This window comes from Adhaeribacter pallidiroseus (assembly GCF_003340495.1).
Taxonomy (GTDB): Bacteria; Bacteroidota; Bacteroidia; order Cytophagales; family Hymenobacteraceae; genus Adhaeribacter; species Adhaeribacter pallidiroseus.
The window spans coordinates 115,343-346,028 of record NZ_QASA01000001.1; the positions used below are offsets into that span (position 1 = coordinate 115,343).

The window sequence follows — 230,686 nt, forward strand, 5'->3', positions numbered from 1 at the left end:
TACAGTGCCAATAAATACATTAATCGCGCCGGCTCCATTTGCTTGTACTGCGGCAATTACTTCGTCTGTATTTATTGGTTGGTCCGTTAAGGCAATCATAATGGTATCAGGTATTAGGTATCAAGTATCAGGACTCTGAATGAAAGATTATATTTTCAAGTTATAAGTAGGTTAAATAGATGAAAGTAAAGTAGAAAAGTTAAATCTTACTACCTGATACTTACTACTTGATACTATTATCCGCCACTTACCGGTGGAATCAAGGCAATTTCATCGTTGGCGTTTAACTCAAATTCTGGCTTAGCATATTCATCGTTTACGGCCACTAAAACCGAGTGCAGTTTTGTAAGCCCCGGATAGGTAGTTTTTAAATTATAAAGTAAATCCTGGACCTTAGAAGTTTTGGGAACATCCAACGATATCCAGGTTTGGCCAATAATATCTTTGGTAATACCGTATAAGCGAATTTTTAACTGCATAAGTTTAGATAATAAATCCTCATTAAAGTTAACTAATTTATAATAGAATTGGTTTTCTATTTACATTCTCAAAATTTTAACTTACTTTCGATAGTAAGCATCTGATTATGACAAAACAACGCACCCCGATTATCGATAACCACGGCCGGCCGCTGACTTACGTCCGCCTGGCGGTTACCGACCGGTGTAATCTGCGCTGTTTTTATTGCATGCCCGCTGAGGGCATTGATTACCTGCCTAAAAAGCAACTGCTTACTTACGAAGAAATGGAGCGCATGCTGCAGGTTCTGGCCAGTTTAGGAATTAGCAAAGTAAGAATTACCGGGGGCGAACCTTTTCTGCGGAAAGATCTAATTTATTTTCTGCAACAGGTAAAAGCCATTCCGGGCATCGAAGAAATCCATATTACCACCAATGGCGTTTTAACGGAGCCGTATATCGAAGATCTGGTTAAATTAGGTATTAAATCCGTGAACCTGAGTCTGGATACCTTAGACCGGGAGCGTTTTTTTAAAATTACCCGCCGCGACGAATTTGAAAAAGTAATGCAAACGTATTATGCTTTGCTGGATAGTCAGATTCCCGTCAAAATTAACGCGGTGGTAATGGAAAATCAGAACATTGCGGATATTGTACCATTGGCGGCGCTCACCAAAGACTATCCGGTTTCGGTAAGGTTTATCGAAGAAATGCCTTTTAACGGGGAGGGCCAACATTACCCGGTATTAACCTGGAATTACCGCAAGATCATTCAAGAGTTACAAACTGCTTTTCCGGATTTATATAAAGTTTCGGACGATCTGCATTCTACAGCTAACCATTACGCTATTCCGGGTTACAAAGGCAATATTGGGGTAATTGCGGCATTCTCCCGTACGTTTTGTGGCACTTGTAACCGCATTCGGGTAACTGCCCAAGGTGGGTTAAAAACCTGTTTATACGGCAATGATGTGCTGAATGTAAAAGATATTCTGCGAAGCGGTACCTCTAATGCTACTTTGATCGAAGAATTATTAAGAACCTTTAATAGCCGGGCTAAAAATGGTTATGAAGCAGAGGCGCAACGACCTTCTTTATTATCCATTTTTGAATCTATGTCGTCTATAGGTGGCTAATTTTTAAATTTTTGTTACGACACAACAGTTTTAAGTTAAAATACAATATTCAACAAAAAAGCAGCTTTAGAAATAAAGCTGCTTTTTTGTTGTGAGATAAATAACTTACCTAGTTATAAAACATCGCTAAATATTCCCGGGAAAATACCTAAAACCATAGTAAGTATGGCAATAAAAATAAGCGTGAAGGTAGTAAAAGTATCTACTTTCACCCGCTCACCGGATGGCTCGCGCATATACATGGCAATTACTACCCGGAAGTAGTAGTAAATACCAACCATCGACATAATAATGGCCACTATAATTAACCACAATATATTTTGCTCTAAAGCGGCGCTAAAGATAAATAACTTTCCAAAAAAGCCGCCGGTTAAAGGAATCCCCGCCAACGAACACATCGAAATAGTCATAACGGCTGCTAACAATGGATTGGTTCTGCCTAAACCATTAAAGGCGTTATAAGAAACATCTTCGCGTTGGTCCGATACAATTTTTAAAATACCGAATGCCGCAATAGTAGTTATGGAATAGGCCAATGAATAGAAGAAAATGGCATTCTCGGAACGGTCGTTAAAAGATAGCAAAGCAATCATTAAATAACCAGCGTGCGAAATACTCGAATAAGCCATCATACGCTTAAAGCTATTCTGGGTAGCGGCCCCAATGTTCCCGATAACTAAAGTAATTACCGTCATGGCTACTAAAGTCGGAAACCAGATATTATAAGCTCCAGCAAAAGAAACTGACATTAATTTGTAAAAACCGGCAAACCCGGCTGTTTTTACTACAGTGCTCATAAAAGCCGTGAACAGGGTAGGCGTTCCTTCGTATACATCCGGCGTCCAGAAATGAAAAGGAGCGGCAGATACTTTAAAAGAAATTCCAATGAGCGTGAACAATAAACCCATGGCCAATAAAGGCGAAGTTAAAGCATCTGTTGAGCCTGTGGTAGCTACCGAACTTATTTCGGTTATGGTAAATGTGCCCGTCGCGCCATAAATTAAAACAATCCCGAACAGTAAAATACCGGTAGCAAAAGAACCCATTAAAAAGTATTTCAATCCGGCTTCGTTCGATTTTAAATTTTTCTTATCGCTGCCGGCCAAAACGTACATACTGATAGATAGTATCTCGATACCAACAAAAAGCATGATCAAGTTTTCGTAGGACACCATCATAATAGCCCCTACTAACGCAAACAACAGAATAGAAAAGAATTCGGCTAAGCTTTCATTTTGCTCGTCGGCGTACCTCTTGCCAAAAGGAACTACCAAAATAGTTGTTAAAACCACCACGGCGGTAAAGGCTACCGCAAAGTTGTCGATGGTTAACATTTGCTCAAAATACGTTTGCGTATTGTTCCAGTCGTAGAAATTAGCCAGCAACACAATAAGCAAAAACAAGAACACCAATGGTAAAATCAGCTTGTTTGATTTTCGGAACCCAACAAACAGGTTCAAAATTCCAAAGGTTGTTAGCAGTATAATGGAATTCATTTCTTATAAGATTTTAGATATTCGATGTTCGATAGTTCGGGTTAAAATATAATCGAATAATCGAACATCAAGATTCGCATTATCTATTTATGATGCCTAGTAAATGACCCACGGTCGGTTCCGTTAAACTCATGAACGTATTGGGGTGCAAGCCAATCCAGAATACCATTACTACTAATGGAATCAGAACTGCTTTCTCCAAACCGGTTAAGTCGCGGAAAGTGGCGGTAATACTGTTTTGTTCCCCGAACATTACCTTCTGGAACATCCGCAGCATATAAACAGCACCCAGAATAATGGTTAAGCCAGCAATAGCGCCCATCCAGCTGTTAAATTGATATACCCCTGAAAGCAATAAGAATTCGCCTACAAACCCATTAGTTAAGGGTAGCGCTACGGTACCTAAAACTAAAATTAAAAAGAAGATAGATAAAGCGGGAGTAGTTTGGGTAATGCCCCCCAAATTGGCTATGTCGCGGGTTTGGGTACGACGGAAAATAATATCAATAATAAAGAAAAGACCAACTACATTCACACCGTGGCTTAACATCTGAATGATACCACCCTGCATGCCGTGTTCTGTTAGCGTAAAAATACCCGCGGCAATTAAACCCACGTGCGAAATAGAGGAAAAAGCAATGAGTCGTTTTAAGTCGCTTTGGCGAATAGCAATAATAGCCCCGTATACAATCCCAATGATAGCTAAAACGATTACCAAAGTATCCCACTGGCTAACGCCCTTGGGTACCACTGGTAAAAGCCAGCGAATAACCCCGTAAATACCCATTTTTAACATAATACCCGATAAGAGCATGGTAGCTTGGGTAGGCGATTCGGTGTAGGTATCGGGTTGCCAGGTATGAAAAGGAAAAACCGGCATTTTAATAGCAAAAGCAATAAACAAAAACCAGAAAATCCAGCTTTGGTCCGTTGCGCTTAAGTTTAATTGGTAAAAAGCGTTGATATCGGAAGTATGGGTACCGGGGGTTTGAAAGTATAAGTACACGAAACCCACGAGCATAAACAAAGAGCCAATGATGGTGTACAGGAAAAATTTAAAAGTAACCGCAATCCGACGGTCTCCCCCCCAAATACCCGCGATAAAATAAATCGGAATTAAAGCTACTTCCCAGAAAAAATAAAACAGAAAAGCATCAAACGAGGTGAATACGCCAATTAACCCGGTTTGCATAAACAGGATTAAAGCATAAAATACATTTGGGTTTTTATAAGAATGCGGAAAAGAAGAAAGAATAATTAACGGTACCAGAAAGGTGGTTAAAAAAACTAGTAATAAACTAATCCCATCCATACCGATGGAAAAATTAATACCAAAATTCTGAATCCAGGTATGGTCGAAAGTAAATTGGCGGTAAGCATTAGGCTCATACTGCACCATGGCCAGTATTGCCAAAAAGAATTCAACAAGGGCGGCTCCAAAAGCTGCTCGTTTCGCACTCTGATCTTTTAACATTAAAATCAGGATGCCAGCTAAGCTAGGCCAAAGGAGTAAATACAAGGTAAGGTTAGACATATTTCAGGAGTAACTTATCTGATAACAAAGTTCAGGAGTAGAATCAAGGCAATGCTAATAACCATAGCGAATATGTAGAAGCCAATAGCACCGGTTTGTAAAAAACGCAAATTGCGGCCCCCAGCTAAAGTAACTTTACCAAAGCCATTCACAATAGGGTCGATGAAGCCTTTTTCCACGAAACGGTATAAACCCGTAGACAGCCACATCACCGGGCGAACAATTATGGCATTGTAAATTTCGTCAATGTAATACTTGTTGTAAATTAAATTATGTAAACCAAAAGTACCTTCTTTTTCGTCGGCCGGAACGGTTCTCTTGCTTACGTAGGTAATATAAGCTGCAATTATAGCAACTACTGCTACTGCCACCGATATAGCCATCAGCATGTATTCGGTAGCATGATCTAAATGCGCTTTTTCAAAAGCGCTTGGTACCGCCGCACGGGAGAATCCTAAAACCGGTTCTAAGAACTTAGATAAGATGTGATTTTCGCTGAAAACAGCCGGTAAACCCATAAATCCGCCAATAGTAGATAAAATGGCCAGAATAATTAATGGGAAGGTCATGCTGGCTGGCGATTCGTGTAAGTGATGTCGTTGCTCATCGGTGCCGCGGAAGGTGCCAAAAAAGGTCAGGAACAATAACCGGAACATGTAAAAAGCCGTCATGAAGGAAGTGAGTAAACCAAAAGCCCACATGATTTTGCTATGCTCGTAAACCTGCGCTAATAATTCGTCTTTCGAGAAAAAACCAGCAAACGGCGGAATACCCGAAATAGCTAAGGTGCCAATCAGAAAGGTGATGAAAGTAATAGGCAACTTCTTGCGTAAACCACCCATGCTCCGGATGTCTTGTTCCCCACTCATAGCATGAATTACGCTACCAGCTCCCAGGAACAATAAAGCTTTAAAGAAAGCATGAGTTAACACGTGAAACATAGAAGAAGTGTAAGCCATTACGCCCAGAGCCAGGAACATATAACCCAACTGACTCACCGTAGAGTACGCCAAAACTTTTTTAATATCATTCTGAGCTAAACCAATGGTAGCGGCAAAAACAGCCGTGGCTAAACCAATAATGGCGATGAATTCTAAAGTACCCGGAGCCAAAGTGTATAATACGTTGGAGCGGATAACCATGTAAATACCGGCCGTTACCATGGTAGCGGCATGGATCAGAGCCGAAACTGGAGTAGGGCCAGCCATCGCATCGGGTAACCAGGTGTAAAGGGGTAACTGCGCGCTTTTACCCATGGCACCAACAAATAATAATAAAGTAATAGTAACAATTACCGGCTGATTTACTTCATGGATTTGGGATGCCTGTTGAAAAACATCGCCGTACGAAACACTACCAAAAGTGATAAAAATTAAAAAAATACCTAATAAAAAGCCTAAGTCGCCGATACGGTTGATGATAAAAGCTTTTTTAGCGGCATTGTTGTACGGAGTAACTTTGTTCCAGAAGCCAATGAGCAAGTAAGAACACAAACCAACCCCTTCCCAGCCCACAAACATCATCACGTAGTTAGAGCCTAATACCAGCAGGAGCATCGAGAAGATAAAAAGATTCAGAAAGGCAAAGAACTTTCCAAAATTTTCGTCGTGGCTCATGTAGCCCGCAGAATACACATGTATAACGAAACCTACGCCAGTTACTAATAACAACATAACCAGGGATAACTGGTCAATGAGAAAAGAAAAGGGAATCCGCAGGTTGCCGACGTTTATCCAGTCAAATAAATCAACGGCGTACGATTGACCATTAAAATCGAAAAACAAGTAAAGGGAAATTAAAAAAGAAGCCAGCACACTGCCGCACCCAATTAAAGTTTGTAAACTTTTGGGCAAAGAACGGTTGCCAAGTCCGTTAATAATAAATCCGATAAAAGGAAGAAGGGGAATAAGTAAGCAGAACAAGGCCATGCTGGAATTGGTGGCAGGTAGTAAGTTTGTTTGCATCCTCTGGTTTTTTGTTCGTTGTTCGTTAGTGTCGAACAGAAATATTTAAAAAATGAAGTTTTTGGTAATAATGTTTATACAACTACCACTTCAGGTTACTCAGAATATTAATATCCGTTGACCGTAAGTTGCGGTAGATCATTACAATGATAGCTAAGCCAACACAAACTTCAGCAGCGGCCACCGCCATAATAAAAAACACGAAAACCTGACCGTTGGCATCGGAGCGATAAGCCGAAAAAGCTGTTAACAATAGATTAACTGCATTTAGCATCAGTTCAATGCACATGAAAATAACAATAGCATTACGCCGGGTGAGAACCCCGATAATACCAATAACAAATAAAGTGCTGCTGAAGAACAGGTAATAATGTAAGGGAATGGTTCTGATTACTTCAGGGATTTCGTTCATTGTTTTGTAAGCTTCGTTAGCTTTTAATGTAAAATATTGCTTTCGCAATTAGCGGCGCAAGTTACCGCCATTTTACTATTTACCCAACTATTTATTAGTTTATGCAAATACAAATGGCGACAGGGTATGTCGCCATTTATAATTAAGTACTTTAAAAGTGCCGCTGCTGCGATTCTTTTTTCCCTAACATCACTGCCCCAACCATAGCCGATAAAAACAGAACCGAAACTAACTCAAAGGGTAATAAATATTTCGTGAATAATAACTGACCCAGATTTTCTACTAAACCAATTTGGGAATTAAAATTTTCGGTATCTACGGTGCCAAGTTCCGCGTCTTTTAACACGGCAATCATAATCACTAGTAACAATCCTCCTGAAATTACCCCAGCTACCTTCATCAGCGTTGATTTATGTTGCGTTTGCTCGGTATCCTCGTTTAAGTTTAAAAACATAATCACGAACAGAAACAAAACCATAATAGCGCCTGCGTAAACTATTATATTTACCGCGGCTACAAACTGAGCATTTAACAAAATATAATGGCCCGATAAGCTGAAGAAGGTTAAGATCAAGCAAAGTACGCTATACACCGGGTTTTTCGAGAAAACCACACCCAGCGCAGCAAATAAGGTTATAAAAGTCAGGAAGTAAAACAGGTTACCAGTCATTTTTGATAGTTAATAGTTGATAGTTGCTAGTCCATAATTTTAAATTTTCTACGGGCTATCAACTATCGACTGTGGACTAATATCTATATTTAATGTTTTCTTTTGAATTAGCGCGATCCAGAGGTTCAACCAGCCGGTCTTTGCCGTAGATAAACTCATCACGCTCAAAACGAGGTGGCGCCGTTTTATCATTTTGCAAAAATACTGCTTCCTTCGGACAAGCTTCTTCGCACAAACCACAGAATATACACCGTAGCATATTTATTTCGTAAGTTACAGCGTACTTCTCTTCCCGGTACAAATGCTCTTCGCCTTTTTTGCGCTCACCTGCCACCATCGTAATGGCTTCGGCCGGGCAAGCTACGGCGCATAATCCGCAAGCCGTACACCGTTCCCGACCTTGTTCGTCGCGGCGTAATACGTGTAAGCCCCGGAATTCCCGACCAAATTCTCGCGTTTGTTCCGGGTATTGAATAGTGGGCTTCTTTTTAAAAAAGTGCCGCATGGTTATAGACAAACCTTGGAAAATAGCCGGAAGATACATCTTCTCGGTCATCGTCATGGGTTTCTGTTCTAATACTTTCTTTCTATTTGATAAAGATTCCATTTTAATTTTTATATCTATTTCTCGTACAGCTTTTATTAAGAAGCTTTATGGAGAACAATATTTTCAATAATTTTTAATCTGCGATCTAAATCCAATACTCGTTCAATTTCTTGGGCCAGATGCATATTAGATAATCTTAGTTCCGAGTTTGATAATTGAAGTTTAATTATTCCTTCTGTATTTTTATCTACTGCTTTTTCCAGGTTTTCAAACCGGTTATTTGTTTCTGTTCGTAGACCTTTTATTTCAGTTTTTATGTCTTTTACCTCACTTTTCAAGTCTTTGATCTCAATTAGAACATCAGACATACTCTCGATTAATCTTTCATTACCGTCCATTCTGTTGAGTTAAAAGATTAAACATTTACAAAGTCTCGAATAAAATTAGTTAGCAATTAACCTCTGAAATATTCGTAAGTTAAAATAATAGCTCCGGTCAAAACGATATTGATAATGGATAAAGGAATCAATCCTTTCCAACCTAAATTTAAAAGCTGATCGTAGCGGAAACGAGGTAAGGTCCAGCGCACCCACATGAAGAAGAATATAAAACCGAATATTTTTAAAAATAATACCCCCGTTCCAATGATGGTTACCGCATTATGCGCTACCACCGGATCGCTGGAAATTAATCGGCCAACCTGGTCTTGAAAAGGAAAATTAAAACCGCCAAAGTACAGCGTACTCATTACCGCCGATGCCACAATGATATTCACGTACTCCGCAAACAAGTACAAGCCTAACTTCATGGAACCATACTCCGTGTGGTAACCACCTACTAATTCCGCTTCCGACTCTGGTAAATCAAACGGTGTACGGTTGGTTTCGGCAAACGAGCAGGTTAAGAAAATAATAAAACCTAAAGGCTGGTAAAAAATATTCCAATTAAAGCCCGATATGCCGAACAACGGTTCGGATTGTTGTAATGCAATTTCGCGCAACGATAAAGTTCCCGTCATCATGAGCATTGCAATAATGGAAAGTCCCATGGCAATTTCGTAGCTAATGTTCTGCGAAGCTGCCCGGATAGCGCCTAATAAAGAGAATTTATTATTAGAGGCCCAGCCACCAATCATAATGCCGTATACTCCCAGCGACACTACTCCAAAAATATAGAGCATCCCAATGTTTACTTCAATCCCTTGAATCCGAGTGGTGCCAAAAGTATCGGATAAAATAGTATTTCCGAAAGGAACCACAGCGCTGCTCATTAAAGCCGTTAACATAGCTAAAGAGGGGCCAGCTATAAACAGCCATTTATTGGCAGTAGCCGGAATAAATTCTTCTTTAAAAAATAACTTTACCGCGTCGGCTAAAGGCTGGCCTAATCCCCATGGACCTACCCGGTTTGGTCCGGGACGGTCTTGCAGGTAACCGGCAATTCTTCGCTCCGCCCAGGTACAATAGGTTGCAATTAAAAGGGTAATACCAAAAATAGCTAATATGATAAGGGCCTGTATGGCCAATGCTGGGATCTCCATGCTGGGTTAATATGGTCTCGGAATAAGATTTAATTCTTTAGTTGTACTTTCGGGTAAATCGGCAATAATTTGCGGATTTATTACCGGCAACTCGTAATGGTTAGCCGAAATAACAGAAGCACGGGCAATATGACGCGGGCCTTCGATAGTCCAATCCGCTACTTCTTTTTTCTCGAAACGACATTCGTTACAGATAAAATCTACTACTTCGCCATACTCATTTTTGCGAGCCGTTACCCGAAGCACATCATTTCCCCGGGTCCAGAGTACAACTTTACCCGTACATTTTGGGCAGTCGCGGTGTGCATCAACGGGTTTGGTAAACCACACCCGATTTTTAAACCGGAATGTTTTATCGGTTAAGGCTCCAACCGGGCACACATCTATTACATTACCAGAAAAATCATTATCAATTACGTTCTCTATGTAAGTGCCTATTTCCGAGGCGTCTCCACGGCCTAAAACCCCGTGTACCCGCTTGTCGGTAATCTGGTCGGCAGTATACACGCAGCGGTAGCACAGAATACACCGGTTCATGTGCAATTGAATCAGCGGACCAATGTCCTGCCGCTCAAAAGTACGCCGCTCTTCTTCGAAACGAGTAGCCGAGGTGCCGTGGTCGTAAGAAAAGTTCTGTAAATCGCACTCGCCTGCCTGGTCACAAACCGGGCAGTCTAACGGGTGGTTTATCAATAACATCTCTACCACCCCTTTGCGCGCTTCCAATACTTGCGGCGATAAGGTGTTTTCTACCACCATGCCATCTTGCACCGGCGTTACACACGATGCTACCAGTTTCGGCATGGGACGGGGATCTTTTGCGGAGCCAGCGGTTACTTTTACCAGACAGGCACGACATTTACCGCCGCTGCCTTTTAAAGGCGTATAGTAACACATGGCGGGTGGCACTACATCACCACCTATTTTACGGGCAGCATTCAGGATAGTAGTTCCGTCTTCTACTTCTACCTCTATGCCGTCGAAAGTTATTTTTGCCATTTAAATTATATTGTTGACTACTTTTCGCCTTTTAAAACTACTCAGCTTCAGTTTTTTAAATTTTTTAAATTTTAGAGGCTAGATTAGACGTTTATAAAGTCCAGCATCCAGCTTCTAATTACGCGAAAGCCAGATCTTCTGCTCCGCGGTAAACCGCACCCGGTGCTGTTGCTTTATCCGGATGGTTTACATGCCATTCAAATTCTTCCCGGAAGTGACGAACCGCACTCGCTACCGGCCAAGCGGCAGCATCACCCAGTGGGCAAATAGTATTTCCTTCAATTTGCTTCGATACATTTACCAGCAGATCAATATCGTGCATGTGGCCATGGCCGTGCTCAATCCGATGCAGAATTTTTTCCATCCAACCGGTTCCTTCGCGGCATGGGCTACACTGGCCACACGATTCGTGATGGTAGAAGCGGGCAAAATTCCAGGTATTTCGTACAATACAGGTAGTATCGTCCATGGCAATAAAGCCACCAGAGCCTAACATAGTACCACTTACAAAACCACCTTCCGATAACGACTCATAAGTCATTACCCGCGGGGTACCTTCCGCTGTTTTTAAAAATAATTGCGCTGGCAAGATAGGCACCGACGAACCACCCGCCACAACGGCTTTAAATTCCCGGCCTTTCCAGATACCACCGCAGTATTCATCCGAGAATAAAAATTCCTCCACGGGTAAGCCTAATTCAATTTCGTAAACACCCGGGCGGTTTAAATGCCCACCCGCCGAAATTAACTTAGTACCGGTACTCCGACCTACGCCAATTTTAGCGTATTCTTCGCCGGTATTGTTTACGATCCACGGCACCGCCGCTATCGATTCTACATTGTTTACCACCGTAGGGCAGGCGTACAAACCTTGCACTGCCGGAAATGGCGGCTTGTTCCGAGGATTGCCCCGCTTCCCTTCTAAAGATTCCAGAAGGGCTGTTTCTTCCCCACAGATATATGCACCGCCACCAGGGTGCACATGTAAATCTAATGAATAACCGGAACCCAGAATGTTCTCTCCCAGAAAACCTGCTGCATAAGCTTCGGCAATTGCTTTTTCTAAAATCCGCAGCACAAACATTAATTCGCCGCGAATGTAGATATAAGAAGTGCGGGCACCCAAAGCATAGCTCGAGGTAATCATCCCTTCAATTAAGGAATGCGGAATTTTTTCCATTAGTACCCGGTCTTTAAAAGTACCCGGTTCTGATTCGTCGGCGTTGCAAACTAAATAGCGGGGTTTGCCTTCTGGTTTAGCCAAAAAGCTCCATTTCATACCGGTTGGAAACCCAGCCCCGCCGCGACCACGTAAACCAGATTTTTTTACTTCATCCACCACTTCGTCGGGCGTCATGGTTTTCAAAGCTTTCTCTACTGACCGGTAACCACCCATTTTACGGTAGGTTTCCAGAGTGTTAATGCCCGGAACGTTTATATGTTCAGTTAATATTTTAACTCCCATTATTTATTTATTTTAGACACTAGTATCAGGACACTAGTATCAAGACTTTGAAATTTTGTATTTCTCAGGTGAAGCTTCAAGTAAAATTTAAATATTTTATACTTGTTACTTGCTACCTGATACTTGTTTATTGTTTACTTAACTCGTCGAGTAACTGATCTGTTTTTTCCGGGTCGAGGTTCTCGTAGTACTTTTCCCGAATCTGCAGCATCGGACCAAAGCCACAAGCCGCCAAGCATTCTACTGTTTTCAACGTAAATAGGCCATCCGCACTATTTTCGCCCACGCGGCAACCTAAGCGATTCTCCAGATGCTCAATTAATTGGTCGGCGCCCCGTAACATGCAAGGTCCGGTACGGCACACTTCCAGAACGTGCTTACCAACCGGTTTTAAATTAAACATGGTATAAAAAGTGGCTACTTCGTACACCTCAATTGGCTGAATGTCTAAAATTTCGGCCACTTTATCTTGAACCGCGGGGCTTACCCAACCACCAAACTCCGCTTGCGCAATGTGCAGTATGGGAAGAATAGCTGATTTTTTCCGATCCGGGGGTAGTGTGAAATATATCTTCTGATTTCGGCCATTGCCTCCTCAGAAAATTGTACTCTGTTTTGAGTTGTTGTTGATTCCATCAACGGTTTATTCTTGTTTATTTTATCAACATTTAAGTATTCCTTAACTGCTGTTTATTTTTATTTACTTTAAATCTCTGGCAAAGAGAATCAGCATTATATTTTAAAATTGTTGACTTGCTGCTTCCAAATCTTTTAAAGCTTGTACTATTATTGGTTTTGAGTCTGGTAAATTATCATGTATAAGTTTCCAAACTACCGCTTTGTTGACTTTAAAATATTCATGCACTATTATATTTCTAAATCCTTTTATCCCTAACCAATCAACCGTATTATATTTATCTTTAATATCGGCTGATATATGATTTGTGGCTTCACCAATAATCATCAGGTTTCTTACACAGGCTTCTGCATCATCCGGTTTGATTCAAAATCTGAAAAAGGAATTCCTTCTACAAAATCATCCAGTTCAGCAATTGCATCTAATATATGGTGCAACCTGTGTCGATCACCAATTTTATCGCGCATATATTAGCTTTTTGTCTTTTTCGATATACGGTCGGATATTATCATAAACATCATATGATGGAATTACGTCTACTTTTCGATGTAATATTTCTTCTAATTCCAGGTGCATGCCAAAAAAACGCCAACCAATATTTTGCGAATAATCTAAGTCAACCAGTAAATCAATATCGCTCTCGGCATCTGCTTCCCCGCGGGCAAATGAACCGAACAAGTAAGCTTTTAACACGGGCTGATCTTTAAAATATTCCCGGATTAATTGTATTTCCTGTTCTGTTAGGTTCATTGTTTGGCCACTCCCTAAATCCCTACCCGGTGGAGAGGGACTTTTGATTACAGTTAGCAGATAACTTTTAACTTTACTTAAGCGTCTAATTCTCCCGCAATTACGTTCATGCTACTCAAAATTAAAATAGCATCGGATAACTGGGTGCCCACCACCATTTCGGGATAGGCTTGGTAATAAATAAAACAAGGGCGCCGGAAATGTAAGCGGTAAGGCGTACGGCCCCCATCACTGATTAAATAAAAACCTAACTCGCCGTTACCACCTTCTACGGAGTGGTATACTTCGCCTACCGGAGCTTCAATTTCACCCATAATAATTTTGAAGTGATAAATTAAAGCTTCCATGTTCTTATAAACGGCTTGCTTCGGCGGCAAAAAGTACTCCGGAGCATCGGCGTGATATGGGCCTTCGGGTAAGTTTTCCAAGGCTTGCTGCACAATCCGGAAGCTTTGCCAGATTTCTTCGTTCCGAACCATAAACCGGTCGTAAGTATCACCCGTGGTGCCTACCGGAATTTCAAAATCAAAGTCTTCATAAGACGAGTAAGGATTCATTACTCGCACATCATAATCTACACCAGCCGCCCGAAGGTTAGGTCCAGTAAAACCATAATTTAAAGCTTTTTCAGCAGTAATGGGGCCAACATCTTTAATTCGGTCTACGAAAATCCGGTTACGGGTAAACAAAGCTTCGAATTCCTTCATTACTTTCGGGAACCCGGCAATCCATTCGCGCAGTTTATGAATAGCAACCGGCGATAAATCGCGTTCCATACCGCCAATGCGACCCATGTTGGTAGTTAAACGGGCACCGCTCAATTCTTCGTAAATCTCGTAAATTTTCTCCCGCTCCTGGAACACGTACAAGAAACCGGTAAAAGCGCCGGAGTCAACCCCCAAGATACTGTTACAAATCAGGTGATCGGCAATCCGGGCCAGTTCCATTACAATTACCCGGATATAATCGGCCCGTTTTGGGGTTTTAACACCTAAAAGCTTTTCTACCGTCATCCACCAGCCCATATTATTAATAGGGGAGGAGCAGTAGTTCATCCGGTCAGTAAGCGGGGTTATTTGATAGAACGGGCGGCGTTCGGCAATTTTCTCGAATGCCCGATGAATGTAGCCAATGGTCGGAACACCCGACACAATCCGCTCCCCATCCATTTGCAAAATATTCTGGAAAATACCGTGCGTAGCCGGGTGCGTTGGGCCCAGATTCAGCGTGGTAAGTTCGCGTTCGTGTTCGTTATATTGAGCAGGCAATGAATCCGGAATTTTTTCAATTCCCACATTCGTGTTTACCTTGTCTTCTATTATAATATCTGCCATGTTAGCGTTGTTCGTTATTCGTTATCTGTTATCCGCTATCTCTGTCTATGCAACCTGAAACAAATAACGCATGGTTAATTTTTAAATTTATTCGTTGCTTTGCTTTAATATCCTTCTTTCAAATATGGTTTAAACAACTAACTACGAATAGGGGTAAACTAAAATTAACGGCCAAAGAAAGTATCCACCTTATCTTCCCGGGTACCATCTTCTAGGGGATAGTGCTTGCGCATGGGGTGATAAGTCATGTCTTCTACATTTAAAATGCGGATGAGATTCGGATGCCCTTCGAACTGAATACCGTAAAAATCAAAAGTTTCCCGTTCCATCCAGTTTGCCGCCGCGTACAAATTAGTGGCCGTAGGCACGATAGGGTTATCAATCGGAAAGAAAATCTTTATCCGCAACCGTACATTGTGCACCAAGCTATGAACATGATAGATAACCCCTAACTCCTGCTCTTTGTTATCGGGATAATGAATGCCGCACATGGTGGTGAGGAAATTCATTTTAAGATCCGCATCGTTATATAAATGCGTTAAAAGCGGAATAATCTGATCGCGGGTAGTGGTTACCGTTAACAGGCCGTAGGGCTCTTCTACATTAAAAATAGATTCGCCAAATTTAGCAGTAATATTATCTAAAACGTGTTGGTTGGTTAACCCTTGCTCGGCCATGGATTATTTAATGTTGTAAGAAGCTAATAGTTCCTGGTATTCCGGTGAGTTCCGGCGGCGTAAAGATTCGTTTTTAGCTAATTCCTGTACTTGCATTAAGCCATCCAGTACTTGCTCCGGACGGGGAGGGCAGCCGGGAATGTACACGTCTACCGGAATAATGCGGTCGATGCCTTGTAACACACTGTAAGTATCAAAAATACCCCCGCTGCACGCACATGCCCCCATGGCTAATACCCACCGGGGTTCGGCCATCTGCTCATAAACTTGCTTTACAATAGGCGCCATTTTCTTAGCAATCGTACCCATTACCATTAATAAATCGGCTTGGCGGGGCGAGAAGCTAGGACGCTCGGAACCAAAACGGGCAATGTCGTAAGTAGAGCCCATCGTTGCCATAAATTCAATACCACAGCAAGACGTAGCAAAAGGTAGGGGCCAAAGCGAATTACTGCGGGCAATTCCTACCACTTTTTCTAAAGAAGTAGCAAAAAAGCCTTGTCCTTCTACACCTTCGGGCGCCTCTACCGTTTTTATATTACTCATGATTGTTTCTATTTAGATTTAAGAATAAGAAATATCCTACTTCTTAACATACCTGTAATCTTAAAAGTTTATCCACACCTAAGTATTTAGGCTGGGGTTACTCCCACTTTAATATTCCTTTTTTAATTACGTAGAAGAATCCTAACATCAGCATGGCCATAAATACGATCATCTGTATAAAGCCCTCCATGCCTAAGCCCCGGAAATTAACGGCCCACGGATAAAGGAAAATAACTTCTACGTCAAAAAGTACAAAAAGAATAGCGGTCATGAAGTATTTATAGGAAACCGGTGTACGGGCATTGCCTACAGATTCAACGCCGCATTCCCAGGCCGCATCTTTTACTTTACTGTGGCGTTTAGGGCCGATTAAGTGCGTAACTACAATAGCAAATACGACAAAGCCTAAAGCGGCGGCAAATTGTATTAATATCGGTAAATAATCGGAAGGCAATTGAGCGGTGGCGGCTGTTTCCATCTCTAAAAAATCGGTTATTAAAATTTGGGAGCAAAAGTACGCATTAATCAGAATTATTCAAAAGAAAGCAGTACCGGATATAAAAGGATCGGCCACAATTTAAAACCCGAAAGAAGATTAAGCGGCCATAATAGCTCTAACGAAGTAAAAACTTCGATTTTTTTAAATTTTAGACTAATTATAAATTACTTGGTGAGTTACAAACTGGTTTAAATTAAAAAGTACCTGTAGCACTTGGGCGTATTTATAATTGGTTTTAGATAAAAGTAATTAGCTTGAGTTCGAGATAAGAATAGAACAAAGTTTAGTCTAAAGTTATCCTTCTTTATTTCGGTCATTTCGAAGGAATCAAATCAGTAGGTAACCGGTTAGATTCCTTCGGAATGACCAAATTAGATAGGAAGAAACAGCCGAAATAAATCTTTAAAGTTTTTCTATAAAATAAATAAGTGCGGTTTTATGCATAAATGCTTATGTCGAACTCACGTTAATTAGATGAATTTTTAGATTTTGATTAAGAAAGAGTGTTGGAGTTTTATCAGCCAGACTGTTTTTATAATAGCGTGCAACAAAAAAGACCTTTGCTAAACTTAACAAAGGTCTTGGTATAAAATGGGGTCGTTGGTTATTTTACAGTAGTATTTTTTATAAAGTTGCTGGCCATCATCCAGTTTAAACACCGGTCGAACCAGTAGTCTGGCGTGGTCGGGTTTTTAAGTCCGAAACCATGGCCTCCTTTGGGGTAAATATGCAGCTCGGCGGGAATGTTTTGCAGTTGTAAAGCCTGGTAAAATAAGATACTGTTATTAGGCGGTACCACCTTGTCATCGGAGGCGTGGACCAGAAAGGTAGGCGGCGTTTGTGCGGTAATCTGCTGATCGTTGCTGTATTCTTTTAACTTTTCCGGAGAAGCATTTTTACCTAATAGTTTTTCAAAAGAACCCGCGTGGGCTACTCCCGGTTGGCTACTAATTACCGGGTAAACTAAAATCATAAAATCGGGGCGCACCGAGATATTATCCGGGTTCGGGATAACGGCTTTTTGAAAATGAGTACCCGCGGTAGACGCCAGATGGCCACCTGCCGAAAAGCCGATAATGCCGATGCGTTGCGGATCTATCTGCCATTCGGTTGCCCGTTTGCGTACTACCCGGATAGCTTGTTGGGCATCTTGCAACGGCGAAATTTCGGGGTTAGTAGAAATATTGGCGTCAGGTAAACGGTACTTTACCACAAAAGCGGCAATGCCGTGTTCATTAAATTTCCGGGCCACGTCTGCGCCTTCGTGGGCGGCGGCCAAAATAGAGTAACCACCACCCGGACAAATAACAACCGCGGCTCCGGTTGCTTTTTCTTTTGGTGGTAAGTAAGCAGTCAGGGTTGGATTGCGAACCTTACTAATGCGCAGAATGCCATCTGTTTCGGATTTTTCTTCGTTCGGACCGGGCTTTTCATTCGGGATTTTGCCTTCGTATAAGGGCATCTCCGAAGGTTTAGTTTGAGCAGACACAGAAAGTAAACTTAGGCTGGTAAGAGCAAGCAGCAGAATAGCTAATTTTTTCATGGTTCGATTATTATAAATCGCAAATTAATCTTTTCTGGAATAGCTGTTCAATTTAATTCTTTATACCTGATTTTTTTAAATTTTTTCTCAAGAGCTAAATCTGTGTGTGGATTAAAAACAAAGCCCGGAATTCGCCGGGCTTTGTTTTAAGTTTAAATTAATCTGCTTGCAAAAAAGGGTAACGATAATCTACGGGCGGCACAAAGGTTTCTTTAATGGTGCGGGTAGAGGTCCAGCGAATCAAGTTAAAAACGGAACCGGCTTTGTCGTTGGTGCCAGAGGAGCGGGCTCCCCCAAAAGGTTGCTGACCCACTACTGCTCCGGTAGGCTTATCGTTTATGTAAAAGTTGCCGGCAGCGTGTAGCAATTTACTGGTTGCTAAATCAATGGCGTACCGGTCGCGGGAAAAAATAGAACCCGTTAAAGCATACGGCGAAGTGGTGTTCACAATCTCCAACATTTCTTCAAATTGCGATTCTTCGTACACGTAAATGGTAATCACCGGCCCAAATATTTCTTCGCACATGGTTACGTAAGCCGGGTCTTTTACCAATAATACCGTTGGTTCGATAAAATAACCTACTGATTTATCGTAATTTCCGCCCGCAATCACTTCTACCTCTGGGTCGTTTTTGGCCGATCCGATGTATTTGGAAATCTTATTAAATGATTTTTCGTCGATTACAGCGTTGATAAAATTGCCAAAATCTTCGGGCGATCCCATTTTAAACGTTTCTAAATCATCCACGATGGCTTGTTTTACTTCCGGCCACAAGTTAGCCGGAATATAAGCCCGCGAGGCCGCCGAGCATTTTTGTCCCTGGTACTCGAAAGCTCCGCGGGTAATGCCGGTGGCTACTTCTTTGGCAATAGCCGATGGATGCGCCACGATAAAATCTTTACCGCCGGTTTCGCCCACAATGCGCGGGTAGCCCCGGTACAGGTGTAAGTTGTTGCCAATGGTTTTCCAGATGCTGTTAAATACCACGGTAGAACCGGTAAAGTGGATGCCCGCAAACTGCCGATGGCTGAAAATTATATCGCCAGCCACGGGGCCATCTACATAAATTAAATTAATAACGCCATCGGGTAAACCGGCAGCCCGGAATAACTGCATTAAAAACTGCGCGGCATATATTTGGGTGTACGCGGGTTTCCAAACCACTACGTTGCCCATCATGGCGGGTGCGGCGGGCAAATTACCCGCAATGGCGGTAAAGTTAAATGGCGTTAAAGCAAACACGAAGCCTTCTAAAGGCCGGTGCTCTAAACGATTCCAGATGCCAGGGCTTGATTCAGGTTGTTGCGCATAAATTTCGGTCATGAACTTGGCATTGAAACGCAAAAAATCGATCATTTCGCAAGCCGAGTCAATTTCTGCTTGATAAGCATTTTTAGATTGCCCCAACATGGTGGCCGCGTTTAAACGGGCTCGCCAAGGACCAGCCAGAAGTTCGGCCGCTTTTAAAAAAATAGCGGCCCGGCTTTGCCACGGCATGTTAGCCCATTGTTCCCGGGCCGCCAAAGCGGCTTCAATGGCTTGCGTTACGTGGTTGGCATCGCCTTCGTGGAAATAACCTAATACATGCTGGTGATCGTGGGGCATAGTAAGCGGTAGTTTATTGCCGCTCCGTACTTCCTCGCTGCCAATGTACATAGGCACATCTAGTTGTTGGCTTTTTAAATCCTGATAGGTTTGTTGTAATTCTTTTCTTTCCGGCGAACCCGGGGCATAACTTTTTACCGGCTCGTTTACCGGATGTGGTACTTTAAAAATCCAGACATAATATTTTAGTTTTTCAGTTGCAGGTTGCAAGTTATTTGGTTGGAAAGTTAGAAGGTTGCAGGTTGCAAGTTACAGGTTATAAGGTTAAAGAGTTACGAAGTTAGATTCTTAGATAGTTGAACTGTTAAGGGAATAAACCATTTAGTGCCTTATATATGTGAGATGCTCTTATAAAGCAGACTTTCAACTTGCTAATTTCCCAACTTGCAACCTGCAACTTGTAACCTGCAACTTATAGCACCCGCATCAATTCGCTGAGACAGCTTATTTCGTAGGTTACTTTTTGATGGTGGCGTTTTTTATCGGGGTTAAAGAATATCTGGTCAATACCCGCATTTTTGGCGCCTAATATATCGGCTTCCAGGCTATCTCCAATCATAAGACAATCTGCGGCTTTTACATTAGCCCGGCTCAAAGCATATTCAAAAATTTTACGGTCGGGTTTGCTGCAATTAATGCATTCCGAGGTAATTACTTCGGTAAAATAACCGTGTAGTTTAGACGCCGTCAGTTTAATTTTTTGCACCTCTTTAAAGCCGTTGGTAATAATGTGCAGCTTGTATTTGGTTTGCAGATAGCTTAATACATCGTAGGTATACGGAAAAACGGCCGTTTTCGTGGGGCAAAGCGTGGTAAAAGCGTCGGGCAAACCCGTTGGTATTTGTTCGGGCGTTAGACCGAGCTTAGTTAAAGTTTGCTCAAAACGACTTACACGTAATTCTTGCTGCGTTATTTTGCCTTCGTGGTACTGGCGCCACATGCGGTGGTTGATATAACTGTATTTTTTGTAAAAATCAGTAGAGGTAAATTTGCCAAATTTGGCCAGCTCATACTGGTTATATAAAGTAATGATAGTTTCTTCGGCGTTTTTTTCAAAATCCCAGAGCGTATGGTCCAGGTCGAAGAAAATGTGCTTATAGGTTTTTAACGGAAAAAATTTCACGGAATTAAGTTAAATCTGTTTAGTAAGCAACCAGCGGTAGCTCTTTTGCATCTGTTTATTGTGGCATCCATTTACGGTTGTGTAGTTTGTTTACGGCTAATTCGCGGTTTGAGTATAAAACCTGATACGTTTCTTGATCTTTCAGTAACAATTCGTCTTTTTCCAGGTAATTATAGATGGTGTGCAGCAAATCAGCCGTTTCGTCGCGTATGTAATAAAATACCCAGTTATCGATGCGCTTAAACGCAACTAAACCCGAAAGTTTTAAATAAGACAAATGTCGGGAAGTTTTGGTTTGCGTAAAATCCAGAACCTGTTCTATATCCGAAATACACATTTCGGTATTTCGGTAAATCAGGTTTAAAATCCGGAGCCGTGATTCATCGCCTAAAGCTTTGAATACTTGTTCGCCAAAAGCTACGTTAAAATGTTTCAGCCGCATTTGCGTTAGTTAAGGAGTTTGTACGGGATAGATTAAAATATTTTTAAACATTTGCCTTTTTTTTAAAATAAAGTAGTACAACAAAATTAAACGGCAAATTGATTTTTAATAAAACCGTAAAGATTCTATATTTAATAAATGGCTTATTTAAAATAGAGTTGCTCGCTGAATACTTTCAGAAAAACAGTATAATTGTAAAGAATAAATGTAGATATGTTACTTAATCACCTTAATTATATACGGCTTTTTAACGGTACCGTAAAGCTGCTTTTTATTTGTTTCCTGTGTGGTGCCGGATTAATAATCCCGGAAAAAGCTTTTGCCCAAGGTAAATCAACGGTGGTGCAGTTATCAGGGGTGGTGGCTAGTGGCGATAGTTTGTACGGGGTACCCGGCGTTACGGTCTTTGTGCCCAAAGCAGGTCGCGGTACGGTAACCAACGAATATGGCTACTTCTCGATGCCCGTGCTGGCCGGCGACAGCGTGGTAGTACGGGCCCTGGGTTTTAAACACCTGACCGTAATGATTCCAAAAAATTACAATAAACAAAGTTACTCCGTAGTGCTGGAATTAAAAGAAGATGCCACCTTACTACCCGAAGTGCGCGTTTTCCCGTACCCCACGGAAGAATTATTTAAAAAAGCGTTTCTGGCTTTACGCGTACCCGACGAGCAAAAATCAGCGGCCGAAAAGAACCTGAACGAACAACTAATGGCCCGGATTTTTGATAATACCTCCATCGGACCCTCGGCTAATTTCCGCAACACCATGGATATGCAGCAGATGTATCTGAACAAGCAATCCATGCCCAACCAATACAACAACAACCCCTTACTTAATCCTTTTGCCTGGGGACAACTCATCAAACAAATTAAAAACGGCGACTTAAAACGTAAGTATAAAGACGATTAGGTTATAGGTTGCAAGTTACAGGTTGATAAAATTAGAACTTTGCGTCGTGTTATGTTCCCAGATAATCAATTTTTTAAATATTTTACCTTCTGCAAGACCTATCTTTCCGTGGATTAGCAATATTAAACGCTGGTAAGTAACAAGTTTTGGTAATTATCAGTTTATAACAAGGTTAGGTTTAACCTGATTATTCATTAAACTGTAATTTCCGATGAAAATTAATATACCTGTTACCGATCAACCGCGTGTAGTTATTATTGGCTGCGGCTTTGCGGGCTTGCGGCTCGCCAAAAATCTACGGCACGCCAACTTGCAAGTTGTACTCGTGGATCGCAATAATTACCACAACTTTCAACCGCTGTTATACCAGGTGGCTACTGGCGGCCTCGAAGCCGATTCCATTGCTTATCCGATCCGGAAAATATTTACCGGTCAACAAAACTTTTTCTTCCGGATGGCCGAAGTAACGGCTATTCACCCGGAAATCAACCAAGTGCAAACGACTATCGGCGACATTCGCTACGATTACCTGGTTATTTCGTCGGGCAGCGCTACCAATTTCTTCGGCAATAAGCAAATCGAAGAAAATGCCATGCAGATTAAGAGCATACCGAGCGCTTTAAATTTGCGCAGCTTAATTTTTCAGAATTTCGAAAAAGCTTTGCTGATGACCCGCGAAGACCAGCGCGACCCTTTAATGGATATTGTGGTGGTAGGCGGTGGCCCAACCGGGGTGGAGTTAAGCGGTACTTTAGCCGAAATGAAAAAGTACGTGCTGCCCAAAGATTATCCGGAGCTGGATCTAAAAATGATGGACATTTACCTGATGGAGGCCGGGCCTACTTTACTCAACGGCATGAGTAAAGAATCGCAGGAGAAAGCTTTAAATTACCTGAAAGATATGGGAGTACATGTACTACTCAGCTCTCCCGTAGAATCCTTCGAAAATAATGTAATTAAGTATGGTGGGGGTAAAACCATCAACGCTTCTACCATGATTTGGGCGGCCGGCGTTTTTGGCGCCAATATCCCCGGCTTAAATGAACCGGCAGTTGCCCGTAACAAACGGGTAAATGTAAACACTTGGAACCAGGTAATTGGTTACTCTAACATTTTTGCCATTGGCGATCTCGCCAATATGGAAACCAAGGATTTCCCGAAAGGACACCCCATGGTAGCACCCGTTGCGATCCAGCAGGCCGAGTTGCTCGCCGAAAATTTACCTAAAATAATGGCCGGACAAACCCCCCGCGAATTTGTGTACAAAAACAAAGGCGTTATGGCAACGGTTGGCCGTAACCGGGCGGTAGTAGATTTACCGAATTTTAAATTTGGCGGCTTCTTTGCCTGGCTGGTTTGGATGTTTGTGCATTTAATGACTTTGGTAGGATTCCGGAACAAACTGGTAACCTTTGTAGGTTGGGTCTGGAATTACTTTGCCTTCGATACCGCTTTGCGTTTAATTATCCGGCCGTATTTAAAAGAAACCCGCGATGGCAAACAGCAACAACCTTCACCACCGCAACCACCTGCCGCGCAGGGCGGTAATCCTGCGAAGCCCGAAGCGCCGCAACCGGCTATTCCCACGGTGCAAAATGATCAGAAGCAAACCGCCGAAGTATCGCAGCCCGCAGTGGCCACAGTTAAGCCAGAACTGACTGCTGCTCCGGTAAATGCAACGGCAACAACGGTGCAAAATACGTCAGGAGCTAATTCGCCGGAAAAAGTAACAACCGCCACCACCGGTAGCTTTAATCAGCCGGCACCCAATGCGGTTAAGATTCCGCCGGGCACTCCCTAAAAGATTATTGAATTTTAATACAAAAAGCCTTTCTATAAACCAGAAAGGCTTTTTTAATAGAGTAGAAGGACTAAAATTTAAAAATTGATTGGTTTGTTTCAATTTTAGATACGTTTAACCGGCACTTTAACTTACAAACATTTCTTAAGCTACTTTTATTTATTGCTTGAGTTCAGCCTTTGAACCAATAATTCTTGAGCTTTTTCTAATGCTTTTTCTGCAGGTACTTCATGATCCGGAATTACTCCAACGGCTTCCCAATTCGTATTAGTATGCTGGTTTACCAATCTTCCATACGGTACTGTCATTATATATTCCTTTGTAACTTTCATTTCTTTGTAGGTATGTGCCCCGCCAACGGTTTTTTCTCCAACAATTGTGGCTCTTTTGGCAGCTTGCAAAGAATAACAAAAAGCTTCACTGGCCGAGAATGTTTCCTTACTGGTTAGTATTAAAATTGGAATTTCCAGGAAACGATGCCCCTCTACATAAGGCAAAGTCCAGGATTGTTCTGTCGCCGCTGTACCACGAAAATGCCAGGTATATAAAAGCATATTGGGTGGTAGAAAATAGCTTAGTAATAGCGCTAAAGTATAGGAATTACCGCCGCCGCGACTTCTTAAATCAAGTATTAATCCATCAACATGCTTCAGAAAAATAGAACTAGCCATCATCACAGGGCCTGCCATTTCAGGTGATGTAAACTTCGATATTTTTAAATAACCGATATTGTTCTCCAAAACTTTGGCTTCTGGTAAACCGAAGTTGCTTTTTTTTCTTTCAGTAAAATCTTCTTTGTAAAGCTTTAAACTGTCTTGTTTGGTTTTTACTTGTTCTAACTCCTTCACCATGTTAGGGGAGTATAATATTCTTAAATGTTTGTCAAGCGTAACTTCTTGCATTAACAGCTGTAGTTCTTTACCAAAGGCTTTCGGGTCAGCTACTTTTTCAAAATCACCCGCTTTAAACTTTTCATTTAATAGCTTTTCAATTTTCTTTGCCTTGTTTGGGAAAAGATAATTATCATTAAGAATCTGAGACGCCGACTGTATAACACTATATTTTTTCGTATCGGTTAAATCAAAATTTAGCTGCTGACAAAATGCCGGATTCAAAACTAATACAAGGAACATAAAAACAATATGGCCGATATAGGCCTTATATGTAGTATCCATTTTTTTGACATTTTATGTTTGCAGAAACGATTGTATTCCAAATAATTAACGAGTATCTGTTAATATATTATATTATTCCTCTAAATGAAACCTACATGCATACTTCGTTTGATATTAACGCAATCTGGTGCGAGTCTTAGCGCAGCAAGACTGGAACTAAGTAGTTGGTCGTTATTAGTTGTTCGTTGTTCGATCTATAAATTATTGATAACTAAAACATTACCTTGAAATATCCTTACGTTTATTTTTGTCCCGATACTTAGTTATCTATTTGTTTTCTGTATCCAGAATAAAAGTTTCCTAAATCTGCTTTAAAGCAATAAAAGTGAAATACATCCTTTCAGCCCTTATTAAAGAATTTTGTTTTAATTTGAATCGGAGTACATTTACCCCGAAGCAAAACGAGTATTTATGTCGGCTAACGAACACGCCCCTATCAAACCCAAAATAACCCCTATTTACCAGACTTCTGTTTTTACCTTTGCTGATTTAAACGAACTGGAACTGTACTTCGACCAGCCGGGGCAACATTACATGTACAGCCGCTTTGGTAATCCTAATTCGGATGAGTTAGCAGCCGAAGTAAACAAACTGGAAAAAGGGGACGGGGCGGTGGTAACTTCGTCGGGTATGTCGGCGATTTTAACGGCGGTGCTTACTTTTTGCCAGGCCGGCGATCATATGCTCTGCGCTGAGGAAATTTACGGTGGTTCGGCTACTTTACTTAACCAAGAGTTACAACGTTTAGGTATTACCGTAACTTTTGTGCCTACCGAGCACACCTACAATTTAGCTTCTTACGTGCAAGAAAATACCAAAGCCATTCTGGCCGAAACCTTTAGTAATCCGCTCTTAACCGTACTGGATATTGCCCGTTTGGCAGCGCTTTGCCAGCAACACCAAATTAAATTAATTATTGATAATACTTTTGCCTCACCCGTAATAACCCGTCCCTTAGACTTAGGCGCTGATCTAGTGATGCACAGCGTTACTAAATATTTAGCCGGTCACAGCGATGTTACGGCCGGGGTAATTGTGGCCAAGGGTGAAGAAGCGGCTAAACGGATTAAACAAATCGTGATGTACTACGGGCTAAACTTAAGTCCGTTTGATTCGTGGTTGGCGACCCGGGGTTTGAAAACGTTGCGCCTGCGCATCAAACAACACAGCGCTAATGCTCAGGAAATCGCCATTTTTTTAAGCCAGCATCCTAAAGTACGCCGGGTTTATTACCCCGGCCTCGCGGACCATCCGCAGCATGAACTGGCCCAGCAACAAGGTAAAGGTTTGTTCGGAGGAATGTTATCTTTTCAAATCAGCGATGAACTGGAGAAAGTAAATGCCTTCATGCAGGCTTTGCCCCATATTCCATTTGCCCCGTCTTTGGCCGGCGTTACCACTTCCATCTCGCATCCGCTTCGTACTTCGCACCGTTCTTTTAGCCCCGAAAAGCAGGAAAAACTAGGCATTACGCTCGGCCTGATTCGCCTATCGGTGGGAGTAGAAGAAGCAGAAGATTTAATTCAGGAGCTGGATACAGCATTAGCGGCCATCTAAAATTTTAAAAAATGAGCTAATTTTTAAATTTTTAGCTATTCTATCCCGAATTTCCGGCGTTCAGCTGTTATCTCGGCGTTCCAGTACTGCAATAAAGCCTGATCCGGTTCCCGCAGAATACTCACCTGCGTTTCCGATTCGCGGTACAAGGGGTTATTAAGCCGGCCAACAATTTGAGCCGATTTAAAGTGCGGTAATAAGTCGGTGGGCGCTTCATCACTTACCAAAATTACAATCTTAGGATTTACCCGGGCGGGGCTCCACAAAGAGTAACTGGCATTGGTACTGTGCGCACGGGGTAATTGGTACTTGGCGTTGTAATAGTTTACCGCACCCGCTTCGCCGTAATTATCGCACCAGATGATAGTTTCGGCTCGCTCCGCCGCTGGAATTTGGGCATAAGCTTTCCGGACTAAAGTAGCCATTTCTTCCCAGCCCAGCATGTCGGCGTAATCTTGCGGCAGTAAGTGGTCCTGACCGTCTTCCCAACGCAAAACTCCCGTTGCTTTAAACTTCTGGCAATAACGAGTAGTAGCTTCCGGTGATAAAACCGGTAATAGCATGGGAATTAAAGGAGCTACTAAGAATGAAGGTAAAACCAATAATAGGGGTCGCAAATAGGGTAAGTGCTTATTAATGAGTACCCTTTCCCAGGTTATCCCGCCAAAGGCCATTAGTACCGGATAAAGACCCAGGGCGTAATAACTTTTGCCGTGTAATATTAAAAAAATACCGATTACCACCAGATAAATCCAGCCAATTGCCCGGTAAGGTTTAGTCCATTGGGCCAGAAACAAAGCTATTAAACCTGCTATCCAAACAAAAGCCGCCGGTAAATTGAGTAACAGTTGGTCTACCAGAAAGTCGGAAGGCTTTACCAAATCGAGTTGCGTAGCTTTTAGCTCCTGCATATGCTGGAAAAACGGAAACTGATGCTGCCATTGCCAGATGAGATTTGGGAGAAAAACTACTGTTCCAATTAACAAAGCCAGGTAAAAGGCTGGTTTCAGGAACATAAAGCGGTACCGCGAAATAGCAATTACCGGGAGTGCTGCCGCCAGAAAAAAGATAACGGAGTATTTGTTTAATAATCCTACCCCGACAAAAAAGCCTAATAAGTACAGGTATTTGTTTTTAGGATGTTGTATGTAACTAATCAGTAAATAAAAATAAACCGTCCAGCATAAAAACTCCAGGGCATTAGGTTGAAATAAAATATTAATCCGGAGGTAAGCTGATGCTAGAAAACCAACACCCGCCAGCGCCAACGCAAACCAACTACCTTGCAGGCGTTTAACAGTTAAGCCAATTACCCACATGGTTAAAGCCCCGAAAATAGCGGGCCAAAAACGCACCAGGTACCAATGGTTCCCAAGCGCCTTTGTAATCCAGGCTTGGATAGACAAAGCCGGCGGGACTTCCAGAAATCCCCAGGCTAAATGATTGGCTTCATCCAGGTATAAGTATTCATCACGCTGAAACTCGTAAGCCGGATGCACGGAAGCATAAGAAAGCGCAAATTTAGTAAGCACCAGTATTAATAAAATAATCTGAAAACGGGAGTTGTTGTTTGGAGCCATATTGGAAGCTTAGCTTGCGGCTCAATATCTGCATTTTATATGTAATTTTTAAAAAATTATCCGGCCGGGTTTCCTAAGGTTTAAACCGGGAGAAAGTTTAGTAAATTGCCCGCAAAAATTTCATAATGATTGCTTTCCCCAACGCTAAAATAAACATTGGTTTACGGGTTACCGGGTTGCGGTCCGATGGATTCCGGAATTTAGAGTCGTGCTTTTATCCGGTAAACTGGTGCGATGCACTGGAGATTATACTGGCCCAAACAACTCAGTTTACTTCTTCGGGATTGGATATACCGGGCGATTCCATTAATAATCTTTGTTTAAAAGCCTATAAACTGCTGCAACAGGATTTTGATTTACAACCCGTGCACATTCATCTGCACAAAAACATTCCTATCGGAGCAGGTATGGGAGGTGGTTCCGCGGATGCGGCTTTTACTTTAAAGTTATTGAATGATCTGTTTGAGTTAAAAATAGCAGTGCCGGAATTAGAAAATTACGCCCGAAAGCTAGGGAGCGATTGCGCTTTTTTTATTCAGAATAAGCCGGTATTTGCGATTGAGAAAGGCGATGTTTTTGAACCCTTAGCCATAGATCTGACCAACTACAAAGTAGTAGTGATTTATCCGGATTTACACATTACCACCGCCGAAGCTTACCAAACCGTAGTGCCCCAAGTTCCCGCCGAAAATTTAAAAAAACTACTGCAACAACCGCTAGCTACCTGGAAAGACCACGTGCAAAATGATTTTGAGAAGGCTTTATTTTTAAAATACCCGGTTTTACCGCAGCTAAAAGAATATTTGTACCAAGCCGGAGCGCTGTATGCTTCCATGACGGGCTCCGGGTCGGCGGTATTTGGGATTTTTTCGCCGGATTTTACCGGACCATTACTCGTGCCCAACGCCACCTATGCCGTTTGGCAGGGTAGTTTGTAGCTGGCGGCTTTCGTAACGCCGGTCCAGGAACGGATGAATAAACACGCTAAACAAAATAATAAGCGCTCCTAAATAAAACCCCGTGGACATGTGCTCGCTTTCACCAAAGATAAAGTAGGCAAATACAATTCCGTAGACCGGCTCCAGATTAATGCTCAGGTTCATGTTAAAAATGGGAATCCGTTGCATGAGCCGCACCGAGCCCGTAAATGGATAAACCGTGCAGACCAAGGCTAAGGTAAACAAGTAAACCCAATCCATAGCGGTTAAAACCAAAAGTAAGGTATTATCCGGACTGAGGAAAAGCAGGTAAAAAGGCATAAACAATGCCGTGCCCAGGCAAGCGCCTACCATCTCGTAGCAGGTAATATTAATCGGCGAGTAGGTGCGGGTTAACCGGCTATTAATTATCGAAAAAGCAGCCCCCAGCATAGCCGAACCTACGCCCATTAAAATGCCCAGAGCATGATCAAATTCAAATTGAAAAATCAAATACAAACCAAAAAATATCAGCAGCGCCAAGCCAATTTCGTGGGGTTTAATTTTTTTCCGGAAAAACAAAGGCTCCAGGATCGCCGTCCATAAACTGCTGGTAGCCATGCCGGCTAAACAAATACTCACCGAAGAAACCCGGGCCGAAGCAAAAAATAACATCCAGTGTGCCGCGATCATCATACCTACCCCGATTATTTTAATAATCGGTTTACGACCAATGCGGTACGATTTACCGGTAAACTTGATAATTATGGCTAAAGCCGCTGCCGCAATCAAAGTTCGGAGAAATACCAGTTCTACTGCCGGAATCGAAATCAACTTGCCCAGGATGGCCGTGAATCCCCACACGAATACAATAAAATGCAGTTCTAAATAATGCCGGAATGAAGCCATAGATTAGTCCATAGTCCACGGTCCACAGACCACAGATAGAATTGTCTGATTGTTGAATTGTTAAATTGTTTTTAGTTTGAAATTAACCGGCCAGAAAAGTTAAACGTAGAACTTTACAACTTTCAACTTTCCAACTTTTTAACCTTACAACCTTCCAACTACCTTGGTACCGTTTTGTACAAAATAATACCAATGCCGGTAAAGATAATGGAAGGAATCCAGGAAGCCAGAAAAGGACTTACGTCGCCGACTTGCGCGAGACTTCGGCTAAGAATAACGAATATAATAAAGATAAAAGCTAATGTAAAGCCTAAGGCTACCTGTAGACCAATACCCCCACGGCGTTTGCGCGAGCTCAGAATTACACCAATTACCGTTAGAATAATAATGGCAAAAGGATAACTAAATCGCTCGTACTTTTCAATCAGATAAGTTTCGGTATCATCGGCACCCCGCATTATTTTTTGTTTGATAAATTTATTTAACTCCGGCAAAGTAAGGGTTTCGGCTAAGCGGTAAGTACTGGCAAAATCTTTTGGTAACAAGTTTAAAGTAGTATCCAGCGGGCCGTATTGTTTGGTTATTTCTTTATCACCTTCGAACTTGCGAAGGATGTAATTATCCAGGTGCCACTTATTCTTTTTCTCGTCCCAGGTAATGGCGTCGGAGGTAAGTTTAGCTTTTAGTTCGGCGTCTTTAATGGTTTCGAGCGTAAATTTATAGCCAATGTTGGCGGTGTTATTATAACTTTCGATGTAAGCGTACGATTCCGGATTTAATTTAAAATGTATGTTGCGGCCTTCGAAGGTGTATGGTTTTTTAATGTATTTTACTTCAAAAGCTACCCGGGTTTTGTTGGAATTCGGAATAACCCAGCCGATCATGGCAAAAGTAAAAGCCCCAATTACAATGGCGCCCATAATATAAGGCCACAACATGCGCTTAAAACTTACCCCGCTACTCAAAATAGCCACAATTTCGGTACGCCCGGCCAATTTAGCCGTTACAAATACGGTGGCAATAAACACCGTAATGGGGCTGAGCATGTTGGAGTAGAAAGGAATCAGGTTTAAATAATAATCGAAAATAATAGACTTAAACGGCGGGTTCGTTTCTAAAAAATCGTCGTTTTTCTCCGTAAAATCGATGACGCAAATAATTATCACCAAAATCAGCACCACAAACACGAAAGTGCTCAGGTACTTCTGGAGAATATATTTATCAAGTAATTTCATGTTGTGGTTACAAGTTGCAGGTTACAGGTTGCAAGTTGGTTAAAAGTTGAAAGGTTAGAAAGTTGCAAAGTTAGAAGGTTGGAAAGTTTTGCGTTATACGTAGTACGTTAAGTTTTTTACCTATCAGCCATTTAACATGAAAAACCATTCAACAATCCAACAATTTAACAATTTTATCCGTGGACTATCGACCATGGACTGTGGACTATAATCTTACCATTAAATCTTTTACCATTTTGTCTTTCCAGGTCCGGAAAGTGCCGGCCAGAATTTGCTTGCGGGCTTGCTTTACCAGCCACAAATAAAACGTTAAGTTATGCACGCTCGAGATTTGCGCTCCCAGCATTTCGCCGCTGTGTACCAGGTGGCGTAAATAGGCTTTGGAGTAAAACGTACTGGCATAACCGCCTAGTGTTTCATCAATCGGCGAAAAATCGTTTTTCCACTTTTCGTTGCGGATATTAATAATGCCTTGGGTAGTAAATAACATGCCGTTGCGGGCGTTACGGGTTGGTAACACACAATCAAACATATCTACGCCTAAAGCAATATTTTCCAGAATATTAGCCGGAGTGCCCACGCCCATTAAATACCGCGGCTTATCGGCAGGTAAAATATCGCACACCAGTTCGGTCATTTCGTACATCATCTCGGCGGGTTCGCCCACCGATAAACCGCCAATAGCATTACCGGCCCGGTTAAACGACGCAATGGTTTCGGCGGATTTAACGCGTAAATCTTTGTAAGTGCTGCCCTGCACAATCGGGAAAAGATTTTGCTCGTAACCGTATTTACTTTCGGTGGCATCAAAGCGGTCGCAGCAACGCTGCAACCAACGGTGGGTCATGTCCATGGATTTGCGGGCGTAATTATACTCGCAAGGGTAGGGGGTACACTCGTCAAAAGCCATGATAATATCGGCGCCAATGGTCCGCTGAATATCCATCACGTTTTCCGGCGAAAAGAAATGCGTCGAACCATCGATGTGCGATTTAAACTTTACGCCTTCTTCTACAATTTTGCGGGTACCCGATAAAGAATACACCTGGTAGCCGCCGCTATCAGTTAATATAGGTTTATCCCAGCCATTAAAACGGTGCAAGCCACCCGCCTGCTCCAGGGTTTGTAACCCAGGACGCAAGTATAAATGGTAGGTATTCCCTAAAATTATCTGCGCTTGAATATCGTCTCTTATTTCGCGTTGGTGCACGGCTTTTACGGTGCCCGCGGTGCCTACCGGCATAAATATGGGGGTTTGAATAAGACCATGGTCGGTGGTGAGCGTACCAGCCCGGGCTTTGGTTTCTTTATCGTGAGCAGTTAAAGTAAATAACATTCTTTTTAGTCCATAGTCGATGGTCCACGGACCACGGCTTTTTAGTTGAATTGTTGGATTGTTGGATTGTTGAATGGTTGATTATTGCTAAAAGCTGAAAATGCTAAAGTTTTTCGTTAAACCCAGTACATTCAACTTTTCAACCTTAAAACCTTTCAACCTTCAAACTAATTATAGTCTTTCACCGAGCGGTTTCGGATCAGTTAAAGCGGTATGCAGATACTCCACGAGTTGCTGAACGGCCCGGCCCCGGTGGCTGATTTTGTTTTTTTCACCTGAATTTAGTTCTGCAAAGGTTTGGGTATATCCTTCCGGAATAAATACAGGATCGTAGCCAAAGCCTTGGTCTCCTTGCGGTTCTTCCGCAATCTTACCCTGTACCGTACCATCAAATTGAAACAGGTTGTTGTCCAGAATTAAGGTAATGGAAGTGCGAAACTGCGCGGTGCGGTTTTCTTTGCCGCTTAAGTTTTGCAACAGTAAGTTGATGTTATCTTGGCTGCTTCGTTGCGGGCCCGCATACCGGGCCGAGTACACGCCGGGTTCCATGTTGAGGGCTAAAACTTCTAAACCAGTATCGTCGGCAAAACAATTTACGCCGTATTTTTGCCAAACATATTCGGCTTTCTGGCGCGAGTTGCCTTCTAATGTAGTTTGTTCTTCGGGTAGTTCTTCGTGGCAGCCAATATCGGCCAAGCTTTTAACCGCGTATTGATCACCCAGGATTTCCCGGATTTCGGCAAGTTTATGCGCACTGTTACTGGCAAAGCAAATTGAGAGCATAGTTTTACAATTTTTTAAATTTTTACTCCGGATAAAAGATCTGGTTGGCCGCTTGCGTAATTAATCGGCTAATTTCGAGGGCCGCACTAAAAATAACGAGGTGCCCGCCGGAATAAACTACCGCCGGATCTTTGATGTAAGGTAACGGAAATATTTTATCCTGATTGCTGTGTACGTGTAATAAACCGGGTACTTGATCCTGACTTTGCCAATTAACAATGGCGGTTAAGGCCCATTTAACAAACGCTACATCGGTATCCTGAATAATTTCGCGCAGCATTTTCTTTTCCGTAAAGGTTGTTGCGCCGAAGATCCAGTGATACAGCCAAGGTAATTTCTTCGCCCAGTGCAGCGGCAGGTAATGGTGTAGATTTAGCTTACCTAGAATCTGCAAATAATGGGGCAGCTCCTGGCTGGTTTTAATACTGGAAATTAATATAGTACGGGCAACCGGCCGTATTTTACTAATTTCCACCGCTAGCATACCCCCGAAAGAAACGCCTACTAGCACAATCGGCTGGTGGTGTTCCGGAATTTGCGCGGCCATTCGTTGCGCGTACGCTGCCAAAGACTCGTTTTTACGCGGGGGTAGCCAGGTTAATACTGATTTTTTAAATTTATGACTATCTAGTTGTACCAACTGGTACATGCGGGCATCGGCTCCTAAACCCGGGATAAAATAGATGGCTGGTAAAGTAGCTGGCAAACGTTATATTAAATAAGCTCCGTACGACTCTTCGTGCAGCACCACCCGGATGTGCTCCAGCAAAGTAGTAGCCAGCGATAAACCGGTGTAAGTAACCGTGATAGGATATAAAGTATTATTCCGATTAATAAGCGTAGCGGTTTCTACCTTTTTTACTTCGGCTTTTAAAAATAAAGGCAAGCTGTACGCCATGGTTTTACCGGAATTCAGCACATCATCCACCAAAATAACAACTTGGTTTTCTAAGTTCAAGCTATCGGGTTCCAGTACAATGGGCTGGTTTAACGGACGCACTTTATCCAGGGTTATGCCTAATAAATGAATGGTTAGCGGGGAAATTTGCCGTAGCTCGGCCGCCAAAAGTTCCGCCAACTGGTACCCGTTTTCGTGAATACCGGCCAAGTACAGTACTTCTTCTGCAAAGTTTTTCTCGTAAATTTCATAAGCCATCCGCTTAATCTTTTGCATAATTTCCTGGCGGGTAAGAATGCAGGAACTAGGGCTAAAACTCACTGGTTCGGTAAACATAGGCAATTATTTTAACGAGTTCAGGCACAAAAATACAGAAGGAACTATTCGGAAACACTAATTATTAATAATTTATAGAAAAATTAATACCCCAAATAGGTAATATTTCTCCAAAAATTTTGTAATTTTGCATCCTGATTTTTGAAACTAGTTATTATATAAACATATAAGTACCAATGAAAAAAGATATTCATCCCACCTACAGAGAAGTAGTGTTTCAGGATACATCCAGCGATTTTAAATTTGTTACCCGCTCTACCATGACATCCAACGAAACGATTACCATGGAAGATGGTAAGACTTACCCAGTGATTAAGGTAGAGGTTTCTTCTGCTTCGCACCCTTTCTACACCGGTAAAAACATTTTCGTGGATACTGCTGGTCGCGTTGAAAAATTCCAGAAGCGTTACGCCAAAAAATAAGGAGTTTATCCTTTTTAATTTTAATAGAGTCTTCCGGAGTAAAGTCGGGAAGACTTTTTTATTTTTGCCTTATGAATATTATTCTTTTTGACGATAAACTCATTCGTCCGAATTTATTGCCGCTTACTTTTACCCGCCCGGTAGCGGACATCCGGGTAGGGATTTTAACCATTGCCGAAAAATGGCAAAAGTTTACGGGCCAGCCGGTTTCGTACTTAACGCAGCCTTATCTTCAAAAAAAATACCTCTACGATCCGGAATTAACCGCTAATCTGTACGTAAACGGGGCCGTTTGCCCGGATGCGGAATTACTGAAAACGCTGAAGAAGCTAAAGCCCGGCAAAGCACTTTTTTTAAATGATGTTCTTTTGGCCTACAACGCCAATGAACAAATTTTCGAATCGCTGGCCGAATTTTATAACTTTAGTAACGCTATTCCAAAAACCTACTCCGGCCTAGCCACGGTTATTCAGGAAGTCTGGGAAATATTTACCCGCAATGGGGAGCAAATTAGAACTGACTTTGCATTAATTACCAAAGGTCGGCAAAGTTGCCCCATTACTGATCCGCATACCGTAGTCTATGCTCCCGAAAGCATTTTCCTGGAAGAAGGCGTAAAGCTACGGGCAGTAGTATTGAACGCCGAAAGTGGCCCGATTTACTTAGGTAAAAATAGCGAAGTGCAAGAGGGAGCCGTTATTCGCGGTTCATTTGCGCTCGGCGAAGGCAGTATGCTTAATATGGGCGCTAAAATGCGGGGCGATATAACCATAGGGCCATTTTGTAAAGTAGGAGGTGAAATAAGTAATTCGGTAATCTTTGGTAACTCTAACAAAAGCCACGATGGGTTTTTAGGTAACTCGGTACTGGGCGAATGGGTGAATTTGGGTGCCGATACGAATACTTCTAACATGAAAAATAATTATGCCGATGTAAAACTCTGGAACTACGCCAAGAATGGTATGAAGAATACTGGTTTGCAGTTTTGCGGTTCTATTATGGGCGATCATACCAAATGTGGCATTAACACCATGCTCAATACCGGCACCGTTACCGGCGTAAGCGCTAATGTATTTGGGGCCGGTTACCCACGTAATTTTATCCCGTCGTTTACCTGGGGCGGAGCACCCGGTATGGAAACTTACCAATTACCTAAATTTTTTGAATCAGCAGCCCGGGCCATGGAGCGCCGCAACCGAGTGTTAGACGAAGTGGAAAAAGGAATATTAAGTAACGTGTACGAACAAACCAAAGGCGATCGCCCCTGGGAAAGAAAGGTAGTGCTTGAGTAATGAGTAAAAGATTGTAAGAGGAGTTTTCTTTATATTTTTTAAAAATTTATAGGTTTAGCAGGTAAAAGGTGCTTTTAAAAGGTACAATCTCCTGAGCAGTTTTTCGTTTATCGGTACGTACTTTTATCTGCTTTAAGAATCTGCCGGCATGCAAGCAAACAGTATTATTTTAATGGTGGTATTTAGCCTCTGTGGTATTCTGCTGGGCCTAATTGGGCATCATATCCGGAAAAAGCAAGCGATTGAATCTATTATGTTGCCCGGTTTGGTTTTACGAAACGTGAAAGATAAAAAAGCCCTGGCTACCTTTGTGGGCAACAATCTGAGCAGTATGGGATTTATCAGTTTGCTGATTGGCGGCAGTATTCTATTGTTACCTACCGTTAAAATGATTGTACTTCTGATGTTCCTGGTGGCGCTGATTGCCATTTGCATCCGGCTGATTGTAGGGTTACGTAAATTTAAAAGTTCATAATCCCCAATCCACAAATTTTAATTCAACACCTATTATTAACAAGAGGAAGTGTTTTCTTCCGTGGACTATGAACCACAGCCTATAGACTAATAACTGTCTGTGGCCTAACAACTAAACTGCATGTTTTTTTCTGAAATACAAGGACACGACGAAACCAAACGCTTATTGCTCAACTCGGTGCAGAACAAGCACGTCGCGCACGCGCAATTGTTTCTGGGCCCCGAAGGTAGCGCCAATCTGGCTTTAGCGTTGGCCTATGCCACTTACCTGAACTGCGAAAACCAGCAAGCCACGGATGCCTGCGGTACGTGTGCGAGTTGCGTGAAGATTAACAAGTTAATTCATCCGGATGTAAATTTTGTAATGCCGGTAACTACTACCAAATCGCAACCCAAAGATCCTTTAAGTCAAAAGTTTTTAACGGAATGGCGGGAGTTTGTGCTGGCGGCTCCTTACCAGACGCTAAACGATTGGATGCAGTTTATCGGTGCCGAGAACAAACAAGGTAACATCTCGAAAGACGAAAGCCGCCAATTAGTAAAGTTTGCTTCTTTAAAAGCGTTTGAGGCAGAATTTAAAATAATTTTAATTTGGTTACCCGAGCTCATGCACCCGGCGGCCGCCAATGCTTTGCTGAAGTTGTTGGAAGAACCGCCCGCTAATACTATTTTTTTGCTGGTGGCGAATAACCCGGATAAGTTGTTGGCCACTATTTTATCGCGCACCCAACTGGTAAAAGTACGCGCCTTCACGGACCAGGAAGTAATTGCTTACCTTACGCAAAAAAACTTAACCGACGAAACCGGCGCGCAGCAAATTGCTTTGTTAGCCGAAGGTAATTTACAGGCGGCCGTGCAGTTAAGCACCAAAAGAACGAACGATTATTTTGCTTTTTTTGTGCAATGGATGCGGCATTGTTACGCCAACAAATTCGGCGAAGTGGTAGAATTAAGCGAAGAATTTCAAAAAATGGGTCGCGAAAACCAGAAGAATTTTTTGCATTATGCTTTAAGCAGCTTGCGCAAAGTTCTGCTTTACGGCATCGATACGCAATTAATTTCGTTTATACCCGCGGCCGAAGCGGATTTTGTTGGTAAATTCTCGAAAATTGTGCGGGAAGCCAACGTGCCGTATTTAACCGAAGAACTGAACCAGGCGCATTACCATATTGAGCGCAATGCTAATCCCAAAATGGTGTTTATTGATTCTTCCATTCAGATAGCGCGCTATTTAAAATTACAAAATTAAAATACTGCATGTCCGAACAACCCGGAAATATTATTCGCATTGCTACTCGCGGGAGTCGACTGGCCCTCTGGCAAACCCACCACGTGGCCGAGAAACTGCGTGCCGCCAATTTTACTGTGGAGATAGAAATAATTCAGACCAAGGGCGATTTGGTACTGGATCGGTCGCTAGATAAAATCGGCGCCAAAGGCGTTTTTACCGAAGAATTGGAAGAAAGCCTACGTAACGGCGTAGTGGATATTGCGGTACACAGTGCTAAAGATTTACAATCTACTTTACCCGACGATCTGGAGATTCTGGCTTTTATGGAGCGGGAGAAAGTAAACGATGTGGTTATTTCCTTTGACTCTACGTTTACCCTCGATCGCGAACAAATCGTGGTAGGTACTTCGTCCACACGCCGACGGGCTTTATTGAAGCGTTATTACCCGGAAATTATTACGGCCGAGTGCCGGGGTAACCTGCAAACCCGTTTACAAAAGTTAAAAGATGGGCAGTACGATGCCATTTTACTGGCGTACGCGGGAGTTTTCCGGATGCAATACAGCCATTTGATCACCGAAATTTTACCCGAAGATAAATTTGTACCGGCCGCTGGGCAAGGTAGTATTGCCATTGAGTGTGCCAAAAACTTGCCGTTGGCTAAAAAGCTGGCGCTTCGTAATTGCCTCGATCATGAAGTTACGCATATTTGTTTAACCGCCGAACGGGCCTTTCTGCGGACGATGGAAGGCGGTTGCAGCATTCCGTCGTTTGCCTTAGCTACCTTGCACGGTGCGCACGTAGAAATAACCGGCGGTATTGTGAGTTTAGATGGCCAGCAAATGATTACCGATACTTTACAGGCGGCGCCCCACGAAGCCGATGCGTTGGGCGTGCGTTTAGCGGAAAACATTCTGGCTATGGGCGGCGATCAAATTTTAAATTTTATTAAAGCAGAACGTTCTTCCATTTGATATTTTCCTTTTATGCCACAACAAAATCACAATCTAACTATTGGTTCTTTAAACTTAAAATTATTCCTTTTTCTACTGCTCTTTGGGTTAAGCCTTACGGAGAGCTTCGCCAAAAAGAAATCCAAAAAAGATACGCTTGTTACTATTTCCACGCAATTTGGGGATATGGTAGTAGTGCTTTACGACGAAACGCCCCAGCACAAAGCCAATTTTTTAAAATTAGTTAAAGAAGGTTTTTACAACAACACTACTTTTCACCGCATCATCGACGATTTTATGATTCAGGGAGGCGATAAAAACTCCAAGGACGAAGATAAAACCAACGATGGGGCCGGCGATATCGGTTACCAGATTCCCGCTGAATTTAATCCGCAGCTAAAACATGTACGCGGGGCTTTGGCGGCGGCCCGTCAAGGCGATTATGTTAATCCGCAACGCCAATCGAGCGGTTCGCAGTTTTACATTGTGGAGAACCACCAAGGCACCCCGCACCTTAATAATCAATATACGGTATTTGGTCAGGTAATTAGTGGCTTAGACGTGATCGACAAGATTGCCGAACAACCGAAAGATGCGCGCGACCGGCCGGTTACGGATATTCGAATGACGGTAAAAGCCGAAAAGCTGAAGAAGAAGAAAATTACAAAAAAATACGGTTACGCTTACCCGGTTTAAAAATACTGCTTTTCAAAGCCTAACCTTTGGGAAGAACTACTCGGTAATAAGCAGAATAGTTGTTACAGGGAAAATCTGGTAGCCTGGGTCTGTGTCCGCACAGCCTTTTTGATTTCTTTATAACTGCAAGTAAACCCCATCGGGTTGCACCTCTATCTTGTACGTTTTTAAACGGTTGGTGCGGTTATTACATTCCTGCCCATTTTCCAGCGAAAAGCGGTAACTATGCCAGGGGCATACTACTTCGTTTAGGTAATTAGTAGTGCCTTTACTTAACGATTCGCCTAGATGCGGGCAAACATCCGATACCGCAAATATACCCGCGCGGTTGCGCACCAAGCAAATTGCATCCGCCCGGCCTGCCACCCATAGTTTTTGGGGCTTTCCTAAAGGAAGCGCTTTTTCGGCCTCCAGAAAAGAATCAAACAATTTATGTGGCGTAGAAGAGGTGGGTTCGGGCATAAATCAATAGGATAATTTTCGCAGAATACCCGTAATTCGGGGCAATTGATCCGGGGTATTTTAATTTTTTTTAAAAATCAGGATGTGCTGTAAGGGTAAAATATTTTGATTTTCTACGAATTTCAAGCCAATACCCGTAACTTCTTTTACGGCTTGTTTCTCCGACATGCGGTGCAAAGCTTTAATCGGCACGTACGGATCTTCGGCTTTGTACTCTACTAATACCAGGCGGCCACCCGGTTTTAAGGCATTTTTTATTCCCAGCAACATCTCGTGCGGATACGAAAATTCGTGGTAAGCATCTACCAGCAATACTACATCCACGCTGTCGGTGGGTAAGTTCGGATCTTGTAAAGACCCCAGAATAGGTTCTACATTAAAGGCGTTTTTTAAAATGCGATTATCCATCAGCATATTCAGGAATTCTTGCTGCACATCTACTGCCAGTACTTTACCCTGCGGTACCAACGGACTTATGCGAAACGTGAAATAACCACTGCCTGCCCCAATATCGGCTACTACATCAGTGGGCTTTAGCTGTAAAGCTTGCAGCAGTAAATCGGTGCGTTCTTCTTTTTCGCGTTCGGCGCGTTCGAGCCAACTAGCTTCGGTATGGCCCATGGTATAAGCAATCTGGCGCCCGCGGTAGTACTTGCCAATGCCGTTGGGGTCGATGGGCTTTTTATAAACGTATAATGAGTCGGGCTTAACAGTAGTAGCATTAGTAGTAGCACTGCTATCGTATTTACAACCCGAGGCACACCAAAAAATTAAAAAAATGATGATAGCTTGGCCTGTCCATTGTGTTGGGTGCGTCATGTGTTTCCGTTCTGAACTTAACTTCGTACTTGTTAAGTAGAACGCAAAAGACAAGCGTTAAGATATAAGAATATATAAGCTGTTATTTTATAGGGGTAGTTTAGCTTATTATAGGGGTAGTTTAGCTTAATTTTAAAAGTAAGCTTTTAGTTATAGCCTAAACCAATGCCAGCCGAAACAGTGGGGTATTTGGCCCAGGTTCCTTCGGCGTTCAAAGTGAAAATAGCTAATTTTAAGCGAAAGCCGCCGGTAATTCCTAACTGGGTATAATCAGTAATAAAATTTACCGGATCGGTAACATTCTGCACTTGACGCGTATAAGGCGGCTGTTCCCGCAAAACGGTTATTGGATAGTTGCCCAGCATGCCCGTAGTTGTTGAGGCACTGCTGTAACTAAAACTCGCGTATCCGGTAATTACCGAAATAGTTTTAGAGGCTACTAATTGGCCTATGAAGGCTTTCGTATCAAAGATAATTCTTTGGTTAGTATAATCGGCTGGGTTTGGGTTAACCACTCCACTCTGGGGATTTACTTCTAGCTGATAACTCGAGCGGAAAGAAGAATACGCTGCGGCCGCCGTAATGTCAAATGGTAAATCGGCTATACCTGGAATCCATTGGCGAATGCTGTGTTTTAAGCCAACGCCCCATAAATCCACATTAAAATCACCAGCTTTGCTTTTAGGTATAAACCGAACCATTAACTCCGTTTCTTTTACTAAACCAACGGTGACCTGAGCCATGGGAATAGGAGCGATACCAGTGCCAATGCCTTCGGGCGTGTTAAAAGAGGTAACTTGTTCTTCTTGCTTGGTGTCGGGGCGGGTAGCGTACACGTTTAACAATGGGCCAGGCGAATCGTCTCCGAAAACCGTAGGGGCTAATTTGCTACTGCCAGGCGCTAAACGTACGTTCGAATTTAAACCAATGGTACTTACATCAAATGTCCGGTCTTTTTCCGGCACAAAAGCCGCATTGGCAAATACCCGTATTTCAAAGCGCCCCGGTTTAAAAGCTTTGCCTGTGGTTATCCAGCCGGTATTGATATCGGTACCAAAAGCTTTACTTAAGGGTTGGCTGTACGCTTTGGCTAATAACTCGGCATTGGTTATACCGCTTTTAATTATTTCTGCCGTTTCGTTCTGGGCCCTTACTGTTTTTACTGTTCCACATAAACCAATAAGTAAAATAAGAGTAAAAGATTTTTTCATTTCTGATTTTATAAATAAAGTCCTAAATTAAAGTAGTTTAAAATTTGACTAGAGTAGCAAGAAACGCTTTAAACTAGACTAATAGTACAAATTGCAAACTTGATGGCTTAGTTCCGGAAATAAAAACAATTTGATAAAGAGGAATGGAGATGGTATAAAAAATGACCTTAAACCGGATCCACATCCACTACCACCCGAATATTTCGGAAATCCTTGTTAAATTTTATTTGGTTAATGGCATCTGCTATTACCAGTTTGGCCGATTTTAAACTGGTATGTTCGCGGTCGAGTTTAATATGAATTTCGCTGAGGAAGTAGTTGCGAATTTTAAAAATATAAGGCACCTCCGGACCCAGAACCTGATTGTTCGGCAAACGATCGGTAAATTCTTTAGCTAATAGGGCAGCGGCTTGTTCGTTTAATTTTTCGTCCACGTGTTTTACGGTAACTTTTATTACCCGCATAAACGGCGGGAAATTAAATTTGCGGCGTTCCTGAATTTCGTGTTCGTACAAAGCCATGTAATCGTTTTCCATTACTTTCTGGAAAATACCTTGCGAGGGATTACCCGTTTGAATAATTACTAAGCCTTTTTTACCTTTCCGGCCGGCCCGGCCGCTTACCTGCACAAACATCTGATAAGCCCGTTCGTGCGCCCGGTAATCGGGATAATTAATAATACTGTCGGCGTTTATGATGCCCACTAAACTTACATTTTCGAAGTCCAGGCCTTTGGTTACCATTTGGGTACCCACCAGCACGTTGGTGTTATTGGCTTCAAAATCCGCGATAATTTGCTGGTAGCTGTTTTTACTGCGCGTAGTGTCCAGATCCATGCGCTGGATGTTGGCTTCGGGCAGTAAAAGTTTAAGTTCGTCCTCTATTTTTTCGGTGCCAAATCCTACAGTTTTAATCATAGCGGAGCCGCACGCCGGGCATTCATGGGGCATGGTTTCGTGGTAGCCGCAGTAATGGCAGCGTAGTTCGCGGTTGTATTTATGATAGGAGAGACTCACCGCGCAGTTTTTACATTTCGGAATCCAGTCGCAGTCGTGGCAGTTAATGTAGGGCGCGTAGCCGCGGCGGTTCTGAAACAAGATTACCTGTTCTTCCTTTTTTAATTTTGACTCAATCATAGCCAGCAATTTCTGCGAAAAGTGGCTGTGCATGGTTTTCTTCTGGCTCTCGCGACGGGTATCCACCAATTCAATATCCGGTAAACCTGCCTGACCGAACCGCTTGTTCATGGTAACTAAGCCCCAGCGTCCGGTTTTAGCGTTATAGTAGGTTTCTACGGCTGGCGTAGCGGAACCGAGCAAGGTTTTACATTTGTGGTAGGTGGCGAGCATTAAGGCTACTTCGCGGGCATTATACCTAGGAGCCGGTTCGTATTGCTTGTAAGACGATTCGTGTTCTTCGTCCACGATTATCAGCGACAAGTTATAGAAAGGTAAGAATATCGCGGATCGTACGCCAATTACCACCGAAAACCGACCTGAGAGAATGCCGTTCCAAACCTCTACCCGCTCGTTGTCGGAGAATTTGGAATGGTAAACACCTAAACGATTACCAAAAACTTTAATTAAACGGGTTACAATTTGGGCCGTGAGCGCTATTTCGGGCAGCAGGTACAAAACCTGGCCGCCGCCCTCCATGGCTTTTTTGATCAGATCAATATAAACTTCGGTTTTACCACTTCCCGTAATCCCGTGCAATAATACAATGTCCTTGCTGCCGAATAAATTTAAAATTTCGTCGCGGGCCGCTATTTGATGTTCTGATAAATTAAAAGCGGGTATAGGTTTCGTATCATCAACCGGGAACCGCGATACAATGGTCTCAAACTGCTCCAGAATGCCTTTTTTAATTAAAGCATTAATAGATGACAGCGACAAATGCGGATTGGAAGTCAGGATGTTTTTATCTACTCCTTTTTCGTTTAAGTGTACGTTCTGGTGCACCGGTACTTTTTGCAAATAATGCAGCACCACATCCAATTGTTTTGGCCGAACGGCTAGCTGGTTCATTAACTCCTCCAGCATTTCGGCTTCATGGACGAAATTAGGGGATAACCGCAGTTTCTTAACTACTTTAGGGGTGTACTTATCGGCAATTTCTTCAAAAATAATAATAACTTCTTTTTGAATCAGAGACTTAATAATTTTATGAAAATGATTGATTTGTAATAAATTACCAACTTCGGTAAAGGTTAAAGTTTTGTTTTGGCCTAAAGCAAAAACAATTTTTTCTTCGGCAGGGGAGAGCGGATAAACCGGATATTCTGCATTAAACTGCGGGTGTAATTGGATGCGCGATTCGCTGCTCAATTTTAAAGCCGATGGTAAAGCCGCATTTATTACTTCGCCGATGGTACACATGTAGTATTCGGCAATCCAGTTGAAAATTTTTAATTGTTGCGGCGTAACTACGGGCTTTTCATCGATAATTTCCAGAATGTACTTGGCCTGGTAACCGGCTGGCGGCGTTTCGTGTACATCGGCCACAATACAGCTTAAAATTTTCTTCGCGCCAAACTGTACAATTACCCGGGTGCCCACAAAAATATCGTCGTTCATATCAAAGGGCACGCGATACGTGTATAATTTAGGCAACGGCAAAGGCAAAATTACATCAGCAAATAAAGTTATTCGCTCGGTGGCCTGGTCAGAAGATTGAAATAATAAAGGCTGGCTCAACAGTACTCTGGTTTAAAACGCTGAAGAAATTTCAGCTCTAGCAAAGGTCGCAAGAACCCGAATCTTTCCCAAACAGTTGAGCTAGTTGGAAGGTTTTAAAGTTGGAAGGTTGGAAAGTTTTAAAGTACGAACGCCGATTTAGTAATTACCTTAATTTATTGCTGGTGCGAATAGTAGATAGAAAGAATTTTTAAATTTTTCTTAATTTTATTACTCTAAAATTTGTTTTCATATCTACAAGAATGAATTTTAAAATTTTAAGAATCAGACTTGCCTGCATTTTAAATTAAGTTATTTGAATGCGCCCGGCTGGAGGCCTATCAAATAAGTAGCCACGAGCGAAGACACTCACGCCAGCATCATTTTTTTGATTTTTGGTAAATTCTCAACCTTCTAACTTTTCAACTAATACTATCTAATTGTTCCAAAGCTTCGCTTAAAGTATGTACCGGTAACTGGCAGGTTTTATTGTAACAGATGTAGATGGTTGTTTCTTCACCAATGGCAAAACGATCGGTGAGTAGGGGTAAGGTGCTTTCGGTTTTGGTTCCTGTAAAAATAGCGTTCGGAAGATAAAAGTCGGCAAAGGATTGCCTAACGGCTTGAGCTTCCGGACCCACAATGGCTATTTCGGCGGTGGGTTTTAATTTGTAATAATAAACAGTAGCCCAATTAGCTAAGTGCGAAGGTTGTTTTACCAGCAGCTCTTTCACCTGGCTCAGCATGGCATCCGATATATCGGCGTATTTGGGCCGGTCGAAATGTAATGCTAAGAACAAAAGGTTTAAAGCCATCACGGAGTTAGATGCCGGTATTACATTATCCATTATCTCTTTCTTGCGGGCGATTAGTTGTTCCCCTTCTTTATCAGTATAAAAGAATAAGTTTTCTTTTTCATCGAAGAAGTTGCTCAGCGTATACTTGGCTAGTTGGTGCGCTTCGTTCAGCCAGATTTCATCAAAAGTTACTTCGTAGAGCCGGAGAAATGCCTGGATCAGGAGCGCGTAATCTTCCAGGAAAGCATCAATGGTGGCCTTACCATTTTTGTAATTACGAAACAGCTTTGGGCCATTTTTTAAATTTTGTCTTAAGAAGCTTGCGTTTTGTAAAGCTAATTTTAAAAATCTTTCTTCCTGAAAAACGTGGTAAGCATCGGATAGGCCTTTTAACATTAAAGCATTCCAGGAAGTTAGAATTTTATCATCCAGACCGGGGCGAACACGTTTTGCACGGGCTTGCATAACTTTTTCTTTCCAGCCTTTTATTAGTTCTTTTAAAACCAATACCTCTAATTGATGTTCGGCGGCAAAAGCTTCATCGGTTTGCCGGCGGTGCAATATGTTTTGGTTGTGTTCCCAGTTGCCTTCGGCCCGAATGTTATAGTACGCCGAAAACAAAGGTTCTTCGGTGCCGATTATTTCTTGTAATTCTTCTTTCGTGAAAACGTAAAACTTACCTTCCTCACCTTCGCTATCGGCATCCAATGACGAGTAAAAGCCGCCTTCCGGGCTCATGAGTTCGCGCTCTACAAAAGCTATGGTTTCGTAAACTACCTCCTGGTACAATGGATTTTTAGTTACCTGGTAAGCTTCGGCGTATAAACTTACTAACTGGCCATTGTCGTAAAGCATTTTTTCAAAATGCGGCACCAGCCATTCGCTATCCGTGGAGTACCGGGCGAAACCGCCACCGGCCTGGTCGTAAATACCGCCAAAGGCCATTTCGCGGAGCGTTACGTTTACGTGTTCCAGCGCAGTGGTTTGGTTGCTGTATTGGTGGTAGCGTAATAAAAATAAGTAATTTACCGGCATCGGGAATTTAGGCGCTTGGCCCATACCGCCGCGTTCTTTTTCGAAACGAAGGCTTAAGTTGTGGTATATTAATCGAAAATCCTGGTCGGTAAATTCAGAATTTACTTGTTGAATGCCGTATTTTTTTAAATCAGAAGTGTTGAGATGCTCCGCAAACTGCTCCGCCGATTGGTCTAATTCTTCGCGGTTCTCGCGGTAAGCTTTGGCTATGTTTTGCAACATCTGCGACCAGTTTTGCGGCGGGAAATAAGTGCCCCCGTAGAAAGGTTTTGCCTCCGGATTTAAAAAAACGTTTAACGGCCAGCCGCCTTGTAAACCCATAGCGTGTACGGCATCCATGTAAATCTGATCCACGTCCGGGCGTTCCTCCCGATCTACTTTAATGCATACAAAATGCTCGTTCATTAACTGAGCAATGCCTTCGTGCTCGAACGATTGGTGTTCCATCACGTGGCACCAATGGCAAGCGGCATAACCAATGCTCACGATAATCGGCTTTTGTTCCGATCGGGCTTTTTGCAACGCTTCTTCGCCCCACGGATACCAATCAACGGGATTATAGGCGTGTTGTAACAGGTACGGGCTAGATTCGTGGAGCAGGCGATTGGCTTTTTTCATAGTTAAAGGTATTTACATTAAGCAAAAAGACAAATAGTACCAGTAGAGCTACATACGAAAGAATCTGGTTTTAGCCCGTAGTTATTCTATTTTTTACCTCCAAAATTTCGGACTGGCAGTCAATCTGAGTGGCTAAAGTTTCTAGCTGAATTAACAGTTTTTTTAAAAAAAGTTGATGGCTAACCGATGCAGGATGAAATGGTTTGTGCGCTAAGGCCTGCCGAACCTTATCCCATTGCAAAGCGAACTGCTGAAAATCTGAATCGAAATACGCAACTTTGAATTTCTCCCAGATATAATCTTCGGCTACTTCCGAGGGGTGAATCATATCGGGTTTATAAAACCGGTAATCCCGTAAATCATCCAGCATCAGCTCATAAGCTGGGAAATATTCTACAGCGGCATATTGCATACTAAGTTCATAGCAGGCTACCCGCAAAATAGATTTACTCACGCTATTGCCCACTATCGTTTCTTTTAAGTGCCGCACCGGGCTAACCGTTAAAATAATCCGGACTGGTGCATTTACCTCCAACAAGGCTTTGTAGAATAAGCTGAAGGCGGTAGTAATTTCGGAAACAGATAACACACGTTTCTCAAACTGCGATTGCGGTATTTTATGGCAATTAGCAACTAATCGATTACTAGCCTGATGAATGTATCCAACAGCGGTACCAAAAGTTAAAATCAAAGTATTTGCTTGTTGTAAGAAGGCGTTGGTTTGCGTTAAGGTTTGATTAATGCGGGATAAAAGTTCGGTTTGCGAAGTAAAAGCAAAAGAAGAATGAAAATCATACGCTAACCATAAATCTGCCCGCTGAACCAACTCGCCGGTGAATTTCGGCTGCGGCTTTAAAGAAGTCTGTAATAAATTAAAAAGAGAGATTGGGTTGAAAATAGTACCAAATGGATTTACTAAGGCCGCTAACTTGTATTGCATTAATTTTTGACCAATTACTTCCGCAAAGCAAGACCCTGCCGTAAAAATACTAGATTGTAAGGTTAATAGTTTTCCCGTAGTTTGGGGAAGAAGTTCGGTACGGAAAGAAGTTGCCATACGGTAAAGGTAATTTTTTAAAGAAGGTTATAAACTAATTGTACAAGAGTAATAAGCCGCTATTTAATCAAGAAAGTTGCATTTCAACAAAGCTGGTTTTAAAGAGGCTAGTGTAGGAAAAATTTAAAAAAAAAGTCCTGCTGAAGATCTCAGCAGGACTTTTTTTAAATTTTTTAATTTTATTTATTCTGCCACTACGTTAAAACGTACAGAATGCTTTACTTCTTTGTGCAAGGCAACAGAAGCGGTGTACTCCCCAGCCGCTTTTACTTCTTGATCGAAAGAAATTTTCTTGCGATCTACTTCAATACCTTTAGCTCGTAAAGCTTCAGATAATTGGGTAGTAGTAACCGCCCCAAAAATTTTACCGCTTTCGCCTACTTTGGCCCGCAATTCAAATACCTGGTCACCAATTTGGTCCGCAATTGCTTGCGCATCTAACTTAACTTTCTCGGCTTTATGCGATGCCTGACGAATGTTTTCCGCTACAATCTTTTTATTGGTTTTATCCGCCATTACCGCTATTCCTTGCGGAATAAGGTAGTTACGACCATAACCTGGTTTTACTTCTACGATATCGTTTTTAAAGCCTAAGCCTTTAACGTCGTCTTTTAATATAACTTCCATTTGTCTCGGGCCTCCTTATTTTAACGAATCTGCAACATACGGTAAAATAGCCAAATGGCGGGCACGGGCTACTGCCTGCGCTACCCGGCGCTGAAACTTCAGGCTAGTACCGGTAATCCGGCGAGGCAATACTTTACCTTGTTCGTTCACAAATTTTAATAAAAAGTTACCATCTTTATAATCGATATACTGAATACCGTTTTTCTTAAAGCGGCAGTATTTTTTGCGGGTATCCTGCTTGTGGATTTTTTCGTTAACTAAACTCATGATGCTTGGGCCTCCTTCTCTCTTTTAGCAGCTTTCTGCTGATTCATTTCGCCATTACGCCGACGCTCGTTGTACGATAAAGCGTGTTTGTCTAAAACCGTGGTTAAAAACCGCACTACTTTCTCATCCCTTCGGTAAGCAACTTCCAACTGATCTACAATCTCAGCCGGACCTCTAAACTCCATCAGGATATAAAAACCAGTTGATTTTTTCTGAATCGGATAGGCTAACTTCCGTAACCCCCAGTTTTCTTCATGAATAATTTCGGCGCTATTTTCCTTAAGCACCTGTCTGAACTTCTCGATCGTTTCTTGTACCTGGGCTTCGTTGAGCAACGGAGTCAGGATAAAGACCGTTTCGTAATTTTTTAATACCATTTGGCTTAAAATTTTTAATTTTTAGTTAAGGGCGCAAATATAAGAATAAATATTTTAATAACAAGCTGATATACTACTTAATACAAGCAACTACTTACAAGACTCTATCTTCGTTTAAAAATTTGAATAAGTTATACAACAAATAATGCTGCTACTCCTAATTATAGGTTCATAAAGCTCCACCCAAAGTGGACGGAAAAATAATTTGTATAAGCAATCAACTTCTCTGAAAATTTTACCTAAATAAGGCTAGCAAATCTGCTTAAATACAGAATGGCAAGCCTTACCTTTTTTGTTGATATAAACCAAGCGCAAAAAAAACAGTAAATATTTAATTATAATCAATAGGGTAAGAACCGCCTGGCCAACTCAACTACTTAGTTTTTATGCTTTTGCTAAGTATTGTTTATTTTGCTAAAAAAACGAACAAAAATAAGGTTATGAAGGTTGATATAACAGATAATAATGCTAAAGAATGTGGTAAACGATTAAAATAATGTTGTTCAGCATATATAGGAAAGATATTGTTTAAGTCTAACAATTATTATTTCTAATTTCCCAGACCCTCCCGCAAATGGCTAAATATTTTTAAATTATAATCTTTGATTTTTACATGTTTTATAATTTAAAGCTATTCTAAATAATGTAGTTTAATGGCCTTTGTTTATTGGTAATCAACAATTTAAATAACTGCAATTAGAGCATCCGGAATAAGGTTCAAAAATCTAGATTATTATGTTTGAATAATAAGATTCGCATAGTAGATTTGTGCCCATATTGTAGTTCCATCTTACTAAAAAAGCGATCCTGGCTATGATTAGCTGTAAAATCAAATCAACATATTCGTTCTTTTTCTTTCTTTTATTTTTTCTTTTTACTGCGTTTTCTTCTTTTGCTCAAGGTGAGCAAGCTTCTATTGCGCAAGATGGCCTTACTGCCGGTACGGCTACGGGCGATGATGCCGTAGCAGCCGCAGGAGAAACTTTATTTAAAAATAACTGCTCTTCTTGCCATGCGATTGGTGAGAAAGTAGTAGGGCCAGCTTTACGTGATGTGCAGAAGCGGCATAAATTGCCTTGGCTAATTAGCTGGATTCGTAACTCCAGCCAAATGGTGCAAAAGGGTGATAAAGAGGCCGTGGCATTATTTAATGAGTACGACAAGCAGCAGATGCCCAGCTTTGCTTTCTCTGACGATCAGATCACTTCTATACTTAAATATATTGAGAAAGCAAGTGCTGCTCCGGCTGCTTTACCTGCTGATCCGGCCACTGGTGGTTCTGGGGTAGCGCAAGGCGGGACAGATGGACCTGGTGGAGGAACTGCCGCTGCTGGCGCAGGGGCGGCCGGAAAATACCTGGATTACGTCCTAATTGCGCTTATAGTAGTACTTATTGTAATGGTTATTACCTTGTTAATAATTGCTAATATTCTAAGCGGCTATTTACGAGGTAAAAAAGACTTAGATGGCCGGGATATAGAGCTGGTTGACCAACGTTTTGATTTTTCAAAAGTTTATAAATCCAGAGCCGTTCAAGTTATTGTAGGGTTAATTTTTACAGTGATAGTTTTGGATGCTGCTATCGAAGAAACTTATGGGGTAGGTATTCAACAAGGATATCAACCTACGCAGCCAATTGCTTTTTCGCACGCCCAACACGCTGGTCAGCACGAGATTAATTGTAATTACTGCCATACTTCGGTTTATAAAAGCAAAAATGCCAATATTCCTTCGGCAAACATCTGTATGAACTGCCACAGCCAGATTAAAAAGGAGTCGCCGGAAATACAAAAAATATACCGAGCTATTGAAAACAACAAACCTATTGAATGGGTTCGGGTGCACAACTTGCCTGATTTAGCGTATTTCAATCATTCGCAGCATACACAAGTTGGAAAAATAGAATGTCAGACTTGCCACGGACCTATCCAAACAATGAATGTGGTTTATCAGTATTCGCCGCTTACCATGGGTTGGTGTATAAACTGTCACCGCGAAACCCCTTTAAATACCGAAGGTAATAAATATTACGATAATCTGGTAAAACTGCATGATCAGGCCAATAAAGGAGCAGCATTCACGGTGTCATCTAACGGTGGTACCGAGTGTTCTAAATGCCATTATTAATCCTAATCTGAGTTAAATTTAGAATCCGAGTTTTCTTTATTATATATATGCAAGAAACAATTAAGTACTGGAAAGGGCTGGAAGAGCTCGAAAATACTCCCGAATTCAATAAAACAAAGCATAATGAGTTTGCTGAATTCCTTCCGGTAAAAGAAACAAATCAAGCAACAAATAAGGAAGTAGCGCCTCGCCGTGATTTCCTCAAATTATTAGGATTTGGAATTGCGGCAACTACCCTTGCTTCTTGTGAAGCTCCTGTTAGAAGGGCTATTCCTTACTTAAATAAGCCCGAAGAAGTTGATCCAGGTATAGCCAACTGGTATGCCTCTACTTATTTCGTAGGCAGTGATTACAACAGCGTTATAGTTAAAACCCGCGAAGGTCGGCCCATTAAATTAGAAGGTAACACTCTTTCACCGGTTACCAAAGGTGGATTAAGTGCTCGGGCTCAAGCTTCTGTTTTAAGTTTATATGATAAAAATCGTTTAAAAGCTCCCTTAGCTGGTGGTAAACCAGCTACCTGGGAAAAAGTAGATGGCGAAATTACTTCTAAGTTAAGAAGTGTACGAGGTAAAGTTGCTATCGTTTCTAATACTATTATCAGTCCTACTACAAAGCGGGCAATTGCCGAATTTGGAAGAAAGTTTACTTCGTTTGAACATGTTATGTATGATCCGAATTCTGCTTCGGGACTTTTAAAAGCAAATGGTGGCGTTATTCCGGGTTTTGATTTTAGTAAAGCCAGAGTAATTGTAAGTATAAGTGCTGATTTCCTGGGAACCTGGTTATCTCCAGTAGAATACGCCAAGCAGTATATTACTACCCGCAAGGTAAGTAAGACAAATCCTACCATGTCTCGGCATTATCAATTCGAGTCGATGCTTACCTTAACCGGCGCTAATGCGGATATACGCGTACCAGTAAAACCATCAGAACAAAGTTTGGTGGTAGCTGCATTGTATAACAGAATCGTCAGCCAACCAATTAATACTCCGGCTTACAATAATGCCCGTTTAGATGCCGCGGCTAAAGAGTTGCTGGCTAATAAAGGGGCAGCTTTAGTAGTTGCCGGATCTAATGACCCTGCGGTACAAATGTTAGTTGCCGAAATTAACCGGACCTTAGGGGCAGAAGGTACTACTATAGGTACCACTCCTTCGCTGGTACGTCAAGGAGATGATGCGAGTATGATTCGGTTAATCAATGAAATGAATGCTGGTACTATAGGAGCTATTATTTTCTATGGCGCTAATCCAATTTACGATCACCCGCAATCTGAAAAAATACTAAGTGGAATACAAAAAGTGCCGTTAAGTATTGCTCTTACAGATCGCATAGACGAAACGGCGACACGGGTGGCTTATGTTTGCCCGGATCACAATTATTTAGAATCTTGGAACGATTTTGAACCAAAGCGCGGTCAGTTTAGCTTCTCTCAACCTGCTATATCACCTTTATTTCAAACGCGCCAGGCTCAGGAAAGCTTGTTAAGATGGTCGGGGAACAATACTTCTTATTACGACTATTTACAAAATAATTGGCGCGGAGTATTTGGTTCCCAGGCGGCTTGGGATAAAGCAATCCATGATGGGGTTTATTCCGGTACAGGTGTTAGTAGCCCAGGTACAACCACTCCAACTGCTCCCGCTATGACTATTGCAGCAGCAGCCGTTTCTATTAATAAAGCAGCTAGTGCAGCAAGCAGAGGAATTGAAGCGGTTATCTACGAGAAAGTAAATATTGGTCCAGGTCGCGAGGCAAATAATCCTTGGTTACAAGAAAACCCTGATCCTATCACCAAAGCTACTTGGGATAATTATGTAACACTTCCACGGACTTTGGCAGTGGAGATGGGAGTAGAGCAAAATGACATTTTAAGTGTAAGTGCTAACGGTGTAACATTTGAGTTACCTGCTCTAATCCAACCAGGTCAGGCTAAAGGTTCTGTGGGGATTGCTACAGGGTATGGCCGTACGCAGGCAGGACCAGCGGCAAACGGAGTAGGTGCTAACGCTTATAAATTGATATCAGTTAATAATAATGGATTAGTTTACGGAAATACGGTAAGCTTAAAGAAAACAGGTGCTCAAAAACCAATTGCTCAAACGCAAACGCACCATACCATTATGGATCGTTTGGTCGTTCAGGAGTCTACTTTAGATAAGTATAAGAAAGATCCTAAAAGTGTAACGGAGTATATCAAAATTGCGACACCAGAAGGTGCTCAGACTCCTGCTAAAGTTTCATTGTGGCAGGATTACGAATATAAAAATCACCATTGGGGAATGGTGATCGACCTGAACTCTTGTATCGGTTGTACATCTTGTTCTGTAGCTTGCCAAGTAGAAAACAACATAGCGGTAGTAGGAAAACAAGAGGTTTTAAATCGTCGCGAAATGCATTGGTTACGTATCGACCGCTATTATAGCAGTGATGCACATAAAACGGATGAGGGTAAAGGTACGGTTGAGAAATACCACGCGATGGAAGAGCCATCCGAAAATCCATCAGTTATTTTCCAGCCAATGCTTTGCCAGCACTGTAATCATGCTCCTTGCGAAACGGTTTGTCCGGTGGCGGCAACTATGCACAGTTCAGAAGGTATTAACCAAATGGTGTATAACCGTTGTGTAGGCACGCGTTACTGTGCCAACAACTGCCCATATAAAGTCCGTCGTTTTAACTGGTTTGCATACTACGACAATGAAAAATTTGCTGAACAAAATCCACAAATGAATTCTGATTTGGGTCGGATGGTATTAAATCCAGACGTAACTGTCCGGGCTCGTGGGGTGATGGAAAAATGCAGTTTCTGCGTACAGCGTATTCAGCTAGGTAAACTAGAAGCTAAAAAGCAAAACCGTCGTCCGAAAGATGGTGAAATCATTACAGCCTGTGCTCAATCTTGTCCAACAAATGCCATTGTATTTGGCGATATGAAGGATCCAGATAGCCAAGTTTCTCAAATTTTACGGGAGCAGCAAGGCGAAAGAGCTTTCCATGTGTTGGAAGAAATTAATGTACAGCCAAACGTTACTTATTTAACTAAAATCAGAAATTTAGTTTAATAAGTAAAGTAGTTTAGTAGACAGTAGTTGCGATTGTTCGTAAGATTACAATGGAAGAATTAGAATAAGAAACAATAAATTAAGCATATGCAGCACGTATCTCCGATAAGGGAACCTCTTGTAACAGGAGGGAAAACATACCACGACATCACCGAAGATGTTAGCCGGCAGGTAGAAGCGAAACCGAATATTCGCTGGGCAATCGCTTTAGCCGTAGCCTTATTTTTTTTAGGTATATTTATTTACTCTGTTTATCGGACTCTGTGGTACGGTATCGGAGAATGGGGATTGAATAAAACAGTAGGTTGGGCTTGGGACATTACCAACTTTGTATGGTGGGTAGGTATTGGCCACGCCGGTACGCTTATTTCCGCCATTTTATTATTATTTCGCCAAAAGTGGAGAAGTTCTATTAACCGCGCTGCAGAAGCAATGACAATCTTTGCGGTAATTTGTGCCGCCATGTTCCCCGTATTACACATGGGGCGTCCTTGGTTAGCCTATTGGGTATTACCCTTACCTAACACATTTGGTTCCTTGTGGGTTAACTTTAACTCTCCCTTACTCTGGGACGTATTTGCAATCTCGACTTACTTTACTGTTTCGTTGGTGTTTTGGTATTTAGGTTTAGTACCGGATTTCGCTACCATTCGGGATAGGGCAACTGGCCCAATTGCTCGTAGAGCTTATGCTTTATTAAGTTTAGGTTGGAAAGGTTCTGCTAAGCATTGGTCGCGTTACGAAACTGTTTCCTTAATTCTAGCGGGCGTTTCCACTCCCTTAGTGCTTTCCGTACACACTATTGTTTCCATGGACTTTGCAACGGCTGTTATTCCTGGGTGGCATACCACTATATTCCCTCCATACTTTGTGGCGGGTGCAATCTTCTCGGGATTTGCAATGGTGTTAACCCTTATGATTATTACCCGGGATGTGTTCCGTTTAAAAGATTATATCACCTTGGAACATATTGAATCCATGAATAAAGTAATTATTCTGACAGGTTCAATAGTAGGGGTTGCATACATCACGGAGTTCTTTATCGCCTGGTACTCTGGGGTAGAGTATGAACAATACGCATTTATCAATCGGGCTACCGGACCATATTGGTGGGCTTATTGGTCCATGATGACTTGTAACGTAATTACACCCCAGCTTTTCTGGATACGCAAGATTAGAAGAAGCATTGTAGCTACTTTTATCATTACCATATTTGTGAATATAGGAATGTGGTTCGAGCGATTTGTAATCATTGTAACCTCCCTACACCGCGATTATTTGCCATCCAGTTGGGTAATGTTCTCACCAAGTAAAATAGATGTAGGAATATATGTGGGTACACTGGGTTTATTTTTTACTTTATTCCTACTGTTTGCAAAGTACTTTCCGGTGATAAACATGTTTGAAGTTAAAACAATTTTAAAATCATCCTCTGGTGTACCGCATTCTTTGGAACCAGAAAAATCAATGCACGCTACAACACCTGTAACCCACCATAACAAGCATCATGACTAATAAAAAGTTTATTCTGGGCGTATTTGAAGATGAAGAAGTACTCCTTCATGCCATCGAAAATATAAGATGCGCAGGTACCAAAATCTATGAAGTATTTTCGCCTTTTCCGGTACACGGAATTGACGATGTTTTAGGAATTAAGCGTTCTCGGTTACCCATAGCGGCATTTCTATATGGATGTGGTGGACTTGCTTTTGCTTTGTGGATGCAAATTTATATGATGGGATTTGACTGGCCGATGATTATTGGAGGTAAACCGCATATAGCTCTACCATCTTTTATTCCGGTAAGTTTTGAGTTAACTGTATTTTGTACAGCTCATGGTATGGTAATTACATTCTTAATTGTATGTGGGTTATATCCACGAATGAAAGTGCCAGTGTTAGATGTACGGTCTACGGACGATAAGTTTGTAATGGCCATTGAAGTAAAAGATGGGGTAACTGATATAAATAAAGTAAATGACCTGCTTCGCTCTAATGGAGCTATTGAAGTGAATCAGAAGGAGGTAGAAGAATAATGAAAAATAAATTAGAAGATATACTAAGAACATCTTTCGTAATCTTTGTATCTGTGTCCATGTTCGCCTGTAACAAAGGGCCTAATGATACGGGAACTCAATATGCACCGCAAATGTACGATGACCCTGCTTACGAAGCTTTGAAGCAAGTAGATTACAACAAAGTAAATCCGGGTCGAATGAATATGCGGGTGCCGGCTAAAAATACCATACCTAGAGGCAAATTAGCTTATTTTAACCACATACCTAAAAACGATAGCTTAAATCAAGCCGATGCACTTAAAAATCCTTTGGTAGCCAACGATCAGGTGCTGGAAGAGGGTCAAGTTTTGTATGAAAGATTTTGCCAGCATTGTCATGGAGCAGAAGGCAGAGGTGATGGTTTAGTAGGACAGAAATTCAAAGGGGTAGCCAACTTACAATCAGATGCATTAAAAGCGGCAACGATGGGGCATATATATCACGTAATTACTAATGGTAAAGGTCGTATGTTGCCGCACGGATCTCAAGTGAATCCTGAGGAACGGTGGAAAATTGCATTATACGTAAAAAATGTGTTGCAAGGAGCAGGCGAGCAATCAACACAGGTGAGTGGTGAAGCAGCAACAGAAGCTTCTTCAAAAGACGGAGACAATATCCAACAAGCAACCGGAACCCCAAACACTACTGAAACAGAATAACTAACCAAGTTCTAATAGTTAAACACAAGCGTAAATTTTACTGATAATGTTAGAAGAAAGATTGAATATTTCTAAAAGAACAAACAACCGGTTCTACATGATGATTGGGCTAGGTTTGGTGCTGCTTATTTTGGGAATATTTTTAACAAATAGTGGTGGCGCGCATCACGGTAGCGGCGAACACGAAGCTGCTAATGCAGCAGGTCATCATGCTATTACCTGGAAGAATCGCTTATTCGCGAACTTATGGCTAAATAATGTTTACTTCACTGGTATAGCTGTAATAGGTTTGTTTTTTACCGCTGTACAATATGTGGCATATGCAGGTTGGTCAGTTCTGATTAAACGTGTACTAGAAGCACTTAGCTATTATTTGCCAGTAGGTGGGGTAGTAATGTTAGCAGTTTTCTTGTTAGGTCAGCATCAATTATTTCACTGGACGGATCATACTTTATATGAAGTAGGTAATCCAAACTATGATCCGATCATTGCAGGTAAAGCCGGATTTTTAAATATTCCGTTCTATTTGATAAGAATGGTAGGTTATTTTGCCTTATGGATCATATTTTTCCTGTGGATGCGGAAGCAATCTCTTGCAGAAGACTTAGAAGGTGGTCTGGAATATTATAATAAAAGTATCCGAATAGGAGCCATGTTCTTGGTTATATTTGGAGTTACTTCTTCCTTATCTGCTTGGGACTGGGTACTTTCTGTAGATACTCATTGGTTTAGCACTATGTTCGGCTGGTATGTTTTTGCAAGCTGGTTTGTTTCAGGGTTAGCGGCAACAACATTAACGGTAATTGTTTTAAAACAGAATGGCTATTTGCAAATGGTGAATGCAAATCACCTGCACGATTTAGGTAAATTTGTGTTTGCTTTTAGTATTTTTTGGACGTATGTGTGGTTCTCCCAATTTATGCTTATCTGGTATGCAAATTTACCAGAAGAGTCAATCTACTTCATGGAAAGGTTAAGTGGTTATCAAGACCATTATACCTGGATCTTCTTTGTTAACTTAATTGTAAACTTTGTGTTCCCATTCCTTGTTTTAATGACAAGAGATGCCAAACGCCAAATGATTATGTTAAAATTAGTTTGTATAGCAATTTTAGTGGGTCATTGGTTAGATTTTTATCTAATGATTATGCCAGGTACTTTACGTGGTGAAAGTGGTTTTGGATTAATAGAATTGGGTGCCGCACTTACTTTCCTTGGTATATTTTTATTGACTTTCACTAGAGGATTAAGTAAAGCTTCCTTGGTTCCGATAAATCACCCGTTCCTGGAAGAAAGTGTTCACCATACCGTTTAAGCCAAAAATTAAAAACATTCTATAATGATTACATTCGCTATAGTATTATCAATAATTCTAATTGGGATAATTTTAGCTTTACTCTTTCGAATACAAATACTGGCATCTATTTTTAATGGCAGTTTTCAAAAAAGAGCAGGTAAGAGTAATAAAATTAATGCCATTTTTCTGTTACTTTTTTAATTTTAGGTGGAGCAGCATTTATTTGGTCTTTCCAAAATGCAGAAGAACGTATTCACATTCCCGTCGGTTCTGTACATGGTGTGTGGATTGATGACATGTTCTGGTTAACGATGGTAGTAATTGGAATTGTGTTTGTGATTACTCAAATCCTTCTTTTCTATTACTCTTACCGGTACCAATATAAGGATGATAAAAGAGCTTATTTCTTTCCTCATAATAATAAATTAGAGATCATCTGGACAATGATTCCGGCTGTGGTTATGGCCTTGTTAGTCTTTAAAGGTTGGAAAACCTGGACAAAGATTACAGATCCGGCACCAAAAGAAGCAATGGTAGTGGAAGTTGTAGGAAAACAATTTAACTGGATTGTTCGGTATCCTGGTACCGATAATGCTTTAGGTAACGTAAGAACCAACTTGATTGATGCTACGAACGAATTAGGTATTGATTTTTCCGATCAAAGAAGTGTTGATGACATTGTACCAAGTGAAATTCATATACCAAAAGGCCGACCTGTATTGTTTAAAATTCGGTCGCGTGATGTAATTCACAGTTTCTATCTGCCTCATTTCCGGGCGCAGATGCACGCTGTACCTGGTATGCCAACAAAATTTTGGTTTGTGCCAACAAAGACTACAGCGGATATGGCGACAGAAACAGGAAATCCCGATTTTAAATACGAATTAGTTTGTAATCAAATCTGCGGAGCTAATCACTTTGCTATGCGAGCCGTTGTAATTGTAGATGAACCGGAAGATTACCAAAAATGGCTGGAAAGTCAAAAAGCATTTGTAGCGGATAAGCCTGATTTATTAAAAAACTTGAAAACACCCCAAGGAGTAGTTTTAGAATCAAAGGTGAAAAATGCTGAAAAAGCGTCATTGTAAACTAATTTAAAAATATAACTGCTCTTGCGAAGCTATTATATTTTAAGTTTAAAGAAATAGCGCAAGCAGTTAAATAGTAAACGAATAACAATTTTATATGTCAAGCACAGATATTTCTTTACACAATAATGTGCCAATTGCACATGAAGAGCATGATCATGACCACGATCATCATGACCAGCCATTTATTTTTAAATATATTTTTAGCCAAGACCATAAAGTAATTGCTAAACAGTTTCTGATTTCTGGAATTATTTGGGCATTCATTGGGGGGCATTGTCTAGTTTATTCCGTTTACAATTAGGTTGGCCTAATGAGACCATGCCTTTCCTAGAACCAATCTTAGGTAAATGGATTGAAGGTGGTAAATTAAATCAAGAGTTTTACTTGGCATTAGTTACAATGCACGGTACCATCATGGTTTTCTTTGTTTTAACAGCTGGTCTCAGCGGTACCTTTAGTAACTTTTTAATTCCGTTACAAATTGGAGCCCGCGATATGGCTTCCGGATTCTTGAACATGTTGTCGTACTGGTTCTTCTTTTTATCCAGTATGGTGATGTTCCTTTCCCTCTTTCTGGAAACTGGTCCTGCTTCTGCCGGATGGACGATATATCCTCCGTTAAGTGCTTTACCTCAAGCTATTCCTGGATCAGGTACAGGCATGACTATGTGGATAGTAGCTATGGCTTTGTTTATTGTTTCTTCTTTATTAGGAAGTATAAACTACATTTCTACCATTATCAACCTACGTACCGCTGGGATGTCGATGACTAAGTTGCCCCTAACTATTTGGGCATTTTTCTTAACGGCAATCTTGGGAGTTTTATCATTCCCAGTTTTATTTTCTGCCGTTCTGCTTTTAATTTTTGATCGATCTTTTGGTACAAGTTTTTACTTGTCTGATATCTATGTAGCAGGACAAGCTTTAACGAACACTGGTGGTAGCCCTATTTTGTTCCAACATTTATTTTGGTTCTTAGGCCACCCGGAAGTTTACATTGTTATTTTGCCAGGCTTCGGTATCGTATCTGAAATCATCGCTACAAACGCTCGCAAGCCAATATTTGGTTATCGGGCTATGATTGGCTCTATGCTAGGAATATCCATTTTATCATTTGTAGTATGGGCGCATCATATGTTTGTTTCTGGCATGAATCCGTTTTTAGGATCGGTTTTCATGTTCTTAACATTAATTATTGCCGTTCCATCGGCGGTTAAAGTGTTTAACTGGATTGCAACGCTCTGGCGGGGTAATATCATTTTCACACCAGCCATGTTATTCTCCATCGGTTTCGTCTCTTTATTTATTTCTGGTGGTTTAACTGGAATTATATTGGGTAACTCAGCATTGGATATTCAATTACATAATACCTATTTTGTTGTTGCCCACTTCCATTTAGTAATGGGATCATCGGCTTTCTTTGGCATGTTTGCTGGTGTTTATCATTGGTTTCCAAAGATGTTTGGTCGTATGATGGACGAAAAACTAGGTTATGCTCATTTCTGGTTAACCTTTTTAGGAGTATATTTAGTATTTTTACCCATGCATTATGTAGGTATTGCCGGATTCCCTAGACGATACTATTCCTGGACAGCTTTTGAGACTTTTAGCCAATTTGCGGACTTAAATATGTTTATAAGCTCGGCAGCAATTGTTGCTTGGTTTGCTCAATTTATTTTCCTCTTTAATTTTGTTTACAGTATATTCCGTGGAAGACGTGCTGTTGAGAATCCTTGGCGGTCAAATACATTAGAGTGGACTACACCAATCCATCCTGGACATGGTAACTGGCCAGGTGCTATTCCATCTGTTCACAGATGGCCTTATGATTATTCTAAACCGGGTGCGGAAGAGGATTATATACCACAAACAGTACCTTTTGCACAAACCAAGTCTTCTAACCTGCCTAATGAGAAGGAGCTTGAATAATTAAAATTTATGAGTAATGAATCTTTTATTTTTAAAAGATTTAGAAATATAGGAGTTCTAACAATTACTTCAGTATATTTTTTGATCTTGGTGGGAGGAGTCGTACGAAGCACTGGCTCAGGAATGGGTTGCCCGGATTGGCCTAAGTGTTTTGGTAGCTGGATTCCTCCTACTAATGTTAATCAATTGCCAAGTAATTATCTAGAGATTTATAAGAATAAGCGTATTCAAAAGAATGAAAAGCTTGCTGAAAAACTTAGTAAATTAGGATTTACCGAAGTAGCTGCAAATATTTTCTCACATCCATCTCAATATATAGAAACGGAGTTTAACGCAACTAAGACTTGGATTGAGTATTTAAACCGATTAGTGGGAGCTTTAATAGGTGTTTTTGTATTTCTTACCTTGCTTTTCTCTGTTTCTTATATAAATAAAGATAGAACTATATTCCATTTTTCTCTTTTGAGTTTCTTTATAGTTGGAATTCAAGGCTGGTTAGGGTCATTAGTGGTTTCCACAAATTTGTTGCCTATAATGGTTACAATTCATATGGCTTTAGCTTTAATATTAGTTGCAATCTTGATTTATGTAGTGACACGATCTCAAAAGAGCAGCTTTAAACAGCTAATTCAAACTTCAAACACTAAGATTTATTGGACTTTCTACTTAGTAATCTTTTTATCTTTTACTCAAATTCTTTTAGGTACTCAAGTACGGGAACTAATAGATGTAATTGCCTCAGAGCTGAATTATTCAGGACGTGAAACCTGGATAGGTAAATTAGGAACTCCCTTTTATATCCATCGTTCTTTTTCGGCGATTATCTTTTTGGTGAATGTGTATCTATGTTGGCAGCTTTATAACCTTCACGAAAATCAATTATTTAAATTAGCTAATAGTTTACTGGCCTGCATTGGTATTGAAATTATAGTAGGTACAATCTTAACATATTTTGCTATTCCAGCACCTTTACAACCGGTGCATTTAGTATTAGCTACTGTTTTGTTTGGGTTGCAATTTTACATGTTATTAGTTTATTATTACTTAACCCGAAGTCGGGTTTTAACAATGGCAATTAGATAATGTTGGTAGATAAAGTAGATCATAGATTGCCCACTTTGTTAGCTATGACGAAAGTAAAGCATTATTTCGGATTGTTAAAGTTTCGGTTATCCAGTACCGTAGCTTTTTCAAGTGCGATTGGGTATATGCTTGGAGAAGGGCACTTAGAATTGTTAAATGTTATACTTATTATGCTTGGCGGTTTCTTGGTTACGGGATCTGCAAATATCATAAACCAGATCTTAGAAAAAGACCTGGATAAATTAATGAAGCGTACAGCGCAACGACCATTGCCTACGGGCGCATTATCTGTTGCCGAAGCTGCTGTATTTTGTTGTATAATAGGAATAATTGGTATCAGTTTATTAGCTTTTTATTTTAATATTCTTACGGCAGTTTTAGCTTTAATGTCCTTAATTTTATACGGTTTTGTTTATACACCATTAAAAAGAATTTCTCCTATTTGTGTATTAGTTGGTGCAATACCGGGCGGTTTACCTCCCTTGTTAGGTTGGGTGGCTGCAACTGGGGTAATTAGTATAGAAGCCTGGATATTATTTGGTATTCAATTTACTTGGCAGTTTCCACATTTTTGGGCTATTGCCTGGGTGTTAGATGATGATTATAAAAGAGCAGGATTTAAAATGTTACCTATGGAAGGGGGTAAAAATTTAAAAACAGCCTTCCAGATAATGACTTACACATTGCTGCTTATACCTTTAAGTATGCTGCCACTGCAGTTCGGTATGACCGGTAAAACTTCGGCTATTATAGCTGTTTTATGCGGAGTCTTATTTTTAGCACAAACTCTTTATCTTATGCAGACTTGTTCGAAGAAAGCTGCTATGAGTATTATGTTTGGGTCCTTTTTATATTTACCAATTGTTCAAATTGCATTAGTATTAGATAAGCTTTAGATAGATAAGTGATGAACGCGAAAGCAATAGATGAAAGAACAACCACAACGGGAGTGCATCCGCTTAAATTTACATTGTGGTTATTAATAATGAGTATAATAATGATGTTTGCTGCATTTACAAGCGCTTACATTGTTCGTCGGGAAGAAGGAAACTGGTTAGAGTTTAATCTTCCTAATGGTTTAGTACTAAATACAGTTTTTATTGTGTTGAGTAGTATAACCATGCAATGGGCTTATATCTCAGCTAAAAAAGATAATTTGATTAACTTAAAGATTTCATTATTGATTACCTTTATTCTGGGATCCGTTTTCTTAGTGGGTCAATGGAATGTGTGGGGAGAATTAGTAATAAATAAAATATTTTTCGGTGGACCTACTGCAAATCCTTCTGGCTCATTTATGTATGTATTAACTGGTGTGCATGGATTTCACCTGATAACCGGATTACTATTTTTACTCATTGTGCTTATTTCTGCTTTCCAGTACAAGGTGCATTCTAAAAATTTGGTGAGAATGGAGCTATGTACTACTTATTGGCATTTTTTAAGTGCACTTTGGGTGTATCTTTACGTGTTTTTAGCAGTATACCATTAATAGTTATTTAGGGCAACATTGTCTATAAATTAGTATTAACATAAAAATTAGAATACTTAATAACCAAATTATGTCTAGCACAACATCTAGTTCAACAACTCTAGATCGGCCAAAAACAGGAACCTGGGATGGCGGCAATGAACCCATGAAAGCCAGTTATGGAAAACTCATGATGTGGTTTTTCTTGCTGTCGGACACCTTTACTTTTGCCGCTTTTTTAACTACTTACGGTTTAATCAGACACCGCCATTTGGCTTATATTGGAGCTCACGATAAATTCGTTTTTTCTAATGATTATTGGCCTATTCCGGATAAGGTTTTTAATGCTTTTCCTTTTTTTCACGGCATTGACTTGCCTTTAGCATTTGTGGCTTTAATGACCATGATTCTTATTCTATCTTCTGTTACGATGGTATTGGCAGTGGAGGCTGGGCATAGAATGGATAAAAAAGATGTTGAAAAATGGTTGTTGTGGACTATCTTATTTGGTTCTACTTTCTTAGGTTGCCAAGCATGGGAATGGACTCACTTTATAACCGGTACCGAAGCAGGATTAACTTTATACGATGGTTCAAAAATATTTGGTGCTAATCTTACCGTAAACCAATACGGTCCACCTTTATTCGCGGATCTTTTCTTTTTTATTACAGGCTTCCATGGCACTCACGTATTTAGTGGCATTGTATTATTGATTATAATGTTTATTATGGCTGTAAATGGCGCTTTCCAGAAAAGAGGTCATTATGAAATGGTGGAAAAAGTAGGCTTGTACTGGCACTTTGTAGATTTAGTTTGGGTATTTGTATTTACCTTCTTCTACTTAGTATAATAGAACTACTGTTCTCTACGTACATCAATATAATGGCTCACAAGTTAAGCTTGGAGTGTATAAAAAAATTTAAAAAAATATTAAGATATGGCTTCGCATTCACATCATTCAGACGAGGGAGAATATTCAGGTGATATTCCAGCCCCTCAAACCAAAGGTATTTGGCGTGTTTTTTTAATTTTATGTGTTCTTACAGCCATAGAATTTGCTTTTGCTTTTTTGATGGATCCAAGTACTTTACGGAATAGCATATTTATTGTGCTTACTTTATTTAAGGCGTTCTTTATTGTGGGAGAGTTTATGCACTTAAAGCACGAAACTAAGTCATTGATATGGAGTGTTTTAATTCCTACTGCTTTATTGGTCTGGCTTTTAATAGCTTTAATTACTGAAGGAACTTACTTTGGTGATAGTGTTTATAATTATTTAAAGTAATACGTTTATATGTCTCCTAAAAAGGTACTAATATTAGGTTTACTTTTATTAGTACCTATTTTTTTGTTTTTGTTTTTAAAAGGTTTTGGTACAAACCATTATTCTTTACAAACTTATTATCCGGAAATTGATTCCACAACAGAGTTGCCGGTAGTTAAAAGTGGTGATACTGTTTTTCAGAAAATACCTGATTTTCGATTTGTTTCGCAAGAAGGTAAAACGGTGACACAAGCCACCTTAAACAACAATGTTTACGTGGCTAACTTTTTTTTTGCATCTTGCCAGGATGTTTGTAAAAAAATGTCAGCACAAATGGTGCGGGTAAATGAAGCTTTTCGCAACAATCCTCAAGTAAAGCTTGTTTCTTATACAGTAGATCCGGAACGTGATTCAGTAGCTGTGTTAAAGCGGTATGCGGAGATGTATCAGGCTGACGCAGCTAAATGGTTATTTTTAACTGGTTCTAAAAAGGAACTTTATACCCTGGCTCAAAACGGTTATAAGGTAGCGGCAATGCAAGCGCCAGGCAGTGTTCCTGATTTTATACATTCTGAAAAATTAATATTAGTAGATAAAGGAAAGCATGTACGCGGCATTTACGATGGTACCAACTCGCAAGATGTTGACCGTTTGATTACCGAAATAACTGTGCTGTTGCACAGTTATCAGCAAAATGAAAAATAACGATCGGAAATATTTGATATTAATTACCATTCTCTCGGTGGTAGTTCCCTTATTAGTAGCTTTATTAATGTTTAAGCCGCAAACCGGTAGATTAGGAAATGTAGATGTAACTTTTTTGCCTAAACTGCATGCTTTATTAAACTCTTTAACCGCTATATCTTTGCTGATTGGCTATTCTTTTGTAAAAAGCAAAAATATTCGCGGCCATCGATTTGCTATGGTTACGGCATTTACTTTATCTGCTTTTTTTTTAATTTCTTACGTTACTTACCACTACCAAGCTGCTCCTACCAAATATGGAGGTGAAGGAACCCTCAAAACTATTTATTACGTTATATTAATAACCCATATAGTTTTAGCTGCCGTTATTGTTCCGCTAGTATTATTATCGTTGTATTTTGCGGTAAGTGAGCAGATAAATCGGCATCGTAAAATTGCTCGTTGGACCTTTCCTATTTGGTTGTATGTGGCGATTACGGGGGTGGTAGTGTATTTTATGATTGCTCCTTATTATCAGGTTTGATAAAACTAATTGTTTAATCACATGAAAAAATTTTCAAAAATAATTGTCTTTCTATTTACAGTAACCTTGTTAGTTGCTTTAGCTGATATTCCTGCCTCTGCACAATGTGCTTTGTGTCGTTCTTCGGTAGAATCTAATCGGGCCGATGACAAATTAAGTAAGTTTGGTAATGGCTTAAATAAAGGTATCTTGTTTTTAATGTCAGTGCCTTACATATTAGTGGGTACAGTGGGATTCTTATGGTATCGAAACAATCGTAAAAAATAATGAAAGATACTTCTGGCATTAAAGCTACTGCATGCACAGAATACTCCATTACCTAAGAGGTATCCTACCTGTGGGCTTCGTTAAGAAGTAGAAGTTTTCTTTATTTATTAATATATTTAAGTTTAGGCTTTCAGCGGACTTTATAGTACTTATTGGTATTATGTTGTAATATCATGCCCATTGCCTGCTTGGGTTTATTATAAGCATGGATTAATGGTGTTTGCTAATATATATTTCGTTATGCACAGCTTCTGACGCTATACTTATCTGATAGTATCAGTTACACTCCTTATTATAGCCTTTCACAATCTTAATAACTCTTAATATTTGAGGTATTTGCACATTTTTTGAATAAATTCGTGTAACCATACTTTTTTAAATTGAAGTCTCGTCCGTTTCCTTATATTCATTTAATTGCGGCCATCATCTGTTTTGCAGCAGCAGCTGTCTTAAATCTATATACCTATTTTTCTCAATCGTCGGCTGATAAAAACATTTCGTTTGTGGCTGATAATATAAGCAAAGTTATCAATGGCGCAGATCAGGATATGGTGTTGGCCAGAACGTATATACGGGAGGATACAGTTCTATTTTCTAGATTACTAGGTAAAACCCAGTATCCTTGTTTTATTCTAAAACAAGATCGCCTAATTTTCTGGTCTAATCATACTACCGCCACTGAGTTCGATAATACTGCTATTAAAGAAGGTTTTAGTGTTGTTGAATCAAAATACGGTAAACATTTGGTCAGTAAAAAAAGCTATTTAAACTTTACAATTCTTATTTATATTCCGCTGGAAGTTAGCTTTGGAATAAACAACAGTTATCTACAATCGGGTTTAAACGATGCTATTTTTGGGAGTATGCAAGCTCGAATACTTACGGAGCCTAATTCTCCATTTCCAAAGCTTAGAACCGCCGATGGTACTTATTTATTTTCGCTGCAGCAGTTTGGAGAAACCGATGTACGGAAAAGTAGCCAGGCTGCTATTGCTATTATTACCTTAGGTATAGGTTTTCTGGTGTATTGCTTAGTCTTTATTAGCCAATCTTATTTAAGAAAGGAGAAATATCTGCAAGGCTTAGGAATATTAATATTACCGTTATTTGGGCTACGTGTCATGTTGTTATCTTTTCACTTTCCTTTTTCGGTTTTAGAATTAGATGTTTTCAATCCTAAGCTTTACGCCGCATCCTTTTGGTCACCTTCTATTGGTGATTTATTATTAAATGCAATTTTGTTAGCCGTACTTACTTTTAATCTGGCTTATATTTTCCGGAAATTGCATGTTACCAGTTTGCTCAAAAATTTAAAAGCGAGAGGCCGCATTCTGGTAAAACTAAGCTGTGCCCTTATTTTTTACATCATGTTGCACAGTTTGTATGGGTTTTATTTAGATTCCTTTACCGATTCAGTCTTAGTTTTAGATGTATCGCAGAGTTTAGATTTTTCTTTTTATAAGTTTTTGTTGTACACCGCTTTTATTCTGCATACAGCTATATTTTTTATTTTTGTTCATTTTCTCACGCAGGTTTTTCATGCGGTTCAGCCAGATAATACAGCACCTTTTTGGTATTATTTATTAACTGGTTCGGGTGGACTTTGTGTAATTTTGGGCGCTTTAAACAATAAAGCCGGCGTTATCTTATTTGGGCTAAGCCTATTGTTTTTTGTAGCTATTATTTTTGTTCGGTTTCGCCGCAACATCACTGCAAATCCATATCAAACGTACCTGTTTATTTTTTGGATTATTGGTATGAGCTCGGCGGCCGGCAGCTTAGCCATGTATGTGCATTATCAAAATTTACTTTTAGTAAATAAAAGAAAGTTTGCATCCGGTATATTACTGGATAATGATATTCAAGGCGAATATTTGCTAAATGATATTTCGCAGAAAGTACAAGCAGACCTTTCTATCCGGAATAAGTTTGCCTTAGATCCTTTTGTAAATGTAAATTTTATCAAGCAAAAGATTGAACGTTATTATTTACGCGATTACTTTGATAAATACGAAGTTAATGTTTTAATATTTGACGCCAATGATCAAGCCTTAAACGCCAACGATGTAGGCATAAAAGGGGAAGATGACGCTATGAACTTACCTCTTTATCTTAAATATGTGCGCCGCGATGCAGTACCTACCGAAAGAGATGGTTTATTTTTAATTAAAGAAGAAGAAGAGCAAAATTCTCGAAGGTACATTCAGTTTATCCAGCTTCACGCTGCGGATAAAATAGTAGCTACCATTGTTTTGGAGTTAAATTTAAAAAAATTAACTCCTTACAGCGTTATTCCGGAATTATTAGTTGATCAGAAATTTTTTCAGCCTTTGTATAACCGGGATTTTAGTTATGCTTTTTATCAAGATAAAAAACTTACTTACAACGAAGGCGATTATAATTATACCCGCTATTTTTCACCAGCTATTCTCGATAATCCGGAACTAAAATTAAATGGGTTACAGGTAAATGGTTACCATCATTTAGGCTTTCCAACCAAAGATGGTAAATTGTTAGTAGTAACTACGGCGCACTATTCTTTCCGAGATGTAGGATCTAATTTTTCTGCATTGTTTTTAGTACATACCTTATACCTGCTGCTTTACATGTTGCTCTTTTTCTTAATGCGAGCACGTTATATTCAGGCATTTAGCACTAATTTTAGTACTAAGATTCAGTTATACCTAAACTTTGGTATTTTAATCCCTTTGATTTTAATAAGCATTGCTACTGCCAGTTTAGTTACCGGTTCTTATCGCCAGGATTTAGAAGAGACTTACAATAAACGCGGCAAGTTAATTCAGGAAAACTTTCTAAGTACAATTACCAGAAAAGACGACCGCGATGGACAAGACGGATTAGCCGCTCAAGTAAGGCAATTGGCAGATCTATCGGAAACAGATATAAACTTATACGATAGTCAAGGGAAATTACTTTTTTCGAGTCAGCCTCTAATTTTTGAAGCAGGCTTATTGTCGCGGTTCATTAATCCAGAAGCTTTTGTGAACATTGAAGAAGGACAAGCTCGTAAAGTGTTATTACAGGAACACGCTGGTAACATTCAGTTTAACGCCTTGTATATCCCGCTTTATACCGATGGCTACAATAACCGGGTAAAAGCCTTTATTGGTTTACCTTTTTTTGATTCGGAGAAAGAGCTAGATTCCAAGTTAATTGAACTTTTTACGACTATAATGAACATTTTCACGGCCATGTTCATTGTGTTTATGGTATTGACCTACATTGCTTCCCGGGCCTTGACGGTTCCTCTAAAACTAGTTACTCAAAAGCTGAAACAAACCACGCTTACCGGCCAAAATGAAAAGCTCGAATATTATTCAGCTGATGAAATTGGCTTGCTGGTAAGTGAATACAATAACATGTTGCTAAAGCTGGAAGAAAGTAAAAAAGAACTGGCTACCCGTGAGAAAGAAGCCGCTTGGCGCGAAATGGCCCGGCAAGTTGCTCATGAGATAAAAAATCCGCTTACTCCCATGAAGTTATCTTTGCAGTACCTGCAAAAAGCAATTGCCGAAAAACGCGAAAATACGGAAGCATTAATAAGTAAAATTTCGGGTACTTTAATTACCCAGATAAATACTCTGAGCGATATTGCTACTTCTTTTTCCAGCTTTACCGCTATGCCAGAGTTAAAGCAGCATGAGATTGATATTGCTGATATATTACAACAATGCGCCGAATTACACCAAGACGCTCATAACCGTATCCAAATTCATATTCCGGAAGGCCATTATCACGTGATAGCGGATGAAAGTTTGATGGTTAGAACTTTCAATAACCTACTCATTAATGCTTTACAAGCTATTCCGGCGGGCCGTAAACCTTGTGTTTTAGTTTCGTTGCAAAAAACAACGCCCGACAAGGTGCTTATTTCGGTGCGGGATAATGGCAGCGGTATTCCGGCAGAAATATGTCATAAAGTATTTATTCCTAACTTTAGTACTAAGTTTTCTGGTTCTGGAATTGGTTTGGCTGTCGCTAAACGTGGCATAGAAAGTGCCGGTGGTCGCATTTGGTTTGATACCATTGAGGATCAAGGAACCACCTTTTTTATTGAACTACCAGCAATGGCAACATGAACAAATGGTGGTTGATGGGAATTTTGTGGGGACTTATTTCGTGGTCGGCCCAGGCCCAGTATTCCAACCAACGGTGTAAATGGGTAATGCTAGCCGATGCACCGATTCAATTAGATTCGCTTACTATTTTGCCGGGTTCTATTGTGCTTCGGGGAGCGGCAGCCGATACGTTGAAGTTTATTTATAATCCTAGTTTAAACCAATTTCAGCTGCTGCGTGCACCAGTCCCGGCTATTTTGTTGGATAGTTTAAAAAATGTAAAAACCACCTCTAATTTACCCCGTGATTCAGTTTTGGTTTGTTACCGGGTTTTGCCATTTAATTTGTCAATGGCACGTTACCGACGAAAAATAACGGCTAACGATTCGGTTTACTTACCCGGTACTAAATTATATACCGAAGAAATTGGGGTTAAAAAAGAAGAATTGTTCCGTACACCAGGACTAAACAAAAGTGGAACGATTACCCGCGGCATTTCTTTTGGTAATACACAAAATGTATTCGTTAACTCTGCCTTAAACCTCCAACTGGAAGGTAAATTATCGGAAGACATTGGCATTACCGCTTCTATCTCGGACCAGAACGTTCCTTTCCAGCCGCAAGGTAATACGCAGCAATTGCAAGAGTTTGACCGCATTTTTATAACATTGCAGCATAAACTTTGGAATGTTACCGCCGGCGATATTGTATTGCGCAATAAGCCCGATTATTTTCTACGTTATTACAAAAATGTGCAAGGAGCCGCTTTTGAAGTAAACTATACTCCCAAACCGAACCAAAAAGCCAGTACCTCCGCCGTGGCTTCGGTAGCTAAAGGTAAATTTTCTTCTATTCAGGTTAAGCCAATTGAAAACGTGCAGGGGCCTTACCGGCTAACCGGACCCGCATCGGAAAAGTACGTTATTGTGCTGGCTAATTCCGAAAAGGTTTACTTGGATGGTAAATTACTGACCCGCGGTTTTGATTACGATTATGTCATTGATTATAATCAAGCTGAAATTACCTTTACCACCCGCAATGTAATTATTCAGAGTTCCCGCATCCGTATTGACTTCGAATATTCTGATCGCAATTACAATCGTACGATTTACCAGGCTAGTCACTATCAGCAAATTAATAAGTTAAATATCCATGCCAACCTGTATAACGAATCGGATAACCCGAATAACTTATTAAACTTAGATTTAAGGCCGAGCGATAAACAATTACTAAGTGAAATTGGCGACAGTCTGCAGCAGGCATTTACCCCAGGCGTAGAAACGGTACCTTATGATCCGCAACAGGTATTGTACAAAGATTCTACGGTGATGATTAATAATAACACCCAACCAATTTATGTGTATACCGAAGATTCTACTTTAGCAGCATATTATTCGTTACGTTTTACGGATGTGGGATCTGGTAAAGGCGACTACGTACCGGTAACTACCACCGTAAACGGACGCTCCTTTAAATGGGTAGCACCTATTGATGGCCGCCCACAAGGCCGCTATATGCCAGTTCGTATTTTGCCAACGCCTATACAAAAACAAATGGCTACAATAGGCGCTAATTATCAAGTAAACAAAGAAACGAGCGTTTACCTGGAAGCAGCCGGCTCCAAGTACGATATAAACCGGTTTTCCAGCAAAGATTCCGATAACGACCATGGAAAAGCTATAAAAGTAGGTTATACTGTTCGCGAGAAAGCTTTACCTATTCTGGGAAAGTACAAGTTGCAAAGTAGTTTTAATTACGAATTTACCGATCGCAACTTTGTGCCCATAGACCGGTACCGGGATGTGGAGTTCGACCGGGATTGGAGCAATGGAGTTACTGCTAATACCCAGCAAAGTGATAATATTGTAAACTTTTCGGTAGGGTTAATGAAAGATAATACCCATGCCCTAAACTACCGGATTAGCCGACGATACCGGTCACAGGAGGTAGACGGAGTGCAACATTACCTGGATGTAGCCCAAACGTTTAAAGGATTTTCGTTGAAAGGTAATTTTTTTACATTATATAGTACCCGGCTCAACCAGGTAAAATCAGCTTGGGTGCGGGGATTAGCCGAAATTTCGTATCCCACCAAAAACTTGGTGCCGGGTTATACTTACCGGTTCGATAAAAACCGGGAAGATTCGGTTGTAAATCCGGATTCGCTTACCAATTCGGCTATTTACTTTGATGAGCACCTGTTTTTTGTAAGAAGTAAAGACAGCGCCGCCACGCGTTATGGATTAAGTTACGGCTACCGGGCCGATAGAAGGCCCCGTTCCGGAGAACTCAGCCAACCCGAAAATGCCCAAACCTACAACGGTTATCTGCAAACCAAAGTAGGCGGAACCCAGGATATTCAGGCCCAGCTTACGTATCGGCAGGTAAGTAGCGTCGACAGTTTGAATAAGGCTACCGTTTTATCTACTATTAACTGGAACGGTGATTTGCTGCAGCGCCATTTGCGTTCGGAACTAAGTTATACGGTGGCTACCGGCCGGGAAGTAAAGCGCGAATACGAGTTTATTCAAACGGTACCGGGCCAGGGCACGCATTACCTCATGCCGGGCGGTAATCCCCGCGATTTGAACGATTATTACGAGGCCCAAACCCCAGATGCGCAATACCGCACGCACATTAAAGTTTTTTTACCCACCGACCAGTACATTATTGCTTATACCAACCGCTTAAGTTACCGGTTAAATTCCAGTTTACCCCGCAACTGGCAGCAAGCTGCCTCTAATTTTAAAAAAATGGCTTCCCGCTTAACGGCTATTACTTCTATTACTATTGATAAAAAAACGACGGATTCTGATTTAACGAACCGGTTCAATCCCTTCAGCCAAAATATAGAAGATAGTTTGTTGCTTTCCATGATTAATTCTTTCCGAAATACGTTATATTATAACCGGAGTAATCCCAAATTTGGTTTAGAGTTTACTATTCAGCAAAATCAGCAAAAAGTATTATTAACCAATGGTACCGAAGCGCGTAATTTGTTGGTTCGCTCCTTAGGCGGACGATATAACTTAAATGAATATTTTACCTCCAAGCTCCAGTTAAACCGTACTATCCGGAGTAATACTTCTAACTATTTAAGTACCCGTAATTACCGCATTCGTGCCTACGAAGCTTTACCCGAATTAGCTTTTCAGCCGAACAATAAACTCCGTTTTACCAGCACGTACCAATACGCTATTAAAAAGAATATTTATAATTCCGACAATCCGGAAGGAGCTGTATTTAACGATCTAGGCCTGGAAAGCCGTTTAAGCCAAGTAAATAAGCGTACTTTTTCGGGACAATTGCATTACACGCATGTTTTTTTTAGAGGTAACGTAAATACTCCCATTGGCTACGAAATGCTAAATGCGCTGCGGCCCGGCAATAATTTTACCTGGAATTTAAATTTGCAGCAACGCCTCAGCAATGGTTTAAATTTATCTTTTAACTACGACGGGCGAAAACCAAATAATCTGCGGACTTTTCACTCGGGCCGGATGCAAGTCTCAGTTTTATTTTAAAAATTTAAAAATATTCTGGAAGCTACCGCTTAGTGTTTATTATACACCATTTGCGTTGCTGGTTTAGTACTATTTTTTAAGAATTTCTTGCGCAAGCGGGTAAGCAAGAGCAGCCCATTCCGCGTACATTTTTCCGGAGAAATGAAGATTGTCGGCAGCTACGTAGGAGTCATCCTGAAAAGCTTTCCGGGAGACCGGGGTGATATCAACAAAAGTAATGTGGGCTTGTACGCATTCTTCCTGGGCTATGGCGTTAAAAGCTTCAATTTCCTGAGTTATTTTAGTTTGGTTCTGTCCTTGGGCAAAAGGAGTAACCCCCCAATCCGGAATAGAAAGAACTAAAACATGCCCTGGCTTTCCGGCCGCAAAATTTACAGAAGTTTGTAGTAATTCCCGGAATTCTGATCGGTAAGTTTCTAAACTCTGCCCCCGGTATTGGTTATTTACGCCAATAAGTAAGGTTACCAAGTCGTAAGTAATAGCAGTGTTACTCTGGCGGATGGCGGCCTGTAACTCGGCGGTAGTCCAACCGGTATGAGCAATGGTAGTTGGGTTTGCAATGTCTACGCCGGCTTGCCGCAAATAATTGGCTAAAAAGTAAGTCCAACGGCTTTCGGTAGCTACGCTTTCGCCAATAGTATACGAATCGCCAAGGGCTAAGTACGTATATTGGGCCTTTACCGCCGGAGAAGCTGGTTCTGGAAACATGAAAGTATCTTTGTTGTTACAGGCTAAACAAACCATTAAAAGTAAAAGGCCGCCTATTCGTCGTGGTAAAAACATTTTCTGCATTTTATTTTACTTACGCAGAAAAGAGCGGCTTGTATTTGGTGAGTTCTCCTGATGATTGAAAATTTAAAAATTTGGTGCTGCTAGTCGTAAGACCGCATGGGGTGAAATACGTCCAGAATATAACAATCTGTGTGGGCCCTGGCGCTATGTACCGCATTTGGAGGAATGGCTCCTACCATACCGGGTTCCAGAATTTGTGTTTCGCCGGCTATGGTAATTTCTAACTGACCCGAAAGCACATTGGTAACCTGTTCCTGCGGATGCGCGTGCTCCGGTAGTAGTGTGCCCGCCCGAACGCGCACGTAAACCAACGTTAAATTTTGACTAGGAGTATGCATAATTTTGGCGATGAAACCCGGAAATATTTCTTTATCCGGAATACTATCTAGGGCAATGTAACTCATTGGATTTTTAAAAATAAGGCTACTTTCTTTATTTAAAGTACTTGTATACTCTAAACTAATTTTTTTGGTATGAAGCAGCGTGTGCTTCGTAAACTTGTAATAGTAAATTAAATTTTTATTAACAGGCGCAGGCAAAATAATCTTCAAACCCAGGAGCGGGCTTTCCTTCTACCCGTATAATCCGGTCAAGTCTTATTTCCTCGCCCGTATTCAGTGCCAAGTATTCAACGTTATCACGAGCGTAAACTTCTTTTATTACTGCTTTAGTAGAAAGATATTCCCGAATATCAGAAAAATACTGCAAACTGATGTAAATCCGTCTTTCAGCGTAACCAACTAATTCCTCGCGGAAGAAAGTTGCTACTGGAGCATACGATTCTTTCATTTTTTAAAAATTTATTTAGGAACGAGTAACAGCACCGCCTGCATGATTACCGAAGCAGCCGAAGCCAGCAAGACAGCCTTCGCACTGGTCTACGGTATGCACCAGGTATGTATCTACGGTTCTGGTTTAATTATACCAGCTTGCCAGCAAATAGTTTTTGGGTAGTAAATAAAAAAATACATCGTGTGTAATTCCAGGAAAGCCTGCATCTAATAGCTAAACAAAATAAAAACTGTTATAAACTCTAAGAAATAAGTAGTTGATAAAAGCGGTTGTATTTAAATAACTATAAACAAGAGGTACTCTGGTTTTAAGACAAACTAAGCAAGTTTAAATCGATTTCTCTATGATACATAATAAAGATGATACAGAATTATTTATCCGGAATGTGGCTTGCATTTTGCCATAACAATTCATTATAAAATTTAAAAATTTATTATAAATATTATATTTTAAATATATTTAATTGTTCACTTGTATGAAAAGGATCACTTTTATTTTCGTTTTATTCCTGACCGTTGGATTTACCGCACAAGCTCAGTTTTCTATTGGTATTAAAGGAGGATTAAGTTCTTCTGGCGTTGATGTAAAAAATGCCAAAAATACGCTTAACCAGTTAAAAGATTCCGATAACATTACGGGTTATCACTTAGGTGCTTTTACTCGGGTGAAAATTAATAATTTCTTTTTGCAACCCGAAGCCTATTTTGCTACTTCGGGTGGTAAGCTAAAACAAACCGATATGCAAAATAGCACGGTAAATGAAGTAAAAGCCCGCTTCAATCGCTTAGATGTTCCGTTACTACTTGGGGTGAACTTCCTAAAAGTAGGCCGGTTACAAGCTGGCCCAGTAGCTTCGGTGTTAGTAGGGAGTAAAATTGGGGAGCAGCGCATTAAAGATTATCTGAATAAAACAGACTGGGGATTTCAGGTAGGCGCCGGAGTAGATATCAGTAATTTAACGTTAGATGTGCGGTACGAAAATGTGAAGCGCAACTATACCAACCAGACCAGTTCCTTTGATTTAAGTAACCAACAAGTAATTGTTAGTTTAGGAATTAAATTAATCGGCAAATAAAGTAATTAATTTGTATTATTCGTAAAAAGCGTCGGTTCTGGTGTTTAGCAAGAGCTGGCGCTTTTTTATGCGGGATTATTTAGTAGCTTAAAATTAAAAAAATTAAAAAAGTGGCTAAACTCAGGCTTAAAGTTTAATGTTATATTAATTATAACTGATAAAATTGTTTGTTATTCAAAAAATACAATATAAAATAGCTATTGTGAAGTTATAAATATTGGGATAAGCGTATAATAATGCATCACAAAGGTAATTTATAGTACTTTTTACCAAACGATAGAGTGCAATTTTAGTTATATTTAGCTGACTTAGAGTTGTCAATAAAGTTTAATAACTAAATTTTAAAGTTATTAACTGTTTAATAAGAAAAAGCTATGAGAAATACAGTTATAATATTACCTATTGAGCTAACTTTTAATTACCGTTATAAAGAACGTTTTAATGGTACTGTTGTTCATAACAAACTTATCCGTACTCCCGAACCACGCACATATCCATACATGATTATACCGGATTTCGGAAAATATGAGTATTCTTTAAATTAAGCTTTATGATTAGTATATAGAAGACCAGCAGCAGTATAGTTGTTGGTTTTTTTTATGTAAGATTTTTTAGCACATACTACTAAGCATAAGCAATAGTAATTGATTTTAAACAGCCATTTCAGGTTTATTTTAAGAGCTTGTTCCGGAGCCGGAACTTGTTAAATCTGAATTTTGTAGAATTAGATAGCAGTGAATCTTTAATTTAAAATATTTACGATACATATGGCAGTTAACTTAGAACAAATCGGAACTCGGCTTGGCTTTTATATGAGAATTAAAGGCTTAGATATTTTCGCAATGGGGGAACGAACAAATACCTCGGCGGCTTTAATATCTAATATAGTTTCGGGAAAAAACTATTCTATGGATGATTTACTTTCGGTTCTGAATAAGTTGCCTAACTTAAATTCGCATTGGGTTATTTACGGTGAAGGAAATATTTTTAAAGAAGAAAATATTGCTTTATCAAGTTTAGATGCCGAGTTAATGCATAAAAACCGGATGAAACATTTAACGGAAATGCAAAAATTGCTGGAAGTGTTGGATGAAATTGAACGGACTAAGAAAAATACTACCAGGGTAGATGAGTTAAAAGCTCGTATATCAGAATTAACCAAAAAGCTTTAATGCTTCTACAAAAGTCTAAATAATAAAATTTAAAATAATAATCGATGCTTAGTTAATCTGAGTAAAAAGTAACCAGGTTAATCAAGCATTTTACTTTTACCAGAGTTTTATTCTTAAAGCACGGTTTTTACAAAGCCGAACGTCTATAACCTTTGTTGAGGGAAATTACCCGGGAAATAATAATGCTTATTTTTCGTAATTTTTGAGTAAGCTCCAATAAAGATTGTGCATTATCATTTTTTGGCGAGTTTGGCAAGTCTAAATGGGCTTGCGTATCGGCCTTTATAATCGTACGTATATCAGCTTCTATCTTACGGCGATACGTGTATAAACTATTATATAAATACCCAAATTCTGCTAACGGCAACCTCGACTCCTGCATGAAACTCCTTGTTTACTAACTTACTGCTTGCTTTAATAAGTATTTATACGCTTATTTCTGAATTTCTACGTAAAAACTATCCGGGAGTTTAGATACACGCTGATTTAAGTACATATTTGTTTATAGTTACCGTTTAAGTAAATAATTTTATTTACAACGTAATTTAAAATTGGTAACTACTATCTTTTTTAAATATTTAAGCGGTACAGCAACTTTAATTACTGATCTGCCCTTAAACCTATATTGTAATTTCTTAAATTGTTTGTTGCGTTATAAACAATAAGGTGGATTTAACAATTTGCTAATTCTAGAACAAACAGTACCGTAACACAAACCAAATCTCTTTAAAAACCATAGTATGAAGGTCATACTTGTTCCGATAGCACTATTAACAGTGATATCCGCTCTTGTTAGTTGCTCGGTGAATAACAAACGGACTTATCTTTCTAATATATCATTAGAGAGCGGAAAATGGGTTTTAATTAATTTAAATGGACAAGAAATTATAAAGCAAAATACAGAACGGCCTATTTATTTAGAGTTTAATGTAACCGACCAAAAAGTAGTTGGCTTTGCTGGTTGTAACCGGCTATTTGGAGCTTATGTAATGGAAGGAAGCTCCATCGTTTTTTCGCGGGTGGGTTCTACCAAATTAATGTGCCCCGATGCCGAAATCGAAAATACTTTTGTTACGAGCCTGCAACTAATAAATCGTTATCAAATCGAGGGTGAAAAACTGCTATTATATAATCACACTAATTTGGTAGCAACCATGCGTCTATTAACAGACTAATACATTTTTATTCAATAATTTCCGAGAACTCCCTGCTGGGCAAAATAAACCTTTTTAGCTCCTGTTTCCACAAATAATACAACCAAAAATTAAATTTTAGCAATAAAGCAACTAAATTAGAAGTTCAGGCATCTTATCTGTAATTCCATGATTAAACCAAATGGAAGTGCGCTTGTCTAACGATTATGAAAGATTGGATTTTCTCACCGCGATTCTTCTTGTTTGCTTTACTGCTGCCATTTATTCTGGTGCTGCCGGGTTGTACCGGCGAGGAATTGGAAGTAGCGCCCTATCAAACCTGTGATACGCAAGCTACCGTCCGGAGCCAAAAGGATTGTGGCTTAGTGTTGCAGCTTGAAAACGGGCAATTATTGATGCCGTTACATGTTACTACTTTACCCCTAGCAGGTTATGATAAGCAGCAATATAAAATCAATAATTTCACGGTAAGCGAAAATCAGCAGGTAATTATAGGCTTTGTTAAAAAAGGGGAAGCTTCTAACAATTGCTATAATGGAATCCCTCTCGTAGAAGTAACCTGTATAGTTGGTTATCAGATACAATCATAAAAATTGTTTACACAAGCCTGCAAAAAGTAATAAATAATTTTAGCTACTACCTTTATTGAAAGCCTGTTGCGTTGTTTTTACTGCACAGGTTTTTAAATTCTCGCATCTGCCGGGAAGTAACTTAGTCTGGCACAATACTTGTCTCTAAATAAGTAACTAAGTTTTCTAATTCTCGCTACAAGATAGCGGATGGAGTATTAAAGATAACTTATAATTTGAAAAAGAGATGAACTGCCGGAAATGAAATGGCTGGTAGCATAAAATAAAGATTAAAGTTTAGTAGTTTAACTGAAAAGGCTCTGGTAGTTTACCAGAGCTTTTTTTATGTCTAATTTTTAACTGACCATTCTGGTTTATTATGTAATCAGGTTATATGCTCCCGAATGGCATGAAAAAACGCAATTGAATAGCTAAGTAATACTCCCTTGCGTATAGGCAGGCATTACCAATTAGCAACCAAATCACATGAAAATTATAGATAAGCAAATAGCGTACGATGGTTTTTTTAAATTGTACAAAGTAAAATTAGAAGACGCGGGCAAAATTTTAGAAAGAGAGCTTTTTGATACCGGCCAGGCCGTGGCGGCTTTAGTATTTGATACGGCCCGGCAAAAATATATCTTTGTTAAACAATACCGCCTGGCAAACAACAGTAAGGTTTTAGAAGTGGTAGCTGGTTTGCACGATAAACCCAGTGAAAGTTTAGAAGAAGCTGCCTGCCGCGAAGTAGAAGAAGAAACCGGCTATGCCATAGACCAAATTATTCCGATTGCTGCTTACTACTCTTCACCGGGTGCTTTTGCTGAGAAAATAAACTTATTTTATGCCGAAGTAAGCCAGAAAAAGTCAGAAGGTGGCGGGTTAGCCGAAGAACACGAGAACATAGAAATTGTAGAAGTAGCTCCACTGGATTTAGCTACGTTGCCCATAGAGGATGGTAAAACTTTAATTGCGGTACAATGGGCTTTGCTGCGTAATAAATAATTTTAAAATTTTCAATGATTGCTTCCTGCAAAAACAAACGGCTGCTTGTAAAAAAGCAGCCGTTTGTTTTGCGGTGACTAGCAGCAACAATTACCGCAGCCGGTCTACGGAACGGACTAGTTGCTCATCCCGGCGAATAAAACGGTTGGCTAATGCATTTAAAGCTAAAGCTAACAAAGGCAAATAAAATCCGGCCTCATAATCGCCGCGTCCGGCCGCTTTTACCGTAGCTTCGCCCACGTAAGAAACATAGTAAAAACAACTACCCATTAAACCAGCCAATAATAGAGTGTTTAAAAAGCCTAGTTTCATTTGCGTTAACCGATTTTTATATTGAAAAATCTCGTACAGAGCTACCAGTGCAGCTAATATCGCCAACACGGCAATTACAATGGTGGATGTAGAAATACTAGTGGTTGCAGCCCCCGGAGTGCTTGTGGTACTGGTAGTGGCTAAAGAAAAGGCATTTAATACGTATTCCTGACCATTTGCATCTGTTTTGGACCAAATCGGTAAAAACAAAAAACAAAGCATGGCAATAGTTATAAGTAATAGAAAAACAGATTGAATTCTCTGGATCATACTCTGATTTTTTAAATTTTGGTTACAAAAATAGATACTTCTTTTGCAAAAACCATAGATGCTACTTTTAATATAGGAGTTTCCTGGTTGTTGTGTAAGTTGGGTTTGCTATTTTGTGGTAATTAATCTGTTTACTAACTTACTAATCTTAAGTAACATGCTGTTGCAATCAGAAGCTGCGAGCGCGGCAAAAATTAGAACTTATTCATAAAAATTTAAAAAAGTAAGTTGGAGCAGTACCCCAGGGTAGCGTTATAAAACTAATTATTGATTTTTTAAATTTTATCAGCTAAGCCGGTATTTTAAGACCAGGTATTCAGATTTTATAAGTACAGAGCCGCACTACCAAAATACCATTATAAGAAATAATCTTCCGGAAACATAAATATGAGCGAATCTATGATATATTTGTTCATATGCGCTATTTCCTTGAAATTGCTTACGACGGCACTAATTATCACGGTTGGCAAATACAACCCAATGCTTTAACGGTGCAACAGGTACTCAACGACTGCCTTAGCACGGTTTTGCGCGAGACCATTGAAACAGTGGGTAGCGGCCGTACGGACACCGGCGTACACGCGGAGCAGCAGTTTGTACACCTGGATGTAACCGGGAAATTAGATAAAGAAGAGGCGTGTTATCGCTTTAACCGCATTTTACCCCACGATATCGCCGTTAAAAATGTTTACGAAGTAATGCCGGATGCGCACGCCCGTTTTGATGCAATAGCCCGAACCTATGAATACCGCATCAGCCTGGTTAATAATCCTTTTATTCACGCCTACAGCCATTTTTTGAGCCGGAAACCCGATGTAAATCTGATGAATGAGGCAGCGGCGGCTTTGCTAAGCTTCGAGGATTTTACTACTTTTTCCAAGGTAAAAGGCGAAACCAAACACTATCGCTGCCAGATTTTTCGGGCAGATTGGCAACTGCAGGCAGACCGGTTATTATTTACGATTCGGGCCAACCGGTTTTTGCGCGGCATGGTGCGGCTAGTAGTAGGTACTTTGTTAGATGTAGGCAATGGCAAGTTATCGGTAGCTGATTTCAAAACAACGGTGGCTAGTCAGAACCGACACCTGGCCAGTGCGGCCGCTCCGGCAGCCGGTTTGTTTTTAACGAAAGTAGAATATCCGCCAAATTATTTCGGGTTATAAGGGTTATTACTTTTACGTCTTTGCTCCGGTAAATTTACTTTGCGGCAAAATAAACATTCCTGACCTCGGTCGCGTTGTTACAGATATAATTAATTTTACAGCAGCTTGTTCTGGTAGCAATACTTTATTGCGCTGTACCGGCTTGCTTCAAACAATACCCTGCATTTTGGAATCAACTACAAATACTAAAATAGGGAAGGCCTTTGATTATAATACCCTGCGGCGTTTATACGCGTTCGTGAAGCCTTACCAGAAATTATTTTATTTTCTAATTTTTCTAACGGTAGCTTCAGCCTTACTAGCGGCCGTACGGCCTTTTTTAATTCAATACACCGTTGATGAGTACATTATGCTGGACAATTACCCTGGCTTAAACCGCATGTTTATTTGGCTGGCGGTTCTGCTGGTGGGGCACTCGGTGGTATCGTACCTGCATACTTATTTTGCCGGTTGGCTCGGGCAACACATTGTGCGCGACATTCGGGTGGTGCTATACCGCCATATTTTAAAATTACGCCTTAAATTTTACGATCGTACTCCGATTGGTACTCTTGTTACTCGTAATGTATCCGACGTGGAACAGTTGTCCGATGTTTTCAGCGAAGGCTTGGCTGCCATGATCGGCGATGTGCTCCAGTTAGTTTTTATTCTGGGTTACATGCTGTACATCGATTGGAAACTGACCCTGGTAAGTTTATCGATGTTTCCATTGCTTTTTGTGAGTACCTACATTTTTAAGGAAAAAATTAAATCGTCGTTTCAGGAAGTGCGTACCGCGGTGGCCAGCCTCAATGCTTTTGTACAGGAGCACATCACTGGTATGAGCATCGTACAGATTTTTAACAACGAGGCCCGCGAAATGGAAAAATTTGAAAAAATTAACCAGGAACATACCCGGGCGCAGATTAGGTCGGTATTGTATTACTCTATTTATTTTCCGGTGGCCGAGGTAATTGGTGCGGCTGGTACGGGTTTGCTGGTTTGGTATGGCGCCAAAGGCGTATTAAACCAAGATGTAACCCTGGGCGTGCTCATTGCCTTTATCATGTACATCGCCATGTTTTTCCGGCCCATCCGGCAAATTGCCGACCGTTTTAATACCTTGCAATTGGGGGTAGTAAGTACCGATCGTATTTTAAAATTACTCGACAGCAATGAACTGATCTCGGATACCGGGCATTACGCTCCCGCCAATCTTAAAGGCGATGTGCAGTTTGATCGGGTGTGGTTTGCCTATAACAACGACGAGTGGGTTTTACGCGATATTTCTTTTGAGGTAAAAGCCGGGCAAACGGTAGCTTTTGTGGGCGCCACCGGAGCCGGTAAAACGTCTATTATTAATTTACTAAGTCGGTTTTACGAAATAAACAAAGGAATAATTCGCGTCGATGGGCACGATTTAAAAGAGTACGATTTAAGTGTTTTGCGTCAGCACATTGGCGTAGTTTTGCAGGATGTGTTTTTATTTTCCGGTTCCATCGCCGATAACATCACCCTAGGAAATAAAGCTATTACTACCGAACAAATCTGGCAAGCTGCCGAACTGGTAGGAGCCGATAGATTTATTCAGCGTTTACCGGGCGGTTTAGATTATAAAGTAATGGAACGGGGCGCTACCTTATCCGTAGGGCAGCGGCAATTAATTTCGTTCGTGCGGGCCATGGTGTACGATCCTAAAATTATTATTCTGGACGAAGCTACTTCGTCGGTTGATTCCGAAACCGAAGAACTGATTCAATATGCCATTCAGCAGTTAATGCAGGGCCGGACGTCTATTGTAATTGCGCACCGGCTATCTACCATCCAGAAAGCCGATAAAATAATTGTAATGGATAGAGGTGAAATTAAGGAAGCCGGTACCCACGACGAACTCATGCAACACGAAGGCTATTATACGCAACTTTATAAGATGCAGTACAAAGAAGTAATTTAATAATAGTGCTGATTGGTGGAGTTAGTTCCTTAGCATTTGCTAGGGCTTATTTCTTACCTTTATCTTAAAATGTAAAATTACGGATCTGGTGAATAAAAAATTTCTGCTGATTATTTTTTTAATTTTAGCGATTGGCTTTGGCGTGTATGGTTATTTGGGTGGTTTTAACCAGGTGCAGGTTATTCGGACTACTTCTAAACCGGTGTTTGTTGCCGGCAAATATTTTGCCGGCAACATGCAAGATAAAGCCTTGGGTACTTATTTTCAGGAAGCCGCCAAATTAGTCGAAGATAAAAAGGTAGCCGGCTATTTAGGCAATATTTATTACAATAACCCGGAGGAAGCCCACGATAGCATTCAGGCGTTTATTGGCATTGTGGTGCCCGATTCAACGGTGCAATTACCGGCAGGTTACGAGTTGCGCCAATGGCCGGGGAGCCAGCCAGTGGTGCAGGCATCTATAAACGCTCATTTTTTTATTGCTCCCAATAAGCTTTACTCCAGTTTATTCGATTACGCCAACAACAATAAGGTAAATTTAAAAAAACGGTATTTAGAAGAATTTCCGGATAAACGCTACGGCCGCGTTCAGGCACAAGTAACAGAGTAGTTAACGGCTCAGATAAAAACTTGCCCCAATTTGCGAGCCATTCATAAAACGCGCCTCTATAAAACTATTGGTAGATTTATTGTTTTCATCTGGTTTGTAAACACCATGGTTATAAGATAAACCACCAATAGTCAGTTCCAAGCCCACCTTAGAAGATATAAAATAAGTTAATCCCGGAGCCAGATTGGCGTTGATGCCATAATAATCTTTTAATCTATAATTGTGGCTGTAAGTAGCGGAAGCTTGTCCAAAAAAAGCTAGTTCTGGTGTGGCAAAATGATAATACCTTACAAACGGGCCAGCCTCTAACGTTTGCGATTGTCCTTCTGAGATAATTCCCTGTTCTACATCCAAGCTGCGGGTTTTGTTATGCTGGTAATTAACTAATACGCCTAGAGCAAAATTATTCTTTAAAAAATAAGCTCCCCGAGGTCCCAGTTTAAATTTTTTATATTCAATTTGTTTATTGGGGTTATACAGCAAGTCTTCTTTCGAAGCGTCATTCTTGGCAAAACTTACCGTTCCGCCCAAAAGCAATGTGCCTTTATTTATCTGGCCAAAGCTGGTAAAGCAGCCGAATGTTAGCAGGAGAACTAAAAATCCAATTATTTTCATCAGACAGCTTAATTAACGACCCAAATAAAAATTAATACCCAAAAAGATGTTGCTGGCTTCAATGTTAGCTACAAATTGGTTCGAGGTATTCTCGTTGGAGTTGTTCGGGTCTTGAGAAAAATTCTTATTATCACTATGGTAGAAGCCTAAATTACCTACCGTCGTTTCAATACCAATTTTAGGAGTGGCAAAAAAAACAAACCCTGGAGCTACTCCGGCCCCAACAAAAGAGTATTTTTGATAGATAAAGTCATCGGTTTTTATTTGGCCTTTGGTATAGGAAGCGGTAAGTTGACCAAAAAAAGCTGCTCGCTCACCCAACATTTTGTAATAACGGCCAAATGGATTTATACCAAATGATTGTTGTTTGTTAACATAAGATTCATTCCCAGGAGTATTTTTAGATTTAGACCTAGATCCAAAGTAGTTAATGGCTAAACCTAAGGCTATATTATCAGAGATAAAGTAGCCAGCCTTTGGATTGAAGTTAAAGTTAGAACCAGAAGATTTGTAAACAATATCTGGCCCTTGGTTATACTTGCTAGTTCCTTTAGAGTAAGAACCACTTCCACCAACAAATGATGTACCTTTAGTAATCTGAGCCGAGCAGGTACCAATTACCACAAAAGAAAAAAGCAACAACAGGGTTATTTTCATACGTGTAAATTTTAAATTTTTTAAATTTTAGTTGTTGTGGAGGGCCTTTCCAACATTGGAACGTAGAATATATTTAATTAATATATTCAGATAAAAAATAATTTTGAGGAAACGCAAGCAACTGATTATTACTCCGCGATAAATAAATCCAAAGTAATTTGGTCGGCTAAAAGCTTGCCGGGGTTGGTTAAAATAAGGGTATGATCTTTTAACTGGGCTAAGCCTTTTTGTATAATTGTAGCCAAGTAATCGCCGTGCAATAACTGCAGATCAAAGCCATACCTAGCCTTTATTAAATTTAGATTGCATCCCCAAATAGTACGCAGAGTAGTCATCAAATATTCATTCGCCTGATCGGCCAGGCTTAAAACTTCAACGGTAGCGGGCAAGGTATTCTGGTTAATAGCAGCGAGGTATTGGGTATTATTAGCCACATTATACTGCCGCGACGAACCATTAAAAGAATGCGCACTCGGCCCAATACCTACATAAGGAACACCTTTCCAATAATTACTATTATGCCGCGATTCCCAGCCGGGTTTGCAAAAATTAGATATTTCGTACTGCTCATACCCGTTGGCCTGCATCTGGGCCAGTAAAATCTCGAATTGGGTAGCCACAAACTCATCTTCGCTGGGAGTAAACTTTCCTTTTTTAGTCCAGTTACCTAAGGCTGTTTTGGGCTCTATGGTTAAAGCATAACTCGATACATGCGGTACTTGTAAGGCAAATACTTGTTCTAAATCTTGCTCCCAGATAAGGTGATTATCAGCCGGAATACCATAAATTAAATCAACAGTAAGGTTGGTAAAACCAGCGTCCTGCGCCATTTTAACGGCTCTAAACGACTCAGCCGCCGAGTGCGCCCGGTTCATTAAACGCAAGTGCGGCTCGTGAAACGACTGCAGGCCAATACTTAAACGATTTACCGGCGTTTTTTTTAAATTTTGTAATTTGGCAGCAGTTAAATCGTCGGGGTTAGCTTCCAGGGTTATTTCGGCTTCCGGCGCAATTGTAAAATATTGGGTAAGGGTGTCAAAAATCTGAGCTAATTCTGCCTCGGTTAGGAGCGAAGGAGTACCGCCACCAAAGTAAATAGTTTGAATAATGTCCCTAGATAAATAATGCTGCTGTAAAACAATCTCGCGACAAATAGCCTGTATAATATCCAGCTTCCGGCGCATCGAAGTACTAAAATGGAAATCGCAGTAATGGCAAGCTTGTTTGCAAAACGGAATGTGAATATAAATACCAGCCAATTTTTAAAATTTTAAAAATAATGTAAGGTGTACTTGATTTTTGTTTGCTTCTTTAAAACAAATACAAGACCTATATTAGTTTGCTATTAAAGGAACAATCGTACAAATGTACGATGTTACTACAGCACCTGAATTTATAAAAGCGCACGTAGCTGCTTTCCATCAAGCAAATGTACAAAGCCGGAGCCTGCCTTTTCTACTTATTACTAATCAGCTTTACCGGGTGGGCCCAGCGCGAGGTAAATGTAAGTATCAACACCCCGATTGGCAAAGACCGGGAAGTATTGCGGAAATACGTTTATCCAGCGCGGTTTCCAGATTCGTTGGCGGCCCGCCAAGGTATGCGTAGTTTAATGCAACAACTGCAGCACGACGGTTATTTAACGGCATCCATCGATACTTTTTATTTTAAAACTGGCGTATTGTACAGTCAGTTTTTCATCGGCGAAAGGTACCAATGGGCCCGGCTGCGCAATGGCAATGTAGGTAACAGTTTACTCGCGCAAGCCGGATATAAAGAAAAGCTGTACACCGGCAAACCGTTTCTGCCAGCTGAATGGGCAAAGCTGCAAGAAGCTGTATTAACGCAAGCCGAAAATAATGGGTATCCGTTTGCCAGCGTCCGCTTAGATTCTATCGAAATACGAGATAATCAGATAGATGCCGCCGTGCTGGTGGAAAAAGGACCGCTTATTGTTTTCGATTCCTTACAGATTTCCGGCACTACTAAAACTTCCCGTCGATTTTTGAGCCGTTACCTGCAAATTTATCCCGGGCAGTTGTACGACCAGCAAAAAAATAAAAATATTACCAGGTTGCTCAAACAATTGCCCTACTTAGAAGTAACGCAGCCACCTTTATTGCAGTTTGGCCGGAATCAGGTGCGCCTATACTTATTTTTAAATGATAAAGAAGCGAATCAGTTTGATGGAATTGTGGGTTTCTTGCCCGACCCGCAAGGTAAAGAACAAAAGCTACTAGTTACCGGCGAATTAAATTTGGATATCCGCAATGTAAAGGGTAGTGGGAAAGCGCTGGGTTTGCACTGGCGAAAAGTGCAACGTGGCTCGCAACTATTAAACGCCAGTTATAGCCATCCTAACCTTTTTGGATCACCACTCGAACTAGGATTTACTTTTAACCTGTATAAGCAAGATACCGCTTTTATTACTTTAAAACCCCGGCTGCAGTTCGGTTTTAATACCTTTAAAGCCGGTAAAGTTACGCTATTCACCGAATTTCAAAATTCTAGATTGTTGCTTTCGCCTGTGGGTTTGCAGGAAAAGCGCGACTCCATCCCGATTGCCGACTTTACCTACAATGCTTATGGTTGGGAGTATCTTCGCCAAACACTCGATGATCTGTATTTTCCGCGGCAAGGCTACCAATTAGGCGGACAAATAGCGATTGGGAATAAAACTATTAAGCGTAATATAAGCCGAGAAGCTAGTTATTACGACACTATTCGCCTGAAAACAACCCAAGTTTCTATGAGCTTGCACGGGGAACATTATTTTAAATTAAATCGCACAAGTGTGGTATTAACCCGTTTACGGGGTGAAGCTTTGATTAACCCGCAATTGTTTTATAACGATTTATTTCGGCTGGGCGGCCTAACCACGCTCCGCGGTTTTCCGGAATACACTTTTTATGCTTCTAGGTATGCCATCGGCACCTTAGAATACCGGCTGTTTACCGGGCAGGATTCGTACGTTTTGCTTTTCTACGATCAGGGTTATTATCGCCGTAGCATTGGCAAAGACCGGGTGCAGGAATACCCCATTGGGTTGGGTACCGGCATTAGTTTTAGTACCGGAGCCGGTATATTTCAATTCATTTACTCCGTTGGGCAATCAAAAGCCTTAAATCAACCCATAGGTTTAAATTATTCCCGCATTCATTTTGGTTTAACCAGCCGATTTTAAAAATATAGCAATTAATTAGCTTGATGCTGAACTACTTATTGGCTTATTCCTGCTTAAATTAAGAATTATTTTGTTTTTTAATAGAAAGCCACTACTTTTGTATTACAAACAGTGCGGGATGGAGCAGTTGGTAGCTCGTTGGGCTCATAACCCAAAGGTCACAGGTTCGAGTCCTGTTCCCGCTACCCAGTAAAAGGGCTTTAGCATTTACTGCTAAAGCCCTTTTTATTTCGGAAGGGGCCAGTGTTTCAGAATTAAAAATCACTTTTTTAAATTTTAGGTAAGCAAGAAGTTAATATTGTTTAGAATAGGGGAGTTAATTTAAAAATTAAATTAACTCCACAACTGCTGATACAGCAAATTCTATAATCTCACTTGGAATTAACCCGAGGTGCTTTTTATTTTTACCTAACTCCTTCTACTGGTAAATCTAGCTACACCTTTTTACTAAATTATTCTTAATTCTTGCTGCTAAAGCTGTTCTGATGCTGGAATTTATACTCTTGCGGGGTTTTGTTGGTTGTGGCTTTGAATTGCTTATTAAAATTAGACAAATTATTAAAACCCGACTCGTAGCAAATCTGGGAAACCGTTAATTTCTCATCCAGCAAAAGTTTACAGGCATACCCCACCCGGATTTCGTTTAAAAACTGCACAAACGATTTTTGAGTAACCCGCTTAAAGTACCGGCAAAATGCCGCCGGGTTCATGCTGGCCACATCCGCAGCTTGCTCCAAAGAAATATTCTCCAAAAAATTATTCATAATAAAATTGTATACCTTATTAATACGGGCCGTATTGCTGGCCTGATAGGAATGAATAAAGCCCGGACTAGCTAGTAGTTCCAGTTCATCGGAATGAGCTATAATATTTAAAATTTGCATTAAAGCGATAACCCGCTCTCCGGCCGTAAGCCGGAATACCTTCTTCATTTTGCGCTGAACAATTTCTCCCGTCCGTCCGAAAATTCGAATACCTTGGGTAGCCGTGCGCAGTAAATTTTGAATGGGTTGCAGTTCCGGCAATTGAAAAAAATCCTTGCCCGCAAAATCTTCCAGAAAGAAAAAATTCATTAATTCCGCCTGTAGATCTTCCCGTTCCAGGTAATATTCTTTATCGTTGCGCCAAACGTGCGGCAAGTTAGAACCAACCAGTACTGTATCGCCATCCGAAAAAGCACCTACGTGGTCACCGATAAAACGGGTGCCGGTTCCTCTTATAATGGCGTTCAACTCCAATTCCTGGTGATAATGCCAGGTATCGTAAGTATGCGGCACCCGCGCATGTTGCATCTGAAAAGACTGTTCAAAGCTTTTGGTGTTCTTTTTTAAATAAAGCGGATGCATTTTTAAATTTTCTTCTTTATAGATGACCAGTCAACGACATTATACCTAAACTTTTCACTCCGCAATTTAAAATCCGATCATAGGACATAACCAGAAGCTCCCATGCGAATCTATTGTTATTATCCGGGCCAACTTCAACCTAAAATTTGCCATTAAAAATTATCCATGGTTTAAAGATGCAAAAATAGTATCAGTTCTGGCAAATTTTGATAAGGCGAAGCAGCATCAATTACTATAATTTTACTAAATACTTAGAAGAAATAGAAGCTTAAATTTAAAATTTATTAATGCTTCGGCTTATTCGCTTCCTGGCAATGCTGATAAAATACTTTTTTAAATTTTAATACACTATTTAAAATTTTATAGATAAGGCAATGATACAATCTTTATTCAGATACAGTTATTATAGGCTATTGGTGATAGTCTTTTTGCTCGGATGGAATTGCTTGCCCGCGTACTCGCAAAGCACGGCAATCTTGATTACCGGAAAAATATCGGACGAAAAAGGCGATGCCTTACCCGGAGTAACGGTTCTGTTAAAAGGTACTTCTATTGGTACTGCCTCAAACACCGAAGGTAAATACTCGATTAGTGTTCCTAACTCTAGTGGCGTACTGGTGTTTTCCTTTATTGGCAACTTAACCAAGGAAGTCTCTTTTAACGGCGCCGGCGTGCAGGATGTAACGCTGCAGGCCGATACGAAGGCTTTGGAAGAGGTAGTGGTAGTGGGCTACGGCGAGCAAGAGAAAAAAGATTTAACGGGAGCTATTAGTTCGGTAGCCGCCAAAGACATTCAGAAAATTCAGGTCTCCAGCGTGGACCAGGCTTTGCAGGGGCAAGTAGCCGGGGTGCAGATTTCCACTACTTCGGGCGCACCGGGGGGTAATGTAAACGTATTAATTCGGGGCGTTTCCTCCATTAACGGGGGCGTGCAGCCTTTGTTTGTGATTGATGGCTATCCGGTAAGTAATGTGGGCATTGGTAATCCTTTAAATACCATTAACCCCAACGATATTGAGTCGGTAGATGTATTGAAAGATGCTTCGGCTACGGCTATTTACGGATCGCGGGGTTCCAACGGTGTTATCATTATTACGACCAAGCGCGGTAAAACCGGGGCGTCTAAAATTGAACTCGACAGTTATATGGGTTTTCAGGAGGTAGGAAAAAAACTGGATTTGATGAATGCCCAGGAATTTGCCAGCATGGTAGTAGATGCCCGCAACGCCGGTTACCTCGATAATTTCCCAAACGGCAATATCAATGATGATAATACCAAAAGGTCCGGCGTTAACTTTGATATATCGGATAAATTTAAAAATCCGGCCGGTCTGCCCACCACCGATTGGCAAGATGCCATTTTCCGCCGGGCACCTATCCGGAATTACCAGCTTTCGGCTAGTGGTGGTACCGATGCTTTGCGGTACGCGGTTTCCGGGGGCTACTTCCAGCAGGAAGGTATTATTATTAATTCCGGGTTAAAACGCTATAACTTCCGGGCCAATCTGGATGGGCAGTTGACCAAAAAATTAGCTTTTGGCGTGAGTTTACTACCCAGCTACACGCAACTCCGCGAAGTGCCGGCCACCGGCCATTACGGAGCTTTAGGTTTAATTGCCTCGGCTACCGGTATGGACCCATCAGTGCCCGTGTATAACCCGGACGGCACTTACGGGAACACCATACCCCCCGTGGATGGCAATGCCGCTATTCAAAACCCGGTGAAAATTGCCAACGAGCTGCAAAATCCTTCTTCACAGTTCCGGATACTGAGCAATGCTTACCTGGAATATACCCTGGTGCCCAATTTAAAATTACGAACCTCGTTTGGCGTGGATTTAAATTATTTTAAATCCAACCTTTGGAATCCATCTACGCTTTCCTCGGCGGCCGCTACGGGTCCGGCTACGGCTCGCGCTTCTAACACCGAAAATACCAACTGGCTCACCGAAACCACTTTATCTTATAAAAAAGCTTTTGGGGAAAATCATTTGTTGAATTTTGTGGGTGGCTTTACGGCGCAAAGAGCTTATAACAACAGTGTAACCACAACGGCGGGTAACTTTCCGGACGACCTGATTACCAATATCAACGGGGGTATTATAAACGGCGGTAGCCAGAATATCGAGGTAAATAACCTGGTTTCTTTACTGGCCCGAGCTAACTATTCTTACCAGGACAAATACCTGCTTACCGCTACGGTGCGCAGCGACGGTTCTTCTAGGTTTGGCCGAAATAACCGCTGGGGTACTTTCCCCTCCGCTTCGGTGGGCTGGCGCATTTCCAACGAAGAATTTATGAAAAATATCCGGTTTATAAATGATTTAAAATTACGGGCCAGTTACGGGGTTACGGGTAATAACGCGATTGGTAATTACCGCGCTATAAGCTTGCTAAGCAGTAACAATTATGTGATCGGCGATGCGGTAGTGCCGGGTTTAGTTCCGGCTTCCTTATCCAACAATAATTTAAGTTGGGAATCGCAGAGTCAATTGGATATTGGCATAGACTTATCGGTAGCGAATGGGCGGGTAAACATTACCAGCGACTTTTACGACAAGCGCAACAAAGACATGCTCTTTAACATCCAGACGCCTTCGGCAACCGGCTTTACCAACGCGTTTGTAAACGTAGGCGAAGTACAAAACAAAGGCATCGAGCTGGGCATTAATACCCGCAACCTGGTGGGCGAGTTTGGCTGGAGTACTAATTTTAACATTACTTTTAACCAGAATAAAGTGCTGGCCATGAACGAAGAAACCGCCCGGATCTTTGGCAGCACTGCTCCCCGCGCGAACTCTAACGTAACCCAGGTAGGCGACGCCATCGGGGTATTTTACGGCCGGCGCGCCATTGGTATTTTTAACTCGGCCCAGGAGATAGTGGAAAGTGGTGCCCAACCAAACGCCAAACCCGGCGACATCCGGTGGAAAGACGTGAACCAGGACGGCAAAATTGACGACAACGACCGCGAAGTAATCGGCAATCCTAACCCGGACTTCTTTTTCGGCTTCAATAATTCTTTTTCTTACAAAGGCTTTTCCCTCGATATAACCACCAGTGGCATGTACGGCCAGGACGTGTATAATGCCATGTTTGCCGTTAATAATTCGGGAGTACAAAATAATTTAAAATTCATCGACGAAGCCCGGTGGCGTTCTCCCGAAAATCCGGGAAAAAGTCAGGATGGTAAAATGTTTGGCCGGGCTATCCGGGGCGGTTTAAACGGCAATACTTCGTACAGTTCGCTTTATATTTTCGATGCCTCGTACTGGCGAATCCGCAACGTAACGCTCGGGTATAATTTGCCCAGTGCCTTGTTGAAAAATTGGAAAATACAGAATGCCCGGGTTTACCTGGCGGTTAATAACCTGTACACCTTCACCGATTATATTGGCTACGACCCCGAAGTAGGGATTGCCGATAGTAACCAAACCGCTTTAGGCGTGGATTTCGGTACTTATCCGATTAACCGTTCCTTTACCATTGGTATCAACCTGGGCTTTTAGAATTTTAAAAAAATAACCCGATTATGAAAACCTTACTCGCCAAATATACCTTTTTCCCGAAATACAGCGTCTTTTTCTGCTTGTTGTTCTGGTGCAGCAGTTGCGAAGATTTCCTGAACGAAGTGCCCCAGACTACCCGCAGCGCCGAAAATTTTTACAAAACGGCAGCCGACTTTAACAATGCGGTAATCGGAGCTTACGGAAATTTTAAAAATCCGGGACTTTACGGTAATGGCGGTACCAACGCCAGTATGTTGTGGCTCACCGAAGTAACTTCCGATAATAGTACGCATGGCGCGACTAAAGCCGTTTCTAATTTATCGCAGTTTGAACTCGATGAATTTAATATTTCCCTTTCCAATACGGTAACTACTGCTGCCTGGACCGGGCATTACATCGGCATTGGTCAGGTAAATACCATTCTGGATCAATTGCCACTGGCTACTTTCGAAGAACCTTTAAAAGTTCGTTACGAAGGGGAAGCAAGATTTTTACGAGCTTTTTATTATTTCAATCTGGTTCGTTTGTTCGGCGATGTGCAATTAATTCAAAATAGCATCGATAATCCCTACGGAGCGAACGGAATACCCCGAACCAATGCGGCGGCGGTCTATGATTTAATCATTAGCGACCTGACCATAGCGGAAAACAACCTGCCTACTACCATTCCGGCGGCACAAGCAGGTCGTGCTTCCCGTTGGGCCGCTAAAGCTTTATTGGGTAAAGTATATCTTACCCGGAACCAACCCGAACTGGCCGCAACCAAACTGAACGAAGTGATTGCTTCGGGTCAGTTTGATTTATCTACCGGTTATGCGGCTACCTTTAGCCCGGCTACTTCTTTCGCCAACAATAAAGATGTGATATTGGCGGTGCAGTATAAAACCGGTTTAGTGGGGCAGGGCAGCGCCCTTTGGTCCGATCTGATTCCCTGGGGGGTACCGGGTGTTTTATTCGGTACCACTGGTTCGGGCGGCGGCTTTATGCAACCCACCGCTGACTTGGAAAATGCTTACGAGCCCGGCGATTTACGCAAAGATGCCTCCCTGCAAGCGACTTACCTGGGCGCCAATGGTACACCGGTAAATGTGCGCCACGTCGTGAAATACAAACAGACTGGTCCCCAATCCGGAGATGCCGACTCGGACTTTCCGCTCTTGCGCTACGCCGACGTGCTCTTAATGTACGCCGAAGCCCTGAATGCCCAAGGACAAACTGCGGCCGCCGAACCTTATCTGAATCAGGTGCGGGCTCGGGCCGGTCTGCCGGAAAAAACCGGGTTGCGCCAAGCGGATTTTGCCTTAGCCCTGGAACAGGAACGGCGGGTAGAACTAGCATTCGAAGGTCATCGTTGGTTTGATTTAGTCCGGACGGATCGCTACGTAGAAGTAATGACCGCTAAGGGTTATCCGGTAAAGGAGTTTCATCGCTATTTTCCGGTTCCGCAACGCGAAACCGATTTGAATAGTCAACTCACCCAAAATCCTGGTTATTAGAATTCGAGCTATGAAATTGCTGCTGCTTGCCCTGGTATTTCTATGCGCTGGTTTCACCGGAATCAATCTCCAGTCGGAAAGGGAAAATCTTGCTCAAAAGGCCAGCAGGCAAAAGTGGTTAGGGGAGCATCGCAAACAATTAAGTTTAAAACTTTCCCGGATAGAAGTAGTTGATTCAATTTTTTCCGGAAGAGTAAAGAAAGTAAGTTCCGGGCGGGTTATTCATCGTTTTTTTGATACTTCGCCTATGAGTCCTTCGGGTAAATATCTGGCTTTATTTCGATTTCCTGCGGAAAATAAATCGCCGAAGCCAGGCGATGCCGGAGAAGTGATTTTGGTAGACCTGAAATCCGGAAAAGAGCGGGTGGTAGCGCAGTCGCGTGGTTGGGAAATGCAGTTAGGCGCTAATGTGCAATGGGGCAGTTCCGACAAAGAACTATATTTTAACGATGTAGATACCACCAACTGGAAAGCTTTTGCGGTACAGCTAAACCCGCTTACCGGCCAAGCCAAACGAATGAGCAATACGGTTTTTATGGTATCGAACAATGGGAAATACCTGGCCTCTTACAACTTAATAGCCTCGCGGTTGGCGCAGGTAGGCTACGGCGTGGTACTGCCGGATAATCTAACGAAGCGCAACATTGGCCCGGTAGAATCGGATGGTTTGGATGTAACTACCGTTGCTACAAATAAAACCAAAAGGCTGGTTACTATCCGGCAAATCTACGAACAATCGGTACCCAGTATAAAAATTCCGAATCCGGAGGAATATGAATATTACCTTTTCCAGGTAAAATGGAATCCGCAGGGCACCCGGCTATTAACTACTATCCAATGGTCGCCGGTAAAAGGCGGTGGCCGACGCCGGGCAGTGATTACCATGCGGGCGGATGGCAGCGATATACGGACAGCGATCACTCCGGAGCAATGGGCAAAAGGCGGACATCATGTAAACTGGATGCCCGACGGCGAACATATTTCGATGAACCTGAACGTAGACGACAAACCCGGTTTAGAATTTATCACGGCCAAATACGACGGTTCCGACCTGAAAGTAGCTTTTACCTCGGGCTCCGGTCATCCCTCTTACCACCCGGCGGGCTTGCCATTGGTTATTACGGATGCTTACCCCGATGAACCGATTGCCCCGGGAAAGGGCATCTCCCCCATACGTTTGTTACATACCAGTACTGGCCAGGAAAAAGAAATTTTTAAAATTTTTGTTTCCGACACACAAGGCGAATTTCGCATTGACCCGCATCCGGCCTGGGATCGCTCCGGTCGCTATGTGATATTTAACGGCTATGAAGGCAATACCCGCAATGTTTTTATTGCTGATTTAAATGATATAGTGATTAATTATTCTAAAAATAATCTGGTGAAGAAAAAAGGTGATTAATGGCTGCAAATGATAAATTTTAAAAAAGCTTGAGAGAAAAGAATAGAAAAGAAAAGTCCTTCTTGGAAGTAAAAGTAGTTGAATTTTTAAAATAAGTTGCTGGCGCGAGCGTCCTCGCTCGTGTCTATTATCGGGTAGGCCTCTGGCCGGGCGAACCGATATACATTAGTTATCAGCAATTAGCCATTTACACCAGCCAGAGGCCGGACGATAATTCTCACGAGCGAAGACGCTCGCAATAGCAGTAATTAAGAATATAAGTTTTATAAACAGCTTACCCAACTATAAATTATGCTAGCATTATTAACGATTGCCACGCTGCTTTTACAAATGTTATTTACATCCGGACCCGAAAAACCAACAGAGGCCTTGGTGCCAGCTGACTGGAAAGAGGTAGGCCAGTTAAAAGCCCGGTCCGCGAAAGAAATTAAAAATTCTACCTGGAGCATTGGGGGCGAAACTCTGGACCGGGATTATACCGATTATCAAGCCTACAAAAAATATTTAGGTCCGTTGGGTGCTACCCGCATCCGGTTGCAGGGCGGCTGGGCCAAATGCGAAAAAGTAAAAGGCCAATACGATTTTGCCTGGTTAGATGCCGTGGTAGACGATGCCCTGAGCCAAGGCATTAAACCCTGGATTCAAACTTCTTATGGCAATTCCATTTACGAAGGCGGGGGCGAAGCGGCTTTGGCCGGTGGCATCCCGACTTCCGAAGTAGCTCTAAAAGCCTGGGATGCCTGGGTAGCTGCCTTGGTGAAACATTTTAACGGCCGGGTTACGGAATGGGAAATCTGGAACGAACCTGATTTAAGCAAGAAATTTACGGCCAGCCAATTTGCCCGTTTTCACGAAAGAACCGCCGGTATCATCCGTCAGGAACAACCCAAAGCCCGGATTATAGGTCTGGCCCTGTGCTGCACGAACTGGAACGAATACGCCGATACGGTATTAACGCACTTAAGTAAGGTAAACAAGAAAAATTTAATGGATGTGGTCACTTTTCACGGCTATGCCTTGCGCCCCGAAGACACCTACAAACGCGTAGAGGAACTGCAGAAAGTATTTGCCAAACACGGTATGCAGGTAGAGTACATGCAAGGCGAAAACGGAGCGCCTTCCACGCCCAAAGCCATTACCATTGGCGCCATGCGGGAACGCGACTGGACGGAGCTTACCCAGGTAAAATGGGACTTACGCCGCATGCTCGGCGACCATGGCCGGGGCATCTCTACCAATTTGTTTACCATCAGCGATATCCATTACGCTGCCGGCGACCACATGGAAGGGGTTAATTCCAAAGGTTTGCTTAAAACGAATCCCGATAAAACCATTGAGCGGCCCAAAATAGCTTACCAAGCGGCTCAGAATATATTCTCGCTCTTCGATAACCAACTGGAACGCCTCCCGGAAACTAAATTAAAAGTAAATCAGGAAAACATTACCACGTTCGGGTACGAGCATACATCAGGCAAAGGAATAGTAGTAACCCTTTGGGCCGACGAAGCTACTCCCGCCGAAACGTATACGCCTAAAACAACCACTCTTACCCTTACCGGTACATTTAAATCTCCGGTTTTTATTGATTTAATTTCGGGTAAGGTGTATGGCATTCCGAAGAATGACTGGAAAAAAGAAGGCAGCACCTACACATTTACCAATATTCCGGTACCCGATTACCCGGTCGCTATTGCCGAAAAATCGATCCTTACCTTAACTAAATGATTGCTGTATTTTATGAAATTTTTTAAAAAAACGGATTGTAGGAACGTGCCGCGGCACGTTCCTACAGGGAAGAAGGAGAGCTTAGAGAAGCCTTTAAGCCCCTCGATGGCGCGAAATTTACTTCCATTTCTCCACATATAAGCAAGGAAAAAGCAGCTACTACCAGGAGAGACCGGGCAAGGCACGGAAGTAACTTCCGCGCCATAGTGGAGCCCCAACTACCGGAGTTAAAAGTGTAAAACAAGTAGTTGAATTAATTGGAGGGTCAGGAAGAAAAGCCGTCGCTACCAGTAAACGACATCAGTTTGGCTCAGGAGGGCCTTCTACGGTTACGGTGCCGAGGCACTGTGAGGAATGAACAAAGAGAGCTTAGACCAGCCCGGAAGAGCCAGACGGGGGCCTGCCGGCCAGGAGGCAAACTTGAAAGTAGCTAGTTAGATAGCACCATAGTCTGGAGACGGGAACCAGCTCCATAGATAAGCTTTCAAAGCACATAATTTAAGTTAAGCCAGAATTATAAATTCTATTAAAAAAGTCCGCCAATAGTAAGTTATATTTTATGAAGGATTCGCTGCAATTGTTAGATTACTCGGCCATTGGTATTTACATGGTTTTAATGGGAACCATTGGGTTGTTTCTGGGCCGTTATGTCAAAAATATTAACGATTATTTTGTCGGCGATAATTCTATTCCGCCATTGGGCGGGGCCATCAGCAATTTTATGTCGCTGTTTAGTACGTTTGTGTTTGTGGCGTACGCCGGCATTGCTTACGAATACGGTGTAGTTGCCATTCTGGTATTGTGGAGTTCGGTGCCGCCAGCTTTAATAGCGGCTAAATATTTTGCCCATCGCTGGCGGCGAGCCGGTTTAATTACGCCGGTACAATTTCTGGAAGCCCGTTTTAATGCGCCCGTGCGGCAAATATTATCGTGGGGCGGTATTGGTTTTAAAATTCTGGATAGTTTAGTAAGGCTTTACTCGATTGGTCTTTTTATTGCGGCCGCTACCCCGCTTTCCTTAGAAACAGCTATTCTGGTATCGGGCCTGATTGTGGTGCTGTACACGGTGCTTGGTGGTATTTGGGCGGTAGTGGTAACGGATGCCGTGCAGTTTGTGATTCTGATATTTTCTACGCTGATACTATTGCCACTTTCCATTAAAGCAGTGGGCGGACTGGATAACCTGGCGCTCACCATTCCGGCGCACTTTAACCTTTTTAACGGACCCAAAGGAACGCCTTTGTTTTTACTGGGGTATTACGTTATGGTGCTGATTAAATACAACGGTAACTGGGCTTTTATTCAGCGTTTCTATAGCGTGCGCGACGAGGCAGCCGGCGTAAAAATGGGCTTAATTACGGCCGTTTTCTTTTTTGTTTTTCCGGTAGTTTTCCTGATTCCGGCGATAGCGGCCCGTAGCTATATTCCGGATTTAGCAGACAAAGAAATGGCCTATGTAAGCATGTGTTTGCGGTTGTTGCCCGAAGGAATTATGGGCGTTATGATTGCCGCCATGTTTGCCGCGACTATGTCGGCTTTGAGCGCTACGTATAATGTAGTGGCCGGCGTACTCACCGAAGATATTTATAAACGTTTAATTTCTCCGTATGCCTTAGGTCGAAATTTATTGCTGGTAGCCCGTGGCTCTACGCTCCTGATTGGTATTCTGGTAACTTTCGGGGCTTTGTACATTGGCAATTTTGGCGGAGCTTTCGAAGCGAACAAACTTTTTACCGGACTTTTTGCTATTCCCATGGCCATTCCGTTGCTCATGGGCATTTTATACCGCCAACCCAAACCCTGGGGCGCCCTGGTAACCATTGTGGCAGGTATTGCGATAGGCTTAATTTTAAACCAGGATAAAAGCATTTCCTGGGAAGCCGCTACGCTGCTGCAAATAGCTATCTGCATTCTCATCATGGTTATTTCGGGTCTGGTACCCAGTAAAGATCCGGCATACGAATTACGGGTAAATCACTTCTTTAAACGCCTGGCTACTCCTATTTCGGCTGCCGAAAAACCAATCGTAAATGAGGCTTTTATGCGGTCTTTGAAATATTTGTTTGCCATTGCCATGAGCACCACGGCCGTCTTATTTTTAACCATGAGTTTACCTTCTATTGCCCAGCTAAGCGGGCAACTAAGCTTTGGGGCCGGAATTATTTGCTTGCTCGGAGCCGCCATTTTATGGGTACAAGCCAAAACAACGGATAAAAACAAAATACCGGTATTACCTAAGCCGGAAACCATGACTTACCAGGAAAACTAATCAACGCAGAACCAGTCAAAAATTTAAAAATTTTAAGTACGCCAACGAAATTAGTGAAGAGCATGATTAGTAATATACTGATTACCAAATATTTATTAACGCAATAACGAACGACGTACAACTACCGAGGGGCATGTATAACAAAGAAGATACTTTAATTACTTACGCTGCCAGGACCATGGCCAAACTACCTACTTCCGGTAGCTTCCTAACGCCCGAATTTTTGTTAGAAAATAAAACGGCATCCTGGCTTTACCACGAAGTAGCGGCCGGTTTACCGATCATTGATTATCATAATCACTTAAACCCGCATCATCTGGCAGAAAACCAAAATTTTAAAAATCTTACTCAACTCTGGATTACCCACGATCCCTACAAGCACCGGGCTATGCGCATCAACGGCATCCCGGAAAAGTACATTACCGGACAATCTACGGATAAAGAAAAATTTTTTAAATGGGCCGAAACGCTGCCAAATACGTTAGGTAATCCTTTGTACCACTGGTCCGGTCTGGAACTTAAAACGGTGTTGGGGATAGACAAACTGCTAAACCCCGATACCGCCGAAGAAGTCTGGAATACCGGCAACGAACAACTGAAAAGTACAGAATTTGGCACTTTAGCAATTTTAAAAAAATTTAATGCTGAATTCACCTGTACTTCCGACGATTTACTCGATGATGTAACATTACACCAGGTGGCAACCTGTAAAGCCGATGGCTTGACTATTCTACCATCGCTGCGCGCCGATAGTATCGGGAACGTCGGGCAGCCTGCTTTCACGAACTGGGTTAATAAACTGGCAATTAGATGTAACTCCGAGATCAATTCCTTGCAAACTTACCAGGATGCAGTTCGGATGCGGCTGGCTGCTTTTGACACTGCGGGTTGTTTATTAGCCGACCATGCCCTGAATGCCGGCTTTTGTTTTAAACTTCCCACCGTTGCGAAAGCAGAAGATTTATTTCAAAAAGTATTACGGGGTAATAACTTAAACTCGGAAGAAAAAGTGCTGCTGCAATCTTACTTACTGGTTTTTCTGGGGCAAGAATACCGGCAGCGGGGTTGGGCTATGCAATTGCACATCGGGGCGCAACGCGCTACTAGTACCCGTCTGCGCAAATTGGCTGGTCCGGCTGGCGGCTACGCTACTATTGGCAAATCTGTAGATATTAGTAGCCTTTGTGGCTTTTTAGATGCATTAGATAGCCATAACAACTTGCCCAAAGTTATTTTATACACCCTCAATCCTGCTGATAACGATGCGTTGGCGGCTTTAACCGGTTCTTTTTCGGAGGATGGGGTAAAAGCTAAAGTGCAATTTGGGCCGGCCTGGTGGTACAACGACCATTTAACCGGCATCGAAAACCAATTAATTTCCATGGCCAGCTACGGTTTGCTCCCGCATTTTATCGGCATGACCACCGATTCCCGGAGTGTGCTTTCTTTTACCCGGCACCACTATTTTCGAAGAATACTTTGCAACCTAATAGGCCAATGGGCCGAAACCGGGCGCATACCGGCCGATAAATCTATCCTGGAAGAACTTATCCGCAATATATCTTATCACAACGCAAAAAACTGGCTTATAAAAACGAAGTAATGACAAGCAAAAATTTAAAAAATAAGGTGGCGGCGGTTACTGGTGCCGGGGGTACGCTTTGTTCCGAAATGGCCCTTTCGCTGGCGGAGCAAGGTGTAAAAGTAGCGCTCATTGGCCGGGATTTAAACAAACTATTGCCCGTAGAAGAACAGATCAGGTCAGCGGGTGGTACGGCCATATCGGTTAGTGCCGATGTATCCAACCAGCAAAAAGTAGCAGAAGCCCAAGCAAAAATTAAAAAAGAACTAGGCATTTGTGAGATCTTAATCAATGGCGCTGGCGGGAATCAATCGGATGCCATTACCACCATTAACGAATTTGAAGAACAGGAACTGGATAACAGCGATGCGGAATTTCGGGGTTTTTTCAATCTGGATATGCAGAAGTTCCAAAGTGTGATTCAGGTAAATACCATGGGAACGGTAATCCCCAGCTTTGTTTTCGGCCAAGACATGGCGCGTACCAAGCACGGCTGCATCATCAATATTGCTTCCATGAACAGCTTCCGGCCGCTTTCCCGAGTGGCGGCTTACGGCATTGCCAAAGCGGGCATTGCCAATTTTACCCAATGGCTGGCCGCTTACCTGGCACCCGCCAACATCCGGGTGAATGCCATTGCGCCGGGCTTTTTTTTAAATGAGCGCAGTAAAAAACTTTTATTAACCCCAGAAGGCTACAGTAGCCGCGGAAGTAACATTATGCAGCATACGCCCATGCGCCGTTTTGGCGAAGCTACCGAATTAATTGGCTGCATGAACTGGCTCATTAACGACGAGGCCGCGGGTTTTGTAACCGGCACCGTAATTCCCATCGATGGTGGTTTTCTGGCCTCCTCGGGAGTGTAATGGATATAAGTAGCAAGTATCAGGACACCGATATCAAGATGTAAGTATCAGGACACAAGTATCAGGATGTAAGTATCAGGACACAGGTATCAGGACACAGGTATTAAGATGAAAGAATTATAACCGGTATACTCTGCCTCGGCCTGTGTCTTCACAGACCGAAAGAAAGGCTTCAATTAATACTATTTTAAAAAAATCGAGAAGGCAAAGACTGGGGATTCAGCTTGCTAGATGATAAAAAATTTAAAAAATAAGCGCAAACATTCGATCTCTAGCCTGTAGGAGGTGCTTATTTCGTTTCGGAACTAACAAGTTTCCTGCTGAATAATAGGCCTTAACTACACTATTAAAAATTGTGTCTTGCCAATAAAGTGTTAGAGTTTCCAAGATTTATACTTCAACTAAAAAATAAGAAAATGAGTGTCGATCAATATAAAAAAGAAGTGGGCATGATGAACCTGGAAAAGCTGATAGAGAGCCGCGAAGGTATTTCTATTAAAATTTTCCCGGTATCGGATGCTGAATTATTAAGCCGCTTTGAGCAATTGTATACCGGTGCCGTAAACGATGTATTGCGCGAGTTCTGCCTACTCAACCAGGCCTTGCCTAACCGCATTATGCCGCTGCGCGAGTACCGTACCGTTGCCGGTTTTGCCTTTACGGTAAAGAGTGCCCCTAATGCCAAAGTAAGCGGCGAAATGGAATTCCGGACCCAAATGTTGGATGCCATGCACGAAAACGCTTTCATTCTGTGGGACACCAGCAAAGACGAAAAAGCTACTTTATGGGGCGGCGTAATGACCGCTACGGCCAAAGGCTTAAAAGTAAAAGCCGCCTGCATTGATGGTGGTATCCGGGACACCCACCAGATATTAGAAGCTGATTTCCCGGTGTTCTATAAGTACCGCACCTCTAACGGTAGCCTGGGCCGTTGCCTAATTACGCATTACCAAATACCCCTGCAAATAGACGATGTTACGATTAAACCCGGAGATATTTTATTAGGCGATATCGATGGCGTGTTAGTAGTGCCGCGCGATATTGCTTACGAGGTACTGGTGCGCGCCGAAGAAATTAAAGAAAACGAAAAGAAGATATTTAGTTGGGTACACGAAGGCCAAAGCATCCACCAGATAACCGAGCAAGGCGGCTATTTTTAAAAATCTGTTGAATTGCTGAATTGCTGATTTACTAGATTGATTCTGAATATAAAATTCTATTTCAACTTTACAACCTTCCAACTTTTTAACCTTCCAACCTACAACTTGCAACTTGTAACCTGCAACCTCATCTCCCATGAAATTGTCCATGCTTTTGCCCCCTAAATACGACGAGCGTAAATGGACGCTGGCCAGACAAATCGGGGTAAATTATGCTATTACCAAAGCGGCGCCCGAGTTATCGGGCCGTGCAGCTCCTTATGATTTGGCTTCGTTACAAGCCATTAAAGAAGATTTCAACGAAGCTGGTTTTAATTTGTATGGTCTGGAAGGCGACCAGTTTGATATGTCGGCAATTAAGCTGGGTTTACCCGGCCGGGATGCATTAATTGAAAAATACCAAGCCATGCTCCGGAATATGGGCCGCCTGGAAATACCCTTGTTGTGTTACAATTTCATGGCGGTAATTGGCTGGTTCCGCACCCGCGTGGATATTCCCGAAAGAGGCGCCGCCATCGTGAGTGAATTTAACGTGGTAGATACGGCTGGTCAGGTGGTACCCGCAGAACAGCAAATAAGCGAAGAAAAGCTTTGGGAGAATTTTTTTTACTTTCTAGAGGCCGTTTTACCCGTAGCGAAAGAAGCTGGCGTAAAAATGGCCTTGCACCCCGACGATCCACCCATCAGTCCTTTAAAGGGGGTAGCTCGGATACTCACCAGTGCCGCCGCTTTTGACAAAGTTTGGGAAAAGTTTCCTGTAGAAAGCAACAGCATTACCTTTTGCCAGGCTACGTTTAAAATCATGGGCGAAAATTTAAAAAACATCTCCCGAAACTGGTTACAGCAAAACCGGATTGCCTTTCTGCATCTTCGCGATGTAGCCGGCGACAAATACCATTTCCGGGAAACCTTTCACGACAACGGCCCCACCCCCATGGCGGAGCTGTTGAAACACTATGCCGATAACGGCTTCACCGGTCCCTTACGCCCCGACCATGCGCCGGCCATGTACGGCGAAAACCAAAATACCTTTGCGGGTGGGATGTCGGTAGGCTACGAAATTACGGGGAAAATCTTTGCCGTTGGCTGTATCAAAGGCGCTGCAGATGCCTGTAATATCCCGATGGAATAAATAATCAGGAAAAAGAAACACGGTAGAGTACCGGATACCTGCGGGATAAAACTGCCAGTTTTGCCCATTTTACCAAGTTATGTTAAAGCCCCTGCGCCTCTTATTACCAGAAGCGCAGGGGCTTTAACATAACTCTTAAAAAAAAGCTAGTCACAATTTTAGAGCAGCGAAGCGCCGGAGCGCATTAGTCAACAAAAAAGCAACCTGGCTAAATAGCCGGTTAATGTTACCTGCTGGCAAAAGAAACATGGACGAATACTGAGTGCTGGCTAAACGGATACCGTTAAAAATAAAGATAAAATTTTTGTAAAAACTGATAAAAAAGCATCAAGAAGTTCCTGCCAAATATTTGACATTTGTACAAGCTGGTTTATCAAATTAAAGAACAGTAAAGGGCAGTCGTATAACCGGAAATTTTAAAAATGTTTTACTACTCGCTTTAAATCAAGTTTTAACTAAACCTGCTTAACCGGGTTGCAGGATTACTTGCGGCCAGTTTTTACTTTAACTGAAGCTTCTAACGGCTAAATACACCAGCTAAAATATTTTGATTCCAAAACAAATATCATGGAAGACAAACCATACAAAATTGCGCTATTGGGCACTGGTTTAATAGGTACTTTTTATACGACGAGTTTGCACGGGCAACGCCGCATGGATAAGGTGCACACCGTTTATTCGCGTTCGGAAGAACGGGCAAAAACCTTTGCCCAGCAATGGAATATTCCTAATTACGAAACAGATATGTTACGAGCCATTCAATCGGCGGATATTGATGTGGTAGTAATTGGTTTGCCTAATAACCTGCATTTAGAGGCAGTACGGGCAGCTGCTGCAGCCGGTAAAGCCATTTTATGTACCAAACCCCTGGGCCGAAATGCCGCCGAGGCTTTGGAGATGCTTAAAATTGTGGAAGAAGCCGGGGTCTTTCACGGCTATCTGGAAGATTTGGCTTATCCGGCCAAAACGCTGAAAGCGCTAAGTTCTATCCGGAACGGGGCTCTGGGAAAAATACTGTGGACCCGTTCCCGGGAAGCCCACCCGGGGCCGCACAGCGATTGGTTCTGGGATGCCCAACTTTCCGGCGGCGGCGCTATCATCGATATGGGCTGCCATTGCATTGAAATCGGCCGAAATTACATTGGCAAAGACATCCGACCGGTAGAAGTAATGTGCTGGGCCGATACGTTGGTAAAGCCGATTGAAGCCGAAGACAATGCCATTGGTTTAGTGCGCTACGCCAGCGGGGCCGTGAGCCAGTTTGAAGTAAGCTGGACCTACCGGGGCGGTATGGATTTACGGGACGAAGTGGCGGGCACGGAAGGTACGCTGCGGGTAGATCATTTTTTACGAACCGGTATGGAGTTGTTTACCAGTGTGGGCGAAAAAGGCTATGTAGCCGAAAAAGCCGAAAGTGAAACCGGGTGGCTCTTTCCGGTGGGTGACGAAGCCCACGCCTTAGGGTATCCGCAAATGTTTGAAGATATGTTTACCGCCCTGGATAAAGGCGAATCGCCCATGGAAACTTTTTACGATGGTTATGTGGTGAATGCCATTATGGATGCCTGCTATTTATCGGCGAAAACCAAAAAATGGGAGCCCGTAAATTTAGAAGTATGGCGCGGCAATGAAGCCGAAGACCAGCAACGCGAATATAAAGAATACGATAACAATCACTACCTGATCAAGGAAGAACTCTTACCCGATGGCCGAAAAAAAATAATTCTGAAAGAAAAATCCGGTGGCCAGCTGGTACAACGTGTGCTGGATTAACAACTACAGAAAGCAGGTGTTAGTTATTTGTTGTTCGTAATTTTAAAATAATGCTATGGCAATCATCAGATTACGATACTATAGAACTTCCGCTAAAAAAACTCAAGAGTCTTTTTGTGAAGACACCAACGACGGAAATGCCCGTTAGTGATTTATTGGAAGTAAAAGGACAGATTTCTCTTTTGCTAGTTCTCATTATCTGGTTCAAGTTTGAGCGCAGCGGTAACTTGGACCGGTAAGTATAGGCCAGTTTTCAACTGGCGGGAAGTTGAAAACTTCCTCGTATCATAACCCTCCAGATACAATCTGCGGGAGCAAAGGGATACAAACAACGGCACCGCCCACAGGCAATGTCCTCACTGCCAACTTTCGGGCAAGTCTTATGCTAAAAATTTAAAAAATGATCTTGACGAAGGTCTTAAATTTAAAAAAGTAACATCTGCAGTACTAAAATTTCTTAGTGGTTATTTCTTAAGTAGTAAGTAAAAACCTTGAAATGTTTATAAACAAAATGATTGCCACTATGGACTATCGTCTATGGACCATGGACTAAACTATGCTGCAAAATAAGAATATTGTCATTATTGGGGGTACTTCCGGATTAGGTCTTTCGGCCGCAAAAGCTTTCTGCCGATTGGGAGCCAAGGTAGTAGCAGTGGGCCGCGATCCGGAAACTGGCCAGCAGGCCCAGCAAGAACTAGGTGCCTCCGCATTGGTCTTCACGGGAGATGCAATCCAGGAAAATACCGCTGCTCAGGCCATTGCGTTATGCCTAAAAGAATTTGGGCGGCTGGACGGCTTATACCACGTTGCGGGCGGCAGTGGCCGGCGAATGGGCGATGGTCCTTTGCACGAAATTACCCTGGAAGGATGGCAAAAAACCTTGGATTTAAATCTGACTTCGGTGATGCTTTCTAATCAGGCGGCTATCCGGGTTTTTCGGGAAGCGAAACAAGGCGGTACCATTTTAAATATGGGCTCCGTTTTGGGTTATTCACCGGCCCCTACTTATTTTGCCACGCACACCTACGCCACCGCTAAAGCCGCTATTATTGGTTTTTCAAAATCCATTGCTTCTTACTATGCCCCGGATAATATCCGGATTAATGTAATAGCACCCGCATTAGTAGAAACACCCATGGCCCAGCGGGCGGCCCAGGATGCCAGTATTCAGGACTACATACGAACCAAACAACCCCTGGACGGAGGAAGAATTGGCCGCCCGGAAGATTTAGACCACGCGGCTGCTTTTTTATGTCCGATGGTTCTGGCTTTACTACCGGGCAAGTATTAGCGATAGACGGCGGTTGGAGTATTAGTGATGGTCAGATAACCTAGTATTGATGCACATGACAACAGCTATCGGAATTGACTTAGGGGGCACCAATATAAAAGGAGCTCTGATTAATGCGGCTACCGGGGAGATTTTACACCAGACAGTACAAGCCACAGGATCCAACACCAGCCATAGTAATGGAGCTGGCAGCCATTGGAAAAAAGTTATTTGTCAAATAGTACAGGAATTAAAATCCAAGAGCATTTACCCGGTAGATGCTCTTGGATTAGCTGCCCCAGGCTTACCAAATACAAGCAATACCTCTATTATAAACATGCCGGGCCGGCTCGATGGCCTGGAAAACCTTATTTGGTCAGAGGTATTGCAGGAGAAAGAATTATGGGTGTTAAACGATGCTCACGCTGCCCTGATGGCGGAAGCTACCTTCGGAGTAGGACAGAATTTTAAAAATATTGTAATGCTAACCCTGGGAACGGGGGTAGGCGGTGGTATATTAATCAATGGCGAATTATACCAGGGTAATTACCAGATGGCGGGACACTTAGGCCACATGACCTTGGATGTAGACAGAGAAGACCCCGGCATTACCGGCATGCCCGGAACTTTAGAAAATGCTATGGGCGATGCTACTGTCGCCATTCGGTCGTTTAAAAAATTTACCTCTACTAAAAGCCTGGTAGCGGCGCATTTGCAAGGAGATACGTTTGCTACTTATGTATGGCTCAATTCCGTGCGGAAGCTGGCTCTGGGAATCTGTTCTATCTGTAATTTACTTTCCCCCGACCTGATTATTCTGGGGGCGGCATAACCAAGGCGGGCGATGCCTTATACAAACCCCTGGCTGATTTTATAGAGGTGTACGAATGGAAAAATTCCGGTAAAAAAACACCCATTCGGCAAGCCCATTACAGCGATATTGCCGGCGCCGTGGGGGCTGCCGGTTTTGCCATGAACCGGACATTACAAGGTCAATTACTATAATGATAGATTATTATTAAGTACCAAGCGAAAATCAGTTTTAAGTACACAATCATTTATCTATGACTGTCCTTCAGGAGGAAACTATTTGGCTACGTAGCCAAATAGTTTCCTCCTGAAGGACAGAATACTTTAACTGATTTTGTCTAAATACGCAGTATAAATAGCAGTTTGATTGATAAAATTTAAAATTTTTTAAAAAAGAACATGGATGTTATTAAGGATTATCTGGATAAGTGCCGCCACATTATAGAAGTAGTAGAAAAGCAAACCGAAGGAATAAAGACCGCCGCCGCTTGGTTTGCCCAAACCATTCTGGCCGGTCGTATGGTGCACGTGTTTGGTTCCGGACACAGCCGGATTATGGTGGAAGAAATGTGGCCCCGGTACGGCTCTTTTCCCGGCTTTAATCCCATTGTAGAGTTATCGCTAACTTTTCATAACCTGGTAGTAGGCGCTAATGGCCAACGGCAAGCCATGTTTTTAGAAAATGTACCCGGCCTGGCCGAAAGAATTTTACGCAATTTTGATTTGAGTAATCAGGATACGGCTTTGGTCATTTCCTCCAGCGGTTGCAACGTGGTACCCATCGAAATGGCCGAAAATTTTCAAAAGCAAGGCCTTAAAGTAGTGGCTTTAATCACTTCCGAGCATTCGGCCCGCAGCACCAGCAAACGAAAAGATGGCAAAAAGCTGAGTGATTTCGCCGATCTGATATTAGACACGGGGGCTCCGGCCGGTGATGCTATGGTATACGTGCCTCATTTAGATACCCCCGTAGCTCCGGGTTCTACGGTAGGCGGAGCCATTCTTATAAACTCTATCAAAGCCGAAGTAGCCCGTTTATTAACCGAAGCCGGACAAGCACCTACCGTATTAAGCGGCGCCGTAATAGTAGGTAACGAAAGAGCCGTAGAGTTATTCGAAAATGCCTACGACCAGCATGCCCACCGCCTGGCCGGCCTGTATAAATCAGTAGGGCTGAATTTGCCGGTTGAATCGTGACAGCAACTTATTTTTTTTAATTATTCTGCTCAAAGTAAGCTGCTAATCAAAAATTTAAAAAATAAAGCTGTGGGCTGTCGTCTATGGACTGTGGACTCATCGGATTAACTAATAAACCATGCTAAACTTTATCAACCATCAACAGATACCATTAGTGGCCGAAATCGATATTTTGGTGATAGGAGCTGGTTCAGCTGGCTGTTTGGCGGCTTTAGCGGCCAGTCAGTCTAAAAAATACCGGGTGATGCTGGTAGAACGGTATGGCTTCCCGGGGGCACTTCTACCCAAATGCTGGATACCTTTTATGGTTTTTTTACTCCCAGCGAAACTCCTAAAAAAATAGTGGCCGGTTTACCCGATTTAATTGTAAATGAGCTAGATAAAACCGGTGATATTTTTTTACGCCCGAATACCTACGGCGCCGGCACTGGTGTCAATTACAATCCGGAACGTTTAAAACTGGTTTGGGATCAAAAAATAGTACAGGCAGGTATTCGATTTCTGTTGCATACTACCCTGGTAGATGTGGTACGGAAAGAAGGGGAACCCATTACTTGTATTTTCTGGAATAAAAGTGGTTTTTTTAAAATTATTGCCCAAAGAGTAATTGATGCTTCCGGTGATGCCGATTTTTGCCATCTGGCCGGTTATGCCTACGAAGTAGCCGGCGAATTGGAGCCTGCCCAAAGCATGACCACCACTTTCCGGATGTGTAACGTAGACCTGGATAAATTTAAACAGGCCGGCGGCAAACACATGCTGCAAGAAAAAATGATTCAGGCCATCGAAACCGGTAAACACCCCTTGCCGCGTAAAGAAGGTTCGGCCCACGAAATGTGCCAGCCCGGCTGTATTTCTACGGTGGCGGTAAAAGTAAGTGGTTTACGAGCCTTACAAGCAGAAGAATTAACCCAGGCCGAAATAGAAGGAAGAAAACAGTCTTTTATTTACGAAGACTTTTTCCGCCAGGAAGTTCCCGGTTATGAGCATTCTAAAATTATCGGGCTATCGCACCAAATTGGCGTTCGGGAAACCCGGCGCGTATACGGCGAGTACCGCCTCACCAAAGAAGATTGCTTATCAGGCATTATGCCCGCCGACCGTATTTTTCTTTGCGGAGCGCCCATTGAAGACCACCGGCCCGGCAAAAACGGCGAAGACGAAACTTTCTGGCAATACATTCCGGAAAATGGCGTGTACGGGGTTCCTTACGGTACCATCGTACCCAAACAAAGCGAACGGGTTTGGGTAGTAGGCCGTTGCTTTTCGGCTACCCACGATGCGCATGCTTCCTGCCGCTCCATGGCCCAGACCATGTCGATGGGGCAAGCCGCGGGTTTAGCCGCGGTACTCTCTTTAGATACCGATACGGCTGCCAATGCGGTAAATATTCCGCAATTACAGGCAAAGCTGCTACAATTAGGGGCTATTCTGGATAACCCGGCTACAATAGCCGATACTAGCCGAAACGGTTGGCAAAATAATTTCCGGGTCCAAAACACCCTAGCTCATTCGTTGTAATTTCTGAATCCATGGAACCAAGCCCTAACCAGAAATTTGTGCGTACCGTACTCGGCGATATTTCGCCGGAGGCAATGGGATTAACGTACTCCCACGAGCACATTATTATCGACGAAAGCTACCCGACCCTGGGCAATCCTTTGTTTTTGCTGAATGACGTAGAAAAAGTTAGTGAGGAACTGCACCGTTTTTACGCTGCGGGTGGCCGCACCATGGTCGATACCATGCCGGCCGATTGTGGCAGAAATGTGCGCAAGCTGGCCGAAGTGTCCCGGAGAACCGGCGTGCACATTATCGTCCCCACCGGCATTCATTTGGAGCAATACTATTTGCCTAATCATTGGCGCTACACCTACACCGAAGAGCAATTAACCCGATTATTTGTGGCCGATGTAACAGAAGGCATTGATGCGCATGACTATAACGGGCCTTACGTAGAGCGCACCCCGCACAAAGCCGGTATGGTAAAACTGGCTACCGGCGACGAAAAAATTACGGCGCACCAGGAAAAAATCTTTCACGCGGTAGTAAATACCCATAAAGAAACCGGGGTTCCCATTTTAACGCATACCAATTTCGGTAAACATGCCCTGGACCAGGTAAACTTGTTTGCCAAACTAGGCGCTGATTTAACCCACGTGGTGCTCTCGCATGTAGACCGCTACCAAGATATTAACTATAACCGGGAATTGCTGCAAACCGGCGTTAAAGTAGAATACGATAGCGCCTTCCGCTGGAAAAACGAACCTAACTGGACCTATAAATTGCTGGAAGCCTTGCTGTCCGAATTTCCGGACCAGATTACCATGGGAATGGATGCCGCTAAAAGCAGTTACTGGCAATCTTACGGCGGAAACCCAGGCCTAAATTTCCTCATAACTACTTTTAAAGTAGACTTGCAGCAGATGGGTTTAGGAGAGTACTACAACCATATATTTTTTAAAAATCCAGCGCGACTGTATGCCTTCTGTAAGAAAATTTTAAATTTTTATAAATGAAAGAAGAGAGTTTGTTTCGACTTAACCATTTACATATTACCAATTACTAATTACCAAGTAGCCATGCAACAAACAGCGTTAGCCAAGTGCAAGTTCTGACGCTAAACTGTTCGAGCGTTCAGCGAGTTTTTAGCGTCTTGACTTTTTTGGTTCTTTTTGTGTCAAGACAAAAAGAACAAGAAGCGAGCAATGAAACAGTTTCACTTCGAAATTAAAACAAAAACTGCCGCTATGCGAACGAATATTTTAATAATTAAACAGTTGTTTGTAATAAAACACAAAGCTTTCCAAAACTATTACTTCATTTAAAAAGTGAATTTCTGATTCACAGTACATTTTAAAGCTTTTCAGGAATAATTAGTTAAATTACGTAAGGCCCCAATTATTAGTACGATGAAACCGCGACTGGAAAAACTAACTTTAGAGCCGAAATATTCTTTTATTCTGCAAAAGGATGTTTATCCCTATTATCCTACTCCCTGGCATTATCATCCGGAGTACGAGTTGGTATTGGTTTTAAAAAGTTCTGGCCAGCGAACCGTGGGCGACCATACTGATACTTTTACCGACGGCGATTTGGTGTTTTTAGGTCCAAATTTACCGCATGCCTATCAAAATGACCCAGCTTATTACCAGGGAAACCCAGACCTGACGGCTGAAGCTATTGTGATTCACTTTCGGGAAGAATTTTTGGGTAAAACGTTTTTTAACTTACCCGAAATGATTGCCATCAATCAACTTTTCGATAAAGCCAAATTCGGTTTAAAAATTACTGGAAACACCCGGCAGCAGATTGCGGATAAGATGCAGGAAATGCTAACGCTTAGCGGTTACCGGCGCATTACGCACTTGTTGCATATCCTGGAGCTTCTGTCTTTATCCGACGAATACCAACTTTTGGTAAGTCCCGGATTTGTAGAGCAATATGTGCCGGCGGGTACCGATCCTATTACCAAAGTGCATGCCTACATTATTGCCAATTTCCGGAAAGATATATCCCTGGCTAATGCCGCCGAAGTGGCCAACATGTCCATTCCTTCGTTTTGCCGTTCCTTTAAAGCCTGCACCCGGAAAAGTTTTTCGCACTTTTTAAATGAAGTGAGGGTAGGGTATGCTTGTAAGTTGCTCCTGGAAGATAAGTTTAATATTTCGCGGGTTTGCTACGAAAGCGGCTTTAATAACATGTCTAATTTTAATCTACAATTTAAAAAAGTTACTGGTATTCCGCCTTTAAAGTATAAGAAAATGCGAAACGAGAATCCTTCTTATAGTTCCGGGTCATAAAAGCGAAGTACAATTATAAGATTGCTTATGTATTCGCATAGTGGCGGCTGTTGCGCTACCTTTTACTAAAGCTGTTTTTTGCTCGGGTATTGATTCTTTTTGCCTGGACACAAGGACTCTTCCGCCCTTTAGGGCGATTTCCCTAAAAACAGGGAAGGAGATGTGGCTATCCTGAGATTAACAAAAATCAAGCTTGCTAAAAACCTACTGAGCAACGGAATAGTTTAGCGGGGCTACTTGCACCTGGCCAAAGCAGTTTGTTGCATGACTATCAAAAAAATTAAAATTTTTAAATTTTTTGTAATGCTCCAATCATAAAGCAAACGAAAGAGGGAAAAGTCCTCCTTCCGAGTGGCTAGGAGAAAAATAAATTCGCGCACAACTATTCTGGTGTTTAATAAATGGTAAATGGAAATTGATAAATGGTAACTATAAAAAAGCTTCCCTCCTTGAATAAGGAGGGGCAGAGTTGGTTAATTTTGGCGTTAATTTAACGCTGTTATATTCTGACATCCTTCCTCTACGCCCCATTTATTTAAAAAATCAATTTAAAATACCCTTTTGTTTAAGTAGATATTTCAGCGCTTTTAACTAGCGGTATACAGCGTGAAGAGCCTGTAATTACTCTGATAAAATATTTGTAGTAAATGGCAAAATAGCACCAATATGGTAGTTTAAGTTGAGGCATATTTGAATAATCATTCAATATAGAATGGTGAGGGTTCAAACACAACTTATTACTTTTTGCAGCCTGGCCTAAATCAGAAGTTAGCTTGCCGCACCTTCATAATTAAAAATACTCCGGATCTGGAGGCATAAAGGTGCCTCCGCTGCGGAGCTGTCGTTTTGTACTAATCAGGCAGAAACAGGCGGTATCGGTATTGATTAACTTATTATTCTGATAGTTGAATAACAGCAATTAAAATGATCAATCGTAATTTTTAAAGATGTTACACGTACGAATATTTAAGGGAATTTTGGTGGTTCTAAAAAATAAATGGGTTGGTTTTTTTCTAATCGGTATTTCTATAGCCAGTAGTTTTTACTCCTGTAAAGGCACTGGTAATACTCTTCCTGCGAGTAATAACTCTCCATTGGGTACTTCAGTGCAATCGCCGATTGCTAAACCAGACTCCAACCGTTTTCAGAAAATAGAGTTAATTTCTCATTTAAATGAACCCTTGGAGTTGCAGGTTTTGCCGGAGGGCGATGTCTTGTTTATTGAACGAACGGGTGCTTTAAAGCTTTTTAAGGCAGCTATAAACAAGGTGAAGGTGCTGGCTAATCTTCCGGTATTTCACGATTTAGAAGATGGATTGCTGGGATTAGTGATCGACCCGGACTTCCCCAGTAACCGTTTTATTTACCTTTTTTATTCGCCGTTGGGTGAAAAAGAAGAACAACGGGTGTCCCGGTTTTATCTGGGACCGGATGCTTTAGACTTGAAATCTGAAAAAATACTATTAGAAATTCCGACACAACGCAAAGAATGCTGCCATTCGGCGGGTTCGCTGGCTTTTGGGCCCGATAAGAATTTATACATTGCCGTCGGCGATAATACCAACCCGCACAACGCCGGTTATTACAACTCCATCGACGAAAGACCGGGGCGGGCATTCTGGGACGCGCAACGAACAGCCGGTAATACCAACGATTTGCGGGGAAAAATTCTGCGGATTAAACCCGAACCCGATGGCTCGGTTTCCATTCCGGTGGGCAATTTATTTCCTGTAAATACCCCAAATACCCGGCCCGAAATTTACGCCATGGGTGCCCGGAACCCGTACCGGATTACCGTTGATTCCCTGACTGGCTGGTTGTATTGGGGCGATGTAGGCCAAAATACCATTAATAATCCCGCCCGCGGGCCGGTTAGTTACGATGAATTTCACCAGGCCAAAAAGCCGGGCTTTTTTGGGTGGCCTTATTTTGCCGGAGATAATCAACCGTATGCCGATTTTGACTTTGCCACCGATCAGATTGGCCCCTTCTTCAACCCTCAAAAGCCCGAAAACAACTCTCCGAATAATACAGGTTTAGCAACATTGCCACCCGCAGAAAGTGCTTTCATCTGGTACTCTTACGACGAGTCTCAAAATTTTAAAAATTTAGGTACCGGGGGTAAAAGCCCCATTGCTGGTCCGTTTTTTCATTCTCAATTTTATCAACAGCAGCCCGTTTGGGTAAAGACTCCCCGCAAGTTTCCGGAATATTATAATGGCAAATGGTTTATTGCCGAATGGATGCGCGATTGGATAAATGTAGTAACCTTAGACGAAACCGGTAAACTAGTAGACATAGAACGGTTTATGCCTTCCGCTAAGTTTGACCACCCCATTGATTTAGAGTTTGGACCCGATGGCGCGCTCTACGTTTTAGAATACGGTACGGGTTGGTTTGCCCATAACCAGAATGCCCGCCTGAGCCGGATTGATTATGTAGCCGGAAACCGACCGCCAGTCGCTAAAATAAACGCCAGTAAAACGGCGGGCGCGGTGCCCTTAACAGTAGCTTTCTCCGCTGCCGAATCTTTTGACTACGATAAAAATGACAAACTAACTTACGCCTGGCAACTGGTGAATCCGGAAGAAAAGCTCGCAACGGAGCCCGAAACCAACTACCAGTTTAAGCAGCCAGGCCTGTATACAATTCGCTTAACCGTAACCGACGACCATGGCCTAAGCGCTACGCAGGATTTAAAAATAGAAACAGGAAACGAAAGGCCGGCCGTAAATATAGCTTTTGGGGGGAACGAAACTTTTTACTGGAACCAAAAAGCAAAAACTTACCAAGTACAAGTGCAGGATAGAGAAGATGGCAGTTTGGCCACCGGAAAAATTGCCCCGCAGGCTGTATTAGTAACCGTAAATTTAGCCGATATGGGTACGGATTTAACGCTCCTGGCCCAGGACCAGGAAAAACAAGCTACCCTTTACCTGCACCCCGGGCAGCAGCTGATTAAACAAAGCGATTGCTTGGGTTGTCACCAGGAAAAAACCAAATCCATTGGCCCGTCTTGGCAGCAAGTAGCCAGCCGCTATCCGGAAAACGAGAAAACCATAGAAACTTTAACCCAAAAAATCAGGCAGGGTGGCAACGGCAACTGGGGCGAAGCCGCTATGTCGGCCCATCCCCAACTAAAAGCACCGGAAATTTTCCAAATGGTAAAGTACATCTTAAATTTAAAAAAAGAACCCACGGCCAATAACCAGTTGCCGGTAAAAGGCACTTTTGTACCGGATAGTAAAGCCGAAGGACTCTACGTGTTTCGGGCTGTTTACCAAGATAAAGGGTTTAACGCTGCTCCCGCGCAGGTGGGCCAAACCACGCATGTTTTACGTAACGCCCTGGTCAAGGCTATCTCGTGCGAGGAGCTGAGCGGGGTAACGCGCTATAACAATTCCTACATCCGTTTTCCGGCCCAAAAAAGCTTTATCAGCTTCCAGAATATGGACCTGACCGGCATTGCCAGTTTAAAAGTAGCATTTGATGCTACTTTCCCTTGCACCTTATCCGTTCGGTTAGATCAGCCCGATGGCGTAGAAATTGGCTCCTTAAAGTTACAACCGGCTGCCAAGCCGGCCGAAAATAAAAACATTACGGCCACCATCAGCACATGGACCGAACAGGAATTAAAACTAAAGCCTTTATCAGGAAAGCACCACCTGTACCTGGTAGCTACTGATATTCAAGCAGGCGCTACCGGCAGTAATTATTTGAGCCTGAATACTATTTATTTTCTTCCCCCTCGGGGTAATAGCCTATAGGGTAAAAGGAAAATTTTAAATTTTTAAAAATAAGATCAATGATCCATAATCGCCGTTCATTTCTGGGTTACCTGGCCAGCTTTCCCGCTTTTGGTTTGGTCCATAATTTAAAAATTGGGGAAAATCCGTTATCGGCAGAAAAATTACCCTTTGCTACGAATGAATATTCCTGGATTACTTTTTCCAAACGCCAAGGCCGGGATTGGTTCACCGATTTAGATGCCTCTTTAAGCGAGCTGGCAAAATCGGGTATTAAAGGCTATGAACCCGCAATCAAAAAACCGGAAGATCTCCAACAGTTGGCGCCGCTACTGAAGAAACATAAACTGGAAATGCCTTCTATTTATGTTGGCAATACCTTGCATCAAGAAAAAGAAGCCGCGCAAAGCCTGGCGCAAACGGTAGCTATTGCCAAGGCCGCAAAACCGCTGGGTTTAAAAATAATAGTAACGAATCCCAGCCCCATTCGCTGGGGCGGACCAGAAAATAAGTCTGATGCAGAATTAACTACGCAGGCTAATTACCTGAATAAAATAGGCGCTGAAGTTCGGAAGCAGGGAGTAACTTTGGCTTACCACAACCACGATATAGAGATGCGAAATTCGGCGCGGGAGTTTCACCACATGATGCTTGCCACTAATCCCGAAAATGTGTCGTTGTGCCTGGAAGCGCATTGGTTATACCGTGGTTCCGGTAATTCGCAATTAGCGATGTTTGATATATTGCGTTTGTACGGTAGTCGGGTGGTGGAAGTACATTTACGGCAATCCATTAACGGTACCTGGTCAGAAACTTTTAAAGAAGGCGACATTGATTACCTGAAACTGGCTAAAGAATTAGCCGATTTAAAAATAAATCCGCACTTTGTACTGGAACAATGCATCGAGAGCCAAACCGCTAACACCCTCGATGCGGTAGCAGCGCATCAAGCAGATTTAAAATACGCTTCTAATGTATTTGCTTCTTTTAAAAATGTAAAAAGTTCTGGTGTTTATAAAAAACAAAACGAATCAATGAAATAGGAGATATTTTAGAGGAGTACCCTGATAAGATATTTGTAAAAATCGGTAAAAAAGCATCAATATCTAAGTGTAAGTTTATTCATATTTGAATAGCCGTTCTTGTATTTAACAGGTAAACGGAACGACTAATAAGACCAATTTGCTGCTTATGCTACCTCAAAACTTGTTTACCCGTCGTCAATTAATAAAGCGGAGTGCTTTAGTAGCCGGACTTGTTACCATTGCACCTTGGTGGACTTTGCTCTCTGCGGGTAAACTTAAAAAATACAAGATAAGTACCTGCGACTGGTCCATTGATAAGGGTAGTAAAGTAGAAGCTATGGCTTTGGCCAAGAAAATTGGGTTAGATGGCGTGCAAGTGAGTTTGGGAACCGTAGAAAACAACATGCATCTCCGCCTTCCGGAAATACAAAAAGCCTATAAAGAAGCCGCCAAGAAATATGGCGTGCAGGTGTCTAGTCTGGCTATTGGCGAATTAAACAATGTACCTTACAAATCGGAACCAATAACAGAAGAATGGGTAAGCGACAGTATTGATGTGGCCCAGGCCATGGGGTGTAAAGTAATTTTGCTGGCGTTCTTTCATAAAGGCGACCTCCGGGGCGATAAAGCTGGAGTTCAGGAAGTAATCCGCCGGTTAAAAAAAGTAGCTCCTAAGGCCGAAAAAGCCGGCATAATACTGGGGATTGAGTCTTGGCTGAGTGCCCAGGAACATCTTGATATTATTCAAGCCGTTGGTTCTAAAAATGTGCGGGTGTATTACGATGTGGCAAATTCCACGCAAATGGGCTATAATATTTACGAAGAAATGAGCCAATTAGGCAAGGAGTACATCTGTGAAGTGCATGCCAAGGAAAATGGGTATTTACTAGGTCAGGGAAAAGTAGATTTCGTTCGGGTAAAAAAGATATTGGATGATATGGATTACGAAGGATGGGTGATTATCGAAGGAGCCGTTCCGGAAGGAGCCGATCCCTTCCAGTCTTATGTGGCTAACAACAAATACCTCCGGTCAGTCTTGAATAAGGCATAGTTACATTTTTAAAAAAGGAATTCTTTTGGGTTAATAGCAGCCGGGTAAGGTGGCCACACGCCTCCATTCTAGAAAATAGTAAAAGCAGATTTAAAAAAGCAAAATTTTTAAATTTTTGATATTTAGCAGGTAATGACAATTTATAGAACAACCGTTTATATTTTATTTTTGGCTTTCCTGACTATCTTTTCCTGCAAACCCGGCAGAGAACAAACGGAAAAAATTGCTCCCAAACAACCCGCTTTATTCGTTCCGGAGGACTTGGAAGCTACGCTCTGGGCCGAGTCCCCGCAATTATATAATCCTACTAACCTGGATGTGGATATCAAAGGCCGCATCTGGGTAACCGAAGCCGTCAATTACCGCGACTTTAACAATGCTAAAGGTCATTTACAGCACCCGGCAGGAGACCGGGTAATGATTCTGGAAGATACAAACCAAGATGGAGTGGCCGATTCTTCTAAAGTTTTTGTGCAGGATAAGGATCTGCGTTCGCCCCTGGGTATAGCGGTTTTGGGTAATAAAATTGTGGTTTCTTGTTCTCCTTCCGTTATTATTTATACCGATGAGAATGGCGATGATAAACCCGACAAAAAAGAAATCTTCCTGAAAGGATTCGGCGGTTTGGATCATGACCACGGATTACACGCCGGCCTGGCCGGGCCCGACGGGAAGTTGTATTTTATAACGGGCAATGCCGGACCTCATAAAGTAACCGATAAAAACGGGCAGACCATTCAGGCGGGTAGTGTATACACCGGTGGTACGCCTTATAACGAAAAAAATACTCCTGCCTTAAAAAGCAGTGATGGGCGAATCTACACGGGTGGTTTTGCTTTTAGAATAAACCCGGACGGTACCGGTTTGGAAGCCCTAGCCCATAATTTTCGTAATTCTTACGAAATCGGGGTGGATTCGTACGGTAACTTATGGCAGAATGATAACGACGACCAGGTAGCTACCTGCCGGACCAGTTGGGTGATGGAAGGAAGTAATGCCGGGTATTTTAGCACCACCGGCGAACGTACCTGGCAGGCCGACCGACGGCCAGGACAAAGTATTGAAACGGCTCACTGGCACCAGGAAGATCCGGGAGTATTACCCGTTGGTGACCTTTACGGTTCCGGTTCTCCCACCGGCATTGTATTGAATGAAGATGATGCTTTAGGCAAAAAATACCGCGGACTGCTGTTGAGTGCCGATGCCGGTAGAAATATTATTTTTGGCTATTATCCCCAATTAAAAGGTGCTGGTTATCCATTAGCTGGTCGCAGCAACTTTATTTCTTCCGTAGAAACAGACAATACAGATTACCGCTGGTACCAAATAGAGGAAAATAAAGCCAAATGGTTTCGGCCTAGTGACGTAACTATGGGTACCGATGGCGCTATTTACGTGGCCGATTTTTTCGACCCTGTGGTAGGTGGGCATCAGATGAATGATAAACAAGGTTATGGCCGTATCTACCGGATTACTCCTAAAAACAAAAAACTAACCCCACCGGTCATTGACCTCAGCAACACTGAAGGGCAGGTACAAGCCTTGTTAAATCCGGCAATAAATGTTCGGAACCAAGGTTTTGAACTTTTGAAAGTTCAGGGTGAAAAAGCATTGCCCAGGGTAAAAGCGATTTTAAATTCTGATAATCCGTATCACAGGGCCAGGGCCATTTGGCTGTTGTCGCAATTAAGGGTATCCGGGATTAAAGAAGTAACAACATTATTCCGGGATGAGGACCCGAACATCCGAATAACCGCTTTTCGGGCTTTGCGGCAAGCCAATCCGCAAAAAATACTGGATTATGCCGGGCAATTAGCTCGGGATAAATCTCCGGCGGTACGCCGAGAAGTGATCTTGGCGGTGCGCGAAGTACCCTTAGCGAAAAGCGAACCTATTCTGTTAACTTTAATAGATGGTTACGACGAGCAGGACCGCTGGTATTTAAACGCCTTAGGAATAGCCCTGGAAAATAAGGCGGAAGCTTTTTATCCGGCCCTATTAAAACATTTTAGTGCCCAAAATCCAGAGGACTGGCCCCCGCCTGTAGCTAATTTAGTATGGGAATTACATCCGCCCTCGGCGGTTAAAGCCTTACAGGAAAGAGCTTTGTCTCAAAAACTATCCGTTAAGGAACGAGAGAAATCTTTGGTAGCTTTAGCTTTTACCCCTACGCAAGCAGCCTCTGATGCTGTCCGACAGATATCCCAGAAAGGAGCCGCGGACATGGTGCCTTTAGCCCAATATTGGTTGCAATTCCGGAAAACGAACGACTGGCAACCATATCTGAAAGATTGGAAAACGCCGGCTGATCAGTTACCGGAAGCTCATCCGGAATTACTGGTTCTCCGGAAAAAAGTAGCTGATCCAAAGTTATCGATTAATCAACGCCAGAATGCCGCCATGGCGTTAGTGAAAAGCAAAGCCGGTAAATTATACCTGGTAGATTTAGCGGCAAATGAAGCTTTATCCGATACCATTAGGCAAGCGGTAAAAGAGCAGATGCTGCAGGAAGAGGATCGCTATATGAAGCCTTTAATTGCCAATTATTTCACTCCTTCCGATTCTGCTGCATATCCAATAAAAGCTTTAAATGATTTACCGGCCGATGTAGCCAAAGGAAAAAAATTAATGTACGGCAATTGCCTGGTGTGCCATAAAATGGGCAATGCCGGGGGTGAAATAGGACCGGTGCTCACCCATATAAATCAGAAGTATGATAAACCAAGCTTGTTTCAGGCCATTGTTCATCCGGAGGCCGGTATTGCTTTTGGCTCCGAACCTTATCTTATATCGTTAAAAAACGGTGGTATTGTTTATGGTTTGTTACTTTCGGAGGGACCGGTAGTTACGGTACTGGATATTTACGGACGACGCTACATGATGGAAGCTTCACAGGTGATAAGTAAAAAACAGCTTAAAACCAGTCCCATGCCATCTCCGAAACACCTGCAATTGAGTCAGCAGGATGTTGCCGATATTACGGCCTTTTTGCTGCAAAAAGACAAGAGCTTATGATTTTTCTAGAAACAAGAATTTAAATATGGCGGTGCTTTCAGGAGGCTGCTCATGAATAAAGGCCTACCTTCCGTACAATGGTATGAAGTTAGTCCTATTCTTAGGTTAGAGTCTTAGCAGAGTATCTTTAAACTGATAAATTAAAAAAGGGTTTAAGATTCTGTTCTCACTTATAAACAATAAAGCCCGGTAAGCATGTAGCTTACCGGGCTTTATTGTTTATAAAATTTATTTATCGAAGTTTGGCTGCAGGAAATTAGAAGTAGCTTAAAAATTTTTAAATAATGGCATCGCAATACCAGTTATCCAAATCAAATCTCATTTCTTTTTGCGCTGGTATTAAATGCTGGATGGCTTCTGTAACCGGGTACGCATATTTCTCGGCATTGTACTTTTTGATGGGCGTAGCAAAAGTCTTATACGTTTTAAAATTTTCAGCAGCATCCGTATTCTCCGGCGATAAGGCTATAATACGCGGGTAACCCATCATGGTATCAACTGCTTTACCGAATGCATCGGCTTCCTCCTTTAAATTAAAAATCACGTACTGTATCATGCCTGCCATCATCTTATTAATTATATTATAATCTGTATTTCTTGCTTCTTTCAACCTGAAGCACCTATTTCTAAATTTTAGTTTAAATTTCCATACGCTCCAGCTTACAAATTTGAATCAAGCGTATTTGGTACTAAGTAGTTGTTCGTTTTTAGTTGTTCGTTGTTCGATCGTTAAGAAATTAATCATCAAGTACTTAAACTTTGGTTTTTATCAACTTAATTTTGGCCAAGTACTTATAAACTTATAACCTAAATCCTATTATTAATCCAGATATTCTTTACCCAGACAAAAACAAAGCCAAAACGCGTAACTAACTTTAATTTTGTACAAGAACTAATACGTGGATAGAACATACTTTTAATAAACAATTGGCATTGTGGTAACCCATGAGCTGCTTTAAAAAAAACTTATTTTTGTTCGTTTTTGATTGAAAGCTGAAAAACCAGGAGAAAACTTGTATATTTTGTATCCAAAATCAGGTAATGGCAAGTTCAGGTAGACAATACACGTTATGAAAAATTCTTCTTTTAATCGCCGCAAGTTTGTGAAAGATACTTTGGCTGGTGCCGCCAGTATAGCTGGTTTAACTACTTTACCTTTAGATTTACTCGCCAGCTCCGATCGGTTAATACCAGCAGAATCTGTTAATAAAGACAAAAGTTTGCCGGTTCTACCATCTAAAATTAAATTTTCGGTAATCGGGTTAAACCATGGGCACATCAACTCGCAGGTAGAGGCGGTTATTAGAGGAGGAGGCCAGTTTATTTCTTTTTATGCGAAAGAAGAAGATTTAGCTGCCGCTTTTGCCAAAAAATACCCGCAAATAAAACGGGCTCGTTCTGAAAAAGAAATTCTGGAAGATAAATCCATTCAGCTGGTAGTAAGCGCTTCTATTCCGGATGAGCGGGCCCCGTTAGGCATACGGGTAATGCAGCACGGAAAAGATTTTATGGTAGATAAACCCGGTATTACCTCTCTGGAACAATTAGCGGAAGTACGGAAGGTACAAAAAGAAACCAAGCGCATATACTCGATTATGTACAGCGAACGTTTCGAGAATAAAGCTACGGTAAAAGCCGGTGAACTGGTAAAAGCCGGGGCGATTGGCAAAGTAATTCAAACGATTGGCCTTGGTCCGCACCGCATGAACCCCAAAACGCGCCCGGACTGGTTTTTTGACCGGCAACGGTTTGGCGGCATTATTTGCGACATTGCCTCGCACCAATTTGATCAATATTTATTTTTTACCGGTTCTACCCAAGCCGATGTGGTTGCGGCCCAGGTGGGCAACGTGAATCATCCGCAATATCCAAAGTTCGAAGATTTTGGCGACGTGATGTTGCGGGGCAATAAGGGTACCGGTTATATACGTGTCGATTGGTTTACCCCCGACGGCTTAAAAACCTGGGGCGATGGGCGACTCACTGTTTTAGGTACCGAAGGCTTTATTGAAATCCGGAAGAATATTGACATTGGTGGGCGAGAAGGGGGGAATCACTTATTCCTAACGGATCAGAAAGAAACCCGTTACCTGGACTGTAGCCAAGAACCTTTGCCTTACGGCGAGCAATTAGTAAATGATATTGTTAATCGTACCGAAACCGCCATGACTCAGGAACATTGCTTTTTGGCCACTGAGTTAGCGCTTAAAGCCCAGCAACAAGCCAAAACGATTACTATCTAGTTGGTATAAATTATGAAGGAAAGAAAATTTAAAATATTGGCAGGGCTTCTTTCCATACTACTGCTTTTTAGCTTGATTATTAAGTTGGTTAATGTGCCAGGTGGAATGATTTTATCTGGTTTAGTTTTAGGCAGCTTTGTCTTAATTGCAATTCTCCTTGGTTCCTTAATAGTTGCTGCCCTTTTGAGGTTGGTTTTTAAAAAATTTTCCATTTTGACTTTGTATTCAGTCACTACTTCTATTGGCTTTCTTTTACTCCATTACAACTTGTATTCACCAACTTTAAGAATTATTGTGCCACCAGGTTTTACAGGAGAAGTTAATCTCATCTTGTCAAATGTTGATGATAACATTCTAGAAGTTGATAGCAACGGAATTGGGTATGTAAACCAATGGACTTTTGATAAAATATACACTAAACCGATTGTTTTTGAGTCATCTGGGAAAAATATAACAGAACGTTGTGTTGGATTTAACCCTTCGACTTTCTGGAGTAAGGGAAAAACATGTTGCCTTCAGGGAAATCAAATCAATACATTGAGCTTTGAAGTTGTCCCAATTGGAAAGATTGGTCAAAAACAATATTATTCTAAAGATTTGACAAAACTTGTAGACACATCTTTAGTTTTAGCCACTTTACATGATAGATACACCAAAATACAGACTCAACCTTATGAAGTGGAACTGAATAAAAAATAAATTATGCCAACAAAGTACATAAGTCATGCTACGGCCGATTGCCTTGCACGCCTCAGGTACGAGAAGTAAGCCTGACCTGCGAATTTATCGGCAAATGTAAAGTCGTATTGTTAAAAGAAAACGTCTAAGTCGCTGGGCAAACTTATTTAAAAAAACAGGACTGCTTACGATTGAAAATTTAAAAATTTGAAGCGTATATGTGGCGTAAAAAAGGTAAGGGAGTAGTTTAAAGATTTAAACTACTCCCTTACCTTTTAATTTTTAAATTTTTACTTTACCTACTAAGCTATAATGCTTTCAAATACTGCAGATACCCAAAAACTAATCTACCCGGAATTTATTGATGCCGAGCTGCACGTACCCTTTACTGAGTTTATTGGCTTGGTCGAATAATTTTAGGGCTTGTTGAAAATCCGGGTCGGTTTCGTGGAAGATCGGATACAGTCCTTCGGGGCCGTACACGCTGCGGGCAATGTAAGCTTTAATATTATTCTTCAGCAGGTTTTTCGATCGTTTAAATTCTTTATCGTTATACGTGATTTTTAAATCTTTGGCTTCCTTGTTAATAGCTTCCAGCATTTTATCACTTACCTCAAAAGTAGCTTTAAATTTTTCAAACGGTATTTTCTGTAGTTCTGCTTTATGATCCTGGTAGTAATTTAAAGCAAATTCGCGCACCAGGTTTTTACTATACAGTTCATTTAAATAATTGGTGAGTTCCATGGTATCGCGGGCCACAAATACATCGGGCATAATGCCACCTCCACCGTACACGACACGGCCGTGCAAGGTTTTGTATTTCAACGAATCGTTAAACTTAATGCTATCCGGATGAAAAAATTCGCCGCGCTGAAAACGGTTTAAAATATCCATTTCGTAATCTTCGGCTCCTTCGGTATAAGGTTTTTGAATAGAACGGCCGCTGGGCGTATAATATCGCGAAATAGTTAAGCGGAGCTCCGAACCGTCATTTAGCGGAATAGGCATCTGCACTAAACCTTTCCCAAACGAACGCCGGCCCACAATTAAAGCACGGTCGTTATCTTGCAGCGCACCCGAAACAATTTCGGACGCCGAAGCGCTGCCTTCGTCAATTAATACTATTACGGGACCTTCTTCAAACTCGCCGCGCACATGCGCGTAAGTTTCGTTATCGTACTTGGTACCTTTGCCGTCGGTATACACAATTTTTTTATTGCCCGCTATAAACTCGTCGGCCATACGGGTAGCCCGGTCCATGTAACCGCCGGGGTTACCGCGTAAGTCCAGGATAAGCCGGTCCATGCCTTTTTTCTTGAGCTTTACCAGCGCCGATTTAAACTCTTCGTAAGTATTGGCCGCAAAACGGGTTACTTTAATATAGCCCGTGTGGTTATCTACCATGTAACCGGTTTCTACCGAAACCGTTGGTATTTTATTACGCGTTACCACAAAATCCATGGGTTTCTTTTCATTACGCCGCAAAATAGTCAGGTTTACTTTGGTGCCTTTGCTGCCGCGTAATTTTTCAAAAACGCCCTGCGTGGTAATGCCTACCCCGGCTATATTCTTTTTATCCACCTGAATAATTTTATCGCCGGCCTGTAAACCAACTGACTCTGAGGGCCCGCCACTGAGCGGGGCCACAATAAACACGGTATCTTTAAAAATATTAAATTCTACCCCAATACCATCAAAATCGCCTTCCAGGTACGAGCGGGCTACGTCCATTTCGCTGGCGGGTATATAAGCGGTATGCGGATCCAGTTTTTCCAGCATTTTGTTAATGGCATAGTCCGATAGCTCTTCCACGTTCACGGTATCCACGTAATCCCGGTCGATGTACGACAGAATATCCCGAAATTTTAAATAGCTTTTAGCGGTGCTTTGCGGATTATTGCTGGAAGCTTGAAACACATTGGCACCAATTAGGATTCCGGCCGCCATGGCCAGGCCTAAAAATAAAGGTAATCGAACCTGAAAGGGGGAATTTTTAAATTTTTCGCTCATATAAAATTAATGTATTGCGGCCGGGAATTGGTAAAGATTACCTGCGGGTAAAAGCAACCCAATATATAAAAAATCAAATTATAAAACTAGTTGTTGGTAGGCTCTGTATTGGGCAATTACCTCTAACATAAAGTTGCACTATTAAATGGGTTTCCTCTGTTTTAAATAAAGCAATAATATGTCGTTTAAAATTGTAAAGTATTTACAGTGTGGCTACTGGCAATTACCTTTATATAAAAATGCTTTATCAAAGTGTTTACGAAAGTTTACTATTACTTAGTTCGGGTAATGCTTTAAAATATGATAGAAATTTAAAAAATTATCGGGCAACTGCCTTTTTAACTTTACAAAATTTAATAGTAAAACAATCTATTACTGGTGGTGCTACTCCACTAAAAATAAAGCGTATACAGATGATCAGGCTTTCTCTTTCTAAAAATTACTTACTTTTATAAATCTTAACTAAACTTTACTTAATACAATGGCCCGAATTGTAGCGATTGATTACGGAAATAAACGGGTTGGTATAGCCGTAACCGATCCGTTAAAACTGATTGCTACGCCTTTAGAGACCATTCATACCCAGGATATTTTCAGCTATCTAAAAGCGTATACCCAACAGCAGCCAGTAGAAGCAATTGTAGTAGGAATGCCAAAAAAATTAGATAATACTCCTACCGATGTAACCAGTGCCGTAATTGGTTTTGTGCGCAAATTGCAAAAAGAGATACCCGGTATACCGGTGCATACCTTAGACGAGCGTTTTACTTCCCGGATGGCTTTCCAGGCGATGATTGCGGGCGGATTAAAGAAGAAAGACCGGCAAAATAAAGCTACCGTTGATAAAGTAAGTGCCGCTATTATTCTGCAATCGTATTTAGAAGCTAATCCCTAGCTTTTGTACCTGATAGTAGGTGTTATAATGCTGCCAGTATCTTGTTTGCTTGTATATAAATGCCACGGGAAACCAGGTAATAATTTTTTATTTCGATCGTTTTTTTCAAACAGGTACCCAGCACCGTAAAACTTCTTTCGGATTTCTTCTTAATTTTGCCGGAAGAATTTGTTGGGTACGAGGGTAGTTTAGTTTGGTTTGTATGCTACGGCTGAAAAATAGAAGCTGCCTCTAACCCGTGAACTATTGGCGCTAGTATCGTTGAAAGATTTAGTATTTAATTTATTATGATATATCCCATTATCGCTTACGGCGACCCCGTTTTACGCACGAAAACCAAAGCTATTCCGCAGGATTACCCGGATTTAAAAAAACTGGTGGCCGATATGTACGAGACCATGTACCATGCCCATGGAGTTGGGTTAGCCGCGCCGCAGATTAGTAAAGGTCTCCGGTTGTTTGTAATTGATTCGGCTCCTTTTGAAGAAGACGAGGAAAAGAAAAAATTAGCTGTGAAGCAAGCTTTTATTAATCCGCAGATATTAGAAGAAAACGGCGAGGAGTGGGCTTTTGAAGAAGGCTGCCTGAGTATTCCGGGTGTTCGCGAAGATGTTATCCGGCCCGAAAAGGTGATTATCCGGTACTTTGATGAAGATTGGAACCAGCACGAAAAAACCTTTGACGGCATGGTCGCCCGGATCATTCAGCACGAATACGACCACATCGAAGGCGTACTGTTTACCGATCATTTATCGGGTTTTCGGAAGCGCTTAATTAAAAGCAAACTTACTAAAATTAGCAAAGGCGATGTAGATGCCGATTACGTGATGCGCTTTTACGGCAATAAAAAGTAATAACAGCTTACTTATATTAAACATTAAAGCTATTCCGGCTTATTTTTAAAAACTCCTTTTGCTAGCAGAAAGAGTTTTTATTTTATATAAATGCCTGGCTGTAATAGATTAATTTAATTCGGTAGAGTAAAGGTTGGAAAAGTTTTTCTGATCAAATTTTTAAATTTTGGAGTCGCTTACCTGCTTTAGTATAGGTTGTAATCTTTTATCGGTAATACAATACCGGTGTCCTTCCACCAGCAGGTGCATCACCAAGTTTTCTACTGCAATCGGCGAGCCATAAGCCACCTCATCAATGTTGCAGTACTGAATTTGGCTGCCATCAATAATGGTTACTACCCCAGGGCCAAATACTTCTACCAGGCTGCCTTCTTTAATAATTACCCCGGTTTCTTCCCCTAAACCTATACCCAGGTAATCGGGCCATTTAGCAATCGCTACCGCCAAACGACCAAATCGGCCTCGTTCAGTAAAATGCGAATCAATGTATAATTTTTGTACAAACGAGAGGCCGGAACACGTTTTGGTTTCGCCTTTTACTAGAGAGTTAGAGCCGTAACCTTCGTAAATCATGCGGTTAGAAATAGCACTGGCCCCGGCACTGGTGCCGGCAATTACAATATCTTCGTTTTGGTACCGCTGCTGCATTAATCGCTGTACTTGGGTATCGAGCAGAAATTGGTTGATGCGGCGTTGGTCGCCGCCGGTAAAAAAGAAAACATCCGCCCGGTTAATTCGCTCTAAATATTCTGGTTTATCCGCTGCATTTTGTTCATCAATGTGCATCACGTGGGCATTCTTTAAACCCAACTCCACAAAAGCTTCCTGGTACGCATCACCCGATTCCTGCGGCGAAGGAGCGGCCGTTGTAATTACTTCCACCACGGAATTAGCTTGGCAATAATCTGCCCGGATTAATTGTAGCAAGCCATCGTCGTCGCCACCACCCAGCGCAATTAAGGTACCTTTAGGTTTTGTCATACAGTTTTATAATTTAAAATTAACTGTGCATACTGTTTAGTAGGCAAGCAGGTTTTTTAAAATTTTTGTTCCGATAAGTACAGTCTTGATTTTATAAATATGTACTAAAATTGTGTAACGCCTTCTACTGCAGGGTACCTTACTTTTGTAGTGTTACAAACCGAAAAGCTGGTAATTAACAACCAGGGTTCCGGTATGTTTAACCTTATAAATTTAAAAAAATGGCCATAAACACCACCGCAACACTTGCCTCAGATGTAGTTACTGCTACCTATCCCGTGGGCGGTATGACTTGCGCCGCCTGCGCTGCTAGTGTCGAATCGATGCTTCAAGCCCAGCCGGGCGTAATTTCGGCTTCCGTATCTTACGCCAACCGTTCGGTAGCTATTCACATGCAACCCGGTAAAGTAACTTTTAATCAGTTACAGAAAACGGTAAGACAAATTGGTTACGACTTGCTGGCTAATCCCGAAATGGCCGAAGAACTGGAAAAACAGCATTATACAAAACTTAAGAAAAGAACACTAGGTGCTTTTATCTGCGCGGTGCCGGTTATTATCATCAGCATGTTTTTCCACCACGGTTTTCCCGGATCGAACTGGTTATTACTGGTGCTTACTACCCCGGTAGTTGGTTGGTTTGGGCGGGATTTTTTTGTAAACGGATTTAAAAAAGCCAAGCACGGTGCAGCTAATATGGATACTTTGGTGGCTCTTAGTACCGGAGTTGCCTACTTATTTAGTGCTTTTAACACCTTTTATCCGCAATGGATGAACCAACGCGGGTTAGAGCCGCAAGTTTACTTTGAATCGGCGGCAGCCGTTATTGCTTTTATTTTATTGGGGAAGTTACTCGAAGAACGAGCCCGCAAAGGAACTTCGGCGGCTTTGAAAAAATTAATCGCGCTGCAACCCAAAAAAGTAAAAGTGCTCCAACCCGACTCAACCGAAATAGAAATACCCATAGAGGAAGTGCAATCCGGCGACCGCATCCGGATCCGGCCCGGTGAAAAAATACCCGTAGATGGCTTGGTGCAACAAGGAGAATCGTTCCTGGACGAAAGCATGCTGACGGGGGAACCTATTGCCTTACGCAAAACTATTAACGACCGGGTATTTACCGGAACGCTTAATCAGAAAGGCAGCCTGGAGATTGTAGCGCAAAAAACCGGTTCCGAAACCATGCTGGCCCAAATTATACAAACGGTACAAAAGGCCCAAGCGAGTAAGCCGCCCGTGCAAAAATTAGCCGATCAGATTTCGGCGGTTTTTGTACCAATCGTGTTGGGGCTGGCGCTTTTGAGTTTTGGTATTTGGTACCTGGTTGGCCCCGATAATAGCTTAACTTTTGCTTTGCAGGCTTTTGTTACGGTATTAATTATTGCTTGCCCTTGTGCGCTAGGTTTAGCCACGCCCACGGCTATTATGGTAGCTGTAGGAAAAGGAGCAGAAAATGGGATCTTGGTGAAAGATGCCCAAAGTTTAGAAATAGCCCACAAAGTAAACGCCATTGTACTGGATAAAACCGGTACTTTAACCAAAGGTCGTCCCGAAGCCGAAGAGTTTATCTGGGTTAGTAATAAAAGCAATTATTCAGAAGTAAAAGAAGCAGTGTTGGCCATCGAACAACGTTCCGAACACCCTTTAGCCGAAGCCATTACGCAGAACTTACGTTTAGATGAATTAAAACCAGTAAATATAGAAGAATTTAAAAGTATAACGGGCCAAGGCGTACAAGCCAAAGTTGGCAATCAGTTATACTCAATTGGTAACCGTACGCTACTTCTGGATTCCGGTATTGTTATTTCAGAGAGAGCCGAACAAATAATGAAGGAGCAAGGCGAATTAGCCAAAACGCTGATATTCGTAGCCGTCGAACAGGAACTCGTGGCTGTAATTCCGGTAACGGATCAGATAAAAGAAACCTCCGTACACGCCGTCCGGGAACTGCAAAATTTAGGATTAGCTGTTTACTTACTTACCGGCGATAACCAGCAAGCTGCCGAAGCTATCGCCCGGCAAACAGGTATTGTACATGTAACAGCAGGCGTATCGCCAACTGGTAAAGCAGATTACGTGAAGCAACTGCAACAGAATAATTTAACCGTGGCGATGGTAGGCGATGGCATTAATGACTCGCCCGCTCTGGCCCAGGCCGATTTAGGAATTGCGATGGGACAAGGTACCGATGTGGCTATGGAAACGGCGGGTTTAACGCTGATGCAATCGGACCTGCGTTCTATTGCCAAAGCCATAAAACTCTCCCGGGCTACCGTTAGTACTATCCGGCAAAACCTTTTCTGGGCCTTTATCTATAACTTAATCGGTATTCCTATCGCGGCGGGGGTATTATATCCCATAAACGGCTATTTATTAAATCCCATGCTGGCTGGAGCGGCTATGGCGCTTAGTTCCGTATCGGTGGTGGCCAATAGTTTACGGCTGCGCCGATTAATGCTGTAGCACAAAGAGTAAAATTTAAAAAAAACTGAAGCTACTGTTATTGGAGCAGTAGCTCCTTTCTAGTTTACCTTTGCCTTGTATTTACTTTACCAGTTCTTTATTAACCGGGGTAGGGCTATTAAATAAATCGCTGTTTACATTCTGACTAACCACAATATCCTGCATCCTCATTTTTTCGTCGCCCCGGCTGGAAGCGATTTTAATTTTTCCGTATTTTTTGTATTCGGTCCAGGGTCGGGTAAAAGCTGGTTTTTCGTCGGTAGCATTTCGGAAAAAAGACCATTCAGTTACTAAACCGGCGTTTTTATCGATTCCTAAAACATACCGGTTGTTAGGCGTAACACCAACTTCTTTAAACGTAAGTTCTATTAAATCTACAGCAGCCCCAGTTTGGGTTTTTCCTTCACCTGTATACTTCAGCGTAACGCCCTTATCGCGTAGCTTAAATGGCATCAGCAGCCAGTACGAATTATTGGCCCATACCGCATATTGTTTGTTTAGTATTTCCCGGCTCTTTGCAGTATCTGGCAGCACTTTGCCTTTGCTGTAAACAGTTCCTTTTTTTGTGTTCAGGTCCGAGATTACGACCAACGTATCTTTTTCGTAGCGAAATTTATTTTCGTATTTATCCCAGATATGATACTGCCCCAGCCAACTCCAGGCAATAAAACGGGTATTGTTCCAGTTTTTGATGCCGCCCATGTTTTTGATCACTTTATCAGCTAAGACAATGGCACGTTCATCCGACGCGTTAGTGGCGTTTTGGGCAAGTAAATAGCCGGGTAATAAAATCAAAAAACAGCGTAAAAACCAAATGGTAGTTTTCTGAAACATCTTTTTAAAGCATTTACTTATAAACTTCTTTAAACTAAATAAAGATAGAAAATCCGATTAAAAATAAAATATTAATATTATTTTCTGGTGCGGCTCTTCGGTAACTAGTACGCGTAGTCATCTAAAATATTGTTTTTTAAAAATATAAATGCTACTTAAGTTTTAACTACTCGTAAACCCGAAATAAAAACAAAGATTAACCTGTCTGACGCCGCTTGCGTAAGGGTGCATGGAATGGTTCGGCCTTTTTGACGATAGAATAGAGGCTTAATAACCCCTGATGGTTTAATTGTGCTACGTCTATTGGCTGTTTAGCCACTCCCTTATAGTTAATTAGATATATTTAAAAAAATGGCAAAATATACCTTTAAAGATGTTCTCTCCATTGGCAAACATGCAGTGTCCGAGTTTATGGAGAATAATTCCTTCCGGTTAGCGGCAGCCCTGTCTTACAATACTATTTTTGCTTTGCCGCCCTTACTGCTGATTTTAATTACGGCGGCTAGTACTTTTCTGGGCGATGTAGACTGGTCGAGCAAGCTTGCACTCCAGATTCAAGGCATGATTGGGAAAGACAGTGCCGCTGAAGTTCAGAAAATGGTTAATAACATAAACCGCAACGATGCCAAAGGCATTATGGGCGCCGTAGGAGTGGGAGCCCTTATTTTTACCGCTACTACTTTTTTTATAACCTTACAGGATGCCCTTAATACAATCTGGAATATTAAAGCCAAACCCAAAAACAATTTTGTAAAAGTACTGCAAGACCGGTTTTTATCTTTCGGCTTAATCATCAGTATTTCTATCTTAATGCTAATTTCCTTTATTATCAGTGCTGCTTTAACGGCCATGATGGATATTTTAAAAAAGATATTTCCGGATATAGCGGTTATTTTCATGCAAATTTTTGATTTTGCTTTTTCTACCGGGTTCATTACGTGTATGTTCGCTCTTACTTTTAAATACCTACCCGATGCCATTATTCGCTGGAAAGATGTTTGGGTAGGTTCGTTTTTAACGGCTCTGCTTTTTGTAATAGGTAAATATTTAATCGGCTTTTACCTAGGAAACAGCGATGTAGCCTCAGCGTATGGAGCAGCCGGCTCAGTTATTATTCTTCTGGTATGGATTTATTATTCTTCGTTAATTATTTTCTTTGGAGCAGAGTTTACGCAAGAGTACGCTGAACGCTTCGGTGAAAGAGTAAGACCAAAGTCGCACGCCGTTGAAGTAAAATTACAAGAAGTAACGCACGCCGAAAGCCAAGATAAACAAGCGGGTCGCCCACCCGCCGAAGGACGGTTCCGCAAAGAATAAACGGAACAAAGCATTTGTTTTACAATAGACTTCTTTCAAAAGTAATTAGATATTAAGTAAATAGCAGAACTTTGCGGTATGGTGACAAAATACGAACAAATCCGCTTTTTAAGCGAAGCTCTTTTCCGGCGCTTAACAGGGGTGCATAAAGCCACCTTTGAGCACATGAAAGCAGTTTTAAGCGAACAAATAGCCAAAAACAAGAAAGTTCTCGGTCGTCCTAGTCGCTTGTCGGAGGCCGATCAAGTATTGATGATGTTAGAATATAATCGGGAATACCGGACCTATTTTCACATCGCTCAGAGCTACCAAGTGAGTGAAGCCACGGCCTTCCGCTTGATTACACGAGCGGAAAATCTTTTACTCCAATCCGGGGAATTTAGCTTACCTGGCAAAAAAGCCCTTCTCCAAAGTTCCATCAGTTACCAAGTAGTACTGGTAGATGCTACGGAGACAAGAATCGAACGTCCCCAAAAAAACAAAGACGCTACTACTCGGCTAAAAAGAAACAACATCATCTGAAAACACAAATGATAGTGGATAAGAAGAGCGGAAAAATCATTTGTACGCATTTTGCCAAAGGAGCAGTGCATGATTTCCAACTTTTTAAATGCAGCCAGCTTAAACTCCCAACTCCTATCCTGCTATTAGCGGATTCGGGTTATCAAGGAATCAAAAAGTTGATCCCGCAAGCCCATACCCCGAAGAAGGCCTCCAAACATTATCCTTTAACGCGGCAAGACCAGCAACAAAACCGAGCGTTGTCTTCCCAGCGAATCAAGATTGAAAACGTGTTTGGTTTTCTTAAACGATTCAAAATTTTTGCTACCAAGTATAGAAATCGTCGAAAGCGCTTTGGCTTACGCTTTAACCTCTTTGCTGCCATTGCTAATTACGACACTATCTAAGTACTTTTGAAAGAAGTCTAATAAGAAAGCCAGCCTGGTAGGTACACCAGGCTGGCTTTCTTATTGTAAGTATTTTGTATATAACAAGCTCATTTATAATCAGATTTATAATCTCATCAGCATGCCGCTTTTATACTTTGGTTTTAAGTGTTATTACTGATTGTACATGCCAGAATAGAGGTAATAAAGTAGTGCAGAAGCAATACAAATCAAGGCTTCCATTCTCTTTTGCACTAAAAATTAAAATTTTAATATAATAAAATAAATATATAACAATTTTCTACTAATTGGCATGATTATTCCTGCTACTAACCGGCTTGTAATAACTTCTTTTTTAAAAAATTATCGCCAATCCAAAATCTCTTTTATACATACTTAGCTCGGTTCACATACATCCATCAACTATTCTATTTATTAGCCTATGTTATACAAAATTCTACTTTATTTAATAAACAGATCTGTCTCTCTTTTTTCCGAGAAGTTAATAGGGTTTCTGTTTTTCTTTCTTGCCTTAGCGCCTCTTATTCAGGCGCAAACGGTAGATGCCAACTTTAAACCATCGGTGTACAGTAATTATGAAATGGACGGACAAATACTGGCTAGTGCTCTGCAACCGGCGGATCGAAACTTAATTATCTCGGGCGATTTTACCAAAATAGATGGCTCTATCCGCAAATCTTTAGCTCGTCTGAAGTCCGACGGTAGCCTAGATCTTAATTTTGATCCGGGAAACAGTGTTGATAATAGTATTACCGCTATAGCGATACAACCCGACGGTAAAATTATTATCGGCGGTATGTTTACCACCTATGATGGCAAACCGCAAAATAAATTAGCCCGCTTAAATAAAAACGGAACACTGGACGAAACTTTTCATACCGGTAATGCGGCAGCTAATAATTTTACGATTGGTACCGGGGCTAATAACTATATAAATGCCATTGAATTACAAGCTGATGGCAAAATAATAGTAGGAGGTTATTTTACCACCACTTCTGGTTTTTACCTGAGTAAGATTGCGCGACTTAACGCCGATGGTACCATTGATACTAGTTTCAATCCGGGGTTTGGCGTTAACAATACTGTAAACACGGTAGCTGTACAGCCGGATGGTAAAATAATTATTGGCGGTTCCTTTACGGCGGTTAACAATATTAGCCGTATCCGGATTGCCCGCCTAAACCCGGATGGAAGTTTGGATACTAGTTTTGATGCCGGCATGGAAGTAAGCTCCGATGCTACTACCAAGTTAGATAAAGTATTGCTGCAGCCAGATGGTAAGGTTTTAATTGCCGGCGATTTTGTATCGGTAAAAGGTTCTCCGCAGCGCTACTTTGCTCGCCTGAATGCCGACGGTAGTCTGGATGTAACTTTTAATACGGGTGGAGGTGCCGATGGGATTGTGAGTTACTTGCTGTTGCAGCCGGATGGCAAAGTAGTATTAGCCGGCGATTTCGAAAATATCAATGAAACTTCTAGCCGGCACATTGCCCGTTTAAATGCGGACGGTACCCTGGATAATACCTTCGTCCCTGGTTCCGGAGCCGATGGTAAAATTGTGACTTTAGCTCTTTTCCCCGATGGGAATATTGTGGCAGCGGGAAGTTTTACCTCTTATTCTGATGTAGAATGTCAGAATTTAGTGCAGGTAACTTCAGTTGGTAAGCTTAATACGCAGTATAATATTACAAAAGGAAATAGCAGTAAAGTAAAAGCTATTTTAATTCAATCAGACGGCAAAATTTTAATTGGTGGAAGTTTCTCCAATGTAAGTACCTTGCCACGTAACCATGTTGCCCGGCTGAACAAAACGGGTAGCCTCGATAAATCTTTCAATGAGGGTTCGGGCCCTGATGGTTATGTAAATGCATTAGCGCAGCAGGCCGACAAAAAAGTAATAATTGGCGGTAATTTTACCACAGTTGATGGATTAAGCCATAATTACTTAGCTCGTTATAATGCGGATGGTAGCTTAGATAAAAATTTTAATCCCTTCACCAATGCGGAAGTAGAAGCCATAGCCATTCAAAAAGATGGGCGTATATTACTTGGGGGTAGCTTTACCCAGGTAAATGGCCAGGCCCGAACCCGAATTGCCCGGTTAAATGCCGATGGCACTTTAGACGAAACCTTTAACCTTGCTACCGGAATTTCCAACACCGTATCCGCGATAATTGTAGATGCTGCGGGCAAAATTATAATCGGGGGCGATTTTTTAAAAGTTAACAATATTAACCGCAAATATTTAGCCCGCTTAAATCCGGATGGTAAATTAGATGCCAGTTTTTATCCGGGAACTGGCCTAGACGGAGCGGTGAAAGCTATTGTGCAACAACCGGATGGTAAAGTAGTTTTTGCCGGTTTATTTACTTCCGTTAACGGTGAAACTAGAAAAAATATTGCTCGCTTAAATACCGATGGTACTCTGGATGTTTCTTTCCAGACGAATGCGAACGATGGTATCTATACGGTGTTGCTTCGGGAAGATGGCCGGATAATGGTAGGTGGTATTTTTACCCAGATTGACGGTAAAGTACGTAACCGTATCGCCCGTTTAAAAGCCAATGGAAGCTTAGATCCTACTTTTGATCCTCGTTTCAGAAGCAATGCAGGCACTAACCGCGAAGTAAATACCTTGGCTCTAATGTCTGATAACCGATTGCTATTAGGAGGTTACTTCACCATGGTTACCGGTTACGGACGCACCCGCATTGCTTTACTTTCGGCAAAAGCCCCGCAAACTATTAAACTATCCCCCATTAGTGATGTAACAGACCAAAGCAATCCTATCCCTGTTACTGCTACCGCTTCTTCTGGTTTACCGGTTACCATTGAAGTAATTTCGGGGCCAGCCATTTTAGAAGGAAATACCCTGGTAATTACCGGTTCCGGCGAAGTAAAGATAAAAACTACCCAGCCGGGTAACGAAGACTACAGTGCGGCCACTCCGGTAGAATTATCTTTCTGTGTGACACCGCCTCAGCCAGTTATTACGATAGCTAAAAATGTGCTCACCTCAAGCAGTGATACGGGAAATCAATGGTATTTCAACGGCGAAGCTATTGCGGATGCTACGGGGAAAACCTACACGGTTACTAAAGCCGGTGAGTATACCGTAAAAGTGGGTACAGGTACTTGTCTCTCCACAATGTCTGGGGGGCAAAAGATTAGCGAGGAAACCCTCGGGGAAATAGAACCAAAACCAGAACCAAATCCCGATCCAACAATCGTCGCTCTAGCTGCCTTCCCCAACCCAGCTAGTACAGAGCTTAAAATCGAAGGCAGCGCAATTGGCCCTGGATTAGTTACTATTATTTTTTATGATGCGGTTGGCCGTAAAGTATGGCAAGAAGAGGTTGAAAGTACTACAGTTGATTTAAATTTAAATTTTTCTATTACGCAATTACCCCGGGGATATATGATCTTGCATGTTATTACTCCGAAAGGGACTATCCGGCAACATCATGTTCTAAATTAATCTGTATTTTAAAAATAAAAAGACTAATCCCGAAGCAACGAGTCGCTTCGGGATTAGTCTTTTTATTTTTTACCCAATGGGTTTAGGCCATCTAAAATAATTTAAAGCTAGTCGTTATTAGTTGGTTTATCCTGATAAACGGGGAATGGTAGAAGGAATAACTTGAGAGTAGGTACTGTAAAATTTCGCTTGGGCAGCGCAGGCGTTTATCAGAATAAGTTAATTTTAAAATATGGCTTATAAATTATTTTAACTGCCTTGCAACCAAAGTTAGCCAAGCCGGGTCATTCCGGTACACACCCGTTTTATTTTTAAATTAATGAAACTACGCTTGGGCAGAACCCAAAGTATTTACAACTTATTGTACATGCTTATTTATTATATATGCTTTCTCGGCCTGCTAATAGCGCTCAGTGAACTTTCTTTTCCGGCCGGTAGACTTGCTTTTAACCGATTATTACCGCTTAGCTGCTAGTTACTATTTGTTTTCGAACTGTTTAAAAATATTCTGTATGCAAAACCATGACGCTACTTGTTTATTTTTTAGCCGCCCGGCAGCTTATATCTTATTTTTAATAGCATCTTGGTTATTTACTGCTTGTACAGAACCCTGCGAAGGAGTTTATAGCTACAAAGTATACGAACCTGTCTATCAATCGCCGGCGGAACTCCTGGCTTCCATTAAGGCACAACCAGCCAAAGCAATTCGTAAAACCGGTAAAATTTACGCGGTTGATCAGTATATTTTGGTAAATGAATTAAACCAAGGAATTCATGTAATAGATAACAGTAATCCTAGCAATCCGCAAAATATCAGTTTTATTTCCATTCCAGGTAATGTGGATATGGCGGTCCGGGATAAGGTACTGTACGCCGATGCGGCAACGGATTTGATGGTCCTGGATTTTAAAAACCCGAATGCAGTAAGTGTCCTGAAGCACTTAGAAAAAGTATTCCAACCTAACCCGGTTTTTTAAAAAACGGTACAATCGAAATTCCGGATCCAAGCAAAGGAATAGTGGTTGGTTACAAAGAAAGAATATTAACCGAAAAGCGCCGTTGTGATGAAATGGCTCCCGCAAATCCAAATGATGACTGGATCGCGTTTGATAGAGCCAACACGGTTAATTACGCGAATAGCGCAGCAAAATCTAATAACAATAGCTCAACTGGTAAAGGCGGATCAATGGCGCGGTTTACTATTACTGGAAATTACTTGTACACTGTAGGCACCAGCCAAATGGGCGTTTTTAACATTGCAAATCCGATAAATCCACAATTAAAAGAACCGGTGTATTTAGGGGCTGGCATTGAAACAATCTTCCCTTATCAAAATAAATTGTTTATTGGTTCTAATGCCGGCATGTTCATTTATGGCTTGTCTAACCCGGCGGTACCTGCTTACTTGGGAGGATACTCGCACCTGCGGGCTTGCGATCCGGTGGTAGTAGAAGGAAATTATGCTTACGTTACGTTGCGGGCCAACGCCAATAGTGTTTGCGGGGGTACGGCTAATCAGCTGGATGTAGTAGATATTAGCAACGCGGCCATGCCGCAGGTCCGGAAAACGTACCCGATGCAAAATCCGCACGGTTTAGGAATTGACAAGAATGCTTTGTTTATCTGCGAAGGCAACTACGGGTTGAAAGTTTTTAATGCGACCAATCCGGATGCAATTACTGATAATCAGTTAAATCATTTAAAAGATTTACATGCATTTGATGTGATTCCGCTGGGTAAAAATTTATTGGTTATTGGAGAAGATGGTTTCCGGCAGTACGATTACACTAATCCTGAAAGTTTAAAATTCTTGAGCAAGATTCCGGTGGTGTCCCAATAGATAACGGGCAAATAGCTTGATTTCGGAAATTAACTTAAAAAAATGTTTTTAATAAAATCTTGGATTACAAGGTGTAGAGCCAGATTATTTTAAATTTATTCAACGTTATTGTAATTTTGTTACAGAATATTGATAAAAATTATTTTATTATTGAAAAATATAAATACATTTGTATTAAACAATTTCGGTTTAGATTCACGATTATTTCAGATATAATACTTCAGAATAACTGTTTAACCGGATCTTTTTACGTTTTAAATACCAATTTTGCTTTACTTGTTCACTGTTCAATGAAAACGCCTGGTATTATACCAGGCGTTTCTTTTTTAACAAATTTTTAAATTTTTAAGCAACTTGCTCTTCTTTGGTAGCTAATTGGCCACAGGCCGCATCTATATCTTTGCCCCGGCTGCGCCGCACATTTACCTGCACGCCCCGATCGGCGAGGTAATACACAAATTTCGACAAGTGATCTTCGTCGGTGTTCTTAAATAATGCCGCCGCAATCGGATTGTATTCAATAATATTAACCTTACACGGAATTACTTTCGTGAAGCGGTATAATTCTTCGGCATCCTGCAGCGTATCGTTAAAGTTTTCGAACACGATATACTCGTAAGTAACTTTTCGACCGGTAACCTGGTGATAATACCGGAGGGCTTCGGTTAAAGCCTCCAACGAATTGGTTTCGTTTATCGGCATAATCTGGTTCCGCTTTACATCATTAGCCGCGTGCAACGACAAAGCTAAATTAGCTTTAATATTATCGTCGGCCATCTTTTTTATCATTTTGGCAATACCAGCGGTACTTACCGTAATACGGCGGGCCGCCATGTTTAAACCATCGACCGAAGAGGTAATGCGCTCGATTGATTTCATGACATTGGCATAATTTAAAAGCGGTTCGCCCATGCCCATAAACACAATATTGGTTAAAGGTACCCCGGAGTTTTCCAAGCTTTGCTGATTAATAAGCACCACCTGGTCATAAATTTCGGCGGCATCCAAGTTTCGCTTCCGATCCATGTAGCCGGTGGCGCAAAACTTACAGGTTAAAGAGCAACCTACCTGGCTCGATACACACGCAGTTTTCCGTTCGTCGTGCGGAATTAAAACGCCTTCTACAATATTGCCATCAAATAATTGAAAAGCAGATTTTACCGTTCCATCGCTGCTCAGTTGTTGTTTGGCTACTTGTACCGTATTAATGGAGAAGTAATTATTTAATTTTTCGCGCAGGGGCAGCGAAATATTATTCATTTGATCGAACGAGCGAGCCGCGTGTTTCCAGAGCCATTCGTATACTTGCTTGGCCCGGAAAGGCTTTTCGCCGTTATCGGAAAACCAAACTTTTAACTCATCCAGCGAAAGTTTGCGAATATCAGTTTTTGTGCTCGTCGGTATCATCTTACAAAGGTATAAAATATAAGTAGTTGGTCGTTATTAGTTGTTCGTTGTTCGACTCATTAAATATTTAAAATCAGCTACTTATTCTACTATTTTCTTTTGTTTAATTTAATATAAGTACTTATCAGGTAATGGGGGATGCCAACCGGATCATGGTAGGTAATCTGAATATTAGGCGCTTACAAAGCTGATTTTACCTAATACAAGGGCAAAACAAAAGCAAAGCCGCAATAGTTGCAGGCTAATTTTAGTTTTTAGGTCTGCCGGCGAGCTTAGAACCAGGCGCTTAGCCCTTACCAGCTTCTTCTAATTTGGCACGAACTTCCAACGGAACAGATACTACTTTACGGGTAGTGTAATTAAAGCACAGCATGCCCGTTTTGGCATGGGCCACTGGTTTGTTATCTTGGTTGGTGACCCGGTAAAGTAAGTCAAAACCGTATTTATTAAAGTCGGCGGGCGCCATTTGTATGAAAAGCGTGTCCCCTAAAAATCCTTCTCCTTTATATTCAATAGCTACATCGGCCATAATTAAGGAACTGCTACCAAATGCTAATTCGGTGTAGCCCAGAGATTGCAGGTATTGTAACCGGGCATCGTGCAGAATGCTAAGTAAAGCATCGTTGCCCAGATGCCCGCCGTAATTTATATCGGACACCCGAACTTTTATTGTGGTAGAAAAAACGTAGTTCTCGGGTAGTTCAATTTTTATACGGGCCATGAGATTGGTTGCAGGTTACAGGTTGCAAGTTACAGGTTACAGGTTGGGAGTTATTAGTTATAGTTTGTAAGTTTTATTTTGGTTAAGGAAATTGGGTTTGGTTTAAATACGTAAACAAATTTTTAAATCTATTTATAAAAAATCTATTAACCAGTAAGCTTTATCAACGTTCCATTTCAACCTGTACCTTGTAAGTCACAACCTATAACCTGCAACCTGTAATCAACCCCATGAAAACGGAAATCCGGCAAACGAAAGACGGTTCAGCTACTTTATACGTACCCGAACTGAATGAGCATTACCATTCGGTGAATGGCGCCTTGCAAGAATCCATGCATGTATTTATTCGGGCGGGTTTAGAATATGCCTGGCAAAACCAAACTGAACTTGCTATTTTGGAGGTTGGGTTTGGTACTGGTTTAAATGCCTTACTTACCTTGCAGCAAAGTTTACTTTACCAAAAAAAGATTGTGTATCAAACCCTGGAAAAATATCCGCTTGCTCCGGCCATTATCCAGCAGATGCATTTTGAACAATTTATTTTAAATCCGGAATTGCTGGATTATTTGCAGCCCTTGCATACAACTCCTTGGAACGAACCGGTGAAAATAACCTCGGAGTTTACTTTATTTAAATTAGAAGCGGATTTACAAACTTGCTCGTTCCCCCAAGAGCAATACGATTTAATTTATTTCGACGCTTTTGCCCCCGAAAAGCAACCGGAACTCTGGACCGATGACATTTTTAAAAAATTGTTTCGTTCGTTAAAAACAGAAGGCTTTTTGGTAAGTTACTGCGCTAAAGGTAGTTTTAAACGCAGCTTAAAAGCGGCTGGCTTTGTGGTAGAAGCTTTGCCTGGTCCGGCCGGTAAACGCGAAATGACCCGAGCCATTAAGTAAGCCTTTATTGTTTTTAATCAGAAGAGTTGAATACACTTTTTCCACGTAAAACCTGACCGTTTTCTAATCGTTTAGTACAGGTAATAACTATTAATTTACGAACACTTTTATCTAAAATCAGAAGCTTATGGCAAAAAATAAAAGTAAAGCTGATAAAAAAAGTAAGGGCAAAAAGAATAAAAATAACAAGCACGATTTCGCGGATATTATATCAAAAGTTATCGGCAATCTAGCCCGGAAGAGTACTAAGAAATTAATAAAATCTTTTGAAAAAAGAGCTGGTAAGCTGGCTGCTAATGTTACACCGGGTAACCTGCTGGCAACTGCTTTCGATACTGCTGGCAAAAACCAAAACAAAGAAGTAAAGCAAAATACTACCGCTGTAGTAGAGGAGTAAAGAGTTTAACTTTGTGCTGGCTTTTAATTTAAATTGTTGCGTTATAAAAACCGGCTTTTTAATTCAGGAGTAGGTACCATGCAGCTTTCTTGTTTCCCAAACCACCGGTACCGGTTTCGGGCAACACCCACGTAAATAAAATCACGCAGAAAGGCTGGCAAAATAATAGCTGCGTAAGCTAAGGGCCAAAATCCATCTAGCCGGGCCAGTATTTTTAAAGCAGCCGTGGAGCGGACAAACATTTTTCCGTTTTCAACTAAAACAACGGTGTCCAGCGCATTATTTGAAAAATTTACTTGCTGTAATATTTCTTGGCCAGCGTCTGACTGCAAAGCGGTAAATTTAAAATAACCTTGCCGATCGTGTTTAATAACGAATTGTACAAAGCCATTGCATAAGTTGCAAACACCATCAAATAGAATAACAGCCTGATTAGTTACAGTCATTTTTTTAAATTTTTTCGATTCCGTATAATTACAAATATTGTAGCTATTTGGTTACTACTAAGGATAATATTGCTACTAAGTTTAACCAAATTTATCTTATGCACGTATCTTAGGTTCAATACGGGTTACCTTTTATATGTTATTAGTATTAAGGGCTAGTTTACCTGTTAGTACAAAATATTTTTTTTGAATTGTTAACCTTAAAGAATACCAAACGTATAGCAGGCAACTAATAAAATTATATTTATTACTAAAAATTGTAACATTAGTTAAAGTAAAACTATGAAAAAGACCTATTTAAGCATCTTAGCAGCAGCATTTGTAGCAACAACCACTTTCACTTCATGCTCCAGCACTAATACCGACACGGGTACATCTACTGGTACTTCTACCACTGACGACGCTACTGGAACTACTTCTGGATCTACTTCAGGCACTACTTCCGGATCTACTAGTGGTACAACTAGCGGAACTACCGATGGCAGCACTACCAGTGGTACTACTACTTCAGGCACTACTAGCGGTACTACTTCTGGCACCACGAGCGGTACAACCTCCGGAACTACAAGCGGTACAACCTCTGGATCTACTACTATGGGTACTACTGCTGGCACAACCAGTGGCACTACTTCAGGTACTACTACAACGGGTACTACCTCTGGCACTACTAGCGGTACTACTGCAGGAACAACAGCCGGGGGCACAACTGCTGGTACTACTAGCGGTACTACTGCAGGAACAACAGCCGGGGGCACAACCACTGGTGGTTCAACAACTGGCAACTAGTAAATAAATTATATTTTTTGCGAAAGCAATAAAAGGCATTAACCATTTTGGTTTTTGCCTTTTTTATTTTTAGGCCTTGGGTAATTAAGTCAATCTGCTTAGTTCTGCATGCATTATCTCTTACTTTATTTAAAAAAAGTATTTACAGTAGATTGCCGGGCTTTAGCGCTTATGCGCATCGGCATCGGGTTTGTTTTGTTAGTTGATTTAGCTATAAGAACTACCGACCTGGAAGCGCATTATTCTAATATTGGGGTACTGCCCTTGCACGTACTTTTCCAATATGTTTGGGACCCTTATTTAATTTCCATTCACGCTATAAGTGGTTTATGGCAAGTACAGGCTATCCTTTTTTTAATAGCCGCTTTTTTTGCAGTTTGCCTTATACTGGGATACCATACCCGTTTGGTAACCATTGTATCGTGGTTCTTGCTTTTATCGCTGCAGAACCGTAATACGCTTATTGGGCAGGGTGGCGACGATTTGCTGCGCATGCTTCTATTCTGGGCGATATTTTTGCCCTGGGGACGGTTTTACAGTTTGGATGCTCGGCGTATTATAAATCTTCCTAAATCCTTTATCCATTTTAGCGCAGCATCAGTAGGATTGGTGGTGCAAATTATGTTGGTTTATATTTGTACTGCTTTACTCAAAAACTCACCTGAATGGCATACCACTGGTACAGCCTTGTATAATGCGCTTAGTCTCGACCAGGTACTATTTCCGGTTGGTAAGCTTATTTATCCTTATCCCGTATTACTAAAATACTTAACGATAGGTACTTACTATACCGAGCTTTACTTGCCCTTTCTTTTATTAATACCTGTTTTTAATCCTTTTTTCCGGTTAATAGTTATTGGAGTATTAGCCGGATTTCATTTAGGGATTAGCCTGACACTTTTTGTGGGTTTGTTTTACTTAATTAACTGGGTTTCGCTATTGGGTTTATTGCCCCCGGTAGCCATAGACTGGTTAGAGACTAAATTATTACCTTATTTTCAAAATTTAGGGTATCGTTTTAAGGGCTACACAAGTAAAATTCCCTTACTGTTCGAAGTGCGGGCTGTGTGGCATGTATCGCCTGCCCGCCGAGAAGAAGTTAGTGCCATTAAAGAAGGCTTTGTGATAGCTGTATTGCTTTATGTAATTTGGTGGAATTTCTCGAATGTACCCCAGGTAAACCATCCCCTACCACCGGCGGCCCGCTGGCCCGGCATGTTGCTGCGGGTAGACCAGCACTGGGGCATGTTTGCACCCGAAGTTTTTAAAGACGATGGCTGGTATATTCTGGAAGGAATAACTACCGAAAACAACCACATTGACTTAAACCGGAACGGCTTACCCGTTACCGAAAAAAAGCCGGAATCGGTGGTGGCTTTGTTTAAAAACGATCGCTGGCGCAAGTATAGTGAGAATTACTTGTTTGTAAACAACTCGTTTATGCGGCCTTACTTCTGCAACTATCGCCTGCGAATTTGGAACGAAGCTCACCGCTCCGCAGATCAGATTAAAGAATTACAAATTATTTACATGATGGAGCGTACTTTACCTAATTACCAGCCCATTCAACCGCAAAAGCAAGTACTGTGTATTTGTGGTACCCAGTAAATTTTTAAATTTTTCTGTTTTACGAGCGTAAACTGGGTTTAACAAGTACGTGACCAAGTGTAAGATTCCCTCATCTGAAAGTTGCGCAAAGGTGGATCGTCTATAGATCTTAGCTTGTGGCGTTAAACTTGCCTTAAATTTAAAAAAAAATCGTACACGCTTTTCATAAGAAATACTTTATCGCTTAACTTAAAAACGATAACTATGCCCCAAGGAGATAAATCAGCGTACACCGATAAACAAAAGCGGCAAGCAGCGCATATTGAAGAAAGTTACGAAAAGAAAGGCTTAAGCGAAGAAGAAGCAGAAAAACGCGCCTGGGCCACCGTAAACAAACAAGATCACGGCGGCAAAAAAAGCGGATCGGGTAGGGGAACGGCTAAGGAAAAATCCTGAAACTTTAAAGGAAAGCTTAGAAAATGCAGAATTAAAAAGTTAAACGCCGATTTCTTTACGTCAGAAACCGGCTTTTGACATTTTTAAGTTTTACATAGCCCAGTCTTTGGGTAGTTTGCGCTTTTTATTGGCATCCCGAATACCTTGTGCGGCGGCGGCTGTAACTAATCCGCCTAAAAAGTACCATGTTACCGTCATTACTTTTGTTTGCAAGGTGCGGCCGCTGGGTTCCTCGCCTAAGCCCATTGGGCCAGGCAATACTACGCCACCAACCCCAGCCAGTGAACCTAATAATATCCCTTTTACCCAGGGCTGCTGACCAGTAGCGGCTAGTGAATAATACAAGGTATTAGATACCAAATCTCCCACCATCGACCACTTAAACAATTCATCACTGGCTGGTGGTTGCTCGTCCATTTTGTATAAACCTTTGGCAATAGCCCGCATGCCCAGCACATCCATCCGGGGGGCATTAGGTATAAACCGACGGGCTGTTTCATGTATAACCGTTACGGCAACCGCTCCGGCTAAGCCACTTATTAAAGCTTGCCAAATACTATTTTGCTCGCTCCGCTTGTGTTTTTTCTTTTGTTTTTTTAATTGGTTCTTCATAGGAGTTTCAGTTTAAAAGTATGAGCTACATGTACAGGTTTAAATACTAATGGATGAGCTTTGATGTTAATCAGCATGTAAGAATCATTCAGTATTTAAAGCAATAGCCCTTAAAAGAAGAGCTTTTGCCTGTAGCAGCAAGAACTACATTCCACATAAAAGTTACCTGCTGTCCAAATAACTAAATTTAATTTTGTTTACGGGGAATAACGCTCACGTTACCACTACGCTCTAAATACGCTTCCTGCACCTCTTCTACCTGGGTTAGCTTGCCGTTTAAGCGCAATACTTCGTTCAAGTCGTGGATCGTGAAGTTTTGTTTCTTCATATTTTCTTCTTGGATTTGCCCATCTTTAACTAAAAGCAACTGTTTGCCTTTAATGAGTAATCCAAAAGCATGGTATTTTTGGGAGATCATAGCTAGGAACCAGTGCAAAGCTACCAAACCGATGCAGGTAATACATGTTGGCACAAAAGGAGCATTCCCGGTTATTGCCCGGCTGAGTAAGGAACCCAGAATGATTCCCAAAACAATATCAAAAGCAGCATTTTTGCTGAAAATTCGCCGATCACCGACACGTACCAGGATGATTGCTAATATAAATACCAATAATCCCCGGAAACACATTTGCCACCAGTTTATAGCATTAGAGTCTGGGCCAATAAAATAACGAAGTGTTTCTTCCATTAACTAACCGTGCTGTTTGTAGCTCTAATGAACGGATCATATTTTTTTAAGTTCTTAAAACTAAAAGAGCCTGTTTTTATATACAATGTACCGGAGCTCACTAAATACAAAAATTTAAAAAACAGATCAGGTTTAAAGGACGGGCAATCTTTCCGGAAACTTTTTATGACAAATGGTAATCGGTAAAACAAAATGCCTGGTGTTATGAGCACCAGGCATTTTGTTTTAATTAAAAGTTATAGAATTAGTATTGCTTTAAATTGTGCGCAACGTTCCGGAAGTTCAGGCGAGAACGTCTGGATAGGTAACCAGCACCTAACACTAACAAGGCACCGCCAATTACTTTCTGGGTAGTGCTTAAGCCTTTTACTTTATTGGCAGCTGTAGTTCCAAATTGCTTTAACTGATCCGGAACCTGGTTTAGGTTAAGGTTCTTAAAGTAAGAAGAAGCGGTATCCAAGATATTATTGGCATTGTCTGCCGGCTGATTTAAATTATTGGTGTTATTTTCCATAGTTGTAATGATTAAAAATTTTAAGCTTGTATTTAAAGGTTATTGATCTCTCCGTTATATGGCCAAATAAAAATAACCGGATTAATCTTATCGCGAAAGAGCTTGATTTGTTACATTTTAAGGCAATTTTATTTTAAAAAAGGCTTTTTAACAGCGTGAGTTCTGTTTTTATTTTTACTGTGGGTTGATTCATCCGGTTATAACTTAGCTCTTGCATTAAAAAACTATTCTTAAATTGCAGGCTAATTTGTAAGAACATTCTTACCATGACGTACGCCGATTTTGTAAAAAATATTTCTTTCCGGTTTATTAAACCCGGCACCAAGCAACCATTAGGCACAGGTACTTTAAAACGTACTTTGCCAAAAATTGGATTTTCGCTGGATGTACTAAATACCGTATTACCAGAAAAGCACACCGAGTGGAAAGAAAGGCTAAAAACGGTTTGTAAAATTCCGCGCATGTCTACGTTTGCAGTAGGAGCCGTGATTAACCGTGGCGTTTCCGAAATGAAACCGAATGAGGTTTTTGTAAACGTGGGCGTATGGAACGGATTTACCTTTTTATCGGGTGTAGCGCACAACCCCACCAAAACCTGCATCGGCGTCGATAATTTTTCGCAGTTTGGTGGCCCGCGTGAAGCCTTTTTAAAGCGCTTTAACGCCCTGAAAAGTACCAACCACCATTTCTACGATATGGATTATGAAGAGTACTTTAACCGCCTGCATACTGGTAAAATCGGCTTTTACATTTACGACGGCGATCACAAATACGAAGATCAGTTACAAGGCCTGCAAGTAGCCGAACCACACTTTTCGGACAACTGTATTATTCTGGTAGATGATACCAACTGGCCCGACCCGCGCCAGGCTACTTACGATTTTATGCAAAACAGCGTTTATAAATACGAAGTTTTACTGGACGTAAAAACCTACCGCAATGGCCACATTACTTACCATAACGGCATTATCTTGTTCCGGCGAACCGGTAAAAAATAGAGATTACGCGTATCTATAATTCCAGTTCCATTTGAATATCGGCGCGCTTGTACCCGTTTGGCGCGCAAGGTACCTGCTGAAAGCCCATTTTCTGGTACACGTGCAAGGCCGGTTTCAAGGTTCGATGGCTCAAGAGAATCAACTTTTTAGCGCCGAGTTCTTTGGCTTTATCAATAGCTGCCGCTACCAGTTGTTGGCCAATTTTTTTGTCTTGCATGGATGCTGTAACGGCCATTTTACCTAACTCATATGCGGTTTCGTTTATTTTAAGTAAGGCGCAGGTGCCAACAGTCTGGCCATTGTAGCGGGCCATGATAATGGCGCCACCTTTGGCTAAGATGTAACTTTCCGGGTTGTCGAGTAATAAATTATCTACTTCTTCTAACTCGAAATATTTAGTGATCCATTCGTGATTTAAAGTCCGGAAGGCTTCTGCATCGGTGGGAGTATAGGCCTCAATTTGCAACATAAAGGGTATTTTTAAATTTTAACAGAATTAACTCCTATTTTAAATAAATCGGCCATAACAGCATCGGTATTTAGTTTACGTTCGTCAGTAGGGCTATCAAAAACAATAATGGCGTGGTGTTTATCAAACAACGTTATGCCTTCGGCTTTATCCTGACCCGAGGTAGGTCCGGTTCCGTTCGGAACTTCAAACAACTGTTCTAAATCGTTGCGGTGGGTAATGGATTGACCGGTTTGGCGCAGAGCCTGTGGCCAGCGGTAAAGGGCAATGGTGCCATCCAGGTCCATAGAGGGTCCGGCCAAAATTAAAAGATCGTCGCCGGCTATATCCAGCTCCCGGATACCCATGCCTTCCAGATGCAAAAAATGTTTGATGTAAAGTTCGCCTTTTAGTCCGATGGGTTTTAATTCAAAAAAATAAGAATCATCGGTATCTTGCACGGCTACTTCCAGAATAATGGCCCAGCCCCGCAACACGGGGCCGCGTAAACCTATAAAAACGCGATCGCCGTGAATGGCCAAACCTTCAATGTCAAAACCATTGTCTTTGCCCGGAATTTTTAAAAAATCCTGTACGTGGATGTCGTTGGTTAAAGCTTCCAGAAGTTGGTTGGTGCCGGCATGATTCCCTGCTAACTGCGCTGCCGATAACATGAAATTCGGTTCGTAGGGGTGCGTAACGTGTTTCACTAAGCTGATTTCGCCGGTTTCCTTATTGCGGTTTAACGGTATACGCGCCAGCAAATAGCGGTTCTGGTCGGTTTTTAGTTTAGCCAAGCGCTTGATTTGTTCGTCCGGTTCCTGGCTTTTTTTGGGTTTGCGGCGGGCCAGGCTATGGGAGCCCACCAGCCACAAGTAATGTTCTTCTAAAGCAATGCCTTCTATATCAATTTCGTTTTCGGTACCAGCGGGTAATTTTAAAAATTGGCTTAAATCAAAAGAATGGTGCTCACCAAAGGTATTTTCGTCTATTTTTTTTAAGCGTTCCAAGCTACACCGTTCATCGCAGCTTACCCATAAGTAATCACCAGTCCGTAAAATAGTGGATAATCCATCACGTACGTGTTTGCCATCGGCGTTTATGCTGAGCTCCGGATTAAATTGTAACTTAACGGTGCTTTTTTTCATAATTTATATCCAACGCGCTTAATTGAAAGTAGTATGTGCCTGATGATAGGAGCATAATCGCTATTTAACAGGTGCTAATTTATTTTGTTGTGCTTAAAATTAGCTTTCAAGAATGCAAAAATTTTAAAAAAGAAAGACTTTATTCGTTTTTAAGACTATTTATTTTGTAATTCCAAAGTTGTAGTAAAACAAAAAAGCCCGTTGGGCAACGGGCTTTTTAAATAGTTGGAAGGTTAGCTAAATCATTATTTCTTCACAAATTTCTGCCGGAAAACTTCCGTGCCAATCTGCGCTTCTACAAAATAAACACCTGCTGCCAGATGATGGAGCTGGAGTTGCGTTTCGTACACGGTAGTTGGTTTATTGGTAACTTCTTCTTTTACCTTCCTTCCTAACTGGTTCCAAACCCGGATCAGCACCTCGCCCGTGGAGTACGTGGTTAATTCCAGGTTAAGTTGCTCGTCAATGGGGTTAGGCTTTACGAGTAGTTGACTTTGGGTAAGATAAACCTGGTGCATTTGGTCTTTGGATGAGGCTGTGCAGTTTTGTTTGATTATTTCTACCCGGTAAAGACCGGAATTACGCGCCTGGATTTTCTGCGTATTACCGGCTTTAAGCGGCTCATTATTAAAAAACCATTGATATTGCTCGGCGAAGGGGGCCGTTAACGTATCGCCTGTAACGGTAAAATTAATTGTAGCGGGTTGTACGGGTAAGGTAACAGTTGTTACCGCACTTTCGCAGCCATTTACGGTTTGGGTTACATAATAAGTGGTATTTTCCGAGATAGTTTCGGGTTGGTAAATATTGCCCGAGTAAAGCATGATCGTTTTTTCTGCATCGGCGTACCACGTAATATTTTGCCCGAATACGGTTATTGCTTGCGGCGACAATTCGCATTGTGGGGCTATATCATCCACAAGGGGCGGTTCCGGAACAGGCAACCGGTGCAGGGTAACCCGGCTGCGCGAAACTTTTTCGCACAACTGAATTGTCCATTCCACAATTACATCGCCGTAACCAATATTTTTGATTTTGGTTATGTAATTATCCGGATTCACCAAAGTGGCCTGCCCACTAATCAGTTGCCAACGGCCTTTGCCTTTTTCGGGTTGATTTCCGGTTAAAGTAGTATTATCGGTATCGCATAAATTTATATCTTCTAGGGTATGGGCAGTGGTGGGCAGGTCTTTACCGCAATCATACACCACTGTTTTCTCGGTGGCCAGCATAACGGTATCCCCAACTATATTAAAAACTTCGTTGGTTTTAACGGGTGCGTTGTAATCAAAATAGTTGTAAGCGGCGTTTATGATGCGGGTACCTTTGGGATTGTCGGGCGTTTGCGCAATGGTAAACTTCACAAACCCGTGGCTGGCCGGTTCGTTGGTTTTATGATCGGGTAGGTTAATGTTGTTAAAAGTAAAGGTAAGGACCGGCTTTCCTTTTCCCGACACTGTATAGATAAACGGATGAGAAGCTGCTCCCACGCGTAAACTAGCAATATCCAGCTCTTCGCTTAAGGTATCTACCACCACTACTTTGTAGGCCACGTCGGTGCCGGTGTTCTGGAAGCGGATTAAATATTCCAGTTCGTCGGTAGCTTTAATGTAGTGCCGCTTAGTTATGCCAATAGGACTTACCTGTTTATCATTCGGGTCATAAGAATCAATAATCGGCAGGCACGAAATTTCTACGTCGGCATCGGCATCGTCCTGGTAAAAAGCATCTTCTGGGGTAGGAGGGGCATCGGGCATTGCCATCATAGGCTGCACCGTAGCATTGGGCCGGCTACTACCGGGATGATCTTTCACCTGGTCAGCCTCTACCCGAAGGGCCTGCGATTTCATTGGTATTTCCAAGGTGAGTTTATCGCCTTTATCCAGTTTCGTTTTTCCCTCTTCCACTAGGGTTTCATTGGCAAATACCCGGTAACTGGTACTATCGGTCATGGCACCGTCCCCGGTGTTTTCCACTATAAAAGTGGCGGTTTCGGTTTCTTCCTGGTACGTACCCATTACGGCTACACTCGCCTGGTTCCAATTAGGGTTGGGTGTCATACACGTACTCTTGGGTGTAATCATGGCTTTTACGCACTGACTTAAACCGCGTATATTTTCGTTCCCACAAACTGTAGAATCCGTGATAATAAAACTGCGTTTTTCGCCGGCTTTTAACTGCCCAATGGTAAATACCAGCAGTGAATCTTTTTGAAAATTCCAGGGAACGGTACTGCTAATCGGCACAACGTACTTGGGATAAATTACTTTTACCTGAACATTCTGCGCATCTGCCGCCCCTTCGTTGGCGAAAGTAACCGTGGTTTGGCTCCGGAAACAACGCCGCCGCCGGTCAGCGGCTATGTCTACGGTGAGAACAGTGCAAGGAATAGTAGTATAACCAAAATTAATATTAGCAACTTCTTTATGTAAACTATCGGTTTTAGCTTCTAAACTGGAAACGCAATTTCGGATAATTCTTGATTTAGTAGTTGTGGGAAGGATTGGTTTAACTGTATAGATTCCTGGCGGAACGGCTACCGCATATAGACCTTGCTCATCCGTAACCGTATAGTATTCTCCCGGTTGTATCTCCAGAACAATATTGGGGATGCCTTTTTCTGTTTTGTCTTCCACACAGTTTTTATTACTATCATCAAATACTTTCCCCCTTATAGTAGTATTATAATTAGTCGTAGTAATAGTTGTATCATTGATTTTAGCTATAAATATATCGCCCTGACCCTTACTAATTACTGATAGGTTATTAACTGTCATCTTATCATAAAATCTGCTGGCTAAGGTTAACTTTCTTTGTTGAGGTAAAAAAGTTAAAGTTGGATATAAAGAATTATTAATACCTCCAAATCGAGTTGCCCAAACTTTTTTACCATTTAAATTGAGTTTGATAAGGAAAATACTTCCACCAGGGCTAGTATTTTTCAAAGTTTCATTCTCAATATTCATACTTCCATAGAAAATTCCTGTAAGATAGATAGCTTGATTAGCATAAATTAATTTACCTGGTTGATAAGTGTCAGCATCAATTGATTGATAGTTGACTCCCCACTCTGCTTTACCATCGGGATTAAGTTTAATTAGTACTGTACCAGATGAAAGTTCTAATTCCAATTCATCAACTTTTACTTTTGCAGGCTTTTCTAATGAGAATACTGAAGTAAAATAAATATTATTATTATGATCTATAGCTACATTATCATAGTCCAGAACTAATTGGTTTAAAGTATTTGCTTTTAAAGGATAACTTTTTGCCCACAAAATATTTCCATTTGGGTCTCTTTTTACTAAAAATGCGTTATCAACCTTTCCATAGCCATCATCTGGCGAACTATTTTCTAGTTCAATATCATTAAAATTTACTTTACCTATAAAACTCCCTGATGTAACCAAATTGCCACTGTTGTCAATTGTAATAGAAGTATAATTTATATTTTCATTTAGGGTAGTTTTAACCCAAAGCGCTTTACCATCTGGATTGAATTTTATTAAAAAATCAGTTTGTGCATTTAGTTTGGTTGAGTTTAAGTTGAATGCAAAACCATCAATGTTAGCGCCGTCAAAGGAACCTACTATATATGAATTTCCTTGTTTATCAACAGTCACACCGTAGCCAACAAAATCGTTAAATATCGTTTTGGATTTGTACTTTTTCTCCCATAAAAGATTTCCATTTCTATCCAATTTCTCTAAAACAAAGTTTGAATAATCAGCTCTACCGGTGATGTAGACATTACCTTCTGGATCGACTATCCCATCTAAGTAAGCGGGCATTAAAGTATAAGAAGTATGTTGTTTAATCCATATAAGCTGATTTTCTTTGCCGTTATATTTAGCGATGAAGCTGCCAGAAATTTTTTTGGGTATATTAGCAAAATAGGTGTCGTCAATAACCTTGTTATTTAAATCATTTCCGTCGCCTTTGCCGATATATCCAATAACGTAGAAGTTGTCTTCTTTATCACTGATGATCTTTATAACCCTATCGTCATAAATATTACTAATGGGTTGTAAAGATTCTATTGATTGAGCATAAGTAGTAAAGGGGTTTGTTACTATGGAAAAGTAAATAAGCAGTAAAAGTCTCCTCATAAATAAAGTTTAATTTAAATGCCCTTTTTACCACTCAACAATCATACAAATATTTTAAATAAAAAGAGCAGACATTTAGGCCTGCTCTTTTTTTAATTCTGCTTAAAAACCTTAGCTATTCTTCTTTTCGGGGGCTTCCGGTTCTTTCACTTTTACTTTGTTGTCCTTTGTAACGCCCGAAACTACTTCGATGTTAATGCCGTCGGAGATGCCGGTTTTTACCAGTTGTTTTTTAAATTGTTGCGGTCCGGTTTCCACTTCTACGTAAGTGCTGTCTTTACCTTTCCCGAATTGCAGCAGACTTTCTTTTAAAGCTAAAACATTTTCTTTTTGGTCCAGTACAATGTCGGCGTTGGCGCTGTAGCCAGCCCGGATAAAGTCTTTGGGATCAAGCAGTACTTTGGCGCGAACCTGAAATTTAATAGCGCCTTCTTCGGTAATTCCTTTAGGAGCAATGTACTCCAGTTTCGCTTTAAAGGTACGGCCCTCAATGGCGCCAATGGTTAAATTTAAATCCATGCCTTCGCGCACTTTCCCTACTTCCGATTCATCAATTTTACCTTCAAAAATCAAATCTTTCATATCGGCTACGGTGGCAATAGAAGTGCCTTCGTTAAAATTATTCCGTTCAATAACCGACGTGCCTACTTTCACGGGCACATCGAGCAGCATGCCGTCGATGGTTGAATAGACCAGAGTGGAGCCCCCACCGGTGCGTTTAGAAGCGCCTTTTAACGCAATTTGCAAATTGTTTTCGGCGGAGGTAAGGGCTTCTTTTTTTAAATTAGCATCGAGCCGGATGCGGTTAAATTCCTGCTCGGCAATTACTTTCTGGTCAAATAGCTGCTGTTGGCGGGCTAGTTCGCGCTGAGCTTCGGCGTAATTTATGCGGGCGGTTTGCAAACTAGACTGGGCATTGTTTACGTTGGCTACATTGGGCACAATTTTGATTTTGGCCAGCAACTGACCCGCTTTTACAATCTGGCCGGCTTCCACGTACAATTGTTCCACAATGCCCGAAACCTGCGATTTTACCTGCACTTCTTTACGAGGAACAATAGAACCGGTAGCTACCGTTTTTTTAATAATATTAGTGTAAAAAGGTTTTTCGGTTTGGTAAACGATCGGGTCGGTATTGGCTTTTTTATAAAAATAATAACCTAGCCAACCCGAAAGTCCCAGGAATACCATTACCACTAAACCCAAAATTACTTTTTTCATATATTAAATACTAGATGTTAGATACCAGATGTTAGTTATTAGTATTTACTGTTTAGAAATAGAAATGCCCATCAACTTTCCCGATTCCTTCTTCTCTAAGGCAAGAAGTTTTTAAAATTTTGAGTTAACCTTCAACCTTTTAACTTTTCAACCTTCTAACTTTGTAACCATAAACCTGCAACCCATCACTCATCGCGTAAGGCTTCTACGGGGTTTACGCGGGCGGCTTTGGTAGCCGGAATTAAACCGGCCAGGGCTCCGGAAAAAACCAACAGCAACACGGCGGTTAAGGCAATGGGTACATTTACTTCCGGATTCGAGAAATAGCCGGCATCTACGTTCAGGCGGGTCATGAGGTAGTCGATTAAAGCAATGATACCCGTACCGGCAATTAACCCGAGCCAACCCGCTACACCGGTAATAACAATAGATTCCTGAATAATTAAGCTGATGATGGACCAGGGCGTAGCGCCCAACGATTTGCGCACACCAATTTCTTTGGTGCGTTCTTTTACCACAATCAGCATGATATTGCCTACGCCAATAATGCCCGCGATAATGGTACCAATACTCACAAGCCAGCTAAAGGTAGAAATGCCGGTAAACAAACCTTGTATGTCCTGAAACTCTTTTTCGATGTTGGCCGAACCAAAAGCTTTTAAATCATCGGGGGCAACTAGGTGCCGTTTCATGAGCAATTGTTTTACCTTCTCTTCCACGAGGGCCGCAGGAACGCCGGATTTGGGTAACATGGCAAAATAACCTACTTCGTTTACTTTGTTATACGTTTGCTGCAAAGTGGTGAGCGGCAGGAAAATAGTTTGGGCATCTTCGGTTAATGCTTCGCCTTTGCCCACTCCCCGAAAAATGCCGACAATTTGAAAATAAATACCTTTAATCCGGATGAACTGCCCAATCGGGTTTTCGCCTTTTTGAAATAAGACCTCGATGATGCGCTCGCCCACCACCGCAATTTTGCGTTTCTCCTGCATATCAAGATTGTTCAGGAAGCGGCCTTTTAAAATATGCATGGGTTTTACCTGCCGAAAATCCGGATGATCGCCCCGTACTTCAAACGATGAACTTTTGGTGAGGCGGTTTACGGTAAAAGTACCATCCAACTGGTTGCTGGGAGCCAATACCGCCACTTCCGGTATTTCGGCAGCAATGGCCCGCATGTCGTCGTTGGTTAGTTTTATAAAGCGACCGGCTTTTAGGCCTTTATAAGGTACCGCGGTACGTTGCGTCCAGACGAAAACGGTATTTTTGGCAATGTTAAAATCTTTGATTACGCCATTTTCCAGACCTTTACCGGCCCCCAGCAAAACAATCAACATAAAAATTCCCCAGAATACGCCAAAAGCCGTTAAGCCGGTGCGCAGTTTGTGTTTGCGTACCGTCGCGTAAATCTCCGCCCATTTGTCTAAATCAAACATGGTTGAAATGTTATATTGTTGAATGGTTTTATTGCTGGATTGTTGATTTGTTAAATCGTTAGATTTTCATTGGTGAATTTTATAAGCCAATTGATTAATTTAGGTAATTTTTCTAAATCTATTTCAATCTTTTTACCATGCTCGATGGGTATTAACTTTCTAATTGTGGCTTTTTTATACCAGTTTAAGGTTTCTAAGGTAGAACCTTTAGCGTAGCGGTAAAAGTTAACTTTGTCCTTCTTAGAATATCGGCCATAGCCTTCAGCAATATTAGCCGATATACTATCTGCTGCTCGTACAAATTGCTTCCCAATAGTATCTCTTGAAAAATTATCCCATTGTAGAACTGCATTCCACACTGTATTGCTTAACTGAAAAGCTGTTTTATAAGCTTCTATATCTTCAAAATGTAAGTATTTTCGATTATCCATTCAGGTTCAACAACATGCGACCATTTAACTATTCAACAATTTAGCAATACAGCACTTCAACAATCCAACCATTCAACCTAATCTGCCCGAAGGGCTTCAATGGGTTTGATGTTGGCAGCTTTTAGGGCCGGAACCAGACCGGCCAGGGCGCCGGCCAGTACCAGCACAATAGTAGCGGAGATAGCTACTCCCAGGTCTACTTCGGGGTGCGCAAAAAACGGGAGTTCTACGTTATTTGCTTCCAGTAAATAGCGAATTCCATCCAGCAGGCCCGCCCCGGCCAGTAAACCCAGGTAACCCGAAAAAGCGGTAATGACAATAGACTCTTGCAGGATCAGGCTTACCACCGAAAAAGGCGTAGCTCCTAAGGCTTTGCGCACGCCAATCTCGCGGGTGCGCTCTTTCACGATAATCAGCATAATGTTACTTACGCCCACAATACCGGCGATCAGGGTACCAATGCCCACAATCCAGACAAAAATTTCGATGCCCCGGAACAAGCCATTGAGTTGGTTTAATTCGGTTTCGTTGTTGTTCACGTACAAGGCCATGGGGTCTTCGGCGGCGAATTTATGACGTTGGGCCAGCACTTTTTTAACTTTATCCTCGATTACCTTGGCTGGTATGCCATTTTGGGCGACCATGGCCATGGTTTGTACCTGGTTTGGTTGGTTAAACGTTATCTGCAAGGTCGAAAACGGAATGTACGCCCGTTCTTCGCCGCGTCCGCCGTTGTTGCCTTTTAAATTAAAAATGCCGACTACTTTAAAGTAAATGCCCCGGATATTTACGTATTCGCCAATCGCGTTCTGTTCCCCGAAAAGTACTTTTTTAGCTACCTCGCCCAGTATCACCACTTTCCTTTTTTCCTTGGCATCCATGGCATTCAGCAAGCGGCCTTTGTTTAAGCGCTCGCCGTTAAGGAGCAGAAAATCGTCGGTGGAGCCAAAAACCTGGTACGAACCGTTTTGCTTTTTATAGTTAATGGTAAACTCCCCAAAAAGTCGATTGCGCGGCGCGATAATTTTTACATTACTAACCTCGCGCATAATAGCCGAAAGGTCATCGTTCGTAAATTTTATTTCCCGACCCGGTGCCATCCCTTGGTGGGCTACCGAAGTACGACCCGTAAAAAAGAAGATGCTGTTTTTCGCTCCATCGCCAAACCGGTTAAAGATGCCGTTCTGCAACCCTTTGCCCATACCCAGCAGCAACACCAGCATAAAAATTCCCCAAAATACTCCAAAGGCTGTCAGGAACGAACGCAATTTGTTCTTGCGCAACGTGCCGATAATCTCCTGCCATTTATCTATATCAAACATAGGTTAGTCGATAGTTGATAGTCCATAGACCATAGTCCACAGAAGTTATTAGTTATTAGTTGGCAAATGCAATCAGAGCTTAATTAAACCGGTAATTGCTAAATGGTAAATATTAACTGGAAACTGGTACCTGGTAATTGGTTACTGGTAAATGTACCGGGTCGTTTACAATCAAGCCATCTTTTAACCGGATGACTCGTTGGGTTTGCGCGGCAATATCATTTTCGTGGGTTACAATAATAACGGTAATGCCTTCGCCGTTTACTTCTTTAAAAAGCTCCATTACTTCAAAGGAAGTTTGCGTATCTAGGGCGCCGGTTGGTTCATCGGCCAGAATAAGCTTAGGCTTGCTGATAAGGGCTCGGGCAATAGCTACCCGTTGCTTTTGTCCGCCGGATAATTCATTAGGAGAATGTTCGGCTCGATCGAGTAAACCTACCCGGTCCAGGTATTCTAAAGCTAATTTATTGCGTTCCCGGCGGCCTACTTTCTGATAGTATAGCGGCAAAGCCACGTTTTCCATGGCATTTTTAAAAGAAAGCAGATTAAAGGACTGAAAAACGAAACCCAGAAATTTATTGCGGTAATAAGCGGCTTTGGTTTGCGATAGGTTGCGGATATGCGCTCCCGCCAGGTAATAATCGCCGGTATCGTAGTCATCCAAAATACCCAGAATGTTGAGTAAGGTAGATTTACCGGAACCCGAAGAACCCATAATCGACACCAGCTCGCCTTCTTCAATAATCGTATCAATGCCTTTGAGTACGTGCAGTTTGTTATGCCCGACCGCATAGTATTTATGGATGTTCTGCAGTTTGATCATGATTGTTTAATAAGGGGCGTAAGAGCTGGCATTACGAAGATTAAAGCTTTGAAATTTAAAACGTTAATCTACTGCCAAAATAATATATTTCTCGGCAAAAGATAATTATTTCCGAAAATTTAACTTCGTGTTCTTAACCAGATGCTTGATGGCCAAAAAAGGTTGTATGAGAAAAAATTAAATTCCAACCAACGTTAAAACCAGCTGCAATACTGGTTATTATATAAAAAGGAAAAAGCAACACCGGAGACGCAATTGGTATAGCCGGAGTATTGTTGCTGATTTAGATGGAGTATCTTTTGTAAAAAATTGGTGTGGTTATTTGGTTCAGGTATGCCGTTTGGTAACGAATTGTAAAATGATTGCAGAATAAAAATTAAGATAATACCAGCAACCAGATTTATAGTCACTATTTACACGTGTAATCAGAATTAAAATTTAAAAAAAGTATCCTTACTCTATTCTTTTAACCTTTTTTGCTGTTGTTCTACCACTGTGGCTACCTCCAGCACCGGGGCAATCCAAATAGTTTTTTCGTGCTGCTTTAAATACCGTAACAATTGCCGGTGGGCGGGTAGCGAAACATTTAAACTGTGTTCGCCGCCTACACCATGGAAAAGAAACACCAGTAAACCACCTTGAGCTTCGGCTTGTTTTACCTGTTCAATCAATTCCTTCCCGGTTTGCCCGTTGGCTACAAAGCAATTGATGTTGTACAAATTAACTTTCGCCAGGGGCTGCAATCCCGCACTTACGCCGCGGGCCCCGACAAACTCTTTTCTCAGAGAAGCTAGATATTCCATGCCATTAATTTTGGTATCGCCGCAGGGGTAAGCAAACGTTCTTCTGGTTTTACCATCAATGGCATACAGCAATGTGTTCATCGATTGGATTTCATCGGTTATTCTTGCGGCGGTATACTTACTTAAATCGTAGTCTGGCTTCACAAATGCTCTGCCGGGTAAGCTGCCGTCGCAGGGATGATGAATGGTGTGATTTCCTAACTCATGGCCTTTTGCTGCCGCCGCTCGCCAGGTTGGGATTTGTGCTTGTAAACCGCCAAAATAATCCGAAAGGTAGAAGGTTGCTTTTAGTCCCAGAGAATCTAACGCTGGTAGAACATAGGTTAAGTGCACCTTCAAGCCATCATCGTAGGTTAAAACCACCGTGCATTTCTTCCCTTCCCGGAGCAAATTACTTTGAGCTTGTACGGCAAACGCCACAAGAATAAGTAACACCGATAAAGTAATCAATTTGTTCATGGGTTATTTAAGAACACTGGTTAGCTCTTTAACCTACCACAAAGTTAGCGCTTGCACGATTTGGATAGCTGCTAAGCTTAAGAAAGAATTTTTAAATTTTTACCCTGATTAATCCCTCAGACTTGTTTTAAACTGACCGGATAAATGTATCTGGACAGTTTAAGAATAAGTAATTAGCACCGATCAGGCTTCTTTTTTACCTTCGAAACTGGAACCATCGGCATCTAAGGTCATGCCGTTTACTTTTTTATCGGTATCACGCTTAAATTTTAAAATGGCCCTACCCGAGGCATCAAAAGTGTCTGCTTCTGGCAACGGAATTAAATCTCCTTCTTCGGCACCGGTATTTGCGTGCAGTTTTCCGTTTATTAACGTTATTGTTAAGTATTCAAAAGGCAGTCCTTCAAATTTGTACTTCCCAATATATTGGTTTAAATCCATTGGATCATCTACTACAACTAGCTTAGAGGAGGCAGAAGTAAGTGCTTGAGGCACAAAAGCAAAAGTGGTTGAAAGCGCAAAAGCACAAATTCCCGTTAAAATAATTTTTTTCATGATAGTTAATAAGATGTGGTTCAGATTCCTGATTCTACTAATGTAAGTAAATACCAATTATTGATGGCGTAAAATTTACTGGTTTTTACTCGGAAATTTTAAAATTTTTAGATTTCTGCGGTTCAAGCCGCTTCTTTTTGGAAACTTCTTTAGGTATGGTGATACCCAAACGCCCGCCCCTTAAAAAAATAGCTGGTCAGCGACTAAAAATTTAAAAATTTCTGTTGGGAAGAAATAACCACAAAAAAGCTTGGTTTGCATCATGTGATAGCTGCAAGGAGTGCCCCGGCTTTACTAGATCTTTATTCTGGTTTTGCCTGATTAGTAGTAGTTTGAGGCCTGCTTTTTCGCTTAATCGCTTTCTTTCGGTAAATTGGGGCATTAAATTTTTAAGGTAGGTGCGTTTATGAAGAAATGGAATATACTGATAGGTTTATTTTTACTATTTACCCTGGTGGTTAATGCCCAGTCTCCAACAGATAGCCTGAGGGGTAAAAAGCTGAATGAAGTAACGGTAACGGGGCGTAAATCCAATATTGAACGCTTACCTCGTTTAAAAGATACTTTCCTATTTTCAGGTAAAAAAACGAAGTAATTAATCTGGGTAGTTTAAACGCGAATATCACCGAGAAAACGCCGCGCCAGTTGTTTGCCAAAGTGCCCGGCGTGTTTGTGTACGATATGGATGGCTCCGGCAATCAGGTAAATATTTCTACCAGGGGCTTAGACCCGCATCGGGGTTGGGAGTTTAACATTCGCCAGAATGGCGTTATTACTAACTCCGATATGTATGGCTACCCAGCCTCGCATTATAGTTTGCCCCTGGAAGCCGTGGAACGCATCGAGCTGGTGCGGGGCACTGGTGCCTTACAGTTCGGTGCGCAGTTTGGCGGTATGCTGCACTACGTAACCAAACAACCCGATACTACCCGCACCCTGGGCCTAGAAAGCGTAAATGCCGCCGGATCTTTTGGTTTGCTGAGTACCTATAATGCCATTAGCGGTACTAAAGGTAAATTTAGCTATTACGCTTATTACAGTAAACGAGTATCAAATGGCTACCGCGATAACAGCCGCACTAATTACGATGCGCAAGGATTTTTGCTTCACTATAAACCCAACAAAGAAGTAAGTTTAACCGCCGAACTGGGCCGCTCGAATTACGTGTACCAAATTCCCGGCCCGCTAACCGATAGTATGTTTCGGGCTAATCCGCGGCAGTCTACGCGCCGCCGCAATTATTTTAACCCGGATATTTACGTGCCTTCTTTTACCGTAGATTATAGCTTATCCGCGAGAACAAAAATGAAATGGGTTACTTCGGCGGTACTGGGTGCCCGCAACAGCGTGCAGTTTGACAAGCCCGCCAATGTGGCCGATGTGATTGATCCGGCTACGCTGGCCTACGTGCCGCGCCAGGTAGATGTCGATCATTTTAATAGTTATACTTCCGAGTTGCGGGTATCGCATACCTACGAAATAGGTTCTGTTTTTTCTACTTTGGTAACGGGTTTGCAAGTAATGCGCAATGATTTGCACCGGCAGCAACTAGGTAAAGGTACCACCAACAGCGATTTTGATTTAACCTTAACGCAACCCCAATGGGGCCGCGACATGCATTTTAAAACCCGCAACGTAGCTATTTTTGCCGAAAACCAATTTCAACTAAGTCCGGCGTTCTCGCTTAGTCCGGGTATTCGGGTAGAAAGCGGTCAATCCGATATGGGTGGTAAAATTACGTACTACCAAAACGAGCAATTGCCAACCGTTATTAAACACCGTTTTCCTTTACTCGGGATAAATGCCGATTACCAGTTAGGAACTAACCAAAACTTTTACGCTGGTTTCTCGCAAGCCTATCGCCCGGTAATTTTTAAAGATATTATACCCGCTACCACCTACGAACGGATTGATAAGGACCTGGAAGACGCCAGCGGCTACAATGCCGAAATGGGCTACCGGGGAGAGCAGGCCGGTTTAAAATGGGATGTGAGCTTGTTCCAGTTGCGGTATAACAACCGTTTGGGTAGTTTAAATCAAAGCGATGAAGCGGGTAATTTTTACCTGTATCGCACTAATATTGGTAATTCAGTAACAAACGGGGTGGAGCTTTTTGTCGAGTACACGCATCCGTTTTCCTCGTATAGCCAGTTATCTTTTTTACCTCTACCGCTTACATGGATGCCCGTTACCTAAACGCGCAAGTGCGCCAAGGCAACGAAAATATTTCGGTTAAAAACAATCACGTAGAAAGTACACCTCCCTGGATTAGCCGCAATGGGGTAACCTATAACTACAAATTATTCAGTATTTCGGGTTTGTACAGCTACACCGCTAAATGCTACGCCGATGCATTAAATACGCGCAAGCCTTCGGTGAATGGAGCAGTGGGATTGGTGCCGGCTTACGGTATTTTTGATATGAACGCTTCGTACCGCATTTCGCCGCAGGTTAAAGTACGCGTAAATATTAATAATCTGCTAAACAACCACTACTTCACCAAACGTCCTACGTTTTATCCCGGTCCGGGAATCTGGCCATCGGATGGACGTAGCTTTAATGTTTCTGTTGCTCTTTCTATTTAAAATATACAAGAGCTGTAAAATCTAAACAGGTAGCCCCAAGCTACCTGTTTAGATTTTAAGATTTATTTTTAAAAATTATCTGGTTAACTCTGACTAAGGGTTTGTTACCCAAGTAAGTAGATTAACGGTAGTTTTTTAAATTTTAAATGTGAATTGGCCGATTTTCCGAAGCTGCTAGGCAAGCTTCTTTCAGGGCTTCGGTATAGGTTGGGTGCGCGTGGCTCATCCGGGCCACATCTTCCGCCGAAGCCCGGAACTCCATGGCTACTACAGCTTCGGCAATTAAATCGGCTATCCGCGGTCCAATCATGTGTACGCCCAATATTTCGTCGGTTTCTTTATCTGCCAGTACTTTCACGAAACCATCGGTATCCATGGAGGCTTTGGCCCGCCCAGAGGCTTTAAACGGAAACGAACCGGCTTTGTAAGCACGACCTTGTTCTTTCAATTGCTCTTCGGTAAATCCCACGCCAGCTACTTCCGGCCAGGTATAAACCACACCCGGAATTAAATTGTAATTAATATGCGGCTTCTGACCTACAATTTGCTCAGCCACTAAAACACCTTCTTCTTCGGCTTTATGGGCCAGCATCGCGCCCCGGATTACATCGCCAATGGCGAAAATACCCGGTACATTGGTCCGTAAGTGATCATCCACGGCAATCATACCACGTTCCGCCATTTGCACACCGGCATTTTCTAGGCCCAACCCTTCCGTGTACGGTTTGCGGCCGATGGAAACCAGGCAGTAATCGCCTTCAAATGTTACGTTTTCCCCTTTCGGGTTCTGTGCCGTTACGGTTACGCCTTCGCCGGTGTTGGTAGCGCCGGTAACTTTGTGCTGGAAATAAAAATCAAAGCCTAAGGTTTTCTTCAGAATGCGCTGCAATTCTTTGCCCAGCGATTTATCCATGGTCGGGATAATGCTATCCAGGAATTCAATTACGGTAATTTTAGCGCCTAAGCGCGCGTACACCGAACCTAATTCCAAACCAATTACGCCGCCGCCAATGATTACCATGTGTTTGGGTACTTCTTTCAGCTCCAAGGCTTCAGTAGAAGTAATAATCCGTTGCTTATCTACCGGAATAAAAGGCAGTACCGTGGGTTTAGAACCCGTGGCAATAATGGTATTGCTGGTTTCAATTTCCTGAGAAGTACCATCCTGCGCGGTTACTTTAATGCGGTTTTTATCTACAAATGAACCCAGACCGAAATACGTATCAATCTTGTTCTTTTTCATCAGAAAAGTAATGCCATCGTTGTTCGATTTTACAACTTCGCCTTTGCGCTTAATCATTTGCTCTAGATTTACCTGCAGGTTATCCAGTTCAATGCCGTGCGTTTTAAAGGTATGCGCCGCATTGTGGTAATGCTCCGAGGAGTCGAGCAGAGCCTTAGATGGAATACATCCTACGTTTAAGCAAGTACCTCCTAGTACGCTATATTTTTCAATGATGGCGGTTTTCAGACCAACCTGCGCGCACCGTATGGCCGCCACATATCCGCCCGGACCAGAACCAATCACTACAACATCGTATTTCACTGCGTTCAAGTTAAGAGTTAAAAGTTATAAGTTATGAGTTGTTATTTTTAGCCGTCAGGATAATGCTGCTTAACATCTTTTTCAACTCTATATAATCTGAATGAATGCTGCCAAAACCTGTTTGACTAAGAATATCTGCATCTTTGAGTAAACGTAGCCAATAGCTGGTTTCACGGGTTTCCTTTAAAGCAATGGCAAGTTTATTTATAAAATCAGCTTTTGACTGTGCAGCTACAGCTTCCTCGATATTCGCCCCAATTGAGTGCCGCTCCGCAATAATTGCCTAGATAGCACATGTTCCTTTTTCTGATTTCGCAGGTACTGGCACAGCTTAATTATCCGTAATGCAAATTGGTAAGACTTCTGCGCAACAATACTCTCCGCCACACTTTTTTAGTTAATAGTTATAAATTATAAGTCATGCGGTGAATTTAAAATTTAATGTTCAATTGATAATCATCTGATGATAATCATCTGAAAAATTCAATAGACCTGGTCACATCCCAGCACTCATAACCTATAACTCTTAACTTATAACTGCGTTTATTACTGGGAGTATAAAATTATACTCCCAGTAATAAACGCATGGGGTCTTCGAGCAACTCTTTCACACGTACCAGGAAGCTTACCGATTCGCGACCGTCGATGATGCGGTGATCGTAGGATAAAGCTACGTACATCATAGGGCGAATAACTACTTGATCGTTAATGGCGATTGGCCGGTTAACGATGTTGTGCATACCCAAAATAGCGGACTGCGGTGCATTAATGATAGGAGTAGACATCATGGAGCCGAATACGCCACCGTTGGTGATAGTAAAGGTTCCGCCGGTCATTTCCTCGATTGAAATTTTATTTTCGCGGGCTTTTTTAGCTAAACGAACAACTTCTTTCTCCACCCCATCCAGCGATAAACTTTCCGCGTTGCGAATTACCGGCACTACTAAACCTTTCGGAGCCGAAACCGCAATCGAAATGTCGCAGAAATCGTTAAATACAATTTCGTTTTCTTCCAATTGAGCGTTTACGGCGGGCCATTCCTGTAACGCCACGGTACAAGCCTTCACGAAGAACGACATAAAGCCCAGATTCACTTCAAATTTTTCCTTGAACTTATCTTTGTACTTCGCCCGGATATCCATGATCGGCTTCATGTCTACTTCGTTAAAAGTAGTCAGCATGGCCGTTTCGTTTTTAACCGCAACTAACCGGCGGGCTACGGTTTTCCGTAAGCTCGACATCCGTTCGCGGCGTTGGTTACGACTTCCAGTTGCCGCCGGAGCCGAAGCTGGTTGTGAAGTTGCTGGTTTGGGAGCCGGAGCCGATGGCTGTGCGGCTGGTGCTGGTGCAGCAGGCTTTGACTGAGCACTTAAAGCATCTTCCTTGGTAATACGGCCATCACGACCAGAGCCATTTACATCATTGGCGTTAATGCCTTTTTCGGCCAGGATTTTTCCGGCGGCTGGCGAAGGCGTACCACTGGCGTAGGTTTGAGCACCGCCACTGGTAGCAGCTGCCGCTTGCGCCGGCTGCGGAGCAGAAGCAGGTGTACTGGCCGGAGCAGCAGGTGCACCAGATACCGCACCCGTAGTACTTTCAATTTTACAAATAACGGCTCCAACTGGTACAGTGGCCCCTTCTTCAGCCACAATCCGTAAAGTACCAGCCACTTCGGCGGGTAATTCAAAAGTAGCTTTATCGGATTCCAACTCGCAAATAACTTCGTCTAGGGCCACCAATTCGCCGTCTTTTTTAAGCCACTTGGAAATAGTTACTTCGGTAATCGATTCACCAACCGTTGGGATTTTAATTTCTTTAGTACCACCAGCAGCGATAGTTGCAGCGTTACCTGCTTGCGGATTATTATTAGTTGACACTGGATTGTAAGAGCTTTCAGCTACTGGCGCTTTTTCGGCGGCAGGTGTACCTTGTGGATCCGTGATGGTTTGGGCTTCGGCTGGTTGGGGTTCAGCTACGGCGCCTCCATAACCAGAACCACTGCCTTTACTTTCGGCAGTGGCACCACCACCCGTATTACCAGTGCCATTACCGCTATCTTCGATGCTACAAAGCACGGTGCCGATGGGAATAGTTTCGCCTTCGGCAACGATGATGCGCAATATACCGGCACCTTCGGCGGGCAGCTCAAAAGTAGCTTTATCCGATTCCAGCTCACAGATTACTTCGTCCATGGCTACCTGGTCACCGTCTTTTTTAAGCCATTTGGCAATAGTTACTTCGGTTATCGACTCGCCCACCACAGGCACTTTTACTTCCAATGACATATATCTTTGAGTTATGAGTTAAAAGTTAAGAGTTATGAGTTAAAAGTATGGAATTAGGAAGAAGGTTAATAAGATAAATTTAAAAAACTTAAATCTGCTTAAATTTTACTTCTTTTCAACTCATAACATTTAACTCATAACTCTCAACTATTATATAGCGAAGGCTTTTTCGATGAGCTCGCGTTGTTCTTTGTTATGAATTTTTAAATATCCAGTGGCTGGGGAGGCACTGGCTTTCCGGGCAATAAAGTCTTGTAAAATATTTTTAAGCCGGAGCGCCCGCAGAACATACGCCCAGTAACCCATGTTAGAAGGTTCTTCTTGCGCCCAGTATACTTTTGGATCGTTGTATTTACTTAATTCGGCTTCCAGTTGCGGATGCGGAAAAGGATGCAGTTGCTCCAGACGAATAATCGCTACATCTTGCCGGTTATTCTTTTGCTGTTCATCATATAAATCGTAATAGAATTTACCTGAACATAGAATTACTTTTTTTACTTCACTAGCCTCCGCATACGTATCGCCGATAACTTCTTTAAAAGTACCCGTTGTAAAATCCGAAATAGGCGAAACGGCCAACGGATGGCGCAGCATGGATTTCGGTGCCATGTTAATTAATGGCTTCCGGAACGGCAATGCTAATTGACGGCGCAGCACGTGGAAGAAGTTAGCCGGTAAAGTAATATTGGTTACAAAAATGTTGTACTCGGCTGCCAGCTGTAAAAATCGCTCCGGACGGGCATTGGAGTGTTCCGGTCCCTGACCCTCGTATCCGTGGGGCAATAACATAACAACCCCGTTCATTCGTTGCCATTTTGATTCGGATGGCGTAATAAACTGGTCGATCATTACCTGGGTGCCGTTGGCAAAATCACCGAATTGCGCTTCCCAGATAGCTAAAGCGTTAGGATTAGCCATAGCGTAACCAAATTCAAAACCTAGAGCCCCGTATTCCGAAAGCAAGGAGTTGTAGATACGCATTTTCTCCTGCTGCTCATCGATGTAATTTAAGCTGTTGTAACCTGAATTGGTTTCAGCGTCGTGCAATACCGCGTGCCGGTGCGAGAATGTGCCGCGTTGCACATCCTGGCCACCTAAACGCACAATTTTATTTTCCAATAACAAAGATCCGTAGGCTAAAAGCTCGGCAGCGGCCCAGTTCAGGGTTTGCGTATTAAAAAACATGTCCTGACGCTCTTTCAGCAGTTTTTCAATTTGCTTTAGTGGCTTAAAACCTTCCGGGATAGTTGATAGTGCTTTACCTACTTTATCTACTACTTCCTGGCTAATGCTGGTATCCGGCGATTTTTCAAAATCTTCGGGCTTTGAACGGCGTAAAACTTGCCATTCTTTTTCCAACACCTGGTAATTGTAAGGCAGCGGTTTTTGTTTCACTAAGTTTAAGCGATCTTGCAGTAAATCACGGAACTCTTTGTCCATGTTTTCGGCCAATTGCGCGTCTACTTCGCCCCGGTTAATTAAAGTTTTATTATAAAGTTCCCGCGGGTTCGGGTGCTTCGAAATCAAATTATATAATTGCGGTTGCGTAAATTTAGGCTCATCGCTTTCGTTGTGCCCATGACGACGATAACAAACCATATCCACGAAAATATCGGCGTGAAAACGCTGGCGGTATTCGGTGGCTACCTGTACGGCGTAAACTACGGCTTCCGGATCGTCGCCGTTCACGTGCAATACCGGGGCATCCACAATCTTCGCTACATCCGTAGAGTAAATAGACGAACGGGCATCTTCAAAATCAGTGGTAAAACCAACCTGGTTGTTAATCACAAAATGAATGGTACCCCCCGTTTTGTAACCTTCCAGTAACGACATTTGCGTGACCTCGTACACAATGCCTTGACCGGCTAAGGCCGCATCGCCATGAATTAGGATTGGCAGAATTTTTTTGTAGTCATTATTGTACATGCTATCTATTTTCGCGCGTACAAAGCCTTCTACTACCGGGTTTACGGCCTCTAAGTGCGACGGGTTGGGTGCCAGTTTTAAATTTACTTTTTTACCCGAAGCCGTAGTAACCTCACTGGAGTAACCCATATGGTACTTTACGTCGCCATCACCCATGGTTAAATCCGGCACGGCCGTACCTTCAAACTCACTAAATATTTGCTCGTAGGTTTTACCCAGGGTATTAGCCAGCACGTTTAAACGGCCCCGGTGCGCCATTCCGATCATGAATTCTTCCACCCCTAGTTCCGAAGCTTTATCGATAATAGCATCCAGAGCCGGAATAGTAGTTTCGCCGCCTTCCAGCGAAAAACGCTTCTGACCTAAAAATTTAGTGTGCAGGAAGTTTTCAAAAACAACCGCTTCGTTTAATTTTTTAAGAATTCGCTTTTTGTACTCTAGCGGTGGATTAAAATTTAAAAATTCTTTCTCTATTTTATCCCGAAACCAATCTAGAACTTCCGGATCGCGGATATACATGTATTCAAACCCAATGCTTTGGGTGTAAATTTTATTTAAAGCAGCAATAATGTCGCGCAGCGACGATGCACCAATTCCAATGGCTTCCCCGGCCTGGAACACAATATCCAAATCAGCTTCGGATAAGCCAAAATCTTTCAGGTCCAATAAAGCATTCCGGTCTTTACGCGGACGTACCGGGTTAGTTTTAGAAAGTAAATGTGCCCGGCTTCGGTAAGCCTGGATGAGGTTACGTACTTTTAGCTCCCGATCAATGTCGGAAGTAGCAGTAGTACTTGCGGGAGCGGTTTTGCTGGTACCATTGGTGGATGGTGCCGCATGGCCATTTTCTGACGTATATTTAACGGAGAAATCGTACCCCTCAAAAAACTTACGCCAGCCAAAATCTACCGATTCGGGATTTTGTTGGTAGGCTTTATACAACTCATCAATGTACGATGCGTCTGCATTAGCAATATACGAGAAACTACTCATAAATAATGGTTATTTTTAAACGATTTCAAATGTAAATACTTTGTTTAAATTCAAAAAATTCGTATTCGCATAAACAAATATACCTGAAAAACAATTATATATACTTTTAAGTGCCCCTATGTGGTAACAAGTAGTAAATAGCCATTCACAGATTATTAAAATATTGGATTCTCAACACTTAAAAGCTAGTGCGCATTAAAGCTGTTAATATGAACGCTTTAGCGGTAAAATTTGATGATTTTTTTCTAACAAACAACAGGTTTTAAGTAAAATCATCCGGTAGTTTATTGAAAAGTTTTTAATGAGAAATTTTTAAATTTTGAATTTACTGCCAGCTTTTACGCCTAAAATGTACTGAATTATTGATCTACTATTTCTAAAACAAAATTTATCTTACGAAAAAATAAATTTTATATCGCATGAAAAAAGAATATTTTCTGATTTTGATTTTAATAAGTAGTGTTTATTGGGGTGGCTGTCAAAAAAATAAAGAAGCGCAAACGGCCAATCAGCAAACCAGCGCTACCTCGCAGACCGAAGATAGCGCACAAACAGCTCCCATCTACGACCGATTAGGAAAGTACGTGCAAGTAAGGCTTACTGCTGATTTAAATGGATTATCCGCGAAGGAAAAACAAATGTTACCGCTACTAATAGAGGTAGCTAAAATTATGGATAATCTTTTCTGGTACGAAGCCTATGGTAACCGCGATTCTTTACTGGCTACCGTAAAAGACGGTGCTACCCGCAAGTTTGTGGAAGTAAATTACGGACCCTGGGACCGCTTAGAAAATAACGAGCCTTTTTTACCGGGAGTAAAAGCCAAACCCGAAACAGCTAACTTCTATCCGCCGGATATGACGAAGGCAGAGTTTGAAAAGACTGATCTGAAAGATAAAAAAAGCCAGTATACGTTTTTGCGCCGCGCTGCGCAAGGAAAGTTAATAACTGTACCTTACCACGTGCAGTTTAAAGCCCAGATAAAAAAAGCTGCTGCCTTGCTGCAACAAGCCGCCACCTTGGCCGAAGATGCTGGTTTAAAAAAATATCTGACTTTACGAGCCAATGCGCTTTTAACGGACCAATACCAACCCAGCGATTTGGCCTGGATGGATATGAAAACCAATACCATTGATTTTGTGGTTGGCCCCATAGAAGTGTACGAAGATAAACTATACAACTACAAAGCGGCACACGAAGCCTACGTGCTAGTAAAAGATCAAGCCTGGAGCCAACGACTGGCCAAATACGCCGCTTTTTTACCAGAATTACAAAAAGGCTTACCGGTACCAGGTAAATACAAAGCCGAAATCCCGGGAACCGATTCGGATTTAAATGCCTACGAGGTAATATACTACGCTGGTGATTGTAATGCGGGTAGTAAAACCATTGCTATTAATTTGCCCAACGACGAAGAAGTACAGCTTAAAAAAGGAACGCGTCGGCTGCAACTTAAGAACACCATGCAAGCCAAATTTGACAAGATAATGGTGCCAATTACGAATACATTAATAGCCCCAGATCAACGCCCCTTGGTTAACTTCGACGCTTTTTTTGCTACTACTATGTTTCACGAGGTGGCGCATGGCTTAGGAATTAAAAATACAATCAATAAAAAAGGAACCGTACGCGATGCGCTTAAAGAACAAGGGTCCGCGCTGGAAGAAGGCAAAGCTGATATTTTGGGATTGTACATGATTACCCAACTGCACAAAAAAGGGCAAATAGAAGGCGATTTAAAAAATTACTTCACTACTTTCCTGGCTGGTATCTTCCGGTCGGTTAGGTTTGGAGCCGCCAGTGCCCATGGGCAAGCCAATATGGTACGGTTTAACTTCTTTGCGCAAAATGGAGCCTTTGTACGGGATGCGGCTACTGGTACGTACCGGGTAAATTTTGAAAAAATGGAGCAAGCCATGAATAAATTATCCGAAAAAATACTGGTGCTGCAAGGAAACGGCGATTATGCAGGGGTTAAACAACTGCTTAGTGAGCAAGGCAAAATAAGCCCCGAACTACAAAACGATCTAAACCGATTGGCACAAGCAGAAATCCCGGTGGACGTAGTGTTTGAGCAAGGGCCACAAGTTTTAGGGCTTTAATGATTAAAAAAGTGTTTAGATTAATTTAGAATTTTTTTGACTCTTTAATGGTACAATAGTATAATGTTGCAAGATATACGCTTTTTTAATTCTCAGAGAACAACCTTGCGTAGCAGGTACTGGTATAAATCAAACGGAGAATAACTGTTATACATTTGCTTACCCGCTCTATGTAGCTTTTATGAATAAACTCAGGTAAAAGAATATTCGCTGTTTAAAAACACGGATGAGTTTGCATTTACTGTGCAGGTAAGAGCGTACGTTCGATTTTTTTATGATACTAAACACTGCTGCAACCACCATTGATTTACAGTTACTTTTTAATAATCTCCCAGGACTTTACCTTATTCTGGACACAGATTTAAATATACTGGCGGTAAGCGAAGCCTACTTAAAAGCCACTTTAACAAAGCGCGAGAATATTATAAATCGGTATATTTTCGATATTTTTCCAGATAATCCAGCGGCTGGTGAAGCTAATTCTGTTAAAAACTTAAAGCGGTCGCTGCAAAGAGTTATTCAGCAAAAGAAAACGCAAACACTGGCTGTGCAGCGATACGATATTCTCCAGCCAGCGGAGCAGGGAGGTAATTTTGAAGTGCGTTATTGGAAGGTGCGCAATTTCCCGGTAAAAAGTGCTGACCATACACTGCGTTATATTATACATCAGGTAAAAGACATTACGCCCTACTATTTGGAAAAGCTAGCGCACCGCCGAAATAAAGAATTAATACAAGTTGTTTTTCAAACCATTAACGATGTGGTCTGGGATTGGAACCTGCTGACAGATCAAACAACCTGGAGCGAAGGTTTTAACACCCGGTTTGGATACCCGCCGCAGGAAACAGAGCCCACTATTGAATCGTGGTATTCCCGGATTCATCCCGAAGATTTAAATCGCATTCAGCAGAGCATTCATGGGGTAATCCAGCATGGCTTGGAAGTTTGGAGCGATACATACCGTTTTAAAAGAAAAGATAATTCTTATGCCTACATCCTAGACCGGGGTTTTGTGCTGCGCGATGAAAATCAACAACCTTACCGCATGATTGGGTCTATGATTGACATTACCAATACCAAAAAAGCAGAGCAAGAAGCAAAAGCCAACGAAAATCGGATTACTACCATCATGGAAAGCTTTCCGTTAATGACCTGGACTGCTTTGCCAAACGGGGTTGTTAATTATTACAACCAACGCTGGATAGAATACTTAGGAACTCCTTTGCAAGATTTATTTAACAAAGGCTGGCAATGTTACATTCACCCGGAAGATTTAGAAACTACCACCAGAACGTGGCAGCAAGTGCTGACCAGCGGCGCAAATTTTGAAGTAGAAAACCGCTGGCGGGCATCGGCCACGCAGGAATACCGGTGGTTTTTGGTAAGAGCCGTACCCATCCGGGACGAAAACAACAACATCATTTTATGGGTGGGTTCGCATACCGATATTGAGGTTAATAAAAAATTGCAGTCGCAATTGCAAAAACAAGATGAAAAGTTGCAACGGGTACTTACCCAGGCACCGGCGCATTTTTGCTTAATGAAAGGACCTGATTTAATTGTTGACCTGGTAACGCCAGGCATGGTAGCGCTATTTGGGAACAGGTACTGTATTGGCTTACCTGCTGCCGAAGCCTGGCCCGAATTTAAGGAACAAGGTTTTATTCACATATTACAGCAAGTATACGAAAGTGGCAAAGTCTATAATGGCGTAGAGCAAAAAGTTTTGTACCAAAACAACCCATCTGGCCCGTTAAAGGAAGGGTATTTTACTTTTACCTACCAACCTTTTTATGATTCAAATAATCAGATAGAGGGCGTACTTTCCGTAACAGTAGAAGTAACTGACCAGGTAAAAGCCAAAAAGAGAGCCGAAATACTAACCGAACAGTTACGTACCGAAAAAGAACGTTTTCAGTTTCTGGCCGAAGCAGTGCCGCAATTTATCTGGACGACGGATGCCCAGGGTTACCACGATTATTTTAACCAGCGCTGGATAGATTACACGGGCTACGACGTAGCAAGCAGCCAAGGTACCGAAATGTGGAAAAACTTACTGCATCCGGATGATCGCGAGCGTTCCCGGATTAGGTGGGAACATTCGCTGCGAACCGGCGAATTTTACGAAATTGAATACCGCTTTAAAAGTAAAGCTGAAGATTACCGTTGGTTTTTGGGTCAGGCAAGTCCTATACGCGACACTAGCGGGGCCATTGTAAAATGGTTTGGAACCTGCACCGATATCGAAGAGAAAAAACGGGCGGAACAAGAAATGTTGCAGATAAACCAGGAGCTACGCAAAACCAACGAAGACCTGGATAGCTTTGTTTATACCGCATCGCACGATTTAAAACTGCCTATTATCAGCATGTCACGCATCTTTAGCGAATTAATGGAATCTGCGCAGTTTCATACCCCGGATGCTGATATCCTGGTTTCTATGTTTCATAAATCGTTAGATCAAATGCATACCACCATCCGTGATTTAGCCGATATTGTGGAAGTACAGAAGAACATCGATCTAAACTGGGAGGTTACAGCCTTTGCCGATATCACCGAGGAAGTGCAGTTAAGCATTCAGGATATTATTAAAGAATCAGAAGCCCAAATTATACTGGATTTCAGCCAGGTCCCAGCTATTTATTTCTCCCGCGTTAATCTAAAAAGCATTATTTATAATTTATTGAGCAATGCCATTAAATATCGCTCCCCCCACCGAAAACCAGTAGTGCATATTAAAACAAGTTTAGAAAATGAATTTATCTTATTAACGATACAGGATAATGGTTTAGGCATTAACTTAGACCGGCACAAAGGCAAGCTGTTTCAAATGTTTAAGCGCTTCCATAATCATGTAGCCGGATCAGGCATTGGCCTGTATATCATAAACCGGATTGTACAGAACAACGGAGGGCACATTGAAGTATCTAGCGAGGTAGATACGGGCACTACCTTTCAGGTGTTCTTAAAAAATCAATCCGGTTCCTAAACGCTATGCGAAAAATAATACCCTTAAATTTAATAATGCTGGTAGACGACGACGATACTACCAATTACCTGAACCATCGCCTATTAAGCCGGTTAAATGCCGCCCACGAAATAAAAGTGATTACTGATGGCGAACAGGCCTTTGAATATTTAGCCCACGCTTGTGATCAGGTAAGCCACCAAACGCAACCCTGCCCGGATTTAATATTGATGGATATAAAAATGCCCGTGATGGATGGTTTTGAATTTTTGGAGATGTATCAGCAAGCCAATCTTGCCTTAAAAAACAAAATAGTAATTTTAATGCTTACCTCTTCGGCTAGTTTCTACGATCTGGAACGATTGAAGAAATACGATGCAGTAAAAAAGCATTATTCTAAATCGCTTTCCGAAGCCGATGTAAAAGAAATTTTAGAAGAATATTTTCCGGAGCACATTACGCAGCAGTAAGTTGGGCTGTTCTAATTTTTATATTTATAAGTACTCGGACAAAATTAATTAAGTGCATAACTTAGAATAAAACATTGACTAGTAGTGTCTTATGAATCGAACAACCAACATCTACTAACGAACAACTACTTATATAAGTAAAAGCTTGCCCTACAGGGAGAGAATTCCGGTAATATTAGGGAATAAGACTTACTCGAGTTTAAAAACCAGCTTTGGCTTATGGATATAAGGTATTATAATTACCTGCAAGTGGCCGGTCGGGCGGTAGCGGTTTACTTATTTATCATTCTGGCTATTCGGTTATTCGGTAAAAAAGAACTAACCCAATTATCAGTAGTGGATCTGGTATTTATTTTATTAATCAGCAACTCCGTGCAGAACGCCATGGTGGGTCCGGATACTACTTTAGCGGGCGGACTAATTGCGGCAGCAGCTTTATTTGGAACTAACTATTTTTTAAAATTAACTATTTATCGTTCGCGCATCTGGAGTAAATTAATACAAGGAGAACCGGTAATGCTTATTTACAAAGGAAAGCTAAAAGATGAAAACCTGCGTAAAGTGCATCTATCCAGAACTGAGTTGGAAGTAGCGGCTCGGGAACACGGTTTACAAGATTTAAAAGAAGTAGATCTGGCAGTTTTAGAAGTTGACGGGAACATCAGTATTCTTACCCAAGATTTTAAGAGCCAGCATAAAACGCATCGTTCTAAATTAGCGGGCCATCCGCCAAAGAACTTAGCCAGTGGTGGTTTGTAAAAGTGTGATTTTTTTAAATTTTAGCTTTGCTTGTGTTTGGGAATAGTCAGGTGTAATCATAAGGGATGCCACGATGGTTTTAAAAAAACTACTGCCAATTTTTTTTATTCTGTTTTTAGTATTAGAGACGTATGCCCAACAAAGAATAAATCTGGTTTTAAAACACGAACTGGATAGCATCTATGTCCTGGACCAGAAATATAGATACCTGCTATCTTTAAAAAACAATAACACAAAAGCGGACTCCTTGGCAGCCGTATACCCTGTTACTAACCCAGATTTAGACTCGCATTTGTGGAGCAAGCAGGAAAAAATAGCTTCTTCCAACCTGATTAGAGTAGAAAAGATAATAAAGCAATACGGTTATCCGGTCAAAACCCTGGTAGGTACTCCTACGAACGAAGCCGTATATTATGTACTCCAACATTCCCCTAAAATAAATCTGTACTTTCCCATCGTCGAACAAGCAGCTATAAAAGGAGAACTCTCTTTTCAGCGGTATGCCACCATGCTAGATCGCTTATTGATGCAGGAAGAGAAAGAACAACTGTATGGGACGCAAGTATATGGTTTTAAGCACATTAATTTATAAACAAAGAAAGAGGAATAGACCGTGTTTGTATGGCCCATCAAAAATCCGGAAACGGTAAATAAAAAACGCCGGCAAGCAGGTTCTGAGCAAACAGTGGAAGAATATGCTAAAACGTTTGGTGTGGATTAGAAGATAACAACGCTTGAAGAATTTAAAAACATGAAATTTAAATGATTTATACGCCTTACTACATTTGTAAGGCAGCCTTATAGGCTGCTTTGTTAAGTTTAATAGCTTTACAAATTAATAATTGATGCGATGCCGGTACTGTTAAAATCTATATTAAGCGCTGTGTTATTTGGTGGACTAATCCTGGCCGCTCCCGCTTTTGCCCAGAAACCGAATACTACCACGAATTATGTTAATTTAAACGTCGTTAATTTTCAGAAGGAACTAGCTGCTCAAAAAGGTGTGGTGCTGGATGTGCGTACACCTACGGAGTTTGCCCAAGGGCACTTACCCCATGCTATTAATATGAATTACCAGGATCCGGAATTTGAACAAGCTATTAAAAATTTAAAACCAAATCAGCCTTATTTTATTTACTGCGCGAAAGGAGGCCGAAGCGCCAAAGCCTGCGACCAATTAAAAGCAAACAACTTAAAAAAGGTTTATAACCTGGAAGGTGGCATAGCGGCTTGGCAACAAGCCGGTCAGGTGATAGTAAAATAAAATTTTTAAATTTTCGGAGCTTTACCGGATGTAAAGTTCTTTTCACACCATTGTAGCGCTATGAGAAACTTAATTTTTTTAGCAGTCGGCACACTGCTATTGGGAAGTTGCCGCGAAAATAACCGAAAACCAACTGCCACTGCTGCGGATGGCAGTACCCTAGTCAATAAAACAATTCAAACAGCACTGGCTAGTTTTTCCGCCGATGACATATTAAAACAAACAGAGGTTTTGGCTTCGGATGTATACGAAGGCCGGGCGCCCGGTACCCGCGGCGAAGATTCCACAATTGCTTACCTGACGCGCCGGTTTAAGCAACTGGGTTTGGTGCCCGGCAACCCCAACGGGAGTTACGTGCAGGATGTTCCGTTGTATGGTTTTACCTCGCAGCCTACCGCTTCTTTTACGGCCCATAACAAAAAGATTAGTCTTAATTTTCCGGAGGACTACGTGGCGTTTTCGCACCAGTACAAACCACGCGTTACGGTTGCTAACTCCGAAATGGTATTTGTAGGCTACGGCATTGTGGCTCCCGAATACGGCTGGGACGATTACAAAGGCGTAGATGTAAAAGGCAAAACCATTGTGATGCTGATTAACGATCCGCCGATTCCGGAAGAGAACGATACCACTAAACTGGACAAGAAAATGTTTGGCGGACGCGCCATGACGTATTACGGCCGCTGGACGTACAAATACGAAATTGCTTCGGAAAAAGGAGCCGCTGCCGCCATCATTATCCACGAAACCGGACCGGCCGGTTACCCTTACGAAGTAGTATCGGGCAGTAACAGCCGCGAAAACGTGGATATTCAAACGCCTGACAAAAATGCCAAACAAGTTGCCGTAAAAAGCTGGATTACCACCGATAAAGCTAAAGAATTGTTTGCTGCCTCGGGTCAGGATTTTGCTACTTTAAAGAAAATGGCTTTGCAAAAAAGTTTCAAACCCGTGGCTTTGCCGGCTAAAGCTAATTTTGATTTAAAAATAGGTTTGCGCGAAATTAAAAGCCGCAACGTTATTGCCAAGCTGGAAGGATCGGATGAAAATTTAAAAAATGAATACGTGGTCTACTCGGCGCACTGGGACCACCTGGGCATAGATCCGAAACTCACCGGTGACCAGATTTACAACGGCGCCTTAGACAATGCCACCGGCACCGCGGGCTTGCTGGAACTGGCCGAAGCGTATAAAAAGTTACCCGAACCTTCTAAACGGACCATCTTGTTTCTGGCGGTAACCTCCGAAGAAAAAGGCTTGCTAGGTTCTAAGTATTATGCTGCCAACCCGTTGTACCCGCTTAATAAAACTCTGGCTAATATAAACATGGATGTGCTGAATGCTTATGGCCGCACCAAAGATGTTATTATCATTGGCTACGGCAATTCTACCCTGGATGATATTCTGGCAAAGGCAGCGCAAACACAGAACCGGAAAATTGTACCGGAGGCTACCCCGGAAAAAGGCTCGTTCTACCGTTCCGACCATTTTGAGTTTGCCAAGCAAGGCGTACCCGCCCTTTATGCCGAATCGGGCGAAGAAGCAGTAGACAAACCGCAGGATTATTTCCGGAAAAAAGCCGAAGCTTATACCGCTAACGATTACCACAAAGTATCGGACGACATTAAAAAAGATTGGGATTTCTCGGGCGCCATTCAGGATTTACAACTGTACTTTATGGTAGGCTACGACGTAGCTCAAGGCGATACTTACCCCGAATGGAAACCCGGCACGGAGTTTAAAGCCAAACGGGAAGCCATGCTAAAGCAATAATAAACCGGTAAAAGCGAATAAAATTTTAAAATTTATTCGCTTTTACTTTTTAGGAGCCAGCAAATCCATCACGGAGGCGCTCATGGTTTGCACACCCGTTTTAATGGTTGGTTCCGGCAAGGGCGCAAAGTTGCTGGAATGCAGTGTGGGGAAGGCTTTACCCGTTTGTTTGCTTTCGGCTAGTTTCTTTGGATCAACGGTGCCGAGCCAGTACAGGCTAATCGGAATCTTTGCTTCGGTGCGGCCGTAAAAAGCAAAGTCTTCGCCCACCATGGAGGGCGGTGTTTCCAGCACGTTTTCTTTCCCCAGAACCCGCACAAAAGATTGCGTTAACCTTTTCGTAAGATTAATATTGTTGTAGGTAAACGGATTAAACTGGTCGCGGACGGTGACAACAGGTAAGCGGTCCTGGGGAATGCCCGCGCCTTCGGCTAATCCTTTACAGATACGTTTAATGCTGGCAATGGTATTGTGGCGTACTTCATCGGAGTAGGAGCGCAGGGTTAATTGCAATTTTACCTCATCCGGAATAATGTTGTACGACGTACCCCCGTGGATAGAGCCTACCGTAACCACGGCTGGTTGCAAGGGCGAGGTTTCGCGGCTTACAATGGTTTGCAGAGCCATTACAATTTGCGACGCCAGTACCACCGGGTCTTTGGTGTTTTGGGGCATGGCTCCGTGGTCACCTAATCCGCGTACGGTAATCTCTACGGCGTCTACGTTGGCCATAATGTTGCCTTCGGTGTAACCTACTTGCCCGGCGGGTATACTGGCGTGGTTGTGCAGTGCTAAGCAATAATCGGGCTCCGGAAATTTAGTGAACAATCCATCTTTTAACATGGCCTTGGCGCCACCGCTACGTTCTTCGGCGGGTTGCCCGATTAGGATTACCGTGCCCGACCAGTTTTTTTTAAATTTTGCCAGAGTTTGCGCTACTCCGGTAAAAACCGTCATGTGCATATCGTGGCCGCAGGCGTGCATCACGGGTACTTCTTTGCCAGCATCGGCTTTACCAGTGGCTTTACTGGCATAAGGCAAATTGCTTTCTTCCAGTACGGGTAATCCGTCTAAATCCGTCCGGACCAGCACCGTAGGACCAGCCCCGTTTTTTAAAATTCCGACCACTCCGTAACCACCCATGTTTTCAGTTACCGCAAAGCCAGCTGTTTTTAATTGTGCGGCTATGGTAGCCGCAGTATTTTTTTCCTGAAAAGATAGTTCTGGTGCGGCGTGTAAGGTTTGATACAACGAAAACAATTTGCCGTAAGATTGTTCCACAAAGGCTTGCACTTCTTTATCGCGCGCCGTTGGTTGCGCACCGCTGGGCAGTACTATACTAGTAAACAGAAAAAGGAACAGGTATTTAGAAAAAGACATTAGATTCTGATTTTTTAAGCAAACAAAGAAACAAGATCAAGAGGATTGCCGCCCTGAATTTTTAATTTTTGAAGCCATAAGCTTTCGTAAAACAGATAGATTTTTAAATTTTTGAAAAACGAACCCCTACTTTTCTATTAATAGTTATTACGCCATAGTTGGCTTAAAATTAAGTGTTTACCAAAGCTTTAAACATAAAAGTTGCAGAATTTAAAGCTGGAGCTATTTAGAAGATTTCCAGATTTATTTCGGCCAAGGGTTACTTTATTCAGGTTAGAAGTATAAAGACTAAAATCTGAAAGTAATTAATCTAAAATAATCTGTTATGAAAAACTTATCGAAAATTATTGTTTTAGCATTTGCCGCTCTTTCGTTCACGTTTGCTTCTTGTAATTCTAAACCCGCTGAAAATGCAGAAAGCGCTACTGAAGGTGCGGTAGATGCCGCTGGTGCTGAGCTGGATTCGGCTACAACGCCTACTGAAGGGGACACCGCGGTAGTTCAAGATCAACCGGTACAAGATGGTGTTGTAGATTCTACAGCTACTAAATAAGGTAAAACTTTTTAATACAAAAGCCTTGTTCTTTCAGGAGAACAAGGCTTTTTGTTTTCGATGAGGTTAGTTAAAATTTAATAAATAATCCAGGGCTAAAAGCAAATTAGAAAGAAGTACGCTTACTTTTTATTCTACTATCTATTGGTGTTCTTTAAATTAAATCTTTAGACCAAGCTAAACGGGATTTACTATCCCGTTTTTTACGAAACTGGATTAGGAAGCCATTTGGGTTCTAGTAATTAAATCAAACAATTAGCTCAAGTTTTTTAAATTTTCAGGCGCGCCGGGTTTAGTTTACCCAATCTTTTTGCTTATCTTTTAGTAAACATGTCCGTACTTGTATCAGGTATACTTATTAGCTACAATAGGCCGTTTTATTCGATATAACTTCACTAAAACTTTATCAGTTATGGTTTTACTCCGAAATAGTTTAGCAGCTTGTATTTTTTTAGTTCTTACTTCTTTCACGCTTTTCCATCATGGTTGGGCCGACTACGACCAAACCAAAGTGCTCGATTATACGGGCACCATCGAAGAATTTACCTATGAAAATCCGCATGCCCTGGCTAAGGTGAAGCAGGACGACAAAGTATGGACGGTTTATCTGGCACCTCCCAGCCGCATGGAAAGCCGCGGCGTTCCGAAAGCTAAGTTAGCTAAAGGTAATTCGGTGCGGGTAGTGGGTTATCCGCATAAAGAAGTAAAAGACGAAATGCGCGCCGAACGCATTTTCGTGGACGGAAATAAATTTGAATTGCGGTAAACTTGGCGGCTACTTACGCGGAGTGGCTGTTGTGGGTAGAGAAATCTAGCTGGGCCGCCGCTATCCGGCAATCTAATTGGTTATACCAGTGGCTGGAAATCGGGCATATTGTAGGCATAGCCTTATTGGTAGGAGCGGCTTTTTTGTTTGATTTGCGACTGTTGGGTAATTCCCGGTTTTTACCTGTTTCGGGTTTGGCGCGCTATTTACTTTCCTGGTCGCGGCGCGGTTTAATTCTTATTGTGCCCACGGGAATTTTGTTATTTATTACTAACGCCGGGGCTTTAGGCCAGGATCCTACCTTTGGGCTTAAAATGCTTTTACTCGTTCTGGCCGGCCTGAACGCAACTGTTTTTCATACTTTTACTTACCCGAAAGTAAGATATTGGGATGTAAATCAAAGCACTCCTTTAAAAGCTAAATTAGCCGCTGTTTTTTCTCTTGTCCTCTGGTCGGCCATTATTGCCTGCGGTCGTTTGCTGGCATATTAAAACTCTTTTTTTAAATTTTTTTAATTTTTTACGCTTAACCGCCCGCTATATCTAAGGGCTGGTGGATACTTTGTGCAGTAGTAAAACAAATTTCACTACCGCCAGTATTAACATCATTCTGTTTCAATAACGCCTATATGATGAACAACACCCGCATTGAGCACGATTTTATCGGGGAAAAAGAAATTCCCGCCGACGTTTATTATGGAGTACAAACTTTACGCGCCCTCGAAAATTTTAATATTACCGGCCAACGCATCTCGCAGGAGCCTTTTTTTGTGCAGGCTCTGGCCTACGTGAAAAAAGGAGCCGCCATGGCCAACCGTGATTTAGGCGTGCTGGACCCTACTATTGCGGATTACATTATTAAAGCCTGCGACCAATTAATTGCCGGTAAATATCTAGAGCAGTTTCCTTCCGATATGATCCAGGGAGGGGCGGGTACTTCGGTAAACATGAATGCCAACGAAGTAATTGCCAACGTGGCTTTGGAGATGATGGGCCACGCCAAAGGCGAGTACCAGTATTGCCACCCCAACAACCACGTAAACTTTTCGCAATCTACCAACGACGCTTACCCAACTGCTTTCCGGATTGCCATCCTGAACAAACTGACCGCCTATACGCAAGCCTTAACCGCTTTATCGGCGGCGTTTGAAGCCAAAGGAGTAGAATTTAAAAATGTTTTAAAAATGGGCCGTACGCAGTTACAAGATGCGGTACCTATGTCCATGGGCGATGAGTTCCGGGGTTTTGCCAATACTCTGGCCGAAGAAGTAGGCCGCCTGGAAGATGCCAAACAATTAATGGCCGAAATTAACATGGGCGCTACGGCCATTGGTACAGCAGTAAACGCGCCCGAAGGTTACCCCGCCCTAGTAACCAAAATTTTGGCCGATATTACGGGCTTGCCTCTGTACCTGGCCCCCGATTTAATTGAAGCTACCTCCGATACGGGCGCTTACGTGCAGCTTTCCGGGGTTTTAAAACGCACGGCGGTTAAAATTTCGAAAATCTGCAACGATTTACGTTTGCTGTCTTCTGGTCCGCGTACCGGGTTCTTCGAGATTAGTTTGCCGCAAATGCAGCCGGGTTCTTCTATTATGCCGGGCAAAGTAAACCCGGTAATTCCGGAAGTAGTAAACCAAACCGCGTACTACGTTATTGGTGCCGATTTAACCATTACCATGGCTGCTGAGGCGGGGCAATTGCAGCTTAATGTAATGGAGCCGGTTATTTCTTTCGCGCTATTTACCTCTATCAGTTACATGACCAATGCGTGTTATACCCTTCGCGAAAAATGCGTGTTGGGCATTGTAGCTAACAGTGCCCGCACTCAGGAAATGGTGATGCACAGCATTGGTATAGTAACTATCCTTAACCCGATTATTGGTTACGAAGCGGCGGCAGCTACGGCCAAAGAAGCTTTGCAAACCGGCAAATCGGTGTACCAAATAGTGGTTAAAGAAAAACAACTGGTAACTCAGGAAAAATGGGACGAATTGTATTCTTTCGAAAACCTGATAAAGCCAAAATTTGTGCAGAGTTAAATCTTGCTATCTAAAGTGCCTCCCTAAGTAAACCTGCCTGATCCGGAAAGGCAGGTTTTTGCTTTCTTAAAAATAACATTCGTCAGCTAACTTCCTGCATTAGTTAAAATTTTAAAAAACAGCCATAAACCGCTTATAGTCGTAACCGTAGTAGTAAGTAAAAGCTACTTTAAATAACGATCCTTTAAAAGGCATTTGTTATTTCACATTAGGGTAGGCTTATAGCTACTTTAGAAAAAATATTTTAAAAATACAGGAGGTTGGTATATCTAACCTGAAGCTCTATATATAATTTCTGTAATTTTATGTAAATTTAGTGGTTCTTAAAAAAATAAGATTATGCTTAAGTTATCTACTTTTTTGTTTCTGTTGGTGTTAGTTATGGGTGTTTCGTGTAAGGAAATAGATAAGTTGCTTACATTTGAAATGGAAAATAGCCAAATTATTACATTAGATTCTGGTTTTCCGTTAAATAGCAGTGTGGTGTCGCTTCCCATGGACATCACCACAAACTCGGAAGATGAGTTTAAAAATAATAATACCCAGGCCGAGTTTGTAAAAGATATTACCTTAAAAGATTTTAAGCTGACTATAACCGATCCCCCCTCCCAGGATTTTAGTTTTTTAAAAAACGCTAAAGTGTATATCGCTTTGCCCGACAATACCGAAGAAGTACTCTTGGCCTACCGGGACGATATTCCCGATACGATTGGCAATACCATGGAACTGACCTCTACAAACGTGGAATTGGATAAATACGTGAAAGCGCCTTCTTTCAAGATTCGTACGGAAACTACCTTTGATAAATCAGTTACCAGTGCTATTACCTTGCGGGCCGACATGAAATTTAACGTAACCGCCGATCCGTTGTAGTAAAACATTAAGCAGGTAAAAGCTGTTTTTAAACTCCCGCTCGTACAAGCGGGAGTTTTTTATATAATTTTCTACAAAACACATTTTCAACATAAGGCAATCTGGATTTACAAATTTTAAAAAAAAGTTTATCCGTATATTTGCCAGCCAAAATAGATAGTATATTATGCAGATATCCGAAACAAATAAGTTGCAGAAGATTATAATTGTGGGTGACCGGGTATTAATAAAGCCGAAATCTGCCAAAGATCAGACCAAAAGTGGTTTGTTTTTGCCGCCGGGCGTGCAGGAAAAAGAAAAAGTACAGGAAGGTTACGTAATGAAAGTAGGGCCGGGTTATCCTATTCCGGCCGATTATACTTTTGAGGAAGAAACATGGAACCAAAACGAACCCGAAGAAGATGTTCGCTACATTCCTTTGCAAGCCAAAGAAGGCGATTTAGCCATTTACCTGCAACGCGATGCTATTGAAATTAACTACCAGCAGGAACGCTACTTTATTGTGCCGCAAGCCGCTGTATTAATGCTAATCCGGGAAGAAGATCTAGATTAAAGTTAAATATGTTAACCAGTAAGAAAGCAGCCTTGAGGCTGCTTTTTTTATAAAGAAAATTTAAAAATTAGTCTGTAAACCGCTTATTTAGCCAGCGCGCCAGCACAATTAAGGCCCATAACTCGGTGCTGTAATCATGGCGGCCTTGGCGCAAAGCCTGAATTAGGATTTGGGTTTCCGGAAATTTTAAAAATTTAAAAATAAGGTGCTGCGGATTCTGTAAGTCGGCGAATAACCATTGGTTGGCCGTTTCTTTTAACCATTGTCCCAAAGGCATTCCAAAGCCTTCTTTGGCCCGATGGGTGAGCTGCTGACCGTGGTGTTGTTCCAGAATCCGTTTTAAAATCCATTTAGATCCATTCTTAAATAAAACTTCGGCCGGTAAACTCTGGGTAAATTGGTGTAAATGGTTATCCAGGTACGGCGTCCGGACTTCCAGCGAATGCGCCATACTGGTTTTATCGGTCATGGCCAGAATATCGGCAATTAAATATTGATGTAAATCCCGGTCTAAACCCCACCGTAATAACTCTGTTGACATATTAGACTGTTCTGCCGGAGTTTGTAAAACCTGAAACTGCGGTTGCAGTAACTGTTGCAGGTGCCGGTCCATGGAGGTAAAATTTAAAAAAGTTTGTTCCGGATGTTGCGGTTTAATTTTGTACGCTAATTTTCTTAATAGTAAAAATTGTTTCCGTAAAGGGTGTTTAATTCCCGTGGCCAATAGAGGAGCGCTGGCTTGTAACAAAGGCAAAGCCATCCGCGCCAAGGAGCGATGCTGCAAAAAATGGTAGAAAGCCCGGTGCCGGTTATAACCACCATAAAGCTCGTCAGCGCCGGCTCCCGAGAGCGCCACTTTGATTTTTCCCTTTACTTGTTCCGAGAGGTAATACGTCAGCAAAGCCGCTCCGTCGGCAATGGGTTGATCCAGGGTAGCTACCAATTCATCCAGATAATGCAGAATGGAAGCGTTAATTTCAAAAGACAAATGTTCGGCGCCGAATTGCTGAGCGGCCACCCGGGAAAACCAATAATCTTCGGAGCCAAAAGTACTTTCCGAGGCCTTGTTACTTACCGTAAAAGCCGGAAAATGCGCGTAGCCTAATTGTTGCGCTAAGGCTAAAATTAAGGTAGAATCAATGCCCCCGCTTAAAAAAAGTCCCACGGGTACATCGGCTTGTAAGTGCCGTTCTACCGATTGCAACAACAAACTTTCCGTTTTTTGAATAATTTCGGCCTCGCTGTAAATAATTAAATTAGGCGCAGGCGGAGTTAGGTAAGAAGCCAAATGTAAAGTATGATTGGCATACGTTAGAACTTGGCCTTCTTCTAACTCCATGATATCTCGGTAAAAAGTTTCCGGTTTTAGCGCATGGCGGTAGCGCAAATAGGCGAGAAGCTGCGATTCATTCAGTTCTTTTTTAACTAAACCCGAAGCCAGTAAGCTGTTTATCTCCGACGAAAGAAGCAAGTAATCGGGGGTATGCACATAATACAACCGCTTTATACCAAATCGGTCGCGGGCAGCCAGCAGCTGTTGCGTTTGCGTATCGTAAAAAACAAAGGCAAACATGCCGTTTAACTTTTCTATGCCGGCTTGTCCGTAAGTTATTAAAACAGCCAGCAACACCTCGGTATCAGAATTCGTCCGGAAAGCGTAGCCTTGGGTTTGCAGCTCTTGCCGCAGGGCCAGGTAATTATAAATTTCGCCGTTGTATAAAAGCAGGAAACGTTCGTCCGCGGAGAAAAAAGGTTGGTTTGCTGCCGGCGAAAGATCAATTATTTTTAAACGGTTATGCCCGAAGTAAATCTGGCCATTCTGGTAAGTATCGGTAAAATAAACAGTGGCATCCGGTCCCCGATGCTTATTTGCTTCTGTTAGCGCAATTATGGCCGAATCCGGCGCCTTACCTTTTTTACTAATAATCAGATTAATGCCGCACAAACTCTTCAGGCTTAAAATATATAAACGTAATATCCGGAAACAGATACCCCGTTCATACGAGATAAAAACAATTTATAAGGCATATTTATTTTACCCGGTACCATGCTGGCTGCAAAATTAAGGAAATAACCTGTTTAAAATACCCGGATTTAAATTTTTAACCTAAACGGTTTTCCGGGTCATCCAGCATATTAGGCCAGTGTGTCTGGTAAAATTTACAGAAGTGGGTAAGGGGGCAAACAGCGCATTTGGGCTTACGCGCGACGCAAATATACCGGCCGTGTAAAATGAGCCAGTGGTGGGCTTTCGGTACTACCTCTTTGGGGATATAAGCCATGAGTTGCTTTTCAACCTCCAAAGGCGTATGCGCGTTTTGCGTTACCAAACCTAAGCGCTTCGATACCCGGAAAACATGCGTATCTACGGCCATAGCGGGTTGGTTGTAAACAACCGAAGCAATTACGTTGGCGGTTTTACGACCCACGCCGGGTAATTTTTGCAATTCTTCTACACTGCTGGGTACTTCGGCGTTAAACTGCTCCACTAGCATTTTGCCCAAACCAGCCAGATGTTTGGCTTTATTATTTGGGTACGAAATACTTTTAATAAACGGATAAATCTCTTCGGGTGTAGCAGCAGCCAGGTGTTGCGGGGTAGGAAACTGCTCGTACAAGGCTGGGGTTACCAGGTTTACGCGTTTATCGGTACATTGGGCACTCAGTACTACCGCCAGAATGAGTTCGTAAGCGTTACCGTAGGCAAGTTCGGTTTCGGGCTCCGGAAAATTATGAGTGAAATATTCTATTAAGTGTTGGTACCGTTCTTTTTTGCGCATAAAAAAAGTTTGCAGCTTTTTACTGCTGCAAACTTAAGTTTTTTGAATAAGTTAAAATAGAATTGATCGTTTTTTCACTCGGTACTTTCAGTTCAACGTTTAACTTTTCCTGCAAAATTAATAACTCCGCACAATGCTCAGCCAATTCGTGATTCTGGGCAAGGGTTTGTTCAAATAATTGTTTCTCACCCAAAGCCAATTCATCATAAATGTATTGGATGAGATCATTGTGAGTAGTGGTTTTTATCATAATCTATGTTCTGGTTAGTCATCTTCTTCCGAAGATTGATCAACGCATAACGCATACGGCCTAAAGCCGTATTGATGCTAACCCCCGTAGTTTCGGCAATTTCCTGAAAGCTCATATCCGCGTAATGGCGCATAATTAAAACTTCTTTTTGCGCTTCAGGCAACTGCTGGATCAATTCGCGAAGCCGCTTGTGCGTGTCTTCTTTGATCTGCAGGGATTCAATTGATTCTTCGGCGAAGGCTAGCGTGTTAAAAACATTGCTGCCATCTTCCATTTCAATAGTGGGGTTGCGTTTTTCTTTCCGGAAAAAGTCGATTGCCAAGTTATGGGCAATGCGGCAAATCCACGAAGAAAATTTACCCTCCTCGTTATACCGACCACTTTTCATGGTATGGATAGCTTTAATAAAAGTATCCTGCAACAAGTCTTCGGCGGTGTAAGTATCTTTCACGATTAATAAAATCGTGGTAAAAACTTTGTTCTTGTGTCTTTTTACTAAAAGTTCGAAAGCGTTTTCATTACCTGCAATATATAACGACACCAGTTCGGAGTCGCTAAGTTGGATTGTGTTCATATTAAAGCTACATAAATTTAACGTAGAGCTTTATACCATATTGTGCAGATTAAAAACTTTTAAGGATATATAAAGGAGGAGTTTATGTAAATATATAGAAGTATTTTTGGATTTGCAAAATATCAAACGGCCAAGATTACTTATTTTTGAAATTTTTTTTAAAAAGACATGCAAAAATCGTCCCATATTAAAAATATTCAGTAAATACGCATGGTTTTCTGCTTAAATTTCAGGATAATAGGTATTTGTTGTTTGGCTATGTACGGATTTAAATTGCCGCTTAGATTGCTGAAAAACAATTATTTTAATTTTTATTCTTGAAATCAGAGAGGTCGTGAAAGAAATTTTTAAAAAATAGGATGTTGCAGTAAGTGTAAACGACCAAGAACCAGACAATTTTAAATTTTTACTTTTTTTCTGCGTTGAAACGTAACAATTTATTTTTTGTGATTCCCGAAGAAGGTAGGTGCGCTAATTGTAGGCAAAAAAGGGAGAAATAAGGGGAAATACGAACAGCTAGCCGTATACATTAACTATTTACTGAGCTGGTTTTAATTGTTGCAACTATTCTGGCATACAGTTATTTCTTGCCAAATGGCTTTACTGCTCATTTTCTAATTCACTTAAAAATTGCAGAAAAAGCGCGCGTACTTTTTGAATCTGATCTACGTTGAGATAATAACACACGCAAGCGCCATTTACTTCGCCGGTAATCAGGCCCGCCGATTTTAATTCTTTTAAATGCTGCGAAACCGTAGATTGTGATAAGGGTAATTCTTCTACAATATCTCCGCAAATGCAAATCTGCTTTTTGCTCAGCATGTTTAAAATAGCTACCCGGGCTGGATGCGCCAGGGCTTTCGCATAAGTGGCTAAGGTGATCTCACTTTCGCGGAAAGCCGCTATTTTAGGTGTAGCCATGATTTTAAATTACGGTTTGCTAAGGATGTGTAAAAATAGCTGACTCGCTGCTAAAATTAATACGGATGATGGTTAATCAGGTAAGTGGGTTTAATAGACTTCATGCAAATATTTTTTAAAATATAAACCCTTAAAGATACAGAACTTCTCCGGGGCAAAGAACAAATAATCTTTACTCCTGAATAGATACAGGTAAGGCTTATTACCTTTGCAGCCACTTACTATTGTTTTATGATTTCTTTCGAAGAACTCGTTCGCCTTACTGCCGGCAAGTTGCTGCAATACCAACAGGAATACAGCATTCAGTATGTATTAACGGATAGCCGGCGACTGGCGCACCCGGTTAGTTCTTTGTTTTTTGCTATAAAGGGGCCTTTTAACGATGGCCACCGGTATATTTTAAATTTATACCAAAGAGGTGTCCGGCAATTTGTGATTGAAGCAAACCATACTGTACGGGAGCTAAAATCAGAGCCCTCGTTAAGACAAAATTTTCCGGAAGCAAATTTTTTGCAGGTAAGCAGCAGTTTAGAAGCCCTGCAACAAGTAACCGCGTACCACCGGCAGCAATTTACGTTGCCCGTAATTGGTATTACCGGGAGTAATGGAAAAACTATTGTAAAAGAATGGCTTGCCCAATTACTCAGCCCGGATGAGCGGGTGGTAAAAAGTCCCCGCAGTTATAATTCGCAAATAGGCGTACCCCTTTCGGTGTGGCCAATTAACCAGAACCATACCCTTGGAATTTTTGAAGCCGGCATTTCGCGACCGGGGGAAATGGAAAAATTAGCAAAAATTATTCAGCCTACTCTCGGAATATTTACCAATATCGGCCAGGCCCACGCCGAAGGCTTTGTTTCCAGGGAACAAAAAATAAACGAAAAGCTGCTTTTATTCCAACACGTAAATCTTCTTTTTTACTGCCTAGATCACGAAGCTATTCATGCTGCCGTAAAGGCGGCTAATATTCCGGCGTTTACTTGGTCGAGGTACCAACCGGCGGATTTGCAAATGATGAGCGGTGCGGTACGCGGTAGCCAATATACGCTGGAGTTTCGGTACCAGAAGCAAAATAATTTATTGGTGTTGCCTTTTACTGACGAGGCTTCTATTGAAAATTGCCTGCATTGCCTGGCTGTTTTATTGAACCGCCAGGTGCCCGCACCGGAAATTCAGCAGCGATTTCTGAAGCTAGCACCGGTAGCCATGCGCCTGGAAATGAAAGAAGCTATAAACGGCTGCTACCTGATCGATGATTCGTACAATAATGATTTGAGCGGTTTAAGTATTGCCTTGGACTTACTCCAAAATCAAACCCGCACCCAGAAAAAAACGGTGATCTTATCGGATTTACTTGAATCGGGCTTAGCGGAAGAAGTATTATACCAGCAGGTAGCGGATTTAGTGCAGATACATGGCCTAAATCAGTTGATTGGCATTGGCCCTTTAATTAGTCAGCATCAGCAAAAATTTAATTTATCGCGCGTGTTTTTCCCCAGCACCGCTGATTTTTTAAAAAAATTTAATCCGGAGCACTTCCGGAACGAAACCATCTTGTTAAAAGGAGCTCGAGTTTTTGAATTTGAGAAAATTGTAAATGCTTTTCAGCAGAAAATACACGGTACAGTACTCGAAGTAAACCTTGATGCTTTGGTACATAATTTAAATTTTTACCGATCCCGGCTCGCACCGGCTACTAAATTAATGGTAATGGTAAAAGCTTTTGCTTACGGCAGCGGTTCTTACGAAATTGCTAATTTACTACAATACCATCGGGTAGATTACCTGGCCGTAGCCTACACCGACGAAGGGATTTCGCTGCGCGAACACGGCATAAGTTTACCCATTATGGTAATGAACCCGGCCAGCGATTCTTTTGCTAAGTTGCAGCAATACCAACTGGAGCCCGAAATTTATTCCCTGTATATACTGGAAGCGTGTATTCAGGCTTTACCCAATGATTTACGGTACCAGCAAAATATTCATCTAAAGCTGGATACCGGCATGCACCGGCTCGGGTTTACCGAAGCTGATTTAGAAGAATTATTGACGCGTTTGGCCGCTACGTCGCAATTGCGGGTAGTGAGCATGTTTAGCCATTTAGCCGGGGCCGACGAAGTACAGCATAACGATTTTTCGCAACTACAGATAACTCGTTTTCGCCAGATGGCAGCTTACCTGGAAACGCGTTTGGGTTATTCCGTTAGCAAGCATATTTTAAATTCGGCGGGGATTGTGCGTTTCCCGGAGCACCAAATGGATATGGTTCGCCTGGGGATAGGCTTATACGGGATAGAAACAGCTGGAGCGAAGCAAAATGCCTTGCGGTTGGTAGGCCAGTTAAAAACTACGGTTTCGCAGGTAAAAGCCGTTGCGGCCGGTGATACGGTAGGTTACAGCCGCAAAGGAGTTGCCGATGAACCCAAGCAAATTGCTACCATTGCCATTGGCTACGCCGATGGGTATGACCGGCGGTTTGGAAATGGCGTGGGCCAGGTAGTAATTAATGGCCAGCGGGCCAGCACCATCGGTAATATTTGCATGGATATGAGCATGCTGGATGTAACCGGCCTGGAGGTAAAGGCCGGCGATAGCGTGGAAATATTCGGGGAAAATAGCAACCTGACCGCCATGGCGCAAAAAATTGGTACGATCCCTTACGAACTGCTAACCAACGTGAACGGGCGCGTAAAGCGGGTGTTTTACACGGAGTAAAAACCCTTTTGTAGTAGCTCTTTTAAAAATTGTTTTGACTAAGCGTAGTAATCTATCGGCAACAATTTTTTAAATTTTAATAAAGAAACAAATTAAAATTTACGCGTACTTTATCCTATGCATTCTCTTTCAAGAAGTTGTTATGCCTTGTATATGGTAGTGGTCTGATACATTATAAGCAGTAACACAAACAAAAAAGAGCTGCCCACTGGGCAACTCTTTTTTGTTTATTGCGGGTAACATATTTAGTCTTTTTTCACACAATTCGGTACTTTTTTACCGTTTTTGTTTTTCATTCCTTCTTTCTCGTAGCCATCCCAGCACGGATCTTTTTTATCGGAAGCTTTCTTTTTCGTAGCCATCTGGTTTTTTAGTTAGTGTACCATTGTTTTACGGATTAAAATGAATTCTGGCCGATGCAAAAAGTTATTTATTTGTACTTTTTTGATTTTATAGTAGCATAGGTGTAATAATTTTTAGAAATATCAAGATGTTGGAAGTTCTTGACCTAACTTGATATTAAACTTTACTAAATCTTATTAACAATTTTTTAACCGGAACTATCTCTCATTTAAGGCTTTTTTCTAGCTGTTTCCGGCATCGCGTGTAACTGTATTCCTTAAAATTGGGTAAGAGTAACCAAAATTAAAATTTAAGCCGGTATGTATTCAGCTAATAGTAACCGGCCTCTATTTAAATATGGCTTTTCTATAAAGCCCCTGAGTCTACTGCTTTAAGGCGGTGTTTACCGCCGCCAATGATTTTAGCCTGTTTTTAGTACGGCTGGTTTTATCCGTTTACCGTGGTACCTATCTATGCGCATAATACTCATGAAAAAACGCTATTTTCTATTAATCTTCACGCTTATTCTAACGGGTTGCGGTATTCAGGAGCGGGAAAAACTGGTGCAAAAAAAAGAAAAAGAACTAGCCCAAAAAGAACAGGAATTAATTACCCGGGAAGTCGCTTTACAACTGAAGGAAGCAAGCCTTGCTAAAAAACAACACCAGATCGATAGTACCCAAACCGATTCCGCGGCCATTAACTCTAACATTACCGGCTTATGGAATGTGCGGATGGTATGCGTCGAAACCACCTGCACCGGATCGGCCATTGGCGACACTAAATCCGAAACCTGGGATATTTTTTACCAAAACAACCAGGTGGTGGCCAAAGCCATGACCGACAATACCGTAACCAGAACCTACGAAGGTACTTACCAGGATAATCTTCTGGAATTGCGAGACAATATCGAGGTTTCTTCTCAAACCCCGGCTACCGAAATTGTAGTGCGATTAACGCCACAAAATGAAAATTCTCTGGAAGGACAACGCCAAATCATCCGTTCCGGCGACTGTAGAATTGTGTATTCCCTACAATTAGAGAAGGATAGTCCGATACCTTTTTAAATTAAAACTATGGTTTTATTAAGTGAGCTCAACTTTGAATTACCATTACGTAATCCGGTAATTATCTTTTCGCTGGTACTTTTTATTATTCTGTTTGCCCCCATTTTATTTAACAAAATAAAAGTGCCGCACATTATCGGGCTGATAATCGCGGGCGTTATTGTGGGGCCACATGGCTTAAATTTACTGCGCCGGGACGCTAGTATTTTACTATTTGGTACGGTAGGCTTGCTGTACATCATGTTTCTGGCGGGCCTGGAAATCGACCTGAAAGAGTTTAGCAAGAATAAATTTAAAATTCTGGTTTTTGGCCTGACTACTTTTATACTGCCTCTGGTTTTCGGGGCTTTGGCCAGTTATTATATTCTGGATTATAGTTTAATGTCGTCGGTGCTGCTGGCCAGCATGTTTTCGACGCACACCTTAATCTCGTACCCTATTGCCAGTCGCTACGGTATTACCCGCAACCGGGCTGTTACCTTAACCATTGGCGGCACCATGATTACCGATATTCTGGCGCTATTAATTCTAGCAACCATTGCCGGCATGACCAAAGGCGAGGTGTCGACGGCTTACTGGCTTCGCTTAGGTATTTCGTCGCTGGTATTTGTGGGCATTGTGTTTTTTATTTTTCCGTTTATCATTCGCTGGTTTTTTAAACGTTTCGACGATAATGTGTCGCAGTATATTTTTGTGCTGGCCATTGTTTTTCTGGCCTCCTTCCTGGCCGAAGCCGCCGGGGTAGAAGCCATTATCGGCGCTTTTTTCTCGGGGTTGGTATTAAACCGCTTTGTGCCGCATTCGTCGCCGCTCATGAACCGCATCGATTTTGTGGGCAATGCCCTGTTTATTCCTTTTTTCCTGATCAGTGTGGGCATGCTGGTAGATGTTACCGTGCTGGTAAAAGGCTGGGGCGCGATAAAAGTGGCGGGTGTAGTGGTGGCCGTAGCTGTAAGTACCAAGTACCTGGCCGCCTGGCTGACGCAGAAGTTTTTTAAACTTTCGGCTGACGAAGGGAAAATGATTTTTGGCTTAAGTACCTCGCACGCTGCGGCGACGCTCGCTATTATTTTGGTAGGCTATAACATTATTATCGGGGAAACGCAAAGCGGCGAACCTATTCGGCTTTTAAACGAAGACGTGTTAAACGGTACTATTTTGCTGATTCTGGTAAGCTGCGCCATCAGTTCTTTTGTGGTGGAGAAAGCTTCCAGGCAATTAGCTACTCTCGAAGAAGCCGAGCAAGATATAGCCACCGACGAACCCGACGAACGAATACTGGTATCGCTGGCCTACCCCGAAACGGTAAATAACCTGGCCGATTTAGCTTTTCTACTCAAGCCGCATAAGAGTAATATGCCAATTTATGCTTTGCACGTAAACCACGAACAAGGTATTTCGGAGAGTAACCAGGCCATTGGCAAAAAAATGATGGAAAACGTAATAAAGCACGCCGCTGCTACCGATAATACCATTATCCCGATTAACCGCTTTGACTTAAACATTAGTAACGGCATTATCTACACCGTTAAAGAACATAATATAACCGATTTGATTATTGGCTTGCATCATCTGGCGCACACCAGCAAACGCTTTTTAGGGCCGGTGGCCGAGAAAATACTGGAGCGTACGCCCATAAACGTATTAATTTACAAAGCGGCCCAACCGATTAATACCCTGAAGCGCATTTTGGTAGCGGTACCCCCGAAAGCGGAATACGAACAAGGATTTCCGCATTGGTTTAACCGGTTGCAAACTATTGCCAGAGGCACGGGTTTGCCGCTGCTGATCTACGCCGAAACTAAAACTTTAAAAAAACTACGGCAACTAAACGAAGAAAGTAAATCGCCGCTCACGATAGATTTTGAAATTTTTGATAAGTGGGAAGAATTTTTAATTTTTAGCCGCGAAGTACGGCTCGATGATTTATTTATCATTATTTCGTCTCGCAAAGGACACTTGTCTTATAACCCCGAAGTAGAAAAACTGCCGCATTATTTAACAAAATATTTTGCCCAAATTAGTTACATTATTTTGTACCCGGAGCAATTAGAAGGGGAGCCGGATTATAATTTAAAATCGCTGGAGGAAAATGCCGAGTTTATGAACCGGGCCGGCAGTTACGTTAAAAATATATTTGCAACGGGTAGCGAACAGGAAAAAAGATCTTAAATATAGGTTACCTATCAATCTATGCGGTTGATTTAAAATAAATTAAAACAAACCCACCTGATCTGCCAACATATTTTGGAATAACCCGGAACACAATGTATCTTGCAACTGTTTATAATAAGTCTAAATAAGGAGAATAGGTGCAGAAAAGCGAAAAAAGTGTCCGGGATTTAAAAATTGGGGAAAGCGGTACTATTTGCTGCCTCAGCGATCCGGAAATGTCCTTGAAGCTTCTCGAAATGGGTTGCATACCCGGTACGCCGGTAAAACTAAACAGCAAAGCTCCGCTCGGTGATCCTATTACCATCATTGTAAACGATTATACCCTTTCTTTACGTTTAGACGAAGCAGCCACCATCAAGCTAAAATAGTTTCGTCTATGGCCGAATTGATCTATCCGGGAGAAAAAGTAGCAGTAAATACCTCCGTCCAAAAGCCGATTGCCCAAATTGCGTTAATCGGAAACCCTAATTCCGGAAAATCATCTTTATTTAACCAGCTAACCGGTTTAAACCAGAAAGTAGGCAATTTTCCGGGCGTTACCGTGGATAAAAAAACCGGCATCTGTCAACTATCCGCGCAGCAGAAAGTCCGGATTATTGATTTGCCGGGCACGTACAGCCTGTATCCGAAATCGCTAGACGAAAAAGTAATTATTGATTTGTTGTACAACCAACAATCCGAATTATACCCGGATCTGGTAATTATCACTGCCGATGCCTCTAATTTAAAACGTAACCTGCTCTTATTTACCCAGCTCGTGGATCTGCAAATACCGGCGGTGCTGGCGTTAAACATGATGGACGTGGCCACCAAAGAAGGGGTGAAAATAAATGTAGAACAATTGCAGCAAGATTTAGGCGTGCCAATTGTACCGGTAAATGCCCGCAATGGCAGCGGTATGGCAGCTTTAAAAATTTTAATTTCGCAGCAGCTCCCGGCTCCCGACCGTACATTTTTTAAAATTCCGGAAAAATTAGAAGGCTTAGTTCACCAAATCCGCCAGCACTTTAATCTGCAGAACGATTACCTGGCCTGGCATTACCTGCACCAATTTAAAAATCTGACTTTTTTATCGGAAACCGATAAAACCTACATTGCTGAGTTATTGCAGCAGTACGAGTTTAATTCTAATACCTTACAAGCGAACGAAACCATCGGGCGCTATACACAAATTAACGAGTTACTGCTCGACTCGGTACGCGTAGAAAAACCCGACAATAACGAAAAATTCAGCAACCGTTTAGACCAGATTTTAACGCATAAAGTTTGGGGTTACCTGATTTTTTTTACCGTGTTGTTTATGATGTTCCAGGCTATTTTTGCCTGGGCCACTTACCCCATGGATTTAATTGACGAAGGCGTTACGGCGGTTAATGCTTTTATTCAAAGCCATTTTGATGGTCCTTTGATTAGTTTGCTTACCGAAGGCGTAATTGCCGGATTGGGCGGCATTCTTATTTTTATTCCGCAGATTGCTATTCTGTTTGCCTTTATTGCTATTCTGGAAGAAACCGGCTACATGGCGCGCGTTACTTTTATGATGGATAAAATTATGCGCAAATTTGGCCTGAACGGGAAAAGCATTGTGCCGCTTATTTCGGGAGTAGCCTGTGCCGTGCCCGCGGTAATGGCGGCCCGCAACATCGATAACTGGAAAGATCGGATGATTACCATATTCGTGACGCCGCTCATGAGCTGCTCGGCCCGGATACCGGTATACACGGTTTTAATTGCTTTGGTAGTACCCGAAAAGTATTACCTCGGATTTTTAAATTTGCAAGGCATGGTGCTGATGGGGCTCTATTTACTGGGCTTTATTGCGGCGGTACTTTCGGCGTGGGTGATGAAAATAATTTTAAAAACCCGAGAGCGCAGTTACTTTATTATGGAGTTTCCGGTGTATAAAATGCCCCGCTGGAAAAACGTTGGCCTTACCATTATCGAAAAAGTTAAAGCCTTTGTATTTGAAGCCGGTAAAGTAATTATTGCTATATCTATTATTTTGTGGGTAATGGCTTCTTACGGTCCCGGCGAACGCATGGCCGAGGCGGAGCAAACGATACAGCAACAGGCGAAACAATATAACTGGTCGCCCGAAGAAACCGAAATCCGCCTATCTTCCGAAAAATTGGAATCGTCGTACGCCGGCGTATTTGGCCACGCCATTGAACCGGTGATCCGGCCTTTAGGCTTTGATTGGAAAATTGGCATTGCTTTGCTCACTTCTTTTGCGGCCCGCGAAGTGTTTGTGGGAACCATGTCTACGATTTACAGCGTTGGCGATTCTGAAAATATTAAAACCATTAAAGAAAAGCTACTGGCCGAGAAAGACGATGCCGGACAAGTATTCTTTACCCCGGCCCGCGCTTTTTCCTTGCTTATTTTTTACGTGTTTGCCATGCAGTGCATGAGCACACTGGCCGTAGTGTACCGCGAAACCAAATCGTGGCAGTGGCCGGTTATGCAGCTTATTTACATGAGTGGTTTGGCTTATGTTTGCTCGTTTATTGTTTACCAGTTATTTAAGTAATTAGATTAAAATATTAATCATTTTTAAATTTTAGTTAGTCTAGGAGCCGAGTTAAGTAATTTTGTTTGGCTTATTTACTCGTTCAAAGAAGAAATTTAAAAAATCAGATAACTGTGAGGTAAAAACAAAAAGAGGAGCCCATACAAATTATGAGCTCCTCTTTTTAAGTAGTTAAAATATTTTTATTGTTTCTTGATAATCTGCAGCGGTTTAAAACTTTGCCCTTCCGAAACGGCTTTCAGGTAATACATGCCATCTGGTAAAGTAGATAAATCCACCTTTAATTCGCCAGAGCCGGTAACTATAGCCGCTTTTTGCTGGTAGATCTGACTGCCTTTAAAATTAAAGATTTGTACCGTAACATCTGAGACATCCTGGGCTTTAATAGCCACGGTAAACTTACCATTTCCTGGGTTCGGATAAGCGAATACATTAATAGCAGCGGTATCTGAAGAACTGCCGCCTACTACTGTAAAAGTAACTTTTTGCGCCATACCGGCTACTCCGGTGGCATTAATACCGGAATAAGGCGTAACAGTAAGCGTGTGCTTGCCCACCGGAGGTGTCCAGGATCTGTACGTTAACTTTCGGCGGTCGTCGCCGGCTAAAGCGTAAGGCAAATAGTTCTCCGTGGTTTTATTCTTATTTAATTGAAAGACCACACTACCCACCGACATCGGCGAGGTATTGGCCCGGATGTTCAGTTTACGGCCAACTTTATCTAAATCAATAGTGCTGCCATCTTTCACTTCGTTAATATCCTGACCAGTTTCGGCGTTTACTAAAGTAAGATTAGAAACAGCCTGGTAGCCTTTCTGAATGGCTATATCGTCTATAGCCCAGCCCCAACTGGTTAAAAAGCCATCAGAATGTAATCTAAAACGAAAGAAAACGGTGTCGCCGGGCGCAAAAGCATTGAGAATATTAACCGAGTGATTCACGTATAAATCGCTGCTGCCGGCTGCTTCATTATCGAAAGCCTCGCGCCATTTAGCGTTGTAATCAGCGTTATAGCCATCTTCCAACCTTTTCCAGGTAATGCCGTCTTTGGTGCCTTCCACAATTACAAAATCAAAAAAGCCCGAGCTGCCATAAGGAGCCCCAGGATCGCCGGGTTCCACAAGGGCTACATCTTTGTATTGAAAAGTAGCATTTTTATCGGCCACAATAATGGGCGTTTTTAGCTGGTACGTAGAATCAGTACTTACCGTATAAGGATGTTTAGAATGGATAGCTGCATTGGAAAAGCCTGGTTCTTGGCGAACAGAGAAACCCGGACCAAAAAAGTCAGTAGAAGCTTTATTGAAGTTATTGGTATAAACGTAAGCGGGAGGAATATTAAAGAAATCAATGGATTTAGCTGTAGATACTAATCTTTTACCGTTCAGGAACGAGGTGAAGTACACTTCGGTAGGGCCGGCCTGGTTATAGGTAAACTGAAAAACTGTATCCAATACAGCGGTTTTACCTAATTTTTTAAATCGTTTATCGTTGATGTAAACAACCGTAGAATCGTAGCGATTTCTTAAAGAAGCATCTACTACCAATTTACCATTTACTGCCACTCGTAAAGCATTTAAATAAGGCACAAACACTACTGTTTGCTCTACCTCCGGAATAGTGGCCGACCAAATTCCGCGACCGTGGGTAGCTACTACTACCTGGTCGTCAACAATTTTTAATTCCCAAATAGAAACATTAGGCAATCCGTTTTTAGCTAAAGCCCAGTTTTTACCCCCATTCGTGGAAGTTACTAATCCAATTTCGGTACCTGCCCAAATAATGTTGGGATTATGCGGCATTACCAAAAGGCTGTAAACGGCTACGTCCGGAAAGCCATTGCTGCTTTTATTGTTTTTGCTAAAACCGGAGATATCATTCCAGGTCTTACCTAAGTTGCTCGTTTTTAAAATTTTTGGAGAGCCCGCAATAGAAAACAAGGCAAAGGCGGTAGAGTCTTCGGTGGGGTGGGTAGCCAATCCGGTTAAGCGGCCTAAAACCGCATCGGGATAATTGCTGGTGGCTTTAAAGCTTTTGCCTCCGTTGGTGGATACATGCACGCGGCCCGCGCTGCCAATGGAGTGGCCGGCCCAAATATATTGCGGGTTGTTTTCTGATACTTTTACATCACCGGCCAAACCGTTATAATCCCATAATTCCGAGATTGGCGTGAGTTTCCAGTTAGCTCCAAAATTATCCGACACCCATACGCCAGAAGCGCCAATAGTGTACAGTACATCCGGATTAGACGGGTTCGTAGCCACTTGGGTAATAAAAGGACCCCGGTCGTCAACATCGGTAAGTCCACCACTAGCCGCGGACCAAGTAGCACCGCCATTTACCGACCGGTAGAAGCGGTTATTGTAAATAGAACCAAGAATTTTGTTTGGATTAAAATAATTCCAGGATACTTCAAAACCATCGCCGCCGAGTTGGGCTACGTAGTTAGAGTTGGCCGAAGCTTGCTTTAAACTGGGCGAACGCCAGGTACCATTATCCTGGGTGCCCCCAATATATTCGTCGGCTTTGGGTTTTTTATCTACCCCGTAAAACTGGGTGGTATTGTAGCCATCGCCCGCAAAAATCCAGGAATTTTGCGCATATCCTGGGTCCGTATCGGGTTTAGATACGTACACTCCACCGTCGTTAGCGTCTAAAATTTTAAAAATTTTGCCCGCTGTATCGGTATTTATAAAAACCAGATTATGATGGTCCGGGTGCACATAGGCGTTTTTGCCACCAAATTCGTTGTAAGAGTCGCTGATGTTTTGAGTAATCCGGAGCCGGGTAGTTAACTGCGCATTGTTAATAACCAGTTTAGATTCCGGTAATTTATTAGGGTTCCAGGTGGCACCGTCGCGTAAAATAGGCCAGAGCAAATACATATTGTTATACTGGTGTCCGCCATTCTGCGCAATGTTTTTGTTTGATTTTTCGGCGTAAGGCGTTGTGTGAATAAAAATATATTCGCGGCGCTCTACAGTACCTTTATTTTCTAATAAATTAAATTTGCCGTCTTCCTGCTGGTCCCGGAACGAAACCATTAGTTGTTTTTTATTAGTTATATCCCAGACTTCAAAAGGAACTTCTACGTAATCGCGGTATTTAAAATCGGCGGCCGGTACCCCGGCTCCTCGGCCATCTACGGTAAAGCGGTGCGCTTTCTGAGCTTTGCCGGGGCCAAATCGTAGCTCCACACTTACAAAATCGGCAGCGGGCACTGTTCCTAGCACTAATTTACCGCCAAAAGCTTGGCCACCTAAGTTAACAAAGTCCAGGAACGGCTGGGTATTTATTTCTTCTACGCTGGTGATAATAGGGTCAGGCGTTTTACCAGTACCATTGGTTATCGTCATTTTCCAGAGTTGTACACCACCCAGGTACACTATATTTTTATTATATGGATGTACCCGTAACGTATTATCGTACCAACCTTGGCCCCGGAGCCAGTTTACATTTGCTTTGTTTGCCTCTTCCAATACGAGTTGCCAGTTAGCGCCGCCATCCCTCGACAAATATAAATCCGAACCACTTTGGCTTAACGTTCCTTCGGCCGCAGCATAAAGCCAGGAAGGATCGGTGGGAGCAACGGCTATTTCTACCCGGCCAGCCGGATACATGCCTTTATTAGCCAGAAACCAGGTTTTACCCGCGTCCGTAGATTTAATAACACCAGTGCCATTCACGGAGCCATATTGAATTTTAAAATTATTGGGGTTGGCCACCAATTGCTGAATAGGAGCGGCTAATGCTAAAACCGCAGACCAGGAGCTGCCCCCATCCATGGACCGCATAATCCAGGAGGTAGGGGCGCCAACATTTACCAGGTTATAACTGCCAACACTGGTGCAAGCCAGTAAAACATTCGCATTATCCGGGTCCACGATCAGGCGGTTAATATTTTTAAATTCTTGCTTGCCGGCGGTAGCATTTAATTGTTTCCAGGTTTCCCCCCCATCCGTAGATTTAAAAATACCATCGCCGTTTACAGCATCGGCATTAAAAAAGCCACCTTCGCCGGTGCCCGCATAAATAATGTTGGGGTTGGATCGTGCCATGGCCAGGGTAGTAGTAGCTAAGTTGGGCAAATCCGGTGTTTTGTTTTTCCAGTTACCTCCGGCATCGGTGGTTTTCCAGATGCCGCCGCCGGCTGAGCCCGCGTACCAGATTCGTTCGGGATTGTCCGGGTGGGTGAGCAGGCCGCGGGTGCGTCCGGGTACGTTGGCGGGGCCACGCTCCGACCAGGAGATGTTCATAGCAGTAGCATTAACCTTTGCGGTTGCACTTACTTGCTGTTGAGCCGTGTATAGTTCGGTTAGCTTATAGTTTAACTTATAAGCCGGGGCTTTCTCGCCTTCCCGGGTGCGAATCATTCTTTGGTACTCGGCGTATTTATCTGGTTTATCCGATTTTACATATCCTTTTTTCCGGCGCTCCCGTTTGCGGATTTTTTCTAATAATTTTATTTCGGCAGGAGTGTATTCTGTTTTGTGCTTTACCAACGTTTCTTCGTCAGATGTTAAAACAACTTGCTCCACCGGTACCGAGGAGCTGGAAATTTTGGCGAACGAAGGCTGAGGGGTTGCTTCATTTTCTGTAATTAAACGATACCTGTTTGGTTTGCCGGAAGTTTGGTTTTTTCCTATGGCAGTTAAATTACCGGGCGAGGTAAGCTGGTCCGATTGCCCAGGTTTGCTTTTTAGTAAAAACCAACTAAAAACAACCAGACCCAAAGCAGAAAATAATAAAAGTAAATTTTTCATAGTAAAACAGTTATAAAAGTAAGTTCACTAGTTTAACTCCAGTAACAGGTATTCGGCACTTCTTAAAGCTTTTGAGCACCGGGCACTAATTTTTGCTGTGTTTCAAGATCGTACAAATAATAGTTCTTTGGTTGGTTAAGTTGATTTTGTAAAATTCCTGGAGAGGTTCGTATTTTAAGCTGGGCATTGTTATACCACTCTACCTGGGCATTGGCTATTTGATCTTCGTATAGCAGGCGGTTGTCTTTTAACGCAATTACTAAAAAGCGGAGCAAGTGGGTAATGCCTGGTGCCGCCATGGGCTCGCTACTAAAACCCAAAACCAGGGTATGTGTCTCGTTAAAGGCGTACTGAACTTTGCCGCCGAGTCGGCTTTCGGCTAATTGGCGGTAACCCGAAGAATTTTTCATAGGCACAGGAACAGTAGTCGCGGAAGTACCCACCGGTTTACAAGCACCCGAAAGAAGCAGCAAAAATAAACTTAGCTGATACAGAAACTCCATAATTGGCACTGTTTATAAATACTATTTTGAGCAACAAAACAGGTAATGAACTAATTAAAACAGAGGAGTAAAATCAAACTGTCGGGTTAAGCGCTGCAGCCATTTTTTAAAATTTATTGGTGCCAGTAGTAATGGCCAATAAAAATTTGTTTAAGTAACCAAAAACCTGAACCCATTTGAATAAGGCCAAGCTTTTGGGGATAGAAAACCTGTAGTTTTATCCTGGATGGTTTAAGCTTTACACTTGACTGATCATGAACCGGAAATTCTGGCCAAATAAAGGTGCGAACAGTTGCTAAGCGCAGAAAAATTTAAAAAATAACAGGAACCTGGGTAAAAATTAAAGCGAACAGTTAAATAGCGCCGTAAAAAATAAATTTCTTTAGAAAATATAAAGTTTAAAAACAGCATACCAGAACCTTAGTTAATATATAAGCTATTTTTTAGTTATACAAGCTTTTATAAATACTTCTGTCATTTTCCTAATGATGTGGTTGTAAAAACAATTTGGACACTTCAGAACAAATCCAGTTGCTGCTTGCTAACATTGGTTTTTGAAGTAAAGTAAAAAAGCCTGGGTTATACGTTTTTACAATAAGGCTTGCTTTAAAATAAAAAAGCCTTCTGTTGGGCAGAAGGCTTTTAGCGGAAGTTTATCTTTATTTAATTAGAAGCCGCCGCTTTTTTGAGCGAGGTTAAATATTCTACCAGGTTCACCAGTTCTTTTTCGGTCATGGCTTGTTGCAGGTTAGAAGGCATTAAAGAAGTTTCCATTTGCTTTTTAGTCGTTACATCGGCTAGGGCGTAACTGGTAACGGTACCACCCGGCTGGCGCAAATCTAGCTTATCTTCGGTTTGGCTGGCAATTATACCTACCACCTGGCTGCCATCTTTTAATTTCAATTGGTAACCTTCGTAGCCAAAACTAATACCGGCATCGGGGTGCAGAATAGATTTGTACAAAGCTTCTTTGGGCAGTTTATTGCCAATTTCGGAAAGTTCCGGACCAAAGGCTATTCCTTCACTATTAACTTTATGGCAAGCTACGCACGATTGTGAAAATACGGCTTTGCCATTTACCGGATCGCCGGTTAAAGTAGCTAATTGATCAATCGGAGGAAGCGGCTTCCCTTCCCGGGACGGAGTTTTTAAATATTGAGCTGCTTCGGTTCGGATGTTTTCCCGCCAGGAATTTAGTAAAACGCTGCCCGCCGCCTGCTGCATTTCCGGACTTAACTTGTTATTTTTAACAATAGCCAGCAAGCGCGCTTCGCCGGAGCCACCCCGGCCAATTTTCTTTAAAGCCATTTTGCGTACTTCCGCGCTACGGTTTCCGTTCAGGGCTACATCTTCGAGTAACTCCTGGGCTTTTTTATCTTCGTAGCGGCCCATCGCGGTTATCAGGGCCAGGGCAGGTTCGTCTTTGCCGTTCAAAACTTTCATAATCTGGTCCGGACCGGTGCGCAGCAAAATTCTGGAAGCTTCTATACCGGTCTCAGATTCGGGTTGGGTGGTAGCTAACTGTACCAATTCGGCATTTTGATCTTTTACCTCAAAGCGTTTTACCAGTTGCACAAATTGGTTCTGACCTCTTACGGTTTGCAAGGCTCGTTTTAAAGCGCTTTGCACCTGCGGGTCGGCGCCGTACTTTTTCGCATCAATGTGGTTTAAGGCCAGCGAAGTAATCTGCGCTTGCTGCGGAGAGTTGCCGTTTAACAAACCAATTAAAATTTGCTGCTTCGCATCATCTTCGGGGTAAAAATCGAAAGCCCGGAAATAGCGCGGCCGTTCTTTTTCGGTAACGGAAGCTTGGGTAATAATGGTGGGCAACATTTTCAGCGCTTCCGGAGTGCGGGCCCGCCAGATAATATCGCGATTGGCTTTATTGCTTAAATCGCGGTTGCTTTGTTTTTGCCAGGCGGCTAAGAATGTATCCCAGTGTAAATCCGCGCCGATACCCAAAGCTTCCAGGTACCAGCGATCCTGCCCATCGTATTGGTTCGCCAACGTGGTCCAGATTTGGGCGGCTTCCGGCGATTTGTTAAAACGTAAATTAACGGCCACCTCCCGGCGTACCTGTGGCGATGGATCCTGGGCCAGTTTGGTTAAAATCGGAATGGTGTTCATCTTTAACTCTTCCGCGGCGCGTAAGCCCGCCATCCGGATGTTCGCGTCGGCATCGTTAACGGCGGCATCAATGTACTTTTTGCCTTTTTTATCCAGCTTGCTCAATAACCAGAAAGCCCGGGCCCGGAACCGGGGATTGCTATCGGATTTAAACATTTTGGCCAGTACTTTCTCGGACTTTTTGCCCCAGCCCTGTAGTTTTTCGTAAGCTAAGTAACGGGTAGCCAGGTTCGGACTTTTTAAAGCTTCGGCAGCACTGGTCGGAGTAGATAAATCTAATTTAGGAACCGTATAGGCGGTGCCCGGTGGCGCTATCCGGAAAATCCGGCCTTTCGCCAGGTCACCGACCTGGTGACCGCCTACGCCCGGGTCGTACCAATCGGCTACCAACAAAGAACCATCCGGCGCTATGGCTACATCCGAAGGCCGGAACCATTTATCTTCTTTCGTTTTTAAAATATTTACGATTTCGGCTTTATAACCAGCGCCGTCGTTTTGCACCGGATAAGCGCGTACCACGTTCGGGCCGGCATCCGAGTGAATCATCTGACCCTGAAACTGGCTGGGCAGCAAATTCCCTTCGTACAGCACCATGCCGGTAGGCGAACCCGCTCCGGTTTGTAATAAGTTAGGTACCACGCCCGGGTCGTTTAAATGCCAGTGGCGTAAAGGTATTTCTTCTTCCAGGTTGGTGCGCGGCGATTGCCAGCTGGCACCGGTAATTTGGTCCTGGTAGCCGTAGTTGCCGTAAGGCATCACGTAGTTAATACGCACCCCGCGATTGCCATCGTCATCGTTATCCGACTGCCACAAAGTACCGTAGGAATCCACGGCTACTTCGTAGTTGTTCCGGAAGTTATGGCCCAGTACTTCAATGTTAGAGCCATCCAGGTCGCAGCGGAAAACCATGCCTTGGCGGTAGGGCTTGCCGTTATTGGCAATTTCGTTGCCTTCGCGGTCTACCAGCGGTTTGCCGTTTTTGTCTTTAATTTGCTGGCCTTCGTTGCCAAAGTTAAAATACAGTTTGCCATCGGGGCCAAAGGTAAAAGCGTGCACGGCGTGGTCGTGTTGCTCGCCGCCTAAACCGGTAAATAGTAAATCTTTTTTATCCGCTTTATCGTCCCCGTCGGTATCAGTAAACACAAATACGTTGGGCGATACCGATACAATTACCTTGTTACCCAGTACCGCAATACCCAACGCTGCGTTTACGTCGTTGCCCTGGTAAAATACTTTTTCTTTATCGGCTTTGCCGTCACCGTCAGTATCTTCCAGAATCAGAATGCGGTCGCCTGCTTCCTGACCCTTGTTTTTAGGATTAAGTTTGGGCCGGTAATTTACGCCTTCGCATACCCAAATCCGGCCTTTGGCGTCAATATCCATGTTGGTAGGGTTGCGCAGCGAAGGCTCCTGGGCAAATGTTTTTACTTCCAGGCCGCTGGCTACTTCAAAGCCTTTGGTTAGATCATCATCGGCGGGACGGATTTTGTAGATATTGGTGCTAAACGCGGCACTCACGCACAATAAGCCGCCAACTAATAAGCGGCTTTGGGTGCTTCGCAGCGAAAGCCTTTTTCTGAACTGCCCGGATTGTTGCTCGGCAAATTTACCTTTCTTACTCATTACCAAAATTTTAAAAATTTAAAAAACTAGGCCACACTAAAATCATCCGAAGCTACGTAGGCGTTAATCACAGCTTTTTCGCCTTCTTTACCGGGAGCAGCATTGCCGTGTTCCATGCCCATAACGCCTTTGTAGCCTTTTTTGTAAATGTGTTCAAATACTTTTTTATAGTTTATTTCACCGGTAGTGGGTTCTTTCCGGCCCGGTTCATCACCAATTTGGATGTAAGCAATTTCGTCCCAGCATTGATCCATGTTGTAAATCAGGCGACCTTCGTTTTTCTGCATGTGGTAAATGTCGTACAGGATTTTGCAGGCCGGGCTTTTTACACCTTTGCAAATCATGTAGGTTTGATCGGAATAGCGCAGAAATAAATTTGGCGAATCGCTGAGTGGTTCCAGTACCATTACCATATTATTCGGTTCCAGAATTTCCGCTCCGCGTTGCAAGGCTTCAATTACGTTGCCAGTTTGGATGCCAATGGGTATATCGCGGTGAAAATCGCCGGGTACTACGGTCATCCATTTAGCATTTACGCGCTTAGCGGTTTCTACGGCTTTTTTGCAGCCATTCAGAAAAATATCAATGTATTCTTTTTTGCCGGCCGCTAAGGTGTTTTGCCCATTGCCGCCTTTATCCACTACAAATACACCCATGGTCATACCTAATTTGGCCAGGGTTTCGCCAATTTTAGTTTGTTCGGCGGGCGGGCGGCCCATCATGCCATTATCTTCCAGAGCCATAAAACCATTGTCGGCCATAAACTTAAGCTGATCTACCACATCGTCGCCGGCGCTGTTTTTAAACATCCCAAAGTGGGGGGCGTAGTTTAGCTTAAACTTCCGTTTGGGAGCAACTGCTAAGGAGGCAGCCTGTAGTTCCGGACTAAGCGCAGCCGAACCTAAGGCCACGGCAGCACTGGCAGCTAAGCCTTTTTGAAAGAAATTTCTACGGTTCATAAGAATGGTGTATTTGCGAATAATTTCGATTAAGGATAAGGTTTTAAGAACCTAAATTAGGGTATTAATTTAAAATATTTCAAGTTGCCTTGGCGTTATCTTAGCTTTTTTACATTTTGTTTAAGGTAACGGGTAAAATTTTGCATTTAGTGTTACATTAATAGGTTATTAATGTTAATTATACAATATGGGGAGAAGCCCGGTAAAAGGCTGGTAGTTGCTAACTTGCTGTACCGGACCGTTAAATTATTAAAAATTTAAAAAAACGGAATACTTGTAATTTTTTGAAAGTACTGGGCGTATAATTTTTTAACTTTCTAGTAGTTTTAGAAGCAAAGTGCCGTATTTTCGAGGCTACGAATAAAGGATTCGGGTTACGAGCCACGGGTACTTAAAATTTAACTAAATCACAAAAACAAGATAAAAGCTTATTGTAAATGATGAACCGAAAACTTAGAATGGGCATGATTGGTGGAGGCAAAGATGCCTTTATTGGGGCGGTACACCGCATGGCTGCTGCTTTGGATGGGGAAATTGAATTTGTTTGCGGGGCCTTCAGTAGCAACGCCGAAAAATCAAAAGCTTCCGGCGAAGCTTTACGTTTACCGCCGGACCGGGTATACGCCAATTTCGAGGAAATGATCCGGAAAGAAAAGGAACTGCCCGAAGGCGAACGCATGGATTTTGTTTCGATTGTAACGCCCAACCACGTGCACTTTCCGCCGGCAAAAATGGCGCTGGAAAACGGTTTTCACGTGGTGTGCGACAAGCCGGTTACTTTAAACTTGCAAGAAGCTTTAGATTTAAAAAAAGTTATTGATCAAACCGGTTTGTTGTTTTGCCTCACCCACAATTATACCGGCTACCCCATGGTAAAAGAAGCCCGAGCGATGGTGCAAAGCGGTAAGCTAGGGAAAATCCGGAAGGTAATTGTAGAGTACCCGCAGGGCTGGCTGGCCCAGTTACTCGAAGCTACCGGTAACAAGCAAGCCGACTGGCGCACCGATCCGGCCCGTTCTGGCGCGGCCGGTTGCATGGGCGATATTGGTACCCACGCCGAAAACTTAGCCGAATACATTACGGGTTTAAAAATAACCGAACTTTGCGCCGACTTAACTACTTTTGTGGAAGGCCGCAAACTGGAAGATGATGGCAATGTATTGTTACGTTTCGACAACGGCGCCAAAGGCGTATTACACGCCAGCCAGATAGCCAACGGCGAAGAAAACGATTTAAACATCCGGGTTTACGGGGAGTTCGGCGGTTTGCAGTGGTGGCAAATGGATCCCAATACGCTTATCTACAAAACCAACGAAGAAGGCGCCCGTCGGTTACGGCCGGGCGTAGGGCAGCAATCCGAAGCTACCAAAGCCCACATCCGGGTACCCGCCGGTCACCCCGAAGCGTTTCTGGAAGCATTCGCCAATTTATACCGCAATTTTGCCATTACGCTGCGGGCCCGCATGAACGGCGAAGAACCCAATCCGATTTACACCGATTTCCCCGGCATTGCGGAAGGCATCCGTGGTTTAGCCTTTATTGATACCTGTTTGGCTTCCGCCCATTCCGACCAGAAATGGACAAAGTTTGTGATTTAGGCTATGGTTGATAGCCCACTGTCCACAGAAGAAATACTATTAGTATGCTTTATTTAATCTGTCGTTCAGTAAAAAACTAATTACTGGTTAATTTCGGTACTAGTACAGCCAGCTTTAGCTACCAGAAACTTTAAACAAGCTGTTCCACAAAGAACTAATTTAACTTTTATTTAAAATTTTTAATTTTTCGAGCAACGAATAACGAACAACTAACAACGATATATGAAAGGACCCGGAATATTTTTAGCGCAGTTCTTGGGCGACGAAGCCCCTTTTAATTCTTTTGAGAGTATTTGTAAATGGGCCGCCGGTTTAGGCTATAAAGGCGTACAAATTCCTACCTGGGCCGGCAGCATTGTAGATTTAAAACAATTAGCCGAAAGCAAAACGTACGCCGATGATTTTAAAGGCGTAGCCCAGGCCGCCGGCGTAGAAATAACGGAATTATCGACGCACTTGCAAGGGCAATTAGTAGCCGTTCACCCCGCATACAACGCCATGTTTGATGGCTTTGCTCCGGCCGAATACCGTAACAACCCCAAAACCCGTACCGAGTGGGCCGTACAACAATTAAAATACGCCGCTAAAGCTAGCCAGAATTTAGGTTTAAATGCGCACGCTACTTTTTCGGGAGCGTTGTTGTGGCATACCGTTTATCCTTGGCCGCAACGCCCGGCAGGTTTAGTAGAAACGGGTTTTAAAGAATTAGCGGATCGTTGGATGCCTATCTTAAATGCCTTCGACGAAGTAGGCGTAGATGTATGCTACGAAATTCACCCGGGCGAAGACTTGCACGATGGCGTAACTTTTGAACGGTTCTTAGCGGCTACTGGTAACCATAAACGGGTAAACTTACTCTACGACCCAAGCCACTTTGTGCTCCAGCAATTAGACTATCTGCAGTACATTGATATTTACCATGAGCATATTAAAATGTTCCACGTAAAAGATGCGGAGTTTAACCCAACGGGCCGTTCCGGCGTGTACGGTGGCTACCAGGATTGGATCGATCGTCCGGGCCGTTTCCGTTCTCTGGGCGATGGACAGGTAGATTTTATGGGCATTTTTAGCAAATTAGCGCAGTACAACTACGAAGGCTGGGCCGTACTGGAGTGGGAGTGTGCCATTAAACACCCCGAAGATGGCGCGGCCGAAGGCGCACCGTTTATTCAGCAACACATCATTCGCCGCACGGAGCGCGCATTTGATGATTTTGCCGGCACTGGTTCCGACGAAGCGTATAACCGCAAGGTTCTGGGATTGGATTAGTTTATTCAGCAACCTGCATAAAAACAGAAGCCTGTTCACATTAATGAACAGGCTTCTTTTGTTGATGAATCATTTAGATAACGACTCATCATAAAATTAAGATAATTTGTTTAAAAAAGTATTATTGTAATTGTCAATAGATTTAAAATGCTACTTTCATCGTAAAAATACATATCTAAAAATTTAAAAGTTTTAGCTACAAATTATTTAGTATTTACTTTTACGTATGTATAATCATCAAATCTATTTACAGAAACATAAGCCGACTCATTAGCAACTCTAGTAAATGCTGGATTATTTATGGTAATCCAATCAGCCTTTTTGTTAATAAAGACTATTTCAATTCGGTTGCTTAAATACGTATATTTATCGCAAGGACAATTTGCATTAGATGGATTTACTTTTTCTTTCTTATTAGGCTCACCAAAAATTTCTTCTATTTGAGACTTGGACTTTCCAGCAATATCATCTACTATCACTACATAATTTGTACTCTTAAGGTATCTATAATTATCAAAAGTTTTTGAGTTTAGATATTGTTCTAGTTCTTTCTCACTTCTTTCGTATTCATTTTCTTTTACTAATTCTTCTAATACATATTTATCGTAATTTGATTTAGCGTATTTATTAACGAAAGTACTCTTTAGTCTATTATTCCAAAGACTTTGTTGAGTCAGTTTAACTTCTGGCTCTCTAATGTTTTTGGAATTACTTTCACATGAACTTGTTAAAATTGCACACGTAAGCACGAATACTAAAAGCGTTTTTAAGTTCTTCATTTATTAAATATATGAATTAGCTATTTTCTTAGTAACGTAGAACTAAAATGTAATTATTACTTTTTTAAATTTTGATAAAACAAACCAACTTTGGCGAGTACTTAAAACTGGTTTGTTTTATCAAAATTTAAAAAACCTTATTCTGGTATAAAGCTAATAGTTTTCAGGTAAGCGCGGCCACCTGGCTGAACGGGTTTAACTACCAAATATACATCTTGTAATTGGCCGTTGGTTGCATTTTTAGGCACTGGCACACTGGTTGTTACTTTCTGCCGGCTATCGGCAAAATCAACAGTTGTTTGCCCAATTACATTGCCGTTGGCTTGGCCACTGCGTAACTCTACTTGGTATTTGCCAGGGCGTCCGCTGCCAAAGCCAGCTAATTCAATGCGGCTAATACCGGTTAAATCCAGTTGCTCACCTTTTATGTAGCCTTCGGTAGTAGGTAAAGTTAAGTAATGGGCACCCGCTGAATCTTTTGGTGCAAAGCCTTTTACTTCGCGGAAGTCAGTTACATCCATGGTCGTATTGCGCAAGTAAATAGCCTGCGAACCGGAAAGCGGCTGAATACCGGATCCACCCGCATCGGTGTACGTAGCCATTAACCGGAATACGTTATTTTGCTTTTTCTCTTCGTTTATACTGGGAATAATTTTACCAACTGCCGGTAAGCTTGGTTTGTTACTGTCGGCATTAGCCAGCGATAAAATAAAGGTAACAATTTGCCGAACATCGCCTTCTTTCATGGTTAAGTGAGCCGGCATTACGTTTTCGCCCCAAACACCGCCGCCACCTTTGATAATTTTACTGATCAGGTAATCGTGGGCCCGGGTATCCTTCTGGTAACGCTTCGCTACATCGGTAAAGGCTGGGCCAATAGATTTTTCGGTAATACTATGGCAAGCTTTACAATCGGAGTTCATCATTAGGTTTTTACCCAAAATAGCTTCCGAAATAACCTGGTGACCAGTTGAAGCGGCGGCCATATCGCGACCCTGGATGTAGTCGGTAGAAACAAACAAGTTCTTAGAATCTACTTTGGCGCCTTCATCGATTACCTTAACCTGGTAGTTAACGGGTTTATTCGGAAAGTAAAAAGATTTATTTCCCTGAATGGCTATATTTACCACCGGCTGTTCATTACCGGCATAAACGGTTACCACATTGCTGCTGCTCGCTGCTTTTTTATCATCCAGCACTTGTACCTGTACTTTGTAGTCGCCGGCTTTATCCAGGGTGTATTTTAATTGTGGTTCTTTGGTTTCTTTTTTAATGTCACCGATGCTCCACACGTACGTTAAGTTATCTTTTTCCGGGTCGTTCGCTTTTACGCTGGCCGTAAAGGTAAATGGTAAGTTTCCGTTCAGGTTGTCAATGTCTATGGTAGAAACTTTTGGCGGACGGTTTCCTGCCAGATAATCCACACGGGAAATACCAGCATCCGGGTTTTTCGCGAACCAGCCTTTACCGTATTCCAGAATGTACAAACGGCCATCCGGACCTACTTCCATATCAATGGCGGCCGCTAGTTTCGCATTTTGCATGAACGGCTCCATTTTGTCATAATTATGATCCTTGTCTAAGGTTACCACTTTTATCCAGTCCCGAATCCACTCGTAAATAAACAATTTACCATTGTAATAATCCGGATAACGGGTTTCTTTCGGGTATAGATCGGTGTAGTAAACTGGGCCAGCCATCGCGTTCCGGCCACCGGTACCTACTTGCGGGAATTCCGGCGACTCAGCGTAAGGATACCAGATAAATGCAGGTACTGCTGGCGGCAGTTCGGTTAAACCGGTGTTATTGCGGGAGTTGTTGATTGGTTTAGCCGGGTTAAAAGCTTCGCCACTTTTACCAGTTGCGTAATCAAAAGCCCGGTACGGGTAGTTGTTACCAATAAACAAAGGCCAGCCAAAGAAACCAGCCTTTTTAGCTTGGTTCACTTCGTCGTAACCACGCGGGCCACGGGTAGCCATGCTGTCTTCGCGGGCATCCGGACCAACTTCGCCCCAGTACAGAATGCTGTTTTTCTGGTCCACGGTAATACGGTAAGGGTTTCGGTGACCCATGGTATAAATTTCCGGACGGGTTTTCGCGGTGCCTTTCGGGAATAAGTTTCCTTCCGGAATTTCGTAAGAACCATCCGGCTTCACACGAATACGTAAAATTTTACCACGTAAATCGTTGGTATTACCTGATGAACGACGCACATCGTACTGTAAATGTCCGGGAATATCGTTTAAAGGGGCAAAACCGGAGCTTACGTAACGCACATTTGGTTCATTAAAAGGGGTAGAGTTATCGCCGGTAGAAAGATACAATAGCTTATCCGGACCAAAGGCAATGGAACCACCGGTATGGCAGCAGATTTCGCGTTGCGAGTATAACTGCAATATTCTTTTCTCCGATTTGCGATCCAGCGAGTCGCCTTTAAAGGTAAACCGCGACAACCGGTTCACCGAAGTATCGGCTGGGCTATAATACAGGTAGATGTAGTTATTATTTTTAAAATCCGGGTCCGCAGCAAGCCCCAGGATACCTTCTTCGGCATTAACGCCTTTGGTATTTGTCCGAAAATATACATTTAAAGCACCTACTTGTTTTACTTTTTGCTCTTTCTGGCTGTAAAGCATTAATTCTCCGCGACGCTGGGCCACTAAAATATCCAGGTTTGGCAAAACGGCCATTTCGGTTGGCTCATTAAAGTTGCCTTGGTCCAGTAATACCTTTACAAAACGATCGTCTTCGGGTACGTTTTGGGTTTTAGCTTTGGCGTAGTCTAAAGGTGCATTTTTACCAACCGCGTATTTTAGGCCGCCTAATACGTGTTTTAGGTATTGCGGATCATCGTACGATTCGTCGGTGTGGCCTAAACCGGTATAAAAAGCACGGCCGCCATCGTAATCGTGGTACCAGGCAATCGGGTGATTTTTGCCGTTTTTGCCGCCTTCGTAAGTGCTTTCGTCCAGGTTCATTAAAATTTTAATATCCGGGCTGATTTTTTTATAACTGTACCACTCGTCCCAGCGCTTCCATTTTTTTGGCAGGTGTTTAGTTGCACTATTCTTGCGATCAACTACCTGAATGACAGCGTCTTGTTGCTTCGGATGGTTTAAAAAGTAAGCTCCTACCAACCGGCCGTACCAACCCCAGTCGTACTCGGTATCAGCGGCCGCGTGGATGCCCATAAAACCCCCACCCGCCTGAATGTAGCGTTCGAATGCCGCTTCCTGGTAATTATTTAATACGTTGCCGGTAGTGCTTAAAAATACCACGGCGGCATATTGCTTTAAGTTATTGTCGTTAAAAGCCGTAGAATCGGTAGTGGTATCCGCGTCCATGTCATTTTCGCGGGCTAATTTCAGGAGGGCCAGTTGGCCTTTGGCAATAGAGGCATGATGATAGCCAGCCGTTTTACTAAATATTAAGATCTTGGGCTTTACTAACAGCTTGCTGAAAGTAAACAAGCCAACAATCAGAATAGCAAAGATGCTTCCGGCTATAAGCCGCCAGGAATTTTTAATTTTCATTACGTTTGCTTTATTCAATTAAGGTTTTGTTTGTTTTAAAATAGTACAGGTTATACACAGGAGACTACCGGGTGCTAAATTATACTGTGTTTCTTAAATTATTCTTTTTTAGCTAAATCGTTTTAAAATAAATATAAAAATTTATAATATAAGAGTAAGTTATTTAACTATCTATTTAACGTATGCCGATGCTTTTAAGTCTAAACCTATTTTGGTTGATGCAGGTAATCTTTTCCTCAAAATAGGGTTTAAAGTAATTAGATGGAATTTTTAGGCCTTGATTGATTGAAGAATACTTAACATTGATATAGATTTGTTTTAAATCCGATATCTAAACACTTTAATTATTGTATAATTTACAAAATTAGTAAAATTCAAATACGCGAAAGAAAATTTATTTCGCCGATTTGTTTTAAATTATTTATTTTTAGACAAAATTCAGTTCTCCAAATCATTCCCTAAACAAAGCTTTAATGAAAATTAGTCTTAAAAAAGTAAAACTGCTGGCTGCTTTAGCGGCAACCATATCGTACCCAGGAGTGGCTCAAACGCAACAGCCTACTAAGGCGGTAACTCCCACTCCTCAAACGATAGCGCCTACTACTTCTGATCAACAACTGGCTATGTCTAAAGCTATAAAAAACAAGGTTATGGTGGATAATACCTTATCCCCCGCTGAGAAAAAAGCCGGTTATACCTTACTTTTTGATGGAAAAACCATTAATCAATGGCGCGGTTTTCGGAAAGAAACGGTGCCGGATAGCTGGGGCGTACAAGAGGGGGCGATAGCTTTAGTGGGTAAAGGCGGGGGCGATTTAGTTACAAAAAACCAGTACGAAAACTACGAGTTTCTGGTAGATTGGAAGATATCGGAAGGGGGTAATAGCGGTATTATTTATAATGTATCGGAAGATCCGCAATACCAGGCGACCTACCATACCGGCCCGGAAATGCAGGTACTCGATAATGAACGGCACCCCGATGCCAAACAAGGTAAAAACGGCAACCGCCAAGCGGGTGCTAATTACGACATGATTCCGGTAGCAACCCCGGCCGTAAAACCAGTTGGGCAGTGGAACAGCGTGAAATTAGTGGTAAATAAAGGCCACGTAGAGCATTGGCTGAACGGCAAAAAGGTGGTAGAGTATCAGTTAGGTAGCCCCGAGTGGGAAGCTTTAGTGAAAGAAAGTAAATTTGCTGCTATGCCGGGTTATGGTAAAATTAAAAAAGGCCATATTGCCCTGCAAGACCACGGCGATAAGGTATGGTTTAAAAATTTAAAAATCCGGCAGCTATAATATTAGCTATCAGCAAAAGGAAGCGCTACGATTTAAAGGGCTTCCTTTTTTAATTTCCAGGAACGTCAACATTTAAAAAACTACTAAACTTAAATTATAATGAACGAGAACATTAATAAAAACGCTCTGTTTTACGGGAGTTGCTTTGCCCTTATTACTACTGGTTTATCTTATTCCATCAGGGCCGGTATTTTAACCCAGCTTCGTAGCGATTTTAATCTGAACGACGTACAACTAGGACTTATCAATTCCATGTGGTTTTTTGGTTTTCCTATTTCCATGGTAATAGGGGGCTTAGTCTATCATTCACTGGGGCCCAAAAACATTATGCGGATCGCTTTTGTAGCGCATACCCTGGGAGTATTGCTCACTGTTTTTGCTACCGGATACGTGAGTTTACTTATCTCAATGTTGTGTATCGGTTTGGGCACGGGCTGTACCGAAGCCGCTTGTAACCCCATGATTGCGGATATGTATTCCGGGGTAACCATGAACAAAATGCTGAATAGATTTCACATGTGGTTCCCGGGCGGTATTATTATGGGTTCACTCATTTCCAAGTTCATGTCGGAAGCCGGTTTAGGTTGGCAGGCCCAAATGGGCGTAATTATGGTTCCGGCAGTTGCTTACTTTATTTTGTTTTTAGGAAAAACTTTCCCGAAACCACAAGTAGAAGTGGCTACCTCGCTGGGCCAAAATATAAAGGCGATGCTCAGCCCTTTGTATATCTTCCTGATTGTATGTATGGCTTTAACCGCTATTACCGAATTTGGTCCGGGCCAATGGGTAGGCATTATTCTGGGCAGTAGCGGCGCCGACCCAATGTTGATTTTAGCGTTAACCGCCGGCTTAGTAACAGTAGGAAGATTTTTCGCCGGTCCGGTGGTGGCAACATTGGGGCAAACAGGAGTTTTGCTGGCCAGCGCCGTTTTTGCCGCTATTGGTATTTACATGTTTAGTACCGTAACGGGTTCTATGGCGTATGTGGCCGCTGTTATTTATGCTTTAGGTTATTGTTATTTCTGGCCGGTAATGGTGGGTGCTGTAGCCCAAAGAGTACCTTTAAGTAGCGCCCTGGGTATGTCCATTATTGGGGCCGTAGGTATGTTTTCATCGGGTATTTTTCAGCCCATTATTGGCGGCTGGATTGAGGGCTCCAATGCGGCATATACAGCTCAGGGGCTTTCTGGTAGTGCCTTGGAATTAGCTACCGGGCAGGCTACTTTGCAAAAAATGTTAACTTTCCCGGTAATTTTAATTGTGTTGTTTACCATTTTGTTTTTCTGGCAAAGAAATTCTAAAAAAACGAAAGAAATGCAAATGGCTGGCCACTACTAAAAGCAAAGAACTATTTCGAGAGAAACTGCTTTTTACTAAAATTTAATTTATCTAAAGAAAAGGCTGCTACACTTGGGCAGCCTTTTTTAGTATTAGCCTACTTCTAAGCAAAAATTAAAAAAATGTTCGGGATGAAGAAAAGCCGGTTATTTTTAAATATTTTTTACACAACCTACCGGTATTTACTAATAGGTGGGCTTCTTCTCGCTGGTAGCTGCCAAAACAAAGAACCAGAAGTAAGTTCTACGCCAACTCCTGTAACACCAGCCCCACCCACTAATGTAAATACCATTACCAATGCGGTGGCGCAATTCGGGCAGTTGCGGGTGCAGGGTAACCGCATAGTCGATAAAAATAATAACCCGGTGCAGTTGCGGGGCATGTCTTTATTCTGGAGCCAGTGGATTGGGAAATACTACACCCCCGAAGCCATAAAATGGTTAAAAGATGATTGGCGTTGCACGGTGGTGCGGGCCGCTATGGCTGTGGATTACGAAGGATATTTAAAAAATCCGGCAGTAGAAAAGCAAAAAGTAATAACGGTAGTAGATGCCGCCATAGCCCAAGGTTTGTACGTAATTATCGATTGGCACGACCATGAAGCCGAAAAGCATACCGAACAAGCCAAAGCTTTTTTTGCCGAGATGGCCCAGCGCTACGGCGATAAATCCAACGTGATTTATGAGATTTTTAATGAACCTTTAAACGTATCGTGGTCGGGTGTTATAAAGCCTTATAGTGAAGCGGTTATTAGTGCTATCCGGCAGCACGACCCGGATAATCTCATTATTTGTGGTACCCGTAATTGGTCGCAGCAAGTGGAAGAAGCTGCCGAAGATCCTATCAAACAACCGAATGTAGCGTATACCTTGCACTTTTACGCGGCTACGCACAAAAAATGCCTTCGCGATGCCGCTGCCCGCGCTTTAAACAAAGGCATTGCCCTCATAGTAACCGAGTTTGGTACTTGCGAAGCCTCCGGCAACGGCGTGCTTGACCAAGCCGAGACCAAAGCCTGGTGGAAATTTTTAGATGATAACAAAATCTCGTGGTGTAACTGGTCTCTGGCCGATAAAGAAGAAACTTCGGCGGCTTTAAAGCCCGGAGCTAAACCAACCGGAGGCTGGTTAAATTCTGAAATAAGTGCTTCGGGCTTGTTTGTCCGGGAAGAATTACAGGCGAAAAATCCAAAATAATTTTAGCTATTTCTATATTGATAGTATAAAACAGGAATAGGCAGTTTGGCTTGCATTTTTTTAAATTTTTCTGGTGTAGAAAAGAATATATCCTGATTTTAATCAGTTTTATTTACTGGAACAAAGTTTATTTTTAGCCTAAATTTATAAACCATTGATGCCCTATGAGCCCTTTAAGAATTTTTTGTTTAATAATGACGGTTGCCTTTTTATACGCTACCGTTGTGCAATACAACGATCCGGACCCTTACTACTGGATGCCCATTTACCTGGTACCGGCTGCCATATCGCTGCTGATTTACTTTGGGCGAGGAACTAATGCTTTAAAAGGTATTTTATTGGTTTTAGCCTTAGTTTACTTTGCCGGATCTTTTTTTATGTGGCCCGCGCACTGGGAAGGAGTAGCCTTGCAGCACGGCATGAAAACCATAAACATTGAAGAAGGCCGCGAGTCCTTAGGTTTAGCCATTGCTGGTTTTACCCTGGTTATTTACTTTTTGTCGTTGAGCCGAACTAAACGCATTATAACTTAATAGTTAAAAATTTAAAAAAAGCCGGCTTAAACCGGCTTTTTTGGTTTTAAAAGGTAAATAGCAAAGGCTATATCTTAGCGCTGGTTTAAACGTACTTGTACTATATTCTTTTGGTTTAGCTATGAAATATACGTTACTCGTAACAAGTCTATTTTGTCTTATATCTCAGGCGGCAGTCGCTCAATCCAGCACCGAACCACCGGAACTAGATTCAGATCGGCCTAATTTTACGCAAGCAGCCACCGTTATTCCGCAACGCACCTTACAGCTAGAAACCGGCTTAGGTTATGAAAAAGAGAAATCAGATAACGAACAAACCAGAAATTATTTGTACCCTACTACCCTGATTCGGGTAGGAATTTTAAAAAAAGCAGAGCTTCGGATTAATTTTGATTTTGAACAGGAAAACCAAACTCTAACTTCGAAACCAGGAGCCACCATCTCGGAAGCTAAAGAACGGGGTTTTGATAATGTGCAAATAGGTACCAAAATAGCTTTGGTAGAAGCCAAAGGAGTTATTCCGGATATTGGTGTTTTAGCTTCTTTATCATTGCCCGTTGGCCTAAAAGAATATCGACCGCCCCATGCTGCACCTTCCATTCAAATGCTGTTTAATTCGCACTTTTCGGACAAGGTAGAGTTACAATACAACTTTGGTTATCGCAAACACAAAGAAGAAACAGATTATTTAGTGCAATTGCTCTACAGTGCGTCGGCTATTGTGCATCTAACCGAAAATCTGCAAGGTTTCGCCGAATTTCAAGCATTTAAAACGCACCAGCAAGCCGCCGAAAATAGTATAGCAGGTGGGTTCATGTTTAAACTAGTGCCAAATTTACAATTTGATATTTTGGGAGGAGTAGGCGTTTCGGAAAAAGCACCGGATTATTATACCGCTGCCGGTGTTACCTGGCGGGTACCGCATTAATTACTTATAAGTAGTTGTTGGTTATTAGTTGTTCGTTGTTCGGTTTGTATACATTTGATGATCAGTACGATATCACCAATGATAGTCTAAATTAATTTCGGCAAAGCACTTATTAGAAAATAAGACAAGCAATTAATAAGTTGCTGGCGGCAAAAACTAAACAAATAGTAGCGAATACTTGATAGTAAACGAAATACTTTGAAGAAGCATTATCGTTTAAAGCAGTGTTTGATTAACAAAGCCCCATCAGTAAAGAACAAGAAGCTATTATCATACAAAAGGTCCGCGTGCATTGGAATTTTCGTTTTACTAAAGGTTAAAGAGTAACTATTTAACCTTTAGTAAAACGAAACCGCTTATTGGGTTCGGAGTTACAGTGCGAGGTAAACTTTTATAAGATCACTTGAGATAAAAGGTAACAATGAAGCTTTCAAATAGGTGATTTTTCGATTTACTACGCCCCAAAAAACGCCGTCTTTAATGCACAATTAAATTGATTAACATAGATTTAACTCATCATTTATAGCTGCGGAATTTTATTTAATCTAGTTCGTACTTTAGAACTTATGATAGTCTTAATTAAAGTTATCATACCAATTCATAGTATAGAAAGATAAAATCTACTGGTAAGGAAGGTACTTTAACTGTATCCTGGATTATTTATTAATATAATTTATATTTTGTATTTTTTTAATTTATAACTTAGAATCAACAATTCTGTTTTTCTCTTTATTAAGTTTAGTAAAGTAGCTAATTCTTTCAATTTTGCCGGGTTAGTAGCTGCCAGGTTTTTCTTTTCACCAATATCCGGTTGTAAATTATAGAGTTGCGGAGTAGGATCATTCCCTAATTCTGTTTGCGTATTCTTGTTAATCTTCGGGCCATCGGACGGTTCAATGTATTTCCAGTTTCCTTGGATCAGGCATAAAGTGTTATTTAGCGATTGTTCGATCAAGTATTTCCGGCCTAGTTTATTTTTGCCTAATAAAGCATCTAACTGGTTAAAACTATCGGGTGCCTGCTCCTCCGTAACGGGTTGGCCAACCAGCGCGGCAAAACTTTTTAAAAAATCGACTTGACTTACCAAGGCTTCGGAAACCCCAGGCTGTACCTGACCGGGCCACCGGACCAGTAATGGTACCCGGGTACCGGCTTCGAAAGCGCTGTATTTACCGCCCCGCAACGGGCCGGCAGGTTGGTGGTTATTCAGCTTTTCTACTGCCTCATCTACGTACCCATCGTCCAGCACCGGGCCGTTGTCGCTGGTAAAAATAACCAAGGTGTTCTGGGTTAAGTTAAGTTCATCCAAAATCTTCAATATTTCGCCGGTACTCCAATCTAGTTGCAGCAGCGCGTCGCCTCTTAAACCTAAGCCGCTTTTACCCACAAAACGGGAATGCGGTACGCGGGGTACATGAATATCGTGGGTAGCAAAATACAGGAAGAATGGCGCTGCTTTATTTTCAGTGATAAAACCGACTGCTTTTTTGGTTAAAACATCCGCCATATCTTCATCTATCCACTGGGCCGCCTTTCCGCCGGCCATGTAACCGATGCGGCTCACGCCGTTTACAATGGCTTGGTTGTGGCCGTGCGATGGCTTCAATTTCAGCAGCTCCGGATTATCTTTTCCCGTAGGCTCTTTCCCGATCGGATCTGTATAACTTACCTGAATGGGATCTTTGGGATTGAGGTTTACAATCCGGTGATTCTCGACGTAAACACAGGGTACCCGGTCGGCGGTGGCGGGTAAAATATAGGCATAATTAAAGCCTAGTTCCAAAGGACCCGGTTTAATTTCGCCGTTCCAATCGGGGCCGGATTCCGGCCCTAATCCTAAATGCCATTTGCCCACTACGGCGGTTTTATAATTAGCTTTTTGCAGGACATCGGGCAGAGTGAGTTGCTGGGGATCGATGATTAAAGACGCATTACCGGCGGCTATGCCCGTGCCGGGTTTACGCCAGGCGTACTCGCCGGTAAGCAGGGAATACCGGGATGGGGTGCAGGTTGCCGAAGTAGCGTGGGCATTAGTAAAGCGCAAACCTTCCCGGGCAATCCGGTCGATGTTAGGGGTTTTTATTTTGGTAGCGCCGTAACTGCTCAGGTCGCCGTAGCCTAAGTCGTCGGTATAAATTAAGATAATGTTTGGTTTTGGTGGCGTCTGCCCCCAGCTTAGAAGCGAAGTGAGAAAAAACAGCAGGAAAGAAGTTAGTTTAATTTTCATTCGATTCTTTTTTGGTCTGGTTAGTATTTCTGGCTAAATTAAAAATATCCCATTCGGGCCGCACCGTAGGCGTATGTTCTTTTTTAACAATTTCCGCTACCTTTTTAATTAATTCCGGATGCTGACCAGCTACGTCAGTTTTTTCCTGCGGGTCACTGGTTAAATCGTATAGCTGCCAGGCGGTACCCGGATTTTTTCGGATGCCCGTTTTTACCGCTTTCCAGTTTTCTATTCGCACCGCCAATTGCCCCCTTTTTCCGGGTATTCCCAGTATAAAAATTCGTGTTGCTTCTGGGTTTTGGAGTTACCTAATAAAGTAGGCAATAACGAAATGCCGTCATTTTCGGGTGCTTTTAAATTTAGTAAATCCGCGAAAGTGGCCAGCATATCGTAGGTAGCCGAAACATGGTCGGTTACTTTTCCTGCCGGAATTTTCCCCGGCCATTTGGCCAGGAATGGCTCCCGGATGCCGCCTTCGTATACATCCTGCTTCCGGCCTCTTAACGATCCGGCACTGTTAAAGAAAGTATTATCTACTCCCACCGACGAAGCCGGACCATTATCGCTCGAAAACATGACGATGGTATTCTGCTCCAATCCTAGTTGTTTTAACTGTTCTTCCATTATGCCAACCTGTTTATCCAGGTAAGAAATCATGGCGGCGTACGTGGCCAAAGGATAAAGCGTTGGCACATAACCGCCTTGCCAGTTAACCTGCGGCTTTTCCTGAAACAAGTTGGCGTAGAAAGGCACATCGGCGCTGGGAACCTGCAAAGCGGCGTGGGGTAAAGTTAAGGGCAAATACAAAAAGAATGGCTTATTTTTATTATCCTGAATAAACTCGACCGCGGTGGTGGTCATTTTATCAATGGCGTATTCTTTTCCCTGGTAGGCTGCTACTGCTTCCGGGCTTAAGGCGGCTTCTTTGTTTAATTCCGGGTGTACATTTATTACCGGATTGTTTAGTTTATTTGGTTGGCCGTTTTTCCAGAGGTGCGTGGTGTAGTAATTATGCGCATGGCGCTGGTCATAGTAACCGTAAAACAAATCGAAGCCGTGCTTTAGCGGGTCACCGGTGCTATTGTAATTTCCCAAGCCCCATTTACCAATAGCCGCTGTGGCGTAGCCGGCTTTTTTAAATAAGGTGGCTATGGTAGGCGTATTTTCCGGAATAGGGAACTGACCATTCTCGTTTTTATTTTCTTCGTAGCCCGGCAAACCGTAATTGCCCCGGATATAAGACTTGCCCGCATGATGCCCGGTTAATAAGTTGTAGCGAGCCGGGGCACATACCGGCGTACCGGTATAATGTTGCGTAAAGCGGGTTCCTTCCTGGGCTAATTTATCTAAATGCGGCGTTTTAATTTTTTGCTGGCCGTAGCAACCCAACTCGCCATACCCTAAATCATCGGCTAAAATATAGATCACATTGGGCTTAGCTGCGTTTGGCTGTTGCTGTTGCCGGGCTTTTAGAGGAATAACGGCCAGCAAACAAGCTCCTACCCATAAATTTTTAAAAAATTTTATTTTAGTGAAATGAAGCATAAGTTTAAACGGTAATAACAATAGGTTCTTGGGTATTTTTTACAACAATTCCTTTCAACACTTTTTTCTTTTGTAAATCCGGGTCGCTTACCACAATGGTGTAAGGACCCTCGCCAAAAACTTTCGGTTTAAAGGTAGACGTGTTCAGCCGGATAGTGTATTCCGGCGTATTCGTTTTTTCGTGAATAATTTCTAAAACGGGGTTAGTTAAACCTTCGATTTTAAGAAGAGGTAAAAAGCCGGTTTCTTTGCGGTTATAATTTTGCTGTTGCTGAATGGTTACGGGCCAGCCTAAATATTGCCCTTTGGGGTTTTGCAGCGGATCAACAAACCGGGGCCAGCATTCTACTACAATGTCTCTGTTTTGCTTGTTAAAAGTTACCACGCCGTAACCCGTAACGCGGTCGTAAACAATGGCTGGTTCTTTATTGGTTTTGTGGGGGTTAGCGACTGCATGAACCGTTATTTTGTTATTAAAGCCATCGGTAAAATTGCCGGTATAAGCGGGTTGCCCGGGTAAATGCTGGTGATCGGCCGAAACGGGGGGCCACCAGCGGCGCGGGAAAATATTGCCTAAAGCGGGTGCGGCAAATACAAACCCACTATCCCCATGATTGTCTTCGCCATACTGTACTACGCTCGGTAAATGCTGGTCCCCGGCAATATGAAAGGTATAACTTTGGCGTAGTAATTTTACCACTTCGTCGCGACGATTATGCGGCCAGCCATCCGTATCCATGTCGCGGGTGGGGAAATCACCGGCTATGTATTGGCCGGGTTCCGGAATTTCCAGTTTACCCGTTACCGAGTCGTTGAGCGTGCCTTTCGGTAAAGTTTGCAGGCACATAAAGGGCGTAGCCGAAACCAGCACTTTAAATTGGGTATTTTTAGACCAGTCTTGCGTCCAGGATTTTAAAAATGCAAGCTGGCGGTCGCCGAGTAACTGAACGGTTGCGGGTTCTTTAAATTGCTGAATGTCGAAAGTTTGGTTTTGGGCGTAGCCATTGCGTACATTGGCCATTGCTGGTAATATTTCTTTTGGGGCAGATTTGAATTTCCGGTCCTCGATAATGCCAAAACTAATACCGCC

General features: G+C 42.1%; 189 protein-coding genes, 1 tRNA gene and 5 pseudogenes (2 of these 195 cut by a window edge). 105 read left to right on the top strand and 90 right to left on the bottom strand.

Features of this window, described 5'->3' with window-relative positions:
• Together AHMF7616_RS00370 and AHMF7616_RS00375 are read right to left on the bottom strand one after the other, a co-directional pair.
• Nucleotides 1-99 carry the 5' end (the start) of a molybdenum cofactor biosynthesis protein MoaE gene (locus AHMF7616_RS00370; RefSeq protein ID WP_115371081.1) on the bottom strand. 312 nt of this gene lie to the left of the window's left edge, so the window shows 99 of its 411 coding nt (coding positions 1-99); it begins with the start codon at nt 97-99; its stop codon lies beyond the left edge, outside the window.
• 137 nt (nt 100-236) lie between these two features.
• Nucleotides 237-479, bottom strand: a complete 243-nt coding sequence (locus AHMF7616_RS00375) for a MoaD/ThiS family protein (protein ID WP_115371082.1) — start codon at nt 477-479, stop codon at nt 237-239.
• Between the two features lie 107 nt (nt 480-586).
• Here AHMF7616_RS00375 and moaA point away from each other — a divergent pair, with 107 nt between their 5' ends.
• Nucleotides 587-1,594 carry a GTP 3',8-cyclase MoaA gene (gene moaA, locus AHMF7616_RS00380; RefSeq protein ID WP_115371083.1) on the top strand — a complete coding sequence of 336 codons (1,008 nt, stop codon included), beginning with the start codon at nt 587-589 and terminating at the stop codon, nt 1,592-1,594.
• Between the two features lie 113 nt (nt 1,595-1,707).
• Here moaA and AHMF7616_RS00385 read toward each other — a convergent pair whose 3' ends face one another.
• The 22 genes and pseudogenes from AHMF7616_RS00385 to AHMF7616_RS00490 all read right to left on the bottom strand — a co-directional run bounded on the left by AHMF7616_RS00385 (nt 1,708) and on the right by AHMF7616_RS00490 (nt 21,378).
• On the bottom strand, nt 1,708-3,090 hold the full coding sequence (locus tag AHMF7616_RS00385) for an NADH-quinone oxidoreductase subunit N (protein WP_115371084.1): 1,383 nt from the start codon (nt 3,088-3,090) through the stop codon (nt 1,708-1,710).
• Between the two features lie 79 nt (nt 3,091-3,169).
• The gene (locus AHMF7616_RS00390; RefSeq protein WP_115371085.1) at nt 3,170-4,624 is read right to left on the bottom strand and encodes a complex I subunit 4 family protein; all 1,455 of its coding nucleotides are present in this window, start codon (nt 4,622-4,624) and stop codon (nt 3,170-3,172) included.
• Nucleotides 4,625-4,638: 14 nt separating this feature from the next.
• Nucleotides 4,639-6,588, bottom strand: a complete 1,950-nt coding sequence (gene nuoL, locus AHMF7616_RS00395) for an NADH-quinone oxidoreductase subunit L (RefSeq protein WP_115371086.1) — start codon at nt 6,586-6,588, stop codon at nt 4,639-4,641.
• Between the two features lie 82 nt (nt 6,589-6,670).
• Entirely contained in the window at nt 6,671-7,000 is a 330-nt protein-coding gene (gene nuoK, locus AHMF7616_RS00400) for an NADH-quinone oxidoreductase subunit NuoK (protein WP_115371087.1), read from the bottom strand.
• Between the two features lie 151 nt (nt 7,001-7,151).
• A complete protein-coding gene (locus AHMF7616_RS00405) occupies nt 7,152-7,670 on the bottom strand; it encodes an NADH-quinone oxidoreductase subunit J family protein (RefSeq protein ID WP_115371088.1) in 519 nt (172 codons plus the stop codon).
• A gap of 76 nt (nt 7,671-7,746) precedes the next feature.
• Nucleotides 7,747-8,277 carry a NuoI/complex I 23 kDa subunit family protein gene (locus AHMF7616_RS00410; protein ID WP_115371089.1) on the bottom strand — a complete coding sequence of 177 codons (531 nt, stop codon included), beginning with the start codon at nt 8,275-8,277 and terminating at the stop codon, nt 7,747-7,749.
• A 35-nt stretch (nt 8,278-8,312) separates the two neighbouring features.
• Entirely contained in the window at nt 8,313-8,615 is a 303-nt protein-coding gene (locus tag AHMF7616_RS00415; RefSeq protein ID WP_115371090.1) for a hypothetical protein, read from the bottom strand.
• Nucleotides 8,616-8,671: 56 nt separating this feature from the next.
• Nucleotides 8,672-9,757, bottom strand: coding sequence for an NADH-quinone oxidoreductase subunit NuoH (nuoH, locus tag AHMF7616_RS00420; protein ID WP_115371091.1), 1,086 nt, complete (start codon nt 9,755-9,757; stop codon nt 8,672-8,674).
• Nucleotides 9,758-9,763: 6 nt separating this feature from the next.
• Nucleotides 9,764-10,756: an NADH-quinone oxidoreductase subunit G gene (locus AHMF7616_RS00425; protein ID WP_115371092.1), complete on the bottom strand. Its 993-nt coding sequence runs from the start codon at nt 10,754-10,756 to the stop codon at nt 9,764-9,766.
• Nucleotides 10,757-10,874: 118 nt separating this feature from the next.
• The gene (gene nuoF / locus AHMF7616_RS00430; protein WP_115371093.1) at nt 10,875-12,221 is read right to left on the bottom strand and encodes an NADH-quinone oxidoreductase subunit NuoF; all 1,347 of its coding nucleotides are present in this window, start codon (nt 12,219-12,221) and stop codon (nt 10,875-10,877) included.
• 127 nt (nt 12,222-12,348) lie between these two features.
• A pseudogene (locus tag AHMF7616_RS00435) lies at nt 12,349-12,857 on the bottom strand (NADH-quinone oxidoreductase subunit NuoE family protein).
• Between the two features lie 103 nt (nt 12,858-12,960).
• Complete coding sequence (locus AHMF7616_RS00440) at nt 12,961-13,185, bottom strand: HepT-like ribonuclease domain-containing protein (RefSeq protein ID WP_115371094.1); 225 nt, start codon at nt 13,183-13,185, stop codon at nt 12,961-12,963.
• Between the two features lie 8 nt (nt 13,186-13,193).
• Nucleotides 13,194-13,325: a ribonuclease HepT family protein gene (locus AHMF7616_RS27405; protein ID WP_262511710.1), complete on the bottom strand. Its 132-nt coding sequence runs from the start codon at nt 13,323-13,325 to the stop codon at nt 13,194-13,196.
• Nucleotides 13,315-13,608, bottom strand: coding sequence for a nucleotidyltransferase family protein (locus tag AHMF7616_RS00445; RefSeq protein WP_115371095.1), 294 nt, complete (start codon nt 13,606-13,608; stop codon nt 13,315-13,317). Before AHMF7616_RS00445 ends, AHMF7616_RS27405 begins: the two co-directional genes overlap by 11 nt.
• A gap of 77 nt (nt 13,609-13,685) precedes the next feature.
• Complete coding sequence (locus tag AHMF7616_RS00450) at nt 13,686-14,942, bottom strand: NADH-quinone oxidoreductase subunit D (RefSeq protein WP_115371096.1); 1,257 nt, start codon at nt 14,940-14,942, stop codon at nt 13,686-13,688.
• A 164-nt stretch (nt 14,943-15,106) separates the two neighbouring features.
• Nucleotides 15,107-15,619: an NADH-quinone oxidoreductase subunit C gene (locus AHMF7616_RS00455; protein WP_115371097.1), complete on the bottom strand. Its 513-nt coding sequence runs from the start codon at nt 15,617-15,619 to the stop codon at nt 15,107-15,109.
• A gap of 3 nt (nt 15,620-15,622) precedes the next feature.
• The gene (locus AHMF7616_RS00460; protein ID WP_185274283.1) at nt 15,623-16,165 is read right to left on the bottom strand and encodes an NADH-quinone oxidoreductase subunit B; all 543 of its coding nucleotides are present in this window, start codon (nt 16,163-16,165) and stop codon (nt 15,623-15,625) included.
• A 97-nt stretch (nt 16,166-16,262) separates the two neighbouring features.
• The gene (locus AHMF7616_RS00465) at nt 16,263-16,643 is read right to left on the bottom strand and encodes an NADH-quinone oxidoreductase subunit A (RefSeq protein ID WP_115371099.1); all 381 of its coding nucleotides are present in this window, start codon (nt 16,641-16,643) and stop codon (nt 16,263-16,265) included.
• 625 nt (nt 16,644-17,268) lie between these two features.
• Nucleotides 17,269-18,207: an alpha/beta hydrolase gene (locus AHMF7616_RS00475; protein WP_115371101.1), complete on the bottom strand. Its 939-nt coding sequence runs from the start codon at nt 18,205-18,207 to the stop codon at nt 17,269-17,271.
• A gap of 157 nt (nt 18,208-18,364) precedes the next feature.
• Nucleotides 18,365-20,023 carry an L-glutamate gamma-semialdehyde dehydrogenase gene (gene pruA / locus AHMF7616_RS00480; protein ID WP_233507221.1) on the bottom strand — a complete coding sequence of 553 codons (1,659 nt, stop codon included), beginning with the start codon at nt 20,021-20,023 and terminating at the stop codon, nt 18,365-18,367.
• Between the two features lie 202 nt (nt 20,024-20,225).
• A complete protein-coding gene (locus AHMF7616_RS00485; RefSeq protein ID WP_115371102.1) occupies nt 20,226-20,936 on the bottom strand; it encodes a YjjG family noncanonical pyrimidine nucleotidase in 711 nt (236 codons plus the stop codon).
• A 55-nt stretch (nt 20,937-20,991) separates the two neighbouring features.
• Nucleotides 20,992-21,378, bottom strand: coding sequence for an ArsR/SmtB family transcription factor (locus AHMF7616_RS00490; RefSeq protein ID WP_115371103.1), 387 nt, complete (start codon nt 21,376-21,378; stop codon nt 20,992-20,994).
• A 213-nt stretch (nt 21,379-21,591) separates the two neighbouring features.
• On the opposite strand from AHMF7616_RS00490, the gene AHMF7616_RS00495 reads away from it, so the two are divergent.
• On the top strand, nt 21,592-22,290 hold the full coding sequence (locus tag AHMF7616_RS00495; protein WP_115371104.1) for a carboxypeptidase-like regulatory domain-containing protein: 699 nt from the start codon (nt 21,592-21,594) through the stop codon (nt 22,288-22,290).
• Nucleotides 22,291-22,501: 211 nt separating this feature from the next.
• Nucleotides 22,502-24,091 (top strand): NAD(P)/FAD-dependent oxidoreductase, encoded by a 1,590-nt coding sequence (locus AHMF7616_RS00500; protein ID WP_115371105.1) that lies wholly within the window; start codon nt 22,502-22,504, stop codon nt 24,089-24,091.
• Between the two features lie 155 nt (nt 24,092-24,246).
• Here the strand turns inward: AHMF7616_RS00500 and AHMF7616_RS00505 are convergent, their stop codons facing one another.
• Nucleotides 24,247-25,266, bottom strand: coding sequence for a S41 family peptidase (locus AHMF7616_RS00505; RefSeq protein ID WP_115371106.1), 1,020 nt, complete (start codon nt 25,264-25,266; stop codon nt 24,247-24,249).
• Nucleotides 25,267-25,677: 411 nt separating this feature from the next.
• On the opposite strand from AHMF7616_RS00505, the gene AHMF7616_RS00510 reads away from it, so the two are divergent.
• On the top strand, nt 25,678-26,823 hold the full coding sequence (locus AHMF7616_RS00510; RefSeq protein ID WP_115371107.1) for a trans-sulfuration enzyme family protein: 1,146 nt from the start codon (nt 25,678-25,680) through the stop codon (nt 26,821-26,823).
• Nucleotides 26,824-26,858: 35 nt separating this feature from the next.
• Here the strand turns inward: AHMF7616_RS00510 and AHMF7616_RS00515 are convergent, their stop codons facing one another.
• Complete coding sequence (locus AHMF7616_RS00515) at nt 26,859-28,403, bottom strand: glycosyltransferase family 39 protein (RefSeq protein WP_115371108.1); 1,545 nt, start codon at nt 28,401-28,403, stop codon at nt 26,859-26,861.
• Nucleotides 28,404-28,528: 125 nt separating this feature from the next.
• Here AHMF7616_RS00515 and ispE point away from each other — a divergent pair, with 125 nt between their 5' ends.
• Nucleotides 28,529-29,341: a 4-(cytidine 5'-diphospho)-2-C-methyl-D-erythritol kinase gene (ispE, locus tag AHMF7616_RS00520; protein WP_115371109.1), complete on the top strand. Its 813-nt coding sequence runs from the start codon at nt 28,529-28,531 to the stop codon at nt 29,339-29,341.
• Here ispE and AHMF7616_RS00525 read toward each other — a convergent pair.
• The 6 genes from AHMF7616_RS00525 to AHMF7616_RS00550 all read right to left on the bottom strand — a co-directional run bounded on the left by AHMF7616_RS00525 (nt 29,294) and on the right by AHMF7616_RS00550 (nt 34,817).
• A complete protein-coding gene (locus AHMF7616_RS00525) occupies nt 29,294-30,229 on the bottom strand; it encodes a DMT family transporter (RefSeq protein WP_115371110.1) in 936 nt (311 codons plus the stop codon). The genes ispE and AHMF7616_RS00525 overlap by 48 nt on opposite strands.
• 158 nt (nt 30,230-30,387) lie before the next feature.
• Complete coding sequence (locus AHMF7616_RS00530) at nt 30,388-31,464, bottom strand: LptF/LptG family permease (protein WP_115371111.1); 1,077 nt, start codon at nt 31,462-31,464, stop codon at nt 30,388-30,390.
• A gap of 205 nt (nt 31,465-31,669) precedes the next feature.
• Nucleotides 31,670-32,800, bottom strand: coding sequence for a tRNA guanosine(34) transglycosylase Tgt (tgt, locus tag AHMF7616_RS00535; protein WP_115371112.1), 1,131 nt, complete (start codon nt 32,798-32,800; stop codon nt 31,670-31,672).
• 171 nt (nt 32,801-32,971) lie between these two features.
• Nucleotides 32,972-33,583, bottom strand: a complete 612-nt coding sequence (locus tag AHMF7616_RS00540) for a non-canonical purine NTP diphosphatase (RefSeq protein ID WP_115371113.1) — start codon at nt 33,581-33,583, stop codon at nt 32,972-32,974.
• Nucleotides 33,584-33,605: 22 nt separating this feature from the next.
• Complete coding sequence (locus AHMF7616_RS00545; protein WP_115371114.1) at nt 33,606-34,289, bottom strand: alpha/beta fold hydrolase; 684 nt, start codon at nt 34,287-34,289, stop codon at nt 33,606-33,608.
• 3 nt (nt 34,290-34,292) lie between these two features.
• Nucleotides 34,293-34,817 (bottom strand): phosphoribosyltransferase family protein, encoded by a 525-nt coding sequence (locus AHMF7616_RS00550; protein ID WP_115371115.1) that lies wholly within the window; start codon nt 34,815-34,817, stop codon nt 34,293-34,295.
• A 176-nt stretch (nt 34,818-34,993) separates the two neighbouring features.
• On the opposite strand from AHMF7616_RS00550, the gene AHMF7616_RS00555 reads away from it, so the two are divergent.
• From AHMF7616_RS00555 to AHMF7616_RS00580, 6 genes are all read left to right on the top strand, one after another.
• Nucleotides 34,994-35,239: a type B 50S ribosomal protein L31 gene (locus tag AHMF7616_RS00555; protein WP_115371116.1), complete on the top strand. Its 246-nt coding sequence runs from the start codon at nt 34,994-34,996 to the stop codon at nt 35,237-35,239.
• 71 nt (nt 35,240-35,310) lie between these two features.
• On the top strand, nt 35,311-36,531 hold the full coding sequence (locus tag AHMF7616_RS00560) for a GlmU family protein (RefSeq protein WP_115371117.1): 1,221 nt from the start codon (nt 35,311-35,313) through the stop codon (nt 36,529-36,531).
• 148 nt (nt 36,532-36,679) lie between these two features.
• Nucleotides 36,680-37,006, top strand: coding sequence for a hypothetical protein (locus AHMF7616_RS00565; RefSeq protein WP_115371118.1), 327 nt, complete (start codon nt 36,680-36,682; stop codon nt 37,004-37,006).
• Nucleotides 37,007-37,126: 120 nt separating this feature from the next.
• A complete protein-coding gene (locus AHMF7616_RS00570) occupies nt 37,127-38,254 on the top strand; it encodes a DNA polymerase III subunit (protein WP_115371119.1) in 1,128 nt (375 codons plus the stop codon).
• An 8-nt stretch (nt 38,255-38,262) separates the two neighbouring features.
• Nucleotides 38,263-39,210 carry a hydroxymethylbilane synthase gene (gene hemC, locus AHMF7616_RS00575; protein ID WP_115371120.1) on the top strand — a complete coding sequence of 316 codons (948 nt, stop codon included), beginning with the start codon at nt 38,263-38,265 and terminating at the stop codon, nt 39,208-39,210.
• Nucleotides 39,211-39,222: 12 nt separating this feature from the next.
• The gene (locus AHMF7616_RS00580; protein ID WP_115371121.1) at nt 39,223-39,885 is read left to right on the top strand and encodes a peptidylprolyl isomerase; all 663 of its coding nucleotides are present in this window, start codon (nt 39,223-39,225) and stop codon (nt 39,883-39,885) included.
• 117 nt (nt 39,886-40,002) lie between these two features.
• Here AHMF7616_RS00580 and AHMF7616_RS00585 read toward each other — a convergent pair whose 3' ends face one another.
• The 9 genes from AHMF7616_RS00585 to rpsF all read right to left on the bottom strand — a co-directional run bounded on the left by AHMF7616_RS00585 (nt 40,003) and on the right by rpsF (nt 49,830).
• A complete protein-coding gene (locus tag AHMF7616_RS00585) occupies nt 40,003-40,347 on the bottom strand; it encodes a Rieske (2Fe-2S) protein (RefSeq protein ID WP_115371122.1) in 345 nt (114 codons plus the stop codon).
• Between the two features lie 60 nt (nt 40,348-40,407).
• Nucleotides 40,408-41,166, bottom strand: coding sequence for a class I SAM-dependent methyltransferase (locus tag AHMF7616_RS00590; RefSeq protein WP_115371123.1), 759 nt, complete (start codon nt 41,164-41,166; stop codon nt 40,408-40,410).
• Nucleotides 41,167-41,312: 146 nt separating this feature from the next.
• Entirely contained in the window at nt 41,313-42,377 is a 1,065-nt protein-coding gene (locus AHMF7616_RS00595; protein ID WP_115371124.1) for a DUF6588 family protein, read from the bottom strand.
• 167 nt (nt 42,378-42,544) lie between these two features.
• The gene (gene priA / locus AHMF7616_RS00600) at nt 42,545-45,073 is read right to left on the bottom strand and encodes a replication restart helicase PriA (protein ID WP_233507222.1); all 2,529 of its coding nucleotides are present in this window, start codon (nt 45,071-45,073) and stop codon (nt 42,545-42,547) included.
• A 401-nt stretch (nt 45,074-45,474) separates the two neighbouring features.
• Nucleotides 45,475-47,502, bottom strand: coding sequence for a thioredoxin domain-containing protein (locus tag AHMF7616_RS00605; protein ID WP_115371125.1), 2,028 nt, complete (start codon nt 47,500-47,502; stop codon nt 45,475-45,477).
• A gap of 70 nt (nt 47,503-47,572) precedes the next feature.
• Nucleotides 47,573-48,559 (bottom strand): GSCFA domain-containing protein, encoded by a 987-nt coding sequence (locus tag AHMF7616_RS00610; protein ID WP_115371126.1) that lies wholly within the window; start codon nt 48,557-48,559, stop codon nt 47,573-47,575.
• A 183-nt stretch (nt 48,560-48,742) separates the two neighbouring features.
• Nucleotides 48,743-49,186 (bottom strand): 50S ribosomal protein L9, encoded by a 444-nt coding sequence (gene rplI / locus AHMF7616_RS00615; protein WP_115371127.1) that lies wholly within the window; start codon nt 49,184-49,186, stop codon nt 48,743-48,745.
• 15 nt (nt 49,187-49,201) lie between these two features.
• Nucleotides 49,202-49,453 carry a 30S ribosomal protein S18 gene (gene rpsR / locus AHMF7616_RS00620; RefSeq protein WP_115371128.1) on the bottom strand — a complete coding sequence of 84 codons (252 nt, stop codon included), beginning with the start codon at nt 49,451-49,453 and terminating at the stop codon, nt 49,202-49,204.
• Complete coding sequence (gene rpsF / locus AHMF7616_RS00625; RefSeq protein ID WP_115371129.1) at nt 49,450-49,830, bottom strand: 30S ribosomal protein S6; 381 nt, start codon at nt 49,828-49,830, stop codon at nt 49,450-49,452. Before rpsF ends, rpsR begins: the two co-directional genes overlap by 4 nt.
• A gap of 813 nt (nt 49,831-50,643) precedes the next feature.
• Here rpsF and AHMF7616_RS00630 point away from each other — a divergent pair.
• The 18 genes and pseudogenes from AHMF7616_RS00630 (at nt 50,644) to AHMF7616_RS00715 (ending at nt 74,973) form a co-directional block, all read left to right on the top strand.
• Nucleotides 50,644-51,957, top strand: coding sequence for a c-type cytochrome (locus AHMF7616_RS00630; RefSeq protein WP_115371130.1), 1,314 nt, complete (start codon nt 50,644-50,646; stop codon nt 51,955-51,957).
• A 47-nt stretch (nt 51,958-52,004) separates the two neighbouring features.
• On the top strand, nt 52,005-55,025 hold the full coding sequence (locus AHMF7616_RS00635) for a TAT-variant-translocated molybdopterin oxidoreductase (protein WP_115371131.1): 3,021 nt from the start codon (nt 52,005-52,007) through the stop codon (nt 55,023-55,025).
• An 87-nt stretch (nt 55,026-55,112) separates the two neighbouring features.
• Nucleotides 55,113-56,540: an NrfD/PsrC family molybdoenzyme membrane anchor subunit gene (nrfD, locus tag AHMF7616_RS00640; RefSeq protein WP_115371132.1), complete on the top strand. Its 1,428-nt coding sequence runs from the start codon at nt 55,113-55,115 to the stop codon at nt 56,538-56,540.
• Complete coding sequence (locus AHMF7616_RS00645; protein WP_115371133.1) at nt 56,533-57,060, top strand: DUF3341 domain-containing protein; 528 nt, start codon at nt 56,533-56,535, stop codon at nt 57,058-57,060. The genes nrfD and AHMF7616_RS00645 overlap by 8 nt, the downstream gene beginning before the upstream one ends.
• Nucleotides 57,060-57,740 (top strand): c-type cytochrome, encoded by a 681-nt coding sequence (locus tag AHMF7616_RS00650; RefSeq protein WP_115371134.1) that lies wholly within the window; start codon nt 57,060-57,062, stop codon nt 57,738-57,740. The genes AHMF7616_RS00645 and AHMF7616_RS00650 overlap by 1 nt, the downstream gene beginning before the upstream one ends.
• A gap of 46 nt (nt 57,741-57,786) precedes the next feature.
• Nucleotides 57,787-59,055 carry a quinol:cytochrome C oxidoreductase gene (locus tag AHMF7616_RS00655; RefSeq protein ID WP_115371135.1) on the top strand — a complete coding sequence of 423 codons (1,269 nt, stop codon included), beginning with the start codon at nt 57,787-57,789 and terminating at the stop codon, nt 59,053-59,055.
• 293 nt (nt 59,056-59,348) lie between these two features.
• On the top strand, nt 59,349-60,125 hold the full coding sequence (locus AHMF7616_RS00660; RefSeq protein ID WP_115371136.1) for a cytochrome c oxidase subunit II: 777 nt from the start codon (nt 59,349-59,351) through the stop codon (nt 60,123-60,125).
• Between the two features lie 97 nt (nt 60,126-60,222).
• A pseudogene (locus AHMF7616_RS00665) lies at nt 60,223-62,057 on the top strand (cytochrome c oxidase subunit I).
• Nucleotides 62,058-62,066: 9 nt separating this feature from the next.
• A complete protein-coding gene (locus tag AHMF7616_RS00670) occupies nt 62,067-63,140 on the top strand; it encodes a COX15/CtaA family protein (RefSeq protein WP_115371137.1) in 1,074 nt (357 codons plus the stop codon).
• Between the two features lie 44 nt (nt 63,141-63,184).
• A complete protein-coding gene (cyoE, locus tag AHMF7616_RS00675) occupies nt 63,185-64,036 on the top strand; it encodes a heme o synthase (RefSeq protein WP_233507223.1) in 852 nt (283 codons plus the stop codon).
• An 11-nt stretch (nt 64,037-64,047) separates the two neighbouring features.
• Nucleotides 64,048-64,632, top strand: a complete 585-nt coding sequence (locus tag AHMF7616_RS00680; RefSeq protein WP_115371139.1) for a cytochrome c oxidase subunit 3 — start codon at nt 64,048-64,050, stop codon at nt 64,630-64,632.
• A 70-nt stretch (nt 64,633-64,702) separates the two neighbouring features.
• The gene (locus tag AHMF7616_RS00685) at nt 64,703-65,461 is read left to right on the top strand and encodes a cytochrome c oxidase subunit 3 (RefSeq protein ID WP_115371140.1); all 759 of its coding nucleotides are present in this window, start codon (nt 64,703-64,705) and stop codon (nt 65,459-65,461) included.
• 87 nt (nt 65,462-65,548) lie between these two features.
• On the top strand, nt 65,549-65,896 hold the full coding sequence (locus AHMF7616_RS00690) for a cytochrome C oxidase subunit IV family protein (RefSeq protein WP_115371141.1): 348 nt from the start codon (nt 65,549-65,551) through the stop codon (nt 65,894-65,896).
• A gap of 69 nt (nt 65,897-65,965) precedes the next feature.
• Nucleotides 65,966-66,580, top strand: coding sequence for an SCO family protein (locus AHMF7616_RS00695; RefSeq protein ID WP_233507224.1), 615 nt, complete (start codon nt 65,966-65,968; stop codon nt 66,578-66,580).
• On the top strand, nt 66,570-67,103 hold the full coding sequence (locus tag AHMF7616_RS00700; RefSeq protein ID WP_115371143.1) for a DUF420 domain-containing protein: 534 nt from the start codon (nt 66,570-66,572) through the stop codon (nt 67,101-67,103). Before AHMF7616_RS00695 ends, AHMF7616_RS00700 begins: the two co-directional genes overlap by 11 nt.
• Before the next feature lie 21 nt (nt 67,104-67,124).
• Nucleotides 67,125-67,370, top strand: a complete 246-nt coding sequence (locus tag AHMF7616_RS00705) for a hypothetical protein (protein WP_115371144.1) — start codon at nt 67,125-67,127, stop codon at nt 67,368-67,370.
• Nucleotides 67,371-67,750: 380 nt separating this feature from the next.
• Nucleotides 67,751-71,470: a sensor histidine kinase gene (locus AHMF7616_RS00710; RefSeq protein WP_115371145.1), complete on the top strand. Its 3,720-nt coding sequence runs from the start codon at nt 67,751-67,753 to the stop codon at nt 71,468-71,470.
• Nucleotides 71,467-74,973 carry a hypothetical protein gene (locus AHMF7616_RS00715; RefSeq protein ID WP_115371146.1) on the top strand — a complete coding sequence of 1,169 codons (3,507 nt, stop codon included), beginning with the start codon at nt 71,467-71,469 and terminating at the stop codon, nt 74,971-74,973. The genes AHMF7616_RS00710 and AHMF7616_RS00715 overlap by 4 nt, the downstream gene beginning before the upstream one ends.
• Nucleotides 74,974-75,042: 69 nt before the next feature.
• Here AHMF7616_RS00715 and AHMF7616_RS00720 read toward each other — a convergent pair whose 3' ends face one another.
• The 3 genes from AHMF7616_RS00720 to AHMF7616_RS00730 form a co-directional block, all read right to left on the bottom strand.
• Nucleotides 75,043-75,681 carry an SGNH/GDSL hydrolase family protein gene (locus AHMF7616_RS00720; RefSeq protein ID WP_233507225.1) on the bottom strand — a complete coding sequence of 213 codons (639 nt, stop codon included), beginning with the start codon at nt 75,679-75,681 and terminating at the stop codon, nt 75,043-75,045.
• A 164-nt stretch (nt 75,682-75,845) separates the two neighbouring features.
• Nucleotides 75,846-76,169 carry a cupin domain-containing protein gene (locus tag AHMF7616_RS00725; RefSeq protein WP_147275582.1) on the bottom strand — a complete coding sequence of 108 codons (324 nt, stop codon included), beginning with the start codon at nt 76,167-76,169 and terminating at the stop codon, nt 75,846-75,848.
• A gap of 118 nt (nt 76,170-76,287) precedes the next feature.
• Nucleotides 76,288-76,554, bottom strand: a complete 267-nt coding sequence (locus tag AHMF7616_RS00730; RefSeq protein ID WP_115371149.1) for a hypothetical protein — start codon at nt 76,552-76,554, stop codon at nt 76,288-76,290.
• A 478-nt stretch (nt 76,555-77,032) separates the two neighbouring features.
• Between AHMF7616_RS00730 and AHMF7616_RS00735 the strand changes: the two genes are divergently transcribed.
• Complete coding sequence (locus tag AHMF7616_RS00735) at nt 77,033-77,632, top strand: porin family protein (RefSeq protein WP_115371150.1); 600 nt, start codon at nt 77,033-77,035, stop codon at nt 77,630-77,632.
• A gap of 767 nt (nt 77,633-78,399) precedes the next feature.
• Nucleotides 78,400-78,804 carry a hypothetical protein gene (locus tag AHMF7616_RS00740; protein ID WP_115371151.1) on the top strand — a complete coding sequence of 135 codons (405 nt, stop codon included), beginning with the start codon at nt 78,400-78,402 and terminating at the stop codon, nt 78,802-78,804.
• A gap of 127 nt (nt 78,805-78,931) precedes the next feature.
• On the opposite strand, the gene AHMF7616_RS00745 is transcribed toward AHMF7616_RS00740, so the two are convergent.
• The gene (locus tag AHMF7616_RS00745; RefSeq protein ID WP_115371152.1) at nt 78,932-79,186 is read right to left on the bottom strand and encodes a hypothetical protein; all 255 of its coding nucleotides are present in this window, start codon (nt 79,184-79,186) and stop codon (nt 78,932-78,934) included.
• 358 nt (nt 79,187-79,544) lie between these two features.
• On the opposite strand from AHMF7616_RS00745, the gene AHMF7616_RS00750 reads away from it, so the two are divergent.
• The 3 genes from AHMF7616_RS00750 (at nt 79,545) to AHMF7616_RS00760 (ending at nt 81,532) form a co-directional block, all read left to right on the top strand.
• Nucleotides 79,545-79,979 (top strand): META domain-containing protein, encoded by a 435-nt coding sequence (locus tag AHMF7616_RS00750; protein WP_115371153.1) that lies wholly within the window; start codon nt 79,545-79,547, stop codon nt 79,977-79,979.
• A gap of 185 nt (nt 79,980-80,164) precedes the next feature.
• Nucleotides 80,165-80,548, top strand: a complete 384-nt coding sequence (locus AHMF7616_RS00755; RefSeq protein WP_115371154.1) for a hypothetical protein — start codon at nt 80,165-80,167, stop codon at nt 80,546-80,548.
• Nucleotides 80,549-81,013: 465 nt separating this feature from the next.
• Nucleotides 81,014-81,532, top strand: coding sequence for an NUDIX domain-containing protein (locus AHMF7616_RS00760; protein WP_115371155.1), 519 nt, complete (start codon nt 81,014-81,016; stop codon nt 81,530-81,532).
• Between the two features lie 90 nt (nt 81,533-81,622).
• On the opposite strand, the gene AHMF7616_RS00765 is transcribed toward AHMF7616_RS00760, so the two are convergent.
• Complete coding sequence (locus tag AHMF7616_RS00765) at nt 81,623-82,114, bottom strand: DUF4293 domain-containing protein (protein ID WP_115371156.1); 492 nt, start codon at nt 82,112-82,114, stop codon at nt 81,623-81,625.
• 416 nt (nt 82,115-82,530) lie between these two features.
• On the opposite strand from AHMF7616_RS00765, the gene truA reads away from it, so the two are divergent.
• From truA to AHMF7616_RS00780, 3 genes are all read left to right on the top strand, one after another.
• Nucleotides 82,531-83,277: a tRNA pseudouridine(38-40) synthase TruA gene (gene truA / locus AHMF7616_RS00770; RefSeq protein ID WP_115371157.1), complete on the top strand. Its 747-nt coding sequence runs from the start codon at nt 82,531-82,533 to the stop codon at nt 83,275-83,277.
• A gap of 166 nt (nt 83,278-83,443) precedes the next feature.
• Nucleotides 83,444-85,210, top strand: coding sequence for an ABC transporter ATP-binding protein (locus AHMF7616_RS00775; protein WP_199474037.1), 1,767 nt, complete (start codon nt 83,444-83,446; stop codon nt 85,208-85,210).
• Between the two features lie 88 nt (nt 85,211-85,298).
• The gene (locus tag AHMF7616_RS00780) at nt 85,299-85,820 is read left to right on the top strand and encodes a hypothetical protein (protein WP_115371158.1); all 522 of its coding nucleotides are present in this window, start codon (nt 85,299-85,301) and stop codon (nt 85,818-85,820) included.
• Here AHMF7616_RS00780 and AHMF7616_RS00785 read toward each other — a convergent pair whose 3' ends face one another.
• The 3 genes from AHMF7616_RS00785 to hemW all read right to left on the bottom strand — a co-directional run bounded on the left by AHMF7616_RS00785 (nt 85,821) and on the right by hemW (nt 88,351).
• The gene (locus AHMF7616_RS00785) at nt 85,821-86,435 is read right to left on the bottom strand and encodes a hypothetical protein (protein ID WP_115371159.1); all 615 of its coding nucleotides are present in this window, start codon (nt 86,433-86,435) and stop codon (nt 85,821-85,823) included.
• 12 nt (nt 86,436-86,447) lie between these two features.
• Entirely contained in the window at nt 86,448-87,092 is a 645-nt protein-coding gene (locus tag AHMF7616_RS00790; RefSeq protein ID WP_115371160.1) for a DUF3575 domain-containing protein, read from the bottom strand.
• 128 nt (nt 87,093-87,220) lie between these two features.
• Nucleotides 87,221-88,351, bottom strand: coding sequence for a radical SAM family heme chaperone HemW (gene hemW / locus AHMF7616_RS00795; RefSeq protein ID WP_115371161.1), 1,131 nt, complete (start codon nt 88,349-88,351; stop codon nt 87,221-87,223).
• Between the two features lie 170 nt (nt 88,352-88,521).
• Between hemW and AHMF7616_RS00800 the strand changes: the two genes are divergently transcribed.
• Entirely contained in the window at nt 88,522-90,276 is a 1,755-nt protein-coding gene (locus tag AHMF7616_RS00800) for a BamA/TamA family outer membrane protein (RefSeq protein ID WP_115371162.1), read from the top strand.
• A gap of 112 nt (nt 90,277-90,388) precedes the next feature.
• A tRNA-Met gene (locus AHMF7616_RS00805) sits at nt 90,389-90,465 on the top strand.
• A 269-nt stretch (nt 90,466-90,734) separates the two neighbouring features.
• Here AHMF7616_RS00805 and AHMF7616_RS00810 read toward each other — a convergent pair.
• Complete coding sequence (locus tag AHMF7616_RS00810; protein WP_115371163.1) at nt 90,735-91,622, bottom strand: AraC family transcriptional regulator; 888 nt, start codon at nt 91,620-91,622, stop codon at nt 90,735-90,737.
• A gap of 476 nt (nt 91,623-92,098) precedes the next feature.
• On the opposite strand from AHMF7616_RS00810, the gene AHMF7616_RS00815 reads away from it, so the two are divergent.
• The 21 genes and pseudogenes from AHMF7616_RS00815 to AHMF7616_RS00915 all read left to right on the top strand — a co-directional run bounded on the left by AHMF7616_RS00815 (nt 92,099) and on the right by AHMF7616_RS00915 (nt 124,456).
• Nucleotides 92,099-95,131: a SusC/RagA family TonB-linked outer membrane protein gene (locus tag AHMF7616_RS00815; RefSeq protein ID WP_233507226.1), complete on the top strand. Its 3,033-nt coding sequence runs from the start codon at nt 92,099-92,101 to the stop codon at nt 95,129-95,131.
• Between the two features lie 23 nt (nt 95,132-95,154).
• The gene (locus AHMF7616_RS00820) at nt 95,155-96,627 is read left to right on the top strand and encodes a RagB/SusD family nutrient uptake outer membrane protein (protein ID WP_115371165.1); all 1,473 of its coding nucleotides are present in this window, start codon (nt 95,155-95,157) and stop codon (nt 96,625-96,627) included.
• 10 nt (nt 96,628-96,637) lie between these two features.
• The gene (locus AHMF7616_RS00825; protein ID WP_199474039.1) at nt 96,638-98,029 is read left to right on the top strand and encodes a hypothetical protein; all 1,392 of its coding nucleotides are present in this window, start codon (nt 96,638-96,640) and stop codon (nt 98,027-98,029) included.
• A gap of 291 nt (nt 98,030-98,320) precedes the next feature.
• Nucleotides 98,321-99,754: a GH39 family glycosyl hydrolase gene (locus AHMF7616_RS00830; protein ID WP_115371166.1), complete on the top strand. Its 1,434-nt coding sequence runs from the start codon at nt 98,321-98,323 to the stop codon at nt 99,752-99,754.
• A gap of 559 nt (nt 99,755-100,313) precedes the next feature.
• Nucleotides 100,314-102,023, top strand: coding sequence for a sodium:solute symporter family transporter (locus tag AHMF7616_RS00835; RefSeq protein ID WP_115371167.1), 1,710 nt, complete (start codon nt 100,314-100,316; stop codon nt 102,021-102,023).
• Between the two features lie 133 nt (nt 102,024-102,156).
• Nucleotides 102,157-103,626, top strand: a complete 1,470-nt coding sequence (gene uxaC / locus AHMF7616_RS00840; RefSeq protein WP_233507227.1) for a glucuronate isomerase — start codon at nt 102,157-102,159, stop codon at nt 103,624-103,626.
• Complete coding sequence (locus AHMF7616_RS00845) at nt 103,626-104,471, top strand: SDR family NAD(P)-dependent oxidoreductase (RefSeq protein ID WP_115371168.1); 846 nt, start codon at nt 103,626-103,628, stop codon at nt 104,469-104,471. Before uxaC ends, AHMF7616_RS00845 begins: the two co-directional genes overlap by 1 nt.
• Nucleotides 104,472-104,887: 416 nt before the next feature.
• Nucleotides 104,888-105,631 (top strand): RraA family protein, encoded by a 744-nt coding sequence (locus tag AHMF7616_RS00850; RefSeq protein WP_115371169.1) that lies wholly within the window; start codon nt 104,888-104,890, stop codon nt 105,629-105,631.
• 136 nt (nt 105,632-105,767) lie between these two features.
• Entirely contained in the window at nt 105,768-106,763 is a 996-nt protein-coding gene (locus AHMF7616_RS00855; protein WP_115371170.1) for a mannonate dehydratase, read from the top strand.
• A gap of 567 nt (nt 106,764-107,330) precedes the next feature.
• On the top strand, nt 107,331-108,536 hold the full coding sequence (locus tag AHMF7616_RS00860) for a Gfo/Idh/MocA family protein (protein WP_115371171.1): 1,206 nt from the start codon (nt 107,331-107,333) through the stop codon (nt 108,534-108,536).
• 556 nt (nt 108,537-109,092) lie between these two features.
• Nucleotides 109,093-109,874: pseudogene (locus AHMF7616_RS00870) on the top strand (SDR family NAD(P)-dependent oxidoreductase).
• An 11-nt stretch (nt 109,875-109,885) separates the two neighbouring features.
• The gene (locus AHMF7616_RS00875) at nt 109,886-110,641 is read left to right on the top strand and encodes an ROK family protein (protein WP_317047568.1); all 756 of its coding nucleotides are present in this window, start codon (nt 109,886-109,888) and stop codon (nt 110,639-110,641) included.
• 47 nt (nt 110,642-110,688) lie between these two features.
• On the top strand, nt 110,689-110,814 hold the full coding sequence (locus AHMF7616_RS27635; protein WP_317047569.1) for a hypothetical protein: 126 nt from the start codon (nt 110,689-110,691) through the stop codon (nt 110,812-110,814).
• Nucleotides 110,815-111,018: 204 nt separating this feature from the next.
• Nucleotides 111,019-111,816: a sugar isomerase domain-containing protein gene (locus AHMF7616_RS00880; RefSeq protein WP_115371173.1), complete on the top strand. Its 798-nt coding sequence runs from the start codon at nt 111,019-111,021 to the stop codon at nt 111,814-111,816.
• 118 nt (nt 111,817-111,934) lie between these two features.
• Nucleotides 111,935-113,337, top strand: a pseudogene (locus AHMF7616_RS00885) (FAD-dependent oxidoreductase).
• 11 nt (nt 113,338-113,348) lie between these two features.
• A complete protein-coding gene (locus AHMF7616_RS00890; protein ID WP_115371174.1) occupies nt 113,349-114,335 on the top strand; it encodes a phosphotriesterase family protein in 987 nt (328 codons plus the stop codon).
• A gap of 393 nt (nt 114,336-114,728) precedes the next feature.
• Entirely contained in the window at nt 114,729-115,619 is an 891-nt protein-coding gene (locus AHMF7616_RS00895; protein ID WP_115371175.1) for an AraC family transcriptional regulator, read from the top strand.
• Nucleotides 115,620-116,713: 1,094 nt separating this feature from the next.
• On the top strand, nt 116,714-119,386 hold the full coding sequence (locus AHMF7616_RS00900; RefSeq protein WP_158546064.1) for a PQQ-dependent sugar dehydrogenase: 2,673 nt from the start codon (nt 116,714-116,716) through the stop codon (nt 119,384-119,386).
• Between the two features lie 38 nt (nt 119,387-119,424).
• On the top strand, nt 119,425-120,408 hold the full coding sequence (locus AHMF7616_RS00905; RefSeq protein ID WP_115371177.1) for a sugar phosphate isomerase/epimerase family protein: 984 nt from the start codon (nt 119,425-119,427) through the stop codon (nt 120,406-120,408).
• A gap of 148 nt (nt 120,409-120,556) precedes the next feature.
• Nucleotides 120,557-121,441 (top strand): sugar phosphate isomerase/epimerase family protein, encoded by an 885-nt coding sequence (locus AHMF7616_RS00910; protein ID WP_115375403.1) that lies wholly within the window; start codon nt 120,557-120,559, stop codon nt 121,439-121,441.
• A gap of 132 nt (nt 121,442-121,573) precedes the next feature.
• The gene (locus AHMF7616_RS00915; protein ID WP_115371178.1) at nt 121,574-124,456 is read left to right on the top strand and encodes a PVC-type heme-binding CxxCH protein; all 2,883 of its coding nucleotides are present in this window, start codon (nt 121,574-121,576) and stop codon (nt 124,454-124,456) included.
• A gap of 277 nt (nt 124,457-124,733) precedes the next feature.
• On the opposite strand, the gene AHMF7616_RS00920 is transcribed toward AHMF7616_RS00915, so the two are convergent.
• The gene (locus AHMF7616_RS00920; RefSeq protein ID WP_115371179.1) at nt 124,734-125,024 is read right to left on the bottom strand and encodes a hypothetical protein; all 291 of its coding nucleotides are present in this window, start codon (nt 125,022-125,024) and stop codon (nt 124,734-124,736) included.
• 502 nt (nt 125,025-125,526) lie between these two features.
• On the opposite strand from AHMF7616_RS00920, the gene AHMF7616_RS00925 reads away from it, so the two are divergent.
• Nucleotides 125,527-126,699, top strand: coding sequence for a Gfo/Idh/MocA family protein (locus tag AHMF7616_RS00925; RefSeq protein WP_115371180.1), 1,173 nt, complete (start codon nt 125,527-125,529; stop codon nt 126,697-126,699).
• A gap of 12 nt (nt 126,700-126,711) precedes the next feature.
• Nucleotides 126,712-127,398, top strand: coding sequence for a hypothetical protein (locus tag AHMF7616_RS00930; RefSeq protein ID WP_115371181.1), 687 nt, complete (start codon nt 126,712-126,714; stop codon nt 127,396-127,398).
• Nucleotides 127,399-127,719: 321 nt separating this feature from the next.
• Here the strand turns inward: AHMF7616_RS00930 and AHMF7616_RS00935 are convergent, their stop codons facing one another.
• On the bottom strand, nt 127,720-129,387 hold the full coding sequence (locus AHMF7616_RS00935; RefSeq protein ID WP_115371182.1) for a S41 family peptidase: 1,668 nt from the start codon (nt 129,385-129,387) through the stop codon (nt 127,720-127,722).
• 209 nt (nt 129,388-129,596) lie between these two features.
• Here AHMF7616_RS00935 and AHMF7616_RS00940 point away from each other — a divergent pair, with 209 nt between their 5' ends.
• The 3 genes from AHMF7616_RS00940 (at nt 129,597) to def (ending at nt 131,136) form a co-directional block, all read left to right on the top strand.
• Complete coding sequence (locus tag AHMF7616_RS00940; RefSeq protein ID WP_115371183.1) at nt 129,597-129,842, top strand: hypothetical protein; 246 nt, start codon at nt 129,597-129,599, stop codon at nt 129,840-129,842.
• Between the two features lie 26 nt (nt 129,843-129,868).
• Nucleotides 129,869-130,282, top strand: coding sequence for a Holliday junction resolvase RuvX (gene ruvX / locus AHMF7616_RS00945; protein WP_115371184.1), 414 nt, complete (start codon nt 129,869-129,871; stop codon nt 130,280-130,282).
• A gap of 287 nt (nt 130,283-130,569) precedes the next feature.
• On the top strand, nt 130,570-131,136 hold the full coding sequence (gene def, locus AHMF7616_RS00950) for a peptide deformylase (RefSeq protein WP_115371185.1): 567 nt from the start codon (nt 130,570-130,572) through the stop codon (nt 131,134-131,136).
• Between the two features lie 159 nt (nt 131,137-131,295).
• On the opposite strand, the gene AHMF7616_RS00955 is transcribed toward def, so the two are convergent.
• Nucleotides 131,296-132,117, bottom strand: a complete 822-nt coding sequence (locus tag AHMF7616_RS00955) for a cyanophycinase (RefSeq protein ID WP_115371186.1) — start codon at nt 132,115-132,117, stop codon at nt 131,296-131,298.
• A gap of 221 nt (nt 132,118-132,338) precedes the next feature.
• Here AHMF7616_RS00955 and AHMF7616_RS00960 point away from each other — a divergent pair, with 221 nt between their 5' ends.
• Complete coding sequence (locus AHMF7616_RS00960) at nt 132,339-134,579, top strand: heavy metal translocating P-type ATPase (protein WP_115371187.1); 2,241 nt, start codon at nt 132,339-132,341, stop codon at nt 134,577-134,579.
• Between the two features lie 81 nt (nt 134,580-134,660).
• Here the strand turns inward: AHMF7616_RS00960 and AHMF7616_RS00965 are convergent, their stop codons facing one another.
• Nucleotides 134,661-135,413: a hypothetical protein gene (locus tag AHMF7616_RS00965; protein ID WP_115371188.1), complete on the bottom strand. Its 753-nt coding sequence runs from the start codon at nt 135,411-135,413 to the stop codon at nt 134,661-134,663.
• Between the two features lie 351 nt (nt 135,414-135,764).
• Here AHMF7616_RS00965 and AHMF7616_RS00970 point away from each other — a divergent pair, with 351 nt between their 5' ends.
• The 5 genes from AHMF7616_RS00970 (at nt 135,765) to AHMF7616_RS00990 (ending at nt 142,956) form a co-directional block, all read left to right on the top strand.
• A complete protein-coding gene (locus AHMF7616_RS00970) occupies nt 135,765-136,730 on the top strand; it encodes a YihY/virulence factor BrkB family protein (protein ID WP_115371189.1) in 966 nt (321 codons plus the stop codon).
• 78 nt (nt 136,731-136,808) lie between these two features.
• A protein-coding gene (locus AHMF7616_RS00975) for an IS5 family transposase (RefSeq protein ID WP_115371190.1) occupies nt 136,809-137,638 on the top strand; the annotation gives its coding sequence in 2 pieces (ribosomal slippage) (nt 136,809-137,202 and nt 137,202-137,638; 831 coding nt in all).
• A gap of 421 nt (nt 137,639-138,059) precedes the next feature.
• Complete coding sequence (locus AHMF7616_RS00980; RefSeq protein WP_115371191.1) at nt 138,060-141,116, top strand: delta-60 repeat domain-containing protein; 3,057 nt, start codon at nt 138,060-138,062, stop codon at nt 141,114-141,116.
• A 512-nt stretch (nt 141,117-141,628) separates the two neighbouring features.
• Nucleotides 141,629-142,093, top strand: a complete 465-nt coding sequence (locus AHMF7616_RS00985) for an LVIVD repeat-containing protein (RefSeq protein ID WP_147275584.1) — start codon at nt 141,629-141,631, stop codon at nt 142,091-142,093.
• A 41-nt stretch (nt 142,094-142,134) separates the two neighbouring features.
• Complete coding sequence (locus tag AHMF7616_RS00990) at nt 142,135-142,956, top strand: LVIVD repeat-containing protein (protein WP_147275585.1); 822 nt, start codon at nt 142,135-142,137, stop codon at nt 142,954-142,956.
• 345 nt (nt 142,957-143,301) lie between these two features.
• On the opposite strand, the gene rlmN is transcribed toward AHMF7616_RS00990, so the two are convergent.
• Both rlmN and AHMF7616_RS01005 read right to left on the bottom strand, forming a co-directional pair.
• Entirely contained in the window at nt 143,302-144,363 is a 1,062-nt protein-coding gene (rlmN, locus tag AHMF7616_RS01000; protein ID WP_115371195.1) for a dual-specificity RNA methyltransferase RlmN, read from the bottom strand.
• A 286-nt stretch (nt 144,364-144,649) separates the two neighbouring features.
• Complete coding sequence (locus AHMF7616_RS01005) at nt 144,650-145,084, bottom strand: acyl-CoA thioesterase (RefSeq protein ID WP_115371196.1); 435 nt, start codon at nt 145,082-145,084, stop codon at nt 144,650-144,652.
• A 230-nt stretch (nt 145,085-145,314) separates the two neighbouring features.
• Between AHMF7616_RS01005 and mnmD the strand changes: the two genes are divergently transcribed.
• Together mnmD and AHMF7616_RS01015 are read left to right on the top strand one after the other, a co-directional pair.
• Nucleotides 145,315-145,983 carry a tRNA (5-methylaminomethyl-2-thiouridine)(34)-methyltransferase MnmC2 gene (gene mnmD, locus AHMF7616_RS01010; protein ID WP_199474042.1) on the top strand — a complete coding sequence of 223 codons (669 nt, stop codon included), beginning with the start codon at nt 145,315-145,317 and terminating at the stop codon, nt 145,981-145,983.
• Between the two features lie 127 nt (nt 145,984-146,110).
• Nucleotides 146,111-146,380: a hypothetical protein gene (locus AHMF7616_RS01015; protein WP_115371198.1), complete on the top strand. Its 270-nt coding sequence runs from the start codon at nt 146,111-146,113 to the stop codon at nt 146,378-146,380.
• A gap of 41 nt (nt 146,381-146,421) precedes the next feature.
• Here the strand turns inward: AHMF7616_RS01015 and AHMF7616_RS01020 are convergent, their stop codons facing one another.
• Nucleotides 146,422-146,826: a thiol-disulfide oxidoreductase DCC family protein gene (locus AHMF7616_RS01020; protein WP_115371199.1), complete on the bottom strand. Its 405-nt coding sequence runs from the start codon at nt 146,824-146,826 to the stop codon at nt 146,422-146,424.
• A gap of 282 nt (nt 146,827-147,108) precedes the next feature.
• On the opposite strand from AHMF7616_RS01020, the gene AHMF7616_RS01025 reads away from it, so the two are divergent.
• From AHMF7616_RS01025 to AHMF7616_RS01035, 3 genes are all read left to right on the top strand, one after another.
• The gene (locus AHMF7616_RS01025) at nt 147,109-147,612 is read left to right on the top strand and encodes a hypothetical protein (RefSeq protein WP_199474044.1); all 504 of its coding nucleotides are present in this window, start codon (nt 147,109-147,111) and stop codon (nt 147,610-147,612) included.
• Between the two features lie 108 nt (nt 147,613-147,720).
• Nucleotides 147,721-149,220 (top strand): HTTM domain-containing protein, encoded by a 1,500-nt coding sequence (locus tag AHMF7616_RS01030; RefSeq protein WP_115371200.1) that lies wholly within the window; start codon nt 147,721-147,723, stop codon nt 149,218-149,220.
• Nucleotides 149,221-149,424: 204 nt separating this feature from the next.
• On the top strand, nt 149,425-149,616 hold the full coding sequence (locus AHMF7616_RS01035; protein WP_115371201.1) for a hypothetical protein: 192 nt from the start codon (nt 149,425-149,427) through the stop codon (nt 149,614-149,616).
• A 90-nt stretch (nt 149,617-149,706) separates the two neighbouring features.
• Here the strand turns inward: AHMF7616_RS01035 and AHMF7616_RS01040 are convergent, their stop codons facing one another.
• The 3 genes from AHMF7616_RS01040 to AHMF7616_RS01050 all read right to left on the bottom strand — a co-directional run bounded on the left by AHMF7616_RS01040 (nt 149,707) and on the right by AHMF7616_RS01050 (nt 151,430).
• Entirely contained in the window at nt 149,707-150,228 is a 522-nt protein-coding gene (locus AHMF7616_RS01040; RefSeq protein ID WP_115371202.1) for a hypothetical protein, read from the bottom strand.
• A gap of 187 nt (nt 150,229-150,415) precedes the next feature.
• The gene (locus AHMF7616_RS01045) at nt 150,416-150,916 is read right to left on the bottom strand and encodes a DUF421 domain-containing protein (protein WP_115371203.1); all 501 of its coding nucleotides are present in this window, start codon (nt 150,914-150,916) and stop codon (nt 150,416-150,418) included.
• 244 nt (nt 150,917-151,160) lie between these two features.
• Nucleotides 151,161-151,430 (bottom strand): hypothetical protein, encoded by a 270-nt coding sequence (locus AHMF7616_RS01050; protein ID WP_115371204.1) that lies wholly within the window; start codon nt 151,428-151,430, stop codon nt 151,161-151,163.
• A gap of 266 nt (nt 151,431-151,696) precedes the next feature.
• Between AHMF7616_RS01050 and AHMF7616_RS01055 the strand changes: the two genes are divergently transcribed.
• Nucleotides 151,697-152,428 carry a class I SAM-dependent methyltransferase gene (locus tag AHMF7616_RS01055; RefSeq protein ID WP_115371205.1) on the top strand — a complete coding sequence of 244 codons (732 nt, stop codon included), beginning with the start codon at nt 151,697-151,699 and terminating at the stop codon, nt 152,426-152,428.
• Between the two features lie 13 nt (nt 152,429-152,441).
• On the opposite strand, the gene AHMF7616_RS01060 is transcribed toward AHMF7616_RS01055, so the two are convergent.
• The 10 genes from AHMF7616_RS01060 to AHMF7616_RS01110 all read right to left on the bottom strand — a co-directional run bounded on the left by AHMF7616_RS01060 (nt 152,442) and on the right by AHMF7616_RS01110 (nt 165,183).
• Entirely contained in the window at nt 152,442-152,897 is a 456-nt protein-coding gene (locus AHMF7616_RS01060) for a GNAT family N-acetyltransferase (protein ID WP_115371206.1), read from the bottom strand.
• An 11-nt stretch (nt 152,898-152,908) separates the two neighbouring features.
• Nucleotides 152,909-154,024 (bottom strand): DUF3616 domain-containing protein, encoded by a 1,116-nt coding sequence (locus tag AHMF7616_RS01065; protein WP_115371207.1) that lies wholly within the window; start codon nt 154,022-154,024, stop codon nt 152,909-152,911.
• A gap of 245 nt (nt 154,025-154,269) precedes the next feature.
• Complete coding sequence (locus AHMF7616_RS01070; RefSeq protein ID WP_115371208.1) at nt 154,270-158,133, bottom strand: DUF7619 domain-containing protein; 3,864 nt, start codon at nt 158,131-158,133, stop codon at nt 154,270-154,272.
• 111 nt (nt 158,134-158,244) lie between these two features.
• Nucleotides 158,245-159,354: an efflux RND transporter periplasmic adaptor subunit gene (locus AHMF7616_RS01075; protein WP_115371209.1), complete on the bottom strand. Its 1,110-nt coding sequence runs from the start codon at nt 159,352-159,354 to the stop codon at nt 158,245-158,247.
• 185 nt (nt 159,355-159,539) lie between these two features.
• Nucleotides 159,540-160,790, bottom strand: coding sequence for an ABC transporter permease (locus tag AHMF7616_RS01080; protein ID WP_115371210.1), 1,251 nt, complete (start codon nt 160,788-160,790; stop codon nt 159,540-159,542).
• 50 nt (nt 160,791-160,840) lie between these two features.
• The gene (locus AHMF7616_RS01085) at nt 160,841-161,221 is read right to left on the bottom strand and encodes a four helix bundle protein (protein WP_115371211.1); all 381 of its coding nucleotides are present in this window, start codon (nt 161,219-161,221) and stop codon (nt 160,841-160,843) included.
• A gap of 77 nt (nt 161,222-161,298) precedes the next feature.
• Nucleotides 161,299-162,543 carry an ABC transporter permease gene (locus tag AHMF7616_RS01090; RefSeq protein ID WP_115371212.1) on the bottom strand — a complete coding sequence of 415 codons (1,245 nt, stop codon included), beginning with the start codon at nt 162,541-162,543 and terminating at the stop codon, nt 161,299-161,301.
• 112 nt (nt 162,544-162,655) lie between these two features.
• Entirely contained in the window at nt 162,656-163,366 is a 711-nt protein-coding gene (locus tag AHMF7616_RS01095) for an ABC transporter ATP-binding protein (protein WP_115371213.1), read from the bottom strand.
• Between the two features lie 458 nt (nt 163,367-163,824).
• Nucleotides 163,825-164,628 (bottom strand): polysaccharide deacetylase family protein, encoded by an 804-nt coding sequence (locus AHMF7616_RS01105; protein WP_115371215.1) that lies wholly within the window; start codon nt 164,626-164,628, stop codon nt 163,825-163,827.
• A gap of 183 nt (nt 164,629-164,811) precedes the next feature.
• Nucleotides 164,812-165,183, bottom strand: a complete 372-nt coding sequence (locus AHMF7616_RS01110; protein WP_115371216.1) for a hypothetical protein — start codon at nt 165,181-165,183, stop codon at nt 164,812-164,814.
• Between the two features lie 406 nt (nt 165,184-165,589).
• On the opposite strand from AHMF7616_RS01110, the gene AHMF7616_RS01115 reads away from it, so the two are divergent.
• Genes AHMF7616_RS01115 through AHMF7616_RS27410 form a run of 3 tightly spaced genes read left to right on the top strand, consistent with a single transcriptional unit; the run spans nt 165,590 to nt 167,768 of the window.
• Nucleotides 165,590-165,778 carry a hypothetical protein gene (locus tag AHMF7616_RS01115; protein ID WP_115371217.1) on the top strand — a complete coding sequence of 63 codons (189 nt, stop codon included), beginning with the start codon at nt 165,590-165,592 and terminating at the stop codon, nt 165,776-165,778.
• Nucleotides 165,779-165,828: 50 nt separating this feature from the next.
• Entirely contained in the window at nt 165,829-167,379 is a 1,551-nt protein-coding gene (locus AHMF7616_RS01120) for a TonB-dependent receptor family protein (protein ID WP_158546065.1), read from the top strand.
• On the top strand, nt 167,361-167,768 hold the full coding sequence (locus AHMF7616_RS27410) for a TonB-dependent receptor domain-containing protein (protein WP_115371219.1): 408 nt from the start codon (nt 167,361-167,363) through the stop codon (nt 167,766-167,768). Before AHMF7616_RS01120 ends, AHMF7616_RS27410 begins: the two co-directional genes overlap by 19 nt.
• 142 nt (nt 167,769-167,910) lie before the next feature.
• On the opposite strand, the gene lpdA is transcribed toward AHMF7616_RS27410, so the two are convergent.
• The 4 genes and pseudogenes from lpdA to AHMF7616_RS01145 form a co-directional block, all read right to left on the bottom strand.
• Nucleotides 167,911-169,314, bottom strand: a complete 1,404-nt coding sequence (lpdA, locus tag AHMF7616_RS01130; protein WP_115371220.1) for a dihydrolipoyl dehydrogenase — start codon at nt 169,312-169,314, stop codon at nt 167,911-167,913.
• 31 nt (nt 169,315-169,345) lie between these two features.
• Nucleotides 169,346-169,701: pseudogene (locus AHMF7616_RS01135) on the bottom strand (four helix bundle protein).
• A gap of 176 nt (nt 169,702-169,877) precedes the next feature.
• On the bottom strand, nt 169,878-171,599 hold the full coding sequence (odhB, locus tag AHMF7616_RS01140) for a 2-oxoglutarate dehydrogenase complex dihydrolipoyllysine-residue succinyltransferase (protein WP_115371221.1): 1,722 nt from the start codon (nt 171,597-171,599) through the stop codon (nt 169,878-169,880).
• A gap of 150 nt (nt 171,600-171,749) precedes the next feature.
• Nucleotides 171,750-174,521 (bottom strand): 2-oxoglutarate dehydrogenase E1 component, encoded by a 2,772-nt coding sequence (locus tag AHMF7616_RS01145; protein WP_115371222.1) that lies wholly within the window; start codon nt 174,519-174,521, stop codon nt 171,750-171,752.
• A 419-nt stretch (nt 174,522-174,940) separates the two neighbouring features.
• On the opposite strand from AHMF7616_RS01145, the gene AHMF7616_RS01150 reads away from it, so the two are divergent.
• The 7 genes from AHMF7616_RS01150 to AHMF7616_RS01180 all read left to right on the top strand — a co-directional run bounded on the left by AHMF7616_RS01150 (nt 174,941) and on the right by AHMF7616_RS01180 (nt 183,857).
• Nucleotides 174,941-176,623 carry a dipeptidyl-peptidase 3 family protein gene (locus tag AHMF7616_RS01150; RefSeq protein ID WP_115371223.1) on the top strand — a complete coding sequence of 561 codons (1,683 nt, stop codon included), beginning with the start codon at nt 174,941-174,943 and terminating at the stop codon, nt 176,621-176,623.
• Nucleotides 176,624-176,897: 274 nt separating this feature from the next.
• Nucleotides 176,898-179,612 (top strand): PAS domain-containing protein, encoded by a 2,715-nt coding sequence (locus tag AHMF7616_RS01155; protein WP_115371224.1) that lies wholly within the window; start codon nt 176,898-176,900, stop codon nt 179,610-179,612.
• 5 nt (nt 179,613-179,617) lie between these two features.
• Entirely contained in the window at nt 179,618-180,061 is a 444-nt protein-coding gene (locus AHMF7616_RS01160) for a response regulator (RefSeq protein WP_115371225.1), read from the top strand.
• A gap of 219 nt (nt 180,062-180,280) precedes the next feature.
• Nucleotides 180,281-180,820 carry a DUF421 domain-containing protein gene (locus AHMF7616_RS01165; protein ID WP_115371226.1) on the top strand — a complete coding sequence of 180 codons (540 nt, stop codon included), beginning with the start codon at nt 180,281-180,283 and terminating at the stop codon, nt 180,818-180,820.
• Nucleotides 180,821-180,893: 73 nt separating this feature from the next.
• Nucleotides 180,894-181,412 (top strand): DUF6624 domain-containing protein, encoded by a 519-nt coding sequence (locus AHMF7616_RS01170; protein WP_115371227.1) that lies wholly within the window; start codon nt 180,894-180,896, stop codon nt 181,410-181,412.
• 258 nt (nt 181,413-181,670) lie between these two features.
• The gene (locus AHMF7616_RS01175) at nt 181,671-182,084 is read left to right on the top strand and encodes a rhodanese-like domain-containing protein (RefSeq protein WP_115371228.1); all 414 of its coding nucleotides are present in this window, start codon (nt 181,671-181,673) and stop codon (nt 182,082-182,084) included.
• A gap of 60 nt (nt 182,085-182,144) precedes the next feature.
• Nucleotides 182,145-183,857, top strand: coding sequence for a M28 family metallopeptidase (locus AHMF7616_RS01180; protein ID WP_115371229.1), 1,713 nt, complete (start codon nt 182,145-182,147; stop codon nt 183,855-183,857).
• Nucleotides 183,858-183,899: 42 nt separating this feature from the next.
• Here the strand turns inward: AHMF7616_RS01180 and AHMF7616_RS01185 are convergent, their stop codons facing one another.
• Entirely contained in the window at nt 183,900-185,237 is a 1,338-nt protein-coding gene (locus tag AHMF7616_RS01185) for an amidohydrolase (RefSeq protein WP_115371230.1), read from the bottom strand.
• A 325-nt stretch (nt 185,238-185,562) separates the two neighbouring features.
• On the opposite strand from AHMF7616_RS01185, the gene AHMF7616_RS01190 reads away from it, so the two are divergent.
• From AHMF7616_RS01190 to AHMF7616_RS01215, 6 genes are all read left to right on the top strand, one after another.
• A complete protein-coding gene (locus AHMF7616_RS01190; protein WP_115371231.1) occupies nt 185,563-185,790 on the top strand; it encodes a hypothetical protein in 228 nt (75 codons plus the stop codon).
• Nucleotides 185,791-186,202: 412 nt separating this feature from the next.
• On the top strand, nt 186,203-186,556 hold the full coding sequence (locus tag AHMF7616_RS01195; RefSeq protein WP_115371232.1) for a DUF6152 family protein: 354 nt from the start codon (nt 186,203-186,205) through the stop codon (nt 186,554-186,556).
• 2 nt (nt 186,557-186,558) lie between these two features.
• Complete coding sequence (locus tag AHMF7616_RS01200) at nt 186,559-187,047, top strand: DUF6644 family protein (protein ID WP_115371233.1); 489 nt, start codon at nt 186,559-186,561, stop codon at nt 187,045-187,047.
• 137 nt (nt 187,048-187,184) lie between these two features.
• Complete coding sequence (gene aspA / locus AHMF7616_RS01205) at nt 187,185-188,597, top strand: aspartate ammonia-lyase (protein ID WP_233507228.1); 1,413 nt, start codon at nt 187,185-187,187, stop codon at nt 188,595-188,597.
• Between the two features lie 339 nt (nt 188,598-188,936).
• Complete coding sequence (locus AHMF7616_RS01210) at nt 188,937-189,470, top strand: hypothetical protein (protein WP_115371235.1); 534 nt, start codon at nt 188,937-188,939, stop codon at nt 189,468-189,470.
• Between the two features lie 166 nt (nt 189,471-189,636).
• Nucleotides 189,637-190,023: a co-chaperone GroES gene (locus AHMF7616_RS01215; protein WP_115371236.1), complete on the top strand. Its 387-nt coding sequence runs from the start codon at nt 189,637-189,639 to the stop codon at nt 190,021-190,023.
• Nucleotides 190,024-190,090: 67 nt separating this feature from the next.
• Here the strand turns inward: AHMF7616_RS01215 and asnB are convergent, their stop codons facing one another.
• The 5 genes from asnB to AHMF7616_RS01240 form a co-directional block, all read right to left on the bottom strand.
• The gene (gene asnB / locus AHMF7616_RS01220) at nt 190,091-191,968 is read right to left on the bottom strand and encodes an asparagine synthase (glutamine-hydrolyzing) (RefSeq protein WP_158546066.1); all 1,878 of its coding nucleotides are present in this window, start codon (nt 191,966-191,968) and stop codon (nt 190,091-190,093) included.
• A gap of 157 nt (nt 191,969-192,125) precedes the next feature.
• The gene (gene nth, locus AHMF7616_RS01225; RefSeq protein WP_115371238.1) at nt 192,126-192,803 is read right to left on the bottom strand and encodes an endonuclease III; all 678 of its coding nucleotides are present in this window, start codon (nt 192,801-192,803) and stop codon (nt 192,126-192,128) included.
• A gap of 19 nt (nt 192,804-192,822) precedes the next feature.
• Nucleotides 192,823-193,053, bottom strand: a complete 231-nt coding sequence (locus AHMF7616_RS01230) for a hypothetical protein (protein WP_115371239.1) — start codon at nt 193,051-193,053, stop codon at nt 192,823-192,825.
• On the bottom strand, nt 193,028-193,627 hold the full coding sequence (locus tag AHMF7616_RS01235; protein WP_115371240.1) for an RNA polymerase sigma factor: 600 nt from the start codon (nt 193,625-193,627) through the stop codon (nt 193,028-193,030). The genes AHMF7616_RS01230 and AHMF7616_RS01235 overlap by 26 nt, the downstream gene beginning before the upstream one ends.
• Nucleotides 193,628-194,227: 600 nt before the next feature.
• Complete coding sequence (locus AHMF7616_RS01240; RefSeq protein ID WP_115371241.1) at nt 194,228-194,548, bottom strand: ArsR/SmtB family transcription factor; 321 nt, start codon at nt 194,546-194,548, stop codon at nt 194,228-194,230.
• A gap of 231 nt (nt 194,549-194,779) precedes the next feature.
• Between AHMF7616_RS01240 and AHMF7616_RS01245 the strand changes: the two genes are divergently transcribed.
• The 5 genes from AHMF7616_RS01245 (at nt 194,780) to feoB (ending at nt 203,377) form a co-directional block, all read left to right on the top strand.
• Entirely contained in the window at nt 194,780-197,263 is a 2,484-nt protein-coding gene (locus AHMF7616_RS01245) for a bifunctional UDP-N-acetylmuramoyl-tripeptide:D-alanyl-D-alanine ligase/alanine racemase (protein ID WP_115371242.1), read from the top strand.
• An 815-nt stretch (nt 197,264-198,078) separates the two neighbouring features.
• Nucleotides 198,079-198,672, top strand: coding sequence for a hypothetical protein (locus AHMF7616_RS01250; RefSeq protein WP_233507229.1), 594 nt, complete (start codon nt 198,079-198,081; stop codon nt 198,670-198,672).
• Between the two features lie 9 nt (nt 198,673-198,681).
• Entirely contained in the window at nt 198,682-200,844 is a 2,163-nt protein-coding gene (locus AHMF7616_RS01255) for a cation:proton antiporter (RefSeq protein ID WP_115371244.1), read from the top strand.
• 140 nt (nt 200,845-200,984) lie between these two features.
• A complete protein-coding gene (locus AHMF7616_RS01260; RefSeq protein WP_115371245.1) occupies nt 200,985-201,215 on the top strand; it encodes a FeoA family protein in 231 nt (76 codons plus the stop codon).
• Nucleotides 201,216-201,223: 8 nt separating this feature from the next.
• A complete protein-coding gene (gene feoB, locus AHMF7616_RS01265; protein ID WP_115371246.1) occupies nt 201,224-203,377 on the top strand; it encodes a ferrous iron transport protein B in 2,154 nt (717 codons plus the stop codon).
• A gap of 182 nt (nt 203,378-203,559) precedes the next feature.
• Here feoB and AHMF7616_RS01270 read toward each other — a convergent pair whose 3' ends face one another.
• From AHMF7616_RS01270 to AHMF7616_RS01285, 4 genes are all read right to left on the bottom strand, one after another.
• Nucleotides 203,560-208,140, bottom strand: coding sequence for a T9SS type A sorting domain-containing protein (locus AHMF7616_RS01270; RefSeq protein WP_115371247.1), 4,581 nt, complete (start codon nt 208,138-208,140; stop codon nt 203,560-203,562).
• A 62-nt stretch (nt 208,141-208,202) separates the two neighbouring features.
• Entirely contained in the window at nt 208,203-208,643 is a 441-nt protein-coding gene (locus AHMF7616_RS01275; protein WP_115371248.1) for a hypothetical protein, read from the bottom strand.
• A 663-nt stretch (nt 208,644-209,306) separates the two neighbouring features.
• Nucleotides 209,307-212,393 carry a PVC-type heme-binding CxxCH protein gene (locus AHMF7616_RS01280; RefSeq protein ID WP_115371249.1) on the bottom strand — a complete coding sequence of 1,029 codons (3,087 nt, stop codon included), beginning with the start codon at nt 212,391-212,393 and terminating at the stop codon, nt 209,307-209,309.
• Between the two features lie 26 nt (nt 212,394-212,419).
• A complete protein-coding gene (locus AHMF7616_RS01285; protein ID WP_115371250.1) occupies nt 212,420-213,352 on the bottom strand; it encodes a TIM barrel protein in 933 nt (310 codons plus the stop codon).
• 458 nt (nt 213,353-213,810) lie between these two features.
• Here AHMF7616_RS01285 and AHMF7616_RS01290 point away from each other — a divergent pair, with 458 nt between their 5' ends.
• Together AHMF7616_RS01290 and AHMF7616_RS01295 are read left to right on the top strand one after the other, a co-directional pair.
• Nucleotides 213,811-214,950 (top strand): Gfo/Idh/MocA family protein, encoded by a 1,140-nt coding sequence (locus AHMF7616_RS01290; RefSeq protein ID WP_115371251.1) that lies wholly within the window; start codon nt 213,811-213,813, stop codon nt 214,948-214,950.
• 222 nt (nt 214,951-215,172) lie between these two features.
• Nucleotides 215,173-216,219 carry a sugar phosphate isomerase/epimerase family protein gene (locus AHMF7616_RS01295; RefSeq protein WP_115371252.1) on the top strand — a complete coding sequence of 349 codons (1,047 nt, stop codon included), beginning with the start codon at nt 215,173-215,175 and terminating at the stop codon, nt 216,217-216,219.
• Nucleotides 216,220-216,422: 203 nt separating this feature from the next.
• Here the strand turns inward: AHMF7616_RS01295 and AHMF7616_RS01300 are convergent, their stop codons facing one another.
• A complete protein-coding gene (locus AHMF7616_RS01300) occupies nt 216,423-216,998 on the bottom strand; it encodes a WbqC family protein (RefSeq protein WP_115371253.1) in 576 nt (191 codons plus the stop codon).
• 137 nt (nt 216,999-217,135) lie between these two features.
• Nucleotides 217,136-220,531, bottom strand: a complete 3,396-nt coding sequence (locus tag AHMF7616_RS01305; protein ID WP_115375404.1) for a ThuA domain-containing protein — start codon at nt 220,529-220,531, stop codon at nt 217,136-217,138.
• 473 nt (nt 220,532-221,004) lie between these two features.
• On the opposite strand from AHMF7616_RS01305, the gene AHMF7616_RS01310 reads away from it, so the two are divergent.
• The 5 genes from AHMF7616_RS01310 to AHMF7616_RS01330 all read left to right on the top strand — a co-directional run bounded on the left by AHMF7616_RS01310 (nt 221,005) and on the right by AHMF7616_RS01330 (nt 225,824).
• On the top strand, nt 221,005-221,829 hold the full coding sequence (locus AHMF7616_RS01310) for a 3-keto-disaccharide hydrolase (RefSeq protein WP_233507231.1): 825 nt from the start codon (nt 221,005-221,007) through the stop codon (nt 221,827-221,829).
• A gap of 99 nt (nt 221,830-221,928) precedes the next feature.
• Nucleotides 221,929-223,167 (top strand): MFS transporter, encoded by a 1,239-nt coding sequence (locus AHMF7616_RS01315; protein WP_115371254.1) that lies wholly within the window; start codon nt 221,929-221,931, stop codon nt 223,165-223,167.
• Between the two features lie 131 nt (nt 223,168-223,298).
• Nucleotides 223,299-224,363, top strand: coding sequence for a glycoside hydrolase family 5 protein (locus AHMF7616_RS01320; protein ID WP_115371255.1), 1,065 nt, complete (start codon nt 223,299-223,301; stop codon nt 224,361-224,363).
• Nucleotides 224,364-224,557: 194 nt separating this feature from the next.
• On the top strand, nt 224,558-224,896 hold the full coding sequence (locus tag AHMF7616_RS01325) for a transmembrane 220 family protein (RefSeq protein ID WP_158546067.1): 339 nt from the start codon (nt 224,558-224,560) through the stop codon (nt 224,894-224,896).
• Nucleotides 224,897-225,017: 121 nt separating this feature from the next.
• Entirely contained in the window at nt 225,018-225,824 is an 807-nt protein-coding gene (locus AHMF7616_RS01330; protein ID WP_115371257.1) for a transporter, read from the top strand.
• Nucleotides 225,825-226,497: 673 nt separating this feature from the next.
• Here the strand turns inward: AHMF7616_RS01330 and AHMF7616_RS01335 are convergent.
• The 4 genes in view from AHMF7616_RS01335 to AHMF7616_RS01345 are tightly spaced (at most 4 nt apart) and all read right to left on the bottom strand, a layout consistent with a single transcriptional unit that may run on beyond the window.
• Nucleotides 226,498-228,051: a sulfatase family protein gene (locus AHMF7616_RS01335; protein ID WP_115371258.1), complete on the bottom strand. Its 1,554-nt coding sequence runs from the start codon at nt 228,049-228,051 to the stop codon at nt 226,498-226,500.
• On the bottom strand, nt 228,041-228,295 hold the full coding sequence (locus AHMF7616_RS26935) for a hypothetical protein (RefSeq protein WP_233507233.1): 255 nt from the start codon (nt 228,293-228,295) through the stop codon (nt 228,041-228,043). Before AHMF7616_RS26935 ends, AHMF7616_RS01335 begins: the two co-directional genes overlap by 11 nt.
• Nucleotides 228,280-229,596, bottom strand: coding sequence for an arylsulfatase (locus tag AHMF7616_RS01340; RefSeq protein ID WP_233507236.1), 1,317 nt, complete (start codon nt 229,594-229,596; stop codon nt 228,280-228,282). Before AHMF7616_RS01340 ends, AHMF7616_RS26935 begins: the two co-directional genes overlap by 16 nt.
• Before the next feature lie 4 nt (nt 229,597-229,600).
• Nucleotides 229,601-230,686, bottom strand: the final stretch of a protein-coding gene (locus AHMF7616_RS01345; RefSeq protein WP_115371259.1) for an alkaline phosphatase D family protein. The gene runs 1,575 nt beyond the window's last position; 1,086 of the gene's 2,661 nt are visible here — the last part of the coding sequence; its start codon lies beyond the right edge, outside the window; its stop codon occupies nt 229,601-229,603.

What these genes read in the sequence shown, in the direction of transcription:
- AHMF7616_RS00375 (WP_115371082.1), bottom strand. Translation starts at nt 479, where the DNA reads ATGCAGTTAAAAATTCGCTTATACGGTATTACCAAAGATATTATTGGC.
- moaA (WP_115371083.1), top strand. Translation starts at nt 587, where the DNA reads ATGACAAAACAACGCACCCCGATTATCGATAACCACGGCCGGCCGCTG.
- AHMF7616_RS00385 (WP_115371084.1), bottom strand. Translation starts at nt 3,090, where the DNA reads ATGAATTCCATTATACTGCTAACAACCTTTGGAATTTTGAACCTGTTT.
- AHMF7616_RS00390 (WP_115371085.1), bottom strand. Translation starts at nt 4,624, where the DNA reads ATGTCTAACCTTACCTTGTATTTACTCCTTTGGCCTAGCTTAGCTGGC.
- nuoL (WP_115371086.1), bottom strand. Translation starts at nt 6,588, where the DNA reads ATGCAAACAAACTTACTACCTGCCACCAATTCCAGCATGGCCTTGTTC.
- nuoK (WP_115371087.1), bottom strand. Translation starts at nt 7,000, where the DNA reads ATGAACGAAATCCCTGAAGTAATCAGAACCATTCCCTTACATTATTAC.
- AHMF7616_RS00405 (WP_115371088.1), bottom strand. Translation starts at nt 7,670, where the DNA reads ATGACTGGTAACCTGTTTTACTTCCTGACTTTTATAACCTTATTTGCT.
- AHMF7616_RS00410 (WP_115371089.1), bottom strand. Translation starts at nt 8,277, where the DNA reads ATGGAATCTTTATCAAATAGAAAGAAAGTATTAGAACAGAAACCCATG.
- AHMF7616_RS00415 (WP_115371090.1), bottom strand. Translation starts at nt 8,615, where the DNA reads ATGGACGGTAATGAAAGATTAATCGAGAGTATGTCTGATGTTCTAATT.
- nuoH (WP_115371091.1), bottom strand. Translation starts at nt 9,757, where the DNA reads ATGGAGATCCCAGCATTGGCCATACAGGCCCTTATCATATTAGCTATT.
- AHMF7616_RS00425 (WP_115371092.1), bottom strand. Translation starts at nt 10,756, where the DNA reads ATGGCAAAAATAACTTTCGACGGCATAGAGGTAGAAGTAGAAGACGGA.
- nuoF (WP_115371093.1), bottom strand. Translation starts at nt 12,221, where the DNA reads ATGGGAGTTAAAATATTAACTGAACATATAAACGTTCCGGGCATTAAC.
- AHMF7616_RS00440 (WP_115371094.1), bottom strand. Translation starts at nt 13,185, where the DNA reads ATGATTATTGGTGAAGCCACAAATCATATATCAGCCGATATTAAAGAT.
- AHMF7616_RS27405 (WP_262511710.1), bottom strand. Translation starts at nt 13,325, where the DNA reads ATGCGCGATAAAATTGGTGATCGACACAGGTTGCACCATATATTAGAT.
- AHMF7616_RS00445 (WP_115371095.1), bottom strand. Translation starts at nt 13,608, where the DNA reads ATGAACCTAACAGAACAGGAAATACAATTAATCCGGGAATATTTTAAA.
- AHMF7616_RS00450 (WP_115371096.1), bottom strand. Translation starts at nt 14,942, where the DNA reads ATGGCAGATATTATAATAGAAGACAAGGTAAACACGAATGTGGGAATT.
- AHMF7616_RS00455 (WP_115371097.1), bottom strand. Translation starts at nt 15,619, where the DNA reads ATGGCCGAGCAAGGGTTAACCAACCAACACGTTTTAGATAATATTACT.
- AHMF7616_RS00460 (WP_185274283.1), bottom strand. Translation starts at nt 16,165, where the DNA reads ATGAGTAATATAAAAACGGTAGAGGCGCCCGAAGGTGTAGAAGGACAA.
- AHMF7616_RS00465 (WP_115371099.1), bottom strand. Translation starts at nt 16,643, where the DNA reads ATGGAAACAGCCGCCACCGCTCAATTGCCTTCCGATTATTTACCGATA.
- AHMF7616_RS00475 (WP_115371101.1), bottom strand. Translation starts at nt 18,207, where the DNA reads ATGAAAAAATTAGCTATTCTGCTGCTTGCTCTTACCAGCCTAAGTTTA.
- AHMF7616_RS00490 (WP_115371103.1), bottom strand. Translation starts at nt 21,378, where the DNA reads ATGCGGCTGAAACATTTTAACGTAGCTTTTGGCGAACAAGTATTCAAA.
- AHMF7616_RS00495 (WP_115371104.1), top strand. Translation starts at nt 21,592, where the DNA reads ATGTTACTTAATCACCTTAATTATATACGGCTTTTTAACGGTACCGTA.
- AHMF7616_RS00500 (WP_115371105.1), top strand. Translation starts at nt 22,502, where the DNA reads ATGAAAATTAATATACCTGTTACCGATCAACCGCGTGTAGTTATTATT.
- AHMF7616_RS00505 (WP_115371106.1), bottom strand. Translation starts at nt 25,266, where the DNA reads ATGGATACTACATATAAGGCCTATATCGGCCATATTGTTTTTATGTTC.
- AHMF7616_RS00510 (WP_115371107.1), top strand. Translation starts at nt 25,678, where the DNA reads ATGTCGGCTAACGAACACGCCCCTATCAAACCCAAAATAACCCCTATT.
- AHMF7616_RS00515 (WP_115371108.1), bottom strand. Translation starts at nt 28,403, where the DNA reads ATGGCTCCAAACAACAACTCCCGTTTTCAGATTATTTTATTAATACTG.
- ispE (WP_115371109.1), top strand. Translation starts at nt 28,529, where the DNA reads ATGATTGCTTTCCCCAACGCTAAAATAAACATTGGTTTACGGGTTACC.
- AHMF7616_RS00525 (WP_115371110.1), bottom strand. Translation starts at nt 30,229, where the DNA reads ATGGCTTCATTCCGGCATTATTTAGAACTGCATTTTATTGTATTCGTG.
- AHMF7616_RS00530 (WP_115371111.1), bottom strand. Translation starts at nt 31,464, where the DNA reads ATGAAATTACTTGATAAATATATTCTCCAGAAGTACCTGAGCACTTTC.
- tgt (WP_115371112.1), bottom strand. Translation starts at nt 32,800, where the DNA reads ATGTTATTTACTTTAACTGCTCACGATAAAGAAACCAAAGCCCGGGCT.
- AHMF7616_RS00540 (WP_115371113.1), bottom strand. Translation starts at nt 33,583, where the DNA reads ATGCTCTCAATTTGCTTTGCCAGTAACAGTGCGCATAAACTTGCCGAA.
- AHMF7616_RS00550 (WP_115371115.1), bottom strand. Translation starts at nt 34,817, where the DNA reads ATGTTTACCGAACCAGTGAGTTTTAGCCCTAGTTCCTGCATTCTTACC.
- AHMF7616_RS00555 (WP_115371116.1), top strand. Translation starts at nt 34,994, where the DNA reads ATGAAAAAAGATATTCATCCCACCTACAGAGAAGTAGTGTTTCAGGAT.
- AHMF7616_RS00560 (WP_115371117.1), top strand. Translation starts at nt 35,311, where the DNA reads ATGAATATTATTCTTTTTGACGATAAACTCATTCGTCCGAATTTATTG.
- AHMF7616_RS00565 (WP_115371118.1), top strand. Translation starts at nt 36,680, where the DNA reads ATGCAAGCAAACAGTATTATTTTAATGGTGGTATTTAGCCTCTGTGGT.
- AHMF7616_RS00570 (WP_115371119.1), top strand. Translation starts at nt 37,127, where the DNA reads ATGTTTTTTTCTGAAATACAAGGACACGACGAAACCAAACGCTTATTG.
- hemC (WP_115371120.1), top strand. Translation starts at nt 38,263, where the DNA reads ATGTCCGAACAACCCGGAAATATTATTCGCATTGCTACTCGCGGGAGT.
- AHMF7616_RS00580 (WP_115371121.1), top strand. Translation starts at nt 39,223, where the DNA reads ATGCCACAACAAAATCACAATCTAACTATTGGTTCTTTAAACTTAAAA.
- AHMF7616_RS00585 (WP_115371122.1), bottom strand. Translation starts at nt 40,347, where the DNA reads ATGCCCGAACCCACCTCTTCTACGCCACATAAATTGTTTGATTCTTTT.
- AHMF7616_RS00590 (WP_115371123.1), bottom strand. Translation starts at nt 41,166, where the DNA reads ATGACGCACCCAACACAATGGACAGGCCAAGCTATCATCATTTTTTTA.
- AHMF7616_RS00595 (WP_115371124.1), bottom strand. Translation starts at nt 42,377, where the DNA reads ATGAAAAAATCTTTTACTCTTATTTTACTTATTGGTTTATGTGGAACA.
- AHMF7616_RS00605 (WP_115371125.1), bottom strand. Translation starts at nt 47,502, where the DNA reads ATGAAAAAAGCCAATCGCCTGCTCCACGAATCTAGCCCGTACCTGTTA.
- AHMF7616_RS00610 (WP_115371126.1), bottom strand. Translation starts at nt 48,559, where the DNA reads ATGGCAACTTCTTTCCGTACCGAACTTCTTCCCCAAACTACGGGAAAA.
- rplI (WP_115371127.1), bottom strand. Translation starts at nt 49,186, where the DNA reads ATGGAAGTTATATTAAAAGACGACGTTAAAGGCTTAGGCTTTAAAAAC.
- rpsR (WP_115371128.1), bottom strand. Translation starts at nt 49,453, where the DNA reads ATGAGTTTAGTTAACGAAAAAATCCACAAGCAGGATACCCGCAAAAAA.
- rpsF (WP_115371129.1), bottom strand. Translation starts at nt 49,830, where the DNA reads ATGGTATTAAAAAATTACGAAACGGTCTTTATCCTGACTCCGTTGCTC.
- AHMF7616_RS00630 (WP_115371130.1), top strand. Translation starts at nt 50,644, where the DNA reads ATGATTAGCTGTAAAATCAAATCAACATATTCGTTCTTTTTCTTTCTT.
- AHMF7616_RS00635 (WP_115371131.1), top strand. Translation starts at nt 52,005, where the DNA reads ATGCAAGAAACAATTAAGTACTGGAAAGGGCTGGAAGAGCTCGAAAAT.
- nrfD (WP_115371132.1), top strand. Translation starts at nt 55,113, where the DNA reads ATGCAGCACGTATCTCCGATAAGGGAACCTCTTGTAACAGGAGGGAAA.
- AHMF7616_RS00645 (WP_115371133.1), top strand. Translation starts at nt 56,533, where the DNA reads ATGACTAATAAAAAGTTTATTCTGGGCGTATTTGAAGATGAAGAAGTA.
- AHMF7616_RS00650 (WP_115371134.1), top strand. Translation starts at nt 57,060, where the DNA reads ATGAAAAATAAATTAGAAGATATACTAAGAACATCTTTCGTAATCTTT.
- AHMF7616_RS00655 (WP_115371135.1), top strand. Translation starts at nt 57,787, where the DNA reads ATGTTAGAAGAAAGATTGAATATTTCTAAAAGAACAAACAACCGGTTC.
- AHMF7616_RS00660 (WP_115371136.1), top strand. Translation starts at nt 59,349, where the DNA reads ATGGTAGTAATTGGAATTGTGTTTGTGATTACTCAAATCCTTCTTTTC.
- AHMF7616_RS00670 (WP_115371137.1), top strand. Translation starts at nt 62,067, where the DNA reads ATGAGTAATGAATCTTTTATTTTTAAAAGATTTAGAAATATAGGAGTT.
- cyoE (WP_233507223.1), top strand. Translation starts at nt 63,185, where the DNA reads ATGACGAAAGTAAAGCATTATTTCGGATTGTTAAAGTTTCGGTTATCC.
- AHMF7616_RS00680 (WP_115371139.1), top strand. Translation starts at nt 64,048, where the DNA reads ATGAACGCGAAAGCAATAGATGAAAGAACAACCACAACGGGAGTGCAT.
- AHMF7616_RS00685 (WP_115371140.1), top strand. Translation starts at nt 64,703, where the DNA reads ATGTCTAGCACAACATCTAGTTCAACAACTCTAGATCGGCCAAAAACA.
- AHMF7616_RS00690 (WP_115371141.1), top strand. Translation starts at nt 65,549, where the DNA reads ATGGCTTCGCATTCACATCATTCAGACGAGGGAGAATATTCAGGTGAT.
- AHMF7616_RS00700 (WP_115371143.1), top strand. Translation starts at nt 66,570, where the DNA reads ATGAAAAATAACGATCGGAAATATTTGATATTAATTACCATTCTCTCG.
- AHMF7616_RS00705 (WP_115371144.1), top strand. Translation starts at nt 67,125, where the DNA reads ATGAAAAAATTTTCAAAAATAATTGTCTTTCTATTTACAGTAACCTTG.
- AHMF7616_RS00715 (WP_115371146.1), top strand. Translation starts at nt 71,467, where the DNA reads ATGAACAAATGGTGGTTGATGGGAATTTTGTGGGGACTTATTTCGTGG.
- AHMF7616_RS00720 (WP_233507225.1), bottom strand. Translation starts at nt 75,681, where the DNA reads ATGTTTCCAGAACCAGCTTCTCCGGCGGTAAAGGCCCAATATACGTAC.
- AHMF7616_RS00725 (WP_147275582.1), bottom strand. Translation starts at nt 76,169, where the DNA reads ATGAGTTACATTGCCCTAGATAGTATTCCGGATAAAGAAATATTTCCG.
- AHMF7616_RS00730 (WP_115371149.1), bottom strand. Translation starts at nt 76,554, where the DNA reads ATGAAAGAATCGTATGCTCCAGTAGCAACTTTCTTCCGCGAGGAATTA.
- AHMF7616_RS00735 (WP_115371150.1), top strand. Translation starts at nt 77,033, where the DNA reads ATGAAAAGGATCACTTTTATTTTCGTTTTATTCCTGACCGTTGGATTT.
- AHMF7616_RS00740 (WP_115371151.1), top strand. Translation starts at nt 78,400, where the DNA reads ATGGCAGTTAACTTAGAACAAATCGGAACTCGGCTTGGCTTTTATATG.
- AHMF7616_RS00745 (WP_115371152.1), bottom strand. Translation starts at nt 79,186, where the DNA reads ATGCAGGAGTCGAGGTTGCCGTTAGCAGAATTTGGGTATTTATATAAT.
- AHMF7616_RS00750 (WP_115371153.1), top strand. Translation starts at nt 79,545, where the DNA reads ATGAAGGTCATACTTGTTCCGATAGCACTATTAACAGTGATATCCGCT.
- AHMF7616_RS00755 (WP_115371154.1), top strand. Translation starts at nt 80,165, where the DNA reads ATGAAAGATTGGATTTTCTCACCGCGATTCTTCTTGTTTGCTTTACTG.
- AHMF7616_RS00760 (WP_115371155.1), top strand. Translation starts at nt 81,014, where the DNA reads ATGAAAATTATAGATAAGCAAATAGCGTACGATGGTTTTTTTAAATTG.
- AHMF7616_RS00765 (WP_115371156.1), bottom strand. Translation starts at nt 82,114, where the DNA reads ATGATCCAGAGAATTCAATCTGTTTTTCTATTACTTATAACTATTGCC.
- truA (WP_115371157.1), top strand. Translation starts at nt 82,531, where the DNA reads ATGCGCTATTTCCTTGAAATTGCTTACGACGGCACTAATTATCACGGT.
- AHMF7616_RS00785 (WP_115371159.1), bottom strand. Translation starts at nt 86,435, where the DNA reads ATGAAAATAATTGGATTTTTAGTTCTCCTGCTAACATTCGGCTGCTTT.
- AHMF7616_RS00790 (WP_115371160.1), bottom strand. Translation starts at nt 87,092, where the DNA reads ATGAAAATAACCCTGTTGTTGCTTTTTTCTTTTGTGGTAATTGGTACC.
- AHMF7616_RS00800 (WP_115371162.1), top strand. Translation starts at nt 88,522, where the DNA reads ATGTACAAAGCCGGAGCCTGCCTTTTCTACTTATTACTAATCAGCTTT.
- AHMF7616_RS00810 (WP_115371163.1), bottom strand. Translation starts at nt 91,622, where the DNA reads ATGCATCCGCTTTATTTAAAAAAGAACACCAAAAGCTTTGAACAGTCT.
- AHMF7616_RS00820 (WP_115371165.1), top strand. Translation starts at nt 95,155, where the DNA reads ATGAAAACCTTACTCGCCAAATATACCTTTTTCCCGAAATACAGCGTC.
- AHMF7616_RS00825 (WP_199474039.1), top strand. Translation starts at nt 96,638, where the DNA reads ATGAAATTGCTGCTGCTTGCCCTGGTATTTCTATGCGCTGGTTTCACC.
- AHMF7616_RS00830 (WP_115371166.1), top strand. Translation starts at nt 98,321, where the DNA reads ATGCTAGCATTATTAACGATTGCCACGCTGCTTTTACAAATGTTATTT.
- AHMF7616_RS00835 (WP_115371167.1), top strand. Translation starts at nt 100,314, where the DNA reads ATGAAGGATTCGCTGCAATTGTTAGATTACTCGGCCATTGGTATTTAC.
- uxaC (WP_233507227.1), top strand. Translation starts at nt 102,157, where the DNA reads ATGTATAACAAAGAAGATACTTTAATTACTTACGCTGCCAGGACCATG.
- AHMF7616_RS00845 (WP_115371168.1), top strand. Translation starts at nt 103,626, where the DNA reads ATGACAAGCAAAAATTTAAAAAATAAGGTGGCGGCGGTTACTGGTGCC.
- AHMF7616_RS00850 (WP_115371169.1), top strand. Translation starts at nt 104,888, where the DNA reads ATGAGTGTCGATCAATATAAAAAAGAAGTGGGCATGATGAACCTGGAA.
- AHMF7616_RS00855 (WP_115371170.1), top strand. Translation starts at nt 105,768, where the DNA reads ATGAAATTGTCCATGCTTTTGCCCCCTAAATACGACGAGCGTAAATGG.
- AHMF7616_RS00860 (WP_115371171.1), top strand. Translation starts at nt 107,331, where the DNA reads ATGGAAGACAAACCATACAAAATTGCGCTATTGGGCACTGGTTTAATA.
- AHMF7616_RS00875 (WP_317047568.1), top strand. Translation starts at nt 109,886, where the DNA reads ATGACAACAGCTATCGGAATTGACTTAGGGGGCACCAATATAAAAGGA.
- AHMF7616_RS00880 (WP_115371173.1), top strand. Translation starts at nt 111,019, where the DNA reads ATGGATGTTATTAAGGATTATCTGGATAAGTGCCGCCACATTATAGAA.
- AHMF7616_RS00890 (WP_115371174.1), top strand. Translation starts at nt 113,349, where the DNA reads ATGGAACCAAGCCCTAACCAGAAATTTGTGCGTACCGTACTCGGCGAT.
- AHMF7616_RS00895 (WP_115371175.1), top strand. Translation starts at nt 114,729, where the DNA reads ATGAAACCGCGACTGGAAAAACTAACTTTAGAGCCGAAATATTCTTTT.
- AHMF7616_RS00905 (WP_115371177.1), top strand. Translation starts at nt 119,425, where the DNA reads ATGATCCATAATCGCCGTTCATTTCTGGGTTACCTGGCCAGCTTTCCC.
- AHMF7616_RS00910 (WP_115375403.1), top strand. Translation starts at nt 120,557, where the DNA reads ATGCTACCTCAAAACTTGTTTACCCGTCGTCAATTAATAAAGCGGAGT.
- AHMF7616_RS00915 (WP_115371178.1), top strand. Translation starts at nt 121,574, where the DNA reads ATGACAATTTATAGAACAACCGTTTATATTTTATTTTTGGCTTTCCTG.
- AHMF7616_RS00920 (WP_115371179.1), bottom strand. Translation starts at nt 125,024, where the DNA reads ATGATGGCAGGCATGATACAGTACGTGATTTTTAATTTAAAGGAGGAA.
- AHMF7616_RS00925 (WP_115371180.1), top strand. Translation starts at nt 125,527, where the DNA reads ATGAAAAATTCTTCTTTTAATCGCCGCAAGTTTGTGAAAGATACTTTG.
- AHMF7616_RS00930 (WP_115371181.1), top strand. Translation starts at nt 126,712, where the DNA reads ATGAAGGAAAGAAAATTTAAAATATTGGCAGGGCTTCTTTCCATACTA.
- AHMF7616_RS00935 (WP_115371182.1), bottom strand. Translation starts at nt 129,387, where the DNA reads ATGAGCGAAAAATTTAAAAATTCCCCCTTTCAGGTTCGATTACCTTTA.
- ruvX (WP_115371184.1), top strand. Translation starts at nt 129,869, where the DNA reads ATGGCCCGAATTGTAGCGATTGATTACGGAAATAAACGGGTTGGTATA.
- def (WP_115371185.1), top strand. Translation starts at nt 130,570, where the DNA reads ATGATATATCCCATTATCGCTTACGGCGACCCCGTTTTACGCACGAAA.
- AHMF7616_RS00955 (WP_115371186.1), bottom strand. Translation starts at nt 132,117, where the DNA reads ATGACAAAACCTAAAGGTACCTTAATTGCGCTGGGTGGTGGCGACGAC.
- AHMF7616_RS00960 (WP_115371187.1), top strand. Translation starts at nt 132,339, where the DNA reads ATGGCCATAAACACCACCGCAACACTTGCCTCAGATGTAGTTACTGCT.
- AHMF7616_RS00965 (WP_115371188.1), bottom strand. Translation starts at nt 135,413, where the DNA reads ATGTTTCAGAAAACTACCATTTGGTTTTTACGCTGTTTTTTGATTTTA.
- AHMF7616_RS00970 (WP_115371189.1), top strand. Translation starts at nt 135,765, where the DNA reads ATGGCAAAATATACCTTTAAAGATGTTCTCTCCATTGGCAAACATGCA.
- AHMF7616_RS00980 (WP_115371191.1), top strand. Translation starts at nt 138,060, where the DNA reads ATGTTATACAAAATTCTACTTTATTTAATAAACAGATCTGTCTCTCTT.
- AHMF7616_RS00985 (WP_147275584.1), top strand. Translation starts at nt 141,629, where the DNA reads ATGCAAAACCATGACGCTACTTGTTTATTTTTTAGCCGCCCGGCAGCT.
- rlmN (WP_115371195.1), bottom strand. Translation starts at nt 144,363, where the DNA reads ATGATACCGACGAGCACAAAAACTGATATTCGCAAACTTTCGCTGGAT.
- AHMF7616_RS01005 (WP_115371196.1), bottom strand. Translation starts at nt 145,084, where the DNA reads ATGGCCCGTATAAAAATTGAACTACCCGAGAACTACGTTTTTTCTACC.
- mnmD (WP_199474042.1), top strand. Translation starts at nt 145,315, where the DNA reads ATGAAAACGGAAATCCGGCAAACGAAAGACGGTTCAGCTACTTTATAC.
- AHMF7616_RS01015 (WP_115371198.1), top strand. Translation starts at nt 146,111, where the DNA reads ATGGCAAAAAATAAAAGTAAAGCTGATAAAAAAAGTAAGGGCAAAAAG.
- AHMF7616_RS01020 (WP_115371199.1), bottom strand. Translation starts at nt 146,826, where the DNA reads ATGACTGTAACTAATCAGGCTGTTATTCTATTTGATGGTGTTTGCAAC.
- AHMF7616_RS01025 (WP_199474044.1), top strand. Translation starts at nt 147,109, where the DNA reads ATGAAAAAGACCTATTTAAGCATCTTAGCAGCAGCATTTGTAGCAACA.
- AHMF7616_RS01030 (WP_115371200.1), top strand. Translation starts at nt 147,721, where the DNA reads ATGCATTATCTCTTACTTTATTTAAAAAAAGTATTTACAGTAGATTGC.
- AHMF7616_RS01035 (WP_115371201.1), top strand. Translation starts at nt 149,425, where the DNA reads ATGCCCCAAGGAGATAAATCAGCGTACACCGATAAACAAAAGCGGCAA.
- AHMF7616_RS01040 (WP_115371202.1), bottom strand. Translation starts at nt 150,228, where the DNA reads ATGAAGAACCAATTAAAAAAACAAAAGAAAAAACACAAGCGGAGCGAG.
- AHMF7616_RS01045 (WP_115371203.1), bottom strand. Translation starts at nt 150,916, where the DNA reads ATGGAAGAAACACTTCGTTATTTTATTGGCCCAGACTCTAATGCTATA.
- AHMF7616_RS01050 (WP_115371204.1), bottom strand. Translation starts at nt 151,430, where the DNA reads ATGGAAAATAACACCAATAATTTAAATCAGCCGGCAGACAATGCCAAT.
- AHMF7616_RS01055 (WP_115371205.1), top strand. Translation starts at nt 151,697, where the DNA reads ATGACGTACGCCGATTTTGTAAAAAATATTTCTTTCCGGTTTATTAAA.
- AHMF7616_RS01060 (WP_115371206.1), bottom strand. Translation starts at nt 152,897, where the DNA reads ATGTTGCAAATTGAGGCCTATACTCCCACCGATGCAGAAGCCTTCCGG.
- AHMF7616_RS01065 (WP_115371207.1), bottom strand. Translation starts at nt 154,024, where the DNA reads ATGAAAAAAAGCACCGTTAAGTTACAATTTAATCCGGAGCTCAGCATA.
- AHMF7616_RS01070 (WP_115371208.1), bottom strand. Translation starts at nt 158,133, where the DNA reads ATGAGGAGACTTTTACTGCTTATTTACTTTTCCATAGTAACAAACCCC.
- AHMF7616_RS01075 (WP_115371209.1), bottom strand. Translation starts at nt 159,354, where the DNA reads ATGAAAAAAGTAATTTTGGGTTTAGTGGTAATGGTATTCCTGGGACTT.
- AHMF7616_RS01080 (WP_115371210.1), bottom strand. Translation starts at nt 160,790, where the DNA reads ATGTTTGATTTAGACAAATGGGCGGAGATTTACGCGACGGTACGCAAA.
- AHMF7616_RS01085 (WP_115371211.1), bottom strand. Translation starts at nt 161,221, where the DNA reads ATGGATAATCGAAAATACTTACATTTTGAAGATATAGAAGCTTATAAA.
- AHMF7616_RS01090 (WP_115371212.1), bottom strand. Translation starts at nt 162,543, where the DNA reads ATGTTTGATATAGATAAATGGCAGGAGATTATCGGCACGTTGCGCAAG.
- AHMF7616_RS01095 (WP_115371213.1), bottom strand. Translation starts at nt 163,366, where the DNA reads ATGATCAAACTGCAGAACATCCATAAATACTATGCGGTCGGGCATAAC.
- AHMF7616_RS01105 (WP_115371215.1), bottom strand. Translation starts at nt 164,628, where the DNA reads ATGAACAAATTGATTACTTTATCGGTGTTACTTATTCTTGTGGCGTTT.
- AHMF7616_RS01110 (WP_115371216.1), bottom strand. Translation starts at nt 165,183, where the DNA reads ATGAAAAAAATTATTTTAACGGGAATTTGTGCTTTTGCGCTTTCAACC.
- AHMF7616_RS01115 (WP_115371217.1), top strand. Translation starts at nt 165,590, where the DNA reads ATGAAGAAATGGAATATACTGATAGGTTTATTTTTACTATTTACCCTG.
- AHMF7616_RS27410 (WP_115371219.1), top strand. Translation starts at nt 167,361, where the DNA reads ATGGATGCCCGTTACCTAAACGCGCAAGTGCGCCAAGGCAACGAAAAT.
- odhB (WP_115371221.1), bottom strand. Translation starts at nt 171,599, where the DNA reads ATGTCATTGGAAGTAAAAGTGCCTGTGGTGGGCGAGTCGATAACCGAA.
- AHMF7616_RS01145 (WP_115371222.1), bottom strand. Translation starts at nt 174,521, where the DNA reads ATGAGTAGTTTCTCGTATATTGCTAATGCAGACGCATCGTACATTGAT.
- AHMF7616_RS01150 (WP_115371223.1), top strand. Translation starts at nt 174,941, where the DNA reads ATGAAAAAAGAATATTTTCTGATTTTGATTTTAATAAGTAGTGTTTAT.
- AHMF7616_RS01155 (WP_115371224.1), top strand. Translation starts at nt 176,898, where the DNA reads ATGATACTAAACACTGCTGCAACCACCATTGATTTACAGTTACTTTTT.
- AHMF7616_RS01160 (WP_115371225.1), top strand. Translation starts at nt 179,618, where the DNA reads ATGCGAAAAATAATACCCTTAAATTTAATAATGCTGGTAGACGACGAC.
- AHMF7616_RS01165 (WP_115371226.1), top strand. Translation starts at nt 180,281, where the DNA reads ATGGATATAAGGTATTATAATTACCTGCAAGTGGCCGGTCGGGCGGTA.
- AHMF7616_RS01170 (WP_115371227.1), top strand. Translation starts at nt 180,894, where the DNA reads ATGGTTTTAAAAAAACTACTGCCAATTTTTTTTATTCTGTTTTTAGTA.
- AHMF7616_RS01175 (WP_115371228.1), top strand. Translation starts at nt 181,671, where the DNA reads ATGCCGGTACTGTTAAAATCTATATTAAGCGCTGTGTTATTTGGTGGA.
- AHMF7616_RS01180 (WP_115371229.1), top strand. Translation starts at nt 182,145, where the DNA reads ATGAGAAACTTAATTTTTTTAGCAGTCGGCACACTGCTATTGGGAAGT.
- AHMF7616_RS01185 (WP_115371230.1), bottom strand. Translation starts at nt 185,237, where the DNA reads ATGTCTTTTTCTAAATACCTGTTCCTTTTTCTGTTTACTAGTATAGTA.
- AHMF7616_RS01190 (WP_115371231.1), top strand. Translation starts at nt 185,563, where the DNA reads ATGAAAAACTTATCGAAAATTATTGTTTTAGCATTTGCCGCTCTTTCG.
- AHMF7616_RS01195 (WP_115371232.1), top strand. Translation starts at nt 186,203, where the DNA reads ATGGTTTTACTCCGAAATAGTTTAGCAGCTTGTATTTTTTTAGTTCTT.
- aspA (WP_233507228.1), top strand. Translation starts at nt 187,185, where the DNA reads ATGATGAACAACACCCGCATTGAGCACGATTTTATCGGGGAAAAAGAA.
- AHMF7616_RS01210 (WP_115371235.1), top strand. Translation starts at nt 188,937, where the DNA reads ATGCTTAAGTTATCTACTTTTTTGTTTCTGTTGGTGTTAGTTATGGGT.
- AHMF7616_RS01215 (WP_115371236.1), top strand. Translation starts at nt 189,637, where the DNA reads ATGCAGATATCCGAAACAAATAAGTTGCAGAAGATTATAATTGTGGGT.
- nth (WP_115371238.1), bottom strand. Translation starts at nt 192,803, where the DNA reads ATGCGCAAAAAAGAACGGTACCAACACTTAATAGAATATTTCACTCAT.
- AHMF7616_RS01230 (WP_115371239.1), bottom strand. Translation starts at nt 193,053, where the DNA reads ATGATAAAAACCACTACTCACAATGATCTCATCCAATACATTTATGAT.
- AHMF7616_RS01235 (WP_115371240.1), bottom strand. Translation starts at nt 193,627, where the DNA reads ATGAACACAATCCAACTTAGCGACTCCGAACTGGTGTCGTTATATATT.
- AHMF7616_RS01240 (WP_115371241.1), bottom strand. Translation starts at nt 194,548, where the DNA reads ATGGCTACACCTAAAATAGCGGCTTTCCGCGAAAGTGAGATCACCTTA.
- AHMF7616_RS01245 (WP_115371242.1), top strand. Translation starts at nt 194,780, where the DNA reads ATGATTTCTTTCGAAGAACTCGTTCGCCTTACTGCCGGCAAGTTGCTG.
- AHMF7616_RS01250 (WP_233507229.1), top strand. Translation starts at nt 198,079, where the DNA reads ATGCGCATAATACTCATGAAAAAACGCTATTTTCTATTAATCTTCACG.
- AHMF7616_RS01255 (WP_115371244.1), top strand. Translation starts at nt 198,682, where the DNA reads ATGGTTTTATTAAGTGAGCTCAACTTTGAATTACCATTACGTAATCCG.
- feoB (WP_115371246.1), top strand. Translation starts at nt 201,224, where the DNA reads ATGGCCGAATTGATCTATCCGGGAGAAAAAGTAGCAGTAAATACCTCC.
- AHMF7616_RS01270 (WP_115371247.1), bottom strand. Translation starts at nt 208,140, where the DNA reads ATGAAAAATTTACTTTTATTATTTTCTGCTTTGGGTCTGGTTGTTTTT.
- AHMF7616_RS01275 (WP_115371248.1), bottom strand. Translation starts at nt 208,643, where the DNA reads ATGGAGTTTCTGTATCAGCTAAGTTTATTTTTGCTGCTTCTTTCGGGT.
- AHMF7616_RS01280 (WP_115371249.1), bottom strand. Translation starts at nt 212,393, where the DNA reads ATGAGTAAGAAAGGTAAATTTGCCGAGCAACAATCCGGGCAGTTCAGA.
- AHMF7616_RS01285 (WP_115371250.1), bottom strand. Translation starts at nt 213,352, where the DNA reads ATGAACCGTAGAAATTTCTTTCAAAAAGGCTTAGCTGCCAGTGCTGCC.
- AHMF7616_RS01290 (WP_115371251.1), top strand. Translation starts at nt 213,811, where the DNA reads ATGGGCATGATTGGTGGAGGCAAAGATGCCTTTATTGGGGCGGTACAC.
- AHMF7616_RS01295 (WP_115371252.1), top strand. Translation starts at nt 215,173, where the DNA reads ATGAAAGGACCCGGAATATTTTTAGCGCAGTTCTTGGGCGACGAAGCC.
- AHMF7616_RS01300 (WP_115371253.1), bottom strand. Translation starts at nt 216,998, where the DNA reads ATGAAGAACTTAAAAACGCTTTTAGTATTCGTGCTTACGTGTGCAATT.
- AHMF7616_RS01305 (WP_115375404.1), bottom strand. Translation starts at nt 220,531, where the DNA reads ATGAAAATTAAAAATTCCTGGCGGCTTATAGCCGGAAGCATCTTTGCT.
- AHMF7616_RS01310 (WP_233507231.1), top strand. Translation starts at nt 221,005, where the DNA reads ATGAAAATTAGTCTTAAAAAAGTAAAACTGCTGGCTGCTTTAGCGGCA.
- AHMF7616_RS01315 (WP_115371254.1), top strand. Translation starts at nt 221,929, where the DNA reads ATGAACGAGAACATTAATAAAAACGCTCTGTTTTACGGGAGTTGCTTT.
- AHMF7616_RS01320 (WP_115371255.1), top strand. Translation starts at nt 223,299, where the DNA reads ATGAAGAAAAGCCGGTTATTTTTAAATATTTTTTACACAACCTACCGG.
- AHMF7616_RS01325 (WP_158546067.1), top strand. Translation starts at nt 224,558, where the DNA reads ATGACGGTTGCCTTTTTATACGCTACCGTTGTGCAATACAACGATCCG.
- AHMF7616_RS01330 (WP_115371257.1), top strand. Translation starts at nt 225,018, where the DNA reads ATGAAATATACGTTACTCGTAACAAGTCTATTTTGTCTTATATCTCAG.
- AHMF7616_RS01335 (WP_115371258.1), bottom strand. Translation starts at nt 228,051, where the DNA reads ATGAAAATTAAACTAACTTCTTTCCTGCTGTTTTTTCTCACTTCGCTT.
- AHMF7616_RS01340 (WP_233507236.1), bottom strand. Translation starts at nt 229,596, where the DNA reads ATGCTTCATTTCACTAAAATAAAATTTTTTAAAAATTTATGGGTAGGA.